This window comes from Kitasatospora sp. NPDC022856, assembly GCF_055561235.1.
Genome location: NZ_JBVHHE010000002.1, coordinates 21,378 through 250,080, shown reverse-complemented (window position 1 = coordinate 250,080; position 228,703 = coordinate 21,378). Strand labels below are relative to the sequence as shown.

Sequence of the window (228,703 nt, the reverse complement as noted above, 5' to 3'; positions counted from 1 at the left end):
GGTCCGAGAAGAGCGTCTTTCCGACCAACTCCACCCCGGACGGCGTGGCGCTGGACTCCATCGGCCAGCACGACACCCGGGCCACCCCGCTCCAGATGGCCATGGTCTCGGCCGCGATCGCCAACAACGGCTCGCTGATGCAGCCGTACCTGGTCGACCAGGAGCGCTCGGCCTCGCTGACCACCATCTCCAAGCACACCGAGAAGCAGTACTCCCAGGCGATGAGCCCGGAGACCGCGCAGAAGCTCCAGGACCTGATGGTCTCGGTGGTCGACAACGGCACCGGCAAGAACGCCAAGATCCCGGGCCTGACGGTCGGCGGCAAGACCGGCACCGCGCAGCACGGCGAGGACAACGCCGGGCTGCCGTTCGCCTGGTTCACCTCCTACGCCAAGACCCCCGACGGCCAGTCCGTCGCGGTCGCGGTGGTGGTCGAGGACGGTTCCAACAACCGTGACGGGATCAGCGGCGGCCGGCTCGCCGCACCCATCGCCAAGGCGGTGATGCAGGCCGCCCTCGGCAAGTAGGGAGCGGCCGTCACGGGTGCGTCGAATGTCACGATCGGCCCCGCCGAACGGATACCGGTCTGGTATCGGCCCACGGCCGACTCCGGTCCGGCGCGGTGCGACCGGTAGCGTATCCGCAGCAGCGGGTGTGCCCGTTGCCGCCCGCGAAGCGTCGAAGGGTCCTGATCGCAGAACCACCCGGGCCCGCGCCGGCGTCACTCGGAGCGTGCGGGGACACCTACGTCACAACCTCACCGGCGGGTGAGGGAGAGGGTCGGAACTATGGAAGAGCCTCGTCGCCTAGGCGGCAGGTACGAGCTCGGCGGCGTCCTCGGACGCGGCGGCATGGCCGAGGTGTACCTCGCCCATGACACCCGGCTCGGCCGTTCCGTCGCTGTGAAGACGCTCCGGGCCGACATGGCCCGTGATCCGTCCTTCCAGGCCCGCTTCCGCCGTGAGGCGCAGTCCGCGGCGTCACTGAACCACCCCGCGATCGTCGCCGTGTACGACACCGGCGAGGACTACATCGACGGCATCTCCATCCCGTACATCGTGATGGAGTACGTCGAGGGGTCCACGCTGCGGGAGCTGCTGCACTCCGGCCGCCGGCTGCTGCCGGAGCGCTCGCTGGAGATGACCATCGGCATCCTCCAGGCCCTGGAGTACTCGCACCGGGCCGGCATCGTGCACCGCGACATCAAGCCCGCCAACGTGATGCTGACGCGGCAGGGCAACGTCAAGGTCATGGACTTCGGCATCGCCCGGGCCATGGGCGACGCCGGGATGACCATGACGCAGACCTCCGCCGTCATCGGGACCGCCCAGTACCTCTCCCCCGAGCAGGCCAAGGGCGAGCAGGTCGACGCCCGCTCGGACCTCTACTCCACCGGCTGCCTGCTGTACGAGCTGCTGACCGTGCGGCCGCCGTTCGTCGGCGACTCGCCGGTCGCGGTGGCCTACCAGCACGTCCGGGAGGAGGCGCAGCCGCCGTCCGTGTTCGATCCCGAGGTGCGCCCCGAGATCGACGCGATCGTGCTGAAGGCGCTCGCCAAGGACCGCGACTACCGGTACCAGAGCGCCGACGAGATGCGCGACGACATCGAGCGCTTCCTCGACGGCCTCCCGGTGGCCGCCGCCCAGCAGGCCGCCGCCTACGGAATGGGCGGCGCGGCCGGGTACGGCTACGACCAGAACGGCTACCCGCAGCAGCACGACCCGTACGGCCAGACCAACGTGCTGCCGCAGCAGCCCGGCGGCGGGCCGACCACGATGCTCCCGCAGGCCGGCTACGGCCAGCAGCCCGGCTACCAGGACGACGGCTACGGGCAGACCTACGCCGGTGCCCCGGGCGGCGGCGGGAACGACGGCTACGACGACGGCTACGGCCGCGGCGGGGGCCGGCGCGGCGAGCAGCCGCCGAAGAAGAGCAACACCTCCTGGATCGTGCTGGCGGTCGCCGCCGTGCTGGTCCTGGTCGGCACCTTCTTCGTCGCCCAGGCGATGTTCGGCAACAAGGGCGGCGACAAGAAGGAGCCCGCCAAGGTCGTCGCGCCGAGCCTGGTGGGCAAGACGCTGGCCGAGGCCAAGACCCTCGCCGCGCAGAGCGGCCCCAAGCTGGTGGTGACCGAGGGCGAGAAGGTGGCCTGCCCGGACACCAACGTCAAGAAGGACCAGGTCTGCACCCAGACCCCGGCGGCCGGCGGCCAGGTCGCGGAGGCCGCCACGATCACGGTGCAGCTCTCCTCCGGTCCGGCCAAGGCGACCGTGCCCAAGGTGGTCGGCCTGACCAAGGACCAGGCGGTCAAGGCGCTCAACGACGCCGGCTTCACCAACATCGCGCAGCCCGAGTACAAGGACGACGACACCGCTCCGACGGAGACGGTCATCGCCCAGGACCCGGCGGCCAACGCGGCCGGCGACCCGACCGCGCAGATCAAGCTCACCGTCTCGCAGGGCAAGGCCAAGGTCTCCGTCCCCGGTGTGGTCGGCCAGCAGAAGGAGGCCGCGCAGGCCACCCTGGAGGGCGCGGGCTTCCAGGTCGACGCCTCGAAGACGACGCCGACCAACGACCCGACCAAGGTCAACACCGTCGCGTCGCAGTCGCTCCAGCCGAACACCAAGGCCGCGGCCAACTCGAAGATCACCCTGACGATCTTCAAGGCGCCGGACAAGGCCACCGTCCCGCCGCTGCAGAACGTTCCGGTCAAGGACGCGATCGCGCAGCTGCAGAAGCAGGGCCTGGGCTACACCCTGCTCGGCTCGCAGGACCCGAACGGCACGGTCACCAACTCGATGCCGGGCGCCGGGACCCAGCTGGACCCGGGGCAGTCGGTCACCCTGATGGTGAAGCCGCCCGAGCCGACCAAAGGGGGCGACCCCGCCAACCCGTCACCCTCCAACACCAAAGGGGGCAACCCCTAACCCCTGGTTCCCCTGGCTCTGACGCCGGGAACGCCCGAGGGCCCGTCGCAGGTGCTGCGACGGGCCCTCGGGCGTGCCGGTCCGGCCCGGTAGCTGGGCCGTGCCCGGGTCAGGACCTCAGCTCGGTCGGCGGGGTGCGGGCGGCGTCCACGTCGTCCACCCGCACCAGGCTGCCCCAGACGGCCATCCGGTAGCGCGAGGTGTAGACCGGCGTACAGGTCGTCAGGGTGATGTACCGTCCGGGCGCCTGGTAGCCCGAGCCCTTGGGGACGGGGGCGACGATGCCGGTGTCGTACTTGGAGGTCTCCGCCAGGGTGCTGTCGACCCGGTAGACGTACCACTTGTCCCTGGTCTCGACGACGATCGCGGCGCCCCGGTGGACGGCGTCGAGGTCGTGGAACTTCGCCCCGTGGCCGTCCCGGTGGGCGGCCAGCGCGAAGTTCCCGGTGGCGTCCCAGGGCATCGCGGCCCGGTAGGGCTGCTCGTACACCCCGGCGACGCCCTCGGCCAGGGTGTCGGCGTCGGTGCCCATCCGGATCAGCACCTGGTAGCCCCGGCCCATCGCGGGCACGTGCAGGAAGCCGATCCCGTCGCCCGCCACGGGGGCCGGGCCGGTGCCAATGCCGGTGCCGGGCGCGGCGGTGGGGCTCGGGGCGCCGGGGGCGGCCGGGGGAGCGTTGGTCGGCCCCGCCGCCCAGGCGCCGCGCAGCCGGTCACCCGCCTGCGCCGCGGCGGCGTCGGCCTCCACGTTGGTCCACCAGAGCGAGTAGGAGACGAAGAGACCGAGCACCAGCCCCAGGGTGATCAGCAGTTCGCCGAGGACGCCGAGCGCGGCCAGCGCCCGGCCCCGTCGCCGACGGGCGGGCGCGGGCGGCGGGCCTGCCTGCGCCGTCTCGTCCTGGGTCACTCGTAATCCCCTTCGCGTGCTGTCCATCCGGTGCGGCGGCCGTCCGCCGCGGCCCGCCGGGGTTTGTCCGGCAGGCCCTAGCCGACCGTGAGGCCGGGCGGCTTGCCCTGGCTCCGCGGCCGCTCCTCGATCATCTTGCCAAAGAGGATCAGGCGGGCCTTGGAACTGAACTCCGGTGTGCAGGTGGTCAGGGTGATGTAGCGGCCCGCCTGGGTGTACCCGGAGCCGTTGGGCACCGGCTTGATCACGCTCACGTTGGACGGCGGGGTCTCCGGGATGCCGCCGGTGATCTCGTACGTGTAGTACGCGGTGGCGGTCTCCACCACGATCTTGTCGCCCTTGCCGAGCTGGTTGATGTGCCGGAACGGCTCGCCGTGGGTGTTGCGGTGCGCGGCCAGCGCGAAGTTGCCCGCCTTGTCGGCCGGCATGCCCGTCCCGGCGTAGTGCCCGACCAGGCCCTTGTCGAGCACCGCCGACTTGGACGTGCCCTCGGCGATCGGGAACTTGAGACCCAGCTTCGGCAGGTGGATGATCGCGAAGCCCTTGCCGGGCTCGAAGGTCTCCGGCTTCGCCGGGTCCGGCGCGGGCTGCCCGGCCGCGCCGGGTGCCGGCTGGGCTGCGTCGAACTGCTGCTCCAGCTGGTTGCGGGCACCGTCGGCGGCCGCGTCGGCCTGCACGTTGGTCCACCAGAGCTGGTAGGAGACGAAGAGCAGCATCACCAGGCCGAGCGTGATGCACAGCTCGCCGACGAGGCGGGCGACCACGACGGCGGGCGACTCCTTGGGCCGCGCCCGGCCCGTGGCCGCGCCGTCGGCCGCCCGGCGGCGCCCGCCGCCCGAGCGCACCGAGATCCGGCCCTGCGCGGCACGACGGCGTTCGGCCCGGCCGCCGAGCGGCGGGGGCGTGCCGTCGTCGGCGAGGGCCGGGAGCCGCAGCTGGAGGGTCTGGTCGGCCAGCCAGGGGTACTCGGGCTGCCCCGGGTGGGCCGGGTCGCCCGGAGCGGCCTGTCCGGCCTCCTCGTAGACGCTCCAGCCGTCCTCGGCACCACCGTGCTCCGGGTCGCCCGGTCCGAGCGGCTGCGCACCGTAGGGGTCGTACTGCTGGTACTGGCTCTCCGGCGGGTGCTGGCCCCGGCCGCCGTACTGCGGGGCAGGCTGCCGGTGCCGGCCGCCCGGGCCGGGCGCTCCGGCCCCGTGCGGATCCGCGCCCGCCTGGTATCGCCCCTCCGGACGCACCGCGGTCATGCCGCTCAGCCCCGGCCGATCACCGGGGCGAGCCCGGCCGAACGGCCGACGGCCTGCGGATCGCCGCACTCGGCCAGCCAGTTGGCGAGCATCCGGTGCCCGCCCTCGGTGAGGACCGACTCCGGGTGGAACTGGACGCCCTCGACCAGCAGCTCGCGGTGGCGCAGCCCCATGATCACGCCGCTCTCGGTCCGGGCGGTCACCACCAGCTCGTCCGGCACGGTGGCCGGCTCGACCGCCAGCGAGTGGTACCGGGTCGCGGTGAGCGGCGAGGGCAGGCCCTCGAAGACGCCGCCGTCCTCGTGCTCCACCAGCGAGGTCTTGCCGTGCAGCAGCTCGGGCGCCCGGCCGACCACCGCGCCGTACGCGACCGCGATCGACTGCAGGCCCAGGCAGACGCCGAAGACCGGCAGCCCGGTCCGCGCGCAGTGGTGGACCATCTCGATGCAGACCCCGGCCTCCTCGGGCGCACCGGGGCCGGGGGAGAGCAGCACCCCGTCGAAGCCCTCCGCGCCCGCGCGGCGCACCGCGTGCTCGACCGTCACCTCGTCGTTGCGCACCACCTCGCAGGTGGCGCCGAGCTGGTAGAGGTACTGGACCAGGTTGAAGACGAAGCTGTCGTAGTTGTCGACGACCAGGATGCGGGGCGAGGTCAGCTGGGGGGTCATTCGCGCGCTATCTCCGTGGGCTGCGGGGACTGGGAGGAGGAGCAGGGCCGCCGGGCTCAGCCGGCGGCGCCGCCGTCGCCGTCCACTGTGACGTCGCCGAAGGGGAGCAGCGGTTCCGCCCACGGGAAGACGTAGGTGAACAGGAGGTAGACCACCCCCAGGACGAGGAGCAGCGAGATGAGGGCCCGGACCAGGGGGTGCCCCGGAAGGTGTCGCCAGATCCAGCCGTACATGGTGCTCCCTCGACGCAACAGACTGGGGTCAAGAGTAGACCCGTGATCCGGGCGCGTGAGGCGCCCTTCCCCGGCAGCGCCCGCCCGTTGTGCTCCGGCGGCCCGCCCGGCGGGTCGCGGCGGCGGGCCGGAGCGGCGCCCGGACCGGTGGTCACCGGCCGGCCGTCACTGTCCCCCGGCCGAACCCAGGTCGACCGTGCCGGAGTAGCCGGGCACGCTGAGCTCGCCGCTCTCCTGCACCTTCCAGCCCAGCCCGTACGCCTGCACGTACTGCAGGTAGTTGCGGATCGTCGGGTCGGCGTCCACCGCGGACCGCAGCGCGTCCGTGCGCCCCACCGCCTTGACCACGTACGGCGGCGAGTAGACCCGGCCCTGGAGCAGCAGGGTGTTGCCCACGCAACGGACCGCGCTGGTGGCGATCAGCCGCTGGTCCATCACCTGGACGCCCTCGGCGCCGCCCCGCCAGAGCGCGTTGACCACCGCCTGGATGTCCTGCTGGTGGATGACGAGGTCGTTGACGCCGGGCTCGGGCACCCCGGGGATGCGTGCGGTGGCGTTCGGCGGCGCGTCGTTGAGGGTGACGGTCAGTCCGGGCCCCTGCAGCGGTTCCAGGGCGGCGGCCTGCTGGAGGGCGGTCAGCCGGGCGGCGTCCGCGGGGCTGCGCCCCTGCTGGCCGGTGAGCGCCTGGGAACGCGCCTGGAGGTCGGCGAGCTGCTCCTGGGACTGCTGGTTCTGCGAGCTGCGCTGGCGTATCACGTCGCCGAGGCTCAGCAGCGAGTTGTCGGTCCGCAGATCGGTCCCGCGGGCGGTCTGCGCGCTGATGTAGAAGAGCAGGCCGGCGAGCGCGAAGACGGCGCAGGTCAGGGCACGGCCGACAATTCGGATGCCGGCGGCGCGAGAGCGGGCAGGCCGAGGAGGAATCGACAAATTAGGCACCGTACCCTTATCTCCTTCAGACCCGCCGAGCCACTACGCTAACGGACGCCGGTGGCATGTGCGGGACCGGTTCCCCTAACGTTCTCCACAGCCGCCACCCACCAGCCGCCCCACCCGCTGAACCCCTGCGCGGTCTCACAGCGCATCGACAGGAGAGCTCCTCGTGCCGAAGTCTCGACTCCGCAAGAAGTCCGATTACACCCCGCCGACGGTGGCAACGGTGAAAATCAGCTCGGGCCGAAGCTGGGTAGCCCCTCTGATGCTGGCACTGTTCCTGGTCGGTCTGGTCTGGATCGTCACCTATTACGTGACCAGTGGCACCTGGCCGGTCGAGAGCTGGGCCAACTGGAACATCCTGGTGGGCTTCGGCTTCATCGCGGCGGGATTCGGCGTCTCCACCCAGTGGAAGTGACGCCGGGGCCCAGGCCCTGAGCGTCCGCTCCGCCGCCCCGGCAGCGTCGTGCGGGGCGGCGCCTCGGTGTGTCCTGACACCGGACGGCGGTTATCCCGCTTATCACGCTTATCCACATGGTTATCCACACTGGGGAAAAGTCTCCCCGGCCTGTGGATAACTCGCGTCCGGCGCGCTGTCCACACCCGTGCGCGCGCTCCCCCGAATGCCGAATACGCACAGCGGGACACGCGTAGAACAACAGTCCACAGCCCGGCTGGCGCACCGGCTGTGCACAACCCCCCACGCGCTGTGGACAAACGTCCGGAACGGTCACCCGCCGTAGCGGGCCGTCCCGACGAGGACCATCAGCAGCACCAGCCCGGCCACCCCCGCCACCGTCAGTGCCTGGACGACCGTCCGGCGCTCCCGCGGGGCGTACATCAGCCCGATCGCGGTCAGCGTGCCGGCGACCAGCCCGCCGATGTGCGCCCGCCAGTCGATGCCGGACACCGAGAAGGTGACGATCAGGTTGAAGACCAGCAGCGCGATCACCGGTCCCAGCGGCGTCCTGGTCTGCTTGTACATCACCACGGTCGCGCCGAGCAGGCCGAAGATGGCGCCGGACGCCCCCAGCGAGTTCATGAAGCCGCCGGCCAGCAGGAAGGCGAACGCACTGCCGGCCAGGCCGGACAGCAGGTAGACGGCCAGGAAGCGGATCCGGCCGAGCGCCGCCTCCAGCGAGGGACCGATCACCCAGAGCATCACCATGTTGGTGGCGATGTGCCACGGCGCGACGTGCAGGAAGGTCGCGGTCAGCAGCCGGTACCACTGGTCCGGCCCGGCCGCCACGCCGTACGGGAAGCCGGTGATCTGCGGGCCGACGCTGAACAGCGAGAGGTCCTCGGCCAGCCACGGCTCCAGCACGTAGGCGGCCAGCAGGAAGACCGCCAGGTTGAGTCCGAGCAGGACCTTGGTGACCAGCGCGCCGTCGGCGGCCGGCTTGCCGCCGAACCGCGTGGTCGCCTGCCGCACCTGCCGGTTGTCCCCGCTGACGCACTCCGGACAGTGGAAGCCCACCGAGGCGTTCACCATGCATTTCGGGCAGATCGGCCGGCCGCACCGGGAGCAGCCGATACCGGTCTCCTGCTCCGGGTGCCGGTAGCAGCGGGACGCCCCGGACCCGCCGCCCGGCCGCGGGTCCTCGTCCGTCGGCGGCCTGGACTCGTCCGGGAGCATCAGCGGTAACCCCTTCTCGTACGTCGGCGGCGCGGTCCCGCCGGCACCCGCCGTACGGGTGGCACCGGGATCGTCAGCGTACTGCGGCGGGTCGGCGCCGAGCGATCTCCACCGGCCGGATCCGGTCCCCGGACGCCGGACCGGGCGACCCGCCACACCCCGCGTACGGCCCACTCCGGAGTGCTCTCAGACAAATCAACATGCATGATCAGCATTTAGGTGGATAAGTGCATATAGGACGCCACCAGGAGGAGAGACTCGTGACCCGTTTGGACTCAGCACGTGAGACGGCCGGCAAGACCCGGGAAACTCTCGCGCCCTACGCCGCCACCGCCAAGGAAACCGCGGTGCACCTCGCGGACGGCGCGAAGCAGCGGCTGGGGCCCGCTGTGGACGCCGTCGGGCCGAAGGCCTCCCAGGCAGCGCACAGCGCCCGTGTGCAGTACGCCAAGCACATCGCCCCGCAGTTCGAGCATGCCTTCGCCAGCCTTCCCCCGGAAGCCCAGAAGAACACCCTCAAGGCCCTCCACCGGGCCCAGGAGACCGCCCTGGCGGCCCGGCTCTCCGCGATCCGCGCCGCCGACCAGGCCCGCTCCACCGTGGTCCCCAAGGTCGCCCACGCGGTCGAGGAGGCCCGCGCCACCGTCACGCCCGTCGCGTTGGAGGCGCAGACCCGCGGCGCCGCCGCGCTGACCGCGCTGCAGGGCCACGTCACCTCGGCCGAGATCAGCGACCTCGCCGCCCGCAACGCCAGGAAGGAGCACCGCAACGGCTGGGCCACCGGCCTCGCCGTGGCGGGCGCCGTCGCCATCGGCAGCGGCATCCTGGTCTGGCAGTGGTGGCGGCACCAGGGCGACCCGGAGTGGCTCGTCGAGCCCACGACCGGAACCCCCACCCCGGCGCCCGGCCCGGCCGAGGCCGCGGCCGCCCCGCGCCCCGGCGGCTCGCACGCCACGAGCGCCGGCACCGCGGACGGCACCGTCGACGCGGCCACCACCAGCCCGGTGAACGGCTCCACGGCCGAGACGGCGGCCGCGCCGGACGTCCCGACCGAGTCCGGCGCCGCCGAACCCGGCTCGTCCACCCCTGACGGGCCCGACCACGACGAGGACCGGCCCAAGCCGCACGACCCGCGCAAGCCGCACTGACCGGCCCGCACCCCCGCAGAACGCCGATCGGCCGCTGACCCGGATTCAGGTCAGCGGCCGATCGGCTGTTCGTCTGTGGAGCTTAGGAGACTCGAACTCCTGACATCTGCCTTGCAAAGGCAGCGCTCTACCAACTGAGCTAAAGCCCCTCGACGGCACCGCGTGTACCGCCGGGCACTAGCGTACCGGGTCCCGGCGCGAATCCCACGCCCCGTCCCCGCACTGGTGCCCGGCCGGTGCCGGAAGAGCCGGTCGGCCCGGTCGTCCGACCGGACCGACCGACCGGGGAGACGCGCTGCGGCGTCTCCGAAGATCGTCGATCGTCAGATCGTCCGGGGCCTCAGTGACCGGCCGGGACCGGGTCGGTGGCCTCGGTCCACAGGTCCTGCTCGGCGCGGTCCGCCTGGACCTGACGGTAGACAAAGAAGCCGCCGAGGGCGACCAGGGCGACCAGGAGAAGCTTCTTCACCGCGGGACCTCGTCCTTCTTGCGTATCGGACTCAACAGCCGTGCGCCGACCGGATTGGCCGGGCCGACGAGTCCATGGGTTCTTACGAGCACGAACGGGCTGCCGGGTGCCAGACTGCCCTTGCGGCCGATGATACACACCGGTGTCCCAATCGTGACCAGCCACCGCTGCCGCCAACCGACCCGTCCGGCCGGAGGATTGACGCCACACCTCCTGTCGTACGGTCGGCCTGCCGGTGAGCGGCCCCAGGACGCCCTCCGGACCGACCCGGACCGGTCACCGGCGGGGCGGCGTGACCACCACGGCGGTACCGGAGGCGAGGTCCACCCTGGTCCGCGGCGGAGCCCCCTCCCCCTCCTCGTCGCGCAGCATCAGCGTGCTGCGCCGCTCGTCCAGCTCGTGCTGCTTGCCCGCCGCGAACTGGGCGTGCAGCTGCTCGAAGCCGGTCGACGAGATCTGCCCCTCCCGGCCCGTCCCCCGCCAGGGGATCCAGCGGGCCCGGCGCGCCCGCAGCGCCAGTTGGTCGACGAAGGCCAGCACGACCAGCGCGCAGACCAGTCCGGGAATGCTCATCGCCCAGAACAGCGCCATACCGCCACCATCCCTCCACCCGCCCTCCCCCGGACAACCCCCGGGGCGGGCCCGTGGTTCCCCGGTCCGGGCACGAAAACGCCGAAGGGCCCGGAGCGAGATCGCTCCGGGCCCTTCGCGGTGGTGGGCCTAACAGGACTTGAACCTGTGGCCTCTTCCTTATCAGGGAAGCGCTCTAACCGTCTGAGCTATAGGCCCTTGCCGCACTGAAAGATTAGCGGACCGACGGCCGATCTCCCAAATCCTGATCGGCACCGGCCCCGGCGGCAGTCCGCTGGTGGGAAGCGGTGGGGCGGCGGAGCAGCCACTCCTCACGGGTGGCCGGGAGGTGGGCCGCCCCCTCGGGACCGGTGCGCACGGCGAGGATCTGGTTGATCCCGATCCGGTTCTCCTCGAAGGCGAGCGCCGAGGCCGCCATGTACAGCCGCCAGACCCGGGCCCGGCCGCGGCCGACCAGGCGGACCGCCTCCGTCCAGTGCGCCTCCAGGTTGGCCACCCACTCGCGCAGCGTCAGCCCGTAGTGCTCGCGCAGCGACTCCACGTCGCGGACCTCGAAGCCGGCCTCCTCCAGCCGGGCCACGGTGGAACCGACCGGGGAGAGCTCGCCGTCCGGGAAGACGTAGCGGTCGATGAACGGGCTGGGGCGGTGCGGCTCGCCCGGGTGGTCCGGGCGGCGGGCGATCTGGTGGTTGAGCAGCCGGCCACCGGGCACCAGCAGGCCGTACAGGCCGTCGGCGTAGACCCGGTACTGCTCGGAGCCGACGTGCTCGGCCATGCCGACGCTGGAGATGGCGTCGAACGGGCCGTCCGGGATCTCCCGGTAGTCCTGCAGCCGGATCTCGATCCGGTCGGCCAGGCCGGCCTCCTCGACCCGTCGGCGGGCGAGCGCGACCTGCTCCTCGGAGATGGAGACGCCGACCGCCGTGACGCCGTAGTGCCGCGCGGCGTGCAGCACCAGCGAGCCCCAGCCGCAGCCGACGTCCAGCAGGCGCATCCCCGGCCGCAGGCCGAGCTTGCGGCAGATCAGGTCGAGCTTGGCCTCCTGGGCGGCCTCCAGGCTCTTGGCGGCCGGCTCCCAGTAGGCGCAGGAGTACACCATCGAGGAGCCCAGGACGAGCCCGTAGAAGTCGTTGCCGACGTCGTAGTGGTGGCTGATCGCCGCGCGGTCCCGGCTGCGGCTGTGCACCCGGCCCCGGACGGACCCGGCCTCCTCCGGCGGCGGGGCGGGCTGCGGGCCGAGCGCACCCGCCCGGAGCAGCGCCCCCAGCACCCGGCGGCCCCGGGGGCCGACCACGTCGCCGGGGCCCAGCGCCAGCTGCCGGATCTCGGGGCGCTCGGCGAGGTGCGCGACGACCGTCAGCACCTCGTAGAGGTCGGCGCCCGGGGCGAGCTCCAGGTCCCCCGACACGTAGGCCCGGGCCAGGCCCAGCTCACCCGGCTGCCAGAGCAGCCGGCGCAGCGCCCGCCGGTTGCGCAGCACCACCGTGGGCGCCCCCGGCGGCCCGGCGGCACTGCCGTCCCACACCTGCACCCGCAGCGGTACCGGGACCCCCAGCAGCCCTTCCAGGGCCTCGACCAGTTGCCTTGCGAGCTGAGCCATCGCGCGCCTCCGTCCAGCCGTACCTGCACAGCCGTACCCGCCCCGGCCGGTCGGACCGGGGGGCGGGCCTGCGGCACTCGGTGACTCGGCACGAGCGCGTCCAGCTAATCCCACCGCGGCGGACGCCCGACCGGGCGGCACGCCGCGGGGACCGGCTGTCACCCGAAATGCCGACGGGCCCCGAAGGCTGCAACAGCCGTCGGGGCCCGCACATTCCGTCCGCGGACGACGATGTGACCGGGGGTCAGACCCGGTCCGGCGCGGCCGGGGTCAGTCCTCCTCGGCCAGGGTCAGCTCGATGCCACCGGTGAAGCCGGCGGCCGCGTTGTAGATGAACGCCGAGAGCGTGGAGAGCGCGGTCAGCAGCACGACGTCGACCACCGCGATCAGCGAGGTGAAGGTCATCACCTTGCCGAACCCGACGTAGTCCATCAGGTTGATGCCGCTGTTGGGCGCCTCGCCGGCGGTGACCTCCTTGAGGGTCTTGCCGAGCGAGTCGAAGACCCCGAGCGAGTCCAGCGTCATCCACAGGACGGCCGCCGCCACGATGATGATGATCCCGACCGCCAGCGACAGCAGGAAGCTCACCTTCATCACCGACCACGGGTCGGCCTTGGTGATCCGCAGCCGGGCCTTGCGGGTCCGGCCGAGGCCGGCGCCCCCGACGGCCGGCGCCGCGCCGGGCCGGCGCGGGGCGCCGCCCGGGACGGGCGTCCCGCCGGGCGGGGTGTTGCCGCCCACCCGGGTGCCCCGGGGCGGCGTCGGCTGCCCCTTGGCGTACGTGGTCGGCTGCGAGAACCCGCTTCCGCCCGGCGCCGGCGCTCCCGGCGGCGGAGGGGTCGGCTGCCCGCCGTACGTCGCCCCGCCCTGACCCGCCGCACCGACCGGTGGCATCAGCGAGGTGGACGCGGCGGGGTGCTCGGCCGGCGGCTGCGGCACCCCGTAGCCCCCGCCGCCCTGTGCTGCGCCCGGACGGCCGCCGGTGGCTCCTCCCGCAGCACCCGTGGCTCCACTCACTGGTCCTCCCGCACTTCCCACCAGGGCGGCGGCGCCGCCCTGCGTCGTCACTCGTCATCCAGCACCCGGCGGGATTGCCCGGAACTGGTCGGCGGCCGGCGCCACCGCGCCCGTGTTCGGACGCAACGGCACCGGCCTGCGCGGTAGGGGTCAGGCCTGGGCTTCCTCGCCGCCCGCCACCGTCTCCGTACCCTCGGCCACCTCGGTGGACTCGGCGTCGGACGCCTCGTCCTCCAACAGCTCCTCGCCCTCGGCCTCCGCGTTGCGGGCCATGCCCACCACCGCGTCGCGCTTTCCGAGGTTGATCAGTTGGACGCCCATGGTGTCACGTCCGGTTTCACGAACCTCGGAAACCCTCGTGCGGATCACCCCGCCCGAGAGGGTGATCGCCATGATCTCGTCGCTGTCGTCCACCACCAGGGCGCCGACCAGCGATCCGCGGCCCTCGACGATCTTCGCCGCCTTGGTGCCGAAACCGCCGCGCCCCTGGACACGGTACTCGTCCACCCCGGTGCGCTTGGCGTAGCCACCGTCGGTGGCGGTGAAGACGTACGTCCCCGGCCGGACCACGTTCATCGACAGCAGTTCGTCGTCCTCGCGGAAGGACATGCCCTTGACGCCGGAGGTGGCGCGGCCGGTGGGCCGCAGCGCGTCGTCGGTCGCGGTGAAGCGGATCGACTGGGCCTTGCGGGAGACCAGCAGCAGGTCGTCCTCGGCGGAGACCAGCTCGGCGCCGATCAGCTCGTCGTCCCGGCCCTCCTCGTCCTGGCGCAGGTTGATCGCGATCAGGCCGCCGGAGCGGGGCGAGTCGTAGTCCTTGAGCGCGGACTTCTTCACCAGACCGGCCCGGGTGGCGAGCACGAGGTACGGCTTGTCCTCGTAGGTGCGCACCGCCATCACCTGGGTGATGTGCTCCTCCGGCTGGAAGGCCAGCAGGTTGGCCACGTGCTGGCCGCGGGCGTCCCGGCCGGCGTCCGGCAGCTCGTAGCCCTTGGCCCGGTAGACCCGGCCCTTGTTGGTGAAGAACAGGATCCAGTTGTGGGTCGTCGTCACGAAGAAGTGGTCGACGATGTCGTCCTGCTTGAGCTGCGCACCGCGCACGCCCTTGCCGCCGCGCTTCTGCGAGCGGTAGAGGTCGGAGCGGGTCCGCTTGACGTAGCCGCCACGGGTGATCGTGACGACGATGTCCTCCTCGGCGATGAGGTCCTCGATGGAGAGGTCGCCGTCGGAGGGGATCAGGGTGGAGCGCCGCTCGTCGCCGTACTTCTCGACGATCGCGGTCAGCTCCTCGGAGATGATCTCGCGCTGACGGCCCGGGGAGGCCAGGATCGCGTTGTACTCGTCGATCTTGCGCTGCAGCTCGTCGTGCTCGTCCATGATCCGCTGGCGCTCCAGGGCGGCCAGGCGGCGCAGCTGCATCTCCAGGATCGCGTTGGCCTGGAGCTCGTCGATGGCGAGCAGCTCCATCAGGCCGCTGCGGGCGGCGTCGGCGCTGGCCGAGGCCCGGATCAGCGCGATGACCTCGTCGATCATGTCCAGGGCGCGCAGCAGGGCGCGCAGGATGTGCGCCCGCTCCTCGGCCTTGCGCAGCCGGAAGGTGGTGCGCCGGACGATGACGTCGACCTGGTGGTTGACCCAGTGCCGGATGAAGGCGTCGAGCGAGAGCGTGCGCGGCACGCCGTCGACCAGCGCCAGCATGTTGGCGCCGAAGTTGGTCTGCAGGTCGGTGTGCTTGTAGAGGTTGTTCAGCACGACCTTGGCGACGGCGTCCCGCTTGAGCACGATGACCAGGCGCTGGCCGGTGCGCGAGGAGGACTCGTCGCGGACGTCGGCGATGCCGGCGACCTTGCCGTCCTTGACCAGGTCGGCGATCTTCAGCGCGAGGTTGTCCGGGTTGACCTGGTAGGGCAGCTCGGTGATCACCAGGCACTGGCGGCCCTGGATCTCCTCGACCTCGACCACCGCGCGCATGGTGATCGAGCCGCGCCCGGTGCGGTACGCCTCCTCGATCCCGCGGCGGCCGACGATCAGCGCGCCGGTCGGGAAGTCCGGGCCCTTGATCCGCTCGATCAGGGCCTCCAGCAGCTCCTCGTTGGAGGCCTCCGGGTGCTCCAGCGCCCAGAGCGCGCCGGAGGCGACCTCGCGCAGGTTGTGCGGCGGGATGTTGGTGGCCATGCCGACCGCGATGCCGGTGGCACCGTTGACCAGCAGGTTGGGGATGCGCGCGGGCAGGACGGTGGGCTCCTGCGAGCGGCCGTCGTAGTTGGCGGCGAAGTCGACGGTCTCCTCGTCGATGTCGCGCATCATCTCCATGGCCAGCGGCATCAGCTTGCACTCGGTGTAGCGCATGGCCGCGGCCGGGTCGTTGCCCGGCGAGCCGAAGTTGCCGTTGCCGTCCACCAGCGGCATCCGCAGCGACCACGGCTGGGCCAGGCGGACCACGGTGTCGTAGATCGAGGTGTCACCGTGCGGGTGGTAGTTGCCCATGACGTCGCCGACGACGCGGGCGCACTTGTAGTAGCCCTTCTCGGGGCGGTACCCGCCGTCGTACATGGCGTAGAGCACGCGCCGGTGCACCGGCTTGAGGCCGTCGCGGACCTCGGGCAGCGCACGGCTGACGATCACGCTCATCGCGTAGTCGAGGTACGAGCGCTGCATCTCGGTCTCGAGCTCGATCGGCTCGACCCGGGACACGAAGGTGTCGGTGGCGGTGCTGGCGTCCGGCTGCTCGCCGTCGGGACGGTTGTCGTCGACCACTGGTGGTCAGTTTCCTTTCACGCGTGACTGGACTGTGCTGGCAGGGGCGGGCCCCGTCACACGTCCAGGAAGCGGACGTCCTTGGCGTTGCGCTGGATGAAGGAGCGGCGGGCCTCGACGTCCTCGCCCATCAGGACGGAGAAGAGGTCGTCGGCGCGGGCCGCGTCCTCCAGGGTGATCTGCTGGAGCAGGCGGTGGGCCTGGTCCATGGTGGTCACCCGCAGTTCCTCGGCGTTCATCTCGCCGAGACCCTTGAAGCGCTGGATCGCGTCGTCCTTGGGCAGCCGGCGACCGGCCGCGACGCCCGCCGCGATGGTGGCGTCGCGCTCGCGGTCGGAGTACACGTAGTCGAAGTCGTCCTTGCCCCACTTGATCTTGTACAGCGGGGGCATCGCGAGGTAGACGTAGCCGGACTCGACCAGCGGCCGCATGAAGCGGAACAGCAGGGTGAGCAGCAGGGTGCGGATGTGCTGACCGTCGACGTCGGCGTCCGCCATCAGGACGATCTTGTGATAGCGCAGCTTGGACTCGTCGTAGTCCTCCTGGATGCCGCAGCCGAAGGCCGAGATCAGCGCCTGGACCTCGGTGTTCTGCAGCACCTTGTCGATCCGGGCCTTCTCGACGTTCAGGATCTTGCCGCGGATCGGGAGGATCGCCTGGATGCGCGGGTCACGGCCCTGCTTGGCGGAGCCGCCGGCGGAGTCGCCCTCGACGATGAAGATCTCGCACTCGGCCGGGTCCTTGGACTGGCAGTCGCTCAGCTTGCCGGGCAGCGAGGCGGACTCCAGCAGGCCCTTGCGGCGGGTCAGGTCCCGCGCCTTCCGGGCGGCCACGCGCGCGGTGGCGGCCTGGATGGACTTGCGGATGATGTCCGAGGCCTCGTTCGGGTTGCGGTCCAGCCAGTCGTTCAGCTGCTCGTGGACCACCCGCTGGACGAAGGTCTTCGCCTCGGTGTTGCCCAGCTTGTCCTTGGTCTGGCCCTCGAACTGCGGCTCGCCGAGCTTGACCGAGATGATCGCGGTCAGACCCTCGCGGATGTCCTCGCCGGAGAGGTTGTCGTCCTTCTCGCGGAGCAGCTTCTTGTCCCGCGCGTAGCGGTTGACCAGGCCGGTCAGCGCCGCGCGGAAGCCCTCTTCGTGGGTGCCGCCGCCGTGGGTGTGGATGGTGTTGGCGAACGAGTAGACCCCCTCGGTGTACGAGGAGTTCCACTGCATCGCGACCTCCACGGAGATCGTCTTCTCCTTGTCCTCCGCCTCGAAGTCGATCACCGAGGGGTGGATCACGTCGCCCTTGCGGGAGTTGAGGTGGGCGACGAAGTCGGCGATGCCGCCGTCGTACCGGTACGTGACGGAGAGCGGGTTGCCCTCCTCGTCCGCGTGCTCCGGCCGCTCGTCGGTCAGCGAGATGGTCAGGCCCTTGTTGAGGAACGCCATCTCCTGGAAGCGCCGGGAGAGCGTCTCGAAGGAGTAGACCGTGGTCTCGAAGATGTCCGGGTCGGCCCAGAACGTGACGGTGGTGCCGGTCCGCTCGGTCGGCTCGCCCTTCACCAGGGCGGCGGTCGGCGCGCCCATCTTGTATTCCTGGGTCCAGAGGTGCCCGTCCCGGTGGATCTCCACCGCGAGACGGGTGGACAGGGCGTTCACCACCGAGACGCCGACGCCGTGCAGGCCGCCGGAGACGGCGTAGCCGCCGCCGCCGAACTTGCCGCCCGCGTGCAGGACGGTGAGCACGACCTCGACGGCCGGCTTCTCCTGGCCGGGGACGATGTCCACCGGGATGCCTCGGCCGTTGTCGACGACGCGGACCGCGCCGTCGGCGAGGAGCGTGACGTCGATGGTGTCGGCGTACCCGGCCATCGCCTCGTCGACGGAGTTGTCCACGACCTCCTGCACCAGGTGATGCAGGCCACGCTCACCGGTCGAGCCGATGTACATGCCGGGGCGCTTGCGGACGGCGTCGAGGCCCTCCAGCACCTGGATGTTGCTTCCGGTGTAGGTGCTCTCGGCCGCCTGCTCGGTCTGGTCTGGGGTCTGGCTGGGGTTGCCGGAATCGGCCACGAAGCGCCCTCTCTGGCACAGCACGGGCCGCATCCCCGCCCCGTGCGGGCGAGCGTGCGACCACGGCGTTTCGACTCGGTTGCCACTAGCAACAGTGTTTGGCTCTCAGTCTACCGGTAGGACTGACAGAGATGGGCTTTTGGCAGCCCCTGAGGGCAGATACGCCGCCCTGAATCCCCTCTGCACATGTCCCGATACTCGCCCCGGGGGCACAGAGCGCCTGGAAGGGCCGTCAGGGGTTCCGGAAGATTCCGGTCCGCTCGACCCCGGGCGCCCGCGGTCACCCCCAGGTGTCGCCCGGTCCCTTGCTCCCCGGCGCGCGCAGCCGGCCGTAGCCGCGGACCGGCGCGGCCGGCCCCAGCACCTTGATCGTCTTGACCGTGCCGCGGCCCAGCTCGTGATTCAGACGGGCCACCAACTGCCTTGCCAGCCACCGCAGTTGAGTGGCCCAGGCAGTGGAGTCGCACTGCACGGTGAGCACCGCGGCCGCGTCGTCGTAGGAGGTGGGCTCGCAGTGCGCCGAGATGTCGGGGCCGACGATCTGCGCCCAACGGCCCATCACCCCGCCGACCGCCGCCGAGGACTCCCACCCGCGCTCGGTCAGCAGCCGGTTCAGCGCCGCCCCCAGCGGCACCGGGTCACGGCCGTCCGAGCGCGCCCCGCTGCGCAGCCCGTACCGCTTCGCCTCGCGCTTCTCCCGGACCTGCTCGCCCCGCTGGCGGGCCTGCGCCCGGGCCGCCCGCAGCGCCGAGCGGGCCAGGTCGGCGCCGGTCGGTGCCGGGCCGCCCGGCTGCCCGGCCTCCGGCTGGTCGACGGCCGGTGGGAGGGCGGTGAGCGGGAGGGCGGTCAGTGGGAGGGCACCCGGCTGAGGGGTCTTCCCGGTCGGATCGCTCATGGCGATCTCCTTTCCCCAGCCTGTGGACAACGGTCGCGGCTACGCGCCGGTGAGCCGTCCAGCGTACGGGAGCGGACGGGGACGGGGGCACGCCGGACGGCGGGTCGAAGGGGCGGCAGGTGTGGAGGTGCGGTGGAGGAACGGGGCGCGCGGCCGCCGTCCGTCAGGCGTCGACCCGGCGGACCGCGCCGTCGGCCACCGAGTACCGGGCCCCGGCCAGGGCCTTCGGCACGTCCTCCGCGACCGCCGCGGTGACCAGGACCTGCTCGCCGCCGGCGACCAGCTCGGCCAGCCGGTCGCGGCGGGTGGCGTCCAGCTCGGCGAAGACGTCGTCGAGGATCAGCACCGGTTCGCCGCCGTCGGCGCGCAGCAGCTCGTAGGAGGCCAGCCGCAGCGCCAGCGCGAACGACCAGGACTCGCCGTGGCTGGCGTAGCCCTTGGCCGGCAGCGGTCCGAGCCGCAGGCCCAGCTCGTCGCGGTGCGGCCCGACCAGCGTCAGACCGCGCTCGACCTCCTGCTTGCGGGCCGCCCGCAGGGCCTGGAGCAGCTGCTCCTCGGCCTGCTCGCGGCTGGTCGGCAGCTCGCCCTCGAAGGAGCTGCGGTACTCCAGCACGGTCTCGCCGCCGGCGGGCGCGAGCTGCCCGTACGCGGCCGTCACCAGCGGTTGCAGGGAGGCGACCAGCTGGATCCGGAAGGCGGTCAGCTCGGCTCCGGCACGTGCCAGGTGGCCGTCCCAGACCTCCAGGGTGGAGAGGTCCGCGCCCTTGCCGCCGCCGGAGCGGCGGGCCATCGCGGCGGTCTTCAGCAGGGCGTTGCGCTGCTTCAGCACCCGCTCGTAGTCCTGCCGGACGCCGGCCAGCCGGGGCGCCCGGGCGGTCAGCAGCTCGTCCAGGAAGCGCCGGCGCTCGCCCGGGTCGCCCTTGACCAGGCTGAGGTCCTCGGGGGCGAACAGCACGGTGCGCAGCAGGCCCAGGACGTCCCTGGGCCGGACGTTGTCGGAGCGGTTGATCCGGGCGCGGTTGGCCTTGCCCGGGGTGATCTCCAGTTCGACCAGGGTGCTGCGGCTCCCGGCCACCACCGAGGTGCGGATCACCGCCCGCTCGGCGCCGAGCCGGATCAGCGGGGCGTCGGTGGCCACCCGGTGGCTGCCGAGGGTGGCGATGTAGCCGATCGCCTCGACCAGGTTGGTCTTGCCCTGGCCGTTGGGTCCGACGAACGCCGTCACGCCCGGGTCGAGGGGAACCTCGGCCCGGGCGTAGGAACGGAAGTCGGCGAGCGACAGATGCGCGACGTGCATGGCTGTGGACTGCGCTCGCCTTCTGTGGACGTCCCGGGTGGGGCGGACTACTTCGACTCGACCGCGTGGCCGCCGAACTGGTTGCGCAGCGCGGCGATCATCTTCATCTGCGGCGAATCGTCCTGGCGGGAGGCGAACCGGGCGAAGAGCGAGGCGGTGATCGCGGGCAGCGGCACGGCGTGGTCGATCGCGGCCTCGACCGTCCAGCGGCCCTCGCCGGAGTCGGCGGCCCAGCCCTTGAGCTTGGCCAGGTGCTCGTCGTCGTCCAGCGCGCGAACGGCGAGGTCCAGCAGCCAGGAGCGGATGACCGTGCCCTCCTGCCAGCTGCGGAAGACCTCGCGCACGTCGGTGACCTCGGGGGCCGCCTCCAGCAGCTCCCAGCCCTCGGCGAAGGCCTGCATCATCGCGTACTCGATGCCGTTGTGGACCATCTTGGCGAAGTGGCCGGCGCCGACCGCGCCCGCGTGCACCGAGCCGAAGTCGCCCTCGGGCTTGAGGGCGTCGAAGACCGGCTTCGCCTTGGCGACGTGCTCGGCGTCGCCGCCGTACATCAGCGCGTAGCCGTTCTCCAGGCCCCAGACGCCGCCGGAGACGCCGCAGTCGACGAAGCCGATGCCCTTGGCGGCCAGCGACTCGGCGTGCTTGATGTCGTCCGTCCAGCGGGAGTTCCCGCCGTCCACGACCACGTCGCCGGGGGAGAGCAGCTCGGCGAGCTCGTCCACGGTCGCCTGGGTGGCGGCCCCGGCCGGAACCATGACCCAGACCACGCGCGGGCCCTGGAGCTTGGTCACGAGCTCCTGGAGGCTCTCGACATCGGAGATGTCGGGGTTGCGGTCGTAACCGATGACGGTGTGGCCGGCGCGGCGGATCCGCTCGCGCATGTTGCCGCCCATCTTGCCGAGACCGATGAGGCCGAGCTCCATGACCAAGTCCTTACCTGGGGTGACGTGCCTGCCTGCGGCGCCGTTGCCGCGCTGCCCTGAGCCTACGCGCTGAAGCGCGAGGGCCTCCCCGTGGTCGGGCCGACCGGGGGAGGCCTTCCACAGGCTGGACGCCCGGGCTGTGGACAGCCCGGGCGACGCGCGCTCGTGACACCGGCGGGGCGGCCGGAGCCGCCCCGGGCGGTCGGTCAGCCGGAGAGGCGGACCGGCATGATCAGGTACTGGTAGGCCTCGTCGGCCTCGGTGTCCACCGAGGCCTTGCCGCTGAGCAGCGCCGGCTTGGTCGGCGTGGTGAAGCTCAGCTGGGCGTAGGCGGAGTCGATGGCCTTGAGGCCCTCCTCCAGGTAGCCCGGGTTGAAGGCGATCGAGATGTCGTCGCCCTCCAGGTCCGCGTCGATCCGCTCGGTGGCCTGGGCGTCGTCGCCCGAACCGGCCTCCAGCGTCAGCACGCCCTGCTCGAAGTTGAGCCGGACCGGGGTGTTGCGCTCGGCGACCAGCGAGACGCGCTTGAGCGCCTCAAGGAAGGGCTGGGTCTGGATCGCGGCGACGGCGCTGAACTCCGTCGGGAAGAGACTGCGGAACTTGGGGAACTCGCCCTCCAGCAGCCGGGTGGTGGTCCGGCGGCCGGCGCCCTCGAAGCCGATCAGGCCCTCGCCCGCGCCGCCCGAGGACAGCGCGATCGAGACGGTGTCGCCGCTGCCCAGGGACTTGGCGATGTCCTGCAGCGTCTTGGCGGGGACCAGCGCGACCGCCGAGATGTCCGGCTGCTCGGGCTTCCACAGCAGCTCGCGGACGGCGAAGCGGTAGCGGTCGGTGGCGGCCAGGGTGATCCGGTCGCCCTCGATCTCGACCCGCACACCGGTGAGCACCGGGAGGGTGTCGTCGCGGCCGGCGGCCACCGCGGCCTGGCTGACCGCCGAGGCGAACACGTCACCGGAGACGGTGCCGGTCGCGGTCGGCATCTGGGGCAGGGCCGGGTACTCGTCCACCGGCAGGGTGGGGAGGGTGAACCGGGAGCTGCCGCAGACCACGCTGACCCGCTGGCCGTCGGTGGAGATCTCCACAGGCCTGTTGGGAAGGTTGCGCGAGATGTCGTTCAGCAGCCGGCCGGAGACCAGCACGGTGCCGGCCTCCTCGACGTCCGCCTCCAGCTCGACCCGGGCCGAGACCTCGTAGTCGAAGCCGGACAGCGCCAGGCTGCCCTCCTGCGCCGTCAGCAGCAGGCCGGCCAGCACCGGCACCGGCGGCCGTGCCGGGAGGCTGCGGGCAGCCCAGGCCACCGCCTCCGCGAGGACGTCACGCTCCACCCGGAACTTCACCGGTAACCGCCTCCTGGATCGAGCGCTCCCGCTCGCAAAGTCTGGTTGGTCTGATCTTGGTCGTCGGTGCGGTGGGCCGCCGAGCTCTGCCACTCCGCATCCAGTCGCAGAGGACAGTCTGACGTACTCCACCGACAGACGGGGCAGACGGGCGGAAGCAGGCCGAACAGATGTCGGGGAGCGGTTGTCCACAGATTTCGGCCCCACCTGCTTTCAAGCCCTTCAACTGGTCTATAGGTGTAGTGGTAGTAGTAGGGCCTGTGGAAACCGTGGATAACCCTGTTCGTGCAGGTCAGGCCCGGTTTTTTGTCCACAGGAGGTGTGGACGGCGGCTGTGGACGAACAGGGCCCGCTGTGGACAGCGGAGCGTTACCCACAGGGCACGTTGGGTATCCACAGGTTATCCCCAGCGCCGTCCCCAGATCCGGGCCCGGTTATCCACGGGGGCCGGTCAACATTTCGTGACGCCTTTCACACCAGGGCATGAACGCAGGCCCACGGTTGTCGAACTGTGGACGCGGCTGTGGACAACCTGGGGATAACCGCCGCCACCCTGGGGACAACCGGTGGACAACTCGAATGGCCCACTGATGGCCCGCCAATTGTCCACAGCCTGTGGATAACCGTTGTGCACAAGTCCACAGGCACCTGACCTGCGCGGAAGAGCGTAGCGGCGCGCGGCCTGTGGAGGAATTCTGGATAACTCGCGGGCCGGTGGCCTGTGGACGGTGGAGAACCGGCTCCGCCTGTGGACAACGGCCCTGCGCGCCCGGGGTGTTCGAATTACCGGTCAGATGTTCGGCGCGGGCGGCGGACTGGCGGAGCGTCCGTCGGGGCATTCCTGCCCAGCCGATCGGCGACGCACACCTCCGGATATGCCGAAAGGGCGTCAGGATCGCTCCTGACGCCCTCGCAGGGGTGTGGACGGCCCGTCCGGCCGGTCCGGCTAGCTCTTGATGCGGTTGGTCAGTTCGGTGACCTGGTTGTAGATCGAGCGCCGCTCGGCCATCAGCGACCGGATCTTGCGGTCGGCGTGCATCACCGTGGTGTGGTCGCGGCCGCCGAACTGCGCGCCGATCTTCGGCAACGAGAGGTCGGTCAGCTCCCGGCAGAGGTACATGGCGATCTGGCGCGCCGTCACCAGCACCCGGCTGCGGGAGGATCCGCAGAGGTCGTCCACGCCCAACCCGAAGTAGGCGGCGGTCTGCTGCATGATGACCTGCGCGGTGATCTCCGGTCCGGCGTCCTCGTCCCCGCCGGGGATGAGGTCCTTGAGGACGATGCCGGCCAACTCCAGGTCCACCGGCGCCCGGTTGAGGTTGGCGAAGGCGGTGACCCGGATCAGGGCGCCCTCCAACTCCCGGATGTTGCGGGTGATCCTGGACGCGATGAACTCCAACACGTCCGCCGGGGCGTTGAGTTGCTCCTGGATCGCCTTCTTGCGCAGGATCGCGATCCGGGTCTCCAGCTCCGGCGGGGTGACGTCGGTGATCAACCCCCACTCGAAGCGGTTGCGCAGCCGGTCCTCCAGCGTGATCAGCTGTTTGGGCGGCCGGTCGGACGAGAGGACGATCTGCTTGTTCGCGTTGTGCAGGGTGTTGAAGGTGTGGAAGAACTCCTCCTGCGTGGACTCCTTGCTCGCCAGGAACTGCACGTCGTCCACGAGCAGGATGTCCATGTCCCGGTACCGCTTGCGGAACGCGTCCGCCTTGCCGTCCCGGATCGAGTTGATGAACTCGTTGGTGAACTCCTCCGACGACACGTAGCGCACCCGGGTGCCCGGGAAGAGGCTGCGCGAGTAGTGCCCGATGGCGTGCAGCAGGTGGGTCTTGCCCAGCCCGGACTCGCCGTAGATGAAGAGCGGGTTGTACGCCTTGGCGGGGGCCTCGGCGACGGCCACCGCCGCCGCGTGCGCGAAGCGGTTGCTCGCGCCGATGACGAAGGTGTCGAAGAGGTACTTGGGGTTCAGCCGGGCCGCGGGCTCGTCCTTGCGGGAGCCGCCGGCCGGGGGAGCGCCGGGCGGGGCCGGCACGCCGGGGACGGCCGGGCGGTCGGTGGCGCGCTCGGGGCCGGGCTTCTCCACGGGCCGGCCGGGGGCCGGGCGCCCGCCGGGACCGCGCCGGGCACCGCCGGTCCGCGGGTGCTCGCCGGGGCCGGGGCCGTAGGCGCCGCCGAAGAGGTCGCCCTGGGTGGTCGACGAGGGGCCGTGCGCCGGGCGGGGAGCCGGGCGCTGGGCGGGCGGCTCCTGCTCGGGGTAGCCGGAACCGTGCTCGGGATAGCCCTGGTGACCCTGGTGGCTCTCCCAGGGCTGGTTCTGCGGCGGGGCGCCGTAGCCGCCGCCCGGCGGCCGGCCCGAGCCGTACGCCGGGGCCTGGTGCTCCTGGTAGCCGCCGCCGTCGTCGTACCGGTCGTGCTCGTAGCCGGACTCGGAGTCGTAGCGGCGCTCGTAGCCCTGGTGCCCGTAGTCGCCGCCGTCGTCGCGCTGGTACGGCTCGCCGGCCGGCGGCTCGTCCTGCGCGGGCGCGGGGGTGGTGGGGACGGCGTTGGCGTCGACCATCACCGCGATCCGGACCGGGCGGCTGAGTTCGCGGCTGAGCGCCTCGGTCAGCTGGGGCAGCAGTCGCCCCTCCAGCACCTGCTTGGCCCGCTCGTTGGGGGTCGCCAGCAGGGCGGTGTCGTGCATCATCCACATCGGCTGGGTGCGCTGCACCCACTGCTTGTCCATCTCCCCGACGTCCGGGTCGCTGACCAGCCGCTCGACGACTCTCGCCCAGACCGGGACGAGGTCGCTGTTGACATCAGCCACTGGTGCACGCTTTCTCGGTTCCCCGCGGCTCCAGCAGGGGTGGTGGATCAAGAGACTGTGGATCTGTGTCCGTTGACGAAGAACAAAACCAGACAAGTCCTGCAACGGTAGTCAGCGAACAGAGCCGGATCAAGTCGTTGTCCACAGGCTGTGGGCGACGGGGGCCGTGAGCGCGGCCCGGGGCGTCCGCCGCGAAGGGCTGGTTTGACCCTCGCGCCCCGTCCCGCGTACCGTAACCAGGTCGAGTTGTCGATGGCCGCTGCCGCATGTCCGCGGGTCCACCCGCTCCATAAGGCGCGCAGCACGGGCGCCGTGGATTGCCCTGAACCCCAGCCGAACTGGGAGGACGGGTCGGATTTCCGTATCAGGGGAGATCACGCGGACGCACGGTGACGGCCAAGCGACTTCCCGTCATCCTACGATTCACCTCAGGAGCCCCCGAGTGAGCAAGCGCACCTTCCAGCCGAACAACCGTCGCCGCGCGAAGACCCACGGCTTCCGGCTGCGTATGCGTACCCGCGCCGGCCGTGCCATCCTGGCCGCCCGCCGTGGCAAGGGCCGCAGCGCCATCTCCGCCTGATCCGCGCCAGAGTCTGTTGTGCTGCCCTCCGAGAATCGGCTGCGGCGGCGCCAGGACTTCGCGACCGCGGTGAAACGCGGTCGCCGGGCCGGCCGGCCCCTACTGGTCGTCCATCTCAGCAGAGACGGCGACCTCACGGGGCAGGCCGACCGGGCCAGCGACTCCCGCCCGCACGTCGCCGAGGGGACTCCTTCGGCGCGTGCGGGTTTCGTCGTGAGCAAGGCCGTCGGTCCGGCGGTCGTCCGTAACCTGGTCAAGCGCCGACTGCGCCACCTCGTCCGTGATCGTCTCTCCGGGCTGCCCGCCGGTAGCCTGATAGTGGTGCGTGCGCTGCCCCAGGCCGCGTCCGCCTCGTACCAGGACCTGGAACGCGACCTGGACGCGGCGCTCAAGCGGCTGCTGAAGGCGGAGCCCGCCGTGACGGCGCCGACGGGAGCAGGTCGATGAAGTACCTGCTGATGGGTCTGATCAGGGTCTACCAGTGGACCATCAGCCCGCTGCTCGGCCCGGTCTGCCGCTATTACCCCTCCTGCTCGCACTACGGCTTCGAGGCCGTGAAGGTGCACGGGGCGGTCAAGGGCGGCGGCCTGACCGTGTGGCGCATCCTGCGCTGCAATCCGTGGACGCCCGGCGGGGTCGATCATGTTCCGCCGCGCAAGCACCCGGTGTGGCACCGCCGGCTGCGTGACCTGCTGAACCGCGGGTCCGCCGCCGATCAGCCGGTGGCCGCGCCCCCCGCCGGTCCGGACCCAGAGGGCCCGGCGACCATTGGTCCCGTGGGGCCGATCCCAATGTCCAAGGAGCCTGACCGGTGACCTTCTCCTTCCTGAACCCCCTGTACACAGCGGTGTCCTGGATCATCGTCCAGTTCCACTCGCTGTACAGCCACGTCTTCGACCCGAACGGTGGCTGGGCCTGGGGTCTTGCCATCGCCTCGATGGTGGTCGTCATCCGGATCTGCCTGATCCCGCTCTTCGTGAAGCAGATCAAGGCGACCCGGGCCATGCAGGCGATCCAGCCGAAGATGAAGGCCATCCAGGAGCGCTACAAGAACGACAAGCAGCGCCAGTCCGAAGAGATGATGAAGCTGTACAAGGAGGCGGGTACCAACCCGTTCTCCAGCTGCCTTCCCATCATCGTGCAGGCGCCGTTCTTCACCGCCCTCTACGGCGTGCTCGCCAAGGTGGCCAAGAGCGAGCCGATCGGCGTCATCCACGGCGACCTGCTGACCAGCGCCGGCCAGGCGCACATCTTCGGCGCCCCGCTGTCGGCGACCTTCCTCGGCAGCAGCGAGGTCAGCGTCAAGATCGTCACCGCGGTGATGATCATCCTGATGTCGCTGTCGCAGTTCATCACGCAGCGCCAGCTGATGACCAAGAACGTCGACCTCACGATCAAGACGCCGTTCATGCAGCAGCAGAAGATGCTGATGTACGTCTTCCCGATCATGTTCGCCGTGATGGGCATCAACTTCCCCGTCGGTGTGCTGGTCTACTGGCTGACCACCAACGTCTGGTCGATGGGCCAGCAGCTGATCGTCATCCGGAACAACCCGACGCCCGGCAGCAAGGCCTGGGACGAGCGCCAGGTCCGGCTGAAGAAGAACGGCCGCCTCAACCCGGACGGCTCGGAGATCAAGGGCGCCCTCTGGGGCATGCTGCCCCCGAAGAAGACGGCCGCGTCCGCCGAGGCCGTCGTCGAGGACGCGGTGCAGGTGCGCCGCCAGCAGCCGCGCAAGCAGACCAAGTCGCAGCGCCAGCACACCGGTGCCGCCCCGACGGCCAGCCTCACCAAGGACGCCCCGGCCCCGGCCGAGGAGTCCGAGGCCGCGGCCGAGTCCGCCGGTGCCAAGCCGACCGCGACCAGGCCCTCCGGGGCCAAGTCCGGCCCGGCCCGGCAGGGCGGCCGGCAGCAGCCGAAGCGCGGTGGGCAGGGCGGCCAGCGGCCGAAGAAGAAGTCCTGACCCGACCGGCCCCGGACCGTCCCAGCGGCCCTCTGAACCTCGTTCCCGGCCCACCATCCGGGCCCATCCCCGAAGGAGTCCATCAGTGACGGAAGGCACCACCTCCGCCGTCGAGGTCGAGGCCGCTTCCAGCGCCGACGAGAGCCTCGTCTCCCGCCTGGAGCAGGAGGGCGACATCGCGGCGGACTACCTGGAGGGTCTGCTCGACATCGCCGACCTCGATGGGGACATCGACATGGACGTCGAGGGCGACCGCGCCCTGGTGTCCATCGTCGGCGACGGCAATGACCGCGCCCTGCAGCGCCTGGTCGGCCAGGACGGCGAGGTGCTGGAGGCCCTGCAGGAGCTGACCCGGTTGGCTGTCCACCGGGAGACCGGCGAGCGCAGCCGCCTCATGCTGGACATTGCCGGCTTCCGCGCCCGCAAGCGCACCGAGCTGGCCGAGCTCGGGGCCCAGGCCGCGGAGCAGGTCAAGAGCTCGGGGGAGCAGGTCAAGCTGCGGGCCATGACGCCCTTCGAGCGCAAGGTCGTCCACGACGCCGTGGCCGCGGCCGGTCTGCGCAGTGAGTCGGAGGGCGAAGAGCCCCAGCGGTGCGTGGTCGTGTTGCCGGCCTGACACCGGGGAAGTCGATGACCGGCCGCTTCGGCGACCGGTGACCTTCAGAGGACTCGACCCCGTCCGCCTCGTGCGGGCGGGGTCGTCGTCCCTTCGCGGGGCGTGGCCCGGCGAAAGATGTTTCACGTGAAACAGTGCGGAGAGCGGGTCGGTGGATCCGGGGAGCGGAGAGGTCGAGATGGACACGGAGAGCGCGGCAGCCGGGGATCCGGCGGCGGGTGCCGGTAGTTCGGCCGCTGGGGGCCCGGGCGCCGAAGGCGCGGCGGCCGAGGGGCTGGCCGCCGCCCCGGCCGTGGCTCGGGAGGTCTTCGGTGACCGCTACGAGGCGGCGGTCCGCTACACCGAGCTGCTGGCCACCGCGGGAGTCCAGCGCGGACTGATCGGCCCTCGCGAGGTGCCCCGGCTCTGGGACCGCCACGTGCTGAACTGCGCGGTGCTCGCCGAGCTGCTGCCGCCCGGGTCGACTCTGTGCGACGTCGGCTCCGGGGCCGGGCTGCCCGGCATCCCCGTCGCACTGGCGCGCCCGGACGTCTCGGTGACGCTGCTGGAGCCGCTGCTGCGCCGCACCACCTTCCTGGAGGAGGTGGTCCGTGAGCTCGGCCTGGAGAACGTCACCGTGCTGCGCGGGCGGGCCGAGGAGATGGTCGGCAAGCTCGCGGTGGACGTGGTGACCGCCCGGGCGGTGGCACCGCTGGACCGGCTCGCCGGCTGGGGCATGCCGCTGCTGCGCCCGCACGGCCAGATGCTGGCGCTCAAGGGGGACAGCGCCGAGCAGGAGCTGGCCGACTCGCGGGCCGGGCTGGCCAAGCTGGGCGCGGTCGAGTGGACGGTCATCTCGGTGGGCGAGGGCACGCTGGAGACCTCGACCCGGGTGATCCAGGTGAAGGCGGGGGAGAGCCCCGGCGGGGTCAAGGCGGCGACCCGGCGGGCCCGGGCGGCCCGGGCCGGGCGCAACGCCGGGGCCCCGCGCACCGGTGAGCGGAGCCGGGGCGGACGGCGCCGTAGCCGCTGAGCGGGCGGGAGCGGGAACGGGCGGGTGGTCTTCGGACCACCCGCCCGTTCGGCGTTCCGGCCGCGCGCGGTCGTCGTCTCCGGCACCCGGGCCCGCGCCGAAGGAGCCGGCGGCGGGCCCGGTGACGCCGGAGCGACCGGCGGGCGGCCGACCGGGTGACTCACGGCCACCGGAGTGTCGCACCGTCAGAATTCCGACATTGCGGGCATGGTGTTTCACGTGAAACGTCGCTCCCTGCTTTCCGGAATCCTCAGTCGCAGCCGGGCGGCGACTGTTGCCGCTCCGGTTTCACGTGAAACACTGACCCCCATGCAGGACTCGGAGACCATCGACCAGATCGATGACACGCCCATCGCACGGGCTGCCCAGGCTGCGGTACAGGCGATCGGCCGAGCGGGCGAGGGTCTTCCCCGACCTGTCGCGACCCGGGTGATCGTGGTGGCCAACCAGAAGGGCGGGGTGGGCAAGACCACCAGCACCGTCAACATGGCGGCCTCGCTCGCCATGCACGGACTGCGCGTGCTGGTGGTGGACCTCGATCCGCAGGGCAACGCCTCCACGGCGCTCGGCATCGACCACCACGCCGAGGTGCCGTCGATCTACGACGTGCTGGTGGAGGGCAAGCCGCTGGCCGACGTGGTGCAGCCGGTGGTGGACGTCGAGGGGCTCTTCTGCGTCCCCGCCACCATCGACCTGGCCGGCGCGGAGATCGAACTGGTCTCGCTGGTCGCCCGGGAGAGCCGGCTGCAGCGCGCCATCGCCGCCTACGAGCAGCCGCTGGACTACATCCTGATCGACTGCCCGCCCTCGCTCGGCCTGCTGACGGTCAACGCGCTGGTGGCCGGCCAGGAGGTGCTGATCCCGATCCAGTGCGAGTACTACGCGCTGGAGGGCCTCGGCCAGCTGCTGCGCAACGTCGAGCTGGTCCGCGCGCACCTCAACCCCACGCTGCACGTCTCCACCATCCTGCTCACCATGTACGACGCCCGGACCAGGCTGGCCGCCCAGGTGGCCGAGGAGGTCCGGACGCACTTCCAGCAGGAGGTGCTGCAGACCGCGATCCCGCGCTCGGTCCGGATCTCCGAGGCGCCCAGTTACGGTCAGACGGTGATCACCTACGACCCGGGTTCGACCGGCGCGCTCTCCTACCTGGAGGCCGCCCGCGAGCTGGCGATGCGGGCGCCGGGCATCGGAACCGGCGGCACGCTGGTCGGTCAGCAGCGGGCGGGTCAGCAGCAGGGCAGCGAGCCGGGGCAGCACGCCCCGATGGCACAGCACGGCACGACGGAGGGCAATCGGTGAGTGGTCGCAGGGGTCTGGGACGAGGGCTCGGAGCGCTGATCGGACCCGCCGCACCGGCGGCCGACGGCGCGGCGACGCAGGCCTCGGCGGCCACGGTGGTGTCCCCCGGCACGGTCTCGCCGGGCGCGGTGCCGCTGCTGCCGACCGGGCGGGGAACTCTGGCGGCCAAGGCGGCCGCCGAGAGCCTGCGGGAGCAGGCCGAGCGGGAGCAGGCGGCCGCCGCACCGGAGCTGGCACAGGTGCCCGGCGCCCGGTTCGCCGAGCTGCCGCTGGACTCGATCACGCCGAACCCGCGTCAGCCGCGCGAGGTCTTCGATGAGGACAAGCTGGCCGAGCTGGTCGCCTCCATCAAGGAGGTGGGCCTGCTCCAGCCGGTGGTGGTGCGCCAGGTCGCGCCCGAGCGCTTCGAGCTCATCATGGGCGAGCGGCGCTGGCGGGCCTCCCGGGAGGCGGGCCTGGAGCAGATCCCGGCGATCGTCCGGGCCACCGAGGACGACAAGCTGCTGCTGGACGCCCTGCTGGAGAACCTCCACCGGGCGGAGCTCAACGCGCTGGAGGAGGCGGCCGCCTACGACCAGCTGCTGCGGGACTTCTCCTGCACGCACGACGAGCTGGCGGACCGGATCGGCCGCTCGCGCTCGCACGTGTCCAACACCCTGCGGCTGCTGAAGCTCTCGCCGGGTGTGCAGCGGCGGGTGGCGGCCGGGACGCTGACCGCCGGGCACGCCCGGGCGGTACTCGGGGTGCCGGACGCCGAGGGCCAGGAGGAGCTGGCCAAGCGGATCATCGCGGAGGGGCTCTCGGTGCGGACCACCGAGGAGCTCGTCATGCTGATGAGCGGCCAGGAGCCGAAGCCCAAGCGCTCGGTCGGACCGCAGGCGGGCAAGCTGCTCTCGCCGGCCTTCAACGACCTGGCGAGCCGGCTCTCGGACCGCTTCGACACCCGGGTCAAGGTGGAGGTCTCGCAGCGCGGCGGCAAGCTGGGCAAGGGCAAGGTCGTCCTGGAGTTCGGCTCGGTGGAGGACCTCAACCGGATCCTGGACAGCCTGGCGCCGGGTGAGGACGGGCTGCGGCTGTCGCAGGGCTGAGCCGGGGCCGACCACGGATCTCGACGGGTGCATGTTCCACGTGAGCGGCTGTTTCACGTGAAACATGCACCCATCGGCGTTCAGGGGGAATGCTCGACTGTGGAGTGGACGAGGAGGTGCGGGGCATGGGACGCCGGATCGTTCCGCTGACGCTGGACAACCTCAAGGACCTGCCGACGACCTGCCGCTCCTGCGTGTTCTGGGAGCTGGATCCGGTCACCGGCCGGGCGGCCGTCGAATCCGGGAAGTCGGAGGCGGAGAAGGAGGGCTGGATCTCCGCGGTGCTGCTGGAGTGGGGTTCCTGCGGCCGGGTCGTCTACGTGGACGACGACCCCGCCGGTTTCGTGCTCTACGCCCCGCCGGCGTACGTGCCGCGGTCGCAGTCCTTCCCGACCAGTCCCGTCTCGCCGGACGCCGTTCAGCTGATGATCAGCCGCGTGCTCCCGGGCTACCAGCGGCAGGGGCTCGGCCGGGTGCTGGTGCAGACGGTGGCCAAGGACCTGATGGGGCGCGGGGTCCGGGCGATCGAGGCCTTCGGCGCGGTCGGCCGGCAGTCGCCGAGCTGTGTCCTGCCGGCGGATCATCTGCTGGCGGTCGGCTTCAAGACGGTCCGGCCGCACCACCGCTACCCGCGGCTGCGGCTGGAGGCACGCACCACGCTGTCCTGGCGCGGTGATGTCGAGGGCGCGCTGGAGCGGCTGCTGGGCGGAGGCCGGAAGGAGCCCGCGCTGCGACCGTTCTGAGCCGCGCTGTCCGGGGGAACCGGGCAGCCGGGAACGACGATGGCGGCGCCCCCGGGCTGGGGGCGCCGCCATCGCGGTGTGTCGGCCGGACCGGGCCCGGGGGCCCTGGGCCGACGGCCTAGAGGAAGTCGGCCAGCTCGCGCAGCAGCGCGGCCTTCGGACGGGCACCGGTGATGGACTTCACCGGCTCGCCGCCCTTGTAGACGATCAGCGTCGGGATCGAGATGACGTTGTACTGGGCGGCCGTCTGCTGGTTGGCATCGACGTCGAGCTTGGCGATGGTCAGCTTGTCGGAGTGCTCAGCCGCGATCTCGTCCAGGATCGGGGCGACCTGGCGGCACGGGCCGCACCAGGTGGCCCAGAAGTCGACCAGGACGGGCTTGTCGCTGTCCAGGACGTCGGCCTTGAACGTCGCATCGGTGACGGTAGTGGTGGCGCCGGCCACGGGAACTCCTCGGGGTGGTGCGGAGGGGGTGCTGCCAGGAGAACAACGGGCGGGCCCGTTCTGTTTCTGCCCGGCGGGGTGGGGGTGTTTCACGTGGAACACCCCCACCCGGGGTGGGTCGGTGGGGGGGTGCTCAGACCGCCACGGTGGCGGCCGCGGCCTCCAGGTCGGCGAGCGAGGCCAGGTAGCGCTCGGCGTCCAGCGCGGCGGAGCAGCCGGTGCCGGAGGCGGTGATGGCCTGGCGGTAGGTGTGGTCGACGACGTCGCCGGCACCGAAGACGCCCGGGATGTTGGTCCGGGTCGAGGGGGCCTCGACCTTCAGGTAGCCCTCGGCGTCCAGCTCCAGCTGACCCTTGAAGAGGTCGGTGCGCGGGTCGTGGCCGATGGCGATGAACAGACCGGTGACGGCCAGCTCGCGGGTCTCGCCGGTGGTGGTGTCCCGCAGGGTGACGCCGCTCAGCTTCGGGTCGCCGTGGATCGCCTCGACCGCGCTGTCCCACTCGAAGCGGATCTTCTCGTCGGCGAAGGCGCGCTCCTGCATCGCCTTGGAGGCGCGCAGGGTGTCCCGGCGGTGGATGATCGTGACGCTGCGGGCGAAGCGGGAGAGGAAGGTGGCCTCCTCCAGGGCGGTGTCACCGCCGCCGACCACGGCGATGTCCTGGTCGCGGAAGAAGAAGCCGTCGCAGGTGGCGCACCACGAGACGCCGCGACCGGAGAGCTTGTCCTCGTTCGGCAGGTCGAGCTTGCGGTGCTGCGAGCCGGTGGTGACGATCACGGCGCGGGCCCGGTGGACGTTGCCCTCGGAGTCCGTCACGGTCTTGATGTCGCCCGTGAGGTCGACGGCCACGATGTCGTCCGGGATCAGCTCGGCGCCGAAGCGCTCGGCCTGGGCGCGCATGTTGTCCATCAGCTCGGGGCCCATGATGCCGTCCCGGAAGCCGGGGAAGTTCTCGACCTCGGTGGTGTTCATCAGCGCGCCACCGGCGGTGACGGCGCCCTCGAAGACGAGGGGCTTGAGGGCGGCACGGGCGGTGTAGAGCGCAGCCGTGTAGCCGGCCGGGCCGGAACCGATGATGATCACGTTACGGACGTCGCTCACTGCATCTCCTGGTTCGCATCGCGACCCGCGCTAGGGCGGGGAGGGCGGTCCTGCTCCGCCGCCCGGGACAACGACTGACCAGTCTCTCGCATTCCCAGGCCGATCGGCACCAGGCGCCCGCAGTGTGGGAGTGCCGGGCCGCACCCGGCGTGGATCGCACGGGAACGGTGCGGGCGCGGCGGGCGGCCGGGGCCGGTCTCCCGGCGTGCCCGCAGCCCACGGGCGCGCCTCTTCGGCGGTCCTGCCGCGGGGCGCCGGTCGGCGCGCCGGTCAGGGGGCCGGGACGGTGCGGTGCAGCAGCACCGGGCCGCAGTCCGGCGCGCGGAGGTAGACGTCGACCCGGTCGGCCCTGCCCGCCACCCCGTACACCAGCAGCTCGGCCGGGTCACCGGCGTAGCTGCCGCGCTCGGAGGCCAGCAGCGGTCCGTCGGCGGGGGCCGGGCAGGCCGGGGCGCTGCCGCCCTGGCCGAGGCCCGGTCCGCCGTCGGTGGGTGCCGGCGCGGACGAGGCGGAGGGCTTGCGGGTCGCGCCCGGGCCCAGCCCCGGTCCGCCGTCGGCCGGTGGCGCGGCGGACCCGGACGTCTCGGCCCGGCCGTCGGGGGTCGCGCCGCTACGGGCGAGCAGTTGCTGCACCTGGGCCGCGAGCCGGTCGTCCTGGTACGCGGTGCCGCCGGTCGAGAGCTGCGCCTTGGGGCCGGCCGAGGGAGCCGTCGCGGCGGCCCGGGCGGAGGCGGTGTCCGCCGTCTGCCGCTCGGCCGGCCGCAGCAGCAGCGAGCTGCCGAGGCCGACCGCGAGCAGCGCGGCCGCGGCGCCGAGCAGGACCGCGGCCCGTCGGCGGCGCGGGCGGTGGCGGCCCGGACCGGTGGCGGAGTTCGGCTTGGCCGGCCGCCGGGGCGGCCCGAGGGGGGCTGTGGCAGGGCGCGGGGCGGCGGCCGGGTCCATGGACCGGGAGGGGGCCCCGGTGCCCGTGTGGGGGCCTTCGGGAGCCGTGGCGGGGGGCGTACCGGGGTCGGCCGCGTCGGCGTCGGCCGCCGCGGCCGCGAGGGCCGCGTCCAGCCGCGCCGCGATGTCGGCGGGCATCACCGGGGCCGGTGCCCCGGCCAGCAGGGTGGCGAGCTCGGCGAGCGCCTCGGCGGTCTCGCGGCAGTCGGCGCAGCCGGCCAGGTGCGCCCGCAGCGCCTCGGCGGCCGCGGGCTCGACCAGTTCCTCGGCGAGGTCGGCGAGCTCGTCGACGGAGGGGTGCGCTCCGACGGGGTCGGGGGAGGAGAGGGGGGCCGTCATCGCGTGCTCGCGTCTCCTTCCAGAACGGGCCGACCGGTGTCGGGGCCTGTCCCTCTGACGGTCCTGGCCCCGGACGGGTTCCCCGGGGACGCGGCGCGGCCGCCCGGGGCGGTTCCCGACGGTCCGGCGCCGTCCGGGGAGGCTGCTCCCGAGGGCCCCGTTTCACGTGAAACATCAGCTGCACGTGAAACATCGGCTGCACGTGGAACATCGGCGCCGCGGCCCTCGCGCAGGTGCCGCACCAGGGGCAGCAGACGGGCCCGGCCGCGGGCGCAGCGGCTCTTCACCGTGCCGACCGGCACGCCCAGCAGCTCGGCCGCCTCGGCGACCGGGTAGCCCTGCATGTCGACCAGGACCAGCGCGGCCCGCTGCTCGGGCGCCAGCTCGCCGAGCGCCGCCGCCACCTCCCGGTGCAGCTCGGCGCGGACCACCGGGGAGTCGGCCGGTTCGGCGGAGCCGACCATGGCGTCGAGGCGTTGCGGGTCGTCGTCGAGCGGCTTGGTGCGCCGCGCGGCGGTGCGCCGGGCGCGGTCCAGGCAGGCGTTGACGACGATCCGGTGCAGCCAGGTGGTGACGGCCGAGCGGCCCTGGAAGGTGTGGGCGGCGCGGAAGGCGGAGACCAGCGCGTCCTGGAGGGCGTCGGCGGCCTCCTCGCGGTCGCCCAGGGTGCGCAGGGCGACCGCCCAGAGCCGGTCGCGGTGGCGGTCGACCAGCAGGCCGAAGGCGGCCCGGTCGCCGGCGACGTGCCGGGCGAGCAGCGCCGCGTCGTCGTCCGTCCGGTCGGCCCCGTCCGCCACTGCCACCCCTCGCCCGTTCCGTGTCCTGCCGCCCCGCCCCCGTCGGGCGGGGCGCGGCGTCCTGCCGTGCCCGTCCGGTCGGGCTCCGGTCAGCCGGAGACCTTGACCTCGGAGACGTAGGCCTTGTACTTGCCGTCCGTATCCTTCGGCAGGCTGGTCATCCAGAGCAAGAGGTAGCGGGTGGTGACCGGTTTCTCCAGGGCGTAGTCGAGCGTGGTGCCGCTCTGCTTGCCGACCGCCGTGAAGTCGCCCGGCTGTGCCCTGGCCGGGTCGCCGGCCGCCTGCGGGCCGGGGATCCGCAACTCCGCCGTGGTGCTGCCGACGAACTGCGCGCTGACCGAGCTGACGGCCTGCGGGGAACCGAGGTCGAGCAGCAGGCCGATGCCGTCCCGGAGGGCGGGCTTGGGGCCCAGCTGGTCGTTGTACCAGGAGCTGACCCAGGACGTGCCGGGGTCGCCGTCGAAGGCCTTGGCCGGGGAGTACTTGTTCTCGCCCGACGGGCTGAACGCCTGGGCGTCCTTGATCTGGATCGGCACCGGCGGGTGTGGGGCGGTGTGCGCGGTCGGCGACGTCCCGGAGGGCGAGGGGTCGGCGGCGGCCACGGAGGTCCCGGGGTTGCGCAGGTGGTCCACCAGCTGCCAGGAGGCGACGCCGATCGCGCCGAGGGCCACCGTCCAGGCCGTCACCTTGAGCGCCCGGCGCAGCCGGCGGCGGGTGCGCCGGACCGGGGCCGGACGGGCCGGGGCGGGCGCCGGTCCGGCGCCGGGGGCGGCCACCACCCGGGTCGGGTTGGGCGCGGTGGGCAGTGCGTGGGTGGTGTGCCGGGGCGGCGGGGTGAAGGCGGGCAGCTCCGGCTCGGGCGGGCGGATCCGCGGCATCAGCGCGATCGCCCTGGCCAGCTCCTCCGGGGTGGAGATCGGCTCCGCGTGGTGCGGCGGCTGGTCGAACAGGGCGCGCGCGGCCAGCTCGGACAGGCCCTTGTGGACGCCTGCCCGGACCTGGTCCGGCGGGACGTCGCGGAGGTCCTTCGGCAGGCCCTGGAGGTCGTAGCGGTCCTCCGGGAACGGCCAGCGGTGGGTGAGCGCGGCGAACAGCAGGGCGCCGATGGCACGGGTGTCGGTGCGCTCGGCGTCCTCGTCGGCGCCCTCGGCGGGCAGACCGCGCAGGGCGGCGTCGACGGCGATGCCGTTGATCCGGTACTGGCCGCTGTCGGTGCGCAGCACGCAGCGCGGGGTGAGCCGCAGATGCGCCTGGCCGCGCCGGTGGGCGGCGGCCACCGCGTCGGTGACCTGGCGGACCATCTGGTAGGCCTCGTGCGGCTCCATCGGGCCGGTGACGAGCAGCTTGGCGAGGTCGGAGGCGTGCGGCAGCCACTCCCGCACGACGTAGACCAGCTCGCCCTCCTGGACGGCGTCCAGGACCTGGACGAAGCGCGGGTCGCCGAGCAGCGCGGCCGACTTGGCGGCCGCCAGCACCGCCCGGGCGCGCTGGTGACCGGAGGCCATCAGGTGGACGCCGACGGCCCGGCGCAGCTTCTCGTCGACCGCCCGCCAGCTGCTGAAGGTCTCGGTGTGGGAGATGCACTCCTCCAGCCGGTACCGGTGGCCGACCTTGTCGCCGCTGTGCCGCAGCGGGGCGGGCAGGGTCCGCGGGAGGGTGGCGGTGTCACGGGGGTCGTGGGTCGGCTGCGGGTCCTGCGGGGGGCGCCCGGAGGGCCGGCCGGCGGGCGCCGCGGCCGGCTTGGGCGCGGCCTCGCGGGCGGCGAGCTCGGCGCGGATCTCGTCGGCGGAGAGCGGCGCGGTGATCTCCGAGGTCTCCTCGCCGGCGGGGCGCGCGGGCTTCGCCCGGTCCTCGTCGGCGCCCTCGGCGTCCTCGCCGGACGTGGTGGACGGGGCCGTCTCGGCGAGCTCGTCGATCGCCGCGGCCAGTGCGGCTTCGTCCGCCGCCCCGTCAGCTGCTGACGTGTCGACGACCGCCTTGGTGCCATCAGCCACCGTGGTCCTGCCTCCCCTTGTGTCGCCCCGGCCTGAGAGAGTCGCTGGAGCGCTCGGGCCGAGGCCCTGTGCTCCAGGACAATTGTGCCCACTCTTCTCCACCGAGTACGACCGCTGAAAGGTACCCGCGGTTGCGTGCCGGTGGAGAGATGTGGTGCAGATCCGACACTGGGCCGCCGGCTCGGTCCCGGGCGATCCCGGACACCGACGGCGGCCCAGCACCCGCCCGTGGGGGCGGAGAGTCCGGTCCGTCCGGTTGACGCCCGGTCAGGGCGCCGTCCGGACGGACCGGTTGGTACGAAGGGTCAGCGACCCAGTCGGCCGCGCACCATGCCCAGCATGGCGTTCAGCTCCTCGATCCGCAGCTTCTTCGCGATCAGCACGAAGACGGCCAGCTGGACGCCGCCGGCCAGGACGATGGTCAGCACACTGCCGGTCCAGCCGTCGATGACCTGCTGGACCGCCAGGCTGACGCCCAGCCCGACCAGGGTGGCCGGCACACAGGCGGTGATCAGCCGGGTGTAGGTCTTGCCGATCCGCTTGGTGTCCAGGCCGCCGATCTTCTTCTTCAGCTTGGGCACCGCCACCGTCACTCCGACGGCGTACGCGAGACCGTACCCGAACGCCATGCCCGTCACGACCCACTCGGACGGCAGGACGATCCAGCAGACCAGGGAGAACACGGCCTGGCAGGCCGCCACCCAGACGGTGTTGGAGAACGGCGTCCGGGTGTCCTCGTACGCGTAGAAGCCGCGCAGCATCACGTACTGCGCCGAGTACGGGATCAGGCCCAGGGCGAAGGCGGAGAGCATCAGACCGACGTTGGTGGCGTTGTCCAGGGCGACGTCGTTGCCGCCCACCGCGTAGATCGCGCGGCCGATCGCCGGGCCGAGCGAGAGGAACAGGAACGCGGCCGGGACGACCGCCACCGCGGTGCTGCGCAGCCCGTGCGAGAGGTCGTCGCGCACCGCGCCGGCGTCCTCGTCGGCGGCGGCCCGGGAGAGCCGGGGGAGCACCGCGCTCATGATCGAGACGACGATGACGGCCTGCGGCAGCTGCCAGATCAGCAGGGCGTTGGAGAAGGCGACGAGACCCACACCGCCGTGGCCGCCCTTCGCGGCGGAGTCCCCGGCCGAGGTGGCGAGCTGGGTGATGACCAGGTAGCCGGCCTGGTTGGCCAGCACGAAGAAGAAGGTCCACTTGGCGAGCCGGGCGGCCTTGCCCAGGCCGTGGCCGCGCCAGTCGAAGCGCGGCCGGTAGTGGAATCCGGCCGCCCGCAGGTACGGGACCATCGACAGCGCCTGGACGGCGAGGCCGACCAGGGTGCCGATCCCGAGCAGCCGGACGCCCTCGGGGGAGATCGTCTCCGGGCTGACCTGGGTGGTGCCGGCGCCGCCGTAGACCCAGAGGTAGGCGGAGAAGGTGAAGATCACCACGATGTTGTTCAGGACCGGGGTCCACATCATCGCGCCGAAGCGGCCGCGGGCGTTGAGGATCTGCCCCATCACCACGTGGACGCCCATGAAGAAGATGGTCGGCAGGCAGTACCGGGCCAGGGCCACCGTGGTGTCGGCGCTCGCGGCGTTGCCCATGAGGGGGTGCGCGATCAGCTGCACCAGCAGCGGAGCGCCCAGCACGGCCACGAAGGTCACCCCGGCCAGGCCCACCATCACCAGGGTGAGCAGCCGGTTCGCGTAGGCCGTGCCGCCGTCCGCGTCGTTCTTCATGCTGCGGACCAGCTGCGGCACGAAGACGGCGTTCAGCGCGCCGCCGCCGATCAGGATGTAGAGCAGGGTGGGCAGGGTGTTCGCCGCGTTGTAGGAGTCACCCATCACGCCCAGGCCGATCGCGGCGGCGATCACCATGGTGCGCAGGAAGCCGGTGCCGCGGGAGACGAGCGTGCCGGCCGCCATGATGGCGCTGGAGTTCAGCAGGCTCGACACCTTGCCGCCGCCGCCGGTGGCGGGGGCCGGTGCGGCGGGCGCCTCGGCGGCCAGCTCCTCCAGCGGCTCCACCGCGGGCGGCAGCTGGACCGCCGCCACCTGCATGGTGGCCTCCTCCTCGGAGAGCGGCGGGTCGAACTCGATCGGCGGCACGAACGGGCGCTGCCCCTCCGGACCGTTGCGGTAGCCCTGCGGACCGGGGTGGCCCGGGTTCCCGTGGTACGCGTCGGCCGGGGGGAACGGCGCGGAGGACGGGAACGGCGCCGGTCCGACCGGCGGCTGGGCCGTCATCGGGGTAGCCGGCGGCTGCGGAGCCGGCGGCTGCTGGGCCGGCGGGCGGGCCGCGGCCTCGGCGGACCGGCCGCCGAACAGGCCGTCCACCCCCACGTACTCGGTGCTCTCGGAGTCCCAGGCCGAGTGCGCCGGGCCGGGCTGCCACTGCTGCTGGTGCCGCTGCTCCTGGCCGCCCCACTGGCCGCCCACCGGAGCCGGCTGCTCCCAGTCGGGCGCGCTCTGCTGCCAGGCCGCCACCGGCTGCTCGGCCGCGCCCTGATGGGCCGCGCCCTGCTGCACGGGGGTGTCCCAACCGGGCTGCACCGGCGGGACGGGCGGGGCGAACGTCGCCGGGGGGACCGGCGTCGGGTAGCCGCCGTTCTGCGGCGGCAGCTGCGGCGGCACGTCGTACGCGGCGACCGGCGGCTGCGGCTCGGCCGGCCGGGCGGCCCGCAGACCGTACGGGTCCTGGCCGTCCTGGGGACCCTGGTACGCGTCGGCCGCGTACGGGTCCTGGGCGTAGGTGTCGGCCACGTACCAGTCGCCGGACGGCGACTCGGCACCCGGCCGGCCCTCACCGCGGCCCGGCGGCCGCTCCTCGCTGCGCCCGGTCATGTCACCTCTTCGATGTCGTGGGGGAGGCCGCCCCGGAGAAAACGGGCGGGTATCGGCGGTGTCAAGGACCAACCTTCTCATCACTGGTGGTCCGATCCCGGCCATCTGCGGTGCTGCCGCGCGGTGTCTGCGCGGCTCCTCCACGCTCCGGCCCCTGCGGGCCGTCCCCGTCCGCCGCCGCGGGCTCCGCCCGGTCCGCCGCCTCCTCGGGCCGGGCCGGCCGGTCGGCTGCCCCGTCGCCGGCCGCCGGGGCGTCGTCGAGCGGGTGGTCGTCCAGTGGCGCGTCGCCGTACGGCTCGTCGCCGTCGTCCTCCGCACGGCGCTTGCGCTGGCGGAAGAACCGCAGGGCCGCCAGCAGGAGCAGCACCAGACCGCCGCCGAAGACGTACAGCACCCCGTTGGTCACCGAGGTGACCTCCACGGTGAAGACCTGCGCCTCGCCGTACTTCTGCGGGTTCGGCCCGGTCGTCCAGAGCTGGGCGGTCACGGACACCGGGCCGTTGTTCTGGGCCTCGGCCGGGAACCGCAGGGTGACGCTCTGCGAAGCGGGCAGCACCAGCTCCTCGGCGGGCCGGATCTTGAGCCGGTTGGCCTGGCCCGGGAGCAGCACCAGCTTGAGGTTGGTGACCGGCTGGGTGAGGTCGTTGCGCACGCTCACCTGGAGCACCCCGGTGTCACCGGCGAAGGTGATGACGTTCTTCTTCGGGACGTACACCGCCCTGGTCAGCTCGCTGAGGTAGCCCGCCACGCCGGCCCGGTAGACGGAGCCCTCCGGCGCCTGCGCCCGCCACTCGGTCGACATCGAGCGGACCATCGCGGCGCTGAACGGGCCGCGCACCCGCTGGGGCAGGGTGAGCACGCGCATCAGGGTGTCCAGATCGCTCTGGATCCTGATGGTGTCGGTCAGCGCCGAGGACGGCAGCTCCGAGGCCCGGGCCTGCGACGGGTAGTCGGTGGCCGCCGGGACGGCGGTGTTGGCCTTCGGATCGGCCGCGGCCTGGGCGAGCGTGTCCAGCTTGACCGGGTCCACCCACCTGCCGGCCTGCGCCGCCAGCACGGCGGTGGCGAGCGCCTTGGCGGTGCCTGCGGTCAGGTCGCGCGGCGGCATCACCAGCAGACCGCGCGGGTTCTGCGGCTCCTGCCGGGAGATCACGAAGGTCTCGGCGAGGAAGCGCTGGACCGCCAGGGTCTGCTCCTGCGGCGTGTTCAGGTCCCGGTCGAACAGCGCGGAGACGGTCTCGTCGGCCACCACCGCGTTCTGTCCGCTGCCGATCGGGCGCACGGCGGTCGGGGTGTACTTCAACGCGTCCGGCTCCGGCAGGCTCGCGCCGTTCACCAGCACCAGGGAACTGCCGGTGCGCTGGGCCATCGCCGCGATCTGCTGGTCCAGGTAGCCCTGGTAGGGCCAGGCCACGTCCGAGCGGGTGTCCACCGCCAGCCGGCCCTCGACGGTCAGCCGGCCCGCCGTGGCGGCCTTGCCGAGCGCGGCGTCCACCCCCGGGAGCTCGGCGGCGTTGTGCGCGATCGAGGCGAGGTCCGGATCGGCGTACGGCAGCGACACCACCTGGCTGCCCGCCTTCGCCACGGCGGCCCGCAGCTTCTCCAACCAGGCCGTGGCGGCCGCCGAGCCGCTGCCCGCGACGGTGTTGTCCTCCTTCGCCGCCTTCTTCTCCGTGCCGGGCTTCTGCACCCGGTACTGCTTGGTCATCGCGAACGCGGTGTCCAGCAGGTCCGGGTCGACCACCCAGGTCAGGTTCGGCAGCGTGGCACCGGTCTCCACCAGCTCGTAGAGCCGGCCGCCCGGCGCGAACTCCGCCGCCAGGCTGTCGTCGCGCAGCACCGGGATGCTCTGGTCGTTGTCGGACATCGTCTGCGCGGCCAGCACCGGGGCGTGGACCAGCGGCCAGACGGTGGTGAGCTTGGAGGGCTGCGCCTCGGCCGTGGACGGGGTGTAGGGCAGGAAGGTGCGGGCGATGCCCAGCGGGCGGTCGTGCTGGTTGTCACCGGTCGAGCCCCAGACGTCCACGGCGAGCTCGTAGACGCCCTCACCGCCGGACAGCTGGAGGTCGGCCACCGCGACGCTCAGCGTGAACGGCTGGCTCTGGCCCGGGCCCAGCTCGTTCAGCGCGTACTGGGGGCTGTCCAGGTCGACGCCGTCCGCGCCGACCGGGTTGGTCCGCCCGGCGGTCACGGTCAGATCGCTGCGGGTGGTCAGCGGCCGGCCCTGCCAGGGCTTGCGCACCGCGGCGTGGGCCGACTTCAGTACCGACTGACCGGCGTTGGTGACCTGCCCGGTGATCGTCACGGTGCCGTTCTGGACGGCCACCGGCTTGTTCACGCCGTCGATGGTCATCACCACCGGGTACTCGGCGGAGACCGCCGTCCCGGCCGCCGGACGGACGCCCCCCGCAGGCGACGCCCCGGTCGCCCCGGCCGGCACGGCCGGGAGCAGCGCCAGCGCGGCGCCGAGGACGGCCGCCAGCCGCCGGACGGCACGCGCCGGGCGGCGCCCCGGGCCCCGCCCGTCGGCGCCGCCTCCGGTGCGTTCGCAGGCCCGCCCAGGGTGTCCGTCCGCCTCCAGGCCCGAGTGCCGTGCCGGCTCGCCCACGCGCTTCGCCCTCGCCGTTCTCGATTGCTCGCTGCTTGATGCTGTACTGCTGCGGATGTCCCGCCGGCCGGAGAGGACCGGCCGTGGATCGGTGGATCGGTTGATCGGTGGATCGGTGGTGAGGAACGCGTCCGCCCGACGGTCCGGTCGGCCGTGCCGGCGCGCGGCACCGCGGCTCCTCGCCGGTGCCCGAGACTCGCTCCACCCGGCATGGTAACGATGCAGCGGGTGGTGCAGTGTTGCGGGCCTTGGGGTGAGCACCGGAAAACGCGCGGGCAGCGGGGCCGCCGGGCCACGTACCCTTGTGAGCCGTGTCCACTGCCAATGAGCCCACCGCCCACGAGTCCGGCGCCCATCATTCCAGCATCGCCACCCAGGCCGTCCCAGGGCTGAGCGAGGCGCAGACCAGGGGGCTGCAGGAACTGCTCCGGGTGTCCCCGGTCGCCGACGAGATCGCCCGCCGCTTCCAGGCCGCCGGGCACCGGCTCGCGCTGGTCGGCGGCTCGGTCCGGGACGCGCTGCTCGGCCGCCTCGGCAACGACCTGGACTTCACCACCGACGCCCGTCCGCACGAGGTCCTGAAGCTGGTGAAGGGCTGGGCGGACGCCGTCTGGGACGTCGGCATCGCCTTCGGCACCGTCGGCGCCCGCAAGGACACCCCGCAGGGCTCCTTCCTGATCGAGATCACCACGTACCGCTCCGAGGCGTACGACCGCACCTCGCGCAAGCCCGAGGTCACCTACGGCGACACCATCGAGCAGGACCTCGTCCGCCGTGACTTCACCGTCAACGCGATGGCCGTCGACCTGCCCGACCGCGGCTTCGTCGACCCGCACCGCGGTCTGGACGACCTGGAGACCCGGGTGCTGCGCACCCCCGCCACCCCGGAGGAGTCCTTCTCCGACGACCCGCTGCGGATGATGCGGGCCGCCCGCTTCGCCGCCCAGCTGGACTTCGAGCCGGCCCCCGAGGTGGTCGCCGCGATGACCGCGATGGCCGAGCGGATCACCATCGTCTCCGCCGAGCGGGTCCAGGCCGAGCTCAACAAGCTGCTGGTCGCCGCCCACCCGGTGAAGGGCCTGCGGCTGCTCGTCGACACCGGTCTGGCCGACCACGTGCTGCCCGAGCTGCCGGCGCTGAAGCTGGAGCGGGACGAGCACCACCGGCACAAGGACGTCTACGAGCACTCGCTGACCGTCCTGGAGCAGGCCATCGACCTGGAGCAGGACGGCCCCGACCTCACGCTGCGCCTCGCCGCGCTGCTGCACGACATCGGCAAGCCGCGGACCCGGCGCTTCGAGTCCGACGGTCGGGTCTCCTTCCACCACCACGAGGTGGTCGGCGCCAAGATGACCCGCAAGCGGATGCGTGAGCTCAAGTACTCCAAGGAGCTCACCGAGGACGTCTCGCGCCTGGTCGAGCTGCACCTGCGCTTCCACGGCTACGGCGGCGGCGAGTGGACCGACTCGGCGGTGCGCCGCTACGTCACCGACGCCGGGCCGCTGCTGGAGCGCCTGCACAAGCTGACCCGCTCCGACTGCACCACCCGCAACCGGAAGAAGGCGGCGGCGCTCTCCCGGACCTACGACGGGCTGGAGGAGCGGATCACCGAGCTGAAGGCCCAGGAGGAGCTGGACGCCGTCCGCCCCGCGCTGGACGGCAACCAGATCATGGAGCTGCTCGACCTCAAGCCGGGTCCGCAGGTCGGCAAGGCGTACAAGCACATGCTCGAACTGCGTCTGGAGCACGGCCCGCTGGAGCACGAGGAGGCGGTCGCCGCCCTCCGTGCCTGGTGGGCGGCCCAGCAGGGCTGAGCAGGGCGCGGCACGCCGGAGGGGTGGCCCGGGGACTCCCCGGACCACCCCTCCCGCGTCGTTGCGGTGGGCCGTCAGCCGTTGATCCCCTGGAGGCAGAGGACGTAGCTCAGCGCCGCGGTGGACGCCTCGCGGGTGTAGCTGCTGTCCGAGTTCGGCACGTTGTCGCACGCCTTGTCGTCGCTGGAGGCGAGGATCTTGCGCAGCACCTTGTACTGGGCCCGCGAGTCGGAGCAGGCGAGCATCGTGATCCGCGGGTTGGGGTCGTGGGTGGCGCCCGTCCCGTTCTCGTTGCGCAGGCAGTCGCCGGCCTTGGCCCGGTCGATGTCGCTGGGCACCGAGGAGGCCCCGGCCGGGGAGGACGGCTTCGCCGCACCCGGCGTGGTGATCTCCGGGATCGGCGGCAGCGAGAAGGACGGCATCGGGGGCATGGACACCGTGGCCGGCGGCGGCAGCACGATCGGGTGGTACGGCGTGGCGCTGCGGTGGTTCGCGCCGAGCAGCGCGCCGGTGGTGATCAGGATGACGAACGACGTGATCGAGAGGATCGGCAGCAGCAGCATCAGCATGTGCGGCCGCTTGGTCAGCGGGACGCCCGGGTCGAGCTGCGGGCCGTGGGTGCCGGGGGCGGGCGGCGGCAGGTCCTTGATCTTGTTGTGCGCGGCCAGGTTCCGCAGCAGGGTGATCGGCGTGATGATCGAGGACAGGTAGCCCCACCAGCCCTGGACCAGGGTGCGGGCGGACATGTCGCGGACCACCGCGGTGCCGCAGGTGCGGCAGAACGGCCCCGGCTGCTTCAGGAACCGCATGACGATGATGATGCCCTGGTGCCCGCGGACGGTGGTCTCCACGGCGGGGAAGCCGCCGCAGAACCGGCAGACCGGTCCGCCCTGGGGCGCCTGCTGCGCGTACCCGGCCTGCTGCTGCGGGTAGCCGTAACCGGGCGGTGCGGGCTGTGCGGGCACTCCGTACCCGGGTGCGGCCGGCGGCGGCGCGGCGGGGTAGCCGTAGCCGGGCGGGGCCGCGGGCGGCGGCTGGGCGCCGTACGGATTGCCGGCCGCGTAGGGGTTGGCGTCGGCCGGCGGCGGGGCGCCGTACGGCATCTGGGGAGGTGGAACGGACAAAGGGTCCCCCGTGGAAGGTGAGCAGTGAGGAGAAGGGGTCAGGACTTCTTGACCGACGGCACACCGGTGGTGAGCGGACCGAGGCAGAGCACGTAGCGCTTCTTGTTCCAGCGCCGCCCGCTCTTGCCCGAGACGGTGCTGGTCGTTCCGACGGTCTGCCTGCAGCGGCTGGTGTCGGTGCTGTCGAACGTGGCCAGCACCTTGTAATTGGCCTTGCTGTCGGTGCACTTGACGATGTCGACGCTGCGCGAGCCGCTGGCCTTGACGCAGTCGCCGGCCTTGGCGCTGCTGACGCTCGGGCCGCTGACGAAGTAGCCGACGACCAGCGCGGCGCCACCGACCACGGCGACGCCGGCCTTCAGCTTGGCCTTGGTCCCGGTCTTGCGCGCCGGCTCGGCGGGCGGTTGCCCGTACGGCGGCTGCTGGCCGTACGGGGCCTGGCCGCCGGGCGGCGGACCGTACGGGGGTTGCCCGTACCCGGGGGCGGCCGTGGCGGCCGGCGGCGCGGCCGGGTAGCCGTAGGCCGGCGGCTGTCCGTAGCCGGCGGGCGCCGGCTGGGGCGGGCCGTACTGCGGAGGCGGAGCACCGTACGGCGGTCCGCCCTGGGGTGGAACGCCCGGCCCGGGGGGCTGCGGATAGCCGTACTGGGGCGGCGGTCCGTACGGACCGGGCGGTGTGCTCATCAGGTTCTCCCCCGAGACAGAGTGCTGTCGCTCCGACAGATCTGACGTACCTTAGCGACTCACCCGGACGGGGCAGGTTCCGAGGGTGCGCGGTCTCAGGACACCCGGTCGCCGGGGAGCGGTCCGGTCCGCCGGGCCGCCCGCAGATAGAACACGGCGGCGAGCGCGTAGACCAGGGAGACTCCCACGACCACCCCGACCGAGCGGCCGGAGAGCGGCAGCACCAGCGCGGTCACCGCGGCGGCGGCCACGAAGGCGACGTTGAACAGCACGTCGTAGATGGCGAAGACGCGGCCGCGGTAGTCGTCCTCGACCGACTCCTGGACGACGGTGTCGGCGCAGATCTTGGTGCCCTGGGTGACCACGCCGAGCAGCAGCGCCGCGATCAGGCACGGCACCAGGGAGAAGCCCAGGCCGAGCGCGGGCACGAAGACCACCGGAGCCGCCAGGCAGAGCGTCATCCAGCCGCCCAGCCCGAGCCGGCGGGTGCACCACGGGCTGATCACCGCGGCGAGGAAGAAGCCGGCGGCGGAGAGGCCGACCGCCTGGCCCAGGGTGACCAGCCCGGCGGCGCTGTCACTCGGGTCGTTGAAGGTGTAGCGCGCGAGCATCACCAGGACGACGATCAGCACGCCGTAGCAGAACCGGGCCGCGGTGACGGCCGCGAGGGCGTGCACCGCGGGCCGGCAGTCCCGGACCAGATGGGTGACGGCCGCGCCCAGGTCGCGGGCGGCCAGCACCAGCGCCCGGCCCAGCGGCGGTCGGTCGGTGCGGTGCTCGGGCCCCAGCAGGTCCCGGTCCATCCGGCGGGCCGCCAGCGCGGCCGACAGGTAGAGCAGCGCGGCGACGGTGACCAGCGCCGCGTCGGCCCTCGGACCGGGGGTCAGCACCTGGTGCAGCAGGAAGCCCAGGCCTCCGCCGGAGGCCGCGGCGACCGTGCCCAGGGTGGGGGAGAGCGCGTTGGCGGTCACCAGCTGGTCCTGCGGGACGACCCGGGGCAGCGCCGCGGACAGGCCCGCCAGGATGAACCGGTTGAGCGCGGTGACCAGCAGCGCGGAGGCGAAGAACAGCGCGGTCGGGGCCTCGGCCAGGAGCAGGCCGCCGGTGACCAGGCCGAGCCCGAACCGGGCCAGGTTGCCGTAGAACAGCACCTGACGGCGGCGCCAGCGGTCCAGCAGCACGCCGGCGAACGGGCCGATCACGGAGAACGGCAGCAGCATCACGGCCAGCACCGAGGCGATGTCGGCGGGGGAGGACTGCTTCTCCGGGGAGAACACCACGTAGGCGGCGAGCGAGACCTGGAAGACGCCGTCGGAGAGCTGGGAGAGCACCCGGGCGGTCAGCAGTCGGCGGAAATCTCGCCCGCGGAGCAGGCCGAGGAGCGTGGCGCGGTGCGCGGTCTGGTCGGTGCTGCCGTTGTCCGTGATCGCCACCCGCCCAGACTGCCATGGAACCGGTCCGTGTTTCACGTGAAACATTCGCCGGAAAACGGTGAACGGGCCCACGGCGGACCGTGGACCCGTTCAGCGCGTGTCCTGTGCTCAGCGCCCGGAACCCGGGCGCCCGACGATCGGGATCGTCATCGAGCTCAGCGCTCGACCTCGCCCTTGATGAACTTCTCGACGTTCTCGCGGGCCTCGTCGTCGAAGTACTGGACCGGCGGGGACTTCATGAAGTACGAGGACGCGGAGAGGATCGGGCCGCCGATGCCGCGGTCCTTGGCGATCTTCGCGGCGCGCACGGCGTCGATGATGACACCGGCGGAGTTCGGGGAGTCCCAGACCTCCAGCTTGTACTCGAGGTTCAGCGGGACGTCGCCGAACGCGCGACCCTCAAGGCGGACGTAGGCCCACTTGCGGTCGTCGAGCCACGCCACGTAGTCGGACGGGCCGATGTGGACGTTGTTGGCGCCCAGCTCGCGGTCCCGGATCTGCGAGGTGACGGCCTGCGTCTTCGAGATCTTCTTGGACTCCAGGCGCTCACGCTCGAGCATGTTCTTGAAGTCCATGTTGCCGCCGACGTTCAGCTGCATGGTGCGCTCGAGCACGACACCGCGGTCCTCGAACAGCTTGGCCATCACGCGGTGCGTGATGGTGGCGCCGACCTGGGACTTGATGTCGTCACCGACGATCGGCACGCCGGCCTCGGTGAACTTGTCCGCCCACTCCTTGGTGCCCGCGATGAACACCGGGAGGGCGTTCACGAAGGCGACCTTGGCGTCGATGGCGCACTGGGCGTAGAACTTCGCCGCGTGCTCCGAACCGACGGGCAGGTAGCAGACGAGAACGTCGACCTGCTGGTCCTTGAGGACCTGGACGACGTCGACCGGGGCCTCGTCGGACTCCTCGATGGTCTCCCGGTAGTACTTACCGAGGCCGTCGAGGGTGTGGCCGCGCTGGACGGTGACACCGGTCGGCGGCACGTCGCAGATCTTGATGGTGTTGTTCTCGCTGCTGCCGATGGCGTCGGCCAGGTCGAAGCCGACCTTCTTGGCGTCGACGTCGAAGGCGGCGACGAACTCCACGTCACGGACGTGGTACTCACCGAACTGGACGTGCATCAGGCCGGGGACCTTGCCGGCCGGGTCGGCGTCCTTGTAGTACTCGACACCCTGCACCAGCGACGCGGCGCAGTTGCCCACGCCCACGATGGCTACGCGAACCGAACCCATTCCGGTTGCTCCCTGTGATCTCATGAGGGCCGCCGGTGCTCGGCGGCGCTCGTCCTGCGTTTTCGATGAATGCCTGACGGGCGCGAGGCGCCCACTCCTACCGCGCGGCACAGGGCGGACGCGGTGTCAGCGCTCCTGGTCGGAGCGCCCCGGGCGGTCGTACGGTGGCCCGGGCGGATCCGGGGATCCGGCCTCCTGGCCACGGCCGTCCGAAGTCTTGTCGGATCCTGCGGTACTCGGCCCGCCGGTGAGCGGTCCGGTCCGGCCACTGCGGTTGGCCCGCTCGGTCTCGATCAGCTCGTTGAGCCACCGGACCTCGCGCTCCACCGACTCCAGGCCGTGCCGCTGCAGCTCGACGGTGTAGTCGTCGAACCGCTCGCGGGCCCGGGCGAGCGAGTTGCGCATCCGTTCGAGGCGCTCCTCCAGCCGGCTGCGGCGACCCTCCAGGACGCGCATCCGCACGGCCCGGTCGGTCTGGCCGAAGAACGCGAAGTGGACACCGAAGTGCTCGTCCTCCCACGCGTCGGGGCCGGAGTCGGCCAGCAGCTCCTCGAAGCGCTCCTTGCCCTCGGGGGAGAGCCGGTAGACGATCTTGGACCGCTTGCCGTTGAGCGCGGTGGCCGGGACGTACTCGTCGTCCGGGTTGTCCTCGACGAGGAAGCCTTGGGCCACCAGGCTCTTCAGACACGGATAGAGCGTTCCGTAGGAGAACGCGCGCAACGTTCCGAGCAGGACGTTGAGCCGCTTGCGCAGCTCGTACCCGTGCATCGGGGCGTCGTGGAGCAGGCCGAGAACGGCGAACTCCAGCACTCCTGAGCGCCTGCCCAATGCCGTCGTCCTCCTTCCTCCAGGCCGGATCCTGGCCCGCCGTCTCCGGCGGTATGCCGTGCCGATGTATCGGCTCGATATATCGAGAACAGTAAACCTGGGTCCCCGGTCGAGCAAGGGGGGCACGCGTGAATGTGATCACAAGGCGACGCGCAGGTGTGCTTGGCAACGGGCATGTAATGATCTGCCGTCGTTTTGCGGGCATTGATACCTGATGCCCGATTAGGTGCGGTTCTCGGCTGCGTACGCTGTCGCGTGTGCACGAGGACCACCTCCGGGGTTAGGGCGGTTGCGGGCATCGGACGTGAACCCTGCCTTCAGGCTCGACCGCCTGGCGAGGAGTAGCTGGAACATGAGCGAACGACGGCGGAGGTCTGCCGACGGTGGCGGGCAGCCCCCGGGTGACAACGGCCGCCCGGGCGGCGCGGGACAGGACGGGCCCGGCCCGGACGGTCCCGGCCGCCGGCGTCCGGCGGATGTCCGGGAGACCGCGCAGCAGCCCCGGATGACCCGGGCCGAGATGCGCAAGGCGGCCCAGAGGGGCGGCAAGCGCGGCGGCGGCGCGGCGGCGACCGGTGCGGATGACCGCGGTGGCAAGCCCGGCAAGCCCGGCAAGCCCGGCAAGAAGCGGTTCATCGACTACCCGCGCTTCGGCAAGCAGGGCGTCCGTCGCTGGCTGCCGTCGTGGAAGCAGTGGCTCACCGGCTTCCTGGTCTTCTTCGCGACCTGCGTGGGCGGGGTCTGGTACGCCTACGCGTCCACCACCGTCCCGCAGATCCACGACCTGGTGAACGACCAGAACAACATCTACTACTGGGCCGACGGCTCGGAGATGGCCCGCAAGGGCGAGACCAACCGGCAGATCGTCGAACTCGCCGACATCAGCCCCAACGTGCAGAACGCCGTCATCGCCGCGGAGAACGCCACCTTCCGCACCGACAGCGGCATCGACCCCGTGGGCATGATGCGCGCCGTGTACAACATGGCGACCGGCGGCGAGACCCAGGGCGCCTCGACGATCACCCAGCAGTACGTCAAGAACGCCTACCTGAGCCAGGACCAGACGCTCAGCCGCAAGGTGCGCGAGTTCTTCATCACCCTGAAGGTCAATCAGGAGACCGAGAAGAACGACATCCTGCGGGACTACCTGAACGTCAGCTGGTTCGGCCGCGGGGCCACCGGGATCCAGGCGGCCTCCCAGGCGTACTACGGCATCGACGCCAAGGACCTCGACATCTGCCAGAGCGCCATGCTGGCCGGTCTGCTCAAGGGCGCCGCACTGTACGACCCCACCATTCCGGCGAACAAGGACCGCGCCGTGGAGCGCTGGACCTGGATCCTGAACCGGATGGTCACCACCAAGAACGCCACGGCGGAGGAGCGGGCCAAGTGCACCGCGTTCCCCGAGCCGATCCCGCGCAAGCCGCCGACCAACATGAACGGCGAGATCAGCTACCTGGTCGACACCGCGAACAAGTTCATGATGTCCAAGGACCCGACGATCACCCAGCAGTCGATCGACAAGGGCGGCTACAAGATCTACACGACCTTCGAGAAGGACAAGGTCGACGCCCTCAAGAAGGCCGTGGACGACGTCAAGGGCGAGACGCTCAACGTCCAGAAGCGGCCCGAGAAGGACAACTTCGTCCAGTTCGGCGCGGCCAGCGTCCGCCCCGGCGACGGTGCGATCGTCGCCATATACGGCGGCGACGGCGTGGAGAACCAGCACTTCGACAACAACGCGGACGCCAAGGGCGTCCAGGTCGGCTCGACCTTCAAGCCCTTCGTGCTGGCCGCCGCGATGCAGGTCGGGGTGCAGACCGCGAAGGACGACAAGGGCCAGCCGAAGCGGATCAACGCCGACAGCCGCTACCTCTCGGACGACCTGTCCGAGATCCGCAAGCCGGACGGCTCGCTGGTGATCGGTGACGACGGCAAGCCGTACCGGCAGAAGAACGAGGACGCCGGCAAGCGCGGCTACGTCTCGCTGCGGGCGGCCATGCAGAACTCCTTCAACGTCCCGTTCGTCCAGCTCAACCAGGACGTCGGCGGCCAGAACGTGGCCAACATCGCCGAGGCGATGGGCGTGCGCAAGGAGAGCTTCGCCGACCCCAAGACCCCGACCTTCGCGCTCGGCACCTCCACCGTGAGCCCGATCCGGATGGCCGACGCGTACGCGACCCTGGCGGCCAGCGGCAAGCAGGCCGACCCGTACTCGGTGACCAAGGTCGAGGTGAAGGGCACGGCGCGGCCGGGCTTCAGCAAGCCCGAGCTCAAGCAGGCGCTGGAGCCGGCCGTCGCGGACAACGTCACCGACGTGCTGGTGAACGTGGCGAAGAACGGTACCGGCTCCAAGAGCAACGCGCTGGGCCGCCCGGTGGCCGGCAAGACCGGTACCACCGACGAGAACAAGTCGGCCTGGTGGGTCGGCTACACTCCGCAGCTGGCCACCAGCGTCGCGATGTGGCGCGAGGACCCGGCCAAGCACGAGCGCCTGTCGCTCAACGGCACCGGCGGCAAGGACTCGGTGCACGGTGGTGACACCCCGACCGACATCTTCACCCGGTACATGAAGGCCGCCCTGGCCAACGAGAAGAAGATGGACTTCCCGACGCCGCAGCCGGTCGGCACCCAGGTGGACTCCTCCGGGGCCCCGAGCACGGCCTCGCCCTCGTCCTCGCCGACGATGACCGAGACCACGGCGCCCACCGCGCCGGACCCGGGCGCGCAGCAGCCGACGCAGCCCACCAACACCCAGCCGGCCTGTGTGCCCGGCGTGGACTGCCCGGGCACGGTGCCGACCCAGGCGCCGACCAAGACCCAGCCGCCGACCGGCGGTGGCGGCAACGGCGGTGGCGGATCCTCGCCCACCTGCCTCATCCCGGGGCTCTGCACCACCCCGCAGCCGACGTCGTCGACCGCGTCGACCGGGCCCGCGCCCAGCAGCACCAAGCCGACCAAGCCGACCATGTCGCCCAGTCCGACGGGTGGTGCCCAGCAGGGCGCGGCGGCGCCCTGACGCCCGGCGCCGAGCGGCGCGAGACGTGCGAACGGCGGTGGCGGACCTCCTCGGAGGTCCGCCACCGCCGTTCCGTCGTTCCCGGCCGGGGCGCGCGGCGCTGCCCTGCCCTGCCCCGCGCTGCCCCGTCCCGCCGGCACCGGCATTCTCGTCATTTGGCCATGAATCGCCGGATCGGCCCCGGGCCGCTCAGGGGGCCTCCTCGTCCAGCCGGGAGAGGTGCGGCAGGATGTCCGGCATGACGTCGAGCGATCGTGACGAACCCGTCGGCCACATCGGGCCCATCGAGGATTCCGGGCCGGCTCCGGCGGCGCCCGCGAAGGTCGCGCCGCCCGCCACGGTCGCCCCGCCCGCCAACACCGTGGTCGTCCCGGCGGACGAGGACCCGGTGGCCGCGGCCGGCAGCGAGGTGTTCGGCGGCCCGCCCGGCCGCCGCGCGCTGCTGGGCGTCTCCTGGTGGATCCCGGCGCGCTTCCTGGCGCTGGTGGTGATCGTGGTCTCGGTGCTGGGCATGGCGCAGAAGCTGCCCTGCTACGACGCCGCCTGGTTCCAACCGGGGTCGCCGCAGTACATCCACGCCTGTTACAGCGACATCCCGCACCTGTTCTCCGGGCGCGGCTTCGCGGCCGGCCTGCACCCCTACGTGGACCGGATCCCTGGCACCTCGGGCGATCTGCAGTACCTGGAGTACCCGGTGCTGACCGGGTTCTTCATGCAGATCGCGGCCTGGCTCACGCCCGGCGGCGGCTCGAGCCAGCAGCAGGAGCAGTGGTTCTGGGCGATCAACGCGGGCCTGCTGATGGCCTGCGCGGTGGTCGCCGTGGTCGCGCTCTCCCGCACCCACCGGCGCCGCCCGTGGGACGCGCTGATGTTCGCGCTGGCGCCCTGCCTGCTGCTGAACGCCACCGTCAACTGGGACCTGCTGGCGGTCGCGCTGGCCGCCGTCGCGATGGCCTGGTGGTCCGGTTCGCGGCCGGTCTGGGCCGGCGTCTTCATCGGCCTGGCCACCGCCGCCAAGCTCTACCCGCTGCTGCTGATCGGTCCGCTGCTGCTGCTCTGCTGGCGGGCCGGGCGCTGGCGCGAGTTCCGGGCGATGCTCGGCGGCGCGGTCGGTGCCTGGCTGCTGGTCAACCTGCCGATCATGCTCGCCAACTGGCGGGGCTGGTCGACCTTCTACGTCTTCAGCGAGCACCGCACCGAGGACTACGGCTCGTTCTGGCTGATCCTGATGCAGAGCCGCGGCGTCGGCCTGGCCAACCTCGACCTCTTCATCGGCATCCTGATGGTGCTCGCCTGCCTGGGGACCGCCTGGCTGGCCCTCTCGGCGCCCCGCCGCCCGCGCTTCGCCCAGCTGGCCTTCCTGGTGGTGGCCGCGTTCATCCTGGTCAACAAGGTCTACTCGCCGCAGTACGCGCTCTGGCTGCTGCCGCTGGCGGTGCTGGCCCGGCCGCGCTGGCGGGACTTCCTGATCTGGCAGGCCTGCGAGGTGCTCTACACCCTGGGCATCTGGTCCCACCTGGGCTTCGTCACCGGGCCCAAGCAGCACGGGATCGGCGAGTCCTGGTACCACTTCGCCATCGTGCTGCACCTGCTCGGCACGCTGTACCTGTGCGGCATGGTCATCCGCGACATCCTGCTGCCCGACCGCGACCCGGTGCGCTGGGACGGCACCGACGACCCGTCCGGCGGGGTGCTCGACCACGCCCCGGACGTCTTCGTGGTCGGTACCGCCCGACAGCTGCGGGAGGCGGCGAGCTACGCCGGCTACGCGCCGGCCGGCCCCGAGCTGTGGCTCGACGACGAGCCGCACGCGCCGGAGACCGCCGGCAGCGCCAAGCCGTAGGGCGGGCCGGGAGCCCGTCCGTCCGGACGGGCTCCCGGCCGCGTGCTCTAGCGGTCCACCACGCGGTCGAAGTGCGTGGTGGTGTGCCGGACCTGAAGGACGAGTTCGTCGCCGACCACCGGCGGCTTGGTCTCGTTGTCCAGCAGGAGCAGCGAGACCTGCATGTGCGGCGGCTCGGCGAACCAGAGCTGCTTGCCGGCCCAGTTGAACGGCGACTTGGTCTTGTTGACCGTCGCCAGACCGGCCCGGGCGATGCCCTTGGCCCGCGAGGACATGCCCTGGACGTACTTGGGCGCCTCCAGGCCGATGCCGTGCGCGGTGCCGCCGGCGACCACCAGCAGGTGGCCGTCGGTGGGCGCCGGGTGCTGGCGGTAGCCGTAGCGGTCGCCCTTCGCGACCGGGGTGACGTCCAGCACCGTGGCCCGGACCTCCAGCGCGCCGTGGTCGCCGAGCCAGAGCCGGGTGCCGATCCGGGCGCGGAAGACGGTGCCGGGGTAGCGCTGGGCCAGCTTCTCCATGCCGGCCGCGCCGAGGTGGCTGACGAACACGGTGTGCACGGGGATGCCGGCCGCCCGGGCGGTGTCCACCCAGTGCGCGACCTCGTCCACCGGGTCGGAGCCGTCCGGCCGGTCCATCGGCAGGTGCAGCGCCAGGCCCTCGAAGGAGACGCCGTCCAGCTCGGCGGCGACCGCCGGCAGGTCGGCCGCGCTCACCCCGTGCCGGCGCATGGTGGTCATGCACTCCACCACCACCCGGGCGCCGTGCAGCGCGCGCAGCCCGTCCAGGCTCGCCACCGTCCGGATCACCCGGGCGTGCGGCAGCGGCAGCACCTCCTCGCCGACCCGGTACGGGGTGAGCACCAGCAGCTCGCCGCCGTACCAGTCGGCCGCGTCGGCCGCCTCGTAGGCGGTGCCGACGGCCATCACGCCGGTGCCGAGCAGGGTCGCCTCCTCGGCGAGCCGGTGGTTGCCCAGGCCGTAGCCGTTGCCCTTCGCCACCGGCACCAGGCCGGGGAACTCGGCCAGGACGGAGCGCTGGTGGGTGCGCCAGCGTTCGGTGTCGAGGTAGAGCGACAGCGTCATCGGGTCATCTCCCAGGGGGTGTTGGGCACGGCGGGCAAGCGGCTCAGCGGCGCGACATGTAGAGGTCGAGCGCCTTGTGCAGCAGCTTGTTGAGCGGGAAGTCCCACTCGCCGAGGTACTCGGCGGCCTGGCCGCCGGTGCCGACCTTGAACTGGATCAGGCCGAACAGGTGGTCGTTCTCGTCCAGCGTGTCGCTGATGCCGCGCAGGTCGTACACCCCGCCGCCGAGCGCGTACGAGTCGCGCATCATCCGCCACTGGATCGCGTTGGACGGCTTGACCTCGCGCTTGTGGTTGGCCGAGGCACCGTAGGAGTACCAGACGTGCTCGCCGACCACGAGCATCGTGGTCGCGGCCAGCGGCTCGCCCTCGTGGTAGGCGATGTAGAGCCGCATGCGGTTCGGGTCCTCGGAGGTGAGGGCCTTCCACATGCGCTGGAAGTAGGCCAGCGGGCGCGGGGTGAAGCGGTCGCGCTCGGCGGTCACCAGGTACAGCTGGTGGAAGATCGGCAGCTCGTCGTAGCCGCCCTGGACCACCTCGACGCCGCTCTTCTCGGCCTTCTTGATGTTGCGGCGCCAGAGCTGGTTGAAGCCCTTCTGGATGTCGTCCAGCGAGCGGTTGGCCAGCGGCACCTGGAAGACGTAGCGCGGCTGGACGTCGCCGAAGCCGGCGCCGCCGTCCTCGCCCTGCAGCCAGCCGGCCTTGCGGAGCCGGTCGGCCACCTCGAAGGCGCGCGGCTCGTACCAGTCGGCCTCGATGTCGCGCAGGCGCTTGGCCTGCTTGGCGGCGATGGCCTCCTTGATGGTCGGCGCGTTCCACCGGCGGATCACCACCGGCGGGCCCATCTTCACCGAGAAGGCGCCCTGCGACTTGAGGTGCGCCAGCATCGGGGAGAGCCAGCGCTCGATGTCGCGGTCGAACCAGTCGATCACCGGGCCCTCGGGCAGGTACGCCAGGTAGCGCTTGACCTTCGGCAGCTGGCGGTAGAGCACCAGCCCGGCGCCGACGATCTGGTTGGACTCGTCGATCCAGCCGATCGACTCCGAACGCCACTCCGCCTTCACGTCGCCCCAGGACGGCACCTGCATGTGGCTGGCAGAGGCGCGGCTCCTGATGAAGGCGAGGTGCTCCTCGCGGGTGATCGTCCTCAGGCGCAGGCTCATGCTCGGTGCTCCTCGTCGGTCGGGCTGCGGGCGGCCCCAGGTTCTCGGGCTGACCCTATCGTCCGGGGCACCGGCGCCCACGGCTGCGGGCGTGGCGGCGCCCCCGTCACCTACCTGTCTCACTGATGAGGTACGTGACGGGGGCGCCGAGAGTTCCGGCGGCGCCGGAGGGGTCGGGGTGGTCGGGGCAGGTCTGGACGGGCGGGGCGTTCGCGGGGGCTAGCCCCAGAGGCCGCCGTGGGCCACGCCCAGGTAGAAGCCGAAGGCCGAGGCGGTGAGGCTGATGACCAGGACGAAGCGCTCGGCCGTGGTGACGGAGACGAACTGCCCCCAGAGGCCGGTGACGATGCCGAGGAGTCCGGTCCACGAACTCAGCAGATGGAGGTTGTGGAAGAACGACGTCGTGAAGGCCAGCACGCCCAACAGCAGGGTGATGCCGACCAGGGTGTTCTCGCGGGGGTGCCGGTTGCCGTCGGTGTTCAGGGTGAGGGCGGGGAACCGGTGGAAGGTCTGGGCCATGTGTCCCACCTCCTGGCGGAGAGACGAACGAGCAGGAAACCCGTTCCGTCCAGATTGCGGTGGTTGGGGCGCGGATCACAACCCCTATGCATTTTGTTCGGCCGTCCGGGTGCGGGTAGGCTGTGCCGTCTGCACTGGTGTAGTTGTGCCCCCTTGCGCCCTCTTCCGGGTGGACGGGGGTCGAGTGTCGGACCGGACCACTACGGTGGGCCGGTGTCGTCACTGACTCCGGTGCCGACGCTGCACAACCCTCCTGCCACGGAGAGACCGTGGCCGCTGAGTCCAAAGGAGGTGGGTTACACATGCGTCACTACGAGCTGATGGTCATCCTCGACCCCTCGGTCGAGGAGCGCGCTGTCTCCCCCCTGATCGAGAACTTCCTCACCGTCGTCCGCAACGGCGGCGGCAAGGTGGAGAAGGTCGACACCTGGGGTCGTCGCCGTCTGGCTTACGAGATCAACAAGCAGTCCGAGGGCATCTACTCGGTCATCGACCTCAAGGCCACGCCTGAGGTCGTCAAGGAGCTCGACCGCCAGCTTGGCCTGAGCGAGTCGGTTCTGCGGACCAAGGTCCTGCGCCCGGACACCCACTGAGCCACCTCTGAGGCCCTCGGGCCTCGGGTAGCTCGCGTCCGCTGTTTCACGTGAAACAGCGGTGAACGGAACTCTTCCGGAGAGGTCATCACCACCATGGCAGGCGAGACCGTCATCACCCTCGTCGGCAATCTCGTCGACGACCCCGAGCTGCGCTTCACCCCGTCGGGTGCGGCGGTCGCGAAGTTCCGCATCGCGTCCACTCCCCGCACCTTCGACCGTCAGACGAACGAGTGGAAGGACGGCGAGAGCCTCTTCCTCACGTGCAACGTCTGGCGACAGCCGGCGGAGAACGTCGCCGAGTCGCTGCAGCGCGGCATGCGCGTCATCGTGCAGGGCCGACTGCGCCAGCGGTCTTACGAGACCAAGGAAGGCGAGAAGCGGACGGTCTTCGAGGTCGAGGTCGACGAGGTGGGCCCGAGCCTGCGTTCGGCGACCGCGAAGGTCACCCGGGCCAACCGGTCCGGCGCTCCCGGCGGCGGCGGCTTCGGCGGCGGCCAGCAGGGCGGCGGCGGCCAGGGCGGCGGTAACTGGGGCGGCGGTGGCGGCCAGCAGGGCGGCAACTGGGGTGGAAACTCCGGTGGCCAGTCCGGCCCGTCCGACGACCCGTGGGCGTCCAGCGCTCCCTCTGGTGGCAACAGCAGCCAGAGTGGCGGCAGCTGGGGCGCTCCGTCCGGTGGCGGCTTCTCGGAAGAGCCCCCGTTCTAAGAGCTGACAGATTTCGTGCGGCCCGGCGCCGGCGTCGTGAGACGCCTGCCGGGCCGTGAACCCCAAATGGAGCACACAATGGCGAAGCCGCCTGCTCGCAAGCCGAAGAAGAAGGTTTGCGTCTTCTGCAAGGACAAGGTCAACTACGTTGACTACAAGGACACGAACCTGCTGCGGAAGTTCATCTCCGACCGCGGCAAGATCCGTGCCCGCCGGGTCACCGGCAACTGCACCCAGCACCAGCGTGACGTCGCCACGGCCGTGAAGAACAGCCGTGAGATGGCGCTGCTGCCCTACACCAGCACCGCGCGCTAAGAGAGGGTGACCAAGTAATGAAGATCATCCTCACGCACGAGGTGCCGGGTCTCGGCTCCGCCGGCGAGGTCGTCGAGGTCAAGGACGGCTACGCCCGCAACTACCTGGTCCCGCGTGGCTTCGCCATCCGCTGGACCAAGGGCGGCCAGAAGGACGTCGACGCCATCCGTCGCGCCCGCAAGATCCACGAGATCCAGACCCTTGAGGCCGCCAACGAGGTCAAGGGCAAGCTCGAAGGCGTCCAGGTCAAGCTGGCCGTTCGCTCGGGCGAGGCCGGCCGTCTGTTCGGTTCGGTGACCCAGGCCGACGTCGTGGAGGCCATCAAGGCCGCCGGCGGCCCGGCCGTGGACAAGCGCGCCGTCGCGATCGCCTCGCCGATCAAGACCGTGGGCACCCACAAGGTCTCGGTCAAGCTGCACTCCGACGTCCAGGCCAACCTCGACGTCGCCGTCGTCGCTGCCTGAGCTCCGTAGCTGTGGCCCGAGGGCCGGTCACCCCTTCCGGGGGGTGGCCGGCCCTCGGTCGTTCCCGGGGGCCCGGCGCCGCACCGGGGCCCTGGCTCAGGCCCGCACCGCGCCGGTGACCAGCCACTTGCCGCTCAGGGCGCGCCGGGCCAGGAACGCCGCGCGGACCAGCATGAACAGGTTCATCGCCCACCAGAGCCCGGCCAGTCCGGCGCCGAGGGCCGGCACCGCGAGGGCCACCGGGGCGAAGACCGCCAGCGTGGCCAGCATCGCCCAGGCCAGGTACGGGCCGTCGCCGGCACCCATCAGCACCCCGTCCAGGACGTAGACCAGGCCGGAGACCGGCTGGCAGAGGGCGAGCAGCAGCAGCACGGTGTTCAGCTGGGCCCGCACCGCCGGGTCGGGCGTGAACAGCGGGACGTACAGCGGCCGGGCCGCCACCACCAGCAGGCCGAGCAACAGGCCGGAGCCGATGCCCCACTCGATCATCCGCCGGGTGGCCGCCCGCGCCCCGGCGACGTCCGCGGCGCCCAGGTGGCGGCCGATGATCGCCTGCCCGGCGATGGCGATGGCGTCCAGGGCGAAGGCGATGAAGAGGAAGACCGTCATGGCGACCTGGTGCGCGGCTATCGCGTCGTCGCCGAGCCCGGCGGCGACCGCCGTGGCGATCATCAGGATGGCGCGCAGGCTCAGCGTGCGGACCATCAGCGGTCCGCCGGCCCGGGCGCAGGCCCGGATGCCCGCCGCGTCCGGCCGCAGCGAGGCGCGCTCCCGGCGGGCCCCGCGGACCACCACGACCAGGTAGGCGGCGGCCATCCCGGTCTGGGCCAGCACGGTGCCCCAGGCGGAGCCGGCCACCCCCAGCCCGGCGCCGTACACCAGGCCGACGTTCAGGCCGATGTTGGCGGCGAAGCCCGCGACCGCCACCAGCAGCGGGGTGCGGGTGTCCTGGAGGCCGCGCAGCACGCCCGTGGCGGCCATCACCATCAGCATCGCGGGGATGCCGAGCGCGCTGATCCGCAGATACGTCACGGCGTAGGGCGCGGCGGTGGCCGAGGCGCCCAGCAGGTCGGCCGCCCAGGGCGCGAGCAGCAGGGCCAGGGCCACCACGCCGAGCGACAGCGCGAGGGCGAGCCAGATGCCGTCGATGCCCTGCTGGATGGCGGCCCGGCGGTCGCCGGCGCCGATCCGGCGGGCGACCGCGGCGGTGGTGGCGTAGGCGAGGAAGACGAAGACCCCGGTGGCGGTGGTGAGCGCGGCCGAGGCGACACCCACACCGGCCAGCTGGGGGGTGCCGAGGTGGCCCACGATGGCCGAGTCGGCCAGCAGGAACAGCGGCTCGGCGACCAGGGCGCCGAAGGCCGGGACGGCCAGGGCGAGGATCTCCCGGTCGTGCCGGCGGCGGTCGGTGGTGGCGGCGGTCATGGGGTCAAGGCTACTCATCCACAGGTAATGACCGCCAGCCGGTTTGGAGTGTTACTCGAAATCCTGAGCGACGAGTCCGCGGTGCGGTGTGTCCACGGCCACTCGGCTGCGTGTGAAGAATTTCTCATGCACAGCCCTCGAACGAGGTAATACCAGGTCATCGGGTTGACGGTGAATCGATGGTCCGGTTATCCACAGGGCTTTCCACAGGGGCGTCCACAGGTTTGCGGTACTTCTCCACAGCCTCCGGCCGCTCGTCCACACCCCCTGTGGATAACCGCCTTGGCTGAAGGGCTTCCGGCGCCTTAGCGTGGGCTCTCCGCCCGACACTCCCACCCGCCCCGGCGTCCGATTTGTCGATGCGGTGGAGGTAGAAAGAGGGGCGCGGCTCCGCTCCACCCAGCCACCGGCAAGGCCCGCTCCAACTCGCACCACTCGCTGATCGGGGAACACGCGTGACCGGCCCCCAGTACGACGACCACGACGCCCCGCCGCCGGAGGAGGACTGGCAGACCGCGGACGACCCGTTCCCGGTCGGTGCCTTCGCCGACGCCCCCTTCCCGGACGGTCCCGGCGACCGGCTGCCGGTCGCGCGCGGGCGCGGCCAGGGCGGCCAGGGTTCGGGCTCCGGCTCCGGTTCCGGCGGCTTCCAGAAGGGCGGCAAGGGCTCGGGCGGCTTCCAGCGCGACGGCGGCAAGCGGCGCCAGGACGACGAGGACGAGCGCTCCGCGGCCGACGGCTTCGAGCGGGTGCCCCCGCAGGACCTCGCCGCCGAGCAGTCCGTCCTCGGCGGCATGCTGCTGTCCAAGGACGCCATCGCCGACGTGGTCGAGGTGCTGAAGCCGGCCGACTACTACCGGCCCGCGCACGAGCTGATCCACGGCGCCATCCTCGACCTCTACGCCCGCGGCGAGCCGGCCGACCCGATCACCGTGGCCGGCGAGCTGACCAAGCGCGGCGAGCTCGTCCGGGTCGGCGGCCCCGGCTACCTGCACACCCTGGTCAACTCCGTCCCGACCGCCGCCAACGCCGAGTACTACGCCGAGATCGTCCACGAGCGGGCGGTGCTGCGCCGGCTGGTCGAGGCCGGCACCCGGATCGCGGGCATGGGCTACGCCGCCGAGGGCGACGTCGACGAGATCGTCAACGCGGCCCAGGCGGAGATCTACGCCGTCACCGAGCAGCGGACCAACGAGGACTACGCGCCGCTCTCCGACATCATGGAGGGCGCCCTCGACGAGATCGAGGCGATCGGCTCCCGCAACGGCCAGATGTCCGGCGTCCCGACCGGCTTCGCCGACTTCGACCAGCTCACCAACGGCCTGCACCCCGGCCAGATGATCGTCATCGCGGCCCGCCCGGCCATGGGTAAGGCTCTGGCGCTGGACACGCCGCTGCCGACCCCGGACGGCTGGACCACCATGGGCGAGGTCCGGACCGGTGACCTCCTCCTCGATGCCGCGGGACTGCCGACGCGGGTGGTGGCCGCCACCGAGGTCATGACCGGCCGCCCGTGCTTCGAAGTGGTGTTCGACGACGGTACCTCCGTGATCGCCGACGCGGACCACCAGTGGCTGACCGAGACCCGGGCCTCGCGCAGGTCGGCACGGGCCGCCGGGGCCCAGGTCAGGACGACCAAGGAGATCGCCGCGACGGTTCGCTGCCTCACGGCTGACCGCCGCGCCAACCACTCCGTCCGCAACACCGCGGCACTGGACCTCCCGGAGCGTGACCTGCCCGTACCGCCGTACACCCTGGGGGCCTGGCTGGGTGACGGCCACAGCGACGCCGCGAGGATCACCTCGGCCGACCCGGAGATCATCCGCCGCATCGAGGAGGAGGGCTTCGAGGCACGGCAGGTGGGCGGCACGTCGCTGACCTACGCGCTGAGGTTCGCGGTGGCGCGGCCGGTCGCCGCCGAGCGGGTCTGCGTCGTCTGCGGCGCCGCCTTCGTGCCCAAGCTCGCCCGGGTGCGGACCTGCGGGAGGTCGTGTGGTGGGCGGGCGCGGCTGGTGTCGGCGCCCGTTCCGGAACCCACCTGCGTGGACTGTGGCCGGTCGTGCGTCTCGGGCGCCGCCGAACCGCGGTGCTCGGGCTGCGCCCGGAGTCACGGCAGCCTGCTCGTGGCGCTGCGGGGCCTCGGGGTCCTGGGTGACAAGCACATCCCCGCGGAGTACCTGCGCGGTTCCATCTCCCAGCGCCGGGCGCTGCTGGCCGGGCTCCTCGACACGGACGGGACGGTCAACCGAACGGGCTCGGTGCAGTTCGCGGTCACCAACCGGGTCCTGGCCGAGAGCTTCCGGGAACTCGTGGTCGGCCTCGGCTACCGCTGCGGGGTGGCCACCAAGCGGATCAAGGGGCGTTCCGAGGAGTCGTCCACGGCCTACATCGTCACCTTCACGCCGGAGGACGAGGTCTTCGGGCTGGAGAGGAAGCGGATCACGCATTCCGACCGCAGGCGCCCCGGTACGGCGCGGCTGAAGCAGCGCTTCATCGTCGAGGTGCGCGAGACGGACAGCGTCCCCGTCCGGTGCGTCGAGGTCGACAACCCGGACCACCTGTACCTGGCGACCCGGGCCATGGTCCCGACGCACAACTCCACCCTGGCGTTGGATTTCGCCCGGGCCTGCTCGATCCAGCACAAGTTGCCGAGCGTGATCTTCTCGCTCGAAATGGGGCGCAACGAGATCGCCATGCGTCTGCTCTCGGCGGAGGCCCGGGTGGCGCTGCACCACATGCGCTCGGGGAACATGACGGACGACGACTGGACGCGGGTCGCCCGGCGGATGCCGGACGTCAGTGAGGCGCCGCTGTTCATCGACGACTCGCCGAACCTGTCGATGATGGAGATCCGCGCCAAGTGCCGCCGGCTCAAGCAGCGCAACGACATCAAGCTGGTCGTCATCGACTACCTCCAGCTGATGCAGTCCGGCGGCTCCCGCCGGGCCGAGAACCGCCAGCAGGAGGTCTCGGACATGTCGCGAAACCTCAAGCTGCTGGCCAAGGAGCTGGAGGTGCCGGTGATCGCGCTCTCCCAGCTGAACCGTGGTCCCGAACAGCGCACCGACAAGCGGCCGATGGTCTCCGACCTGCGTGAGTCCGGCTCGATCGAGCAGGACGCCGACATGGTCATCCTGCTCCACCGCGAGGACGCCTACGAGAAGGAGTCCCCGCGCGCCGGCGAGGCCGACCTGATCGTCGCCAAGCACCGTAACGGTCCGACCGCCACCATCACGGTGGCCTTCCAGGGCCACTACTCGCGCTTCGTCGACATGACGCGGGACTGACCGCGCCGCACCGGCCGTGCGAAGGGCCCGTACCCGGTGGGGTACGGGCCGTTCGCGTCGCCGGCTCGCGGCGGCGCGCCGGGGTGGCTGGGCGTCAGAGCGTCACGGTGGCGCGGAAGACGGTGGCGTCGTCGCCGTCGAGGCGGGTGGTGGTGCCGGTCGCGGGGAGGAAGACCGACCCGCCGCGGGCGAGGTCCAGGACGCTGCCGTCGGCGGCGGTGAGCCGGGCCCGGCCGGCGGTGCAGAGCAGGATCTGCGGGGCGCGGCCGTCGAGTTCGCGCTCCCGGCCGGTCAGCACGAAGCGGGAGAGCCGGAACTCGTCGATCGGGACGGGGAAGAGCTCCTCCCCGGGGGTGGTGTCGACGGCGGTCGGCAGCAGCAGCTCCGGCGCTCCGGGAGTGAAGTCCACCACCTTCAGCAGCTCCGGCACATCGATGTGCTTGGGCGTCAGCCCGGCCCGCAGGACGTTGTCGGAGTTGGCCTGCAGCTCGACGCAGACGCCGTGCAGATAGGCGTGCGGCACGCCCGCGCCGAGGTAGAGCGCCTGGCCGGGCCGGAGCCGGACGGCGTTGAGCAGCAGGCCGCCGATCAGGCCGCGGTCGCCGGGGAACTCGCGGGTGATCCGGCCGTAGAGCGCGTAGGGGCCGTCGGGGTCGCCGGCGGCGGCCTTGTCCACCGCGTCGGCGGTCTCCCGGACGGTCGCGGCGGCCGTGGCCTCGTCCATGGTGAGGATGGCGGCCAGTGTGGCGCGCAGGGCCTCGGCCTCGTCCTCGGCGCCGAGCAGCGCGATCAGCGGGTCGAGTGCCGGCACCCGCAGTCCGGCCATCAGGGCGGCCGCCCCGGCCGGTGTCCGGAAGCCGCAGAGGCCGTCGAACTCGTCGAGCGCGCAGATGAGTTCGGGCTTGTGGTTGGCGTCGCGGTAGCTGCGGTGGGGGGCGTCGAGCGGCACGCCCAGGGCGTTCTCGGCGGCGTACCCGGCGCGGGCCTGGTCCAGGGTGGGGTGCGCCTGGATGGAGAGCGGGATGCCGGCGGCCAGGACCTTGAACAGGAACGGCAGGGCGGGGCCGAACCGGGCCACGGCGGCGGCGCCCAGCTCGCCCTCGGGGTCGGCGGCGATGAGCTCGTCCAGCGGGCGGAGCCCGTCGCCCCGGTCGGCGCGGGAGGGCGCTCCGGGGTGGGCCCCCATCCACAGCTCGGCCTGCGGTTCCCCGGTCGGTTCCTGCCCGAGCAGCTCGGGGAGCGCGGTGTGCGACCCCCAGGCGTACGGGCGGACAGTGTTGACGAGCCTGTCCATGCGCGCGGTCCTGCTCCTCTGCTGCTGTGGCTGGTGTGCCGGATCGCCGGGAGACGGCCCGGCGGGCGGGTGGTCCGGGCAAAGGCTGGGCATCGACCCTAGCCGACCGGTGCCGTCGGAAGGGAAACGGCCGGGGTCGGCCGGGAGTGCCAGAGCTGTACCGGCTGTTCGAGGACGCGGTAGTAGGATGCCAGGACGCAGTAATTTCCACAGTGGTTTCCAGGTCGGCGGGATGCCGACGGGGACTGCGTCTCAGAGTGCGGGCAACGGTGACTGGCACTTCCCGCCACCGGCCGAGAGGTTTGTACGTGACCGTGAACCAGCAGAGTTTTGCTGATCTCGGCAGGGTGCTGGTGATCATCCCGACGTTCAACGAAGCGGAGAACGTCGAGCGGATCGTCGGACGGGTCCGTGCGGCCGTGCCCGAGGCCCATGTCCTGGTCGCCGATGACAACAGCCCTGACGGGACCGGCGAGCTGGCCGACAAGCTGGCCGCCGAGGACCCGAACGTGCAGGTCATGCACCGCCGGGGCAAGGAGGGGCTGGGCGCCGCCTACCTGGCGGGCTTCCGCTGGGGCATCGACAACGGCTACGACGTCCTGGTCGAGATGGACGCGGACGGCTCGCACCAGCCCGAGGAGCTCGACCGGCTGCTGGGCGCGCTGCGCGGCGCCGACCTGGTGCTCGGCTCGCGCTGGGTGCCGGGCGGCCGGGTGGTGAACTGGCCGAAGTCGCGCCTGCTGCTCTCGCGCGGCGGCTCGACGTACTCGCGGCTGATGCTGAACGTGCCGATCCGGGACGTCACCGGCGGCTACCGGGCCTTCCGCAAGGAGACCCTGCTCGGCCTGGGCATGGACGAGGTCGCCTCGGCCGGCTACTGCTTCCAGGTCGACCTGGCCTGGCGCACGGTGAAGGCCGGCTTCAAGGTGGCCGAGGTGCCGATCACCTTCGTGGAGCGCGAGCTGGGTGCCTCCAAGATGAGCCGCCACATCGTGCTGGAGGCGCTCTGGCGCGTCACCTCCTGGGGTGTCGCCGACCGGGTCGCCAAGCTGACCGCCCGCGCGAAGGGCTGACCGGCGGCCGAAGAGACCGACCGCGCCCGGGCCCGCCTGTGAGAACAGGCGGGCCCGGGCGCTTCGTGCTGTCCGGGGTGGGCCCGTCCGGCGGGGCGGGCGGGGTGCGGCGCGGGCGGGTCAGCAGGAGCCGGGCTGCTTGAGGGCGCTGTCCGGCAGGTACCGGTCGGCCCAGACGGCCAGCTCGGTCAGGGCTGGGCGCAGCGCGGCGCCCGCCTCGGTGAGCCGGTAGCTGACGCGCAGCGGCGGGCCCTCGTCGACCTGGCGCAGTACGAGCCCGGCCTCGGCCAGTTCGGTGAGGCGGTCGGAGAGCATGCGTTCGCTGATGCCGGGGACGGCCCGGCGCAGTTCGGAGAAGTAGCCGGGCCCGTTGTTGGTGAGCGTGGCCACGATCAGGCCGGTCCAGCGCTTGCCGAGCAGGGTGAACACCCGGGTCAGCGCGATCTCCGTGCCGGTGCAGGCGACCACCGCCGCCCCGTGTTCCCCGGGGGTGGCGTGGACCTGCTCGGTCACCTCTTGCTGGGCCATGGGTACAGCGTACCGGTCCGTCCACTAGTGACTGCAGAAAAGTAAGCTGCTACGGTACTGATAGCTGCGGCGGAAAGAGCAGCTGCTTACTTTGATGGAGGTTCGCCATGCCCACTCTGCTGCACATCGACTCGTCCGCGTTCACCGACGGCTCGGTCTCCCGCGAGGTCTCGGCCGCCTACCGGGCCGCCTGGCAGGCCCAGCACCCCGACGGCACGGTGATCCACCGCGACCTCGCCGCCCTGCCGGTGCCGCACCTGGACGCCCACGGCATCTCCGCGGCCTTCACCCCCGCGGAGGGACGCAGCGCCGAGCAGGCGGCGGCCTTCGCGCTGCGCGAGGAGCTGATGGCGGAGCTGGAGCGGGCCGACGCGATCGTGATCGGCACCCCGATGTACAACTTCACCATCCCGTCCAGCCTCAAGGCCTGGCTGGACCAGGTGATCCTGATGGGCCGCACGGCGGGGGACACCCCCTCGGCGGCCGGGACCCCGGTGACGGTGGTCGCGGCCCGCGGCGGCTCCTACGCGCCCGGCGCCCCGCGCGAGCCCTACGAGTTCGTCACCACCTACCTGGAGAAGGTGCTGACCGGGATGCTCGGGCTGGAGGTCGAGTTCATCGTCCCCGAGTTCACCCTGGCGGCGACGGTGCCGGCGATGGCGGACTTCGTGCAGCACGCCGCCGACTCCAAGGCCCGGGCGCTGGAGGACGCGGCGCGCCTGGCGAAGGCCTCGGCCGCCTGACGGCGCCGCACCCCGCGCGGAAGGCGTGCCCCGCCGGGCGCGCCTTCCGCGCAATCGGCGGGCCGTGCTCCCATGCTGTAGGGCGCAGGGAGTCCGAGCGCCGACCGGAGGGAGCAGCCAGTGACGTCGTCCTCGCCCGAGGGGAGCGCCGCCGCGGAACGCGCGGGCGCCGCGGACGGCGACCGGGCCGGGGCGGACGGGGCGGACGCGGCCGGGACGGCCGGTGTCCGGCCGCTGGAGATCGCCGTGTTCACCGGTCCCGAGTCGGCCTTCTTCGCCACCTCGACCCTGATCCTCGGCGAGCGGACCGCGATCCTGGTCGACGCCCAGCTCACCCGCAGCGCCGGCCGCGAGCTGGCCGAGTGGGTGGCCGGCAAGAACCGACGGCTGCTGGCCATCGTGATCACCCACCAGCACCCCGACCACTACTTCGGTGCCGAGGAGGTGCTGAAGCTCTTCCCGGAGGCGCAGCTGCTGGCCGCGCCGCCGGTGGTGGACGGCATCCTGCGCACCGCGGCCGCCAAGGTCGCCCAGTGGAAGCCGGTGTACGGCGACGACATCCCCGACCACCCGCTGGTGCCCGCGCCGCTGCTGCCCCAGCCGCTGATGGTCGACCGCCAGGTGATTCCGGTGCTGCTGTTCGGCCAGGGCGACTGCGAGGGGTCCACGGTGGTCCACGTGCCCAGCATCCGCACCGTGCTCGCCGGTGACTTCGTCTACAACGGCACCCACGTCTGGACGGCCGACACCACCCCGGAACAGCGCACCGCGTGGGTGCGCAACCTCGGCCGGATCGCCGAACTCGGCGCCGACCGCGTGATCGCCGGGCACCGGGCGCCCGAGCAGGACGACGACGCGGGCCGGGCGCTCGCCTTCACCGGTGAGTACCTCCAGGACTTCGACCGGCTGCTGGCCGCACACCCGGACGACGCGGAGGCGCTGGTCGCCGCGGTGGGCGAGCGGTACGGGGAGCTGACCCTGCCGGCCATCCTGGAGCTGAGCGTCGCCGCCAACCTCGCCCGCCCCCGCCCCCGCCCCCTGCCGGACGAGGACGGGATCGTCGACGCCGAACTGGTCGACGAGGACCCCGAGGACTGAGCCGGGGCGGACCGGGCGCCGCGGCGCGGATACTGGCGGCATGACGCCGTACGACGTGATCGTGCCCGCGGGGGGCGCCGCCCGCCGGCTCGGGGGAGCGGACAAACCCGGGCTGACCGTCGGCGGGACGGCCCTGCTCGACCGGGTGCTCGCCGCCGCCGCCGGTGCCCGGACCACCGTGGTGGTCGGCCCGGCCCGGCCCACCGCCCGGACCGGGATCCGCTGGACCCGCGAGCGGCCGCCCGGCGGCGGACCGGTGGCGGCCGTCGCGGCCGGTCTGGCCGAGGTGACGGCCGAGGTGGTGCTGCTGCTCGCCGCCGACCTGCCGTTCCTGGACGCGCGGACCGTCGGCCGGCTGACCGGGGCCCTCGTCGGGGCGGGGCCGGAGACCGGGGCGGTCGTCCTGGTCGACGCCGCCGGCCGCGACCAGCCGCTCGCCGCCGCCTACCGCACCGCCGCCCTGCGCGCCGCGCTGGCCGCCGCCGGGGACCCGGCCGGGCTGCCGCTGCGCCGGCTGACCGGCGGCCTGCGCACCCTGCGGCTGGCCGACACCGACGACGTGAGCCACGACTGCGACACCTGGGAGGAGCTGGAGCTGGCCCGGGAACGGGACCGCTCCCGCTGACGCCCGCCGCCCCCTCTCGTGGGGCCTCGGCCGGCCGGTTCACGGGGGCCGGCGGCCCCCGTGCGGGAGACGACGCGCGGCGCTCATCGGGGAAACATCCCGGGGAAACCGCCGATCAGGCAGCATGGGGCCCATGGAGCGCACGCTGGATGACTGGATGGCCGAGGTCCGGGCCGAGCTGGGGATCGACCTGGACGTCGACGTCCCCGGACTGCTCGACCTCGCCCGGGTGGTCGCGCACGGGGTGGCCCGGCCCGCCGCGCCGCTGACCGCCTTCCTGGTCGGCTACGCGGCCGCGCAGCGCGGCGGCGGCCCGGAGGCCGTCACCGAGGCGTCCCGGCGCATCGCCGAACTCGCCGAGCGCTGGACGGCGGCGGCCGGGCCGGAGCACCCGTGAGCACGGTCGAGGAGGCCGCGGTGCCCGGTGGACGCTCCGCCGCCGGCCCGCTGACCTGGCCGCAGGCCCGGGCGGCCGCCCGCAGGGCCGGTCTGCACCCGCTCCCGCCGCAGCGCCTGGACCTGGCCGAGGCGCTCGGCCGGACCCTGGCCGAGCCGCTCACCGCCCTCACCGACCTGCCGGCCTTCGACACCTCGGCGATGGACGGCTGGGCCGTCGCCGGGCCGGGCCCCTGGCGGGTCGCCGGGCGGATACTGGCCGGGCAGTCGGGCGTGCCGCCGCTGGAGGACGGCGCGGCCGCCGAGATCGCGACCGGCGCCCAGCTGCCGCCCGGTGCCACCGCGGTGCTCCGGCGCGAGCACGGCGAGCGGATCGGCGCCCTGCTGCACGACCGGAGCCCGGGCTCGCTGACCACCGGCCAGGACGTCCGCCCGCGCGGTCAGGAGTGCCGCCGGGGCGAGGCGCTGCTGGCCGCCGGCACCCCGGTCGGCCCGGCCGTGCTGGGCCTCGCGGCGGCCTGCGGCCACGACGGGCTGGCGGTCCGCCGCCGCCCGGTCGTCGAACTCCTCGTCCTCGGTGACGAACTGCTCTGCGCCGGGGTCCCGCGGCCCGGCCTGGTCCGGGACGCGCTCGGCCCGCTGCTGCCGCCCTGGCTCCGGGCGGCCGGTGCCGAGGTGGGTGAGCCGCGGGCCGTCCGGGACGACTTCGGCCTGCTCCGGGACGCCGTCCGGCACTCCACCGCCGACGTGGTGGTCACCACCGGCGGCACGGCCGCCGGTCCGGTCGATTTCCTGCACCGGGCTCTGACCGAGGCCGGCGCCCGGCTGCTGGTGGACGGCGTCGCCGTCCGCCCCGGCCACCCCATGCTGCTCGCCGAACTCCCGGGCGGTCGCCACCTGGTGGGCCTGCCGGGCAACCCGCTGGCCGCGGTGGCCGGCGCCGTCACCCTCGCGCTGCCGCTGCTGCACGCCCGGGGCGGCCGGTCCGCCGCCGAGCCGGCGCTCGCGCTCGCCGCCGTGGACCTCGCCGGCCATCCCGCGGACACCCGGCTGCTGCCGGTGCGCCGCACCGCGCACGGCGTCGTCCCACTGGCCTTCGACGGCCCGGCGATGCTGCGCGGCCTGGCCCGGGCCGAGGCGCTCGCCGTGGTGCCGCCCGGCGGCGCGGCGCAGGCCGCCACCGTCGAACTCCTGGAGGTCCCGTGAGTGCCCGCCGCCGTGAGTCGCCGCTGCGCCCGGTGACCCCCGGCACCGAGCCGTGGGCGGACGCCGGCATCGTGCTGCCCGCCCGGCGGACCGCGCCCGCCTTCCAGCAGGTCGGTTCACGGCTGCTGGTGGCCCTCGGCGTGCTGGTGGCCACCACCGTGATCGTCTGGCTGGACCGGGCCGGCTACAACGACAACGCCGGCGGCGGCGTGAGCTTCCTCGACGCGGCGTACTACGCCACCGTCACGCTCTCCACCACCGGGTACGGCGACATCACGCCGTTCAGCGACAGCGCCCGGCTCACCAACATCTTCGTGATCACCCCGCTGCGCGTGGTCTTCCTGATCATCCTGGTCGGCACCACGCTCGAAGTGCTCACCGAACGCACCCGTCAGCAGTGGCGGTTGAACCGCTGGAGGTCCACCGTGCGCGAGCACACCGTCGTGATCGGCTACGGCACCAAGGGGCGCAGCGCCGTCGACACCCTGCTCGGCCAGGGGGTGCGCAAGGAGGAGATCGTGGTGGTCGACCCGCAGCGCAAGGTGATCGACCAGGCCGCCCAGCACGGCCTGGTGGGAGTGGTCGGCGACGCCACCCGGACCGACACCCTGCTGCGCGCCGGACTGCCCGCGGCCGCGCGGGTGGTGGTGGCGCCGGAGCGGGACGACACCGCCGTCCTGATCACGCTGACCGCGCGTCAGCTGACCAAGGCGGCCACCGTGGTCGCGGCCGTGCGGGAGGACGAGAACGCCCCGCTGCTGCGGCAGAGCGGTGCCGACGTGGTGGTGACCAGCTCCAGTTCGGCGGGCCGGCTGCTCGGCATGTCGATGCTCAGCCCGCACGCCGGCGCGGTGATGGAGGACCTGCTCACCTACGGCAACGGCCTGGACGTGATCGAGCGCCCGGTGACCCGGGCCGAGGCCGGGCACGGCCCGCGCGAGTGCGAGGACCTCGTGGTGGCGGTGGTCCGCGGCCGCCGGGTGCTCAACTACACCGAGCCGGAGGCCCAGGTGCTCCAGCTCACCGACCGGGTGATCGTCATCAAGTGATCCGCCGGTGACTACAGTTCGTGTCATGAACGATCAACCGCAGCTCCCCTTCGGCACGTTCGAGACCGTCGCGCCGGCCCTCGACGTCCGCGACCTGCTGGCCGGGCCGGTGGCCGACGCCCTCGCGGCCTGGGCGGACCGGGAGGCCGCGCGGTCCGTGCTCTACGTGGACACCGACCCGGAGAAGGCGGACACCGCGGTGTTCTGCGAGACCTACGGGGTGCCGCTGGAGGCCTCGGCGAACTGCGTGGTGGTGGCCGCCAAGCGCGGCGGGGAGACCACGCGGGCCGCCTGCCTGGCGCTCGCCCACACCCGGGTGGACGTCAACCGGGCCGTTCGCAAGCGCCTGGAGGCGCGCAAGGCCTCGTTCGCGCCGATGGACGCGGCGGTCGAGCTGACCGGGATGGAGTACGGCGGCATCACGCCGGTCGGGCTGCCCGCCGACTGGCCGCTGCTGATCGACGAGGCGGTGGCCCGGGCGCCGTACGTCCTGGTGGGCAGCGGGCGGCGGCGGGGCAAGCTGATCCTGCCGGGCCGGGCGCTGGCGGCCCTGCCGGGCGCCGAGGTGCTGGCCGGGCTGGCCGGCTGAACAGCGGCGCTCCCGGCGGGCCGGCCGGAAGCTCGGACCGGGTTCGGTCGGCGCTCCCGCGGACTGCGCGGGGCGCCCCCGCCGCCCCGTCAGGACGCAGTAGCTTCGGGTCATGCATGCGATGACGATTCCCGAACCCGGCGGTCCCGACGCGCTGGTCTGGGCCGAGGTGCCGGACCCGGTGCCCGGTGACGGCGAGGTCCTGGTCGAGGTGGCGGCGACCGCCGTGAACCGGGCCGACCTGCTCCAGCGCCAGGGCTTCTACAACCCGCCGCCCGGCAGCCCGCCCTACCCCGGCCTGGAGTGCTCGGGCCGGATCGTCGCCCTGGGGGCCGGCGTGGCCGGCTGGGCGGTCGGCGACGAGGTCTGCGCGCTGCTGGCGGGCGGCGGCTACGCGCAGCGGGTCGCGGTGCCGGCGGGGCAGCTGCTGCCGGTGCCCAAGGGGCTCGACCTGGAGCAGGCCGCCGCGCTGCCGGAGGTCGCCTCGACGGTGTGGTCGAACGTCTTCCTGGTCGCGCACCTGCGCCCGGGGGAGACGGTGCTGCTGCACGGCGGGGCGAGCGGGATCGGCACGATGGCGATCCAGCTGGCCAAGGCGGTCGGCGCCCGGGTGGCGGTGACGGCGGGCAGCGCGGAGAAGCTGGCCCGGTGCGCCGAGCTCGGCGCCGACATCACGATCAACTACCGCGAGCAGGACTTCGTCGAGGTGCTCAGGGAGGCCACCGGCGGCGCCGGGGCGGACGTGATCCTGGACCTGATGGGCGCCGCGTACCTGCAGCGCAACGTCGACGCGCTGGCGGTCAACGGCCGACTGGTGATCATCGGGCTGCAGGGCGGCGTGCAGGGCGAGATCAACCTGAACACGCTGCTGCGCAAGCGCGGCGCGGTGATCGCGACCAATCTGCGCGGGCGGCCGCTGGCGGAGAAGGCCGCGATCGTGGCGGCGGTGCGCGAGCACGTCTGGCCGCTGGTCGAGCAGGGCCTGGTGCGGCCGGTGATCGACCGGGTGCTGCCGCTGACCGCGGCGGCCGACGGGCACCGGGCGCTGGAGGCCGGCGATCAGGTCGGCAAGGTGGTGCTGCGGGCCTGAGGCGGGGCGGGGCCGGCGGGCCCGGGGAGCCGGTGGCCGGGCGGGGCGGTTGGTGCACAGCCGTTCGAAATGCCCGGAATGTCGGATTGTGTGACGCTGGTCCGGAGCTGTCCCGCCGCCGACCCCGCCAGTGCGCGGTCGGCCGTCGGAAGGACCTCGACCGTGGCCGCACCTTCGACCCCCTCGAACGCGCTCCTCGGGCCGCTGCCCGCCGCGCCGCCCCACGGCCGTACCCGCACCCGGGGCCGGGCCGGTACCGGCACCCCCCGTGATCGGGGCGACCACCGGGTGCGGCGGCTGCTGACGATGGCGGTGCTCGGCCTCGCCCTGCCGCTGACCGTCGTGCCTCCGGCGGCGGCCGCCGGTCCACAGCGGCCGTCCGGCCCGTGGGAGGCGGTCGCCGGGCCCGCCGCGTCGGACCCGCCCACCGTCCCCGCCGTGCCCGCCGAGCCCGCCGAGCCGTCCGAGCCGTCCACCGCCTCCGAGCCCGGCGCTCCGGCGGCGGACGGACCGCAGCCCGGTGGCCCCGGGTGGTCCGGTTCGCCCTCCGCCGACGCCGGTCCGGCGTCCCCCGAGGCCTCGCCCCCGCCCTCCGCCGCACCCTCGGCGGAGCTGTCGGCGGCCGCGCCCCCGAGCACGCCGCCGGCCCCGGCCGCCACCCCGCCGCCCCCGGCCGCCCTCTCGGCGGCCGCCGCGCCCCCGTCGCACCAGGGCGGGCACCCGCGGCCCGGCCCGGCGCCCGTCGGCCCCCGGGCCGGTCACCGGCACCGCCCGGCCTCGGCCCCCGAGCGTGCCCAGCGGGTGCCCGACCGGTCGGAGCGGGGGCCGGAGCAGTCCGTCGAGGCCACGCAGGCCGTCCCGGACGCGGACCCCGGCACGCCGGACGGCGCCGCACCGGCCGAGGACGCCGTGCCGGACGGCGCCACGGTGGCGGCCGGAGCGACCCAGCAGGCCGCCGGGGCCGTCCCGGCCGTGCTGCCCGCCCGCTGGCGCGACGCCTCCACGCTCCAGCTGCCGCTGGGCGCCGGCCTCGGCCTGATCGGCTGCGGCCTCGGGCTGATCGGGCTGCGCCTGCGCAAGGGCTGAGCCGCCGGCGCCACGCCCCCGCGCGACCTGAGTATCCGTACGGATGCCGGGCCGCCGTGCGGGGGCGTAGCGTCGTCAGCGGAAGCGGGTGCGGTGACCGCGGTGCCGGTGACCGGTGACCGTGGTGCGGGGCGGCGGTGCGGTCGGGGGTTCCACCCGGCCAACCCCAGTGAGGAAGAATGTTGTTCATGACGAATCCGATGAACGAGCGCTCGCCGCAGGACCTGTACCAGGCCATGGGCGGGCAGTCGCAGGACGGCCAGAAGGTGCTGATCGTCGGACCGGACGGGCTGCCCGTGGGCCAGGGGTTCGCCGGCTCGACGCACGACGACGGTGAAGGGCCGCGCGAGCTCCCGGTGACCGAGATGGTGGAGCAGCCGGCCAAGGTCATGCGGATCGGCAGCATGATCAAGCAGCTGCTGGAGGAGGTCCGGGCGGCTCCTCTCGACGAGGCCAGCCGGGTCCGGCTGAAGGACATCCACGCCAGCTCCATCAAGGAGCTGGAGCTCGGCCTGGCGCCCGAGCTGGTCGCGGAGCTGGAGCGGCTCTCGCTGCCGTTCACCGAGGACACCATCCCGACCGAGGCCGAACTGCGGATCGCGCAGGCGCAGCTGGTGGGCTGGCTGGAGGGGCTGTTCCACGGCATCCAGACCGCGCTCTTCGCCCAGCAGATGGCCGCCCGGGCGCAGTTGGAGCAGATGCGGCGGGCACTGCCGCCGGGTCTGCACGGCGCCGAGCAGGAGGACGACGAGCCCGGCGAGGGCCGCGGCATCCGCTCCGGCCCGTACCTGTAGGCCCGCCACCGGCCCGGCGCAACCGCTCCGGTCGGCGCCGCGGACCCCGTGGCTACCGCCCGGTATCGGACGTACCGCCACGATCCGGTGCCGAACGCACGACCGACCCACTACCGTCCGGTAGTGGGTCGCGGCTCGGACACAGTGTCGGCCCTGCGCCGATCACTGTCGCCGTGAGCCGATACCCTGAGCCCCTGTCGCAGGCCGGGCGAGCGCCGCGACAGGGGTCGGGTGGGCCACCAAACCGGGCCCGACCACGCACGGACGAGACCGAACGTCACGGTTGCGGCGGCACGACCGCGCCGAGGGGGAGCAGAGGACCATGAGCGAGCACGGCAACGCGGCGGTCGAGGGCCACTCCCTGGGCAACGGCAGGTACGTGCTGCAGCGGGTGCTGGGCGAGGGCGGCATGGCCTCCGTGCACCTCGCCTACGACAACGTGCTCGGCCGCTCGGTCGCGCTGAAGAGCATGCACGCCGAGCTCGGCCGGGACGAGTCCTTCAAGGAGCGGTTCCGGCGCGAGGCGCAGGCCGTGGCCCGGCTGGAACACGCCAACATCGTCACCGTCTACGACAGCGGCGAGGACGTCGCCGCCGACGGCTCCACCACCCCGTACATCGTGATGCAGCTGGTCGACGGCAAGGGCCTGCGCGAGGCGATCAACGACGCGGTCGCGCAGTACGGCGCGATGCCCACCGAGGAGGCGCTGCGGGTCACCGTCGGCGTGCTGAACGCGCTGGAGGCCTCGCACGACCAGGGGCTGGTCCACCGCGACATCAAGCCCGGCAACGTGATGTTCGACCGCAAGGGCAACATCAAGGTGATGGACTTCGGCATCGCCCGTGCGCTGGAGTCCGGGGTCACCTCGATGACCCAGACCGGCATGGTGGTCGGCACCCCGCAGTACCTCTCGCCCGAGCAGGCGCTCGGCAAGCCGGTGGACGCCCGGTCCGACCTCTACTCGGTCGGCGTGATGCTCTTCGAGATGCTCACCGGGCAGCTGGTCTTCGACGGCGACTCGGCGTTCTCGATCGCCTACAAGCACGTCCAGGAGGAGCCCTCGGCGCCGTCCACCGTCAACCGGGCGGTCAGCCCGGCGGTGGACGCCTTCGTCGCCCAGGCGCTGCGCAAGGACCCGGCGCACCGCTTCCCGAGCGCGGCGGCGATGCGCGACGAGGCGGAGCGGCTGATCGCGGCGGAGAAGGGCGGCGGCAACGGCAACCAGCTGGCCGCGAGCTCGCCGCTGGTGATCACCGACGGTCCGCGCTCGGTGCACGCCGGGCCGCAGGCCCCGCAGACCCCGCCGCCGTTCCAGCAGCAGTACCGGACGCCGCCGCCGGCCTTCCAGACCCCGCCGCCGCAGCACCCGCAGACGCCGCAGCCCTTCCCGCAGCAGTACCAGACCCCGCCGCCGGCCTTCCAGGCCCCGCAGCACTTCCCGCCGCAGGCGCACACCCCGCCGCCCCAGCCGATGCCGATGCCGACGCAGTTCCAGCCGGCCCCCGCGTCGAACAGCGGCGGCTGCTCCACCGCGCTCGTGATCGTCGGCATCATCATCGGCGTGATCGTCCTCGCGATCATCATCATCGCCATCGTGGTGACCAAGGCGGAGAAGACCAGCACCTCCCGGTCCGTCGAGCGGCCCGCGACCGTCCTGCACCTGGAAGGCCTGCCCGACCGGAATGGCCTGCTCTGACGCGGTGCGCCCGGATCGGGCGTGCTACGGGGGAAGTCCGGAGGCGGTAGCGTTCGGGGACACGAAGCGACAGGGCACCGCGATCCGAGCGAAGGCCCGGGGCGAGGAGCGATGGCACAGACGCAGCGGCCGGACGACGACGAGGGTGCCCGGGCGGCCGGTTCGACCGGCGGGGCCCGGAGGATGCCCGAGCCCGGCAGCGACAGCGCCGCCACCTCCGCACTCCCGCCGTACGGCGGCGGCCCGCAGACCCCCGGCCGCGGCACCGCGGCCCCGCTCGGCACGGTGGGTGACGGCCGCTACCGGCTGACCCACCGGCTCGGCCGCGGCGGCATGGCCGAGGTGTTCGCCGCCCAGGACGTCCGGCTCGGCCGGACCGTCGCCGTCAAGCTGCTGCGCCCCGAACTCGCCCAGGACGACATCGCCCGGCTGCGCTTCACCCGCGAGGCGCACGCCGTCGCGGCGCTCAACCACCACTCGATCGTCGCGGTCTACGACACCGGCGAGGAGTACGTCGGCGACGAGTCGACGCCCTACATCGTGATGGAGCTGGTCGAGGGCCGGACCGTCCGCGAGCTGCTGGTGGACGAGGAGGAGCCGCCGGTCGACCAGGCGCTCATCATCATCGCCGGGGTGCTGGAGGCGCTCGCCTACAGCCACCGGCACGGCATCGTGCACCGGGACATCAAGCCCGCCAACGTCATCATCACCACCACCGGCGCGGTCAAGGTGATGGACTTCGGCATCGCCCGCGCGCTGACCGGCACCGCCAGCACCATGACCCAGACCGGCATGGTCATGGGCACCCCGCAGTACCTCTCGCCCGAGCAGGCCCTCGGCAAGCCGGTCGACCACCGCTCCGACCTGTACGCGGCCGGCTGCATGCTCTACGAGCTGCTCACGCTGCGCCCGCCGTTCACCGGCGACACCCCGCTCTCGGTGGTCTACCAGCACGTGCAGGACCCGCCGGTGCCGCCGGCGCAGGTCAACGCGCGGGTCCCGGCGGCGCTCGACCCGCTGGTGCTGCGCTCGCTCGCCAAGAACCCGGACGACCGCTTCCAGGACGCCGACGAGTTCCGCGCCCACCTCCAGCACGCCCTGCGCGAGATGCACGGCGGGGCCTGGGCGACGGGTGCCGCGGCGGCCGGGCTGGCGGCGGCCGGCCAGGGGCACAGCGGTGCCACCCCGATGCCCGGGGCGGACGGCGAGACGGCCGTCACCGCGCCGTTCGGCCTGGGCGGCCCGAGCGATTCGACGACGGTGCTGCCGTACCAGGTGCCCGGCGGCCCGCACACGCCGTCCTCCCCCTACCCCGGGGCCGGCGGCCCGTACGGCGGCGGCTCGTACGACGGCGGCTCGTACGACGGCGGTCCCGGCGGCCCGGGCGGCGACGGCGGCGACGGGGACGACGACCGCCGCCGGCGGCGCGGGCCATGGGCCTGGGTGGCCGGCGCCGCGGCGGTGTTCGTCGCGTCCGGTGTCGGGATCGCGCTCGCGCTCAGCGGTGGCGGTGGCGGCGGGACGAAGGACCCCGGCCAGACGCCCGCCCCGTCCGTCTCGGTGGTCTCCTCCTCCGACGCCGGTACGCCCACCGGTGGGGGGATCTCCCCGACCACGGTGGCGCCCAGCCAGACCAGCCGGAAGCCGAACCAGCCGACCGACACGAACAACAACAACAACCAGAGCCCGCCGGCCACCGTGCCCAAGCACTCGCCGAGCATGACCCCGACGCCCACCGGTACCAAGCCGTCGTCGTCGACGACCCCGTCGTCCACCGGCACGCCGACCGGCGGCGCGAGCGGGACGCCGACCGGCGGCGCGAGCGGGACGCCGACCAACGGCGCGACGGGCACCCAGCCGCCGCCGACCAAGCCGGCCACCCAGCCGACGGGGGCCCCGACCACCGCGCCCGGGGCCGGCGGCTGACCGGCGGCGCCGACCGGTGACGGTCAGTTGGCGAAGGCGTCCAGGACCTGCTCGTACTCCTGGCACCACCACGCCAGCTGGCCGGCCGAGGCGGGGTAGAGCGGGTCGGCCCGGTGGTCGGCCCGCTGGTAGCGCCACTGGAGCATCCAGAAGTCGTTGAGCCGCTCCCACCAGACCCGGTGGACGGCCGCCGCCAGGTGTTCCGCGGTGGCCGCCCCGGTGGCCCGGTACGCCTGCGAGTAGGTCCGGACCCGGACGAGGTCGAGCACGCCCGACGTCCGGTCGTTGAAGACCAGGGTGGCCGACCGGACGGCCTCCTCGGCGCGCGGCTGCGGGCCGAGCTTGTCCCAGTCCAGGACGGCCGCGATCCGGTCGCCCGCGTGCAGCAGGTTGAGCCCGTGGAAGTCGCCGTGCGTCCAGCCGGTGGGCGGGGCGGCCTGCGGGACGGGCCGGCGGTGGGCGTACTCGGCGAGCAGGTCGAGCCGTTCGGTGAGGCGCCGCTCGACCAGCGCGTCCAGCGCGCCGTACGGGCGCTGCTCGCGGGCGCTGAGCCGGAGTTCGCGGGCCAGCCGGGCGCTGTCCAGCGGGTCGGCACTGTGGTAGCCGGCGGGTTGGGCGAGGGGGGCGCAGACGTCGTCGAGCGCGCCGTGCAGCCGGCCGAGCAGCGCTCCGAGCGCGCCGCACTGCGTCAGGGAGAGGTCGCTGCCGTGCCGGTGCCGGCCATCCACCCAGGGGAAGAGCGCGAACAGCCGGCTGCCGAAGGAGGCCACCGTGCCGGAGCGTTCGGCACACGCCAGCGGGGGAGCGACGGGCAGTCCGAGGGTCTCCAGCGCGGCCATCGCGCGGTGGTGCCCGGCGATCGATTCGCGGTGCGCGGTGGCGGCGTCGACGTAGCACTTCAGGAAGTACGTCCCGGCCTCGGTGGTGACCCGGTAGCCCCGGTTCAACAGGCCCTCGGCGACCGGCTCGGCGGTGAGCAGCCGCCCCACCCGGTAGCGGCGCAGGACCTCGGCCAGGACGAGGTGGGGAACGGGCGGGCTGAGGGTCCCTATCGGGGGTGCGGTGAGATCGGGGCGGGCCGGGGCACAGGCGAGGGTCTGGCTGAAAGTCACAGGCTGAGGTTAGGGCCCCCTGGCGGGGGTCCTTGACAAACCGTCAGAACTGTGATTCCCGGCGCTCTCAGTGCTGCTGGTCGGCCTGGTGCCGTGCCACGAAGGCGGCCGCCTGGGTGCGCCGCTCCATGCCCATCTTGGCGAGCAGACTGGAGACGTAGTTCTTGACCGTTTTCTCGGCCAGGTGCAGCTCGTTGCCGATCTGACGGTTGGTCATCCCCTCGCCGATCAGATCGAGGATCCGCCGCTCCTGCTTGGTGAGCTGGGACAGTCGCTCGTCCTCCTTCTCGCCGCCGTCGCGCAGCCGGGCCAGCACCCGGCTGGTGGCCACCGGGTCGAGCAGCGACTTGCCGGCCGCGACGTCCCGGACGGCGGTGATCAGGTCGGTGCCGCGGATCGCCTTCAGGACGTAGCCGGAGGCGCCCGCCATGATCGAGTCGAACAGCGCCTCGTCGTCCGAGAACGAGGTCAGCATCAGGCACTTGATCTCCGGCAGCCGGGAGCGGACCTCCCGGCAGACCTCGACGCCGTTCCCGTCCGGCAGCCGGACGTCGAGGACCGCGACGTCGGGGTGCACGGCGGCGATCCGGGTGATCGCCTCGGCGGCCGTCCCGGCCTCGCCGACCACCTCGATGTCGTCCTCGACCGAGAGGAGATCGTGGACGCCCCGCCGGACCACCTCGTGATCGTCGAGCAGAAATACCCTGATCTGTCCGTTATCAGTCACGTGTAAAGCCTCCCATATCGGCGCAGGAGCGACCTATTGCCCGCACCGCCCCCGGAACGCTATCCGGCCAGATCAGTCGAAAGCGATGCCGGTAACCCCCTTACGAACGGGGCTCCGCCCGGATAACGTGCGCAGGTGTCCTGAAGGCGACCGAATTGAGAGCTGCGCCACACCCGCAGTTGTAGGCCCTGAACAAGTAGGACGTCCTAGCGCAAGCGCGCCAAGGGCTGCCGCTGGGTAACGTTCTCGTGAGGGACGCCGTCGGAACAGGATCACCACCTGCCTTGCAGTCGGTGCGCACACCCACGCGCGCCCCGCGAGGCGGTGACCGGACCGGTCACCGGCGACCCCGGGCGGCCGGACAGACCGAGGAGTGAACGTGACCGTCAAAAGCACGGCGAGGGCCCGCAAGAAGGCGGCCCCCGGCGTCCCTGACACCCTCCGCGCCACGGGTACGGACGCCCAGCCGGAGCTCGTACAGCTGCTCACCCCGGAAGGCGAGCGGATCGAGCACCCGGACTACCCGCTCACCACCACCCCGGACGAGCTGCGCGCCCTCTACCGCGACCTGGTGCTGGTGCGCCGGTTCGACGCCGAGGCCACCGCGCTGCAGCGCCAGGGCGAGCTGGGCCTGTGGGCCTCGCTGCTCGGCCAGGAGGCCGCCCAGGTCGGCTCCGGGCGGGCCATGCGCACCGGTGACTACGCCTTCCCCACCTACCGCGAGCACGGCGTGGCCTGGTGCCGCGACGTGGACCCGCTGAACCTGCTCGGCATGTTCCGCGGCGTGAACCACGGCGGCTGGGACCCGAACGAGAAGAACTTCCACCTGTACACCATCGTGATCGGCGCGCAGACCCTGCACGCCACCGGCTACGCGATGGGCATCACCAAGGACGGCGCGGACGACGCGGTGATCGCCTACTTCGGCGACGGCGCCTCCAGCCAGGGCGACGTCAACGAGGCCTTCACCTTCGCCTCGGTCTACAACGCCCCGGTGGTCTTCTTCTGCCAGAACAACCAGTGGGCGATCTCCGAGCCCACCACCACCCAGACCAAGATCCCGCTGTACCGCCGCGCCTCCGGCTTCGGCTTCCCCGGCGTCCGGGTCGACGGCAACGACGTGCTGGCCTGCCTGGCGGTCACCCGCTGGGCGCTCGACCACGCCCGCAGCGGCAACGGTCCGGTGCTGATCGAGGCGTTCACGTACCGGATGGGCGCGCACACCACCTCCGACGACCCCACCCGCTACCGCCCCTCCGAGGAGACCGAGGCCTGGAAGGCCAAGGACCCGATCACCCGGCTCCGGGCGCTCCTGGAGAAGGAGGGCCTGGCCGAGGAGGAGTTCTTCGCCTCGATCGAGGCCGAGAGCGAGCAGCTGGGGCTGCGGGTGCGCGAGGGCGTGCGCACCATGCCGGACCCGGACCCGACCCTGATCTTCGACCACGTCTACGCCGAGCCGCACACACTGGTCGATGAGGAACGGGCCGAGTACGCCGAGTACGCGGCCTCCTTCGAGGCGGGGGAGAACCTCTGATGGCCGCTCAGCTCAGCATCGCGAAGGCGCTCAACGAGGCGCTGCGCAAGTCGCTGGAGAACGACCCGAAGACGCTCCTGATGGGCGAGGACATCGGCAAGCTCGGTGGCGTCTTCCGGATCACCGACGGCCTGCAGAAGGACTTCGGCGACAGCCGGGTGATCGACTCCCCGCTCGCCGAGTCCGGCATCGTCGGCACCGCGATCGGCCTCGCGCTGCGCGGCTACCGCCCGGTGGTGGAGATCCAGTTCGACGGGTTCGTCTACCCGGCCTTCGACCAGATCGTCTCCCAGCTGGCCAAGATGCACGCCCGCGCGCTCGGGCACGTCAAGATGCCGGTCACCATCCGCATCCCGTACGCGGGCGGCATCGGCGCGGTCGAGCACCACAGCGAGTCGCACGAGGCGTACTTCGCGCACACCGCCGGTCTGCGGGTGGTCTCGCCGTCCAGCGCGCACGACGCGCACTGGATGCTGCGCCAGGCCATCGAGTCGGACGACCCGGTGATCTTCCTGGAGCCCAAGCGCCGCTACTGGGACAAGGGCGAGGTCGGCGACGCCGCCGACCTGGGCCTGTACGACGCCCGGATCGTGCGCCCCGGCACGGACGCGACGCTGATCGCCTACGGCCCGATGGTCAAGGTCTGCCTGGAGGCCGCCGCGGCCGCCGAGGAGGACGGCCGCCGGCTGGAGGTCGTCGACCTGCGCTCGCTCTCCCCGGTGGACTTCGCCGCCCTGGAGGAGTCGGTCAAGCGGACCGGCCGCGGCATCGTGGTGCACGAGGCGCCGGTCTTCCTGGGCATGGGCGCCGAGCTGGCCGCCCGGCTGACGGAGCGGTGCTTCTACCACCTGGAGGCGCCGATCCTGCGGGTCGGCGGCTACCACGCGCCGTACCCGCCGTCCCGGGTCGAGGAAGCCTTCCTGCCGGACCTGGACCGCGTGCTCGACGCCGTCGACCGCGCGCTCGCGTACTGAACCGGGGAGCGAAGATGACCACCGAAGTTCGCTCGCTCCGCGAGTTCAAGATGCCCGACGTGGGCGAGGGCCTCACCGAGGCCGAGATCCTCAGCTGGTCCGTGAAGCCCGGTGACACCGTGACGGACGGCCAGGTCGTCTGCGAGGTCGAGACCGCCAAGGCCGCCGTGGAGCTGCCGATCCCGTTCAACGGGGTGGTGGAGCGGCTGTTCTTCCCCGAGGGCGCGACGGTCGACGTCGGCACCGTGATCATCTCGGTCGCGGTGGCGGGGGAGGCGGGCGCCGCCGCTCCGGCCGCGGCCGCCCCGGTCGCCCCGGTGGCCGCTCCCGCCGAGGCCGAGCCGGCCCGGCGCGAGGTGCTGGTCGGCTACGGTCCGCGGACCGGCGGTACCCAGCGCCGGGCCCGCCGGACCACCACGACCACCGTGGTCGCCCCGGCTCCGGCCGCTCCCGCGCCGGCCCCGGTGGCCGCCGCGCCGGTGGCTGCCGCGCCGGTGGTACCGGCCCAGCCCACCGGTGACCGGCCGTTGGCCAAGCCGCCGGTGCGCAAGCTCGCCAAGGACCTCGGCGTCGACCTGCGGGCCGTCACACCGACCGGCCCGGACGGCGTGGTCACCCGCGAGGACGTGCACGCGCACGCCGCCGCGGCGGCCGCCGTCGCGGCGCCCCCGGCCGAGCCGGCCGCGGTGGCACCGGTGGAGCCGGTGGTCGTGGCGACCGCCGGCACCGGGGACGTCCGGGTGCCGATCAAGGGCGTCCGCAAGGCGACCGCGCAGGCGATGGTGGCCTCGGCCTTCACCGCCCCGCACGTCACCGAGTTCGTCCAGGTCGACGTCACCCGCACGATGAAGTTCGTCCGCCGGCTCAAGGAGAGCGGCGAGCTGGGCCGGGACATCCGGGTCAGCCCGCTGCTGCTGGTCGCCAAGGCGCTGCTGACCGCGATCAAGCGGCACCCCGAGATCAACGCCCAGTGGGACGAGGCGGCCCAGGAGATCGTCATCAGGGGCCAGGTGAACCTCGGCATCGCCGCGGCCACCCCGCGCGGCCTGATCGTCCCCAACATCAAGGACGCGGGCGGCCGCACGCTGTCCGGTCTGGCGGCCGCGCTCGGCGAGCTGATCGACACCGCCCGGCTGGGCAAGACCTCGCCGAACGACATGCAGGGCGGCACCGTCACCATCACCAACGTCGGCGTCTTCGGCGTCGACACCGGCACCCCGATCCTCAACCCGGGCGAGGCCGCGATCCTCGCCTTCGGCGCGGTCCGGGAGCTGCCGTGGGTGCACAAGGGCAAGGTGGTGCCGCGCCAGGTCACCACGCTGGCCCTCTCCTTCGACCACCGCCTGGTGGACGGCGAGCTGGGCTCCAGGGTGCTGGCCGACGTCGCCGCGCTGCTGGAGTACCCCAAGCGCCTGATCACCTGGGGCTGACCGGCCGGACCGAGGAAGGGCCCTGCTCCGCACGACAGTGCGGAGCAGGGCCCTTCGGCCTTTCCGGACACCGGACACCGGACACCGGACACCGGACACCGGACACCGGAGGAGCCTTAGCGCGCGGCGCGCAGCCGGCGCCCGGCGTACCGGACGCCCAGGCCGAGCACCAGCAGCACGGCGCCGAGACCGGCCGTCAGGATCCCGACGGCGGTGCCGGTCGGGGCCTGCTCCGGCATGCCGGTCGGCCCGCCGGCGGTGGGGCCGAAGGCGGGCGCGCCGACGGCGGCCCCGGGAGCGCCGAGGGTCGCCGTCGGGGCGGGCGGTCCGGACACCTGCCAGACGGCCGACGTGCCGGGGCCGGGCCCGTGGGCCGAGGCGGTCTCGGTGGCGAGCAGGTGCACGGAGCCGGCGAGGACGACGGCGACGGCGACGCTCGCGAGCCGGCGGCGGGTGGAGCGCGGGCGGGCATTCTTCGCATAAGTGGAGAAAACAGGCATGCGCACGACGTGACTCCCCGCAGTCATGAAGCCGATGGTGGGTGGAGGTGGCCGGTCCTGCCCCCGTCGGCCGGTAGCGCCCCCCGGCGCTTCCCGGCTCGCTCTCCAGCCCTCCACTTCCAAGGACGCGCGGCCCCGCCGGAGGTTGCGGGTGGATCCGGAAGTCCTCCGGGATTCTTCGAAAGGCCCGCCGCCGGTGCCCGCTCCGCGATACTGCCGCCATGGCAGAGGAGCTGATAACCCGTTCGGCGGACAGCCGGACCGACCCCGAGGAGCGCCGCTCGCTGCGGCGGGACGTCTCCCTCCCCGCCCTCCTGGCCGGGCTGGTGTGCATCGCGGTGTCGTTCTCCGGCCCGCTCGTGGTGGTGCTCGCGGCGGCCTCGGCCGGGCGGCTGGACGAGGCGCACACGGCCTCCTGGATCTGGGCGGTGGCCATCGGCAGCGGGCTGCCCGGTCTGCTGCTCAGCTGGTGGACCAGGACGCCGGTGATCACCGCCTGGTCCACGCCGGGCGCCGCGCTGCTGGTCACCAGCCTCGGCGCGTACCCCTACCGGGAGGCGGTCGGTGCCTTCCTGGTGAGCGGGGCGCTGGTGACCCTGTTCGGTGTCACCGGGCTGTTCGGCCGGCTGATCGCCGCGATCCCGGCCGGGATCGTCAACGCGATGCTGGCGGGCATCCTGTTCTCCTTCGGCGCCGGCATCTTCGGCGCCGTCCACGGCGCGCCCGCCCTGGTGCTCGGCAGCTTCGCGGCCTTCCTGCTGGCGAAGCGGCTGGCGCCGCGGTACGCCGTACCGGTCGCGCTGCTGGCCGGCGGGGTGCTGGCGGCGGTCACCGTCGGGCTGCCGGTGCACCTCGGGTCCGGCGGGCCGACCGTGCCGGTGTTCACCGTGCCGGCCTTCTCCGGGCCGGCCATGGTGGGGCTGGCGCTGCCGCTCACCATCGTGGCGCTGGCCTCGCAGAACGCCCCCGGCCTGGGGGTGATGCGGGCCTTCGGCTACCAGCCGGACGACCGGCTGCTGATCGGGGCCACCGGCGGGGTCTCCGTCCTGCTGGCGCCGTTCGGCTCGCCCGGGGTGAACCTGGCCGCGATCACCGCGGCGATCTGCGCCGGGCCGGAGAGCCACCCCGATCCGCGGCGCCGCTACGTCGCCGGGATGTCGGCGGGTCTGCTCTACGTGCTGGTGGGCAGTTTCGGTGGGCTGCTGGTGAGCCTGTTCACCGGTCTGCCGAAAGAGCTGATCGCGGTGATCGCCGGGGTCGCCCTGCTGGCCTCGCTCCAGGGCAGCCTGGCCGCGGCCGTCGCCGACGAGGGCGGTCGGGACGCGGCGGTGGTGACCTTCCTGGCCTCGGCCTCCGGGATGAGCCTGCTCGGCATCGGCTCGGCGTTCTGGGGGCTGCTGCTCGGGCTGGGCACCCATCTGGTGCTCCGGGCGGGGCCGAAGCGGCGCGGCTGAGGCGTTGCGCGGCCGGGGCGCCCCAGGCCGGTGGTGTGCTCGGCCGGTGGAGTGCTCGGCCGGGGGTCACGGGATGGGCCGGCTCCGCCGGAGGTGGCGCTGGTGGGTCACGGGCCACCCGAATCATCCACCTGATCGGACTCATAGGTATGACCGGGGTGATTCGGGTCGTTCGGCCAGGGCGGTGACATTTTCGCCGGACGGTGAGGGTGACACGCCGGTTCGGGTACGTCTTCGCGTCCACCACCCGGGCGACGCCGGGTGACCGGATCCCCGAGGACGCACCCGTATGCCGCCTGGCAACCCTGGCCGGCTCGTCCGGAGTCTGGCCGCGCTCGTGCTGGTGTCCACCGCCGTACTGCCCGCCGCCCTGGAGCTGGCCGGTCCCTCGCCCTTCGGGGTGATCGGGCCGGGTGCCCCCGCCGACCGGGCGGTGCCGCCGCACACCGCCCGGCGGGCCGACCTCCGCGCGGCCGGCGCCGCCCCGACCGTCGACATAAGGCGGACCGGGGACCCGGCGAACCGGATCACGCTGGTGCTGCTCGGCGACGGCTACAGCGCGGACGAGCAGGAGCTCTTCCGCGCCCAGGCCGACCGGGCCTGGCGGGCACTGATGGAGATCGAGCCGTTCCGCAGCTACCAGGGGTTCTTCAACATAAGGCGGGTCGAGGTCGTCTCGGCGGACTCCGGCATCGCCGAGACCGAGAGCCGGGGCCGCAACCCCGGGACCCCGCTCGGCATGCACTTCTGGTGCGAGGGCACCGCCCGGCTGCTCTGCGCCGACGAGGCCGCCACCGCGCGCTACGCCGGCGAGGGCGACGGCCCGCAGTACCTGATCGCGCTGGCCAACTCCAGCGAGTACGGGGGTGCCGGCGGCACCGGGGTGACCACCCTGGCCGGCGGCAGCCCGGACGCGGGGCGGATCATCCAGCACGAGATAGGGCACACCGTGGGCGACCTCGGTGACGAGTACGACAGCGCGCCGGACGACGCCGACTACCCCAACCTCGCCACCGAGAACGCCGACGACATGCGCCGCAAGCAGACCAAGTGGTGGCGCTGGCTGGGCGCGGAGTCCCCGGACGGCGGCGGCACGATCGGCGCCTACCGCAGCGCCAACGGGATCTACCGGCCCACCCAGGACTCGGTGATGCGCACCCTCGGCGGGGCCTACAACCTGCCCTCGCGGGAGGCGATCATCGAGGAGATCTACCGCCGGATCCGGCCGACCGACACACCCGTGCCCGCCCCGGGCGAGGTGACCGGCCGCCCCCGGCTGGAGGTCCGGCCGCTGCCGCTGGTCGGGACCCGCGCGCTGCAGGTGGACTGGAAGGTGGACGGCGCCGCGGTGGAGCCGCAGGCGCCGGACCGCAGCTGGCTGGACACCGCCGCGCTGAACCTGTTCCCGGGGCAGAGCGCCACCGTCACGGCCACCGTCCGGGACACCACCGACTGGGTCCGGGACGAGGCCTTCCGCGACCGCTACATGACCAGGACGGTCTCCTGGACGGTCACCGGCTGAGCCGGGCCCGCCCCGCCCCGGACCGAGGGTCGAATGATGGGATGACTAATCTGGGGACACTATGTCCGTGGAGCCCGCCAGTTCAGCCCGCCCCCTGTCCGTTCCCGCTCCCCCGGCCACCGCCGGGCCGACGCCCCCGGCGGCCCCCGTGCCCCCGGCGGCCCCCGTGCCCCCGGCCACCGGGATCCCGGCGCCGCCCGGCGGCCGGGCCGCCTGGCTGGCCTGGTCCATCGGCGTCAGCGTGTACGTCCTCGCGGTGATCCACCGGACCAGTCTCGGGGTGGCCGGGCTGGACGCCGCCGACCGCTTCGCGATCGGCGCCTCCGCGCTCTCCACCTTCTCGATCCTCCAGGTGCTGGTCTACGCGGCGATGCAGATACCGGTCGGCCTGCTGGTCGACCGGTTCGGCCCGCGCCGGGTGCTGCTGCTCGGCGTCCTGCTGCTGAGCGCCGGGCAGCTCGCCTTCGCGTTCTCCTCCTCCTTCGGGCCGGCGCTGGCCTCCCGGGCGGTGCTCGGCTGCGGTGACGCGATGACCTTCATCAGCGTGCTGCGGATCGCCGCGCGCTGGTTCCCGGCCGCGAAGAACCCGTTCGTCGCCCAGCTGACCGGTCTCGCCGGGATGGGCGGGAACCTGGTCACCACCGTCGTCCTCGCCGACGCCCTGCACCGGGAGGGCTGGACCCCGACCTTCACCGCGATCGCGCTGCTCGGAGTGGCGGTGTTCGCGCTGGTCGCGCTCTTCCTGCGGGAGGCTCCGGCGGGCGCGCCGCAGCGGGCCGCGGCCGCCGGGCCGGGGGGCGTCGGGCCGGGGGGTGCGCCGTTCCGGCCGGGCGTGGGCCGGCAGGTCCGGCTGGCGTGGTCGGAGCCCGGCACCAGGCTCGGCCTCTGGGTGCACTTCACCACCCAGTTCCCCGGCAACGCCTTCGGCCTGCTCTGGGGGATGCCCTACCTGGTGGAGGCCCAGGGCATGTCGCGCACCGCGGCGGGCGGGCTGCTGACCCTGCTGGTGCTCGCCAACATGTCCTTCGGCCTCCTCTTCGGCCGGGTGCTCTCGCGCACCGCCCGGGCCCGGATGCCGATCGTGCTCACCGTGATCGCCGCCACCGCGCTCGGCTGGGCGCTGGTGCTGGCCTGGCCGGGCGGGCACCCACCGCTCTGGCTGCTGGTCGGGATCCTCCTGGTGATGGGCAGCAACGGCCCGGCCTCGCTGGTCGGTCTGGACTACGCCCGTGCGCGCAACCCCGTGGAGCGGCTCGGCACCGCCTCCGGGATCGTCAACATGGGGGGCTTCATCGGCACGATGATCACCCTGTTCGGCATCGGCGTCCTCCTGGACGCCCTCACCCCGGCCGGCACCGGCGGCTACTCCGCCGACGCCTTCCGCTGGGCCTTCTGCTGGCTCTACGTGCCGCTCGCGGCGGGCACCCTGATGATCCTGCGGCTGCGGCGCAAGGTCGCCGAGCGGGAGCGGGGCGCGGCAGCGGGCGTCTGACGGCCCGCCTCCGACAACCGGCCGGCCGTTCGGCGCGGCCGGCGCGGCCGGGGCCGTGCGGGCCGCGCCGGGTCGTCAGACCGTGACGGCGAAGTTGGCCAGCACCCGCGAGGCCAGCTCCTGGTCGCCCTCGACGGTGACCGGGCCCGGGCGGCCGCGGCCGCAGGCGAGCCGGGCGTACGTCTCCCAGTCCATCGTGAGCTGCACGTCGGGGGCGAGGCTGATCGACTCGTCGACCGTGCCGCGGCCGGCGGCGTCGACCCGGACGGTGCGCAGGAACTCGACCGGGCCGGTGACGTCCAGCACCAGGGCCGTCCCGGCCGGGGCGCCGGCCCGGTGGGCGACGGCCTTGGGCAGCGACTCCAGCAGCACGTCCCGGGCGAGCAGCGCGGCCGGGGAGGCGAGGTTGCCCGGCACCGCGAGGGCCCGGCGGAGGTCCTGCTCGTGCACCCAGACGTCGAAGGCCCGGTGGCGCAGCAGCTCGTGGTACGGCAGGTCGCGGCTGAGCGGGCCGCCCGGGAAGCGGACCGGCTCGGACGGGGTCTGCCGGGCGTTGCGCAGCGCCCGGGAGCGGCGGATGATCGTGTACTCCAGCTCGCCGGTCATCTCCAGCGCGGTGTGGCAGCGGCGCTTGTCGACCGGCAGCTCGATGTAGCGGGCGAACTCGGTGGTGACGTGGCGCAGGTCGCGGGGGAGCGAGTGGATCGGGCGGGGGTCGCCGAGCAGCTCGGACTCGACGGCGATGACGTGCGAGACGATGTCCCGGACCGACCAGCCGGGGCACTCGGTGGCCCGGTTCCAGGAGCCCTCCGGGAGAGGGGCCACCAGCTCCGATATCGATTCGATGGACTGCGTCCACGCCTCGGTGTAAGCCTGCACGGTCTGGTTGTCCGTCACGGGAATCTCCGGCCCTCCGTCAGCTGCCCTGCCACGCGCGCCCTGTTTTCGGGTCGGACGGGAAAGTCCGGCTTCCGGGCGCACACGCTAACCGCACGTTACGCTGCCGGGTGAGAACAGGGCAGCGCTTTCGAGTGACGATCGTAGGACTCTTGCCGTGGACGGTGGTACTGTGCGCGCTTCATTGATCCAACTCGCGGTCTCCGACGCCGAGCCGCCCGCCGAGCGGCGGGCCCGCGCGGCGGCCCTGGTCCGTGCCCAGCAGGGGGCCGACCTGGTGGTCCTGCCGGAGCTGTGGGCGCTGGGCGGTTTCGCGTACGACCTCTGGTCGGACGGCGCCGAGGCGCTGGACGGGCCCACCTCGGACGCGATGGCCGCCGCCGCGAAGGCGGCCGGCGTCTGGCTGCACGCCGGGTCGATCGTCGAGCGCGACCCGGACGGGCCGATCTACAACACCTCGCTGCTGTTCGCCCCGGACGGTGAGCTCGTGCACACCTACCGCAAGATCCACCGCTTCGGCTTCGACAGCGGCGAGGCGGTGGTGATGGGTGCCGGGCAGGAGATCGTCACCGCCGCCACCGACTTCGCCACGCTCGGCCTGGCGACCTGCTACGACCTGCGGTTCCCCGAGCTGTTCCGGGCGCTGCTGGACGCGGGCGCCCAGCTGATGGTGGTGCCGGCGGCCTGGCCGGCGCGGCGGCGCGAGCACTGGACGCTGCTGAGCCGGGCCCGCGCGGTCGAGGAGCAGGCCTACGTCCTGGCCTGCAACACCGCCGGGACGCACGGCGGGGTCGAGCAGGCCGGCCACAGCATCGTGGTGGACCCGTGGGGCCGGGTGCTGGCCGAGGCGGGCGCCGGCGAGGAGGTGCTGACCGTGGACTTCGACCCCGCGGAGGTGGGCAAGGCCCGCGCCGAGTTCCCGGTCCACCGGGACCGGTTGCTGGGCATCCCGGCCCCCGTCCAGCGGTGACGCCCCCGGCCGGGTGAGCGGGGCTTTCCGGGGCATACGGGAGGCTTGTACGGGGCGGCGGCATTTTTGAGAAGATGAGCCTTCGTCGTGTTACCCGCCGTTCTTCAGCCGGCCTGTCCCGAGGCAGACCGTCGAGCCTGCCCGAGGAGGTCGCGCGCATGTACGGCACCGGCGCAGGCGACACCAGCACCGTGATCCAGCGCAACAGCCTGCGCGAGCAGATCGCCGGCGCGCTGCGCGAGGAGATGATGGCCGGCCGGCTGGCGGCCGGCCGCAACTTCACCGTCAAGGAGATCGCCGAGCTGTACGGCGTCTCCGCGACCCCGGCCCGCGAGGCGCTGGTGGACCTCGGCGCGCAGGGGCTGCTCCGGGCCGAGCACCACCGCGGCTTCACGGTGCCCGAGTTCGGCTGGGCCGACTTCCTGGAGATCTTCGAGTCCCGGGTGCTGCTCACCGACAGCTGCTTCCGCCAGCTCGCGGTCCGCCCGGCGACACCGGACGCCGCCCGGCTGCCCTCGCTGCGCCGCCGGGCGGACGCGGCGGTCGGTGCGGTCCGGGCGGGCAACCTGGACGTCATGGTGGGCTGCGACCGCCGGTTCTGGCAGGAGGTCGCCGGCCTGCTCGGCAACCGCCGGATCGGGGACTACCTGGACTGGCTCCGGGTGCAGTCCTGGATGTTCGCCGCGCCGTACCTGCGGGCGATGCCGACGCTGGGCGGGTTCTGCTGGGACCGCCACGTCGAGCTGGTCGAGGCGATCGAGCGGGAGGACCTCGCGGGCGCGCACCGGATCGTCTGCGAGTACAACCTGTTCACCGTGCGGGCGCTGGCCGGGCTGACCGGGGAGTCGGAGGAGTCGGTGGGGGTGCTGCCGCTGCTGACCGCCGGGCTCGACGCGGCGCCGGTGGCCGCGCCGCCGGCCGCCCGGTCGGGTGGGCCGGGGCCGTCCGGACCGGCTGCCTCACCGGTGCCGGCCGGCAGGTCTTCCGTTCCTTCCGTCCCTTCCGTCCCTTCGCCGGTGTCGGCGGGCCCGGAGGCGGGCCGCAGGCCGGAGCCGCAGCGGGCGGCGGAGGGCGGCCGCGGCCGCGAACGGGAGCTGGGCCGGGAGCTCGGCCGCGAGCTGGGGCTGGGCCTCGGCCTGGTGCCGCAGCCGCGTTCGGTGCCGTACGGGCGCTTCGGCCGCCGGCCGGCCGACCCGTCGGCCGGCCAACTGTCCGAGGGGCGGCCCGGCCCGCACCGCGCGCCGGGCCGGTAGGGTGGGCGGTCGTCGCCCCGGGCGGTCCCCGTACCGACCGTCCGGACCCCGACCCGCCCACCCGTCACCCGCTCGCGCGGGCGACTCCGCCGCCCGGAGAGGAAGAGCCGGCCCATGGCCTGCGACCTCTGGCTCGTCCCGCTCGTGGACGTGCTGAGCCACAGCCCCGACAACCCCTTCCGGGACGATCTCGCGCTGTACAACGCCGTGTTGACCGCGCACGGGCTGCCCGAGGTGCCGGTCTACCAGTTCGTCCCGGGGATAAGCGGGGCGGTCGAGCCGATAGCCGCCTTCGACTACGACTCGCTGCACTTCCTGCGCCGCGCCTACCTGCTGGGCCTGACCGGCCTGGACATCACGCCGGTGGACGCGCTCGGCGGCGACTACGAGCAGCTGCTGGAGATGTTCGAGAGCAGCGCGGAACACTCGCACCTGGTCTGGCACTTCGACCACGCCGGGGCCTACGTGCCGATCGAGTTCGCGGCTCCGCTGGTGGACGACGCGCTGCTCGCCTCCGGCGGTCCGCTGGGCTCCAGCCACGGGCTGCTGCGCGAACTCCAGGCCATCGCCCCGGCGCTGGACATCGACCCGGCCGACCCGCCGGACCCGACCCGGCCGCTCGGCCCGACCGGCCTGGAGCAGCCGTTCGGCCCGCCGCTGGACGACCTGCACCCCTTCGCCCGGGAGCGGCACGCCTGGGCGGGCCTGTACGCGGCGGCCACCCGCAGCCTCACCCAGGGCTCGATGATCGTCTTCGCCTGAGCCGACGGGCCCGCGAGCCACCCGGCTCCGCGGGCCCGTCGGTCTGCGGGCCCGCCAACGTCCGGGCCCGCGAAGAACGTCCGAGTCCGCGAGCGTCCGGGACTCGAAGGCCTCCGCGCGCCGTCCCCGCTACCGCAGCGGGCCCTCCGGCGGCCGCTGACGCGGCATGGTGGGCCGGGTGCCCGGCGGGGGCAGGATCCGCACCTGGGCGCCGATCCCCGACTCGCTGCGGCCGCCCCAGCTGCCGGAGGCCTGGGTGGGCAGCTGGGTCATGCCCGCGCGGAACTCCAGCATCCACTCCGAGGTCTCGGTGCGGACCATGTCCGAGACGTCCTCGCAGAACCGCCGCAGCACCCCGAGGCAGCGTTCGGCCGCCTCGCCCGCGGTGCCCTCGGTGGGGCCGAGCACCTCCCGCACGCACTCCGACGCCCAGTCGAACTGGAAGGCCTCCAGGCGGCGTTGCAGCGCCTGCGCGGTGGAGACGTCCCGCATCCAGCCGGAGGTCAGCCCGAACGCCCGGTCGGCGCCGTAGCAGGCCGCGGCGAGCGCCAGGCCGACGTAGCCCCAGCTGGTGGCGTTCGCGACGGTGCCGGTGAGGTCCACCAGCGGCGCGGTGACGCCGCCCACCACGAAGCCGGCCGTGCCGAACCTCAGCAGACGTGCCCAGCGGCGCTTCCAGACCCGGTCCCGGCGGTACCAGTCGATCGCCTCGACCGCCCGCTCCTCGGACCAGCGGTAGAGCTCCTCCAGCCGCTCGGCGGGCTCGCCCCAGTCCCCGAGGGGGAACTGGCGGGCGCTCAGATCGGCCCGGCGACGCGTGTCGGCCCGGGGCGCGACGGCGGCGGGGGGCGGGTCCTCCTCGCCGATCTCCTTGCCCCAGGCACTCTCCTCGGGCTGCATTTCCGGCTGGCTCACCTGTGGGGCTCCCTGTGGCGGGCGGACTGCTGGGTCTGACATCGCGTCCTCCGACGCGTCCTCCTGACGAGTCATCGACCTGATGGGCCGTGAAACGCCGGACGACGGATCGGAACACACGGCGCCCCCGGGCGAGTGTGGGTGCCCCGGGACGGCGTACCGGCCGGTGGCCGGCGGTTGTCCATCAGCACTTCTTACCGCCAAATGGCTGACCGTGGGGGCGCTTCACCAATGATCGTTACCGGATTCGGAGCCCGGATGCCGAGGTGAGGGGGTTGCGGCGGTCGGCGAGATTTCACCCGTCCGAGCGAGCCCCCGGTGACCCGCTGTCCTGACCCGGGCACCCCGGGTGCACCGGCCCCGTCCTGGTTTGGATGATCCTCCGAGACCGGCGGCGTACGGACGGCTCCGCCTGGAGGTTCCGACGGGACCGGAGGTCGGCGCGAACCGGCCACCGACTACCCTTGCCAACCGTGAAGGTCCTCGTCATCGGCGGCGGCGCCCGCGAACACGCCCTGTGCCGCTCCCTGTCCCAAGATTCCGCCGTCACCGAGCTGCACTGTGCCCCGGGTAACGCCGGGATCGCGCAGGTGGCGACGGTCCACCCCGTCGACCAGCTGGACGGTGCGCAGGTCGCTGCGCTCGCCCGGCGGCTCGACGCCGACCTGGTCGTGGTCGGCCCGGAGGCCCCGCTCGTCGCGGGCGTCGCCGACGCCGTGCGCGCGGCCGGCATCCCGGTCTTCGGCCCGTCCGGCGAGGCCGCCCGGCTGGAGGGCTCCAAGGCGTTCGCCAAGGACGTCATGGCCGCCGCCGGGGTGCCCACCGCCCGCTCCTACCTCTGCACCACCCCCGCCGAGGCCGCCGAGGCGCTGGACGCCTTCGGCGCGCCGTACGTGGTCAAGGACGACGGCCTGGCCGCCGGCAAGGGCGTCGTGGTCACCTCCGACCGCGAGGCCGCGCTGGCCCACGCCGCCTCCTGCGAGCGCGTGGTCATCGAGGAGTACCTGGACGGCCCCGAGGTCTCGCTGTTCGCGATCACCGACGGCACCACCGTCCTCCCGCTCCAGCCCGCGCAGGACTTCAAGCGCGCGCTGGACGGCGACGAGGGCCCGAACACCGGCGGCATGGGCGCTTACTCGCCGCTGCCGTGGGCGCCCGAGGGCCTGGTCGAGGAGGTCCTGGAGACCGTCCTGCAGCCCACCGTGGACGAGCTGCGCCGCCGGGGCACCGAGTTCTCCGGCCTGCTCTACGCCGGCCTGGCGCTGACCTCGCGCGGCACCCGGGTGATCGAGTTCAACGCCCGCTTCGGCGACCCGGAGACCCAGGTCGTGCTGGCCCGCCTGCGCACGCCGCTGGCGGCCGTCCTGCACGGTGCGGCCACCGGCGCGCTGGACCAGCTGGAGCCGCTGCGCTGGGACGACGGCGCCGCCGTCACCGTGGTGATCGCCTCCGAGGGCTACCCGGCGGCGCCGCGCACCGGCGACGTGATCGAGGGCCTGGCGGAGGCCGAGGCCGCCGACGGCACCGCGTTCGTCCTGCACGCCGGCACCGCGGCGGACGAGGACGGCCGGGTGCTCAGCGCCGGTGGCCGGGTCCTCTCCGTCACCGCCACCGGCGTCGACCTCGCCGAGGCGCGCGGCCGGGCGTACGCGGCGGTCGACCGGATCAGCCTCAAGGGTGGTCAGCACCGCACCGACATCGCGCTCAAGGCCGCCCAGTAGCAGGGCTTTTCGCCGCGTTCCGGGGCGCTGCGTCCGAGGGGAAACAACCCCCATGGACGCAGCGCCCCGCGGCGTTTCCGGGCCGGGTGGCACGGGAGCGGTTCCGGGGCCGCCGCACCGTTCGGCGGCCGGAATCCAGCCCATCGAGTGACAGCGGCCGCATCCGGCTGACGCAACCGGCCGCCCGGCCTTATGGTGCGCTGGTCCGCGGTCCCGGGGGCCGCGTCGTGCGCGGCCGCACCGGGTAGCGGCGGTCGCGCGGGGGGATGCTGGACGGCGTCCGGCCGGACCGGCGCGCCCGGGCCGCATTGCACGGCGCGCGGCGCGGTCGTCCGGAATCCGGGCACCGTCACCGGGACGAGTGGAAACCGGGGCGATCCGGAACACCCACCCGGACAAGGGCGTCAAGAATGTCAGAAGCGCCACGCAGCATGTACTACCGGGATCGGACGCCGCCGATTCCCGGTCGGAACTGATCGTTTCGAGTCGGCTCAGGGCCCCGTCGCCGGGTGCCCGAGGGCTCCGAAGGGGGTGCCGCACCGTATGGCCGCTGTCGACACCGCGCGCGCTCACGCCCAAGCGGTCCTGCGGGTCCGGGGGATCGCCCTGGCCACCGCCGTACTGCCCGCCGCCGCGGCGGTGGTCCTGCTCGCGGGCCGGTTCACCGGCCGGCTCGGTGCGCCAGGCTCCGCCGACGCACCCGCCTGGGACGCCGTCCGCTGGGTGGTCTGCGCGGTGGCCGCCGCCACCCTGCTGGTCGCGGGCCTGGCCGCCCGCGCCCACCGCGGGGCCGTCCCGCCGCAGACCCCGGTCGTCCCGCTTGACCGGGCCCAGGCCCCCGAGCTGTACCGGCTGATCGACGAGCTGGCCGACCGGCTGGCGGTCCCCGCGCCCTCGGCGATCGCCCTCACCCCGGACTGCGACAGCTGGCTGGAGGACGTCCCGCCGGGCCGACCGGCCGGCACCGGCCGCTCGTCGCGCCACTCGTCGCGCCACGAGCAGGACCCGCCCGCGCCGGTGCTGGTGATCGGCTCGCCGTTCCTCTGGTGGATGCGGGCCGGCGAGCTGCGGGCCCTGCTCGCCCCGGTGGTGGCCGGTACCGGGGCCGCCGCCGACCCGGACATCGCCGCCGCCCGCCGCTTCCTGCGCGGTCTGGACGCCAGCCTGGACGCCGCCCCCGGGCCCGGTGTGGTCGGCGCCCCCGCGCCCGCCGCCCCGCGCGGGCGCCGCGGCCCGGCCGCGCTGACCGACCGGATCACCCGCCGGCTGCTCCGCGCCTGCCGGGCGCACTCCGCCGAGCTGGAGCGGGCCGTCGCCGGCTGGGCCTCCGAGCAGGCCCGGGCGGTCGACTACGGCCTGCGGATCGCCGCCCAGGAGCAGGTCGGCCTGGCCTACGCCGGCTGGGACCGGCTGCTCACCCGGGTCGCGCTGCCCGCCTGGCGGCTCGGCCGGCACCCCGCGCACCTCAACGCCGGGGTGGTCGCCGCGCTCACCGAGCTGTCCCGGCGCGACCGGCTGGCCGACGGGTACGGCAGCCGCCTCGGCGACCGCCCCGCCTGCGACCTGCTGGAGGAGCCGGGCACGGTGGACGAGGCGGTCTCGCTGCTCGCCGCCGAGCTGTTCTTCGGCCGCCCCGCCTCCGGCGCCTGGCGCGAGGTCGAGTGGACCGACTACCCGGCCGAGGTGGTGGACGCCGGCTGGCGGGCCCGCGCCACCGCGCTGCAGTCCGCGCTGGACCGGCTGGCCCCGCAGGCCCGCCCCGGCGCCCCGACGGTGACCAGGCTGCTCGGCCGGCTCGCCGAGGGCGGCGGCGAGCAGCTGGCGGCCGCGCTCACCGCCGAGCTGGCCCGGACCACGGCGCCCGCCCCGTTGCTCGAACCCGTCCGCACCGGGCGGGACCTGCTGGTCGACCACGTCACCGCGATGGTCTGCTGCGCCGCCGTCGACACCGCCGGGGCCACCCCGGGCCTGGACTGGCTGGACGGGCCGGTGCTGCTGATCGGCGGGGTGCGCCGCACCGATCTGGCCGGGCCGATCGCCCAGGCCGTCGAGCAGGGCCAGGACGGCCCGCTGCGGGCCTGGCTGGACGCCGCCGACGTCCGGCTGGAGAAGCCGGTCCGACTCTGAGCCCGGAGGGCGCTCGGTACCGGGGCTCGCGCCCCCGGGCCGGTCCCCGGCGGCAGGTCTTCGCAGGCCGGAGCCCCTCCACCGGCGGACCGGAAGATTCCCGGACACCAGTTGCTACCGATGGGTGACGCAGCGCCAGCACTCTGTGGTGTATTTGACCGCACGCACATCCGGGAGGCACATGCCGACCGGCGGAGGGTGCACCTTGTGGGAGGGGCGCGTGGGGACGGAACTCAACCGCCGCTGGGAGTCCGGAACGCACGCGTACAGCGTCTCCGACCCCTTCGGCCAGGGCCCGCTGCCCTGGCTCCGCAGCCCGGACCAGTACCTGGCCGGGGCCGAGGGCGCCGTCCCCTGGTACGTCTCGGTGGACGCACCGGGCCAGCAGCCGCTGGCCGGCGGTGCCAGACCGAAGCCGCCGGTCGGCACCCCGCAGGGGGCCAACGACGTGGTGCAGCAGATCAAGGGGTTCGCCTCGGCCGGCGTGGTCCGCCCCGGCGGCTCGGTGGACTTCCGGGTCACCGTCAACCCGCCCCGCGAGTTCACCGTCGACGTCTACCGGATCGGCCACTACGGCGGCGACGGTGCGCACCACATGACGTCCAGCCCGCTGATCGCCGGACTGGCCCAGCCGGCCCCGCTGGTGGCCGGGCGGACGGTCTCCTGCCACCACTGGTGGCACTCCTGGCGGCTGCAGATCCCGACCCACTGGCGCCCCGGCGCCTACGTCGCCGTCCTGACCACCGCGGACATGCTGCACCGCAGCCACATCCCTTTCACCGTGCGGGACTTCGAGGACCAGGCGCACGCCGCCGAGCTGCTCCTGGTGATCCCGGACGTGACCTGGCAGGCCTACAACCTCTTCCCTGAGGACGGCCGCAGCGGCGCCAGCCTGTACCACGCCTGGGACGACCGGGGCCGGCTGGTCGGCGAGCGGGACGCGGCCGTCACCGTCTCCTTCGACCGCCCGCACGCCACCGCGGGCCTGCCGCTGCACGTCGGCCACGCCTACGACTTCATCCGCTGGGCCGAGCGCTACGGCTACGACCTCTCCTACGCCACCGCCACCGACCTGCACGCCGGCCTGGTCGACCCGGCCCGGCACCGGGCGCTGGTCTTCCCCGGCCACGACGAGTACTGGTCGGAGCCGATGCGCCGGACGGTCGAGCGGGCCCGCGACGGCGGCACCTCGCTGGTCTTCCTCTCCGCCAACACCATGTACTGGCGGGTCGAGCTGAGTCCCGCGCCGTCCGGCGAGCCCAACCGGCTGCTCAACTGCCGCAAGCGGCAGAAGGTCGAGCCCGGCAGCCCGGCCACCGGGGTGGGCGGCGCCGCCAGCGCGCTCTGGCGGGACGCCGGCGAACCGGAGCAGCACCTGCTCGGTCTGCAGTACTCCGGCCGGGTCGCCTCCCCCGTCCCGCTGGTCGCCCGGCACACCGCGCACTGGCTCTGGGACGGCACCGGCGTCCAGGAGGGCGACGAGCTGCCCGGGCTGGTCGCCGGCGAGGCCGACCGGTACTACCCCAAGGTGGCGCTGCCCCGGCACACCGAGCGCGTGCTGCTCGCGCACTCCCCGTACCGGGACCTCGCCGGCCGCACCCGGTACCAGGAGACCTCGCTGTACCGGGCGCCGAGCGGCGCGTACGTCTTCGCCGCCGGGACGTTCGCGTGGTCGCCCGCGCTGGACCGGCCCGGCCTCACCGACGAGCGGATCCAGCGGGCCACCGCCAACCTGCTGGACCGCCTCTGCAAGAACGCCTGAGGGCGCCCGGCCGGGGCCCCGACGGGCGTTCGTGACAGACTCGGGTCCACTGACCTCCCCTTTCGCGCCGCACGCCCGCGAACGACCCCTGAGGACTGAGACGACCTTGAGCGGATTTGTCACCAAGCCCGAGCCGGTCCAGGTGCCCGGCCTGGTCCACCTGCACACCGGCAAGGTGCGCGACCTCTACCGCGCCGAGTCGGGCGACCTCGTGATGGTCGCCAGCGACCGCATGTCGGCGCACGACTGGGTCCTGCCCAACGAGATCCCCGACAAGGGCCGCATCCTGACCCAGCTCTCGCTGTGGTGGTTCGAGCGGATCGCCGACATCGTGCCCAACCACGTGATCTCCACCGAGGTCCCGGCGGGCGCCCCCGCCGACTGGAAGGGCCGCACGCTGGTCTGCCGCAGCCTGGAGATGGTCCCGGTCGAGTGCGTGGCCCGCGGCTACCTGGCCGGCTCCGGCCTGACGGAGTACGAGGCGGACCGCACGGTCTGCGGCATCGCGCTGCCCGAGGGCCTGGTGAACAGCTCCGAGCTGCCCGCCCCGATCTACACCCCCGCCCTCAAGGCCGACGTCGGCGAGCACGACGAGAACGTCTCCTACGAGGAGACCGCCCGCCGGATCGGTGCGGAACTCGCCTCCCAGCTGCGCCGCACCACCCTGGACGTCTACGCCCGGGCCCGGGACATCGCCCGGTCGCGCGGCATCATCCTGGCGGACACCAAGTTCGAGTTCGGCCTGGCCGACGGCGAGCTGGTGATCGGCGACGAGGTGCTCACCCCGGACTCCTCCCGCTTCTGGCCCGCCGACGACTGGCAGCCCGGCCGCTCGCAGCCGTCCTTCGACAAGCAGCTCATCCGCGACTGGCTGGTCTCGCCGGCCTCCGGCTGGGACCGCGCCAGTGAGCTGCCGCCGCCGGAGCTCCCGGCCGAGGTCGTCGAGCAGACCAGGGCCAAGTACATCGAGGTCTACGAGCGGCTGACCAGTACCTCCTGGGCCTAGGGGGTACCTGTCCGCGCGGGCACGGCCGGGTCCTCAGATCCAGCCGTGCTCGCGCGCGATCCGCACCGCCGCGTGGCGGTTCTCGGCGCCCAGCTTGCCGGCGGCCGAGGAGAGGTAGTTGCGGACGGTGCCCTGGGAGAGTGCCGCGCGCTCGGCGATCCCGGCGATCGAGGTGCCGTCGGCGGCCAGTTCGAGGACGTCCGTCTCGCGCGGGGTCAACGGGGTCTCGCCCGCGCTGATCGCGTCCGCCGCCAGCTCCGGGTCCACGTAGCGGCCGCCCGCGCGCACCGTGCGGATGATTCCGGCGAGGTCCGCCGCCGAGACGGTCTTCGGCAGGAAGCCGCGCACGCCGACCTCCAGCGCCCGCTTCAGGTAGCCGGGTCGGCCGTGCCCGGTGACGATCATGGAGCGGCAGTCCGGCAGCAGCCGGCGCAGTTCGGTGGCCACCTCGATACCGTCCAGCCCGGGCATCTGGAGGTCCAGCACCGCGATGTCCGGGCGGTGCGCCTGCGCCATCGCCACCGCTTCCGGGCCGGAGGCGGCCTGGGCGACCACGGTGATGTCGTCCTCCAGGGAGAGCAGCGCGGCCAGCGCCCCCCGGATCAGGTGCTCGTCGTCCGCGAGCAGCACGCGCACGGGATCGGTCTCGGTCATCGGGGCCTTCTTCCGGACGGGAGCGGTGCGGTGGCGGACGGGGGCCGGAGCGGGACGCTGGCGAGCACCCGGAACCGGCCCGGCCCGGCCTCCGGGAGGGTCAGCTCGCCGTCGTGGGCGGCGAGGCGCTCGCGCAGCCCGTGCAGGCCCGTCCCGCTGCCCTGGGACGGGACCGGCACGGCCGGCACCCCGTCATTCTCCAGCTCCAGCACCACCCGGCCGTCCTCGCGGCGCAGCCGGATCGAGCAGTGCGCGGCCTCGCTGTGGCGCAGCGTGTTGGTGGTGGCCTCGCGGATCACCCAGCCGAGCACCGACTGCACCGGCAGCGGCAGTTCGTGCGGCTCCTCGCCCAGGTCGATCTCGCAGGCCACGTCGGCGGCGCGCAGCACGGCGCGGGCGCCGATCGCCTCGGCGTGCAGGTCCGCCGTGCGGTAGCCGCGGACGACGTCGCGGACCTCGCGCTGGGACTCCTGGGCGATCCGCTGCACCTCGGCCATCTGGTCGGCGGCCTCCGGCCGGCCGCGGCGGGCCAGTTGGGCGGCGAGTTCGCTCTTCAGCGCGATGGTGGTGAGGTTGCGGCCCATCACGTCGTGCAGGTCCCGGGAGAACCGCAGCCGCTCCTCGGCCACCGCCAGCCTGGACTGGGCCTCGCGGGCGGCGTCCAGCTCCCAGACCACGGACTGCAGCCAGGCGAAGCTGCGGCAGCTGGACCCGATGAAGGTGAGCGCGATCAGGTTGCCGACCAGCAGACCGGCCGTGGTCGCGCCGTCGAGCCCGGCGAGCAGGGCCGCGGGGGCGACCAGGAGCTGGGCCGTCACCCCGGTGAGGCAGGCCCGGCGCACCGGCAGGCCGACGCTCACCGGGCAGAAGGCGGCGGCCAGCAGGAGGGAGACGACCACGACGGTGAACGGCGGCGCGCCCGGGCTGTCCGGTCCGCCGTCGGCCGGGCCGAGCAGCAGGACCGCCCAGGAGCCTGCGATCGTCACGACGCCGAGGGTGAGGAGCCGGCGCAGGTGGTCGGTCGGCCGGTTCAGGTAGTGGTCGAGCGAGGTGCGCAGGGCCCGCAGGGTCAGCAGGGTGGTGGCCAGGCCGACGACCACGCAGACCTGGGCGCTGCCGCGGGTGTCCTCCCGGCCGGTGGGGGCGGCGATGGCCAGCACGATCATCGGGAGCAGGATCAGCGGGATGAAGTAGAGCGACCAGCGGAGGTAGAGCTCGGTGCGCTGGGGTTTGCTGGACCCCTTCCAGCGCCGTCTCGGCGTCAGGACGCTCATCTCTCCCGCTCCCCCTTCGATCATGATCGTGCCGTGCCCTTCCTATCAGGTGGGGAGCGGGGGCCGGGGCGGGCCGGCCCCGGTCAGCGGCGGGGCTCCCAGCGGAACCAGCGGACGGCGCCCCAGGCGGCCAGGGCGAGCCAGACCATGCCGGTGACCAGGTGCGGGGCGGCGGGGGCCCAGGTGCCGGCGAAGCCGGTGGCGGCGGCGGAGCCGTCGGTGCCGAACCAGCCGAGGCGGATCAGCTGGAAGGCCGGGGTGGTCGGCAGCAGCCGGCAGACGTCGGCCATCCGGTCGGGCATGACCTCCAGCGGGATGAACAGGCCGGAACCGAACTGGGAGACCAGCAGGACCGGCATGGTGGTGATGCCGGCGCTCTCGACCGTCCTGGTGAAGGCGCTGGAGACGGCGGCCAGCGCCATCAGGGTCCCGATCACCAGGACCAGCCCGGCGGCCATCAGCAGCGGGTTGACCGGCGCGCTGAGGTCCAGGGCGACGCCGCCGCCGACGGCGACCACGAGGCACATCAGCAGGGCCAGGGCGACCGAGGGCACCGCGGTGCCGGCCAGGATCTCGACGTCCCGCGCCTCGCCGGTGCGCAGCCGCTTGAGCACCAGCTCGCCGCGGCGGGCCACGTAGGCGCCGGTCAGGTTGTAGTAGACGACGAAGGCGAGCACCATCCCGATCGCCCCGTTGACCAGCAGCGAGTCGACGTCGAGGCCGGGGTGGGTCTCGGCCTGCTGTTCGAGCACGCCCCGCAGGGCGCCGATGAGCATCAGCGGCAGCAGCAGGGCCGTGAACATCGCGGTCCGGTTGCGCAGCAGCAGGGTGGCCTCGGCCCGGCCGAGGGCGAGCAGCCGGCGGACGGCGGTGGTCCGCGGGCCGGCGGCGGGACGGACGGTGGCGGTGGTCATCGGGAGAGTCCCATCAGGCGGCGGAGGGTGGTGGGGGCGGCCGGGGCGTCGGCCGGGGGCTGGTGCGCGGCCTCGGAGGCGATGGCGAGGAAGGCCTCCTCCAGCGAGGCGCTGCGGGCGTCGAGGGCGCCGAGCGCGATGCCGTGCCGGGCGGCCCAGCCGAGCAGGTCGGTGAGGGTGGCCTGGAGCTGCCCGGTCTGCACCGTGATCCGGCGGCCGTCCGCGACCAGGGTGGCCCCGGTCAGCGGCGGGAGCGAGGCTCCGGTGAACTCCGGGAGCTCGAAGGAGATCCGGGCGGGCCGGCCGGCGATGACCTCGGCGACGGTGCCGGTGGTGACGATCCGGCCGCGGTGCATGATCGCCAGGCGGTCGGCCAGCTCCTCGGCCTCCTCCAGGTAGTGCGTGGTGAGCAGCACGGTGGTGCCCTGGGCGCGCAGGTCGCGGACCAGCCGCCAGACGGCGGCCCGGGCCTCGGGATCGAGGCCGGTGCTCGGCTCGTCCAGGAAGAGCACCTCGGGCCGGCCGAGCAGGGCCATCGCGAGGTCGAGCCGGCGCCGCTCGCCGCCGGAGAGCTGCTTGACCCGGACGCCCCGGCGGTCGGCGAGGCCGACCAGCTCCAGCGCCTCCTCCAGCGGGCGGGAGCCGCTGGTCATCCCGGCCCAGCTGCGGCCGGTCTCGGCGACGGTGAGGTCGCCGGGGAAGCCGCCCTCCTGGAGCATGATGCCGATCCGGGGGCGGAGCGCGGCGCGCTCGCGGTAGGGGTCGTGGCCGAGCACCCGGACCGCACCGGCGGTGGGGGCGGCGAGGCCCTCGATCAGCTCCATGGCGGAGGTCTTGCCGGCCCCGTTGGTACCGAGCAGCGCGAAGAGCTCACCGCGGCCGACGGTCAGGTCGACCCCGCGCACCGCGTGGAAGCCGGTGGCGCCGGAGCCGTAGTGGCGGTGGAGGTCGGTGACCTCGATCACAGGGTCGCTCGCGGTGCGCGGCTGGCTCGTTTCCATGGCTCAAGCCTTCCGCCGCGGGGGCGCCCCGGGCAGTGCGGGCTCTCATGAGAAGGCGGTGCGGATCCACGGGTCGGCGATGACAAATGTCATCGGCGGTCCGGCGGCGGGGCGGGCCGGGAATGCGGGGACGGCTGCTCGGGCGGGGTCCGGCACGACCGAGGGGAATGCCGAAGGGCCCCCTCGATCGAGGGGGCCCTTCGTACTGGAGCGGACGACGAGATTCGAACTCGCGACCCTCACCTTGGCAAGGTGATGCTCTACCAACTGAGCCACGTCCGCAGGTCAAGATATTGAGTTGTGCTGTGCTCGCGCACTGCGAGCGGACGACGAGATTCGAACTCGCGACCCTCACCTTGGCAAGGTGATGCTCTACCAACTGAGCCACGTCCGCACGGTGCCTGGTGGGGCACCTGCCGCCTCTTCGGATCTCTCCGTTGCGGCGACGAGGAATACTCTACCCCATCGGTCGGGGTGGTCGCCCCACCCTTTCGGGGCAGGTGGGACGACCGGGTCCGGCGGGGTCAGTTCGCCTCGGCGAACGCCTCGTACACGTGCTTGGGGATGCGCCCCCGGGCGGGTAGCTCCATGCCGCGCGACTGGGCCCAGGCGCGCACGGCGGCCGGGTCCGGGGTGAGCGCGGTGCGGCGGAAGGACTTACCGGTACGGCTCTGGCGGCGGCCGGCCGCGACGAACGGAGCGAGGGCCTCCCGCAGCTTTTCCGCGTTGTCCAGGGACAGGTCGATCTCGTACGACTTCCCGTCGACGCCGAAGTGGACGGTTTCCGCGGCTGCGCCGCCGTCCAGGTCGTCGGAGAGCGTGACGACTACACGCTGAGCCATGGGTGTCAATCCTCTCGGGCAATTCGGCCGAAGGGCGCGGGGTGCGCTCCCGTGGCCTGATGTGCACCACTCGCGCAAGCGCATACGGGCAGGCCCGATGGCGTGCCGGATACGCAGCACTTGCCGCGACAGGTGGCCCTATTCTGCACCCGAAGCGGGTCGAAATCGAAGAGTCCGGCTTTCTTTTCCGTATATTCACGTGTCTTCGGCGGGTGCCGGATACCCGGTGCACTCGGCTGGCCGATCTGTCCGGAGTGCCGGTATTCGGGTGCTCTTCGGCCGTTCTCGCTCGGGCCGTCGAATCCGGCGAAAAGGGGTGCCCGCCGGGGGGTGTCGGGGAGTCGGAGCCCTTGTGGCGTAAGGGTCGTGGGTCTACGCGCGTCACCCTCCCCGGCCAGCAAAGTCGCCCGAAACCCCCGGTAGTCTGGAGTTCCCCCGCCTTCACGAAGACACCACCGGGAGTGCCAGTGGCACGCGTCGTAGTCGACGTCATGCTCAAGCCGGAGATCCTCGACCCCCAGGGACAGGCGGTGCAACGCGCACTGCCCCGTCTCGGATTCGCCGGGATCGCCGACGTCCGCCAGGGCAAGCGCTTCGAGCTGGAGCTGGAGGGCCCGGTCGACGACGCCGCGCTCGCCCGTATCCGCGAAGCAGCCGAGACCTTTCTCGCCAACACCGTGATCGAGGACTTCACCGTCCGCGTCGAGGAGGAGGGCAAGTGACCACCCGAGTCGGCGTCGTCACTTTCCCTGGTTCCCTCGACGACCGCGACGCCCAGCGCGCGGTCCGCCTGGCCGGCGCGGAGCCGGTCGCCCTCTGGCACCGTGACAAGGATCTCCACCAGGTCGACGCCGTCGTCCTGCCCGGCGGATTCAGTTACGGCGACTATCTGCGCTGCGGCGCCATCTCCCGCTTCTCGCCGGTGATGGACACCATCATCGAGCAGGCGAAGCTGGGAATGCCGGTTCTCGGTATCTGCAACGGCTTCCAGGTGCTGTGCGAATCGCACCTGCTGCCCGGCGCGCTCACCCGCAACGACTCGCTGCACTTCGTCTGCCGCGACCAGAAGCTGCGGATCGAGAACGCCGGCACCGCCTGGACCCGGGATTACTCGGCCGGCCAGGAAATCGTCGTCCCGCTGAAGAACGGCGAGGGCCGGTTCGTCGCCGACGAGCACGTCCTGGACGCGCTGGAGGCCGAGGGCCGGGTGGTCGCCCGCTACGTCGACGTCAACCCGAACGGTTCGTACCGCGACATCGCCGGCATCACCAACGCCGCCGGCAATGTCGTCGGTCTGATGCCGCACCCGGAGCACGCCGTGGAGCCGCTCACCGGTCCGAGCACCGAGGGCCTGGGCTTCTTCACTTCCGTCCTGAAGCAGCTGGTGAACGCCTGATGAGCCTCGACACCGTCAAGAACGCCGAGCAGACCCCGGACTCCGCCCAGCCGTGGTCCGAACTCGGCCTCAAGGAGGACGAGTACGCCCGCATCCGCGAGATCCTCGGCCGCCGTCCGACCGGCGCCGAGCTCGCGATGTACTCGGTCATGTGGTCGGAGCACTGCTCCTACAAGAGCTCCAAGGTGCACCTGAAGCAGTTCGGCGAGAAGGTTCCGCCGAACGACGCGATGCTCGTCGGCATCGGCGAGAACGCCGGTGTGGTCGACGTCGGCCAGGGCTACGCGGTCACCTTCAAGGTCGAGTCGCACAACCACCCCTCGTACATCGAGCCGTACCAGGGCGCGGCCACCGGCATCGGCGGCATCGTGCGCGACATCCTCGCGATGGGCGCCCGCCCGGTCGCCGTGATGGACCCGCTGCGGTTCGGCGCCGCCGACCACCCGGACACCCGGCGCGTGCTGCCCGGGATCGTCGCGGGCATCGGCGGCTACGGCAACTGCCTGGGCCTGCCCAACATCGGCGGCGAGGTCGTCTTCGACTCCTGCTACCAGGGCAACCCGCTGGTCAACGCGCTCTGCGTGGGCGTGATGAAGCACGAGGACATCCACCTCGCGCAGGCCTCCGGCGCCGGCAACAAGGTCATCCTGTACGGAGCCCGCACCGGTGGCGACGGCATCGGCGGCGTCTCGGTGCTCGCCTCGGAGACCTTCGACGCGACCGGGCCCGCCAAGCGCCCGGCCGTCCAGGTCGGCGACCCGTTCCAGGAGAAGCTCCTCATCGAGTGCACCCTGGAGATCTTCTCCGAGAAGCTCGTCAAGGGCATCCAGGACCTCGGCGGCGCCGGTCTCTCCTGCGCCACCTCCGAGCTGGCCTCGGCCGGTTCGGGCGGCATGCGGATCGAGCTCGACACCGTGCCGCTGCGCGACAAGACGCTCTCGCCGGAGGAGATCCTCATGAGCGAGTCGCAGGAGCGCATGTGCGCCATCGTCGAGCCCGGCAAGGTCGACCGCTTCCTGGAGATCTGCGAGAAGTGGGACGTCATCGCCACCGTCATCGGTGAGGTGACGGAGGGCGAGCGGCTGGAGATCTTCTGGCACGGCGAGCTGGTGGTCGACGTGCCGCCGCGCACCGTCGCCCACGAGGGCCCGACCTACCAGCGCCCGTACGCCCGCCCGAGCTGGCAGGACGCGCTGCAGGCCGACGCCCCGAGTGCCGAGCGGCTCGCCCGCCCGACCACCGGCGAGGGCCTGAAGGCCGACCTGCTGAAGGTCGCCGGCAGCCCGAACCAGGCCTCCAAGTCCTGGATCACCGACCAGTACGACCGCTACGTGCTCGGCAACACCGTCCTCTCGGTGCCCGAGGACTCCGGCATGATCCGGATCGACGAGGAGACCAACCTCGGCGTCTCGGTCGCCACCGACGGCAACGGCCGCTACACCAAGCTGGACCCGTACACCGGCGCCCAGCTGGCCCTCGCCGAGGCGTACCGCAACGTCGCCGCCGGCGGTGCCAAGCCGCTCGCGATCTCCGACTGCCTCAACTTCGGCTCCCCCGAGGACCCGGACGTGATGTGGCAGTTCGCCGAGGCCACCCGCGGCCTGGCCGACGCCTGCCTGGCGCTCGGCACCCCGGTCACCGGCGGCAACGTCTCGCTGTACAACCAGACCGGCGAGACCGCCATCCACCCGACCCCCGTGGTCGCGGTGCTCGGCGTGATCGACGACGTCACCCGCCGCACCCCGATCGGCTTCGCCGAGGAGGGCCAGCTGCTCTACCTGCTCGGTGACACCGAGGACGAGCTGGGTGGCTCGGCCTGGACGCAGGTGGTCCACGACCACCTCGGCGGCCTGCCGCCCAAGGTCGACCTGGACCGCGAGAAGCTGCTCGGCGACATCCTGATCGCCGCCTCGCGCGACGGCATGATCGACGCCGCGCACGACCTCTCCGACGGCGGCCTGGGCCAGGCCCTCGTGGAGAGCTGCCTCAAGGGCGGCCACGGCGCCCGGATCATCGTGCCCGAGGGCCAGGACCCGTTCGTGTTCCTGTTCTCCGAGTCGGCCGGCCGCGCGGTCGTCGCGGTGCCGCGCAGCGAGGAGCTCCGGTTCAACGACATGTGCACCGCGCGTGGCCTGCCGGCCACCCGGATCGGTGTGGTCGACGGTGATGTCCTGGACGTCCAGGGCCAGTTCACCGTCTCGCTGGCCGAGCTGAAGGACGCCCACACCGGCGTCATCGAGGCCCTGCTCGCCTGATCCGCGTGCTTCGAGGGGCGGACGGTTTCACGGAACCGTCCGCCCCTCGGCGTATGTTGGGGCGCATGCCCGCCAAGTCCCGTACGTACCAGCCCGCCAAGGTCCAGGCCGCGCTGGTGGAGCAGACCACAGCGCTGCGCGACACCGTCCGGGCGCTCTGCGCCCGCCCGGACGCCGCCGACCTGCTCGCCCGGCCCACCCGGCTGGGCACGTGGACGGTGCGCGAGCTGATCGCCCACCTCGGCGTCCAGGTCGACTGGGTGCCCGCGCACCTGGACGACCCGCTGGAGGGCCGGCCGCCGCTGGACCTGCCGCAGTGGGTGCGGCGGGTCGGTACGCTCGCCCCGCTGCTGGACGAGCAGGCCAGGACGCGGGCGGCGGAGGAGTACGGCGGCGACCCGGCCTCGGTGGCGGAGGCCTTCGGGCGGGCGGCCGACGGGCTGCTCGCCGTCCTGGCGGACGCCGGCACGGCCGACCCGGGCCGGCGGTTCGAGATCCGGCTGGGCTCGATGACGCTCACCGACATGCTGGTGACCAGGCTGGTGGAGACGGTGGTGCACGCCGACGACCTGGCCGACGCGGTGGGCACGGCGGCCTTCCCGCACGCCCGGCAGGCGCTGGCCGCCGTCACCCGCCTGCTGGCCGACGCCCTCGCCGACCAGGCGCCCGGCGGCGCGGTCGAGCTGCGGATCCCGCCGTACGCCGTGGTGCAGGCCGTCGAGGGCCCCCGGCACACCCGGGGCACCCCGCCGAACGTGGTCGAGACCGACCCGCTGACCTGGATCCGGCTCGCCACCGGCCGGACGGACTGGGACGCCGCGGTGGAGGCCGCCGCGCTCTCGGCCAGCGGTGAGCGCAGCGACCTGCGGGCCCATCTGCCGGTCCTCGGGTAGGACGCCAAGGACCGGTTGGGCGGCCCCTACGGGCGCAGCTGGGCGGCGAGCCGCTCGGTGGCCTTGCGGAGCGCCTCCCCGGTCAGGGCCTGCTCCGGCCCGGCGTCCGAGGAGCTCTGGGAGAGGGTGAGCGCGATGTCGCCCTTGCCGTTGGCCGCGACCCGGGCGACGCCCACCGACTCCGCGCCCGGGGTGAGCTTGGTCTGGCCGGCCGTCGGCTGCGCTTCGGCGAACCGGGTCAGCTGGTCGACGCCGATGCCCCCGGCCTTCTGGATGTACGGCAGCATCATGTTGATCGCGACCCCGTTCTCCGGGACGGCCAGCAGGTCGATCTGGACCGGGGCCGAGCCGACCGTGTAGGCGCAGGTCACCCAGGCGGTCGGGGGAGTGGCCGGGACCGAGGCCATCGAGGGCGGCGCGGAGAAGCCGGAGGGCCAGGGCTCGGCCGGCCTGCCGTTGCCGAGGTCGGTGGTGACCGCCGGCTCGCCCTTGGACCCGGGGGTCACCGGGCGGTCGATCCCGGCCTCCTTCAGCGCCGCCGGGAGGTCCAGACCGAACGGGCACGGGCCGGTCCCGGCGAGCCCCTGGGCGGTCGACCGGACGTGGTCGTAGGAGAGGCTGCCGGTGCCGGTGACGCCTCCGGAGGAGGAACAGGCGGCCGTGCCGAGGAGGATCCCGGCGGTGCCGGCCACGGCGAGGAGGCGGCGGCGCCCTGCTGCGGTGCGGTCTGCGGTCATGCGATCAGCCTAGAACGGCCCTGTACCGGTGGGTCGGTGAACGGGTATCGGATCCGTTCCGATGCGGTCGGGCTCTGGTCGGGCTCCGGTCGCGCGCGCTCTCCGGGCGCTCGGCCAGGGTCCGCGGCCCTGGCCCTCGGCTCAGAGCACCGACGGGCCGCTGAGGTAGCTGCCGTCCGCCGAGTACGGCCAGGCGTTGGGTTCGCAGCCCTTGAGGCCGTAGATCTGCTGCATCATCGCGGGCGCCGGCTTGCCCTTGCCCGGGCAGGTCTCGTGCCCGTGGCCGATCCGGTGGCCGACCTCGTGGTTGACGATCAGTGCCCGGTACTCGTCGATCGGTCCGCTGAACTGGGGTGAACCGGTGTTCCAGCGCTTGACGTTGACCAGCACCTGGTTGCCGACGTTGCAGTTCACCTCGCCGTGGGTGTCCAGTCCGGCGGCCCCGCAGATCCGGTCCACGGCGGCCGGCGACGCGATCTTCACGGTGAAGTCGTAGGCACCGCTCGACACCAGCTGGAAGCCGTTCCTGCGGTCGTTGGTCCAGCCCCGGGGGTCGGCGAGGATGCGCTGGACCTGGGCGGCGGCCGCGGCCGGGTCGATCCCGATGCCGTCCTCGACCTCGACCCGGTAGCGGCGGACGGTGCCCTTGCCGACCGCCGCGGCCGCGCCCGGGGCGACGGTGAAGGTGCCCGCGCCCTGGGCCGGGCCCGGGTCCGGGGTGCCCGGCGAGGCCGGTCCGGGCGTCGGACCGGGAGCCGGTGGCGGGGTCGGGGTCAGTGTCGGGGTGGGCGCCGGGGCAGCGGGCGCGGCGGCGGGCGGGGTGCTCGCCTCGGGCGGGGCGATCCGGCCCTGCGCGGTCGGCCCGGTGGTCGGTCGCGGGCCGGGGCGGTCGAGCATGAGCAGTGCCCCGCCGAGGACGGCCAGCGCCGCCACCAGCGCGGTGATCATGCCGGGGCGGATCCGGCGGCGCCTGCGACGGGCACCGGTGGCGCGGGGGCGGCCGGTGCGGGAGCCGCCGGTGCGTTCGCCGGCCGCGCCGGAGGTGCGCGCGCGGGAGCGGCGTCGGTCGGGTCTGGCTGCGGGCACGTCTGGGCTTCCTGTCGGACCTGTGGGGTCGCCAAAGCCGTTCGAACCTCTGTGCGCCCCCCTCGCACGGACCACCCTGACACGGAGACCCGACGGCTGTCCACGCACCGGATGCGCGTCCCGGCATGCGGCCGCCCCCGTACGGGCCGGAGGGCGCGTACGGGGGCGGCCGGTCCGGGCGGGTCGGCCCGGGGCGCTGCCTGGGGGCGGGCGGGTCAGCCCAGCGTGGCGGCGGCGGTCGGCGAGCTGTCCCGGAGGAACTGGGCGCAGCGCTCGGCCTCCTCCTTCTCGTCGATGGCGGCGGCGGCCCGGCCGAGGCCGTGCAGCGCCCGCAGGAAGCCGCGGTTCGGCTCGTGCTCCCACGGCACCGGGCCGTGGCCCTTCCAGCCCGCCCGGCGCAGCGAGTCCAGCCCGCGGTGGTAGCCGGTGCGGGCGTACGCGTAGGACTCGACGGTGCGGCCGGCGGCGAAGGCGTCGTCGGCGAGCTGAGCCCAGGCCAGCGAGGAGGTCGGGTACTTCGCCGCGACCTCGGCCGGGGAGGCGCCGCCGGCCAGCAGCTCCAGAGGAGCGGGCTCGGCGGGGAGGTGCGTCGGGGGCGGACCCCCGAGGAGGTTCTGGTGAATGCTCATGGCCCCCAGTGAACCACTGGGGGCCATGAGCCGGGGACCGGCCCGGGGAAAGCGCCGGGACTCCGGTGGTGCCTCGTGCCGGGCGGGTGCCCTGCTTCGGGCGGGCGCCTTACTTCAGGCGGGTGCCGGCCGAGCGCAGCTGCTGGGCGGCCTCCAGCACGCGGGCGGCCATGCCGGCCTCGGCCAGCTTGCCCCAGGTGCGCGGGTCGTAGGTGTTCTTCTTGCCGACCTCGCCGTCGACCTTCAGCACACCGTCGTAGTTGCGGAACATGTGGTCCACGACCGGGCGGGTGAAGGCGTACTGGGTGTCGGTGTCCAGGTTCATCTTCACGACGCCGTTCTCCAGCGCGGTGGCGATCTCCTCGGCGGTGGAGCCCGAGCCGCCGTGGAAGACGAAGTCGAACGGGTCGGTCTTGCCGTACTGCTTGCCGATCGCGTCCTGCAGCTCGCGCAGCAGCTCCGGCTTCAGGACGACGTTGCCCGGCTTGTAGACGCCGTGCACGTTGCCGAACGAGGCGGCCAGCAGGTAGCGGCCCTTCTCGCCCAGGCCCAGCGCCTCGGCGGTGCGGACCGCGTCGTTGACGGTGGTGTACAGCTCGTCGTTGATCTCGTGCGTGACACCGTCCTCCTCGCCGCCGGTCGGGGTGATCTCGACCTCAAGGATGATCTTGGCGGCGACGGCCTGGGCCAGCAGCTCCTCGGCGATGGACAGGTTGTCGTTCAGGGTCTCGGCGGAGCCGTCCCACATGTGCGACTGGAACAGCGGGTTGAGGCCCTTGGCCACGCGCTCGGCGGAGATCGCCAGCAGCGGGCGGACGTAGCCGTCCAGCTTGTCCTTGGGGCAGTGGTCGGTGTGCAGCGCGACGGTGATGTCGTACTTGGCGGCGACCACGTGCGCGAACTCGGCGAGCGCGACGGCGCCGGTCACCATGTCCTTGTTGTGCTGACCCCCCAGGAACTCCGCACCACCGGTCGAGATCTGGATGATGCCGTCGCTCTCGGCCTCGGCGAAGCCGCGCAGCGCGGCGTGCAGGGTCTGGGACGAGGTGACGTTGATGGCCGGGTAGGCGAACTTGCCCGCCTTGGCCCGGTCGAGCATCTCGTTGTAGACCTCGGGAGTTGCGATGGGCATGCGAATCCGCTCCTGTCGGGTTGCGGCGTACGGACGGTGCTGTCCGACGCTGTGTACGCCTGTTACGACTCCGGGGTACCGGGGCCGACGCGCGGCTCTGCGGGGCGGCCACCAGTACCAAGGTTCGAGGCGGCCACCGCGGTACGACAATGAGGGTGTTGCGACCGCGGTCCGGACGCCGGGAGCCATCTTCCCATCCCGGGCCCCGGCGCCACCATGTGGCCCGCCTGTCGGGACGGCCGCGCACGTGCGACGAAGGGATGACCACCGTCTCGCCCCCCGGGCGGAAGCCCGCGTCAAGACGGGCCCGCTATCCTGCGCCCGTGGACTACAACCAGCTGGCCGTCAACTTGCTCGACGCCAAATCACTGATCTCGTCCCTCGGTGCCATCGGGCTGATCGCGATCATCTTCGCCGAGACCGGCCTGCTGGTCGGGTTCTTCTTCCCGGGCGACTCACTGCTGATCATCGCCGGGGTCGCCTCCTCGAACGCCGCGTCGTCGGTGCTCGGGGAGGGCACGAAGCTGCCGATCGCGGCCCTGCTGATCGGGGCCCCACTGGCCGCCGTCGCGGGTGCCCAGCTCGGGCACCTGATCGGGGTGAAGGTCGGACCGAAGATGTTCGACAAGCCGGAGTCGAAGATCTTCCGGCGCGAGTACGTGCTGAAGGCGGAGGAGTACTTCAACAAGTTCGGGCCCGGCAAGGCCGTGGTGCTGGCCCGCTTCATGCCGATCGTCCGGACCTTCCTGAACCCGGTCGCGGGCACCCTGGAGATGCCGGCCCGGACGTTCTTCCTCTGGAACGTGATCGGCGGCGTGCTGTGGACCGAGTCCATGCTGCTGATCGGCTACTTCTTCGGTGACGCGCTCGCCCCGGTGATCGACAAGTACCTGATCCCCGCGGTGCTGCTGATCGTGCTGCTCTCGGTGTCGCCGATCCTCGTCGAGGTGGTGCGCGAGCGCCGGAAGAAGAAGGCCGGCGGTGCCGAGGCCGCTGACGCCGAGACCGCCCAGGCGGGTGCCGGGCGCCACCGCCGCGGCTGAGCGCCCCACGACGAACGGCCGGGGCCGGGTCCTGTTTCACGTGAAACAGGACCCGGCCCCGGCCGTTTCCGCTGTGCCGCCGTTCCGCCGGGCTACCGGCGCGCGCGGGTCAGAGGCCCAGGTCGGCCAGGTCGTACGCGGTCACGTACGGCAGGCCGGTGGCCTCGACCGCGGCGGCGCCGCCCCGCTCCACGATCACCGCGACGCCGACCACCTCGGCACCCGCCTCGCGCAGCGCCTCGACGGCGGTCAGCACCGACCCGCCGGTGGTGGAGGTGTCCTCGACGGCCAGCACCCGGCGGCCCTTGACCTCGGGGCCCTCGATCCGGCGCTGCAGACCGTGCGCCTTGCCCGCCTTGCGGACCACGAACGCGTCCAGCTCGCGGCCGCGTGCGGCGGCGGCGTGCAGCATCGCGGCGGCCACCGGGTCGGCGCCGAGCGTCAGGCCGCCGACGGCGTCGTACTCCAGGTGCTCGGTCGCGTCCAGCATCACCCGGCCCACCAGCGGGGCGGCCTGGGCGTCCAGCGTGATCCGGCGCAGGTCGACGTAGTAGTCGGCCTCCTTGCCGGAGGAAAGGGTGACCTTGCCGTGCACGACGGCCTTGTCCTTGATCTGTGCCAGCAGGGCGTCGCGGTCGTTGCTCATGAGCGTTCAGTCTAGGGCTTGTCCGGCCTTCTAGCGTCGGCGCAGGGCCCTGGCCAGGACCACGGCGCCGCCGATCAGGGCCACGCCGCCGCCGATCATCCACGGCACCGCGCTGCGGCCGCCCGGTCCCGGCACCACGATGCCGCCGGCCTCGCCGCCCCAGCGGGACGCCGCCCGGGCCCGCGCGCTGCGGGCCGGCAGGGCGGGGGCGTACGGGCCGCGCGGCGGGGCGTGGTCGACCTCCTCGGCGGAGCGGCCGACGATGCTGCGGCGGACCGGGCCGCCGAGCACCGGCTCCTGCTCGTAGCCGAAGGGCAGGTCGGCGGGGAGCTCGGTGCCGACGCCGTCCCCGGCCTCGGCGGCGGGGCCGTCGACGTCGGCGGCCTCCTCACGGTCGTCCTCCTCGCGGTCGCCGCCGATCGGGAGGCCGAAGCGCTCGGCGTCGGCGTCGGAGAAGGCGATGAGGTCGGAGAGGTCGTCGTCGAGGTCGTCGCCGGGGTTGTCCTGGTGGTCGTCCAGGAAGAGCACGGTGGCGGTGGGCTCCTCGTCGTCCTCCGCCTCGTCCTCGTCCTCGACGTCGGTGTCCGCCGCGTCCTCGGTCTCTGCCTCGACGTCGGTGTCCTCGGCGGTGGCCGCCTCCTCGGCGTCCTCGGCGTCCGCCTCGACGTCCGTCTCGACCTCGGCGTCCGCCGCCTCCACGGCGGTTTCCACCTCGGCTTCCGCCTCCACCTCGGCTTCCGCCTCCACCTCGGCGTCCGTCTCGACCTCGGCGTCCGCCGCCTCCGCGTCGGGGGAGGCGAGGGCGGCGGCGAAGCGGTCGAGCAGGCGGCGGCCGGCGCCGGCGAGGGTCTCGCCGTCGAACTCGGTGAGCCGGCCGGTGGCGCTCAGGTCGCCGACGAAGCGGATCAGCGTGGTCCCGGCCGCGGTGCCGTCGGCGGTGGCGACCCGGAGGGTGGCCGTGGCCTCGCCGCTGCCGCGCACCTCCTCGCCCTCGGCGAACACGGTGAGGACGCCTTCGCGGCCCTCGATCAGTGACAGCACGCCCTTGTAGGTGATGGTGGAGGTGCCGATCCGCAGCTTCAGCCGCCCGCCGATCTCCTCGGCGGACCCGCTGCCGACGGCGGCCGGCTCGGTGCTCAGCCCGGGGACGCAACGGGCCAGCAGAGCCGGATCCTGCAGGGCCTGCCGGACCAGCTCGGCCGGCATCGGGACGACAACCTCATGCTCCATGTCACGGAGCCTACCGACCGAACCCGCGGTGGTCCGCGCAGTGGCCCCTACCTGCCGTCGGGACGTCCCCGACCGGCCGCACCCGGCCCTCCGCCGACCGCTCGTGGCCGCCCTCCGCCCGGTTCCGTCCGCTCCGCCCGCCCCGCCCGGTTCCGCCCGCTCCACCCCGGGCGGTCCGTCAGCGCGGCCCCAGCAGGGTCAGCGCGGCCGGTGGGCGGGCCGGGCGGAGGGCGGTCAGGTGGGCCGCGGCGGCCCGCAGGGCGTCCGCGGTGAACGCGCGCGGCGGCGGGGCGTCCGGGGCGAGGGTGAGCGGGGGCTGGGCGGCGGCGGCCAGCAGGAAGGCCTGGCTGTCCGGTGAGCCGGGCCGGCAGCTCGCGGCGGGGCCGCCCCGGACGGCGTACGGGACGGTCCGCAGCCCGGCGGCCCGCAGGCCGGACTCGACCTGCCAGAGGCCGTTCGGCTCGTCGTCCGCCCGGACGGCGAGCCGCCCGCCGGGCGCGAGCAGCCGGGTGGCGAGGCCGTAGAACTCCTGCGAGTGGAACTTCACCGTCCCGCTGTCGGCGGGGCCGGGCAGATCGGCGAGCACCACGTCGAAGGACGCCTCGCCCGGGTGCACGCCGCGCAGCCACTCCAGCGGGTCCGCGGCGGCGGTCCGCACCCGGGGGTCGTCCAGGGAGTGGCCGGAGAGCGCGGCCAGGCCCGGGTCGGTCCGGGCCAGCCGGGCGAGGGCCGGGTCGGCGTCGACCACCAGCACCGAGCGGACGCCGCCGTGCCGCAGCACCTCCCGCGCGGCGAGGCCGTCACCGCCGCCGAGCAGCAGCACCCGGGCGTCCGGCCCGGCCGCCATCGCGGGGTGGACCAGGGCCTCGCTGCCCCGGTACGCGTCCGGACCGCAGACCGCGAGCCGCCCGTCCAGGTACAGCCGCAGCGGGCCCTCGGCGGGGCCGGTGAGCACGATCTCCTGGTACCGGGTGTGGGCGGCGTACCGGACCTGCCCGCCGTACAGGGCCTGCCGGGCGGCGCGTTCGATCGCCCCGGACCAGACGGCGGCCGCGGCGAGCAGGGCGAGGACGAGGGCGCAGCCGCCCCAGAGCAGCAGCCGGGTGCGGGGCGGGGGCTCCTCGCGGAACAGCCAGAGCACCACCGCGGCCCCGGCGACGGCGTTGACGGCGCCGGTGACCAGGGCGCCGGTGCCGGGGCCGAAGAGCGGCAGGATCAGGAACGGGAAGGCGAGGCCGCCGATCAGCGCGCCCACGTAGTCGGCGGCGAAGAGGTCGGCCGCGGCCCGCCCGGCGTCCTCCCGGCGGATCCGCTGGACGAGCGTCATCAGCAGCGGGATCTCGGCGCCGATCAGGACCCCGATCAGACAGGTCAGGGCGATCATCGCGGCCTGGTACCGGCCGATCCAGGCCCAGCAGGAGTACAGGGCGAGGACGGAGAGCCCGCCGGTGAGCGCGAGCGCGCACTCGACCAGCGCGAAGGCGGTGGCCGGGCGGCGGGTGAACCGTTTGGCGAGCAGCGAGCCCAGCCCCATCGCGAACACCATGACGGAGAGCACGACGGAGGTTTGGGTGACCGAGTCCCCGAGCAGATAGCTGCCGAGCGCGACGAGTTCGAGCTCGTAGACGAGTCCGCAGGCGGCGCAGACGAACGCCGCCAGCAGGACGGCGAGCCGGGAGAGCGCGGGGTGGGCGCGCAGCCGGGCCCTGCGGCGGGCGGGCAGAGGGGTCAGGCTCCGCCCGGGCCGGGGTGGGCTGCCGTTGTCGAGGTCGAGTCCCGGCTGTGCGGGTGGACCGGCCGGATGGTTGATCACGAACAAACGCTAGGCGACGTTCGGTACGGATGGCTGCGTCCATTCGACGGACAGTGCGATACGACAGGTTGACGAATCGTTCCTGCGTACGAATGAAGGCCGATGTGCGGACCTATGACCCCATCGGGATCGGCGGCCGTGCTCACCGGGTCGCCACCAGGGAGGACCGCGTGCAGACCAGCTGGCCCTCCTGCGGATAGGCGTGCCAGGTGCGCCAGAGCAGCCGGTCCGCGGCGCCCTGGGTGACCAGTGCGGTGAACGCGCTCGGGTCGCCCGGGAAGACGCCGGCCAGGCCGCGGGGGTGGCCCTCGACCAGGGCCAGCAACTCCTGGGCGCGAGCGGCGAAGTCGTGCGGCGGTAGCGCCTCGATCCGGGCCGCGAACTCGTACTCCCAGCCGTCCACCTGTTTGGCCACCCGGGCCGGCAGTGGGGTCCGGCGGCCGGGCAGGCAGGCGACGGTCTCCAGGCATCTGCCGGGCCCGGCGGCGATCACCACCTGGTGCGAGGCGCCCAGCAGCCGCAGCTGGAGGGTGCCGGGCGGCCCGGGGCGCCCGGCGTTGGCGAGTCTCAGGTCGCGGACTGCGAGAGCGGGCAGCGGGTCGCCGCCCAGGCACCAGGCCAGGTCACCGGCGCGGGTGTCCGTGTAGGAGGTCTGCAGTGTGGTGAGCATGCTCGGCTCCGCGTTTCAGCTCCGTGCGCGCCCGCCGTGCAGCAGCGAGTAGGCCTGGGCAAAGGCGAGGCTGTTCGTGGCTGTGCGGTCCAGGGCGCGGCCGACCGTGGAAGGAAGGATTCCGGCTGGAGATTCAGCAGCAGAGAAGCATGAATACGCCGGGTCCGTCGGTGATTTACCCAACTTTGTCAAGCATTCACCGTTTCGAGCACCCCGGCTTCCCCGCTCTGATCGAGCCGGTGTGCGACTTTGCACAGCGCGCGCCCCTCGCCCCGGTTCGCGCGCCGTGCGCGCTGCTCGCACGCCACTCATGACGCGCGCACGCCCCGGTCCCCACCGCGCCCGGCGCACGGGGCACACGAAGGACCGGGGCGGGCCCGGCGAACCTCGGCCGGGGGCAATCGTCGCTCCCGGCGGAGCAATTGACTATTCGTCAGGACGTGCGACGCGTCCCATCCGATGGTCAGAGCCGACCGAGTCGACTGACCGCCTCCTCCAGGACCTCGTCCTGCTTGCAGAAGGTGAAGCGGACCAGCGAGCGGCCGACCTCGGTGTCGTCGTAGAAGACGACGTTGGGGATCGCGACGACGCCGCAGCGCTCGGGGAGGGCACGGCAGAACTCGATGCCGTCCTTCTCGCCCAGCGGGGTGATGTCGGTGGTGATGAAGTAGGTGCCCTCCGGTCGGAACACCCGGAACCCGGCCGCGCTCAGCCCGTCGGCGAGCAGGTCCCGCTTGCGCAGCAGATCGGCGCGGAACCCGTCGAAGTAGTCGTCGGGCAGCCGCAGGGCGTCGGCGACGGCGTACTGGAAGGGACCGGCACTGACGTAGGTCAGGTACTGCTTCGCGGTGCGGACGGCGGCGACCAGGGGCGCCGAGCCGGTGACCCAGCCGACCTTCCAGCCGGTGAAGGAGAAGGTCTTGCCGGCCGAGGAGATCGACACGGTGCGCTCGCGCATGCCCGGGAGCGCGGCGATCGGGTGGTGGGTGCCGCTGAACACCAGGTGCTCGTAGACCTCGTCGGTGACCACCAGCAGGTCGTGCTCGACGGCGAGGGCGGCGATCGCGGCCAGTTCGTCGGTGGAGAGCACCAGGCCGGTGGGGTTGTGCGGGGAGTTGAGCAGCAGCAGCCGGGTGCGCGGGGTGACCAGCGCGCGCAGTCGCTCCAGGTCGGGGCGGAAGTCCGGGGCACGCAGGGTGAGCGGGACGCGGACGGCGCCGGCCATGGCGATGCAGGCGGCGTAGGAGTCGTAGAAGGGTTCGAGGGCGATCACCTCGTCGCCCGGCTCCAGCAGCGCCAGCAGGGCGGCGGCGATCGCCTCGGTGGCCCCGGCGGTGACGAGCACCTCGGTGTCCGGGTCGAAGGCGAGGCCGCGGAAGCGCTGCTGGTGCTCGGCGATCGCGCTCCGCAGCTCGGGGATGCCGGGGCCGGGCGGGTACTGGTTGCCCCGGCCCGCGAGGACGGCGTCGGCGGCGGCCCGGGCGATCTCGGCCGGTCCGTCGGTGTCCGGGAACCCCTGGCCGAGGTTGATGGAGCCGGTGGCGGTGGCGAGGGCGGACATCTCGGCGAAGATCGTCGTGCCCATCCCGGCCAGCCGTCGGTTCAGCAGCGGCCTCGTACCCATTGCGGCTCCTCACGCCTCGTCGTCGGCCCCATCCTGGGGCAGCGGGTGGCCGGGGACAAGAACGGCCCGCCGCCGGGGGTGCCGGGGCGGGCCGTGCCGCGGAGCGGAGCGGTGGCGGGAGGATCAGGCCTCGTTGGTGCCCTCGGGGGCCTCGCCCTCGCCCTCCTCGCCCTCGATCTCCTTCTGCAGGCCGAGGCGCTCGACGATCCACTGCTCGAAGCCGACGGCGGCCTGGGTCCAGTTGGCGGTGGTGGTGACGAAGTAGTCCAGGTTCACGCCGGTGCCGACGATCATCTGGGCCTCGCCGATCAGGCGGACCACGCCGTCCTCGTGCGTGTGGGTGTAGACCTTGGGCCAGAGGGTCTCGCGGTTCCACTCGTCGATGAGGTCGAGGATCTCGGCCTTGTCCTCCAGCGGGTAGGCGCGGTCGTAGAACGCGCGGACCGCGAAGAGCTCCTTCTGCTCGCCGCGGAACATGTAGTAGACGCGGAAGCCCTCCCAGGGGGCGGTGAGGTCGCCCTCCTCGTCCACGACGTGCTTGAGCTGCATCTGGTCCAGCAGCTGGGTCACCAGGGCCTGGTCCGGGACGACGATCGGCGGCGGGCCGGCCGGCCGACCTCCCTGGCCGCCGGGCTGGCCGCCCTGCGGCACGCCGAACGACGGGATGGACGACGGGTCGATGCTCATGGGGGTCCTCTTCCTCAGTGCACGTGGTGGCCGGCAATGAGAGGCCGCCCTTCCACCTCCCATCCTGCCTCATCCTGGGCCTGCCTCACAGGGGCGCCCGGGCGGCGGGCGGGCACCTGTGGATCTTGCCGGGGCCCCCGGTCGGGGCCGTGGCCACCGAGGGTGAGCACGGCACCGGGCCGCCCCCTCGGGGAGCGGGGGCGGCCCGGTCCGGGGGCTGCGAAGCGCTACTTCTCCAGCGGGCCGCGGCCCCGGACGGTGAGGTGGTCGCCCTCCTCGGCCCGTTCGACCAGGACGGTGTCGCCGTCGTGCACCTGGCCCGAGAGGATGGCCCGGGCGAGCTGGTCGCCGATCGCGGACTGCACCAGGCGGCGCAGCGGCCGGGCGCCGTACGCGGGGTCGTAGCCGGTGAGCGCCAGCCAGTCCCGGGCGGCCTCGTCGACGTGGAGGGTGAGCCGGCGCTCGCCCAGCCGGGCGGCCAGCCGGGCGACCTGGAGGTCGACGATCCGGCTCAGCTCGGCGGTGCCCAGCGGCTCGAAGACCACGATGTCGTCGAGGCGGTTGAGGAACTCGGGCTTGAACGCGGCCCGCACCGAGTCCAGCACCAGCCGCTTCTTCATCTCCTCCGGGGTGGCCGGGTCCACGAGGAACTGGCTGCCCAGGTTGGAGGTGAGGATCAGGATCGCGTTGCGGAAGTCGACCGTGCGGCCCTGGCCGTCGGTGAGCCGGCCGTCGTCCAGCACCTGGAGCAGGACGTCGAAGACCTCGGGGTGGGCCTTCTCCACCTCGTCCAGCAGCACCACGCTGTAGGGGCGGCGGCGGACCGCCTCGGTGAGCTGGCCGCCCTCCTCGTAGCCGACGTACCCGGGCGGGGCGCCGACCAGGCGGGAGACGGAGTGCTTCTCGCCGTACTCGCTCATGTCGATCCGGACCATCGCCCGCTCGTCGTCGAAGAGGAAGTCGGCCAGGGCCTTGGCGAGTTCGGTCTTGCCGACGCCGGTGGGGCCGAGGAACAGGAAGGAGCCGGTCGGCCGGTCCGGGTCGGCGATGCCGGAGCGGGTGCGTCGCACCGCGTCCGAGACGGCCTGGACGGCCTCCGCCTGGCCGATCAGGCGCCGGCCCAACTCGTCCTCCATGCGCAGGAGTTTGGAGCTCTCGCCCTCCAGCAGCCGGCCGGCCGGGATGCCCGTCCAGGAGGCGACCACATCGGCGATGTCGTCCGGGCCGACCTCCTCCTTGACCATGGAGGAGGTGGCGTCCCGCTCCTCGGCGCCCTCCTGCGCTTCGGTCAACTCCTGCTCGGCGGCCGGGATCTCGGCGTACATCAGCTTGGAGGCGCGCTCGAAGTCGCCGTCCCGCTGGGCCCGGTCGAGGGCGCCGTGCAGGTCGTCGAGCCGCTCCTTCAGCTCGCCGACCCGGTTGAGGCTCTTCTTCTCCTGCTCCCACCGGGCGGTGAGCACGCTCAACTGCTCGTTCTTGTCGGCGAGATCGCGCCGGAGCCGGGTCAGCCGGTCGACCGAGGCCGGGTCGGACTCCTTCTCCAGGGCCAGCTCCTCCATCCGCAGCCGGTCGACGGCGCGCTGGAGCTCGTCGATCTCGACGGGGGAGGAGTCGATCTCCATCCGGAGCCGGGAGGCCGCCTCGTCGACCAGGTCGATCGCCTTGTCGGGCAGGAAGCGCGAGGTGATGTAGCGGTTGGACAGGGTGGCGGCGGCGACCAGGGCGGCGTCCGAGATCTGCACCTTGTGGTGCGCCTCGTACCGGCCCTTGAGGCCGCGCAGGATGGCGATCGAGTCCTCCACGCTGGGCTCGCCGACCAGCACCTGCTGGAACCGGCGCTCCAGGGCCGGGTCCTTCTCGATCCGCTCGCGGTACTCGTCCAGCGTGGTGGCGCCGACCATCCGCAGCTCGCCGCGGGCCAGCATCGGCTTGAGCATGTTGCCCGCGTCCATCGCGGAGTCCCCGCCGGCGCCCGCGCCGACCATGGTGTGCAGCTCGTCGATGAAGGTGACGACCTGGCCGTCGCTCTGCTTGATGTCGTTCAGGACGGCCTTCAGCCGCTCCTCGAACTCGCCGCGGTACTTGGCGCCGGCGACCATCGCGCCGAGGTCCAGCGCGACCAGCCGCTTGCCGCGCAGCGACTCCGGCACGTCACCGGCCACGATGCGCTGGGCCAGGCCCTCGACCACGGCGGTCTTGCCGACACCGGGCTCGCCGATCAGCACGGGGTTGTTCTTGGTGCGCCGGGAGAGCACCTGGACGACCCGGCGGATCTCCTGGTCGCGCCCGATGACCGGGTCGAGCTTGCCGTCCCGGGCGGCCTGGGTGAGGTCGGTGCCGTACTTCTCCAGGGCCTTGTAGGTGCCCTCCGGGTCGGGGGAGGTGACCCGGCCGCTGCCGCGGACGTCCTTGAACGCGGCGAGCAGGGCCTTCGCGGTGGCGCCCCGCTGGGCGAGCAGGTCGGCGACCGCGCCGCCCTCGGCGGCCAGGCCGACCATCAGGTGCTCGGTGGAGACGTACTGGTCGTCCAGGTCCTCGGCGCGCTTGCCGGCCTCGGTGAGCACGGCCAGCGTGTCGCGGGCCAGCTGGGGCGCGGCGACGGTGGAGCCCGTCGCGCGGGGCAGTCCGGTCAGCAGCCGGCGGGCCTCGGTGTCGATCCGGGTCGCGTCCGCGCCGACCGCCTTGAGCAGCGGCCCGGCGATGCCCTCGGGCTGCTCCAGCAGGGCGATCAGGATGTGCACCGGCTTGACGTCCGGATTCCCCGCGGCGCCGGCCTGCCGGATCGCGGCGGACAGGGCGTCCTGCGTCTTGGTGGTGAACTTGCTGGCGTCCACTGCTGGGGTGTCCTCCTCGCTGATGGCGAACTGCTTCGTACGGGCGGCGGCCCCCGGCCACCGGCCCTGCTGAGTACAGCATGCACTAAGTTGAGTCTATTCCGCTCAACCTTCGGATGAACGCTTGGGGTGCCCGGAGACGGTGTACCGGTCGAGCCGCGGCGCGGGCTGCCAGCCGCTGCGGACCGACGGCCCGGTCCGCCGGGTCAGTACCAGCAGCTCCCGGGCCGGCCCGCCCGGCCGGTGGCCGGCCGGCCAGACCGCGCGCAGCGGCCGCCGCAGGTCCAGCCCCTCGGCCAGCGGCACGGCCACCAGCCGCCGGGTCGCCAGCTCCTCCGTCACCGCCAGCTCGCTCAGGCAGACCGGTCCGGCGCCGGTCATCGCCGCCGCCTTCAGCGCGGTCGACGAGGCCAGCTCCAGCCGCGGCTTGGCGGCACCGCCGAACGGCGCCAGCGCCATCTCCAGGACCTCCCGGGTGCCCGACCCGGGCTCGCGCAGCACCAGCGGGGTGGCGGCCAGCTCGGGGCCGGTCACCGGGGCGCGGCGGCGCGCCCAGGGGTGGCCGGGCGCCACCACGACCACCAGCCGGTCGGCGGCCACCACCGCGCCGGCCAGCCCCGGCGGGGTGGACGGGCCCTCGACGAAGCCGAGGTCGGCCTCGCCGGCCAGCACGTGCCCGGCGACGTCGGAGGAGTTGGCCGTCCGCAGGATCACCGCCGTGCCCGGGCTGCTGTCGTGCAGCGCCAGCAGCCAGCCCGGCATCAGGTACTCGGCGACGGTCAGGCTGGCCACCACCACCAGCCGGGCGTCCCGCCGCTCGCGCAGCGCGTCGATCCCGGCGTCCAGCGCCTGCGCCGCCTCGACCACGTGCCGGGCCCACTCGACCACCAGCAGCCCGGCCTTGGTCGGCCGGGAGCCGCGCGGGGACCGTTCCAGCAGGGGGACGCCGATCTGTCGCTCCATGCCCTTGATCCGGGCGCTCGCCGTCGGCTGGCTCACGCCCAGCTCGGCCGCCGCCCGGCCGACGCTGCCCAGTCGTGCCACCGTGAGGAGCAGTTCCAGGGCGCCGAGCTCGGGGACGTGCGGGGAGAGAGCCATAGACTCAGGCTATGCCCTCATAGGTCGGTGGGCGCTACCGGTGGCCGGAGGCGGACGGCACGGTGGTTCCATGGCCATCCTCACCGGCGTCCGACCGCTCACCCGCACCGCCCGCTTCGACCTCGCCCAGCTCGGTCCCAACTGGTACGCGGTGGTGATGGGCACCGCGATCGTCGGCAACGGCGCGGCCGCGCTGCCCGTCCGGCTGCCGGGGCTGATCGGGTTCGGCGAGCTGATGTGGGCGCTCGGGGCGGTCGCGCTGCTGGTGCTCGTCCCCGCGCGGGTGGTCCACCTCCTCCGGTACCGCGCCGAGGCCCGCGCCCACCTGCTGGACAACCCGGCCACCGCGGTCTTCTACGGGTGCCCGCCGATCGCCATGCTCTCGGTCGGCCTGGGCACCCTCACCCTCGGCTCGCGGGTGATCGGCACCGGCCCGGCCGTCGCGCTGGACGCGGCGCTCTGGGGCATCGGCACGCTCTATGCCCTGGCGGTCGCGGCCGGCGTGCCCTACCTGATGATCACCCGGCACGCCGTCTCCCCGCTGGAGGCCAACCCGACCTGGCTGCTGCCGGTGGTCGCGCCGCTGGTCGCCTCCGCGACCGGTCCCGCGCTCGTCCCGCACCTGCCGACCGGCACCGCGCAGCAGAGCCTGCTGTACGGCTGCTGTGCGCTGTTCGGGGTCGGGCTGCTGGCCATCCTGGCGCTGCTGCCGGTGGTGCTCACCGGGCTGGTGCACAGCAAGCTGTCCGCCCTGGTGCTCACCCCGTCGCTCTTCCTGGTGCTCGGCCCGCTCGGCCAGTCCACCACGGCCGTCCACCAACTCGCTGACGCCGCACGCCCGGTGGCGCCGCAGCTGGCACCGGTGGCGCTCGCCCTCGCCGAGCTCTACGGGGTCGCGGTGCTCGGGGTCGCGATGCTCTGGCTGGTCATCGCCACCGCGGCCAACCTGCGGGCCCGCAGGGCCGGGATGTCCTTCACGATGACCTGGTGGGCCTACACCTTCCCGGTCGGCACCTGCGTCACCGGCGCCTCCGCGCTCGCCCGGCACACCGGTTTCGCCGGGTTCACCGGCCTCGCGGCCGGGCTCTTCGTCCTGCTGGCCGCCGCCTGGGCCGTGGCCGCCGGCGGCACCGCGGCCGGGCTGGCCGGCGGCAGGCTGCTGGCCCGCTAGCAGAGCCGTCACGGTAGCGGCAAGAGAAGTCACGATGAGTGACCGGAGGGCAGAGGGGGATTCCGTGAAGGGATCGTGCAGGATCAGCGAAGGCTGCCCGATGGGGCAGTCCGGATTCGGAGCGCCCTGCTCCGCAGCCGACTGAACGGACGGTCGCCGCCCGCCCCGCCATCGCCCTGACCTGGCCTTCCTTCCCCGACCCCGGTGGTCCGCCCGGGGGCCGCCACGGATTCACGGTGCAGGTTCCTGCAATTGCGAAAACATGCAGTCGGGCGGCACTTGTTCACCGGCCGTCACGCTGTGATGGTGGAGACACGCCAAGCCGTCCGGGCGATCGCAGCCCGATGGTGGTGACTTGCTCTTCGATACTGGATGCGAGAGGTACGTCCGTACCCGCATGTCGGGGGGAAGAGCGCCGGCCGGGACGCCATGTGTGGTGATGGTCCCCGGGACCGGAACCGGCGAGGCGTTGCTGCTCCGCCTCGCCGGGAGCGCCCTGGGATTGGCGTGCTACCGGCGACCCCCGGGAAACCCGTGTGCGACGGCACCCGGTCCCCGGGGGTCCGCCGGTCGGCAGTACCGTGATCGCGTGCGGCGCGCGGTACCGCGACCACGATCGACCCGTGCGGGGGGCACGCGCGGCACAGGCAGATCCGAGACCCATCCGGCAGGGAGTGTTCGAGGTGACGGCGGATCCGACGGCCGCCCCGGGCACCAGCGCGCCGGGCGGTGAGCCCGACGAGGCGGCCCGGCAGCTCTACCTGGCCGTTCTCGCCCGTGGCGGCCGCGTCCCCGCCGCCGACGTCCCCGAGTCCGACCGGGCCGCGCTGCGGCTCCTGGTCGACATCGGCCTGCTGATGCCCAACCCGATGGACGCCTGCTACACCGCCGTCAGCCCGCGCTCGGTCAGCGACCGGCTCGGCGCCGAACTGCGCAGCGAGGCCACCCGGCTGCTGGTCCGCGCCGAGAACCTGCCCGGCGCGCTGGACACCCTCACCCGGGCGTACGACGCGATGCCCCGCCCGCCCGAGCGCTCCGGCGGCGCCGTCTACATCGAGGGCCACGTCCACATCCGCCAGCGCATCTCCCAACTGGTCGCCGACTGCCGGACGGAGGTCCTCACCGCCCAGCCGGGCCACCGCCCGGCCGACGCCCTGAAGATCGCGCTCCTCCAGGACCTCCGGCTGCTGCAGCGCGGCTGCTCGCTGCGCACCGTCTACCAGCCGGTCGCGGTCTCCGACCCGGCCGCGCTCGCCTACGCGGACGAGGTCACCCGGCACGGCTCGCAGATCCGGATCCTGGACGAGCCGTTCCAGCGTCTGTTCGTCTTCGACCGCTCGGTCGCGGTGATCTCCGCCAACGAGGACCACAGCACCGCCGCCTTCATCTCCGACCCGGCCGCGATCGCCTTCCTGGTCGGCGCCTTCGAACGCGACTGGGCCCGGGCCGACCCCACCGACTGGGCCGGCACCCTCGCCCGGGGCGTCGCGCAGGAGGCCCCCGACCGGGTCGGCCGGCTGCTCGCCAAGGGCCTCACCCAGCGCACCGTCGCCACCCGGCTGGGCCTCAGCGAGCGCACCGTGGCCGCGCACATCTCCCGGCTGCGCGAGCGCCACGGCGCGCAGACCCTGTTCCAGCTCGGCTGGCTGATGCGGGGCGGCCGCGATGACTGACGCCGCGATGACTGACGCCGCGATGACCGAGGCCCCGCTGCCGGACGCCGACGCCCGCGAGCTGTACCGGACCATCCTGCGCGAGGGCGGCCGGCTGCCGATCGCCGAGGTGAGCGCCCAGGACGCCCGGTCGGTCCGGCAGCTGACCGACGTCGGGCTGCTCACACCGCGCTACGCGGACGGCGTGTACAGCGTGGTGAACCCGCGTGCCGTCGGCGAGCGGATCGGGGCCGGGCTGCGCGAGGAGGGGGCGCGCCTGCTGGCCCGGGCGGCGCTCGTCCCGGAGCTGATCGACGACCTGACGAAGGCCTACGACGCCGCGCCCGGCCGGGAGGACCGCACCGGCGGCGCCCGGCGGATCACCGGCATGGGGCAGATCCGCCACCTGATCTCACAGCTCGCCGACGAGCACCACCGCGAGGCCTGGGCGGCCCAGCCCGGCGGAGCCCGGCCGGCCGCCCACATGCGGGACGCGCTGGAGCACACCCGCCGCTACCTCGCCCGCGGCGGCACCATGCGCACGATCTACGAGGCGAGCGCCCGCCTCGACGCGCCGACGGTCGAGTACGCGGCGGCGTCGGCCCGGCTCGGCAGCCCGATCCGCACCCTGGCCGCGCCGTTCAGGCGGGTGCTGATCTTCGACCGCAGGGTGGCGCTGATCCCGGCCGCGCCGGACAACACCAGCGCGGCCCTGGTGGAGGACTCCGCGACGGTCGCCTTCCTGGTGGACGTGTTCGAGCAGCAGTGGCGCCAGGCGGAGGGGGTGAACTGGTCGGCGCTGGCCGCCGGCGCCACCGAGCCGGCGGTGCACGACCAGATCGGCCGGCTGCTGTCGCAGGGGCTGACGCAGCGGACGATCGCCGGCCGGCTGGGGCTGAGCGAGCGGACGGTGGCCGGTCACATCTCGCGCCTGCGCGAGCTCTACGACGCGGAGACGCTCTTCCAGCTCGGCTGGCAGATGCGGGGAGCCCGGCCGGGGGAGTCCGATGGGTGAGCCGGGATCAGCCGGTCGCCGCGCCGGTCGGCCAGTAGCCGGTCGGACCGACCACCGGGGGCTGCTGGCGCGGGATGCTGAACTGGTCGCCGGGGGCGGTCCAGAAACCCTCGCGCAGCGAGAGCGCCATGCCGGCCCAGTCGAGGGCGGTCTCCACGGTGTGGTGGAGGGCCTCCTGCGACCAGGTGTCGTCGAAGACCAGCGGCAGCACCGGGGCGACCTGCTCGATGGTGGCGATCAGCGGGTTGTGCGTGATCGCCTCGTCCACCAGCAGGACGATCGGCTTGCGCAGCGCCGACGCCCAGCCCAGCTCCAGGCTCACGCCGGCGGAGAGCGGCGCACCGACGTAGGCGAAGACCAGGTCGGCGGACTGCAGCGCCCGGAAGTCCGACGGCACCCGGGGCTCGGGGGCCCGGCCGGCGATCGTCCAGGCGTCACTGTGGTGGGCGCTGTACACGGCGGCACCGCTGCGCAGGAGCGTGGTGCGAAGTGTCGTCAGCCGCGTCCGGCTGGCCAGGGTCACCACGCTGTCCGCCGGGCCGGTCAACCGCATCAGCGGCGCGGCCAGGAACACACGTGCACGCCGGCCCTCGGGGGCCTGGCTGTCGTGGTGACGCAGGTAGGGCTCGGTCATGTCGACTCCGGGGGAAGGCCGACCGGATTGGGGGACGGTGCCGGCAGGCGTTGAGAGTAGTTGCTGCTTCAGGTGGATCCAGTGCCCTGTGGTGAGGAAGAATTGACCGTACAGCAACAGGTTTTTGACCTGGTGCTGGACCATCGGGGGCGAACTGATCGTCTATCAGTGGTCACGCTCGCGTCCAGGTTTCTGCCCTGTCATCTGGCTGCCTGGCAGGGAGATGACGCCGCCGGGGGACAACGGGGAGGTGACACCACAACTCGGCGTGCGGCATCATGTGGACTCCAGTGCTATTAGTTCGGCTAGAGCAACTTTCGGAAAGGGAGTGGGCTGGTGTCCCGTATGTCCAGGCTTGTGCGCAAGGTCGTGCTTCCGATTGCCATCGCGGCCGGAGCTTTGGCCGGTGTCTGCGTCCTGTCAAACGGTACGCAGCCGCAGGTGGACGCAGGTGCCGGGGATTCCCGCGCCAAGGCCGCCGTTTACCTCGTCGCCAATGACATGAACTGGGGCTGACCGCTCCCTGTCATAGCGGACGTTCGAGTGCCGAAAGGCTCCAGGCGCGGGCGCCCGCCGCCGTTCGGGGCCCTCACTCCGGCCGGTGCTGCGCGGCCCGGCCGAGGACGTAGCCCAGCTGGAACAGGGAATCGACGTTGTAGTCCTCCCGCATCTCGGCGATATGTCGCGCCAGCGTGCGCTCGCTGATGCCGAGTCTGCGGGCGATGACCCGATGGTTCGTACCGGAAAGAAGCAGGTCGATGATCGTCTGGCGCAGCCGGGAGACCACCTGCTGCGGGACGGTGGTGTCGCCGTCGAACTCCAGCGCCCGGCCCCAGTTCCGCTCGAATACCTCTTCCACGAGATATTTGATGACCGCCGGATCGTGGATGAAAGCGGCCAGGTCGTCATCGCCCACCGGAATTACCGCGAGCCGCCGGTCGACAATGATGAGGCGGGCATAGGGCTCGTCCAGGGTGCGAAACTGATAACCCTCCTTCGCCAGCCGGGACACGTATTCGCGGGTGGGCTGGTGGTATCGGGTGCTCGCGTTGTAGATCGTGCGCATCGAAGCGCCCTGCTGCAGGCTCTTGAGGTCCCGTTCCATTCCCGCGGCGAGCAGCTCGGGCGGGCGGGGGCCGCCCGGCTGCATGGCGAGGCCCTCGGTCATCCCGGTGGCCATGCATTGCTGGAGACGCTGATTGATGAGCGCTTTGCCCTGGACGTATTCGATGGGGCCGCCCGACTGGTCGGGGCTGTGAAAGGCGTCGGCCAATTCGCTGAGATCGGCCGGCAGGGCGACCGCGCGGGCCAGCAGGTCGAGGGCCTGGCGCTGCCAGGCGGAGCTCAGGCTGAAGGAGAGCTGGGCCGGGTCGACCGCGATGAGCGAGCCGGGTTCGTCACTGTCCGGAATGAGCAGACCGAGGTCCATGAGCTCGCGGAGCGCGGCGGTCTCGCCCGGGCCGGCGCCGATTGTCAGCCGGCCGTTGCCGTGGACGGTCCTGAGATAGAGCGAGCGGGCGTCGGCAGACAGTATTCGCGATCCGCCACCTGCGGAACCGGGCTGCTCTCGCCCACTCATCTTCGGCTCCCTGTCGTCGACCGGACAAGTAGTCAACGTTCTAAAGTCGGTTGTACCAGGCATCCTAGGTCGCGGTCACGGCCGGTAAGGACTGCCACCGACAGCTCTGCCTGCCAGGGGCACGCTCCGGTCCAGCACTCTCTCACAGACGACCGAGCCGCCGGCACCCCCCGATCAGGAGGGAGCCGGCGGCGGGTGCCGTGGTGGCGGGGTTACCGCTTGGGGCGCCAGACGACCAGCGCGCTGGACTGGCTCGGCGGCTGGTAGGGGACGAGATCCCGCCGGTAGGAGGCGTGGACGGCGGCCTCGCGCTGCTGGAGCGCGGAGGCGGCGCCTTCGAGCGAGTCGACCAGCTCGGTGATCCGCGACTGCAGTGCGGTGACCTGGTTCTCCAGCTCGATGATCCGCTTGATGCCGGCGAGGTTGATGCCCTCGTCCTGGGACAGCCGCTGCACCTCGCGCAGCTGCTGGATGTCGCGGCTGGAGTAGCGGCGGCCGCGGCCCGCGGTGCGGTCGGGACAGACCAGGCCGAGCCGGTCGTACTGGCGCAGGGTCTGCGGGTGCAGGCCGGAGAGCTCGGCGGCGACCGAGATCACGTAGACCGGGGTGTCCTCGGTGAGGACGTAGTGCGGCGGCGGTGCCGCACGGCGGGCACGCGGGGCGCCGCCGGGCAGGCCTTCGCCGATGCCGGGCCCGATCGGGCCGCTGTCGGGGGTCATCTGGTCGTCACGCTCCCTTCGCCGCCTTGAAGAGGGCGGCTCGCGGGTCGTCGGAGGCGGTGGCCTCGCGGTACTGCTCCAGGGCCGTCAGCGCGTCGCCGGTGACGTGCTGGGGCACCACGACCTCCACGGTGACCAGGAGGTCGCCCCGGGTGCCGTCCTTGCGGGTGGCGCCCTTGCCGCGGGCCCGCAAGGTGAGGCCGTTGGCGCTGCCCGGGGGCAGCCTGAGCTTCACCGAGGGGCCGTTGAGCGTCGGTACCTCGATGGTGCCGCCCAGAGCGGCTTCGGGGAAGGTCACCGGCACGGTCACCGTCAGGTTGTCGGCCTTGCGCCCGAAGACCGGGTGCGCGTCGACGTGCACGGTGACGTAGAGGTCGCCGGACTGGCCGCCGCGCTCGCCCTGGGCGCCCTTGCCCTTCAGCCGGATGCGCTGGGCGTCCTGGACGCCGGCCGGGATCCGGACCTGCATGGTGCGGGCCGAACTGGCCCGGCCGCTGCCGTGGCAGTCGGCGCACGGGTCGTCGACGATCATGCCGCGGCCGCGGCAGTCCCGGCACGGCTCGGACAGCGCGAAGGCGCCCTGGCCCCGGCTGACGGTGCCGGCGCCGACGCAGGTCGGGCAGACCCGCGGGGTGGTGCCGGCCTTGGCGCCGGTGCCGCTGCAGGTGCGGCAGGCGGCCTGGCTGGTCATCCGCAGCGGGACGGTCGCGCCGTCCACCGCCTCCTCGAAGGAGAGCGTCACCTCGGTCTCGACGTCCGCGCCGCGCCGCGGCTGGGCCTGCCGGCCGCCGCGGTTGAACAGGCCGCCGAAGACGTCGCCGATCCCGCCGCCGCCGGCGCCGCCGCCCTGGCTGCCGCTGAAGAGGTCGCCGAAGTCGAAGCTGTAGCTGCCCCCGCCGGGCCCGCCGGAGCGGAAGCCGCCGTTGGCGAAGAGCGTGCGTGCCTCGTCGTACTCCTTGCGGCGCTTCTCGTCCGACAGGACGTCATAGGCCTCGGAGATGTCCTTGAAGCGCTCTTCGGCCTTGGCGTCGCCCGTGTTCGCATCGGGGTGGAACTCGCGCGCCAGCTTGCGGTACGTCTTCTTGATCTCGGTGGCGGAGGCGTCCTTGGGCAGGCCGAGGACCTTGTAGTAGTCCTTCTCCACTCGCTCGCTCATGGCTGCCGCCACCTCCCGGAGTCAACAGGTAGGGATCCGGCGCGGGTGGGCCCGCCGGCCACGGATCCACCGGACTCCCCGCCGCGGGGAACCGGGTCAACGGATACGGCGCTGCGGAGCCGGCCGCCGTACTGGCCGGCGTACGACTCCGCAGCGCACGGGGTGTCAGCTGTCCGCGCCACCGTCAGCCTTGTCCGACTCCGCGGACTTCGCCGACTCGGCGTCCGGCGCGGAGGTGGTCTGGGTGCCCGGCTGGGGCTCCGCGACCGCCACCATCGCCGGGCGGATGATCCGCTCGCCGATCCGGTAGCCGGGCTGGAGGATCTGGACGCAGGTGTCCTCGGTGACGTCCGAGGAGTAGCTGTGCATCAGCGCCTCGTGCATGGTCGGGTCGAAGGGCTCGCCCTCCTTGCCGAACTGCTGGAGGCCCAGCTTGGCCACGACCGTCTCCAGCGACTCGGCGACGGACTTGAAGCCGCCCGTCACCTCGCCGTGCTCGCGGGCCCGGCCGATGTCGTCCAGCACCGGGATCAGGGACTCCAGGATGTTGGAGACCGCGATCTCGCGGACCGTCAGACGGTCCCGCTCGACCCGCTTGCGGTAGTTCTGGTACTCGGCCTGAAGGCGCTGGAGGTCGGCGGTCCGCTCGGCGAGCTGCTTGGCGGCGGCGTCGCCCGCGGCACCGGTGGTGTCACCGGCTGCCGCGGCCTCCTCGGCGGCCTCGATCACGGCCTCCTCGGCGGCGGAGTCGTCGCCGGGCTCAGCACCCTGCGGCTTCTCCGTCATGCCGCACCGCCCTTGGGCTTCTCGTCGTCCACGATCTCGGCGTCGACGACGTCGTCGTCCTTGGCGCCGGCGGCGTCACCGGCCGGTGCGGCGCCGGCGGCGTCGGCGTTGGCGTAGAGCGCCTGGCCGAGCTTCTGGGCGGTGGTGGAGACCTTCTCGGAGGCCTCGCGGATGGCCGCGATGTCCTCGCCCTTCAGGGTCTCCTTGAGCTCGCCGATGGCGGTCTCGACCTCGGTCTTGACGTCGGCCGGGAGCTTCTCCGCGTTGTCCGCGATGAACTTCTCGGTCGAGTAGACGAGCTGCTCGGCCTGGTTGCGGGTCTCGACCGACTCGCGGCGCTTGTGGTCCTCCTCCGCGTACTGCTCGGCCTCGCGCATCATGCGCTCGATGTCGTCCTTCGGCAGCGCGGAGCCGCCGGTGACGGTCATCTTCTGCTCCTTGCCGGTGCCGAGGTCCTTGGCGCCGACGTGCATGATGCCGTTGGCGTCGATGTCGAAGGTGACCTCGATCTGGGGCAGGCCGCGGGGGGCCGGCGGGAGACCGGTCAGCTCGAACATGCCGAGCTTCTTGTTGTACGCGGCGATCTCGCGCTCGCCCTGGTAGACCTGGATCTGCACGGACGGCTGGTTGTCCTCGGCCGTGGTGAAGATCTCCGAGCGCTTGGTCGGGATCGTGGTGTTGCGCTCGATCAGCTTGGTCATGATGCCGCCCTTGGTCTCGATGCCGAGGGACAGCGGGGTGACGTCGAGCAGCAGGACGTCCTTGACCTCGCCCTTGAGGACACCGGCCTGGAGCGCGGCGCCGATCGCGACGACCTCGTCCGGGTTGACGCCCTTGTTGGCGTCCTTGCCGCCGGTCAGCTCGCGGACGAGCTCGGCGACGGCGGGCATCCGGGTCGAGCCGCCGACCAGGACCACGTGGTCGATCTCGGACAGCGCGATGCCGGCGTCCTTGATGACGTTGTGGAACGGGACCTTGCAGCGCTCCAGCAGGTCGGAGGTGAGCTGCTGGAACTGGGCGCGGGTGAGCTTCTCGTCCAGGTGCAGCGGGCCCTCGGCGGAGGCCGTGATGTAGGGCAGGTTGATCGAGGTCTCGGAGGACGAGGACAGCTCGATCTTGGCCTTCTCGGCGGCCTCGCGCAGACGCTGGAGGGCCATCTTGTCCTTGGACAGGTCCACGCCGTGGCCGGCCTGGAAGACCTTGACCAGGTGGTCGACGACCTTCTGGTCCCAGTCGTCACCACCGAGGTGGTTGTCACCGTTGGTGGCCTTCACCTCGACGACCCCGTCGCCGATCTCCAGCAGGGACACGTCGAAGGTGCCGCCGCCGAGGTCGAAGACCAGAATGGTCTGGTCGTCCTTGTCCAGGCCGTAGGCCAGGGCGGCCGCGGTGGGCTCGTTGACGATGCGCAGGACGTTGAGGCCCGCGATCTCACCGGCCTCCTTGGTCGCCTGGCGCTCCGAGTCGGAGAAGTAGGCCGGGACGGTGATGACGGCGTCGGTGACCGTCTCGCCCAGGTAGGCCTCGGCGTCCCGCTTCAGCTTCTGCAGCACGAAGGCGCTGATCTGCTGGGGGTTGAAGTCCTTGCCGTCCAGGTTGATCTTCCACCCGGTGCCCATGTGGCGCTTGACCGAGCGGATGGTCCGGTCGACGTTGGTGACCGCCTGGCGCTTGGCGACCTCGCCGACCAGCACCTCGCCGTTCTTGGCGAAGGCCACGACGGACGGCGTGGTCCGCGCACCCTCGGCGTTCGTGATGACGGTGGGTTCGCCACCCTCAAGGACGCTGACGACCGAGTTCGTCGTACCGAGGTCGATGCCGACCGCGCGTGCCATCGTTGGTACCTCCACGGAAGAGTTGAGCTTTACAGGCTCAAGGATGCACGACTCGGCGGAGGGCGTCAACAGCTATGAGCCTCAGCGGCTCAACTTTGCTGAGCTGAAAATCGCGCCGACCCGCCGGAAGGCGTGGTGCGCCGGGCTCGCGTGACTGCCGCCATACCTTGAGCATCTTCTGGAGGAGTGTTGACGGGCGGTAATGTCCGGGCCGTCGGCCCGGCAAGTTACCGACGAGTACACTCGCACGCGTAGAAACTCTCACCAGGAAGCCGCAGGAGACGGAGAGCCGATGCAGCTAGCAGCGATCGTCATCTCGCTGGTCACGTTTGTGATCGGCACCGCGCTCGCCGCCCGTGCGGCGATGTACATCTTCAGGGTGGTGCGGACGGGTCAGTCCGACCCCACCAGATTCGGCGTGCCCGCCCAGCGGGTGAAGACCGTGGCGGTCGAGTTCGTCGGCCACACCAGGATGAACCGCTGGGGCGTCGTCGGCATCGCGCACTGGTTCGTCGCGGTGGGCTTCTTCACCCTCGGCCTCACCCTGCTGACCGCCTTCTTCCAGCTGTTCGACGCCGAGTTCGTGCTGCCGGTGCTCGGCGGCTGGCTGCCGTACGAGCTCTTCACCGAGCTGGTCGGCACGCTGACCACGCTGGGCATCGCGACCCTGATCGTGATCCGGCTGCTCAGCCTGCCGTCGCGGTCCGGCCGCAAGTCCCGGTTCGCCGGCTCGATCGCCTGGCAGGCCTTCTACGTCGAGTACACGATCCTCGGCATCGGCCTCTGCATCATGATCCTGCGCGGCCTGGAGGGCGCGCTGGAGAACGTCGGCTCGTACGAGGCGAAGTACCTGATCTCCTACCCGCTGGTGCTGGCCTTCAAGGGCCTGGCGCACGGCACGCTGGAGAACCTGATCTACCTCTTCGCGATGCTGAAGATCTGCATCTCCTTCGCGTGGGCGATCACCATCGGCATCAACCCCTCGATGGGCGTGGCCTGGCACCGCTTCCTCGCGTTCTTCAACATCTACTTCAAGCGCGAGGAGGACGGCGGCACCGCGCTCGGCGCCCTGCGGCCGATGACCAGCGGCGGCGCCCCGATCGACTTCGAGGACCCGGCCGACGACGCCGTCTTCGGCGTCTCCCAGGTCGAGCACTTCTCCTGGAAGGGCATCCTCGACTTCTCCACCTGCACCGAGTGCGGCCGCTGCCAGTCGCAGTGCCCCGCCTGGAACACCGGCAAGCCGCTCTCGCCCAAGCTGCTGATCATGAGCCTGCGCGAGCACGCCTTCGCCAAGGCGCCGTACCTGCTCGCCGGCGGCGGCAAGGACATGGAAGGCGAGGAGCGCGCCACCGCCGAGCAGCTGGCCGGTGTGCCCGCCGAGGCGCTCGCCGAGGCCGAGCGCCCGCTGATCGGCACCGCCGAGGAGGGCGGGGTCATCGACCCCGACGTGCTCTGGTCCTGCACCACCTGCGGCGCCTGCGTCGAGCAGTGCCCGGTGGACATCGAGCACATCGACCACATCGTCGACATGCGCCGCTACCAGGTGATGATCGAGAGCTCCTTCCCGACCGAGGCCGGGACGATGCTCAAGAACCTGGAGAACAAGGGCAACCCGTGGGGCATGGCCACCAAGGCCCGCCTGGACTGGGTCAAGGAGCTGAAGAAGGAGACCGGCATCGAGGTGCCGGTGATCGGTGAGGACATCGACCCCGCCGAGGTCGAGTACCTCTACTGGGTCGGCTGCGCCGGCGCCCTGGAGGACCGCGCCAAGAAGACCACCAAGGCCTTCGCGGAGCTGCTGCACACCGCCGGCGTGCAGTTCGCGATCCTCGGGAAGGAGGAGTCCTGCACCGGTGACTCCGCCCGCCGCCTGGGCAACGAGTTCCTCTTCCAGATGCTCGGCGCGCAGAACGTCGAGACCCTGAACGCGGCGCTGGAGGACGCTCCGAAGAAGCGGATCGTCGCCACCTGCCCGCACTGCTTCAACACCATCGCCAACGAGTACCCGCAGCTGGGCGGCCACTTCGAGGTCATCCACCACACCCAGCTGCTGCAGCACCTGATCGACGAGGGCAAGCTCGTCCCGGTGAACCCGGTCGAGGGCCTGATCACCTACCACGACCCCTGCTACCTGGGCCGGCACAACAAGGTCTACAGCCCGCCGCGCGAGATCATGGACAAGGTCCCCGGTCTGCGCCAGCAGGAGATGCACCGCCACAAGGAGCGCGGCTTCTGCTGCGGCGCCGGTGGCGCGCGGATGTGGATGGAGGAGCGCATCGGCAAGCGGATCAACACCGAGCGCGTGGACGAGGCGCTGTCGCTCAACCCCGACATCGTCTCCACCGCCTGCCCGTTCTGCCTGGTGATGCTCTCCGACTCGGTCAACGGGAAGAAGAACGAGGGCGCGGCCAAGGAGCACCTGAAGGTGGTCGACGTCGCCCAGCTGCTGCTCGACTCGGTGAAGGCACTGCCGCCGGCCGAGCCGGCGGAGCCGGCGGAGACCGTCGACGCCTGACCGGTGACGGTCGGCCCGGTGCCTCCGGCCCGAGGGCGGTCGGCCCGGGCCACGACCGCCCGGCTGTTCGACAGTTCTGCTACAACTGCCCGGCCCGGTGGGTGCGACGAGCGCCCGCCGGGCCGGGCTTTTCGCCGGGCTCCGGTGCGGCTCGCACCCGGTTTTCCACCGGACTTGGCGCGGCGTTCTCCGGAGCGCCGCGCGGTGGGCGGGACGCCAACCGCCCGCCCGCCCGACCGGGCCCGGGTCGGAAGGAAATACAGTAGGCGCCGGACCGGCTCTGTGCCGGTCGACCCGTGCCGGCCGTCCGGACGGGTTTCCAGACCACTGACGGAGGTATCGGCCCGCCGGGCCGGGCCGCGGAGACCACAAGGGGAACAGCGCAGACCATGACCGAGGCGATCATGCTGGTCGGTGGTAAGGGCACGCGACTGCGTCCGCTGACCACCCACACCCCCAAGCCCATGCTGCCCGTGGCGGGCGTCCCGTTCATCGCGCACCAGCTGGCCCGCGCGGCCGCGGCCGGGGTGACCCGCGTGGTGCTCGCCACCTCCTACCTGGCCGAGGTCTTCGAGGACCACTTCCAGGACGGGACGCCGTACGGCATCGAGCTGGTCTACCTGACCGAGCGGGAGCCGCTCGGCACCGGTGGCGCGATCCGCAACGCGGCCTCCGGGCTGACCTGCGGCCCCGACGAGCCGGTCCTGATCTTCAACGGGGACATCCTGTCCGGCGTCGACATCGCGGCCCTGCGCGACGGCCACGTGGCCGCCGGGGCCGACGTCACGCTGCACCTCACCCGGGTCGAGGACCCGCGCGCCTTCGGGCTCGTCCCGACCGACGAGGACGGGCGGGTGCTGGAGTTCCTGGAGAAGCCGGAGACGCCCGAGCAGATCGTCACCGACCAGATCAACGCCGGCTGCTACGTCTTCACCCGCTCGGTGATCGACCGGATCCCGGCCGGGCGCGAGGTCTCCGTCGAGCGCGAGACCTTCCCCGAGCTGCTGGCCACCGGCGCGCTGCTGCGCGGTGTGGTCGACACCTCGTACTGGCTGGACCTCGGGACGCCGGCGGCCTTCGTCCGCGGCTCGGCCGACCTGGTCCTCGGCAAGGTCGACTCCCCGGCCGTCCCCGGCCCCACCGGTGACGCCCTGCTGCTGCCCGGTGCCACCGTGCACCCCGGCGCCGTGCTGAGCGGCGGGACCGTGGTCTCCGCGGGCGCGGTGATCGAGGCCGGCGCGATCGTCGAGGGCAGCGTGATCCTGCCCGGCGCGTCCATCGGCCCGGACACCCTGGTCAAGGACTCGATCGTGGGCGCGTACGCGACCGTCGGCGACCGGACGGCGCTCGACGGCGCGGTGATCGGCGACGGCGCGATCGTCGAGTCGGACAACGAGCTGCCGAACGGCATCCGGGTGGCGTGCGGCACGCTGCTGCCGGTCGGCGCCGTCCGCACCTCGGCCGGCCCGGGCGGCTGCCCGGCCGGTGCCTCGGCGGCCGCGGCGGTGCACGCGCCGGCCGTGAGCGCGCAGCGGTAGGACCCGCCCGACACGGCGCCCCGGGCCCCGCCCGGGGCACCGTCGTCACAGGCTCGCTGCAAACCGGCTCCGGCTCGGTGCCCGACCGACACGGAGTCGGCCGGACGGGTACCTTCGGAGCGTGGCTGGTAATCGATACGACAGCGGTCAGGGCGCCGACCCCCGTGGCGGGTGGTCGGCTCCTCCCCCCTCGGCGGGGGCGCCCGGGGGGTACGGGCAGGCGGACGGTCCGGAGTACTTCACCGCTCCGCACCGGGGAACGGCACCGCGGCCGGGGGCGCCGTCCCCCGGCGGGCACGGCGGTCCCCAGGCCGGCGGGTACGACCCGTACGCGGCCGACCAGCCCGGGCACACCCGGGCCTTCCCGACCGGCGGCGACCCGTACGCGGGCGAGCCGTACCCGCAGCAGGGGTACCCGGCGGAGTACGGGCAGCAGCCGTACCCGCAGGGGTACGAGCAGGGCTACGGGCAGGGTTATGGCCAGGGCTACGACCAAGGGCACGACCAGGGCTACGACCAGGCCTACGGCTACGGCCAGGACGGTCAGCCGGACAACGTCGCGGTGTACCGGGCCGGCGGCCAGGCCGCCCCGCACGCCACCGGCCCGCGCCCGCGCTGGCGCGAGCTGCTGATCGGGATCTTCCGCAACCCGACGGCCACCTTCGACCGCACCCGCGACCACCAGGTCTGGCTGCCCGCGCTCACCGTCTCGCTGCTGTACGGCGCGCTGGCCGTGCTGGGCATCGGCCTGACCCACGACGACGTGGTCAACTCGACCTTCACCAGCGCGCTCACCGCGATGGTCGTCGCCGCGATCGGCTTCACCGTGGCCGGCGCCACGCTCGGCACGGTCACCTACGCGCTGGCCCGCCAGTTCGGCGGGGACGGCCCGTGGAAGTCGACGGTCGGCCTCGCCGTGCTGATCGGCTGGACGACGGACGCGCCCCGGCTGCTGCTGCCGCTCGTGCTGCCGTCCGACAACCTCGTCGTCCAGGTCGTCGGCTGGGCCACCTGGCTGTTCTGCGCCGTCCTGCTGACCACGATGGTCCGCCGGGTGCACGACCTGCCGTGGGGCAAGGCGGCCGGCGCCGCCGCGCTCCAGCTGCTGGCGCTGCTGGTGCTGATCAAGCTGCCCACCCTGGGCTGATCAGCCCCCTGTCCACCCTGGCTGTCCCCCTGGGCCGGTCGACCTGTCCGCTCCGGGGCTGGCCGGCCTGCCCGTTCCGGGGTCGGTCGGCCCGCCCGTTCCCGGTCGGTCGGCCTGCCCGTCCGGAGCCGGTCGGCCGGTCCGTTCCCGGCCGAGGAACCGGGGAACGCGCGGCGCGGGCCCGGGGGAGAATGGTCGACGGGCCCCGCCTGCGGGGCCCGTTCCGCTTCCACCACCCTCACGTCCACCACCCTCACGCGCACGGAGCCAGGCATGACCCTCCCCACCACCCACGTCAGCTTCCCGGCCGGGGCGGTGACCGGCGAGTCCCCGGTGCTCGCGGTGCACCCGCTGGACGGCGGCCGCCACGCGGTCGTCACCGCGGCGACGCCGTTCCACCCGCTCGACCACACCTGGCCCGACCAGCCGGCCGACCTCGGCACCCTGACCGTGGACGGCACCGAACTGGCCGTCGTCGACTGCCTGACCGGTGCGGTGGGCCCGGACGGCGGCGCGCCGCTGGTCGGCGCCGACATCCCGGTCCGGCGCGGTGACGAGGAGTGGTCCTGGCTGGTCCTGCACGTGGTCGAGAACGCCCCGGACGGCCTCGTCGGCAAGACCGCGACGCTCGCCGTCGACCCGGGCCGGCGCGCCGCCCTCTCCGCCTCGCACAGCGGCTGCCACCTGCTCGCGCTCGCCCTGAACGCGGCCCTCGCGCCGCGCTGGCGCAAGGACCCGGGCCGCGCCGACGCCTTCGGCAACCCGGACTTCGACAGCCTCGCGATGGCGAGCTCCGTGATGGACACCGAGGCGAGCACCGACACCTACCGGCTCGGCAAGTCGCTGCGCAAGAAGGGCTTCACCGCCGAGGCGACCGACGAGTTCCCGGCCCTCGCCGACGCCCTGCCCGACCTCACCGAGGCGGTCAACCGGCAGCTGGCCGCCTGGGTCGCCGCCGACGCGCCGGTCCGCATCGACGTCCCCGGCCCCGAGCTGACCGCCCGCCGCCAGTGGCACTGCGAGCTGCCCGAGGGCGCCGCGCAGATCTTCTGCGGCGGCACGCACCTGCACCACCTCGGCGAGCTGGCGGCGCTCCGCACCGAGCTGCGGCTCTCCGGGGACGGCAGCGAGCTGGTCGCCGTCACCCGCCCCGAGCGGGTCTGAGCACCACCGGGAACGCCGCGGGCGGCCACCCCTCGACGGAGGGGTGGCCGCCCGCTGTGCGTGCGCTCGGTGTGCTCGGGACCGTCCGGGCTCAGATGTCCGTGCGGTGGAAGTTCAGGTAGGACCGGGACGGCGTCGGGCCGCGCTGGCCCTGGTAGCGCGAGCCGTACCGCGCCGAGCCGTACGGGTGCTCCGACGGCGAGGAGAGGCGGAACAGGCAGAGCTGCCCGATCTTCATCCCCGGGTAGAGCTTGATCGGCAGGGTCGCGACGTTCGACAGCTCCAGCGTCACGTGCCCGCTGAAGCCGGGGTCGATGAAGCCGGCCGTGGAGTGCGTCAGCAGGCCGAGCCGGCCCAGGCTGGACTTGCCCTCCAGCCGCGAGGCCACGTCGTCCGGCAGCGAGATGACCTCGTAGGTCGACGCCAGCACGAACTCGCCGGGGTGCAGGATGAACGCGTCGTCGCCCTCCGGCTCGACCAGCCGGGTCAGGTCCGGCTGCTCCTCGGAGGGGTCGATGTGGGGATACCGGTGGTTCTCGAACACCCGGAAGAAGCGGTCCAGTCGCACATCGATACTGGACGGCTGGATCATCGCGGGGTCGAACGGGTCGATCACGACCCGGCCCTTGTCGATCTCGGCCCGAATGTCCTTGTCAGAGAGCAGCACGCTCCGAGGTTACGTGCACGACGGGGCCCCGGACGAATCGTCCGGGGCCCCGTCCGTCCTGGTACCCGCCCTCAGGCGAGGAACTCCGCGGCCTCCAGCCGCATCGCCCGGGCCAGTTGCGGCGCGGACAGCTCCCGTACGTCGGCCAGCACCGAACTGCGCATCCGTCCGCACTGCGGGCAGCGGATCAGCCGCCCGGGCCCCAGCCGGCCCGGCCCGAGGTTCTGCATCGGGAACGTGGTGGTGCTGAACAGGTGCCCCTCGGCACAACGAACGACGGCGCGCTGCTCCATCGGTCCCCTTCCCATCCTTACCCCGGTACTCACCCGTACTCATCGCACCCCGAACGGCCGAGCCGTCGGGACAGCGTCACATTAGGGGATGTTCCGGACATTCCGCAGGATGGCTCGCCGCCCCGGAACCCACCCGCCGGAGCACTCTCACGCGGCCCACACAGTACGCCTCCACCCCCGCCCCCGGCGGCTCCGCCACGACCCCGGGCCACCTGTGCAACGGGCGTCACGGATGGGGTACAGTGGGCGCAGATCGAGCGGTCTCTGACGGCTCATCAGGCGGGCGTAGTTTAATGGTAGAACATGAGCTTCCCAAGCTTATAGCGCGAGTTCGATTCTCGTCGCCCGCTCTTCATGGCGAAACCGCAGGTCTTCGGATCTGCGGTTTCGCTGTTTTTCGGGGCGGATTCGGGGGTGGGGTCCGGGGCGCCGCTTGATCGGGTTCCGCGTAGCATGCGCCGGGTGGCGGGGGTGGATGTGGGGGCGCGGGCGGGGTGGCCGGCGCGGGGGCTGGTGGGGGCGGCGGCTGCCGCGGTGGCTTCGGTGCACCTGTTGAAGGGGCTGGCGCGGGTTCCGGGGGAACCGGGGGCCGGGGTGGCCGTGGTCGTGGCGTGCGTCGTGCTGGTGGTGGTGCAGCTGCGGCACAGTTCGTCGGCGGTGCGGCAGGTGCTGGGGGTGGTGCCGCCGGCGGTCGGGACGGCGGTGGAGCTGGCCGTCGGGTATGTCGCGGTGCTGGGGTTCGGGGTGTCGGTCGGGTTGCTCTGTCTCCCGGCCGCCTCGTTGCTGCTGGAACGGCGCCGGGTGCTGGTGCCGCTGTTCGGCGCCTCCGCGGCCCTGATCGAGCTGGTGCGGTCGGGCAGTGTGCGGGACGCCGTCGACATGACGCTCATCGTCGCGATCGGCGGCGTGATGCTGTACGCCGTCACCACGCTCGCGCTGTTCGCGGCGCGGGTGCACGCGGCCCGGCTCACGCTGGCGGCGGCCGCGGTGACCGCCGAGCGGCTGCGGATCGCGACCGGGCTGCGGAGCGGGCTCGCCGAGGGGTTGAAGGAGGTCCGCGCTCTGGCGCTCCGGGACGATCCGGGCGTCCTGGCGGACCTCATCGGCGCGGCGCGGCGGACCTTGGCGGCGACCCGGGCCACGGCGGCGGAGCTGCGCAGCCTGTCGCTGGCCCCCGAGGCGGCGAGCGCCCGGGCGCTGCTGGCGTCCGCGGGCATCTCCGCGGACCTGCGGGTCGGGCACTCGGAGCCGCTCGGGCCGGCCGGGACGGTGCTGGCGGCGGTGCTGCGTGAGGCGGTCACGGCGGTGGTGCGGGTCGGTGACGCGCGGCGGTGCGAGATCGTCACCGGGGAGCGGGCCGGGCAGGTGGTGCTGCGGGTGGTCAGTGACGGCGTGCCGACGGCCGCGCTCGGCGCCGATCTGCTCGACGGCCTAGCCGACCGGGTCCGCGAGGTCGGCGGTCGGCTGACGGCCGGTCTGGAGCCGGACGGGCGCTTCGCCGTCGAGGCGGCGGTCGCGGCCACGCCCGCGCCGGCGGACGCGGCCGACCCGCCCGAGCTGCGGACCGTGCTCGGCCTGTACCTCCTCGTCCTGGGCACCTTCTTCGTCAAGGCCGTGCTGCTCGTCCCGGTGCCGCTGCTCGCGCTCGGGGCACCCTGCCTGCTGGTCTTCTGCCTGCTCCAGATCCGCTTCGCGACCCGGGACTCGCCGCGCCACGCCCGGCTCGTGCTGCTCGCCTCGGCGGTGATCGCCCTCGTTCCGCTGCCCTGGTCCGGGCGGAACTGGATCGGCGCGGTCGGCATCCTCGCGGGTGCGCTGCTGTTCGCCCTGCCGCTCCGGGCCGGCGCGGCCCTCGCCGTCGCGGCGGCGGTGGCCGGCGGTGTGCTCACCGGCGGCGGGCCGGTGCCCGTGCTGCTCGCCGTCGTCGACGCCCTGATCACCTGCGTCGTGGTCTACGGCGTCCTGCGGCTGGCCCGGCTGGTGCGGGAGCTCCAGCGGGCGGGGGCGGGGCTGGCCCGCGCCGCGGTGGTGACCGAGCGCCTGCGCGCCGCCCGTGACCTGCACGACCTGCTCGGCCACGGACTGACCGCGATCCTGCTCAAGGCCGAGCTGGCCCGGCGGCTGGCGGCCACGGACGCCGACCGCGGCCGGGCCGAGCTGCGGGACATCGTGCGGCTGGCCGAACGCGGCGAGACCGAACTGCGGACGGTGGTGAGCGACGGCCCCCGGTTGTCCTTCGAGGCCGAACTCGCCTCGGCCGCCGGGGTGCTGGAGGCGGCGGCGATCACGGTGGAGGTCGACGACGTCCCGGTGCCGCCGGCGGCCGGCGCCGTGCTGAGCGTGGTCCTCCGGGAGGCGGTCACCAACATCCTGCGGCACAGCGCCGCCCGCCACGCGCGCATCGCCACCTCGGTGGCCGGGGACGCGGTGCGGCTGGATGTGGAGAACGACGGGGCGCCGGACGGCGTCAGCGCGCCCGGCTCCGGGATCGGCGGGCTGACCGTCCGCCTCGCCGCGATCGGCGGCACCCTGGCGGCCGGTCCGGACGACGGCTGGTACCTGCTGCGCGCCGAGGTGCCCGCGGGCTGAGGCCGTTGCTGCGTGGGGCGTTCACCGCGGGCTCACGCCCGGAGCGCCGGCGGCGGGCGGGCGCGGCGGCTACAGCCAGCCCGCCTCACGCGCGATGCGTACCGCGTCGGTCCGGTTGCGGGCGTTGAGCTTGCCGACGACCGCGGTCAGCACATTGCGGACCGTCCCCGTCGACAGGTGCAGCCGCGCCGCGATCTCCGGCGGCTCGGCGCCCTCGGCCAGCTCCCGCAGGACGTCGTTCTCCCGCGGTGTCAGCGGGTTGTCCGCGAGGTCCCAGGCCGCGACGGCGAGCCCCCGGTCGAGCACCCGGCCGCCGCCGGCCACCTGCCGGATCGCCGCCACCAGTTCCTCCGGCGGGGCGGTCTTCAGCAGGAAGCCGTCGACCTTGGCGTCCAGGGCGCGGCGGAGCAGTCCGGGGCGGCCGTTCGAAGTGAGCATCAGGGTACGGCAGTTCGGCACCTTCTCCTTCAGTGCCGCGGCTGCCTGGAGACCGTCGGTGCGCCCGGGCATCTCGATGTCGAGCACCGCGACGTCGGGCAGGGCGACGAGGGCGCGCGGCACCACGTCGTCGGCCGAGCCGGCCTGGGCGACGACCTCCAGGTCGGGCTCCAGCTCCAGCAGTGCCACCAGCGCGCCGCGCACCACGTGCTGGTCCTCCGCCAGCAGGAGTCTGATCATGCGACGACCCTACCCGTGACGATGTCACGGGTCGCTCGTGATCCGGTCCCTGGGCCGGGAGTTCGCGGCTCGGCAGGCTGGAGGCATGAGCGAAGCGATCACGTTGGAAGCCGTGAGCAAGGTGTACGGCAAGGGGCGGGGCGCGGTCGCCGCGCTGCGCGAGGTGACGGTGCGGCTGCCCAAGGGCGGCTTCACCGCGGTGATGGGGCCCTCCGGTTCGGGCAAGAGCACCTTCCTGCACTGCGCGGCCGGGCTGGACCGGCCGAGCTCCGGGACGGTCCGGCTGGGGGATACCGACCTGTCGCGGCTCAGTGAGACCAAGCTGACCGAACTGCGCCGGGAGCGCGCGGGGTTCGTGTTCCAGTCGTTCAACCTCGTCCCGTCGCTGACCGTCGAGCAGAACATCACGCTGCCGCTGCGCCTGGCGGGCCGCCGTGCCGACGCCGCCAGGCTGTCCGCGCTGGTCGGGCGGGTGGGGCTGCGGGAGCGGACCGGACACCGCCCGGGCCAGCTCTCCGGCGGCCAGCAGCAGCGCGTCGCCATCGCCCGGGCGCTGATCTCGGACCCCGAGGTGCTCTTCGCCGACGAGCCCACCGGCGCCCTGGACACCATGACCGCCCGCGAAGTCCTGACCCTGCTCCGGCAGACCGTCGAGGAGCTCGGCCAGACCATCGTCATGGTCACCCACGACCCGGTCGCCGCCTCCTACGCCGACGAGGTGCTCTTCCTGGCCGACGGCCGGGTCGCCGACACGATGTCCGCGCCGACCGCCGCCAAGGTCGCCGACCGCATGATCCGCCTGGGAGCGTGGGACCGATGATGTTCAGCTTCGCCGTAGCCACCCTCCGGCACCGCAAGGCCGGATTCGCCGGGGCCTTCGTCGCCCTGTTCTGCGCCGCCGCGCTGGTCTGCGGCTGCGGGACGCTGCTGGCCACCGGGCTGCTCGGCGGCGTCCGGCCGGAGCGCTACGCGGCCGCGCCGATCGTGGTCGCCGGGGACCAGAACGTCCACCAGGTCCAGAACAAGGGCAAGGGGAAGGTCAAGGAGAAGGCCAAGCCGATCGCCGGCCGGGCCTGGGTGCCCGCCGCGCTCGCCGACCGGATCGCGGCGCTGCCCTCGGTGCGGTCCGTCAGCAGCGAGGTGACGTTCCCGGTGCTGCTGCCCGGCGGCCCCACGGCGAACTCCTGGGGCCACGGCTGGGAGTCCGCGCCGCTGGCCGGCCTGACCCTGGCCTCGGGGGCCGCGCCGTCGGCCGCCGACGAGGTCGTGCTGGACGCCGGCACGGCCGCCCGGACCCACCTCGCCGTCGGCTCCACCGTGCGGGCCCGCACCGCCGGGGAGACGCTGACCGTGCGGGTCGTCGGCGTCACCGCCCAGGTCTTCGACGCCCAGGCCGGGGTGTTCTTCGCCCCCGAGCGGGCCCGGCAGCTGGCCGGCCACGACGGCCTGTTCAGCGCGATCGGCGTGTTCCCGGCGGCGCCGTCGGCCGCCGCCGACGTCGCGGCCCTGCTCCGGAGCACCCAGGCCGGTAGCACTACCGCCACCACCACCACCACCGGTACGCAGGTCGCCCCGGTCGCCCTCGCCCGGACCGGCGACGACCGCGGACCGGTGGAGTTCCCCGACGCCGCCAACGCCCAGGTCCGACTGGTCAGCATGGGCGGTGTGCTGGGCGGCACCTCCCTGCTGGTCGCCCTGCTGGTCGTGGTCGGCACCTTCGGCCTCTCGATCCAGCAGCGCCAGCGCGAGATCGCGGTGCTGCGCGCCGTCGCCGCGACCGGGCGACAGGTCCGCAAGATGCTCGGCGGCGAGGCGCTCGCGGTGGGGCTGGCCGCCGGGGTGCTGGGCGCCGCCGCCGGCCTGCCGCTGGGCAGTTGGCTCCGGGACCGGTTCGTCGCCCTGGACGTGATCCCCGCGAACCTCCCCGTGGTGCTCTCCCCGTTCCCCGCGATCGCCGCCGCCGGCGCCACCCTGCTGGCCGGCTGGGGCGCCGCCCGGATCTCGGCCCGGCGGGCCACCGCGATCAAGCCGGTGGAGGCCCTCGGCGAGGCCGAGATCAAGCCGCCCCGGCCGGGCTGGGCGCGGATCGTCCTCGGCGTCGTCGCGGCCGCGGGCTCCGTCGTGCTCACCGCCGTGCTCACCGTGCTGCACTCGGACCAGGCCTCCACCCCGGCCTGCTTCGTCGCCGTCCTGCTCTGGTGCACGGCGCTGTCCCTGCTCGGCCCGCTGGTGGCCCGGGCCGGGGTCGCGGTGCTGGGCCTGCCGCTGCGGGCGTCCCGGGTCGGCGGCTACCTCGCCGCCCACAACCTGCGGGCCGCCGCGCACCGGCTGGCCTCGGTGGTCACGCCGCTGACCCTGCTGGTCGCGATGGCCTGCACCATCCTGTTCACCCAGACCACCGTGGACGGCGCTGCGGGTGCGCAGCGCGACCGCGGCAGCGTGGCCGACTTCGTGGTCGGGCCGCGCGTCCCCGCCTCCGCCGCCGCCTCGGTCGCCGCCGTCCCCGGCGTGCGGACGGTGACCCGGGTGCTGCACACCCAGGTCCGCGACGGCCTGACCAGGCGCAGCGTGCAGGCGGTCACGCCCGAGCGGCTGACCGACACCCTGGACCTCGCGGTGACCGCGGGCGATCTCGGCGCGCTGGCCGACGGCACGGCGGCGGCCGCGGACGGGCTGGGCTACCGGCTCGGCCAGCGGGTCCGGCTCACCCTCGCCGACGGCACCCCGGCCGAGGTCACCGTCGTCGCCCTGTACGCCCGGGGCCTGGGCTTCGGTGACCTGACGCTGGCGCACGGCCCGGTCGCCGCGCACGTCGACGTCCCGCTCGACGACAACCTGCTGGTCCGGGGCGAGGGGGTCTCCCGGGAGGCGCTGGCCTCGGCGCTGCGGGCCGAGCCCGGCATCGGCGTCCTGGACCGCGCCGCCGCGCAGTCCGCGGGCAACCGGGTGAGCGCCCAGATCGGCTACGTCACGCTCGGCCTGATCATCGCCTTCGTGGCGATCGCCGTCCTCAACACCCTCGCGATGAGCATCACCGACCGCCGCCAGGAGTTCACCGCGCTGCGGCTGATCGGGACCACCCGCCGGCAGGTCCGCCGGATGCTCGGCTGGGAGACCGCGGCCTCCGTCGTGATCGCCACCGTGCTCGGACTCGGGATCGCCTTCGCGGTGCTCACCACCTACGCCCGGGGCATCACCCGGGGGACGGCCGGGGTCGCCGTGCCGGTGGGGCAGCTCGTGATCGTCGTCGCCGGCGCGGCCGCGCTCGCCGCGGTGGGCACCTGGCTCCCGGCCCGGGTCGCGCTGCGGGCCGGGGAGCGGGCGGCCTGAGCGGGCGGCCGCGAGTGGTCGGCCCCGAGCGGACGCCCGGTACGGCGGGACCTTCGGGGACGCCCGGGGACGCCGCAGCCGCAGGTCACCCGACCTGCGGCTGCGGCGTCCCCGCGGGGTGGGCCGGGTCAGCGCGGGGCGGCGGCGAGGGCCTCGATGTCGGGGACGAGGGCGGCCGGGGTGGGGAGGGCCTCGTTGTCGGCCCGGAGGCGGGCGGCGGCGTCGCGCAGCGCCGGGTCCTCGACGAGGCGGGTGAGCAGGGCGGTGTCGACGTCGGCCGAGGCCGAGCGCAGGGCGGCTCCGGTGGCGGTGAGGATGTCGGCGACGGCGAAGTTGTCGGCGCCCTGGGGGAGGAGCAGCTGGGGCACGCCGGCCTGCAGACCGGTGAGCGTGCTGCCGGAGCCGCCGTGGTGGACCACGGCGTCGCAGACGCGCAGCAGCTCCGCGAGCGGGACCCAGGGCAGCGGGCGGACGTTGGCCGGGAGCGGACCGAGGTGGCTGAGGTCGGCCTCGCCGACGGCGAGCAGGAACTCGGCGTCGACCCCGGCGGCGGCCTCGATCAGCCGGCTGATGGCGTGCACGCCGTCCATCTCGGCGACCACGGTGCCCAGGGTGACGGCGACCCTCGGCCGGGTGCCGCGGCGCAGCAGGTCGCCGGGGACGACACCGCCGCCGTTGTAGGGGAGGTAGCGCATCCGCAGACCGCCCCCGTCGCCGCCGAGCGAGGCCGGGACGATGTCCAGCGGGGTGGTCTCGGCGGGGCCGGCCACGCCGTGCGCCTCGTAGACGTCGGTGAAGTGGGTGGCCAGCCGGCCGGCCAGGTCGAGGCCGGAGGTGAGGCCGAAGTTCTGGAGCGCCGCCGGGATCTTGAGCTTGGCCGCGACCAGCTGGGCGGAGGCCAGGCAGGAGTCGTGGATCAGCAGGTCGGGCTCCCACGCGCCGGCGACGGCGAGCAGGTCGTCCACGGTGGAGCGGGAGGCGTGGGCGAAGGCGGCGGCGGCCATGTCGAAGATCTGGTCCTGGTCCAGGTCCGGCCTGGAGTACCGGGCCTCCTCGCCGGTGGCCTCCTCGAAGGCCTCCCGGAGTGGCCGGCCGTCGCCGATCTCGGCTATCGGGAAGCCGGCCTGCCGGAGCTGGTCCATCGGCTTCGGGCTGGCGAACAGGACCTCGTGTCCGGCTGCGCGCAGGGCCTGCGCGGTCGGCACCATCGGGAAGAGGTGGCTGGGCGCGGCCGGGCCGGTGAAGAGTATGCGCACGATCGTCTCCTGGTCGTTCATTCGGGTCGAACGGGGCTGGCGGTACGAGTGGGCCCGCTCTCTCCGTGAACTGACGACCGATCAGTTCCTGTTCCCGGCAGGATCGATTATCGGACGTTCTGTCACGGGTCTTGCGGGCGAAGGTGAAGTGTGCTGCTGCCTTTCCTGCTGCTTCTCCTGCTCCTGCTCTTCCTCCGGTGGCCCCGCTCAGAGCGGCGGGACGGGGAGGTCGCGAAGGCGGTCGGGGTCGGCGAGCAGGTTGATCTCGGTGATGCGGTCGTTCACGACGGTCAGCGCCAGGACGGAGAAGAGCCGCCCGTCGGGGGCGGTGACCAGGCCGAGCGCGCCGTTGATCAGGGCCGGGCGGGCGAAGGGTGCCAGGCCGCGGAAGAGCAGCGCCTGCCGGGCGACGGCGGGCGCGCCGTGGACGAGGTGCTGGATGCCGGGGAAGCCGCCGGCCCCGGTGGCGCCGACGTCGGCGCGCAGGGTGATGTCCGGGTCGAGCAGGGCGACCAGGGCGTCGAAGTCACCGCTGCGGGAGGCCGCGAGGAAGGCGTCGACGACGACCCGCTGGCGGGTGAGGTCGGTCTCCGGGGCGGCCGCGCCCCGGACCCGGCGGCGGGCTCGGCTGGCGAGCTGTCGGGTGGCGGCCGGGGTGCGGTCGACGATCGGGGCGAGCTCCTCGAACGGCACCGCGAACATGTCGTGCAGGACGAAGGCGAGCCGTTCGGCCGGCGGCAGGGTGTCCAGCACCACCAGCATGGCCAGGCCCACCGAGTCGGCCAGCAGCGCGGCCTGTTCGGGGTCGGCGGTGTCCGCGCGGGTGATCACCGGGTCGGGCACATGGGTGTCCAGCGGGGCCTCGCGCCGGGCGGTGCGGGAGCGGAGCAGGTCCAGGCAGACCCGGCCTACGACGGTGGTCAGCCAGCCGGGCAGGTTGTCGACGCGGGAGGCGTCGGAGCGGCTGAGCCGGAACCAGGTCTCCTGGACGGCGTCCTCTGCCTCGCTCAGGGAGCCGAGCATCCGGTAGGCCACCGACCGCAGATGGGGGCGGTGCTGCTCGAACCGCCGGGCCAGGGAGTCGTTGTCGTTCATCGGGCGCGCCGTCGCAATCCGTCGTGGGCCCCGCCGGCCGGAGCGGTCGGCGGGTTCGGCCGGGGGGTCTGACGATGGGTCGGGAACAGGGGTGGGGCCCCGGTCAGTCGGCGATGCCGACGGTCCGGTGGACCGAATCGGGCCGGTCGACCAGGCCGAGCATGCAGTGGGCGACATCGGCGCGGGCGACCGACAGGCCGCGGCGGAGGTTGCGCCCGTACGCCGTCCGGTAGTCCCGGGTGAGCGGACGGTCGGTGAGCCGGGGCGGGCGGACGATCGTCCAGTCCAGCCCGCCGGCGCGGATCTCGTCCTCCATCCGGGCCAGGTCGGCGTAGTGCGTGCGCAGGGCCGCCCGGGTGAGCGGGGCGGCGAGGTGGCGCATGAAGAAGCCGTCGCCCGGGTCGTGCCGGGGCGGCCGCGGGCGGGCGGGGGAGGGGACGGCGCCGATCGGGGCCGCGCTGACCACGATCAGGCGCCGGGCGCCCACCTCGCGCATCGCGGTGATGACCGCCCGGGTGCCTCGCCAGGCGACACCGGCCTCGGCGCTGGAGCGGGCGCCGAGGCCGGAGAGGACGGCGTCCGAGCCGGCGACCGCGGACTGCAGTTCGGCCGGTTCGGCGACGGCCAGATCGGCGCGGACGACCCGGACGCCGGCCGGGGCGCGGCCGCTCCCGGCCGGGTCGGCCAGCCTGGCCGGGGTGCGGACCACGACGGTGACGTCGTGGCCGGCCGCGACGGCCTGGGTGAGCAGGTGTCGTCCGATGCCGCCGGTGGCGGCGAGGATGGTGAGCTTCATCTGCGGCTGCCTCCTGTCTGTGAGGGGTGGCGTTCGTTCGCGACACCCTCTGAGCGGATCGGGCGCCGGGAATGTGACGACGGCGGCCGTGAATGTGACGCACGTCACTGCCGGGTCACGCGGCGGCGAGGAGGTGCGGACCGTGGTGGTGAAGGCCTCGGACTGCTCGAAGACCACGAGGTGTCCGGTGTCGGTTCGGCGCGGCCGGGCAGGGCGGTCGACCGGGCCGGTCCGGTGTGTCGGGCGGGGCGGGGAACTGTGCCGGTTCGGCGCGCCGTCCACGGAGTGACGCAATCCCTTCCCGGGCCGAACACCGGGAGAAGCGCGGAGGGCCCGGTGCAGTCAGGTGGAAGTGGAACCGAAGTGAACGTCGAGAACCCGGCCGGTCCCCGGTGCCCGGAGCCCGCCGGGCCGTTCGCGCGGCCCGCGCGGACGGTTGTGGACCAGGTGGCCGCCGGCGAACGCTGTGAGTGGCTGTTGCAGCGGACGCTGGACGCCGTCCGGCCGGCCCTGTCCTGGCGGTACGCCGCACCCTGTGCAGGTGCGCGGTTGCCGCCGCCCGGCTGCGGACCGGCCGACGGCGGTGTCCAGTGGTACGTCGGCCGCGGCCGGGACATCGTCACGATCATCTCGGGCGCCCGGCGGGGCGAGTTACCGGCCATGGTGGAGGCGGGGTGGCGGCGACGCGGCTGGACCATCACCTCGGTGAACGCCTGTCGCGAGCTGCCCGGAGTCGCGGCGGTCACGCCGGACGGCTACCGGCTGGCGCTGGAGTTCGGTGTCCTGGGCGAGGCCCGGCTGACCGCGACCTCGCCGGGGGTGGCCCGTTCGGAGCCGGTGCGGGGCGCGCCCGGCGGTCCCGAAGTCCCGTACGCGGTGGGCGGATCGGCGACACTGCCGGAGATCCGCTGTCCGTTCTGGAGCGCCCTGGGCTGACCTGGGCCGGTGGGTGTTGAGAAGGCGCGGAGCGAGTCCCCCCGGACTCGCTCCGCGCCTTCTCCGCACACGGCATCGGCGCGCCGTACCCCCCGACTCTCCGGTCCCCCGCCGCACCCCCCCTGGCAGCCACCCTCCGGCGAGGATGGTTCGCACAGACCCCGGCGAGGCCCCACCACCGGAGGCGTCGTTGATCTCCACGCTAACAAACCGAGTGGTTGGTTTGTCAATAGAGAGTTCCACGAAACATCCACATTCCGGCGGGCGTGTTCGGGTGGCCCGAGGGCGGCCCGAGGGCGGGCCGAGGGTGGGACGCAGGTGGGCGGTGCGCCGTCATCGGCCGGGTGCCGGGGCGTGCCGACTCCGGCGCGGGTGCTCCGGGTACGTAAGGAAACGGTGTCGGAGGAGGGTGGTCACGGGTCTCCGGCCTCACCCGTCCGGGCGAACGGCGGGTCGGGGCGTGGCTCCCGGGGCCCGGAATCCGACACTCGGGGGCGTGGCTCCCGGGGGCGCGGAATCCGACACTCCGGGGCGGGACGGGCACGCAGTGGCACCGGCCGGGCGCTCAGCGCAGCAACCGGCGCTCCTTGGCCACGGCCACCGCGCCGGCCCGGGTGTCCACGCCCAACTTGTCGTAGATCCGGCCCAGATGGGTCTTCACGGTGGCTTCGCTGATGAACAGCGCCCGCGCGATCTCCCGGTTGCCGAGTCCCTGTCCGAGCTGGGCCAGGATCTCCTGCTCGCGCTCGGTCAACTGCGGTAGGGGGGAACGCATCTGAGCCATCACCCGGGAGGCGACCGGCGGCGACAGCACGGTCCGCCCGCGCGCGGCCGCGTGCACCGCCGCGAACAGCTCCTCGGGCCGCTCGGCCTTCAGCAGGTAGCCGGTGGCGCCCGCCCCGATCGCCCGGGTGATGTCGGCGTCGGTGTCGTAGGTGGTGAGGACCAGGACGTGCGGCGCGCCCGGTGCGGCGGTGATCCGCCGGGTGGCCTCGACGCCGTCGATGCCCTCGCCGAGCTGGAGGTCCATCAGCACGACCTGCGGCGCCAGCGCACCGGCCAGGGCGACCGCCTCCTCGCCGGTGCTCGCCTCGCCGACCACCTCGATGTCACCGGCGCTGGCCAGCAGCGCCAGCAGGCCGGCCCGGACCACGGCGTGGTCGTCGCAGACCAGCAGCCGCACCGGCGGGGTCGAGGGGGCGGTGCTCATCGGGGCTCCAGGGGGGTTCGTCGGGGCTCCAGCGGGATCGCGGCGGAGACGACGGTGCCCTCGCCGGGGGTGCTCTCGACGGTCAGCGTGCCACCGAGCTGGCGCAGCCGCGCCCGCATCGCGGGCAGACCGTGCCCGCGCCCGCCGCTGCCGGGCTCCGGCGCGCCGGAGCCGCCGCCCGGCCGGGCGGGCCGGAACCCCCGGCCGTCGTCGGCGACGTCCAGGACGGCCTGGTCGCCGAGGAAGGACAGGGTCAGCGCGGCGGCCGAGGCCCCGGCGTGCTCCCGGACGTTGGCCAGCGCGCCCTGGGCGATCCGCAGCAGCGCGGACTGCGCGGCGGCGGGCAGCGGCACCGGGGCGCCGTCCAGGTGGAACCGGACCGGCAGCCCGCTCTCGGCGGACTCCCGCTCGGCGAGCGAGCGCAGCGCCTGGTCGAGGGTGCGCCCGTCGGCGAGTTCGGCGGGCGCGAGGTCGTGGACGAAGCGGCGGGCCTCCGCGAGGTTGCGGGCCGCCACCTCGGCGGCGGTCCGGACATGGGCGCGGGCGGTCGCCGGATCGGCCTCCCAGGTGCGGTCGGCGGCCTGCAGCAGCATCTGCTGGCTGGACAGCCCCTGCGCCAGGGTGTCGTGGATCTCCATGGCCAGCCGTTCGCGCTCGGCCAGAGTGCCCTCCCGGCGCTCGGTGGCGGCGAGTTCTCGCCGGGTGCGGACGAGGTCCGCGATCAGCGCCCGCTGCCGCTCGGCCTGCCGTTCCATGTACAGGAAGACGGCGGTGGCGAGCGCCGCCACGGCCGGCGGCAGCAGCACCAGGTTGGCGTCCACCCCGCCCGGCAGCCGGACCTCGCCGATCACCACCAGCAGGGTCAGCGCGGCCACCAGCGGGATCGCCGCCCGGGCGGGCAGCGTGCGCAGGGCGGTGTAGACCAGCGGGACGGCGCACCAGGCGAAGCTCGGCGCGACCAGCACCAGGACGACCCAGAGGGCGACCACCAGGGCCAGCGGCCAGAGCCTGCGCCGGCGCCCGGGGGCGGGCGGGCGGCGGTGGGCCAGCCAGGAGCCGACCGGCTGGGCGACGGCCAGGGCGAGGCCGAGGCCGATCACCCAGGGGATGCGGGGGTTGCCGGGGTGGTGGCTGAGGTAGCGGCTGAGCGAGGTGGCGAGCAGCAGCAGGAAGGCGGAGTCGAGCAGGACGGCCAGCCGGCCGTCGTCCGGATTGTCGGCCCCGGGGCCGGAAAGGTCCGCCGGGTCGGGCGGGTTCGCCGGGATCGCCGGGTCGGGGGCTGCCGCCGGGCCCGCGGTGGCCGGGGCGGTGGCACCGGTGGCCGGTTCGCCGCCGGCGGGACGGTCCTGCGGCACGGGGCGGCTCCTTCCACTCTGCGGTCGCCCCTCTGCGGGCGGCTCTCTGCGGTCGGCACTCCGGCCCACCGCGCTGACCTGGTCCGATCCCTCGATGGTGACCCGTCCGACCGGGCCGCGCATCAGCCGATCGGTTGACGGGACCGTCCTCCATCCTGCGCGCGAGCGGCCGCCGGACCGTCGATGCGCCCGGGGGCCCGGCGGCCGGAGGATCGGTACCGAAGCCGCCGAGCCCGACCTGGCCCCCAGATCCCGGCCGTGGCACCGACCGATCCGACGAGGAGCCCGACCATGAAGAAGACCTCCCTGCGTACCCGTGTGCTGACCGGTACCGTCGCCGCCGCCGCGCTGGCCGCCGCCACCGTCGGCGCCGTCTCGGCCAGTGCGGACACCACCGAGGCCCCGGCCGCCGCCGCTGCGGTGAAGGCCGACACCCAGAACAAGAACCTCACCCAGACCACCGGCCTGACCATCGAGGCCGCCACCAAGGCCGCCCAGGCCACCCTGGACGCGGCCACCAAGGCCGGTCAGCACGTCACGGTCGCGGTGGTGGACCGCGACGGCATCACCCGGGTGCTGCTCAAGGGTGACGGCGCCGGCCCGCAGTCGCCGGAGTCCGCCGAGCGCAAGGCGTTCACGGCGGTCTCCTGGAACGCGCCGACCTCCGAGCTGGCCAAGCGGCTGGCGCAGGCGCCGAACCTCAAGGACATCCCGGGCACGCTGTTCCTGGCCGGCGGCACCCCGGTGCAGGCCAAGGGCGCGCCGATCGCGGGCATCGGCGTCGCGGGCGCGCCCAGCGGCGACCTGGACGAGCAGTTCGCCCAGGCGGGCGTCGCGGCGCTCGGCAAGTAGCGCCCGGCGGGCGCGCGGGCGCCCGCCGGCGACGCGGTGCACCGGAGCGGACCCCCGACCGCTCCGGTGCGCCGGCATGCCCGCGCGCCGCCCGCCCGCCGCTGCGCCGCCGCCCGCCCGCGCCCGGCGCATCCGCCCCGGTCACCCCGGGAACCCGGGCACCCGGTCACCCCGGGAACCCGGTGCGCCGGAGCGCCGCAGCGGCCAGGATGGGCGCATGCCTCACATGACCGAGACCGAGTGGCGCGCCTTCCTCGCCGCCGGCACCCGTACCGCCAAGATCGCCACCACCCGGGCCGACGGCCGCCCGCACGTCGCGCCGGTCTGGTTCCTGCTGGACGGCGACGAGATCGTGTTCAACACCGGCGCCGGCACGGTGAAGGGCCGCACGCTGGCCCGCGACGGCCGGGTGATGCTCTGCGTGGACGACGACCGGCCGCCCTTCTCCTACGCCCTCGTCCAGGGCACCGCCCGGCTGAGCGACGATCTGCCCGAGGTGCGCGACTGGGCCACCCGGATCGCCGCCCGGTACATGGGCGAGGAACTCGCCGAGCAGTACGGCGCCCGTAACGGCGCCCCCGGCGAGCTGCTCGTACGGGTGAAGATCGAGAAGGTCACCGCAGAACACGGGGTGGCCCACTGAAAAGCCTGTGCCGCTGTCAGTGGGGCGTGGCAGGCTTCCCGCTATGACGGCGTGGACCCTCAACGACATCGAACGTGCGATCCGCTCCTCCTGGGGTGTCGACACCTGTGCGCCCGAGGACCTGGCCCACTGGCATCCCGACAATCCCGCCCGCGGCCAGTGCGGGGTCACCGCGATGGTCCTGCACGACCTGCTCGGCGGCGAGCTCATGATGGGCGAGGTGCACGTCGGCGGTGTCCGGACGGACCTGCACTGGTGGAACCGGTTCGCGACCGGCTTCGAGATCGACCTCACCCGCGAGCAGTTCGGCCCCGACGAGCGGGTCGGCCCCGGCCGGCCGGTCGCCCGCCCGCAGCGCCCGGGCCGGCTCCAGGCCCAGTACGAACTGCTGCGCCACCGGGTCGTCGCCGAACTGGAGTCGGGCCGGGCCCGGCTGCCGGAGCACGCGTGCGCCTGAGCACGGCCGGGGCGGCGGGCTGACGTACAGTCGGGGCGGCATGGATCGTGGTCCGACGGCTCCGTCGGACCGGCCCGCCGTACCGGTGGCTCCGGCCCGGCGGTCCGTGGCGCGGTCCGCCGGGCGGCGACGACGGGAGTGGGCGATGGCAGTGACGACGGTCGGCTTCGTGGGGCTCGGCGCGATGGGGCAGGGCATGGCTGCCAGCCTGCTGCGGGCCGGGTACCGGGTGCGGGTCTGGAACCGCTCGCCCGGGCCGGTGGCCGCGCTGGTCGACCGGGGCGCCGAGGCGGCCGACGGGCCGGCCGGTGCGTTCACCGCCGAGGCGGTGGTCTCCATGCTCGCCGACGACGCCGCGTTCGAGCGGCTGCTGCTCGATCCGGCCCTGCTGGCCGGCGCCCGGGCCACCCTGCACGTCAACATGGCCACGGTCTCGGTGGCGCTCGCGGAGCGGGCCGAGGCCCTGCACGCCGAGCACGGCATCGGCTACGTCGCCGCGCCGGTCCTCGGCCGGCCCCCGGTGGCGGCGGCCGGCGAGCTGAACATCCTGGCCGCCGGGGCCCCGGCGGCGCTCGCCCTGGCCGAACCGCTGCTCGCCGCGATGGGGCGGCGGACGTGGCACTTCGGCGAGCACCCGCGCCAGGCCAACACCGCCAAGATCAGCGCGAACTTCCTGCTGGCCTGCGCGATCGAGTCGATGGCCGAGGCGTGCAGCCTGGCCGAGGCCAACGGCGTCCGCCCGACCGATCTGGTCGAGATGCTCACCGCCACGCTCTTCCCCGGGCCGGTCTACTCCGGTTACGGGGCGATGGTCGCCGAGCGCCGGTACGAACCGGCCGGTTTCAAGCTGCCGCTGGGTCTCAAGGACGTCGATCTCGCGCTGACCGCCGGCGCCGCGGCGCACGTGCCGCTGCCCTTCGGCAGCGTGCTGCGGGACGCCTTCCTCGACGCCCTGGCGCACGGCGACGGCGAGAAGGACTGGGCGGCCGTCGCGGCCGTCGCCCGCCGCCGGGCGGGCCTGCCGGAGTAGTCGCCGCCGGGCCCGTCGGAGGGCTGTCGTACGCTCGGGCCTTCTGTCGCCATCCGCACGGGGGTCCTGATGTCCGAGCACACCGCCGGCGCCGCTGCGCCGCGTTCGTTCCTCTTCCTGAACGCCAGTTCGCGCCCGGACGGCAACTCCGAACAGCTGGCCCGGCTGGCCGCGGGGGCGAGTCTGCCGCCCGGTGCCGAGCAGCGGTGGCTGCGGCTGAGCGAGCACCCGCTGCCCCCCTTCGAGGACCGCCGGCACAGTGCGGACGGCGGCTTCCCCGAGCCGGTCGGCCACGAACGCACCCTGCTGGACGCCACCCTGGCCGCGACCGACCTGGTCTTCGTCGCCCCGGTGTACTGGTACTCGCTGCCGACCAGCGCCAAGCTCTACCTCGACCACTGGTCCGCCTGGTTGCGGGCACCCGGGGCGGACTTCCGCGCCCGGCTCTCCGGCGGCACCATCTGGGCCGTCACCGCCCTGGCCACCGAGCCGGACAAGGCGGATCCGCTGATCGCCACCCTGCGGCTCTGCGCCGACTACATGGGCATGCGCTGGGGCGGCGCGCTGCTCGGCAACGGCACCCGGCCGGGCGACGTGCTGAACGACGAGCGGGCGCTGGTCGCCGCCAAGTCCTTCTTCGCGGGCTGACGCCCACCCACCGGCCGGCCCTCTCCGACGAGGGCGGGGAGGCCCGGCCGGCCGGCCCCGGCGGCGGTCCGTGGGAGCATGGCCGCCCGACGGCGGTTTCCCGCCAGTGCGGCGTCGTCGGACGCGGCGTTCCGGACGTGTACCGGTCACCCTGCGGTCATCTGACGGTATGGAACAAAAGCCTTACCGAGTGACGGAGTTGGGCCAATCGGACAGTATCCGGTCAGGGTGGTGCACGAAGGGTGGCACCCGCCTTACGATCTGGCTGGATCTTTCGGTAGTCTCCGTCGGACTTTCAGCTTCGTGGGGGGACCACAGTTCGGACAACCCAGTCCTTCCGCGCTCCCGGGCCACGCCCGGACTCATCCGTGAGGTCTTCCTTGCCCATGTCCATACGTCGCAGCTTCGCCCTCGCCGGCGCCGCCGCCCTCGCCTCTTCGATGGTGCTGGCCGGTGCCCAGGGCGCCGTCGCCGTCGGCACCACCGGCTCCCCGTCCGCCACCGCGGCACCGCAGGCCGACAAGTCCTCGCGCCAGAGCCTGGACCTCTCCGTGCGCGGGGTGCCGGACACCTTCATCGCGGGCGGCGACGCCCGGGACTTCACCTTCCGGATCGACAACTCGACCCGGCACGACTTCGTGTTCTACCCGCTGCTCAAGTTCAAGAACCGCGCGGGCAGCCTGGAGGCCGGCGACCTCAAGGTCGAGTACCAGCTGCCCGGCGGCGCCTGGCTGCCCGGCTCGGTCGCCCCCGGTGGCGGGGACTCCGACGACGACGCGGTGCTCATCCTGCTCGGCGGGGCCGACTCCGACGACGCGATGCTCGCGGTGAACCGCGGCAAGGACGTCTCCATCAAGGTCCGCGCCTCGTTCACCAAGGACGCCCCGCTCGGCAAGGCCGGCGTGGTGCCGGTCGTCTTCTCCGAGCAGCTCGACGACCAGTCCCACGAGCCCGTCGGCAACGGCCACTTCAGCTGCGACGGCATCACCGGCGCCGGCTTCACCATCAAGGCCGGGGGCGGCAAGCCGAGCCCGACCGCCAGCCAGACCACCGGCAAGCCGACCGGCAGCCCGTCGCCCAGCCACTCGCCGAGCCACTCGCCCAGCCACTCGCCCTCGGCCACCGCCACCGCGACCGCCACCGCGACCGCCACGGCGACGCCCACGGCGACCGCCACGACCACGTCCACCGCGACCGCCACGGCCACGGCCACCCCCACCGCGACGCCCACCGCCACCACCTCGGCGTCGACCAGCCCGTCGGCGTCGGCCAGCCCGTCGTCCTCGGCGAGCGCGCAGCCGACCGGTGCGACCACCTCCGCCCCGTCCACCGGCGGCACCGGCGCCCAGGAGCCGATCGACTTCCCGGTGACCGTGCCGACCGTGACGCCGCCGAAGCTCACCCCGGCCGCCGTCGCCAAGGCCAAGAACGCGGCCGACAACGCCGACAAGGCACTGGCCCAGACCGGTGGCGGTGACGACACCACCGGCATCGCCATCGCCGGTGGCGCCGTCCTCGCGGTCGGCGCCGGCACCCTCGTGCTGCTCCGCCGCCGCAAGGCCGCCCAGCAGGGCTGACCCCGGCCCGGGCCGAGCCCGGGCATCCGGCCCGCCGGGCCCCGGCACCGCCGGGTCCGCCCGGCCCGGCCGACGACCGCGCCCCTCGGGTGTCCTGCCAGGGACACCCGAGGGGCGCGGTCGCTTCCGTCGGGTCACATAGGATGACCGGCCGAAGGGGGGCTCGGCGCGGGAGAGGTACAGGGGTGCGGGGAGCACGGTCGGCACGGTCCACCACCGACTACGAGGCCGCCACCGGCCGGATCGCCGGTCTGCCGGTGCGCAGACACCACGTCCTGCTGGTCGCCTGGACGGTCCTCTGGTTCCTGCTGGTCGAGCCCAGCGGCGGCTTCTCCTGGCACTACCTGCGTCAGGGCGAGGAGCTGCTCTTCAGCGGCCAGACCGACGGCGGGCTCGCGCTCTACGCCCACCACCCCGAACTGCAGATCGGTCCGGTCAGCCTGGCCGTCGCCCGGCTCTTCAGCCCGTTCCCCGCGCACACCGGCCAGCTGGTGGCCGAGGCCGCGATGTCCGGGCTCGGCCTGGTGATGCTCGTCCTGGTCGGCCGCACCGCCGCCTGGTACTACCTGGGCACCGGCACCAACCACCGCCGGCTGCAGCAGCGGCTGCTGGTCGCCGGGCTGGCGTTCATCCCGATGTGGGTGGAGGTCTCGGTCCGCTTCGCGCACCTGGACGACGTGCTGGCGCTCTTCTTCACCACCCTCGCCGCGCACGCGCTCAGCCGGGGCCGGGCCGTCCAGGTCGCCGTCTACCTGGCGCTGGCGGTGGACTCCAAGCCCTGGGCGCTGGCCTTCGCCCCGCTGATCCTGGCGCTGCCCCGGCCGGCCTGGCTGCGCACGGCGCTGTGGTTCGCCGGGCTGGTGGCCGTCGCCTGGCTGCCGTTCTACCTGGGCGACCTGGACACGGTGGCGGCCGCCAAGTTCACCATCCCCAACCAGCCGGCCTCGGCGCTGCGGTGGTTCGGGGTGACCGACCCGACCACGCCGTGGTGGGACCGGCCGCTGCAGTTCGGCCTGGGCCTCGCGCTGGGCAGCATCGCGGTGTGGCGTGGCCGGTGGCCGGCCGTCGTCCTGCTGGGCGCGGACGCCCGGATCCTGTTCGACCCCAGCGTCTACACCTACTACACGGCCTCGATCCTGCTCGGCACCCTGCTCTGGGACGCGGTCGGCCAGCAGCGTCTGGTGCCGTGGTGGAGCTGGATCGCGCTGGCCGCGCTGTACGGCGGCACGCTGCTGATCCCGTCCGACTCGGCGCGCGGCTTCGTCCGGCTGGCCTTCGTGGTGCTGTCGGCCGCGTACGTGCTGCTCTGGCCCACCCGGCGGGGCCGCCGGCCGCGCCCCGGGGGAGACACCCGGGGCAGGGCCGCCCGGCGCCGCGAGCGCGTGCCCGCGGGGGCCGCGGGCTGAACGGCGGTGGGTGCTCGGGTGCCGGCCGACGGTTCAGCCGGTCGCGGCGGACCGGCCCGCGACCAGCTCCCGCGCGTCGTCCGGCACGGACCGGCTCCGGACCGGTCCGGAGCGGGTGAACAGCACCGCGCCCAGTGCCAGCGCGGCCACCGCCCCGGCCAGTTGGGCGAGCAGGAAGCCGGGGACGGAGCCGGGCGCGATCCCGGTGTAGCTGTCGGTCAGCGCCCGCCCCAGGGTCACCGCCGGATTGGCGAACCCGCCGGAGGAGGTGGCCCAGCAGGCCGCCGCGACCCAGAGACCGACCGCCCCCGGCACCAGGCGGCCGCGTCCGCTGCCGCTCAGCCCGGCGACCACCAGCAGCAGCGTCCCGGTGGCCACCGCCTCGCCGAGCCAGAGCGCTCCGCCGTCCCGGCCGTGTCCGGAGGGCTCGACGAACGGCCGCCCGAACATCGCGTTGGCGAGGCCCGTCCCGGCGACCGCGCCGGCCAGCTGCGCGGCGGCGTACCCGCCGAGTTCGGGCAGCGTCGGCCCGCTGCCGTCGCGCCGGCCGGCCCACCACGCGCCGGCCGTCACCAGCGGGTTGAAGTGCCCGCCGGAGAGCGGGCCGAACAGCTCGATCAGGACGGCCAGGGCCAGCGCGGAGGCACCGACGTTGGCCAGGAACCGGACCCCGCCGTCCTGGCTCAGCGCGGCGGCCTGGATGCCCGAGCCGACCACGACGGCGGCCAGCGCGGCCGTGCCGACCGCCTCCGCGGCCAGCCGTCGTACGAGGGGCGCAGCGGTGGTGGTCATGGCGCCATGCTGGCGTCTGCCGTCCGGCCCGGCAATAGGCGGCTTCGTCCAAGCCGGGGCCCGTCCGGGGCCGTCCGCTCGGAGACTCGCACGGGGCCGACGGCCCCCGGGGCGGGGCGGGCGTGGCGCGACGTGACCGGACGGGCGTGGCAGGACGGGACGGACCGGGCGGGGCGGGCGTCGCGGCGCGGGCCGCCCCCGCGCCGCCGCGCCGGAAGACTGGGCTTGACCCTCACGCAACGGGAGGCGGGAGAGTCGTGGCCAACGAGAAGGGAGCGCCCGGATGAGCGGCGGCTACTCGGTCGGTGCCGTGGCGAAGATCGCCAAGGTCACCGTCCGCACCCTGCACCACTACGACGAGATCGGACTGCTCGCCCCGCAGGGGCGTACCCCGGCCGGCTACCGCCGGTACCAGGACACCGACCTCGACCGGCTGCAGCAGATCCTGTTCTACCGCGAACTCGGGTTCCCCCTGGAAGAGATCGCGGCCATCCTGGACGACCACTCGGTCAGCCCGAGCGAGCACCTGCGGCGCCAGCACCGACTGCTGACCGACCGCATCAGCCACCTCCAGGACCTGGCCGCGGCCGTCGAACACGCAATGGAGGCACAGAAGATGGGAATCCAGCTGACCCCGGAGGAGAAGTTCGAGGTCTTCGGCGAGTCCTACCGGGAGGAGTGGGAGGCCGAGGCCGAGCAGCGCTGGGGCGACACCGACGCCTGGGTGCAGTCCCAGCGCCGCACCGGTGGTTACGACAAGGGCGACTGGCAGCGGATCAAGGCCGAGACGGACGCGCTCAACGCCCGTCTGGTGGCGGCCTTCACCGCCGGCGAACCGGCCGACGGCGGTCCGGCCATGGACCTCGCCGAGGTCCACCGGCAGCACATCTGCGACAACTTCTACGACTGCACCTTCGAGATCCACCGCGGTATCGCCGGGATGTACGTCGCGGACCCGCGGTTCACCGCCACCTACGAGGAGCTCGCCCCGGGCCTCGCCCAGTGGCTGCACGACGCGATGCTCGCCAACGCGGCCTTCCGCACCGGAGAGCAGGCGTAGGGCCGCCGGCCCGGGCCACGCGCAGGCCCGGGCCGTGTCCTGGCCCGGGCCACGCCCGGCTTCAGGCCACGCCTCGTCCGAAACCGCGCCGGTAGGCGGTCGGGGAGGTGCGCATCACCCGGCCGAAGTGGTGCCGGAAGGTCGCGGCACTCTCGAAGCCGACGGCGGTGGCGATCTCCTCCACCGACCCGTCCGGCGATTCGAGCAGCGGCAGGCTGGCCGCGACGCGCTGGCTGATCACCCAGCGCATCGGGCTGGTGCCGTTGCGGGCGGTGAAGTGCCGCAGGTACGAGCGGTCGGACATCCGGGCGGCCCGGGCCAGCAGGGAGATCGTCAGCGGGGCGGACAGGTGGTCCAGCGCCCACTGCATGGAACGGGCGATCCCGTCGTCCTCCTCGTCGACCGGCCGGACCGCCGCCTCGATGAACTGGGCCTGCCCGCCGTCCCGGTGCGGCGGCACCACGAAGCGGCGGGCCACGCTGTTGGCCACCTTGGCACCGTGGTCCCGGCGGACCAGGTGGAGGCAGAGGTCGATCCCGGCGGCGCTGCCCGCGCTGGTCAGGACGGAGCCGCTGTCCACGTACAGCACGTCCGGATTGACCCGGACCGACGGGTGGCGGCGCTGGAGCAGTTCGGCGTACCGCCAGTGGGTGGTGGCCTCGCGGCCCTCCAGCAGACCGGCGGCGGCCAGCGCGAAGGCGCCGGAGCAGATCGAGACGATCCGCGCACCGCGCTCGTGCGCCGTGCGCAGCGCGGCGACCAGCCCGGGGGAGACCTCGCCGCTGAAGGCGTTCGGGACTCCGGGGACCACCACGGTGTCGGCGGCGGCGAGGTCGTCCAGGCCGTGGTGCGCCGTCAGCGAGAAGCCGCCGACCGACCGCAGCGCGGTGTCCGGCCGGTCGGCGCAGACCTTGAGCCCGTACCAGGGGGCGGCCAGCAGGCCGCTCAGCTCGGGCCGCGCCAGCCCGAACACCTCGACCACCACGCCGAGTTCGAACGGCGTCATGCCGTCGAAGGCGTACACCGCGACATCGTGCACCGGCTCCGGCCGCCGTCCGATCGCGACGGCCACCGGGCCGGTGGTCTGCTGGTCGGACATGAGGTCCCCTCGGACTGGGCGGCGGTGGCGGGATGCGGGTGAGTGTAGCCGTTCCGGCCAGGTCGAAGACTTCTGCGAAGTCACCTGCAACCTCCGCCCTCCTCGCACGTCCATCACCAGGGGGGGCGGGTTCTGCCGGCGGTCGAGGCGATGGCAGGATTCCCGCCGATCACGATCTTGATCATGTGTCATGACGGTCCGGTCCACGCCGGAAACCGTCCCTGGGGGAAAGCAGAACGCGGATGTCCATGGCCATCGGGCCGATCGTGGGAGGCGGGAGGAGCGGCGGCTTCCTCCGCGCCGGGCTGGTCGGACTGCTCTTCGGCGCGCGGGAGGCGGGCGGGGCGGCGGCTCCCCGGGACGCCTCGTCGGACGGCGCCCCGTCGAGCTCCGAGCAGGAGGCGGTGCGGCGCCGGTCGGGGCTGCGGCTGCTGCGCGGCGGGCGCAAGCAGGAGGCGGAGGAACGCCCCACCCTGACCGGCCTCTACCACGCGCACCGGCTGGGCCTGGTGCGGATGGCCGTCCTGCTGGTCGACCACCAGGACCTCGCCGAGGACGTCGTGCAGGAGGCCTTCACCCAGCTCTACCAGCGCCACGGCGAGCAGCTGGACGACCTGGACAACGCCCTCGGGTACCTGCGCACCAGCGTGGCCAACGGCGCCCGGTCGATGCTGCGCCGCCGCAAGACCGCCCGCGAGTACGTTCCCCCGCACGAGGCCGACGCGCCGTCGGCCGAGGAGCACGCGGTGCTCAACGACGAGCACCGCCGCGTCCTGGTCGCCCTGCGGGAGCTGACCTCCCGCCAGCGCGAGGTGCTGGTGCTGCGCTACTGGTCGGACATGTCCGAAGCACAGATAGCGGAAACCCTGGGGCTCTCCCGGGGCGCTGTGAAGTCCACCGCCAGCCGGGCCTTGGACGCCTTGGAAAAGCATCTGGAGAAGGTTCGATGACCGAGAAGCTTCCCCGCCGGACCGGCGGTGACGGTGACGGGCCGGACGACACCCCGATGGAACGGCTGCTCCGCGAGGCGATGAACGCCAGAGCGATGCGGATCACCGCACACGACCTGCGCCCGGCCGCGCCCCCGAGCCGGCGGCTGCGCCGGCTCAAGCCCGTCTACCTCGCCGCCGTGCCGCTGTTCGGCCTGGCCGCCGCGATGGCGTTCGGCGTGCTCGGCTTCCGCGGCGACACGGTGGCCGACCGGGACGATCCCGGCCCGGCGGCCACCGTCACGGCCTCCGCGAGCCCGAGCCCCAGCGCGGTCCCGACCGTGGAGCCGACCCCCGCCGACACTCCGACGGCGGCCGGCACCGAGACCTCCGCCCCGGCGGCCGACCCCACGGGCACCGGCGAGCCGGCCGCCCCGGGCGGCGCCGCCACCCCGCGCAGCACCCAGAGCAGCACCGCCCCACCCACGACGGCCGCGACCCCGTACACGTTCCGGGGCGTGAAGTTCAAGGTGCCGGCGGGTTGGCGGGTCGTGCCGCCGGACCCGGCGGGGACCAGTCTGTGCGTCCTGAGCCCGGGCGCGCCCACGGGTGCCCAGCCGGGTTGGACCCAGGAGGCCTGTGAGCCCTACGGCGTGCTGATCACCGCGTACAACACCGCCGACGAGGCCGAGCACGCGATCTGGCCGACGGCGTTCGACCTGGACGCCTCGTCCGGCTTCAGCCACCAGCCCAGCTGCCCGGTCTGGGGACACCCCTACGTCCCCACCGCGCCCTACACGAAGATCGGCGAGCCGGCCAAGAGCCGTGACATCGTGGCCGGGCGGGCGATCTCGAAGACGCAGTGGCAGGTGACCTGCAAGCCCGGGGAGGACTTCACGGCCCAGATGTGGGGCCTGAAGGACGATCAGGTGTTCATCACGGCGAACGGTCTCAAGCCGGACTACCAGCCGGGTCTGGTGTCGATCCTCGACACCATCGACCTCAGCGGCCGTCAGGCACCCTCGGCGGCGGGCCAGAACGACATCAGCGTCACCGTGGAGGGTCTCACCACGGGTCAGCAGCTCCCGAACGACGGCACTCCGGTGGAGTTCGTCGTGACCTTCAAGAACACCGGTCGGACCAGCTACGCCCAGGTGGTGCCCCAGCTGGTCGCGGAGTCCTACGCCGGGAGCAAGGGCGCCGTGACCGGAACGCTGGAGCGCGCGAACGGCGCGGGATCGTGGAAGGCCCTGACCATCGCCCCGCCGGTGGCGGGCAAGCCGGTCTTCGACGACGCCGGCCCGCTGGCGCCGGGGAACGCCTTCACCATCAGGTACCGGATGAAGCTGACGGCCCAGGACGGCGCCGGAGTCATGCCGGTGACCGTCAGCGCGCTGGTGACCCCCGAGCAGGGGCCGCCCACCGTCATCGGGACCCGCACCGTCCCGGTCCGGGTGGTCGCCAAGTAGCGCGCGCGCCACGGGCCCGGCCCCCACCGGGGAGCCGGGCCCGTGGCGCGCCGGTCGGGCTCAGGCCAGCGAGGCCATCCACGCCTCGACGTCCTCGGCGCGGCGGGGCAGGCCCGCCGAGAGGTTCTCGTTGCCGTCGGCGGTGACCAGGATGTCGTCCTCGATCCGGACGCCGATGCCCCGGTACTCCTCGGGCACGGTCAGGTCGTCCTGCTGGAAGTACAGGCCGGGCTCGACGGTGAGCACCATGCCGGGCACCAGCAGCGCGTCGACGTGCTCCTCGGTGCGGGAGTGCGCGCAGTCGTGGACGTCCAGGCCGAGCATGTGGCCGGTGCCGTGCAGGGTCCAGCGGCGCTGCAGGCCCAGCTCCAGCACCTTCTCCAGGTCGTACACCGAGGCGTCCAGCAGGCCCCAGGCGAGCAGGCGCTCGGCCAGCACGCGCTGCGAGGCGTCGTGGAAGTCACGGAACCGGGCGCCGGGCTTCACCGCCGCGATGCCGGCCTCCTGGGCGTCGTACACCGCCTGGTAGATCTTGCGCTGGAGCTCGTTGAACCGGCCGTCGATCGGCAGCGTGCGGGTCACGTCGGCGGTGTAGAGGCTGTGCGTCTCCACGCCGGCGTCCAGCAGCAGCAGCTCGCCCGGGCGGACCTCGCCGTCGTTGCGCACCCAGTGCAGGGTGGTCGCGTGCGGGCCGGCGGCGCAGATGGAGCCGTAGCCGACGTCGTTGCCCTCGACCCGGGCGCGGCGCCAGAAGGTGCCCTCGATCCAGCGCTCGGAGGTGGCGACGGCCTGGCCGAGCTCGCGCACCACGTCGGTGAAGCCGTTGACGGTGGCGGTGCAGGCGGCCCGCAGCTCGCCGATCTCCCACTCGTCCTTGACCAGTCGCAGGCCGCTCAGGAACTCCTTGAGCCCGGCGTCCTTGTCGGCGTCCAGCACCTCGGCGAGCGCGGACTCCAGACCGGCGTCGTAGCCGCGCACGATCCGGGTCGGCACGGCGTCGGCCTTGGCGCGCCCGGCCAGCTCCTCGGCGGCCTTGCGGACGTCGCGGACCGGCAGGCCGAGCAGCTGCTCCTGCTCGGTGAGGCTGTGGCGGCGGCCGACCCACAGCTCGCCGTAGCCGTCCAGCCAGAACTCGCCGTTCTCGCGGTCGGAGCGCGGCAGCAGGTAGAGGCCGAAGTCGTGGCCGGCCGCGCCGGTGGGCTCGGCGACCAGCACCGCGTCCTCGGTCTGGTCGCCGGTGAGGTGCACGTACTCGCTGGCGGCGCGGAAGTTGTAGTCGGTGTCGTTGGCCCGGACCCGCAGGGTGCCGGCCGGCACGACCAGGCGCTCGCCGGGGAAGGCGGCGGAGAGCCGGGCGCGGCGCTCGGCGGCGTACGGGGCCTGGGCGACCGGGGTGAGGCCGTGCAGCTCGGTGTCGGCCCAGCCGGACTTCATCGAGGCGGCGAGCTCGTCGGAGACCTCCGAGTACAGGCCGTTCTTGCGGCCCTTGAACTCCTGCGGCTCCTCGCCGCCGGCGGCCTCGGGGTTCTCGGCCACTGCCGGGGTGCGGTCCTCGGTCACGTACGTCGCCTCCTTGCGCGGGTGCCGCCCATGGGGGTCCCCCGGGCGAAGGGCCGGGGGGCGTCGGATCGCGACACACGTGGGCGGCCGTGCGTCCATGGTACGGACGCCCGGCCGCCCGGCCTCCGGCGGCCTCGGCCCGGGAAGCCCCGCCGCGGGGCCGCGGCCACGGGCGCCGTCGGCTACTCGAAGCGCGCGGCCAGCACCATCAGGTCGTCGGTGGCGGACCCGGCCTCGCGGGTCGCGCAGACGGCCAGCAGGTGGGCGCAGAGCCGGTCCGGGTCGATCCGCACGTCGCGCGGGGCGTCGGCGGCGGCCCGGCGCAGGTTGGCCTGTCCGGCGTGCAGGGTCGGGCCGCAGCGGCGGGCCAGGCCCTCGGTGTAGAGCACCAGGGTGTCGCCGCGCCCGGCGGTCAGCTCGACGCCCGGCGCCTCCCAGCAGGAGAGCATGCCGAGCGGCGCGGAGAGCGAGGTCTCCACGAACTCGGCGCCCTGCCGGGTGACCAGCACCGGCGGGCAGTGCCCGGCCCCGGCCAGGGTGATCCGGCGCTCGTCCGGCTCGATCCAGGCGTAGAGGGCGGTGGCGCTGCGGGCCGGCTCGGTGGTCTTGAGCAGCAGCTCCAGGTCCCCCAGGACGGAGACCGGGTCCTCGCCCTCCAGGACGGCGTACGCCCGCAGCGCGGCCCGGACCCGGCCCATCGCGGCGGCCGCGCCGGGGGCGGAGCAGGGGCCGGCGCCCGGACCGTCGCCGGAGACGCTGCCGACGGTCAGGCCGACGGTGCCGTCCGGCAGCGGGATGGCGTCGTACCAGTCGCTGCCGGCCGAGCGGTCCAGCCCGGCCGGGACGAGCCGGGCGGCCAGCCGCAGGCCGGCGGGCTGCGGGAGGCGGTCCGGGAGCAGGCCGCGGCAGAGCGCCTCGGTGGTGCGCCGGACCCGGTCCGCTGCGAGTTCCTTGGCCAGCAGCGGGGCGGCGACGTCGCAGTACCGGCGGACGAGCTCGCACTGGCGCTCGGTGGGCTCGGCGGGCTCGTCGTAGAACCAGAGGACGGCGGCCAGCGGGCCGTCCTCCGCGGTGGCGAGCGGCAGCCCGTGGCAGCCGCCGAGGCGGAGGTGGCCGGCGAGCTCGCGCAGCCGGGCGCCGATCGCGGGGTCGGTGGCGAGGTCGCGCGACTGCAGCCGGTCGGGCCGGTCGTGCTCGCGCAGCAGCCGGGCGAGCGGGCTCTGCTCGGTGGGCACCGTCTCCAGCGCGCCGAGGCTGGCGCGGTCGAGCCCGTACCCGACCGGCTGGCTGGGGCCGCCGCCGGGCAGCGCGGTGACCAGCAGGGCGCGGTCGGCGCCGAGCAGCGCGGCGCCGGAGGCCAGCACGGCCTCCAGGGTGGCCGTCAGGCCGCGGGCGCGGGCCAGCCGCTCGGAGTGCTCGTGGAGGCTGGTGAAATCGGACAGCCGTCCGGCCAAACGGTCCTGCAGCCCGGCCGGGGGTGCCGGGCGGGCCTCCGGGGCGCCGGGCGGTTCGGTACCGCCGGCCGGTTCGGTACGGGCCGGCGGCTCGTCGGCCGCGCAGCCCGGCTGCCCGGCCGGTCCGGCGGGGGGCGTGGGGAAGCCCGGATGGTCGAGCACCGAGAGCCCGCGGGGGCGACGGGGATCGCCCGGCTCGGAGGCTGTCGACGACGGGTGGGACTCAGTCATGCCGCCACTCCTGACGCGGTGGTACGTGTCATGCGGATCCCCCAGGTACGGCCGATGGGAGCGAGCACGGCCAAAGGGCGTGATTCGCCTCGATTCGCTACTACTCGTCATTGATCGACAGCAATGCCACCACTTCTACACAGGCCATTCGGGGCATGTCCAGATCCATGACGACGCGGGTGGCCGGTTCTCCGTCCCGCCGGGCCCGGCCGGGGCCCGCTCCGTTCGTGCGCGCCCCTGCCGGGCCCGCGGGCATGGAGCGCCGGAGAACGGGCAGAACCGTCAGGACGGCTCTCGCGGCCGTCCGGATCGTATGCTTTCGCCGCCCGTCGGCCGGGTCGGCCGGAAGTCACTCACTCGTACGGTGGAACCAACCGCGCCCGGGCGGCGTCCATCCGGTCGCATACGGGATTCTCGTTCCAAGGGCTGTTCGCATCGCGGCTCTTTCATGTCGTGCTCCACACCGTGCTCCATCCCCGCCACGCCGTTCGCCAAGCCCACCGGCCCGGTACGGGCCCGTGCGGCGTTTCCCCGGCCGCCGGCCGGCGGGGCCGGAGCGACCCGAGCGGTCACGGAAAGGAACGAGCGCCATGCGCGAGAACTCAAGGAGCCGGTCGACAGTCCGTTCCGTCCGGTTGGCCGCGGCCCTGGCCGCCGCGGTCGACCACCGCTGGCCGGTGGTGCCCGGCACGCTGCTGGTCGGCGGCCACTGTTCGTGCGGGGACGCGGACTGCTCCGTCCCCGGAGCCCACCCGCACGACCCGTCGCTGCTGGCGGCCACCACCGACGCCCGGATGGTGCGGTGGTGGTGGGAGCGGCAGAGTCCGGACGCGCCGGTGCTCGCGGCGACCGGCGGGACGGTCTCGGCGGTCAGCCTGCCCGCGGCGGCCGGTGCCCGGGCGCTCGCCTACCTGGCGGCGCTGCGGCTGCCGCTCGGCCCGGTCCTGTCGATGCCCGGCCGCTACGCGATGCTCGTCGCCCCCTACTCGCTGGAGGCGCTCGGCGAGATGCTCGCCCAACTTCCTTGGGTTCCGGGGTCGTTGCGCTACCACGGCTCGGGCGGCTTCCTGGCGCTGCCGCCGGGCGGCGGCTCGGGCGGCGGGGTGCGCTGGGTGCTGCCGCCGCGTCCGGCGGCCGACGGCGGTGTGTGGCTGCCCGAGGTCGGGCCGCTGCTGGGGGAGTTGGTCGAGGCGACGGTCCAGCTGGACAGCGGGCGCTCGGCGTACTGACGGGGCTTCCGCGCCTCGTCCGGCCCCTGTCGTTCGGCCCCCGTGGCCGGTGCGGCGGGGGTCGGTGCGTCGGTCGCGGCCGGGCCGGCGGGCCGATCGGCCGGGGTACTGATCGGGCACGGTCCACCCGTCGGAGCGGGCCGGGGCCGGAAAACAAAAGATCCGGCCGCTGGCGACGGGGGATGCACCAGCGACCGGACTCTTTAGACAGTAACAAGGATCCGCGCCCGCGCCAATTTCCAAGAGCCCCTGCCCGCCCGGAAATTGCCGTACCGGCGGCCAATGTGACGCGTATCACCCGGATCCGAGTCCCCTTTAGTTCAAAGTGACCTGACGGTTCACCAGGTTGGCGCGGGCCCGCCGCTCCTCGCCGGTCAGCGGCGCCGGGTCGGCCAGCGTCGCGGCGAGCCGCTCGGCGAACTCCGCGGCCGGCTTCTCGCAGTCGGTGGCGGTCATGGCGAGCGGCAGGTCCCAGACCGGGACGGTCAGGCCGTGCGCACGGAAGGAGCCGACCAGCCGGGTGTCGGGGCCGAGCGAGGACAGGTCGGCGGCGGTGAGCCGGGCCAGCGCGTCCAGCAGCTCCTCCTCCGGCACGGTCATCACCCAGCGCAGGTGGTTCTTGTCCGGGGTGCCGCACCAGTACGCGGAGTCCACGCCGGTGAGCTTCTCGGTCGGGATCGCCGAGGCGTTGGCGCGCTCCAGGGAGGCGGCCACCTCGCCGGTGGCGGTCTCGGCGTCCTCCAGCCAGAACTCGAAGCCGGTGTGCACGGCGGGCGTGAACTCGGCCGTGGTGTCCAGCAGGTCCTGCAGGCGGCGGCCGCCCGGCACGGTCCGGCGGGCCGGGACGGGCGAGCCGGGCTCGGCGGCCAGCGCCAGCTCCAGGGCGTCCGCCAGGTCACGGCTCAGGTCGCCGGAGGCGGACTGGGTCTGCAGGCCGAGCAGGATCGAACCGTCCTGGCGGCGCAGCGCCGGCCAGGCCAGCGGCAGCACGGTGGCCAGGGTCACGGACGGCACGTCGCCGTTGGCGGCCTCGGCCACCCCGGCGGCCAGCGTCAGCGGCACGGTCGCGGCCGGGACCAGCTCGCGCAGCGCCACCCAGTCGGCCTCGCCGGACAGCCCCTCGAACGGCCGGTGCACCAGCTCCTGCACGGCGTGCGAGGCCTCCCGGCCGTGGCAGGCCTTGTACCGGCGGCCCGAACCGCAGGGGCAGTTCTCGCGGGCCCCGACCACGGGGATCTCGCCCGTGACGGCGGTGGTGGACTGGCTGCGCTGCGGCGCCTTCTTGGCGGCCTTCTTGCCCATGGTGCGGCTCTCCCGGTGGCGGTTTCGGTGTGCTCCGGGCAGCCTACTGACGTTCCCCCGGCCCGTGGGCACGCGCCGGGGCGGGGAGTACCCCGTGGGGGCGACGCCCGGACCGCCGTGGGCGGCGCCCCGCGGAGGCCCCACCGGGCCCCGCTCCGACGGCCGCGGGCGGCGCTCAGGCGCTGCGGGCGTCACCGCCGGTGCGTCGGGCGTGCCGGGCCCGGGCGGGCAGGGCGGCCCAGACCGTGACCTCGCCGGGCGCGTCGCGCACGCCCCAGTCGCTGGCCAGCTGGTCGACGATGCTCAGCCCGCGGCCGCCGCGCGAGGTCAGCGACGGACTGGCGGGGGACGGCCGGGTCTGCGCGCCGCCGTCCGTCACCTCCAGGGTGAGGACCCCGTCCGCGTGCAGCTGCCAGCGGACCAGCACCCCGCCGTTGCCCTCGCCCTCGTCCGGGTGGGCCTGCGGCCGGGCCTGTCCCGCGTCCCGGCTCCTGGCGTGGACGGCCGGGCCGCCCGTCGCGGGAGCGCCGGCCGGTCCGGTCGGCTCGGCCGGACCGGAGGGAACGCCGACGAGGATCTGGTCGACGATCTCGGCCCGGGCGCTGCGTCCGAGCACGGGCAGCGGGCCGAGCGGCCGTGCGTAACGACATGCATTGCTCAGCAGTTCGGAAAGGATCAGAACAACATCATCGATGACCGGTTCCGGTATCTCCCGGTCACGTAGATCTCGACGCAGTCGGCGCCGTGCGACCCCGACACTCGATGGGCCGTGCGGCACTGCCATGGTCGATGAAGTCGGCACTTCACGCGCCACCATCAACGCCACCCCCGGACCTCCTTCAGCGTATGCCGAGGGATGGATGCCCCTTGGTAATGGGTCGGAAACGACCGTACGGCGATCCCGCGCGGACATTTCAAGCCGGGCGACGCACGGTGCGCTGCAGGTGGTTCCCCGCTCACCCTCTGTCGTGAGAACGCATGATTTCCGTCAGAAAACGGCGGATGAAGGTTTGAGCCCTACCCAAGCGATCGCGGTCCGCCGGGACGGAAGTGCCGGGTGATTCCGGAGCGGGGTGCGTGGCCACCGGGTCTCGGGAGCCGGAAATAACCGGAGAAACCCGTGGGGCGCGAGGGACGGCGTTCCGCGGCGGACCGGTTCAGCGGCCGAGCTGGGCCAGGACCTCCGCCGGGCGGTTGGTGATGATCCCCGAGACCCCGAGCTCCAGGCAGAGCTCGACGTCGGCCGGCTCGTCCACGGTCCAGACGTGCACCTGGTGGCCGAGCTCCCGCAGCCGGGTCACCAGCCGGGGCCGGGCCCGCACCAGGTCGATGCCCGGGCCGGCGATCCGGGCCCCGCCGGGCAGCGAGGCGCCCGGGCGCAGCCGGCCCTGCAGGGGCAGCGTCCGCTCGAACAGGAAGACCCGCGGGTACTCCGGCGCGGCGGCGGCCACCCTGGTCAGCGCCAGCGAGGAGAAGCTCATGATCCGGGCCTGCGGGCGGTCGCCCTCCGGCGCCCCGCCGATCTTGAACCGGTCGAGCATCCGCAGCAGCTCGGACTCCACCCGGCCCCGGAAACGGACCGGGTGCTTGGTCTCGATCGCCAGGTCCACCGGGCGCCCGCAGTCGGTGACCAGCTCCAGCAGGCTCTCCAGCCGCAGGACGCCGCGCAGGTCCGGGTCCGCGCTCGGCTCCCCCGTCTTCCAGGCGCCGAAGTCGTGCGCCTCCAGCTCGGCCAGCGTCATCGAGGAGACCGTGCCGCGGCCGTCCGAGACCCGGCCGATCCGGCGGTCGTGCACGCAGACCAGATGCCCGTCGGTCGTCACCCGGACGTCGCACTCGACCGCGTCCGCGCCCTCGTCGAGCGCCCGGCGGTAGGCCGCGAGCGTGTGCTCGGGCAGGGCGTGCGAGGAACCGCGGTGGGCGATCACCTGGACGGGCCGCGCGGTGCGCGCCGCCGCCGGGGAGAGGTCAGGGCTGGTCACGCCGTCCACGATAGGCGGCGGAAGTGACACCCGGGCGAAGACGGCCCCAACCTGCGGGGCCGTCTTCGCCCGCGCGCCTCGTCGTCCGCCCTTCCCGGCGGGCGGTCGCGGGCCCGGCCGGGCCCGCGGGCGTCAGGCGGCAGGGGTCCGGCGGGTGAGCGGGGTGAGCGCCCAGGTGACCAGGGCCGGCACCAGGAAGCCGAACAGGGACGCCGAGGTCCACTCCTGGGGCGTGAAGTGCAGGGCCTCCTGCACGGAGCTCCAGAAGTCCGTCCACCAGCCGGCGATCGCGGTCGGCGCGATCAGCTGGTAGACGGCGAAGCCGAGCGCCCAGGGCAGCAGCATCAGCCAGCGGGACGGGGCGTCGGCGGCGAGGTTCCAGCCGCGCCGGCCGGCGCCGAGGAAGTAGTCGACCGCCAGCACCGCGAACATCGGCACGAACACCGAGCCGATCAGACCGAGGAAGGCGTAGTAGGAGTCGGTGAACTCGGTGATCTGCAGCGCCAGCACGGTGATCAGCAGGCCGGTCGCGCCGGTCAGCACCCGGCGGTCCACCTTCGGCAGCAGGTTGTGGACCGACATCGCGGTCGAGTACACGTTGGCGAAGGACTGGTCGGTCTCGCGCAGCACCAGCACCAGCAGGAAGAACCAGCCGGCCCAGACGCCCAGGAACGAGTCGAAGATCCGGGAGGCGTCGCCGTCGGCCTGCAGCAGCGCGAACAGGCCGAGCACGTAGCACCAGACCTGGGCTACGGTGTAGCCGGAGAAGCTGCCCCAGAACGCGGAGCGGGCGGTGCGGGAGTGCCGGGTGTAGTCGGCGGCCAGCGGGACGAAGGAGATCGACACCGCGATCATCGCGTCGGTGGCCCGGAGGAAGCCGTGCCAGTTGCCCGCGCCCGGGTCGGACACGCCGCCCCGGCCCAGCTGGACGGTGAAGTAGACCATCGCCACCGCGACCGCCGCGGCGACGAAGCGGCGCAGCACCGCGATCGCGCCGAGCGGCCAGATGGTCAGCGCGGTGGTCACCGCGCCCGCCAGGACGACGAAGAGCCAGCGGTAGCCGTCGGTGTGCGCCACCGTCTGCGCGCCCATCGCGATGACCAGCAGCTCGTACACCCCCCAGCCGATGCACTGGACGATGTTCAGCACCGTCGGCACGTAGGAGAGCTTCGTCCCGAACAGTCCGCGCAGGTTGGCCATCGCCGGCGCGCCGGTCCGGGCCCCGATCAGCGCGGCCACGCCGAGCATCGCGGTGCCGACCACGGTGCCGACCACGATCGCGGTGACCGCGGCGGCCAGCGACAGCTCGCTGCCGGGTGCGCCGAGCACGGTGGCGGCGGTGGTGAAGCCGATCAGGCTGACGCCGAGGTTCATCCAGAGCGCGAAGTGGTCCCGGAAGCGGAGCGTGCGCGGCGGCTCGGTGTCGAGGACGAACGGGGCCTCGACCCGGTCCGGACGGTCCGGACGGTCCAGGACGGCGGTGCCCGCTCCGGTGGAACCGGCCGCCCCGCCGGTGGCGTCGCAGGGATCGGTCGCGGACGATTCGGGGAAACCCTTGGACGCGGGCGCGCCCGAAGAAGAGGATGGCGAAGCAGGCGGCATGGCCGATACTCCCTACGCCGGCATTACCCGGACAGGTTCCGGCGGTCTGCGCCCCCTCGACGGTCCGTCCACGGAGCTCGTGGCGTACGGTCGACCGGCGCACTCTCAGCCTGGTGGGTCCAAGCTCCCGCGTGTCAGTTTGGAGCGACAGGCTAACCGGCCCGGGGGTGAACGCCAAGGCCAGGCGTCCGGCGGTCCGCATCGCGGGACGCCGCGGGGCGGCCTCGCACGGGTCCCGGGGGGCCGTCGCGGGGGCCTGCGTGGGGGCCGTTGTCGGGCCGGGCTAAGGATTCTTATGACTTCTTCAGAGGGGTCCTTACGGCAATCGAATCGAGTGTGCGAAAAACTATGGTTGTTGGTCCTGTCAGCTATGGAGGTCGTCCGTGAGCACCGAGCGCGAGGTTGGGTCCACCGGGCCACAGGGGGAGCAGCCCTCCGACGGCCAGGGGGTAGTGGGTCCCGCTCCTGACGGTCGGGCGCAGGTGGCGCCCGGTCCCGTCCAGGCGGCGCCCGAGGCGGACCGGACCGTGACGGACACCGTCGCCGGAGCGCCCGCCGCTCCGGCCGCGCCCCCGTCCGGCGGGTTCACGCCGACGCTGGCGTTCAGCAAGGTCGGCGCCCCGGACCCGGCGCCCGCCGTGCCCGCCGAGCCGGTGGCGGCTCCGGCCGCCGAGGCCGGGTACATCGACGCGCCTCCGCCCGTCCTGCCGCCGGCCCCGGCCGCGCCGGCCGCCCCGGTGGCCGCGCCGGTCACCAACCCGTACGCCACACCGGGCGCCCCGGTCGCGGCGGCGTCCCACGACCCGTACGGCGCTCCGGCCGCGCCGGCGCCGCACCACCCCTTCGGCGCCGGCCAGCCGCTCGGCGGCTGGGGCGGCCACGAGGCCCCGCCCGGTGGCCCCGCCGCCCCCGGCGGCCCGGGCTACCCCGGTGGACCGCTCGGCTACCCGGCCGAGTACCCCGGCACCCCCGGGCCCGGCGGCCCGCGCAAGAAGCGCGGCGGCCTGATCGCGCTGATCGCCGCCGTCGCCCTGGTCGCCGGTGTGGCGGGCGGGGCGCTCGGCGTCGCCGTCGCGGACCGCAACGACAACGGCATCAGCGCCGCGGACGACCACCGGAGCACCACCGTCCAGGCCAGCACCCAGAAGAACGAGCCCGCCCCCGGCTCGGTGGCCGGCATCGCGCAGAAGGCGCTGCCCAGCGTCGTCACCATCAAGGCGCAGGGCAACGGCGAGTCCGGCACCGGTACCGGTTTCGTCTTCGACACCGAGGGCCACATCCTCACCAACAACCACGTCGTCGCGCCCGCCTCCAACGGCGGCAAACTGACCGTCAAGTTCGCCGACGGCACCTCCTACAGCGCCTCGGTGCTCGGCCGCGCCGAGGGCTACGACGTCGCCGTGGTGAAGCTCGACAACCCGCCCAAGGACAAGCTGACGCCGCTTCCGCTGGCCGACTCCGACAAGGTCAACGTCGGTGACTCCACGATCGCCATCGGCGCGCCGTACGGCCTGGAGTCCACCGTCACCACCGGCATCATCAGCGCCAAGGACCGCCCGGTCGCCTCCGGCGACGAGACCGGCGCGCAGTCCTCGTACATGAACGCGCTGCAGACCGACGCCTCCATCAACCCCGGCAACTCCGGCGGCCCGCTGCTGGACGCCGGGGGCGCGGTGATGGGCATCAACTCGGCGATCCAGTCCAACGCCTCGGCCAACGGCCGGGCCGGCAGCATCGGCCTGGGCTTCGCCATCCCGATCAACCAGGCCAAGTGGGTCGCCGAGACGCTGATCAAGACCGGCAAGCCGGTCTACGCCAAGCTGGACGTCCTGCGCAACGACGACTACAAGGGCGACGGCGCGCAGATCCAGACCCGCGACATCCAGGGCACCCCGGCCGTCACCCCCGGCGGCGCCGCCGACAAGGCCGGCCTCAAGCCCGGCGACGTCATCACCAAGCTCGGCGGCAGCCCGATCGAGAACGGCCCGGCCCTGGTCAGCAAGATCTGGACGCACAAGCCCGGCGAGACCGTCGACGTCGAGTACACCCGCAACGGCCAGACCAGCACCACCAAGGTCACCCTCGCCGAGCGCGTGGGCGACTGACCCCCACCCCGAAACCGGTGCACCGAACCCCGCCGGACCCGTTAGGCTGACCTCCGCCTGGAGAGCTGCCCGAGCGGCCTAAGGGAACAGTCTTGAAAACTGTCGTGCGGTGACCCCGCACCGTGGGTTCGAATCCCACGCTCTCCGCTGGTAGGAGAACGCCCTGATCAGAGCGGGTATCGGCTACATGCCGATACCCGCTCTCTTCGATTCTGTCCCGGGGTGTCCCACCCGGATGCCCCTCCGGACCACCCTGTGTGGAACACCGGTGGAACGGATCGGGGCCCTACGCGGCCGGCTCCTCGCCGTCGAGGAACCGCTCGATCAGGGTATTCGCGCGCTCCTGACGGCCGTTGATGATCTTCGCGTAGAATCGGAGCAGGACGGCCACGCTGTGCCCCGCCCGCCGGGCCACCTCGGTCTGGTCCACGCCGGCCGCCAGCCACCCGGAGACGGCGGTGTGACGGCACGAGTACGGCACCTCGGCGAGCTTGGTCTTCACCTCCTTCGGCGTGAGGGCGACCGCCCGGGCCCGCTTCCAGACGGCCGCGGTCTCCTTGGTCAGCAGCCGCCCGCCCTGCGCGGCCCGGAACAGCCGGCCGTCCGGCGCCACCCCGAACGTGTCGACGTGCTCGCGGAGCAACTCGACCAGCACGGGCGGGATCGGAACCTCCCGGGTGGCGTTCCGGGCCCGCCGCTTCAGGCCCCGCTCCTCGTGGGACTGGCCGTCGTTGGTCCACCGGGACCCGACCCGGGGCGAGCTGCTGCCGAGCACCAGCTCGCCCCATCCGGTCTCCGGCAGGGTGCAGTCGACGAGACGCAGGTTCGTCGCCTCGGCCGGCCGCGTGGCGGCGTACAGGACGCACCCGTAGAAGGCGCGCAGGTGTCGCCCTCGAACCGAGACCTGCTCAGCGGCCTCCAGTAGCGCCCGGCCCTGCTGCGGGCTCGGCACCCACCGGAAGTCGATCTCGTCGCTCGTGGCCGGTGGCGTCCAGTCGACGAACTGGAGCGGGTTGGTGGGCAACCGCCGGCGCTCCACCGCGTACCGCAGGGCGTTGTTGAACACCATCCGCTTCCGGGTGAGCGTGGTGTCCGCCGCGACGCTCCCGTCCAGCAGGCGGGCGATCGCCTCCAGACCGAGGCGGACGTTCTCGGAGTCCTCCAACTGGTCCAGAGGGATGGACTTCTTGGTGACCCAGGCCAGGGCGGAGCTGATCTCCTCCGGCGGTTCGGGCAGGTGCTCGGAGAAGTTGAACGCCCAGCAGGAGAGGGCGCGGCGAAGAAGCCTCCGGTCCGGCCTGCCCCGGTTGTCCGTCACCAGCGCCTCGGTGAGGGTGGCCAGGGCATCGGCACGGGTGGCGCGGTTCTTCGCGGACGACCGCAGCCACTTCGCCTCGGCGTACTGCTTGGCGTGGGCAAACCACGTCACCTGGTTCAACTTCCGGAACTCGGAAGCGGGCAGGCCGGTCTCGGTCTCGAACTGCTCGCCCTTGCGCATCGCGCTCAGCAGCTCGGCCCGCCGGCCGTCGGCGAGCGGGAAGGTGGTGAACGTGGCGGAGTGCGCGTTCTTCCCGACGCGCCAACGGAGTTGATGCGGACGCCGGCCGCGTCCGAGGTCGCGGATGGCGTGGATCTGGACGTCGTAGGTGAGCATGCAGGCTCCAGAAGAGGAAGCAGCCCCGGCCGGTTGGCCGGGGCTGCGAGAGATTGGCGAACGGGGGCGAGCGTCAGGCGGCGGCGTCCTGCTCCTGCGCGGCCCACCAGGCGTCGAGGGCGCTCCGGCGGACGCGAAGCTGGCCGTTGGGGAGCTTCAGGAGGCGCGGTCCCGTCCCCCGGGCGACCATCCGGTAGAAGGCGGAGCGGGACATGTCGAGCTCTTCGAGAACGGCGGCGAGCTTCAGCTTCTGGTCCTGCGTGGCCATGGTGGCGCCTCCAATGGCAGTCACTGATGGTGGTTGCGGAGCGGTGCGTTGCCCTCCCGTGGGCGGAGACGGAAGGGCGAGAACGTCAGGGATGTCAGGGCAACTTGCTGACCTGCGCGTCTCGGGCCTGGCAGGGCGTCAGGGATTGTCAGGGAGGGGTATCAGGGGAACTCGACTTTCCCCGGACACCCCTGACGGTCCCTGACAGGAAGTCCGGCGATGTCTCGGCTGGTCAGAGCTTTGTCCTGACACCCCTGACGGCTACCGGGCCTCGACCCCGTCCGTGGGGCTGCTCAGTGTCGGGTGGACACGGTAGGTAGTCGCCGGCGGCCGACCACGCTGGCCGCCGGAAGAGGGCTGGTCGGTGCGGAGCCAGCCGTGCTGTTCGAGCAGGTTCAGGGCGGGTTCGACGTCGGCGACCTTCTTGAAGCGGCGGCTGCTGGCGACGGCGTCGTGGGCCTTGATGTGGGTGCGGTGGGTGCCGTCCTTCTTCGGCCGCTGGAGCCACTGGAGGAGCGCGTGGGCGTCCTCGGTGGCGGGGTCGGCGGCGATGAGGTCGAACACGGCGAGGGTGTGGGCGGTGTAGTACTCGGCGATCTCGGCGGCGCGGTCGACGGTGGCCGGCTCGACGGGCGCGCGCCAGTCACCGGCGACATGGTCGGCGAGGTGGAGCAGGACGGCGATGCGGGCGATGTGGCCGACCAGCTTTCCGGCCCAGTCCTTGATGTGGGCGAGCGGCTCGTCCGGGCGGAGCTGGACCTCGAACTTCTCCTGGAGCTTCTCGACGGCGAGGTCGGCGGCCTCGGTCATCGTTACGGTGACCGGCTCGTCCAGGGCGGTCAGGGTGTGCAGCAGCGCGGTGAGGCGGACGTCGTAGGTGGTGGCGACCGGCGCGGGGATGGGTGCGGTGCGGATCTTGCGGTATCCGAGGTTGGAGGGCGGCAGGGAGTAGAGGAAGCGGGCGAGTAGGCCGCGGTCGCGGGCGCCGGGGGCGGCGCCGAGTTCCTGGAGGACGGCGGGCTGGGGGGTGACGCCGATGGTGAGCGCGGGCTTGTCGACGGTGGGCTGCTCGCGGGTAGTGCGGTCGGCCTGGAGGCGTTCGCCCTTGTGGGCCTGGAGGAAGACCCCCAGGTTGGGCTTGCTGCTGTAGCGGCCGGCGATGCTGTCGAACAGGTCGCCCTCGGGGGAGAGCGCGGCCAGGCAGCGGTGCACGGCGAGCTGGCCGTTGACGGCCTCCGGGGTGATATCCCCGGACAGGGTCAGCCGGGGGGTGGGCGGGACAGTGATGTCGTCGGCGAGCATCCGGGCGGCGGAGATCTCGGCGACCAGGTGCGCGCGGTCGAGGTCGGGGTTCTTGCGGGCCTTGGCCATGAGAGCCTCGACCTCGGCCAGCGCGGTCTCCTTGGCGGTCTCGGCCTCGATGATCCGAGCCCGGGCCTCGGCCTTCAGCTCGTCCTCGACCCGGTAGACCGGGCCGGTCATGAACGCGAACACGTCGGACTTTCGGCTGGCCGGCGGCATCGCGCACACCAGGTAGAGGTTCGACTGCTCGCGCCAGCCGGGCCGGATCTCCACCCCCACCCGCCCGCCGGCGGCCGTCGACAGCGCGGCGAGAGCCATGGTGGCGGCCATGTCGGGCGGCGTCTGGGTGAACTCCGCCACCGCCTCCACGTACGCGCCGACCCACCCCGGGAGGGCGTGGACGGGGAAGGTCGGCAGGGCGCCGTGGGAGCCGAGCGGGACCGGGTCGAGCCAGGACTCACCGGAGGCGAGGTCCGCGAGCGCGGCCAGCGCGGCCGTGCGCACGTCGTCCAGGTCGGCCTGGTCGTCGCCGGCGAGGTGGGCGAGTCGGCTGGTGGCGGTGTTGATGCGGCGGCGCTCGGCGGCCACGCGCACGATCTCCGCGTAGTAGTCGCCGTTCGCCGCCGTGGGCGTGGCCTCGACGCAGGTGTGCAGGTAGCCGGGCCCGCCGACCCGTGCCAGGTCGCCCTGGGCGCGCAGGACACCGGTCAGCAGCAGCGGATCCACCGGCCGGCCGCCGTCGGCCATACGGGTGATGGTGCGCCAGATCGTCTCGTGCGCGGGGTGGTAGAACGCGCCGGGGTCGCCGAGCTGGGCGGCGAGCGCGGGGATCTGGACGGGGTCGAGCAGGGCGGCGCCGATGACGGCCTGTTCGGCGGCCTTGACCTCGGCAGGCTCGGGCCGGAACGGGATCACGTTCGGGTGCGCGGGCTCGGTGCTCAACGAAGCTCCTTTCGTGCGGAGCAGGGCGGCCCGAGCCACGGAAGACGTCGGGCGCGGACCGCCCAACGGTTGTGGGAGGTCAGATGTCGAGCGGGACCTGGTCGTCGTCCTCGGTGGACCGGGCCGCGGCAGCCAGGTCCTCCACCGCCGGGTAGGCGGTCGCCGAGGCGTCCTCGCCGTGCAGGGGAAGCTCGGTGGCCCGATCGGTCAGGAGGGCGTGGACGGCGGCGGCGATGCTGGCGGGGGTGGCGATCAGGGCGAGGACCAGGGGCTGTTCGTTGGAGAGACGGCCGTCGCTGGTGCCGCGCATCCACAGCCAGCCGGTGACCTGGTTCCAGAACAAGCCCAGGCCGTGCGGGTGGCCGGCGGCCTTGGCGCGGTCGTTGTCGAGCTGGATGAAGATCTCGGCGCGCATCTGCTTGCCGTCGTCGTTGCAGTACTGGGCGAACGACTCGGTGCGGTCGGCGTTGGCGCCGAGCGCGGTCAGGACGTCCTGGAAGTACAGGGCGTGAGGGTCGGCCATGTGCTTTTCCCTTCAGGGAGGTTCGGATCCGGTCTGTCCGGTCCCCGCGCCGCCCGCGCCCCCGGGCCGTCGGGTGCGGCGGGGGTGCGGACGGCACGGCCGGCCGGGCGGGCCGGGTCAGTCCTGGTCGGTCTCGCAGGTGCCGTCGCAGTCGTAGAAGCCACAGCCGCCGCACTCGGGGCAGCGGTCGTGGTCGACGGTGACGAGGTCGTAGGCGTCGTCGTCCCAGACCTCGTCCTCGTAGCCGCCTCCGGTGCCGTGGCAGCCCTCGCACGTCTCGGTGTGACCCCGGGCTGCGGGCCGGCGGCCCGCTCCTCCTCGGCTCGGCGCTGTTCGTCGGCGACGTCGAGGGCGATCTCGAACGCCTTCTCCTCGGAGCGGGTCGGCCCGTCGATGTCGCTGCAGTCGTCCCAGGTGTCGTACGGGTCGTTGTGCTTGGTGGTCATTCGGGTCTCTTTCAGGCGGTGCCGGCCCGGTCGGCCTCCCGCTCGGCGCGGGCGCCGCGCTGCTGGACCAGGCCGGTGGTTCAGGCGGCGGTGGTGCGGCCGACGATGATCGTCCGCGCCGGGTTGTCGGGGTCGGTCTGCATGACGAACCCCTCTCGGGTGAACCACTCCCGGGCGCTGTTGGCGTTGGTGTTGGCACTCTGACCTGGGCCAACGTTGGCAACAACGGGGATCTCGGGAGGGGAGGGGAGCGGGGGCACGTCCTGGTGGTGGACGCCGGGCCCGTTGCCGTCCGGGGTGCGGACCCCCTCGCGGACCGGGACGCGGGCCTGCGAGAGGAGCGCGCGGACGGCCTTGGTGGAGCCCGTCCAGGAGGGGTGGGCGGCGCCCAGATCGGCGGCCAGCCGGGTCAGCAGAACGGAGCTGCCGGAGGCCGTCAGGGAGGCGGTCAGGGAGTGGGCCTCGACGGGGGTCGGGACGGTCGCCCGGGGAGCCTCGATGAGGTCCTCCTCGGCGGGCTCCTCCTCGACCACGGGCACCGGCTGCTCCTGGTCCTCCTGGCCCTCGGCCGCGACGGCCTCACTGCGGGCGGGAGCGTGGATCAGGGCGGCGATCCACCAGACCCCGAGGAGAACGCCGATCCCGGGCTGGATCCAGGGGCGGGCGAGGGACCAGACCAGCGGTCCGCCGACGATCAGCAGCAGGGCCGCCGCGCCGGCGGCATCGCCGAGCTTGCTGCGGGTCTCCTTGCGGGCGGCCTTGGCCTGCTCCAGCTCGACTTGGCGCGCCGTTACCTGCGCGACCTCCCGGGCCTGGAGCATCGCGGCGCGCTTGACCGGGTCCGCCTCCGAGAGGAGCTTGCGGGTGAAGGCGGCCTCGGCGGCTTCGGCGGCCTGAGCGGTGATCTCGTCGCGCTTGGCCTTGAGTGCGGCGGCCTCGGCCCGGCGCTCGCGCTGGGGGGCCGTCAGCTTGCGGACGAGGACAGGCGTGCCTGCGGCGAGGCCGGTGACCGGGTAGAGCAGGGTGGCGCTCAGCTTCTCGGTGGGGAAGATCCTCTCGGTCATGGCGGTCAGCCGATGAACGAGGTGATCAGGCCGCTGAGGATGCTGGCCGGGAGGGCCCAGAGTCCGCCGGCGGCGGCGAACAGGGACGGGGCGACGGCACCGCACAGCGCGTCCTTCCACGGCTTCGGCTTGAGCCCGAACACGGCGATCGTCAGGACGGCCGCGGTGGCGCCGGTCTGCCACTCCCCCAGGGCGGCGTTCCCCTGGAAAGAGCTGCTCAGCTGCTGGCCGATGCCCGCCAGCTGCTGGAACGCGGTGCCCGCGTTGGCCGACAGCAGACCGATCCCGAACGCCCAGTAGGGGACGTGCTCGTCCGCGACGTTGATCTTGTTCTTGCCGCGCACGCCGACGTACAGGTACATCGTGGTGACGGTGGCGGCGCCGCCCGTGCCGAGTGCGATGAGGCTGCTCATGGTGTGTCTCCTTGCTCAGTGGAGGGGGAGGGCGGCGAAGACGCGGTCGATGCCGGCGGCCACGGCCAGCCCGGAGGCGACGGGCACGCGCAGGGCGACGAGGGTCACCAGCGGCCAGGGGCCGCGGACCTCGGAGACGCGCTGGCGGCCCCGGTCGCGGACCTGAAGGTCCAGGGCCCAGCCGAAGGCGGCGACCAGCAGGCCGACGAAGGGCCCGCCCGGGGCGATCAGCGACACCAGACCGGTCGTGTAGCCGCCGGTCGCGCTGATCGCGGTGAGCACGCACCAGCGGCGGAAGCGGCGGGTGCGGTCGGACGGGCCGGCGGTGCGGGCGGCGCGGCGGCGCTGGCGGCGGGCCCGGGTGCGGGCCTCGCGCTGGTCGGCGAGCCGCTGCTGACGGTGGCGGCGGGTGCGCTGCTCGGGGGTCTCCCCGGCGGCGGCCCGGGCGGCGTCCTCCCGGGCGCGGGCCCGCTGCCGGTCCAGCTCGTGTTCGGCCTGACGGCGGGCGGTCCGCTCGTCGGGGGTCTCGGTGATCCGCTCGGCGAGCAGGTCGACCATGCCGACGAGGTCGTCACGGTGCCGGCCGGGCGCGAGCAGCTGCTCGACGCGGTGGCGCTCGGCCCGCTGCTCGGCGCTCTCGCCAGCGGCGGCGAAGAGGGCGTCGCGCTCGGCGCGCTGCTCGGCGATCAGGGTCTCGTACTGGACCTGCTCGCGGGCCGCGCGCTGGGCCTCGGTCTCGGTCAGGAGCAAGTTGACCTGCTGCCCGACCTGCGAGGCGATCGTCGGGACCTGCTCGGACAGGATCCGGCCGACCGGGGCCCAGAACGCCTGCGCGGCGTCCTCGAAGGAGGGCCGTCCGGCGGGCTGGTCGCCGCCGAGCGGGACCGGGGTGTGCACGACGGGGCCCGACTTGCGCCACCACTCGTCGACCACCGGCCCGGTGCCGGCCGCGGCGGGCGGAGCCTGGGGCGGAACCGGCGGCGGCGTCGACGGCATCGGCGGAACGGGCGGTGCCGACGGGGCGGAGGTATGAGGGGCGAGGGTGACGAGCCTCTGCAGGATGTCGGCCAGGTCGTCGTCCCAGTCGCCGTTGTGCGGGGTGGTCATCGGTTCGACCCCCGGCGGATCAGCTCGCGGACGGCGACGCCAGCGATCGCGGCGTCGAGGAGGATGAGAAACAGGCTCAGCAAGTAGCCCACGGAAACTCCCAGGTCGGAGAGGATGCGCGCCCCGCACACCGAGGGGGGTGCGGGGCGCGCATCGGGGAGCGGGTCAGGAGGAGCGCCACCAGGCGCGGGGGGACTCGGCGCGGTGCCAGGCAGTGGTCGACCGGCTAGTGCGGTAGGAGTCGATCTGGCGCTGCCCGGCGCGGTCCGCCTCGCGGACGGCCTTCGCTCGGCGCTGCTGGCCGGACTTGGGCGGCTTCGGGTCGCGGCCGAACATCAGCGCTGCCTGATGCGGCCGACGAGGACGAACGGCTCGCCGTCGACCACGCACATCGCGGTGAACTCGCCGGGGCAGGCGCCGCCGCTCCTGGCGTCAGTGACGACCAGGCGCGAGCACCACGGCTCGCGGATCAGGCCGCTGACCACGTCCAGCGGCACGGGGTCGGCGACGCGGTAGGCGATGCCGTCACGGCGGACGGTCCCGACCAGCGGCAGGGAAGTGATCGCCTTCACTTCTGCTCGCCCTCCCAAACGGCCTTCTCGGTGAGGAAGGCGCGGTGGATCGGGTCGCCAGTCGGGCACGGCTGCCCGTCCTGGCACGGCTCGCAGGTGGCGGTGTGCTCCGTGGCGGCCCGGAAGGCGGCCATGTAGGTGATGAACTGCGGGTCGGACACGGACTTGTTCACGATGCCTGCTCCTCAGCGGTCGTGGTGGGGACGGCGTGCAGGGCGGGCCGGACGGCGGGGTGTTCCTTGTAGCGGGCGGCGATCCAGCCGACGGACCAGCCGGTCAGCTCCACCGCCTGGCGCTGCGGCAGCCCGGCTTCGACGGCGGCCTTGACCACCTCACGGGCCCGCTCCTCCGGCAGCCGCTCGGCGGCTGGGCCGCCGGACAGCAGCTCGGCGCGGGTGCGCTCGGCGGCTTCCCGCTCACGGCGTTCACGGTCGGCCCGGGCGGCGTGCTCACGGCGCTCACGCTCGCTCGCCTCGCGCTCACGGCGCTCGCGGTCGGCCCGCTCGGCGGCCTCCTGCCGTGTCTGCTCCTCGCGTGCCGCGGTCTCGCGGCGGGCGGTCTCCTCGCGTTGGTCGCGGGCCATGCTCGCGTCGTGCTCACGCTGCTCACGGGCGAGCCGGGCTTCGTGCTCACGGCGCTCGCGCTCGCCTCGCTCGGCGGCTTCGAAGCGCTCGATGCGGTCGGCCCGCTCCTCCTGCCGCCGGGCCTCGGTCCGCTGTTCGCGCTGTTCGCGCTCGGCCCGCTCAGCGGCCTCATGGGCGGCCAGCGCGGCGCCGATCGCCCGCCGGTAGGCGAGGGACGTCTCGGCCGTGACGATCAGCAGCAGCGGCGCCACCGCGTGGACCGCCACCCCGACCGGATCCCGGTCCAGGGCGGACAGACCCACGTTGAGCAGCACTGTCATGAGGCCGGTCATCCAGCGCAGGACCACCGGCCAGCGCCCGCCGTCGCCGTTCAGGCGGGCGAGCGTGGCGTCCATGCGCACCACGATCACCACCGCCGCGTCGACGACGAGCGGCAGGATCGGCGCTGTCCACTCCCAGCCCTTCGGGGTGTGGCCGGCCATGAGCGGGGTCACCGTGAGCACGCTGTAGAGGACCGCGCCGAACGTGATCGCCCACGTCCCGACACTCAACGCCCGCTCGGCCGAACGGACCTGAGCGGGACTCATCGCCGCCTTCATCGCGGCCCCCGATCCGTCCACGGTGAGCGGCCGGTGAGCGCGCTCATGGTGACCGTGAAAGCGGTGAACATGTTCTCGTTCACGCCGCCGCCCGGTAGGTGCTCGCGGTGCGGCGGATGACGGCCGGGCGCCGCAACGGAACCGGCGCCGACCGCAGGAGGCGCTCGGCGAAGGCGGCCAGCTCCGGGTCCTCCCGGCGCAGGTCCGCCAGCATCGCGTGCGCCGCGTCCAGCCGGGCCGCGCGCTCGATCTCGTCCTCGCCGGCGACCCCGGCGAACAGCTGCTCCTCCACGCCGAGCGCCAACTCGGCGAACTCGTCCTCGTCCGCGGCCGTCTGGCCCGCGATAATCAGCCTCATGGGCCTACCTCTTCTCTGGGGTGTGGGCCCGTGAGGGGCTGCCGCGCTCCGGCCAAGGAAGGCGCGGCGGCCCCGTTCTCACAGGCCCGGCCAACGTGCGATCAACAGCACTGGCCGCCCCAGTTGCCCAGGACAGCCAGCAGGTCTGCGCCCTTGCAGGCGGGCGCGGCCTTTTGATCTAGGTCTCCGATCTGACAAGGCGCCGGGATGCCTCGGCCCGATCTGTCCCGGGCCCCTTCGCCCTGGGCACGGCGGGAGGCCGGCCATCTACGGGCGCATTCGTGCAGGTCAGAGCAGCCCAAAGAAGGCCCCTCTGTGTCACCCCTGTCTCACTCGGTGCGACACTCACAACATAGAGAACCTGCTTAGGCAGGTCAAGAGAGTTGGGTTTCTCGCCTGTGTTGGGTGGCTGCCCTAGCATTAGCGCATGGCCCTAGACCCGGACGACTCGCGTCCCCCGTATCAGCAGGTCGGCAGCTATCTGCGGGCCTCGATCCTCACCAAGAAGCCCGGCTACGAGACGGGCGACAAGCTCCCGTCCGGCCCTGAGCTGGCCAAGTTCTTCGGCGTGGCGCGGGGGACGGTCGACAAGGCCCTCGACCTGCTCCGCACCGAGGGCCTGATCGTGACGCGGCAGGGGAGCGGGTCCTTCGTCCGAGAGCGCACGTCCCGCCCGGTCGGCCTGCGGCCGCACCTGGAGACGGCGTTCGAGCAGAAGCAGGTGACCCTCGACTTCGCCGGCTTCTCCAGCGAGACCCTGCACAACGCACTGCAGGAGCCGCTCGACAAGGTCCGCTCCGGCCGGCTCACCCCGGAGTCCATCGCCGTGCGGCTGTTGCTGCCGGACACCACGGAGCCCATGGCAGTGCCTGTGCTGGTCGATGGCCTCAAGGACGAGGAGGCACTCCGCGAGCGCGCCCGGAACATCGCGCTCACCAACGCCGGCGGCATCGCGCACTCTGTGGAGATGCTGGCCGAGCTGGGACTCGTCCAGTCGGCCACCGTCGAGGTGAAGGTGCATCGAGCGTCCAGCCTGTTCAAGCTCTACATCTTGAACCGGGCAGAGGCGTTCTTCGGCTTCTATCCCTTGCGCGAGCGCACGGTGCCGATTGATGGCACGGCGCGCACCTTCTACGACGTGACTGGCAAAGACACGACGCTGTTCCACCACGCCGCCGGCCCGGATGACGCATCGCTCGGCTCGCAGTACGTCCAGCAGGCCCAGAGGTGGTTCGACAGCGTGTGGGCCACCATCGCCTACGAGCGTCAGCCATGAACGCCGCCCGGCAGTTGCTCGCTGAGGTGCTCCGGCCAGTGAAACACGTCCTTCTCGACTTCGACGGCCCGGTGTGCTCGGTTTTTGCTGGCCTGCCCGCCCCGGAGGTAGCGCACAGACTCCGCGTGGGCCTAGGTGAGCAGGCGCCGGCCGGAGCCGCGACCGAGACGGACCCGCTTGCGCTGCTTCGCCTGATCTCAGAGGCCCGTCCAGACCTCACCGTAAGCGTTGACGCGGCACTGGCGACGTTGGAGGTGGAGGCTGTTCAGATCGGCAAGCCGAGCCCTGGTGGCGAATCGGTTCTGCTGGCCTGCATGCGTTCTGGCCGCTCCGTCTCGGTGGTGAGCAACAACGCGGGCGTGGCGATCGAGACGTATCTTTCGGCCCACGGGTTGAGAGGCCACGTGACCGGGGTCTTTGGGCGCACTCCCGGGGACCCGTCATCCATGAAGCCGAACCCGCAGCTTCTGAAGGAGGCCATGGAGGCTGTGGGTGCCAAGCCGACGGACTGCGTGTTCATTGGAGACGCCGCCCGGGATGTGGAGGCTGGGGATGCTGCAGGCGTGCCGACGATCGGGTATGCCAACAAGCCTGGAAAGGCGGTCAGGCTGGCCACGGCAGGAGCGATCGTGGTGGTCGACTCGATGCAGCTCATCGCCGACGCGATGGACAGCCAGAGCTGACGCCACCTTGTTACCCAAAGTGTGTGCGGGGACGTTGCGCGGTGGTGCAGTCTAGGCTCAAGCTTGGAGAGTGGCCATGCCCGCCGGGGTCACCACCACAGCCACCAGTGAACATGACAATTCGGGTGGTGCGCATTGGAAATTGCGACTGCGAGCGTCGTCGGAGCAGTTGGCCGGGTGGCCGCTGCTGCCGTCCAGAGATCTTCGAAGGGCGTGCGGGAGATTCGCCCCGTCTGGTCTGAGGAGATAGACCAGAGTGGCGGACTCGAACTAAAGGGCGCCACTGGTGAAACCCTCACGATTCTGACTCAAGATCAGGTTCAGCAAATCAGCGCCTTCGTTGAGAGGCCTGAAACGACTGCGCTCGTCCAGTTTATGCTAATCACTAGATTTGGCCTGAGAGATGAAGAGTCATTCGTCGACATTGCCGATGAGTACAGTGAGGCATTCTGCGCCCAGGCAGAGATATTTTGCCTGGAGCAAGGATTCAATTGGCAAGACCTGGCTGGCGAAATCTGGAACCTGGTAGTCGCGTACGCTCAAAGCGCGTTCCCGGTGCAGGAAATCTCTGCGTTGATGAGTAGAGAAGACTACGAGGCGATCTCCGCATACATTGGAAGCTCTCGAAAGATATCCGGGCGATCAAGGCCCGCAAACGCCGCATTCAGGGACATCGTCAGCATTCTCGGAGATTCCGATCGGTTTGCTCGGATGAGAGATCTCCTTCATGATGTCAGGGATCTCTCGCGAGATTACTATTCAGAGCTGAACCTGATGCACACTCTCCAGACGGTTGACAATTTCCGATTCGACCATGGCGCGCTATATGTATCGCGCAATATGCGAGTGCAGAATACTGATGATGTGCTCAGCGATGGTTTTCTCGCGAAACCTACAGGGCGCCCGCGATGTGTCGTAATTGGTAATCCCGGCGTCGGTAAGAGTACTATGACCAGGCACCTGGTTCATGGCCTCTCTGAGTCTAGTATCGATGAAGAGCCCTCGTGCTTTGCAGCCCTTATAGTAAGTTGCAAGGATGCCGCTGGACAAGAAGGCGCCTTCATCCTTGAGGCGATAGCAAAGAATCTACGGGATAAGCTTCAACTGGACGCATCCCATGACATCTTGAGTGACCTCATTACTGCCGGTCGCGCCTTCGTCATATTCGATGGAATCGATGAGATCATCGACATTGCGGCTCGGCAAAATTTCGTCAAGGCGATTGAGTCGTTTGCTAGCCGGTATCCGATTGCCCCAATCCTGATCACCGCCCGTCGGGTCGGATATGAAAAGGCGCCATTCAAGCCCAGAGAATTTCGAGTCCTTGAGCTTGATGACTTCTCGGAAGAGCAGGTTGCCGAGTATGCCAAGAAGTGGTTTCTGGCAGTAGATCGAGGCTTGGAGGAAGTTGACACCTTCATCAGGGAGACTGAGACAGTTCCCGATGTGCGTGTTAACCCCTTGATGCTTTCTCTCCTCTGCGCCCTCTATAAGGCGCGCGGGCATATTCCAAGAAACCGTTTGGGTGTCTACCGTGAATGTGCCGAGATGCTATTCCAGCGCTGGGACTCTATGCGCCATATCGAGCAACCCACCGATCATCGAAGCCACGGCACGCGACTGATGCAGGATCTGGCCCACTTCTTCTACAAGAGCCAGAAAGCTCAGAGTGGGGTTCAGGAGATTCAGCTTGTCAAAATCATAGCCGAGTTCTTTACGAGTACATCATCTGTAGAGTCAGTAGAGGCCAACCGGCGCGCGCAGAACTTCCTAGACTTCTGCGCCGGCAGAGCATGGCTCCTTTCGTACCAGGGTACCGACGATCGCGGTGAGCGGCTCTTCAGCTTTACGCACAGAACATTTATGGAATATTTTGCCGCAGAGGCTATTGTTCGACGGGCTCGTTCCATAGACGAGATCGTGGATGAAGTTGCTAAGGCTTACGAAAGGGACACGAGTTCAGTACTTGCCGACGTGATATACCAGTCGGCCGACGAGAAGTGGGATAATGGTGCACGGGATGTAATTGATGGCCTCATGTACCGCGCCCAAGGGCTGGGGAGAGTCAATGCAGATAGGCATCTCTCGCTCTGTTTGAGAATTCTGAATGCCGCTCCGGTTCCAAGCTTTACGACCGAGAAGGTAATAGCGCCCCTATTCTCCCATTGGGCCGATAAGTCTGCCGATCTGACTCGTGAAACCTCGACTGCGCTCTTCGACCTATATCGAGACCCGCGACAGTATGTATTGAGACGACTGCTGTCAGAGCCCGCCTGGGCTCTCCTGGCACTGGAGAGATGGGCTAGGTTCTACCTTCGTGGTGAGACCCTCATGTTTGACCCAGTGTGGGCGATTGAAGCTCCTGCTCTGGCGCGAACTGTGGAGATCACGGGTCGATCTGACAAGGCCCTACTTTCCTTTGCTATTGATTCTGGAATCATTGAGATCCCTTCATTTAGAGGGAACTTGAATTGGCTGTTCCACGTCATCGCCTTCGACAAGGTCGCTGCCGGCCCGGCTCTTCTGGAGCTTGAGCGCAGACTCTGGCCTGTATCAGGTGAGCAGCCCGGAAGCTTGCTGACTCGACTGGTCGCTGATGGCGCCTTGAAGGGGATTCTGCCTCATGGGAGGTCTCTGTCGAAGGCGCTGTCTGAAATAGCGCAAAGAAATACTAGAATATCCGCCGAAGAAATTGCCAGAAGGTCAGACTTTAGCGAGATTTCAGAAGTCCTCCTCTGGGTCAGTTGTGCTCTTTTCGAGTCATCATTTCCCAGCCTTCATGAATTTCACGAGTCGATCGATGGAGTATTTGGAATCGAATGGTTTAGGCGGGCTATCGCCACGAATGTGAATGGTCCTGGGATGCCTGCCACGGAGTACGATCCAGGCTCGTTTACTAGAGCGGAACTGGCTCTGATGTCTGAATCAGGATCAGTTCCCCGCTGGTTCCCCCGTTGGTGTCAGGGAAGAGTCAGGCTGCTTCAGCCTGAGACGGACTAGGTACATGGGGCTCCGGGCCACGCCGTTGGTGGAACATGTGTGGAACGAGTCGCCTGGCCGACCGCCTGGCCGGTACCCCGGGGCCAGGTAGCTAGTGCTAGGCCGTCACCGGCCTGCGTGCTCTTGAAAACTGTCGTGCGGTGACCCCGCACCGTGGGTTCGAATCCCACGCTCTCCGCTGGTTGGAGAACCACCTGCTCAGGGCGGGTGCCGACGTCGAGTCGGCACCCGCCTTCTGCGTTTCCGGGGGTGGAATTCACCTGAACGGGGGGTTTGGGGTGGGGGTGTGCTCGTGAGGGGGTGAGGGGTTCGTGTGTCGGGCGTAAGGGGCGGACTGCCCTGGGCCCGGCGAGGAGAGACTGATGGCCTGGTACCCCGGCGCTGAGAAGCTGGAGCTTCAGCCCGAGTCGGACGACCAGCCGGCGATCGTGCCGACGCAGGTGATCTTCCACAGCATCGCGGCGCCGTGGGCGCCGCGCCGAATCTACGAGTACTGGCGGGACTCGACCAATCTGGAGTCGCACTTCGGGGTCGGATACGACGGCAGTGTGGGCCAGTTCATCGGGACGGAGACCCGGGCGGACGCCAACATGGGGGCGAACCGCAGGGCGGACGGCACGGGGGCGGTGAGCGTCGAGTCGGCCAGCAACGACCAGAACACCGATCCGTGGACGGACGCGCAGGTCGCCGCCCTCGTCGCGCTCGGCGTCTGGCTGCACGGGCGGCACGGGATCCCGGTGCGGGCCTGCCGGAGCGCGAACGACCCGGGCTTCGGCTTCCACCGGCTCTTCCCGGAGTGGTCGGACGGCGGTACGTCGTGCCCCGGGGACGCCCGGGTACGGCAGTTCTACGACGTCGTGCTGCCCGGCATCGCCGCCGCCACGGGCGGCGGTCCGTTGCCGCCGCCCCGGTCCGACACCGCGCCGGTCCGCCGGCGGGTGACGATCAACGGCGTGGAGTACGGCTACGGCGCGCACGGGCCGCAGGTCCGCGAGGTGGGCGAGGCGCTGGTGGCGGCCGGGCACGGTGCGCACTACACGGCCGGTCCGGACGAGGACTGGCGGGACGCCGACACCCTCAACTACCAGGACTACCAGCGCAGTCTGGGGTACTCGGGCAGTGACGCGGACGGCGTCCCGGGCGAGCAGTCGCTGCGCCGGCTGCTCGGCCGGCTGCCCTCGCCGCGCCGCGTCTCGCTGGCCCACGTCGTCGCGGCGGCCCGGACCGACCCGGGCGCCGAGCAGGGCCACCAGACCTACGGCGGCGAGGTCCGGATCGTCGAACAGGCGCTGGTCGACGAGGGGTTCCTGGAGCAGCGCTGGGTGGACGGCTCGCTGGGCAGTACGACGGTGCAGGCGTACGCGGCCTTCCAGCGCAGCCTCGGCTACGCGGGCTCGGACGCCAACGGCATCCCCGGTCAGCGGAGTCTGCGGGAGCTGGGGCAGCGGCGGGGGTTCGACGTGACGGACTGACGGGCGGACGGACGGAAGCGCGGACGGACGGACGGCCGGGTCGGGGCGCCCGACCCGGCCGTGAGCGCCGGTGCTTGACCATGACACGGTGTGAGGCTCTGCACTGGAGGCATCATGTTCAACATCGGAGACTTCGCCAAGCACGGCCGGGTGTCGGTCCGGATGCTGCGCCACTACGACGCGATCGGGCTGCTGCACCCGGCCCGGGTCGACCCGGTCAGCGGCTACCGCTCCTACGAGGCCGCCCAGCTCGCCCGGCTCAACCGCGTCATCGCCCTCAAGGACCTCGGCTTCACCCTGCAGCAGGTGCGGGCCGTCCTGGACGAGCGGGTGGACGCGGCCGAGCTGCGCGGGATGCTGCGGCTGCGGCAGGCCGAACTGGCCGCCGCGATGGCGGCGGACGCCCAGCGGCTGGCCCGGGTCGAGGCGAGGCTCCGGACGATCGAGAGCGAGGGAACCATGCCTGCACAGGATGTCGTGGTGAAGCGGGTGCCGTCGGTCCGGGTGGCGGAGCTGACCGCCGTCGCGGCCGGCTACGAGCCGGAGGACATCGGACCGGTGATCGGGCCGCTGTTCCAGGAGCTCTGCCGACGGCTGGCGGAGGCCGGGGTGGCGGAGGCCGGGCCGTCCGTGGCCCGCTACGAGGACATCCCGGAGGGGGACGGCGCGGTGCTGATCCGGGTGGCGGTGCCGGTCGGGGCGACGGTCTCCGGCGCTGCGGAGCACGGCTTCGAGGTGGTCGACCTGCCGGAGATCCCGGAGGCGGCGACCATCGTGCACCGGGGGTCGATGGACGACGCGCTGGGCGCCTTCCAGACGCTGGCCCGGTTCATCGACGAGAACGGCTACCGCTCCACGGGCTACGCGCGGGAGCTGTACCTGGAGTGTCCGGACGCGCCGGCGGACTGGGTGACGGAGTTCCAGGAGCCGGTCGTCCGCCTGTAGTCAGGCGAGGAGGAAAGGGGAGGGGACGGGAGGGGAGGGGAGCAGGCGCGGGAGCGGGCGCGGCGGGGCCGTCGGCGGCCTTGCCCTCGACCTGGTCGAGGCCTCTACGGTCGGCGGCCACTGCCACCGACACCGGCACCACGCCCGCCGACCCACCCGCGACGTACACCGGCACCAGGCCCGCCGGCCCTCCCGCGACGTACACCGGCACCAGGCCCGCCGGCCCTCCCGCCCGGGCCGCGCTCCCGGGCCCGTACCTGCTCTGGCTGGTCGGCACCCAGGCCGGTCTGCTCGGCGACGCCGCGCTGTACCTCGCCCTGGGCTGGGCGGCCTCCGCGCACGGCGGGGGCGCGGCAGGTCTGGTGCTGACCGCGATCACGCTGCCCCGCACCGTCCTGGTCCTGCTGGGCGGCGCGGTGGCGGACCGGTTCGGTGCCCGCCGGGTGATGCTCGCCGGGGACGCGGTGATGCTGGTCGCCGCCCTGGCCCTCGCGGCCGCCGCGGCTGTCTGGGGCACGCCGCTCCGGCTGCTGCTCCTGGCGGCTGCCGTGATCGGCACCGTCGACGCGTTCTACCTCCCGGCGAGCGGATCGATGCCCTGCCGTCTGGTGGGCGCGGCGCAGCTGCCGCGGGCCCTCGCGCTGCGGCAGGCCGGCGGGCAGACCGCCGCCCTGCTGGGCGCACCGCTCGGCGGTGTCCTGGTCGCGGCGGGCGGCCTGCCGGGGGCGGCCCTGGTGGACGCGGCGAGTTTCGGGGTGCTCCTCCTGGTGCTGCTGAGGATCCGGCCGGTGGAGCCGGCGGCGGCGCGGCCGACCGACCGGGAGGCGGCGGGGCGCGGACCGTCCGAGCCGGGGCTGCTGCGCGAGGCGGCGGCCGGGGTCCGGCTGGCCCTGGCGGATCCGCTGCTGCGCGCCGCGCTGCTGCTCACCGGCGCCGCGGCCGGGGCGCTGCTGCCGGTGGTCCCGCTCCTCGCGCCGCTGCTCGCCCGGGCCCACGGCTGGGGCGCCTGGTCGGCCGGGCTGTCCGCCGGTGGACAGGGGGCCGGCGTGCTCGCGGTGGCGGGGCTGGTCTCCTGGCGGGGCGGCCTGCGCAGGGCAGGAGCCGGGGCGGCGGCCGGGCTCTGCGTGGCCTCGGTGGGGACCGCGGTGCTGGCCTGGGCGTCCGCACCGGCCACGGCGGTGGCGGGCAGCGTGCTGGCCGGGGCGGGGTCGGGGCTGTTCGCCTGCCACCTCGGACCGCTGGTGCTCCGCGGTGCCCCGGTCGGCCATCTCGGTCGGGTCCAGGCCCTGTTGACGCTGGTCCAGAGTGCGGCGCTGGTGCTGTCCACCGGACTGCTCGGTCTCCTCGCCGAGGTGGCCGGCGCCAGGTGGCCGACGACGCTCTGCGCGCTCGCCGCCGGCGGGGCGGGGCTGGCGGCCTGGGCGTCCCCCGCACTGCGCCGGGTCTGAGCCGCGGCCCGCGCCGTCGCTTCGTGGACCGAGGGCCGAGAACCGGACAGGGGAGGGCCGGAGCGGCGTACTTGCCGGTCGTGCGGTGGCGGGGCAGAGTGCGGGCAGAGGCGATGGGCGGCGTACGGCTCGATCTCCCACGACTCGGCGGCGTGCGGCGCGACCGCGTACGACCGGCGGCGTGAGGCCGGGGCAGCGTGTGCCGGACGGCGATCGGAGGCGGCGATGAGTGATCTGACGGACCGACTGGCGACGGGACTCCCGGGTGGGGCCCTGGTGGTGGACCCGGACGTGATGGCCGCCTACAGCCACGACATGGCGGGCTTCTGCGCGGCCGGCAACCCCGCCGTGGTGGTCTTCCCGGAGACGGTCGAGCAGGTGCAGCACGTCCTGCGGACCGCCACCGAGCTGCGCGTACCGGTGGTGCCGCAGGGCGCCCGGACCGGGCTCTCCGGCGCGGCCAACGCGGTGGACGGCTGCATCGTGCTGTCGATGGTGAAGATGAACCGCATCCTGGAGGTCGATCCGGTGAACCGGATCGCGGTGGTGGAGCCGGGCGTGGTGAACGCGGAACTGTCCAGGGCGGCCGGAGAGGTGGGGCTGGCCTACCCGCCGGACCCGTCCAGCTGGGAGTCCTGCACCATCGGGGGCAACATCGGCACCGGCGCGGGCGGGCTCTGCTGCGTCAAGTACGGCGTCACCAGTGAGTACGTGCTGGGCCTCGACGTGGTGCTGGCGGACGGGCGGCTGCTGTCCACCGGTCGTCGGACGGCCAAGGGGGTGGCGGGCTACGACCTGACCAGGCTGCTGGTCGGTTCGGAGGGCACGCTGGGCGTGGTGGTGGGCGCCGTGGTGGCGTTGCGGCCCGCTCCGGCACCGCAGTTGGCGCTGGCCGCGGAGTTCCCGAACGCGGACACGGCGGGCGCGGCGGTCTGCGAGGTGATGGCGCGCGGTCTCACGCCGTCGCTGATGGAGCTGATGGACACGGTCTCCGTGCGGGCGGTCAACGAGCTGGGGCAGATGGGGCTGCCGGAGTCGACCCAGGCCCTGCTGCTGGTGGCCTTCGACGGGCCGGACCCGGCGGCCGAGCTCGCGGTGGTGGGCGGGATCTGCCGGGCGGCGGGCGCGACAGAGGTGGTGCCGGCCGAGGACCAGGCGGAGTCCGAACTGCTGCTGCAGGCACGCCGGCTGGCCCTGCCCGCGATGGACCGGCTGGGGACCACGATGATCGACGACGTGGCGGTGCCGCGCTCGCGGCTGGCCGAGATGCTGAACGGCGTCGCCGCGATCGCCGAGCGGCACGCGCTGACCATCGGGGTGGTCAGCCACGCGGGCGACGGCAACACCCATCCGATCGTCATCTTCGACGCGGACGATCCGGAGGAGTCGGCCCGGGCGCAGCGTTCCTTCGACGAGATCATGGCGCTGGGGCTGGAGTTGGGCGGCACGATCACCGGGGAGCACGGGGTCGGGCTGCTGAAGCGGGAGTGGCTGGCACGCGAGCTGGGGCCGGTGGCGCTGGAACTGCAGCAGCAGCTGAAGGCGGTCTTCGATCCGCTGGGCATCCTCAACCCCGGCAAGGCGGTCTGATAATCAACCCTGAGCGTCTTTCCAGGGCCCTCGGCCGCCGCATTCCCCTGGGCTAAGTAGGATGGTGGAATAGTCGCAGGATGGCTGGATGTATCGACAAGGTCGAGTGGCTCTCCGCAAAGGGGGCGCGTTCGCCTATGTCGTGCGCCAGGGTGGTGCGCCTGGTTCTTCGTGTGCTCCCCGCGCGCCGCTCCCAAACGTCGCGCCAGGCGCCACCGTTCGGGCGAAATACCAGGTGAGTGCCGGTGTGTCGGCGCACTGTCCGCTGGAGCGCTCGTTATTCACCGTCGCCCTGGATATCACGCTAACGGGCGAAAACGGGGGCGCTAGGTGGTGCTTTGTCGATTTGTTGCGGAAGTCTGTCTCTCGGCGTCGCAGTCCGCAGGAGTTCGTCTGGCCGACGAACTCCCGCACACAATGCACGATTTACAGCTTTCTTGGAGGCTCTCATGGTTCGCACTCGCCACCGCCGGCTGGCCGGTCTTCTGGTCGCGGCCCCGCTCGCGGCCGGTCTGCTGTTGGCGGGCGCCGGCGCCGCCGCCGCCGACAACGGCGCGCTGGCCAACGACGGTTCCAACAGTGGGGTGGTGTCCAACGTCGGCACGGGCAACGTCTTCGGCTCCGTCGACGGCAATTACGTGTCCACCCAGCAGACGGCCACCGGGTCCGGTGCCTCGAACCAGGCCAACACCCTCGCGGTGAAGGACAACTCGGGCACCATCCTGGCCGGTCAGTCCAACAAGAACTTCAACATCGTCTTTGCACCGGTCTTCAACTGACGGGAACGGGTGCCACCGCCGGCGGGGGCGCCGGAGGTGGGTGACCGCGAGTGGGTCGAGCGCTCGCGGTGGGGCTCGAAGTGAGACACCTCGATGCAGGGAACCGGGTAGCGGAAAGGGTCACCGCAAACCGGCCTCGTGGGCGGTGCCGTCGATCGGCACCGCCCACGAGTGCGTTCACGCACCCAGCCCGGAAGGCGCGGCCCCGGAAGGCGCGGCCCCGGAGCGCCGCGCCCCGGAGCGCCGTGCCCGGAGCGCCGCGCCCCGGAGCCGCGGACGGAGCGCGGCCGCCACCCACGCGCGCCGGAAGCCGCCCGCGGCCGGCTCGCGCCGGTCCCTACGCCCGCTCCCGACGAGGGCGCGCACCGAGCGGTCACCCGTCGGCGGTACGGTTGCGCTCCGACAGCGCACCTCGCGCCCGGGGCCCCGACGGCCCCGCCGGCGAGGGGCTGCGTCCGCGGCAACCGGAAGGAAGGGCGCGATGGCAGCGGAGGAGGAGGGCCTGAGCGGCCCGGGCGAGGCCAGGCCTGCCCCGGGATCGGAATCGAGGCCCGAGTCGAGGCCCGCGCCCAGGTCCGTACCCGAGCTGTTGCTCGGCCGCCCGCCGATGGCCCGCCCGCTGCCGTCCTTCGACGCCGAGTCGGCACCGGCCGAGCCCGGCCTGCTCTTCGCCGAGTGGCTGGCGACCGCGCTCGCGGCCGGTGTGCTGGACCCGCAGGTGGCCACGCTCTCCACGGTGGACGCCGACGGTCTGCCGGACGCCCGGGTGCTGGTGCTGCGCGATGTCGACGCCTCCGGCACCGGCTGGGTCTTCTCGGCCGCCGCGGACAGCCCCAAGGGCCGCCAGCTCGCCGATCACCCGGCCGCCGCGCTCACCCTCTACTGGCCGCCGCTGGGCCGTCAGGTCCGGGTCCGCGGCACGGTCGAGCGGGCCGCCGACCAGGTCGCGGCCGCCGAGTTCGCCACCCGCTCCCCGGCCGCCCGGGTCGGTGCGCTGGTCGGCCGGCAGAGTGAGCCGCTGGCCTCGCTGGCCGAGTATGACGAGGCGGAGGCGGTCGCCCGCCGCCGGCTGGAGACGACTCCTGACACCGTCGCGGCCGGGCACGCCGTCTACACGCTCTGGGCGCACGAGGTGGAGTTCTGGCAGGGCGACGCCAACCGCCGCCACGTCCGGCTGCGCTACACCCGGACGGGCCCGGTCCGCACCCCGGAGTGGTCGCGGACCCTGCTCTGGCCGTAACGGCTGCCCGACGGGGCCCCTCCGTGCAGGAGGCTGCCCCGTCACTCCGCCCCCGTCACTCCGCCCCGTCATCGCCGCCCGGTGAGCGTGGCCCCCACGCTGGCGGCCACAACGCAGCCGATACCGGCCAGCTGCACCGCGCCGAGCAGCTGGCCCAGCACCACCAGGCCGACCAGCGCGCTGACCGCCGGCTCCAGGCTGACCAGGACGCTGAACACCCGCTGCGGCATCCGTCGCAGCGCGGTCATCTCCAGCGCGTACGGGATCACCGGCAGCAGCAGCGAGACCCCGGCCACCGCGAGCAGCAGGGTCAGCGGCGAGGCGCCGGGCGCGGTCAGCCCGTCCCAGGCCTGGCCGAGCCCGAACGGCGCCAGGGTCAGGGCGCCGACCGTCATCGACACCGCCAGCCCCTGGAACCCCTGGAACGCGGCGCCGACCTTGTCCGTGAACAGGATGTACGCCGCGTAGCAGGCGGCCGCGCCGAAGGCATAGGCCAGGCCGACCGGGTCGAGCGACGATCCGCCGCCGCCCTCGCCGAGCAGCGTCAGCAGGGCCACTCCGCCGGCCGCGAGCAGCGCCCAGACCAGATGGCTGGCCCGGCGGGCGAAGATCAGCGCGACCGCGAGCGGGCCGAGGAACTCGATCGTCGCGGCGGTGCCCATCGGCAGCCGGTCGATCGCTCCGGCGAAGAGCAGCGTCATCCCGGCGGACGCCACCCCGAGCAGACCGGCGGCGGCGAGGTCGCGCGGCCGCCGGCCCCGCAGCCCGGGGCGGGTGACGGCGAGCAGGATCACTGCCGCGAACCCGAGCCGCAGGAAGGTCGTGCCGCTCACCCCGAGCGGGTCGAAGAGCGGCTTGGACAGCGCGATGCCGAGCTGCACCAGGAACATCGCGGCCAGACACAGGAACGGCGCCGGGATTCGCTCCGGGCGCCGCACGAGCTTCGAGTACCGCCGGCCGGACGGCTCGGCGGGTCGCCTGCCCGGTGACAGCCCTTGGCCCGGGGCCCCGCCTCGTCGCCAACCACCGCGCTCGCCGGCGGGCTCGCCCTTGGGGGCGGGCGGCATGGCAAGGGCCTCGGCGACGGCGGCGGCCGGCGTCGGGGAGGTGGTTTGGCCGGTGTGGGACGTGGGCATAGTGGCGAGTTTGCCGTAAGGAGTGACTTGGGGGCAAGCTCGTTACCAAAATGCGGACGGATGCGGACGGGTGCGTCCGAAAGGGTGAGCTTCGCCGGAGCGTGCGGCGCGGTTGCCGTATTCGTCCGATGGCCCGTCAGTATCAAGGCGGGGTGCGCTATCTCCGCCCCGCGGCCCTGGCCGCCGCCTCCCTCGTGCTCCTGCTCGCGATCGACGGGGCAGGCGTGAGCGCCGGGGCGACCGCTCCGGTGGCCGCCGCGGCACCCCGCATCCGGGCCACCGTCCTGCCCGACCGGTCCGGCCCGCCCGCCCAGCGGGTCCGCGACCTCTACAGCGGCGCGGCCTTCGACGCCTGCACCGCACCCCCGCTCGACACCCTCCGGGCCTGGCACGGCACCTCCCCCTACGGCGCGGTCGGCATCTACACCAGCGGGTCCCAGCGCGGCTGCGCCCAGCCGGGGCTCACCGCCGACTGGGTTCGCCAGGCGCGGGCGATGGGCTGGCGCTTCCTCCCCGTCCACGTCGGGCTGCAGGCGCCGTGCAGCGAGCTCAAGGGCAAGCCGCAGCGGATCGACCCGGCCCGCGCGGCCCAGCAGGGGCGGGCCGAAGCGGCCGAGGCGGTCCGCGGCCTCACGGCCGTCGGGCTCGGCAAGGGCAGCCCGGTGTTCCTGGACATCGAGGCGTACCCGATGCAGGACCCGGCCTGTGGCCAGGCCGTCGTCGACTTCGCGCTCGGCTGGACCCAGGGGCTGCACGCGGTCGGCTACCGGTCCGGCTTCTACTCCAGCCTCGACTCCGGCGTCGCCGACCTCGCCGCGGCCGCCCGCGCGGGCAGCTCCCCGCTGCCCGACACGCTCTGGTACGCCCGCTGGGACGACCACGCGGACACCGCCGACAGTGGCGCCCTCACCTCCGACCTCTGGGCCGGCCGTCAGCGCGTCCACCAGTACCGGGGCAACGTGACGGAGACGTACGGCGGCGCCACGCTCACCGTCGACCGCAACCAGGTGGACGCGCCGCTGGCGGGCTGACGGGCCGGGCACCCGGGCCGGATAGGGTGTCCCGTCGATCGGCCGCGCGGAGGGGGACGGGCATGTCGGAGGGTCAGGGGCACTACGCCGGAGCGGGTGGGCAGGGCGCGATCCCACCGCCCGGGCCGTACCCGCAGAGCGGCCCGTACACCGGCCCGAACCCGTACGCCCAGCCGCAGCCGTACCCGCAGCCGCAGCCGTACAGCCCGGGCGCCAGTCCGTACGGGCAGCCCCAGCCGTACCCCCAGCCCCAGCCGTACGCCGGGCCGAACCCGTACGCCCAGCCGCTCCCACCGCAACCAGCGCCCGCCGGGCTCGCCGCACCCGCCGCCGCGTCCTTCGACGGCGGCTTCCCCGGCCCCCGGCCGCGCCGCAGCCGGATCTCCGTGCTGCTGCAGTTCACCCTCCAGTGGATCTACGCACCGGTCTGGATCGCCGCCCTGGTCGCCCTGTTCGCGATCCTGCTCTGGACCGGTGCCAGCGGCCCGTCCGGCCCCGAGTCCGACTCCTGGCTGAAGGTCAACCGAACCTTCGTCCCACCGCGCCGCCTCAAGGCCGAGCTCACCGGCCGCCCGGAGGACTGGGAGCGGTACGTCGGCCCGATCCTGGAGCGCCGGATCCGGCTCGCCGAGGCGGGGTACGCCGCCGGTGACGGCGACGTCGGGGCCGACCTCGGCCGCACCGTCGGGGTCAAGCTGGCGGTCCGCCTCTACCGGGGCCTGGGCGCGGCCGGGGTGGTCCGGCTCGCGGAGCGCTACGGCTGGCAGGGCGTGCCCGCCGGCGGCGACCTGGCGCGTGTCCGGCTGAGCCGCCGGTACCCCGCCCCGCCCCGGGTGTCCGCACCCGGCCCGCAGGATCCGCCGGCCGCCCCGGGCACGCCGTGGGGCGCCCGGCCGGGCCGGTCCGCGTTCCTGCTGCCGTTCATGCTCGTGCTGCAGATCGCCTACGTCCCCGTCTGCGGGGTGCTCAGCCTGCTGGCCTTCTGGGTGAAGCACCCCGAGCCCGACTACTGGGACCGCTGGGGCGCCCGCTGGGCGGTCGGGCCGCGCGCCTTCCGGGCGGAGTTCACCGGCAGCGCCGCCGCCTGGGACCGCCACGTCCGCCGCATCGTCGCGCGCGAGGTCCGCCCGGGCAACGGCAAGGGCGCCGAGGCGCCCCGGCGGATCCGGGTCAACCTCGCGACCTATCGCGGCGCGGGCGCCCAGCACGTCCTGCGGGTCGCCGCCGAGCAGGGGTACGTCCTGGACCCGGCCTACCTGCCGGACCCCGGGGTCTGCGTCCGCCTGTACCGCCCCGACCGGCAGGTCTGACCGGTCGCCGCCCTCGCCCGCCCGCGCGGGTGCGGCTCAACCGCCGGCCCCGCCCGGCCACCCGGTGCGGTTCGGCGGCTCGGGCCGGCGGGCGCGCCTCAGTCCCGGAGGCCGAGGGAGAGCCAGCCGCGCCCGTCGCAGTCCCGGCAGGTCTCCGGGATGTGCCCGGTACCCGAGCGGTCGGCCCGGACGCCCAGCCGCGCCCGCGTCCGCACCCCGTCGGAACAGCACGGGCACGGCACGCGGAACCCGGCCGGCTCGGACTGTACCCGGCGATCGTCATGACTGTCGCTCATGCCGCCCAGTATCGCGTGCCGCTGTCGGTGCGACCGGCCGCGGCAGTGTCAGTGCGGCCCGCTACAACAGGGCTGACCGATCGACCCGATCACGGAGGACTCATGGGCACCTGGGGCAGCGGCAACTTCGACAGCGACGCGGCCGCCGATCACCTCGGCGAGTTCACGGCCCGGCTGATCGGCGAGGTCGAGCAGGCGATGGCCGGTGACCGGGTCGAGCTGGAGGCGGACGAGTACTGGGGCACGGCCGTCCCGTGCAACCTCGAACTGCTCCACCTGATCGCCTCCCGCCACTACGTCGGCGCCGGTCTGCCCGCCGCGGCCACGATCGAGGGCTGGAAGGCGGACTTCATGGCGGTCTGGGAGCAGAGCATCGACGGGCTGGAGCCCGCCCCCGGGCACAAGGAGGAGCGGCGGGCCGTCCTGCTGCGGACCTTCGACGACCTGGCGGCCCTGGCCCGCGAGCTCGAGCGGGACGGACTGGCCCCGTAGCGTCACGGGCGGCGGGCACGGCCCGAGGAACCCGCCACGGCGGGCACGGCCCGAGGACCCCGCCCACGGCGGGCACGGCCCGAGGACCTCGCCCACGGCCGAGCCGCCCAAGGACGCTGCCCCCGGCCGACGCGGCGAATCCGTGACCCGTGCAACGGCGCCGGAATGCTGACAGCGGGCAGGTGGAGAGGCACAATCGGGCTCGACTGCCGCTATTACCGCCCAGTAGCCGCCCGGTGACCGTCGCAGTCGCCGCCGCAGTGCCGCCCGGTCAAGGAGGACCCGTGTTCAGCACGATGCAGGACGTCCCGCTCACCGTCGCCAGGATCCTGGAGCACGGGTCGACCATCCACGGACGGTCGACCGTCACGACCTGGGACGGCACCGGCCCGGTCGTCCGGACGTACGCGGAGGTCGGCGCGCGCGCCGCGCGGCTCGCCCACGCGCTGCGGGACGAGCTCGGGGTGACCGGGGACGACCGGGTGGCCACGCTGATGTGGAACAACGCCGAGCACCTGGAGGCGTACCTCGCGGCGCCGTCCATGGGAGCGGTGCTGCACACGCTCAACCTGCGGCTCCCGCCGGGCCAGCTGTCGTTCATCGTCAACCACGCCGCCGACCGCGTGATCATCGTCAACGGCACCGTGCTCCCGCTGTTGGCGGCCGTCCTGCCGGAACTCGCCCCCACCCTCAAGCACATCGTGGTCAGCGGCCCCGGCGACCGGTCCGTGCTGGCCGGCTTCACCGGCGCCGTGCACGACTACGAGGACCTGATCGCCGGACGGCCCACCACGTTCCCGTGGCGGACCGACATCGACGAGCGCCAGGCAGCCGTGCTCTGCTACACCTCCGGCACCACCGGTGACCCGAAGGGCGTGCTCTACAGTCACCGCTCGGTCTACCTGCACGCCCTCCAGGTCAACACCGGCGACAACTTCGCCTTCACCCCGCGCGACATCGCGCTGCCGGTCGTCCCGATGTTCCACGTCAACGCCTGGGGCATCCCGCACGGCGCCTTCATGTCCGGTGCCGGCATGCTGATGCCGGACCGCTTCCTCCAGCCGAAGCCGCTGGCCGAGATGATCGCCCGGGTGCGGCCCACCGTCAGCGCCGCGGTGCCGACGATCTGGAGCGGTCTGCTCGACGAGCTGGACGCGGGCGACTACGACACCTCCAGCCTGCGCATGGTGGTCATCGGCGGCTCCGCCTGCCCGCCCGCCCTGATGAAGGCCTTCGACGAGCGGCACGGCATCCGGGTCGTGCACGCCTGGGGGATGACCGAGACCTCGCCGCTCGGCGCCTTCGCCCAGGCCCCCGGCGGCCTCACCCCCGAGGAGGAGTGGCCGTACCGGGTCACCCAGGGCGTCTTCCCGGCCTCCGTCGAGGCCCGGCTGACCGGTCCGGGCGGCGAGCGGATGCCGCACGACGGCGTCTCGGCGGGCGAGTTGGAGGTGCGCGGGCCGTGGATCGCCGGCGCGTACTACGGCGGCGCCGGCCACGACCCGGAGCGCCCCGACGACAAGTTCTCCGAGGACGGCTGGCTGCGCACCGGCGATGTCGGCACCATCACCCCGGACGGCTACCTGACCCTGACCGACCGCGCCAAGGACGTCATCAAGTCCGGCGGCGAGTGGATCTCCTCGGTGGACCTGGAGAACCACCTGATGGCCCACCCGGAAGTGGCCGAGGCCGCCGTGGTCGCCGTCCCGGACGAGAAGTGGGGCGAGCGCCCGCTGGCCACCGTGGTGCTGCGGCCGGGCGCCACGGCCGGACTGCGGGAGCTGCGCGCGTTCCTGGCCGAGCGGATCGCCTCCTGGCAGCTGCCGGAGCGCTGGGCGATCGTCGACGCGGTGCCGAAGACCTCGGTCGGCAAGTTCGACAAGAAGGTCATCCGGGCCGGCTACGCGGCCGACGAGCTGGACGTCACGGTGCTCGGCAAGGAGTAGCGGACAGCGGCGGGAACAGCCGGGCCCGGGGGCCGGCCACCACGGGTGGCCGGCCCCCGGTCGTGTCAGCCGGCGGCCGCGACGCCCGCCTCGCCCATCGCGCCGATCCGCCCGAGCAGGTCGACGATCCGGGACTGGACGTCGGCACTGGTGGAGCGCTCGGCGAGGAACAGCACCGTCTCGCCGGTGCGCAGCCGGGGCAGTTCGCGCGGGTCGAGGTCGACCGAGGTGTAGACGACCAGCGGGGTGCGGTGCAGCCGGTCGTTGGTGCGCAGCCAGTCCAGCAGGCCGACCCGGCGGCGGCGGATCTGGAAGAGGTCCATCACCACCAGGTTCGGCTGCACGCTGCTGGCGCGGGCGACGGCGTCGGTCTCGTCCACCGCGTGCTCGACGTGCATGCCGCGCCGCTCCAGGCTGCTGATCATGGCGGCGGCGATGTCCGGATCGCCCTCGACCAGCAGCACCCGGGGGGCGTGGTTCTCGCCGTCCCGGGGGGCGAGGGCGCGCAGCAGCACGGCGGGGTCGGCGCCGTACGCGGCGTCCCGGGTGGCCTGGCCGAGGCCCGCGGTGACCAGGACCGGGACCCTGCTGTTGAGGGCGGCGGTGCGCAGCGACTGCAGGGCGGTCCGGGTGATCGGGCCGGTCAGCGGGTCGACGAAGAGCGCGGCGGGGAAGCCGGCGATCTGGGCGTCCACCTCCTCGCGGGAGCGGACGATCACCGGCCGGTAGCCGCGGTCCTGGAGGGCCTGCCGGGTGGCCGGGTCAGGCTCTGGCCAGACCAGCAGCCGGCGCGGGCCGCCGTCCCCGGCCGGGACGGGGCGTGCGGGGTGCTCGACGGGGTCGTCGTGACCGGCGGCGGGCAGTTCGGCCATCGGGCGCGGCGCCGTCCTGGCCTCGGGCGAGGCGGGCAGCTGCGGTGCGGCGGCCTGGAAGGCCTCGGCCGGTCCGGCCGGAACGCCCGTACCGGAGCCGCCCGGAGCACCGGGGGCGCCGAGCGGGCGCGGCGGAGCGAGCTCGGCCAGGCCGGTGCCGACCGGCTGCGGGCCGTCCGGGCCGGTCGTGGCCGGTCCGTCCGAGCCGGCGGCGGGCAGCGCGGGCCGGGCGAGCTCCAGGGCGCCGGGAGCGCCCTCGGCCGATCCGTGCGCCGACGGCGGCTGCGCGGCGGCCTCCCGGGCCTCGGTGTCGGGGCCGGGCGGAACGGCCAGCCGGCGGCGCCGGCCGGTGGGCGGGGCGGCGGGCGGCTGGGGCGGGGCCGGCGCGGGACCGGCGGGCAGCGCGTGCTCCAGCCCGGGGTAGACCGGGGCGGACTCGGGCATGCCGGGCAGCGCGAACCCGCCCGACGAGTCCTCGTTGGCCGGCAGCGCGCGGCGCCGCCGGGACGGCTTCGGCGCCTCCGCGCCGTCGCCCTCCGCGCCTGGCCGGCCGAAGGCCTCGGCTCCGGCCGGAACGCCCTCGGCCGGAACGCCCTCTGCCGGGCCGACCGGTACGCCGGTCGCCGGGGTGCCGCCGGCCGGCGTACCGGCGGCGGGGGTGTCGGCCGGAGCCGGTGGGGCGGGGTCGGCGGGTGCGGTGCCGGGCCCGAGCGCGAACGGGCCGCGCGGCGCCGCCGGAGCGGCCGCGGCGGGCTCCTCCGGGAGGCCGTCGACCGGCACCGCGTACGCCGTGCCGGACCGCCCGTCGTCCTTGCCCCACGGGTCGCTCGGTTGGGCGGTGGTGGCGCCCACGCCCTGGCGCCCGTAGGCGGGGTCGTTGCCGGTGCCGTTCCACTGCTCGGGGACGGCCCGCTCGACCCGTGCCGGGGCGTTCGGCCAACGGTCGGCGGCGGCCGCCGCGTCGGCCTCGGGCACGGCCTCGGGTTCGGCCGCCGGCCGGCCCCGGCGCCCGCGCCGCTCGGCCACCGGCGGCTGCGCCGGCTCCTCGTTCACGGCCTGCTCCGGTCCGGGGGCCGGGTCGGAGGCCCCGGCGGGTGCCGGGCCGTCGGCCGCTGCCTTCTCGGTGTCGTCCTCGGGGCGCCGGGCCGCGGGCAGCTGCGGGATGCCCGGCAGGTCGGGCAGCACCGCGCTGTCGCCCTCCTTGGGCCGGTCCGACCGGCCCTCGGCCGAGGCGCGTTCGGCGGCGGCCTTCGCCGCGACCGGGTCCAGCGGCAGCTCGACGACGTACGTGGTGCCGGCCTTGCCGGGCAGCTCGTGCGGCTGGAGCACGCCGCCGTGGCGCTCGACCACCGTGCGGGCTATCGGCAGGTGGACGGGGCTGCCGCCGCGTCCGGGGCCGCGGATCTCCACCCGGGCGACGTCGCCGCGCTGGGCGGCCGCGAGCACCACCATCGGGGCGTCGCCCTCGGCCGGGGCCGGCGCGGCCGTCCCGGCGGGGTTCAGTCCGGGGGAGCCGACGGCGGGCGGGGCGTCGAGCGAGAGCGCCACCCCGCTGACGTCGGCGACCAGGTGGGCCAGCGCCTGGGCGAGCCGCTCCCGGTCGGCGATCACCTCGACGGCGGCGGCGTGCACGGAGAACCGCACCCGACCCGCGCCGACCAGCTCGCCCGCGTGCTCGACGGCCTTGCGGATCACCTTGTCCAGGCCGACCGGCACCCGGTCGGCGGCGGGCTTCGCGCCGTCCTTGTCGTCGGCCGGGCCGCCGGCCGCGTTCTCGGCCTCGGAGCGCTGGTGGGCCAGGACGCCGTCGATCAGCTTGCCGAACCGCCGGCACTCGTCGGCCAGCCGTCGCAGCGTCCAGTTGGCCTCCGGCCAGAGCTGGCCGGCCGGGTCGGCGGCGAGCGCGTCGATCCGCCGGTGCAGCGCGGTCAGGGCGCCGCCCAGCTCGCTCTCCAGGACGGCGGTGAGGTGTTCGTTGCGGGCGACGAGGGCCAGCTCGCGGCTGCGGTCGGTGAAGGTCATCACCGCGCCGACGAGCTGGTCGCCGTCGCGCACCGGGGCGGTGGTGAGGTCGACGGTGACCGGACGGCCGTCCTTGCGCCAGAGCACGGTGCCGCGCACCCGGTGCTTGCGCCCGGAGGTCAGGGTGTCCAGCAGCGCGGACTCCTCCAGCGCCAGCGGGGTGCCGTCGGCCCGGGAGTGCTGGATCAGCGGGTGCAGCTCACGCCCGCCCAGCTCGCTCGCCCGGTACTCCAGGATGTGCGCGGCAGCCGGGTTGACCAGCACGCAGCGGCCTTCGAGGTCCACGCCCAGCACGCCCTCGGCGGCGGCCCGCAGGATCATCTCGGTCTGCTTGTGCTGACGGCGCAGCTCCGCCTCGACGCCGAGCCGGCTGGAGAGGTCGCGGACCAGCAGCAGGAGCAGGTCGCTGCCGGAGGGCCGGGAGCCCTCGCGGTACGGGTCGTAGGGGACGAGCGGGGAGAGCGCGTAGCCCCGCCCCTCGCTCGCGCCGTCGTCGGCGAAGTCGTTGCCCGAGACCTCGACCGGGAACGTGCTGCCGTCGGTACGGCGGGCGGTCATCCGGACCGGGCGGTCGAGGGCGTCGTCCTCGCGCGGTTTCGGCCGCATCGAGCCGGGGATCCGGCTCGGGTCGAACTCCGGCAGCAGGTCCAGTACGCCCATGCCGACCAGTGAGGTGCCGGGTGTCTGGAGCGCCTGGACCGCTGCGCTGTTGGCATCGACGACCGTGCCGTTGCTGTTCACCAGCAACAACGCGTCGGGCAGGGCGTCGAGTATGGCGGCGAGGCGAGCAGCGCCTCGGATCGGCCTGCTGCTCACGTCGACAGGTCTCCTCGGCTCAGGGCAGCTCCTCCGGAGAAGGCAGTATCTCATTCTTCTTTGCGGTGGGGACGACCCGCCTAGTAACGTTGGCGGTGGTTGGTGCCGGGCCCTCGGGTTGTGGCATCATCACTGGCACACGGAGCGAGTCCGCCACGCGGGCGCGATCCATGTGGGGAGGCTTCGCCTAGTCCGGTCTATGGCGCCGCACTGCTAATGCGGTTTGGGTCTTAAAGCCCATCGAGGGTTCAAATCCCTCAGCCTCCGCCAGTCGGGAGCCCCGTCGACGATCACGTCGGCGGGGCTTCTCGCATGTCCGGGGCCCGGTCGGGGCCGGGCCGGACGCCGAGCGCGCCCGGTCGCGGAGGGCCGGGGGATCGGGCCGCCGCCCGGTCGTTCCGGGGCCCGGATCAATCGATTTCGCCCCGCGTCGCAGGTCATGTAATGTTGTCCCCGCAACGCCCCGCTGGCACGTTCACCAGGGCGAGCGCTCATAGCTCAACGGATAGAGCACTTGACTACGGATCAAGAGGTTGCAGGTTCGAATCCTGCTGAGCGCACCAAACCTTCGCAAGACCGGGTTCCGCCCGGCACTTGCGCTCATAGCTCAACGGATAGAGCACTTGACTACGGATCAAGAGGTTGCAGGTTCGAATCCTGCTGAGCGCACCAGCGAGAAGCCCCCGGCCACCGGCCGGGGGCTTCTCCGTTTTCCGGGCGCGTGTCGGCCGTCGGTCCCCGCGCGGCCCGGGCGCTCGGCCCGGCTCCGAACCGCCCGGCCGTCCGCCGCGGCCGGACTGCGGGCTCCGGGTTCCGGCTTCCGGGCGGCCGGGCCGAGGGCGCCACGGCCGGGCTCGGACGGCTGCCGGTGGAGCCCCTCGGCGAAGCCGGCCCCGTGGTCGAACGGTCGCGAAGTCGCTGGCGGCGTGGATAGGTGCGGGCGCCGGCTCCGCCGGGCGCACCGATCGTCCGCTCCGCTGGTGCGCACCGGTGGTGCGCAACGGGAGCGCTCGACGCACGGTCAGGTACCGGTCCGCGGCGCCCGATCGGAATCCCCCGGATTCCCCGCGATACGCCGCTAATGGATGAAATCCATTCCCTTCGGGTACATCCTTTCCTGTCGGTCGGATGACCGCCGAACGGGTGGGACCCGGCCGATAGCGCAGGTGTCGCAGTATGACCGGCCCAGGATCGTGATTCCGTTTTGTCAGATCTTGTGCCCAGACTGCCCGGCCACCCCGGCAGCCGATACCGAAGGAGAGCCGGATGAGCCGACAGTTCCCCCGCGATGCCGCCCTGTCCGCCCCGGCCCCGGCCCGGCCCGCGTACCGGACGGGAGGAATGCGGCGGCCGCGTCTGGTGGCGGCCGGTGCCTCGGCGGCTCTGGCGGCCGCGCTGCTGATCGGCTGGAACCCGCCCACCTCCGCCGCCCAGCAGTCCCCCGACACCTGGTCGGGGGACCGGAGTGCCGTCCTTCCCTCCGGCCTCACCGTCCACATCGATTTCTCCGCAGCCCCGGGATTCGACGTCGCGGCCGAGCCGGGGGAATTGGCAGAGCGGTTCGGCGGCGGTCGGGCGGCCGCCCTCTATACGGACGGACTGCGGCCCGGAGATCCCGCGCAGACCTTCCGGATCACCGACAACCGTCCGCAGACGGACGGTTCCTGGCGCACGGTCGGAACACTCGGCATCGCCTTTTCCCGGCCGGTCCGCAATCCCCGCCTGCACGTCAGTGGACTCTCCGCCGTCGCCACCGGAAAGGGCGGGGCCACCAGCACCGTCTCGCGTCTGTCGCTCACCGGCGGCTCACCGGGCGCACCCGCCCTGGTCAACCGGACCGACTGGCCGGGCTGGACGGTCGACGGCAACAGCCTGGCCCCCGCCGGGGCGGGCGCCGCCGCCGAGGCCGAGGCCGGATCCGCCGCCGAGGGCAGCCTGGAGCTGGCCGGGACGTTCCGCACCGCCGTCTTCCGGGTCGAGCAGCGCTCCACCGCCCGGGCCGGCTCCACCGCCGCGCCCGCGCCGGCGCCGCTCCTCCAGGCCTACACCGTCACCCTGGACGAGGGCGTCGGCACCGCCCCGCAGGGCTACGACAACGCCTCCCACCTGCTCTCCGACCTCTTCCTCGGAGCGGACGCCGGCAGCGCCGCCCGGCTCGGCCGGCGGGCCGCCACCACCGGCACGACCCCGCTGGTGCCGCCCGCCACCCCGGCCGGGAGCACGGACGCGGCAGGCGAGCCGGTGGTCCAGCTCGACCACGGCGCCGGCCGGCGCAGCGTCTTCTCCAGCCCGGCACCGCCCCGGCTCCAGCCCGGGCGCGGCGAGTACCAGGGCGGCGACCCGGCCGTCGGCTACCCGGCCGAGGCCGCGATCGGCCGGTACTACCGCGTCACCGTCCCGGTCGCGGTGGGCGGCGCCCCCGCCACCCTGGCCGGCTGGATCGACTTCGACCGCAACGGCCGGTTCGACCCCGCCGAGCGGGTGCAGACCGAGGTCCCGGCCACGGCGGACAGCGCGACCCTGGAGTGGACCGTCCCCGCCAACGCGTCGTCGGGGGAGACCTGGGCCCGGCTGCGGATCGGCCGCGACGCGGCCCAGTTGGTGTCGGCCGGCGGCTTCGCCGACTCAGGGCAGGTCTCGGACCAGCGGATCAGGTTGACGGTCGGCGCCGCCCGGCCGGAGATCGCCACCCCGGTCGACGGCACCGTCGTCGCCGACGCCCGCCCGCAGGTGCGCGGTGAGGGGGCGGTGGCCGGAGCGACGGTCGAGGTGCGCGACGGGGACGCGGTGGTCTGCAAGACCCGGGTCGAGAAGGGCGGTGACTGGTCCTGCCGGCCGAGCGGGCCGCTGACCGCGGGCGCGCACACCCTCACCCCGGTCGAGACCACCAGTGGCGGGCTGGTGCTCCGCGGCGATCCGGTCCGGGTCACCGTGAAGACCGCCCCGCCCACGGCTCCCGTGCTCACCCTCCCCGAGTACACCAACGACCCCGGCCTCCAGCTGACCGGCACGGGGGAGCCGGGCAGCACCGTCTCGGTCACCGACCGGCCGGCCGGGGCACGAGGCGGCGCCGGCGGCGGTGCGGGCGGCGAGCTGTGCAGCACGGCGGTGCGGTCCGACGGCGGGTGGTCCTGCCTGCCCGTGGAGAACCTGCCGGACGGGCGCCACCAGCTGACGCCGAACGCCGTCGACGCCGCCGGGAACCGGACGCCGGGCCAGGTCTTCACGCTGGTCGTCGACACCGTGCCGCCGGACCGGCCGGTGCTGACCACGCCGGCGGCGGGCGAGACGGTCCGGGTGGCGCGCCCGAAGCTGGGCGGCCGGGCCGAGCCCGGGGCCCGGGTGATCGTCACCGCCCGGGCCGGCAGCTCGGCCTCGGCGGAGCGGATCGTGGCCTGCGCTGCCACCGCCGCCGTCGACGGCAGCTGGACCTGCGCGGCCAACCGTGACCTGACGGACGGCGAGCAGTGGCTGGTCGTCACGGCGACCGACCTGGCGGGCAACGGGACGGCGGCGGACGCGGTCACCGTCCGGGTCGCGGCGGCCGTCCCGCCCGCGCCGGGGACGCCGTCCCCTTCGGTGGCCTCGCCGTCGCCCTCGGCACCGGCGTCCACTCCTGCGGCGGCGTCGACCGCCCCGGCGGTTCCGGGGGCCGGCGCGCCGTCACCGTCCGCTCCCTCGCCATCTGTTCCCTCGCCGTCCGTTCCCTCGCCGTCCGTTCCCTTGGCGTCGGGGCCGGCGGTCGCGGTGCCGTCGCCGGTGGTGCCGTCCTCCGCGCCCGCCGTGGTGGCGCCGTCCGCGTCCGCGGCGGCTCCGGCTGCGGCGGCGGCTCCCACACCGCCCGGGCCCGCCGTCTCGCCGTCGGCCGACCGGCCTGCGGCGACGGCCCCCGCCGTGCCCGTGCCGACGGTCTCGCCGTCGGTGCCCGCCCCGCCGAGCCCGTCCGTCCCCGCTGCCCTGTCCGTCTCCGCTGCCCCGGCCGCCCCCGCCGCCGAGGCCGTCCCGGAGCCGGTCCTGCCCGGGTTGCTGCCGATCGTCGTCCCGCCCGCCGCCGGGACGGTGCCCCCGGCCAGTGCGAGTGCGAGCCCGAGCGCCGGACCGGCCCCGAGCCCGGGTGCCGGGGCGTCCGCCTCCGGTGCGACCGGCACGGCCATCCCGGCAGCCCCGGCGACGCCGACCTCACCGGCCGCTTCGGCAACTCCAGCCACTTCGGCCGCCCCGTCGACCGCCCCCACCGCGGCCGTCCCCACAGCCGCCGCCACCGCCACCCCGACCGCCGGGGTCGCGCCGGCGGTGCCCGCCGGGCAGGTCTCGCCCGAGACCTCCCGGGCCCTGGCCGCACCCCCGGCCGAGCAGTCCGCGGAGCCCTCCCCGGAGAGCGGGGCGACGCAGGCGCAGCCCGCGTCCGACCACTCCCGGTCGGAGGGCTGGCGCGCTGGGCTCGCAGGTCTCCTGCTGCTGCTCACCGGGGTCGGCCTGATCACCCGCCGGGTCTTCGCCCGAGGCCCCGGCGCCCGACGACGCTGAACCGCTCCGACCATCCGCTCATGTGCCTGCGCGTCAGATCGGCTACGGATGATTCGTCAGTAAATGTCGACACGCTCTATCGCAAATGTCGCATTTGATGACGTATGAACTTAGCCTGACTCTGGCACTGCCCGTCAGATCCGGGCCGCCCGTTGCGCGACACACCGAACCCGAGGATCCGTGCATGGACGTCACCCGCGATTCTTCGCAGCGACCCGACAATCTGCCCAAGGCGTTGCCGCCGACCCTGCGGGAACGTTCCGCCTCCGGCTCCAGCCCGATGGCGAGGGCGCCCAAGACGGGCAAACCCGTCGACAACGGGCCGGCGACCACGCCGCTGGCGGTCGTCCCCGGTCCGGCGGTCACGCCGGTCGACCTGCGCGACCCGCTGGAGACGGCGGTCCTGGAGGCGGTGGAGCTGCCGGAGGCCACCCCGGCCGGCGCGGTCACCGCGACCACCTCCCGCCGGCCCCCGCGCGCCGACCAGGCGCTGCGCGAGCACGGAGCCGCGGTGCTGCCCGGCTGGATCGCGCTGCTGGCGCTGCTGGCGGGGGTGACCGCCGTCGTGCTGGTCCTGCTGAACGACGGCGTCATCCCGTCCTGGGAGGCGCTGCCCGATCTGCGCGGTGCCGCCGCGCGAGCCAGCGGCGGGGCGGAGGTGACGGTGCGGTCCGGCATCGCGGTCAGCGCGGCCGGTCTGCTGATCGTCCTCGCGCTGGCCGGGCTGCTGGCCAACGCGGGCGGTGAGACCCGGGTGCTCAGCCGCTGGGGCCGCTACCGCGGCACCGTCCGGCGCACCGGTCTGGTCTGGGTCAACCCGCTGCTGCGCCGGCGCCGGGTGGACGTGCGGCTGCGGCACTGGCGCAGCGAGCCGGTCAAGGTGGTCGACCGGACCGGCACGCCGATCGTCGTGCGGCTGCTGATCGTCTGGCGGGTCAAGGACACCGCCCGGGCGCTGCTGGCGATCGAGGACCACGAGCACTACCTGCGCGAGCAGGTGCAGGCGGTGCTGACCCGGACGGCGTCCATGCTGCCGTGCGACAGCAACGCGGCCCCCGGCCCGGCGCTGCGCGACGGCCAGTGGTTCGCCGACGAGCTGACCAGGGCGCTGGCCGCCGAGGTCGCCCCGGCCGGGCTGGAGGTCTACTCGGCACAGCCGCTCGCGCTGGACTACGCGCCCGAGGTCGCCGAGTCGATGCGCCGGCGCCGGCTGGCCGACCTGGACGCGGGCCTGCGCACGGTGCTGGTGGACGACGCGGTCGAGGCGGCGGCGCTCGCCGTCCGCCGGCTGGAGCGCGCGACCGCGCACGAGCTGGACGAGGCCGCCCGCAGCGCTCTGATGGAGCAGTTGCTGGTCGCCTTCGTCGCCCCGGCCGGAGTGGCCGCTTCGGTACCGTCCCCGGCCGCCCGGGCCGGGCGGAAGGAAGGACGACCGGCATGAGGATAGCCATCGGCACGGAGAGCGGTTTCGAGACCGACGTCGAGGCCGAGTTCGAAGCCGAGTTCGAGGCGGAGTCCGCCGGTGCCGGCGCCGCGCTGATCGGTTTCGAGGAGACGCTCGGCAGCATCCCCGCCGTGGCGGGCTGCGGCTGCCCGAACTGCACGGCCCGGCCGCGCACCGCCCGCCCGGCGGCCAGGACGTCCGGTGGCGGGCGAATACACCGCGCCGTGCGGACCACCTGCCTGGCCACCACCGTGCTGGCGGGAGCCGGCGTGGTCGGTCTGACGGCCGGTGCCGGGTCCGCGCACGCCGCGCCCGGCAAGCAGGGCTGGGACGGCTCGAAGTACTGGTTCAAGGCCGCGAACGGCGCCTGGCGCTGGACCGGCCACTACGACGTCTACGCCGCCCGTACCGGCGCGACCGGCGCGTCCGGGGGATCCGGTAAGGCGGCCGTCTCCAACGGCGCCGCGTCCACGCCGGCGCCCACCTCGTCGAGCGGGTCGTCGAGCGGGTCGTCCTCGGGTCTGCGGCAGGGCTGGGACGGCTCGAAGTACTGGTTCAAGAACGGCAGCGGCGAGTGGCGGTACACCAGCCACTACGACATCTACCTCAGCCGCACCGGCGGGACCGGCGGCGGGTCGGACCCGGCGCCCGACCGGCCGGCCGCCGGGAGCGGGCCGTCCTCCCGCAGCACGCAGTCGGCGATCGACTACGCACTCGCCCAGCTCGGCAAGCCCTACGTCTGGGGCGGTGACGGCCCGTCGGGCTTCGACTGCTCGGGGCTGGTCCAGCAGGCCTACCGGCGCAGCGGCATCAGCCTGCCGCGGGTGGCGGACGACCAGTACGCGGCGACCACCCCGATCACCGCCGGACAGCTTCACCGCGGTGACCTGCTGTTCTGGTCGGACAGCGGCCGAGCCTCCGGGATCCACCACGTGGGGATCTACCTCGGCGGCGGGAAGTTCGTCGAGGCTCCCCGGCCGGGGAAGACGGTGCGGGTCTCCACCCTCAGCAGCGGCTTCTACCCGACCCATTTCGGGCGCCCGTAACGGCGCGTCCGGCGCGGCGGCCCCCGAGCGGATCGATTCCGCCGGGGGCCGCCGCGCGCCGGGGTCAGGCGGAGGCGGCGTCCAGCAGGGCGAGCTGCTCCGGGGTGAGGCGCAGCGAGGCGGCGGCCAGCAGCGGCGGCAGCTGCTCGACCCGGCGGGCGCTGGCGATCGGCGCGGCGACCGTCGGGCGGGTGGTCAGCCAGGCCAGGGCCACCGTGGCGATTTCCGCCTCGTGCTCGGCGGCGACGGTGTCCAGCGCCTCCAGCACCTTGGTGCCGCGCGGGTCGGCCAGGTAGCGGGAGGCGCCCTCGGAGCGGGCGCTGGCCACCTCGCCGCCGCCGAGGCGGTACTTGCCGGTCAGGAAGCCGGAGGCGAGGGCGTAGTAGGGCACCGTGGCCAGGCCGTGCGCGGCGACCACGTCGGCGAGCGGGCCCTCGAAGGTGGCGCGGGAGACCAGGTTGTAGTGCGGCTGGACGGCGACGTACGCGGCCAGGCCCTCGCGCTCGGAGAAGGCCAGCGCCTCGGCGAGCCGCTCGGCGCCGATGTTGGAGGCGGCGATCTCGCGGACCTTGCCCTCCTTCACCAGGTCGTCCAGCGCGGTGATGAACTCCTCCACCGGGGTGTCGTCGTCCTGGTGGGTGTAGTAGAGGTCGATGTGCTCGATGCCGAGCCGGCGCAGTGAGCCCTCGACCGAGGACTTGATGGTGGCCGCGCTCAGGCCGCGCGCCTCGGGGTGGAGGCCGACCTTGGTGGCGATCACCAGGTCGTCGCGGTTGCCGCGGCTGCGCAGCCAGTCGCCGATGATGCTCTCGGACTCGCCGCCGGTGTTGCCGGGCACCCAGGAGGAGTAGGTGTCGGCGGTGTCGACGAAGTTGCCGCCGGCGGCGGTGTAGGCGTCCAGGACGGCGAACGACTGCTGTTCGTCGGCCGTCCAGCCGAAGACGTTGCCGCCCAGGGAGAGGGGGTGGACGGCGAGGTCGGAGGTGCCGAGCCGGACCCGGCCGGGGGCGTCACTGTGGATTTCGGTCATGACCCGAGTCAACCGGATCGCCCGGACCGGCATTCCGTGGTCGCGGCAGAGTTCACGTGCCTGTCGTACTCGCCCCGCCCCGCCCCGCCCCGCCCGGGCCGGCGGGCGGGGCGGGGCGCCGGAGGAGGGTCCGGGGTGTCGGCGGGGTCGGCGGATTCGTTAGAGTCCGTGCCATGGCTGACAACGACTACGACCCCGCCGGCAACACCCAGATGTTCCGGGCGTTCGTCGACGAGACCCCCGCACCCCAGGCTCCGGGCTCCGTCTCCACCTATGGCAGCAGCAGCGGCGGCAACCGGACCGGTCTGATCGCCGTGATCGCCGTCGTCGCGCTGGTCGTGGTGGGCGCCGTCATCTGGCTGGCTGTCAAGTAATCCGTCCGACGGAGTGCCTGGCGGGCCGGTACGCCCTGCTGCCCCGACGGGGCCTCAGCAGGGCTTCCGCCAGGCGTCCAGCTCCAACTTCTTCTGCATAGAGCTGAGGCCCAGCGACTTGGTCCGGGCACAGAACTTCTCCGTGCCGAGCTTGTACTCGACGTGGAAGACCGCCTTGCCCGCCTGGATGAAGGGCGAGAGCCGGGCGCACTCGTCGAACTGCGCGCACTCCTCGTTCACGGCGAAGTCGAAGTCGGGCAGCAGGGCGGGGATCTGGTCCAGGTCGTTCTTCAGGCCGATCGCCATGCCGCGCTCATGGGCGAGCGAGGCCAGCATGCGGTTGTACCGCAGCTGGTCCTCGGCGGTCAGCGGGAAGCCGCTGTTCTGGTTGTAGGCCTCGATGGTGTCCGGTTCGACGGCGTCGAAGCCCTTGCTCCGGCACATGTCGAATCGGGCCGCCATCAGCGGCTTCAGCTGGTCCAGCTTGCGGATGTCGAACCACTTCTCGCCCTTCCAGCCGTTGCCGGAGCCCTGGAGGGCCTTGGTGAAGGCGGCGGCGTCGGGGCGGAAGTCCTCCCAGGAGCCGGCGTTGATGTAGCAGATCACCTTCCGGCCCTTGGCGTGCAGGGCGGCGACCACGGCGGCGTCGGTCTCGAAGCCGTCCACGTCGTAGACCGGGACGTCCACCGACTGGTCGACCCCGCCGCCGAGTTGCCACTGCCAGGCGAGGCCGGGGGTGGGCTGCCAGCGGGCGCCGGCGGGCTGCGCCGGCGTGCCCGGGGTGCCGGGCACCGAGGGGGTGCCCGGGGCCGGCGGCGTGCCCGGTGTTCCCGGGTCGCTCGGCGTGCCCGGGGTGGTCGCGGGCGCCGGGGCGCCGGGTGTGCCGGGGGCGCTCGGTGTCCCGGGGTCGGTCGTCGCGGGTGCGGACGGGGTGCCCGGGACGGGTGCGGCGGTGGCCGCGGGCGGCTGGGAGCCGGTGGCGTCGGCCGAGGTGTCGTCCTCGTCCTCCTGGCCAGAGCTGCTGCACGAGGTCAGCACCAGGGCGGTGGTCAGGGCGAGGGCGGCCAGCAGGGGCCGGGTGGGACGGGTCACGGTACTCGAACTCCGGTTGGGGTCAGGTCGGTTCGGTGACGGCCAGGGCGTGCGGCAGGGTGCTCCAGGGGTTCTCCCCGGCGCCCGGGACCGCGCAGCCGACGCCGGCCCGGCGGGCGGTGATCAGCGCGGCGGCCTCCCCGGCCTCCTCGGCGGGGACGTCGTACACCAGGTGGCAGAACCGGGCCGCGGCGTGCCGGCCGGTCCAGACCGGCAGGGTCATCGCGCGGTACGCCTCCCAGTCCCCCTCGAAGGTGACGAGCAGGTCGGCGAGTCCGACCTCGGCGTAGCCGGGATCGGGGTGGTCGCCGTGGCCGAACACCACGGTCGCGCAACCGGCGGCGCGGGCCGCGGTGGCGAGCCGCCGGTAGTGCGCCAGCGCACCCGGGTGGGTGGCGACCTGGTCGAGGTAGACGCCGGTGATGCCGTGTCGCTGACGGTACGTCAGAATGTCGTCGACGACGGCGGCGTGGGGTCGTCGGCCGTAGTCGGTGTCGGCGTAGCCGAGCAGCGGGAGGCCCGCCTTGCGCAGCTCGTCGGCGGCCTCGGCGAAGACGTTGTCGGGGACGGCGCCGGGGCCGTCGGCCAGGTTCAGCACGACGGCGGCGATCCGGCCCGGGTCGGCGGCGGCGACCGCCTGCCAGGCCGCCGGGTCCACCGCGGGGTGGACGTACAGCGGCACCAGCAGGCGGCCGTCGACAGGGCTCGCGCCGGTCATCCGGTGACCAGGGGATCGGTGCTGAGCCAGAGGTCGCGCAGGGTGTCGGCGAGGTCCGTCTCCGGGTGCCAGCCGAGCTCCCGGGCGGCGGCCGAGACCTCGGCCTGCTGCCAGGAGACGGCGGCCGAGCGCTCGGAGCCGGCGCCGCTCTCGTCGATCCGGCCGGTGAACCCGGCCGCGGCGGCCAGGCCGTCCGCGATCGCCCGGACCGGCTTCGCCCGCCCGGAGGCGAGGTTGAGCACCCGGGGCAGCGGGTGCTCGGCGGCGACGGCCAGGCCGACCGCGCGGGCGACGTCCCGGGCGTCGACGAAGTCGCGGTGGGCCGAGAGGTCCCCGACCTGCACCACGCCGTCGGCGCCCTGCGGCGCGGCCCGGCGCAGCTCGGCGGCGAGCCGGCCGGGCAGCGAGCCGGCCGGTGCGCCCGGTCCGACCGGGTTGAACACCCGCAGCACCACGGCGTCCAGCGGCGATCCGGCCACCGCGAGGGAGCCGGCCAGCTTGGTCGCGCCGTAGACGCCGACCGGGCGGGCGTCGGCGTCCTCGGCGAGGGAGCTGCCGGGCTCGCAGACGCCGTACTCGCCGGCCGAGCCGATGTGCACCAGCCGGGCCTTCGGCGCGCCCTGGGCCAGGGCCTCGCAGAGCACGGCCGGGCCGCGCGCGTTGACTTCGGCGAGCGTGACCGCGCTGCCGGACACCGCGCCGGCGAAGTTCACCACCGCGTCCGGGGCGAGCGCGGCCAGCTCCTCGCCGAGCGGACCGGCCTGCGCGGTGGCGAGGTCCAGGCACAGGTCGTGGTCGGGCCGCCGCCCGGCGGTCAGCACGGTGGCTCCGGGCAGTGACCGCAGGACGGTGGCGGCGTGCCGGCCGAGGAAGCCGTCCACGCCGAGCAGCAGGATTCTCACGCGGCCCGTCCGTCGTTCTCGGGGCCCGTCGCGGCGGAGGCCGTCGGCTGCCCGTCGGCGGCGTCCGCCGCGGTGCGGGCGGCCGGGACCGCCGCTCCCGGGCTGTTCGGCACGGCGTACAGGCCCTCGGGCTCGCCCGGGAGCAGCACCGAGCGGTTGAGCGCGAACTCGGCGTTGGCCCGGTCGTAGTCGTCCGGGCGGCCGATGTCGAGCCAGTAGCCGCCGAACTCGTAGGCGGCCGGCGGGGTCTGCGCGGCGAGCAGGTCGAGCACCAGCTCGTCGAAGCCCAGCGGCAGGCCCGGGGTGTAGGCGGCGAGCGCCGAGCGCGACACGCCGTAGACACCCATCGAGACCCGGTAGTCGATGGTCGGCTTCTCCTGGAAGCCGGTGATCGAGCCGGACTCGGTGGTCAGCACACCGAAGTCGATCTTGACCTGGCGGGCGTAGGTGGCGATGGTGAGCGGCGCCCCGGAGGACTCGTGGTGCTTGAGCACCCCGGCGAAGTCCAGGTCGGTGAGGATGTCGCCGTTCATCACCAGGAAGTGCTCGGGCAGCCGGTCCTGCATGGTGAGCAGCGGGCCCATGGTGCCGAGCGGGCTGTCCTCGACGGCGTAGCCGACCCGGAGCCCCCACTGGGAGCCGTTGCCGACGTAGGCGCGGATGATGTGGCCGAGGTGGCCGATGGCCAGGGTGACGGAGGTGAAGCCCGCCGCGGCGAGCTGGCGCATCACGATCTCCAGGATCGCGTGCTGGTCGCCGATCGGGACGAGCGGCTTGGGGAGGGCGGTGGTGTAGGGACGAAGGCGAACGCCCTTGCCACCGGCCAGGATCACTGCGTGCATGGTGTTTCCCCCACGGAAGTATGGTGCGACAGGAGCCTTGTGGTTGCCGGTGCTGCCAGTGAGGTGCGGCAGGTCAGACGTTGTAGATGTCGGTCTTGTAGCGCGCCAGGTTGGCGGGGTCACGGAAGAACTCGATGGTCTGCTCAAGGCCCTGCTCCAGGGAGAACTCCGGGGCCCAGCCGGTGGCCGTGCGCAGCCGGGTCGCGTCGGCGACCAGGCGCATCACCTCGGAGTTGGCCGGACGGATGCGCTGCTCGTCCTCCTTCACCGTGAGGTCGGCGCCCATCAGCTTGCCGATCAGGACGACCAGGTCGCCGACCGAGATCTCGCCGCCGGTGCCGGCGTTGAAGGTCCTGCCGACCACGGTCTCGGCCGGGGCGGTGCCGACCGTGCGGAAGGCGTTGGCGGTGTCCTTCACGAAGGTGAAGTCACGGGTCGGGCGCAGGTCGCCCAGGGTGATCTCGCGCTCGCCGGCGGCCACCTGGGCGATCACGGTGGGGATGACGGCGCGCATCGACTGGCGCGGGCCGAAGGTGTTGAACGGGCGCAGCGTGACGACCGGGGTCTCGAAGCTCGCGTAGTAGCTGTCGGCGAGCCGGTCCCCGCCGGCCTTGGAGGCGGCGTACGGGGACTGGGTGTTGATCGGGTGGTCCTCGGTGATCGGCACGGTCTGCGCGGTCCCGTAGGTCTCGCTGGTGGAGGTGTGCACCAGGCGCGGCACGTCGAGGTGGCGCACCGCCTCCAGCACGTTGAGGGTGCCGGTGACGTTGGTGTCGACGTAGGAGTGCGGAGCCCGGTAGGAGTACGGGATCGCGATCAGGGCGGCCAGGTGGTAGACCGCCTCGGTGCCCTTGACCAAGCCGGTGACGGAGCCCGGGTCCCGGACGTCGCCGAGGACGATCTCGACGGAGTCCAGCACCTCCTTGGGGAGGGTCTCCAGCCATCCGAAGGAGGAGAAGGAGTTGTACTGCACCATGGCGCGGACCTGATGGCCGTCCGCGACCAGGGTCTCGACGAGGTGGGAGCCGATGAAGCCCTCGGCTCCGGTAACGGCGACGTTGCTCATCCGGTAGATCGCTTTCTGCTCTGGTACGGGTGGGGACGGCTGGGCGCGGAACGGTGGTGACCCAGCACTGGGGTGGTTCAGCGGTGCCTGGTGGTGCGGCCGAGCACGGGCCCGGCGATGGCGGTGAGGACCGCGGCCGCGGCCCCGCAGCCGATCAGCTGCAGGACGGTCGGGTCGACACCGGTCAGCAGTCCGGCGCACTCGGCGCCCGCGGCTGCCAGACAGATCAGGGCGGTGCTCCAGCTGAACCCGAAGGCGTTCAGCAGCAGCGCCAGCCAGAGGGAGCCGCCGAGCAGCAGCAGCGCACCGAGCTCCGGGACCCCGAGCGCCGGGGCGCCGGGCCAGAGCACGGTGGCGGCGGCGTCCAGCGCGGCCACGGTGGTGAGGTAGATGAACAGGCAGCCGAGCAGCACGCCGGCGGTGCGGCGGGCGAACGCGGCCGGGGTGTGGCTGGTCCGCAGCCCGGCCACGGCCATCGCCCGGTAGCGGAACAGCAGCCACTCGGCGAGCCCGAGGCTGAGCGTCAGCGCGATCATGGCCGGCCCCGTCGGGCTGGCGGACGCGCCTTCCGCGGCCCCGGTGCGGACCGCCTGGTGGACGGTCGTGCCGAGGCCGGCGATCATGGTGAGGGTGCCGACGGCCAGGCCGAACAGCAGGTGCGGCACCTCCTTGCGGAGCGGGAGCCCGAGCACCGTGGTGTCCTGCTCGCTGCGCAGACAGCGGACGATCTCCCGGCCGGCCAGGCCCACCGCGAGCGTGAGCGAGGCCAGCAGCACGACCGTCCGGACGAGTTGCGGCACGTCCACGGCCAGCACCACGCCGGCCCCGATCGCCGACGGTGCCAGTGCCACCAGCAGGAACTTCTCCCGCCCGAGCACCAGCAGGACGGTGGCCGCCGCCAGGTAGCCGGACTGCCCGGCGGCGAAGCAGAGCGCACCGAGCGGACCGCCGATCACGTACCCGGCGACGGCGGCGACCAGTGCGCCCAGCGGTGCGCCGACCGCCAGGCAGACGCCGGCCGCACGCCGCCGGCCGCGGCCCAGCCAGGCGTACGAGCGGTGCGCCAGCGCCTGGTTCCACGACCAGCTGACCAGGGTGGCGACGGAGAGCGCGAGCATCCCCGAGGGGAGGCCGAAGCGCATCCGGGTGGCCGCGAACAGGTTGGCGCCGAGCAGGTAGCCGAGGCCGGGCAGGGCGAACACCAGGCCGCGCACGACGCACCGCCAGGGGTCGGCCCGCCAGGGGTTGGCGAACTCGGAGCTCGGGCCCGGGTAGCGGCGCTCGACCTTCTCGAACAGCTCCTCGGCGACGGTGAACGCGTCGGGGCGGCCGTACAGCAGCCCGGCCTGCTCGTCGGAGAGGCCGTCGGACTCCAGGAAGGCCGCGATCTCGTAGGGGTGGACGGCGTCGGCGCAGACGTCGGCGAGCCGCTCGGCGAGCTCGTCCAGTGGGTCCGGGGAGAGTTCCAGCTGCTCCTCGGGCTCGGGGACGGGCCGCTGCGCGGGCAGTACGGGCCGGCGGCGCCCCCTCGGGAGGGTGCGCAGTTGTACGGTCTGCTCGGCCCAGTCGGGGCCGGCCTCGTCGGGCACCAGGCGGAGCGGGCCGCTCATGCGCCCACCTCGCTTCGCTCGGCAGCCGCTTCGCGGGACGCGCAGCTTGTGATGGTTCGCTCCCTGCGGTCGTTCACGCGCCCACCTCGCTTCGCTCGGCAGCCGCTTCGCGGGACGCGCAGCTTGTGATGGTTCGCTCCCTGCGGTCGTTCACGCGCCCACCTCGCTTCGCT

At 73.2% G+C, this 228,703-nt stretch carries 190 protein-coding genes, 9 tRNA genes and 3 pseudogenes (1 of these 202 running past the window's edge); 97 read left to right on the top strand and 105 right to left on the bottom strand.

The features are described from left to right. Both ACZ34W_RS04105 and pknB read left to right on the top strand, forming a co-directional pair. Positions 1–527 carry the 3' portion of a peptidoglycan D,D-transpeptidase FtsI family protein gene (locus ACZ34W_RS04105; RefSeq protein ID WP_329488819.1) on the top strand. Its footprint begins 931 nt before the window's first position, so only the last 527 of its 1,458 coding nucleotides appear in the window; its start codon lies beyond the left edge, outside the window; its stop codon occupies positions 525–527. Positions 528–788: 261 nt separating this feature from the next. After that, a complete protein-coding gene (gene pknB, locus ACZ34W_RS04100) occupies positions 789–2,927 on the top strand; it encodes a Stk1 family PASTA domain-containing Ser/Thr kinase (RefSeq protein WP_329488818.1) in 2,139 nt (712 codons plus the stop codon). A 109-nt stretch (positions 2,928–3,036) separates the two neighbouring features. Here pknB and ACZ34W_RS04095 read toward each other — a convergent pair whose 3' ends face one another. From ACZ34W_RS04095 to ACZ34W_RS04075, 5 genes are all read right to left on the bottom strand, one after another. Next, the gene (locus ACZ34W_RS04095) at positions 3,037–3,861 is read right to left on the bottom strand and encodes a class E sortase (protein ID WP_465601553.1); all 825 of its coding nucleotides are present in this window, start codon (positions 3,859–3,861) and stop codon (positions 3,037–3,039) included. 50 nt (positions 3,862–3,911) lie between these two features. Beyond that, positions 3,912–5,078, bottom strand: a complete 1,167-nt coding sequence (locus tag ACZ34W_RS04090) for a class E sortase (protein ID WP_465601549.1) — start codon at positions 5,076–5,078, stop codon at positions 3,912–3,914. A 5-nt stretch (positions 5,079–5,083) separates the two neighbouring features. Then, positions 5,084–5,746 carry an aminodeoxychorismate/anthranilate synthase component II gene (locus ACZ34W_RS04085; RefSeq protein ID WP_329488815.1) on the bottom strand — a complete coding sequence of 221 codons (663 nt, stop codon included), beginning with the start codon at positions 5,744–5,746 and terminating at the stop codon, positions 5,084–5,086. A 56-nt stretch (positions 5,747–5,802) separates the two neighbouring features. Beyond that, positions 5,803–5,979, bottom strand: a complete 177-nt coding sequence (locus ACZ34W_RS04080) for a hypothetical protein (protein WP_329488814.1) — start codon at positions 5,977–5,979, stop codon at positions 5,803–5,805. Positions 5,980–6,144: 165 nt separating this feature from the next. Beyond that, the gene (locus ACZ34W_RS04075; protein ID WP_329488813.1) at positions 6,145–6,906 is read right to left on the bottom strand and encodes a DUF881 domain-containing protein; all 762 of its coding nucleotides are present in this window, start codon (positions 6,904–6,906) and stop codon (positions 6,145–6,147) included. A gap of 172 nt (positions 6,907–7,078) precedes the next feature. Between ACZ34W_RS04075 and crgA the strand changes: the two genes are divergently transcribed. Next, positions 7,079–7,327 (top strand): cell division protein CrgA, encoded by a 249-nt coding sequence (gene crgA, locus ACZ34W_RS04070; protein ID WP_329488811.1) that lies wholly within the window; start codon positions 7,079–7,081, stop codon positions 7,325–7,327. A 312-nt stretch (positions 7,328–7,639) separates the two neighbouring features. On the opposite strand, the gene ACZ34W_RS04065 is transcribed toward crgA, so the two are convergent. Then, positions 7,640–8,545 (bottom strand): rhomboid family intramembrane serine protease, encoded by a 906-nt coding sequence (locus ACZ34W_RS04065; protein ID WP_396486078.1) that lies wholly within the window; start codon positions 8,543–8,545, stop codon positions 7,640–7,642. A 260-nt stretch (positions 8,546–8,805) separates the two neighbouring features. Between ACZ34W_RS04065 and ACZ34W_RS04060 the strand changes: the two genes are divergently transcribed. Further along, complete coding sequence (locus ACZ34W_RS04060) at positions 8,806–9,693, top strand: DUF5324 family protein (RefSeq protein WP_465601543.1); 888 nt, start codon at positions 8,806–8,808, stop codon at positions 9,691–9,693. A 76-nt stretch (positions 9,694–9,769) separates the two neighbouring features. Here ACZ34W_RS04060 and ACZ34W_RS04055 read toward each other — a convergent pair. The 13 genes from ACZ34W_RS04055 to dnaA all read right to left on the bottom strand — a co-directional run bounded on the left by ACZ34W_RS04055 (position 9,770) and on the right by dnaA (position 25,442). After that, positions 9,770–9,842 (bottom strand) — tRNA-Ala (locus ACZ34W_RS04055). Positions 9,843–10,033: 191 nt separating this feature from the next. Further along, the gene (locus ACZ34W_RS04050; RefSeq protein WP_465601540.1) at positions 10,034–10,162 is read right to left on the bottom strand and encodes a DLW-39 family protein; all 129 of its coding nucleotides are present in this window, start codon (positions 10,160–10,162) and stop codon (positions 10,034–10,036) included. 276 nt (positions 10,163–10,438) lie between these two features. Then, positions 10,439–10,753: a DUF6191 domain-containing protein gene (locus ACZ34W_RS04045; protein ID WP_329488808.1), complete on the bottom strand. Its 315-nt coding sequence runs from the start codon at positions 10,751–10,753 to the stop codon at positions 10,439–10,441. A gap of 121 nt (positions 10,754–10,874) precedes the next feature. Then, positions 10,875–10,951, bottom strand: a tRNA-Ile gene (locus ACZ34W_RS04040). 16 nt (positions 10,952–10,967) lie between these two features. Next, positions 10,968–12,353 carry a cyclopropane-fatty-acyl-phospholipid synthase family protein gene (locus ACZ34W_RS04035; RefSeq protein WP_329488807.1) on the bottom strand — a complete coding sequence of 462 codons (1,386 nt, stop codon included), beginning with the start codon at positions 12,351–12,353 and terminating at the stop codon, positions 10,968–10,970. A gap of 270 nt (positions 12,354–12,623) precedes the next feature. Further along, on the bottom strand, positions 12,624–13,292 hold the full coding sequence (locus ACZ34W_RS04030; RefSeq protein WP_465601535.1) for a DUF3566 domain-containing protein: 669 nt from the start codon (positions 13,290–13,292) through the stop codon (positions 12,624–12,626). A gap of 228 nt (positions 13,293–13,520) precedes the next feature. Then, on the bottom strand, positions 13,521–16,127 hold the full coding sequence (gyrA, locus tag ACZ34W_RS04025; protein WP_380387630.1) for a DNA gyrase subunit A: 2,607 nt from the start codon (positions 16,125–16,127) through the stop codon (positions 13,521–13,523). Positions 16,128–16,183: 56 nt separating this feature from the next. Further along, positions 16,184–18,208, bottom strand: coding sequence for a DNA topoisomerase (ATP-hydrolyzing) subunit B (gene gyrB, locus ACZ34W_RS04020; protein ID WP_329488805.1), 2,025 nt, complete (start codon positions 18,206–18,208; stop codon positions 16,184–16,186). A gap of 256 nt (positions 18,209–18,464) precedes the next feature. Then, on the bottom strand, positions 18,465–19,079 hold the full coding sequence (locus tag ACZ34W_RS04015) for a DciA family protein (protein WP_465601530.1): 615 nt from the start codon (positions 19,077–19,079) through the stop codon (positions 18,465–18,467). A gap of 163 nt (positions 19,080–19,242) precedes the next feature. After that, on the bottom strand, positions 19,243–20,376 hold the full coding sequence (gene recF, locus ACZ34W_RS04010; RefSeq protein ID WP_329488803.1) for a DNA replication/repair protein RecF: 1,134 nt from the start codon (positions 20,374–20,376) through the stop codon (positions 19,243–19,245). Positions 20,377–20,423: 47 nt separating this feature from the next. After that, the gene (gene gnd / locus ACZ34W_RS04005; RefSeq protein ID WP_329488802.1) at positions 20,424–21,299 is read right to left on the bottom strand and encodes a phosphogluconate dehydrogenase (NAD(+)-dependent, decarboxylating); all 876 of its coding nucleotides are present in this window, start codon (positions 21,297–21,299) and stop codon (positions 20,424–20,426) included. 206 nt (positions 21,300–21,505) lie between these two features. Beyond that, positions 21,506–22,636 (bottom strand): DNA polymerase III subunit beta, encoded by a 1,131-nt coding sequence (gene dnaN, locus ACZ34W_RS04000; protein ID WP_329488801.1) that lies wholly within the window; start codon positions 22,634–22,636, stop codon positions 21,506–21,508. A 946-nt stretch (positions 22,637–23,582) separates the two neighbouring features. Continuing rightward, positions 23,583–25,442, bottom strand: a complete 1,860-nt coding sequence (gene dnaA, locus ACZ34W_RS03995; RefSeq protein WP_465601525.1) for a chromosomal replication initiator protein DnaA — start codon at positions 25,440–25,442, stop codon at positions 23,583–23,585. 442 nt (positions 25,443–25,884) lie between these two features. Between dnaA and rpmH the strand changes: the two genes are divergently transcribed. The 9 genes from rpmH (at position 25,885) to ACZ34W_RS03950 (ending at position 32,746) form a co-directional block, all read left to right on the top strand. Then, a complete protein-coding gene (gene rpmH, locus ACZ34W_RS03990) occupies positions 25,885–26,022 on the top strand; it encodes a 50S ribosomal protein L34 (protein ID WP_148643823.1) in 138 nt (45 codons plus the stop codon). 18 nt (positions 26,023–26,040) lie between these two features. Then, positions 26,041–26,469: a ribonuclease P protein component gene (rnpA, locus tag ACZ34W_RS03985; RefSeq protein ID WP_329488799.1), complete on the top strand. Its 429-nt coding sequence runs from the start codon at positions 26,041–26,043 to the stop codon at positions 26,467–26,469. Continuing rightward, entirely contained in the window at positions 26,466–26,837 is a 372-nt protein-coding gene (gene yidD, locus ACZ34W_RS03980) for a membrane protein insertion efficiency factor YidD (protein WP_329488798.1), read from the top strand. The genes rnpA and yidD overlap by 4 nt, the downstream gene beginning before the upstream one ends. Further along, positions 26,834–27,985: a membrane protein insertase YidC gene (gene yidC, locus ACZ34W_RS03975; RefSeq protein WP_329488797.1), complete on the top strand. Its 1,152-nt coding sequence runs from the start codon at positions 26,834–26,836 to the stop codon at positions 27,983–27,985. Before yidD ends, yidC begins: the two co-directional genes overlap by 4 nt. 85 nt (positions 27,986–28,070) lie before the next feature. Next, on the top strand, positions 28,071–28,601 hold the full coding sequence (locus ACZ34W_RS03970) for a Jag family protein (protein ID WP_329488796.1): 531 nt from the start codon (positions 28,071–28,073) through the stop codon (positions 28,599–28,601). 178 nt (positions 28,602–28,779) lie between these two features. Continuing rightward, a complete protein-coding gene (gene rsmG / locus ACZ34W_RS03965; protein ID WP_465601519.1) occupies positions 28,780–29,613 on the top strand; it encodes a 16S rRNA (guanine(527)-N(7))-methyltransferase RsmG in 834 nt (277 codons plus the stop codon). Positions 29,614–29,922: 309 nt separating this feature from the next. Next, positions 29,923–30,915, top strand: a complete 993-nt coding sequence (locus ACZ34W_RS03960) for a ParA family protein (protein ID WP_329488793.1) — start codon at positions 29,923–29,925, stop codon at positions 30,913–30,915. Further along, on the top strand, positions 30,912–32,003 hold the full coding sequence (locus ACZ34W_RS03955; protein ID WP_396486073.1) for a ParB/RepB/Spo0J family partition protein: 1,092 nt from the start codon (positions 30,912–30,914) through the stop codon (positions 32,001–32,003). Before ACZ34W_RS03960 ends, ACZ34W_RS03955 begins: the two co-directional genes overlap by 4 nt. Before the next feature lie 125 nt (positions 32,004–32,128). Next, entirely contained in the window at positions 32,129–32,746 is a 618-nt protein-coding gene (locus tag ACZ34W_RS03950; RefSeq protein ID WP_396486072.1) for a GNAT family N-acetyltransferase, read from the top strand. 118 nt (positions 32,747–32,864) lie between these two features. Here ACZ34W_RS03950 and trxA read toward each other — a convergent pair whose 3' ends face one another. The 7 genes from trxA to ACZ34W_RS03915 all read right to left on the bottom strand — a co-directional run bounded on the left by trxA (position 32,865) and on the right by ACZ34W_RS03915 (position 43,801). Next, positions 32,865–33,191 carry a thioredoxin gene (gene trxA, locus ACZ34W_RS03945; RefSeq protein WP_329488790.1) on the bottom strand — a complete coding sequence of 109 codons (327 nt, stop codon included), beginning with the start codon at positions 33,189–33,191 and terminating at the stop codon, positions 32,865–32,867. A gap of 133 nt (positions 33,192–33,324) precedes the next feature. After that, the gene (trxB, locus tag ACZ34W_RS03940) at positions 33,325–34,290 is read right to left on the bottom strand and encodes a thioredoxin-disulfide reductase (protein WP_352288563.1); all 966 of its coding nucleotides are present in this window, start codon (positions 34,288–34,290) and stop codon (positions 33,325–33,327) included. A gap of 270 nt (positions 34,291–34,560) precedes the next feature. Continuing rightward, positions 34,561–35,571, bottom strand: coding sequence for a zf-HC2 domain-containing protein (locus ACZ34W_RS03935; protein WP_465601512.1), 1,011 nt, complete (start codon positions 35,569–35,571; stop codon positions 34,561–34,563). Beyond that, entirely contained in the window at positions 35,568–36,368 is an 801-nt protein-coding gene (gene sigM / locus ACZ34W_RS03930) for an RNA polymerase sigma factor SigM (protein ID WP_465601882.1), read from the bottom strand. The genes ACZ34W_RS03935 and sigM overlap by 4 nt, the downstream gene beginning before the upstream one ends. A gap of 89 nt (positions 36,369–36,457) precedes the next feature. Then, entirely contained in the window at positions 36,458–38,362 is a 1,905-nt protein-coding gene (locus ACZ34W_RS03925; protein WP_465601509.1) for a protein kinase family protein, read from the bottom strand. Positions 38,363–38,667: 305 nt separating this feature from the next. Continuing rightward, a complete protein-coding gene (murJ, locus tag ACZ34W_RS03920) occupies positions 38,668–41,193 on the bottom strand; it encodes a murein biosynthesis integral membrane protein MurJ (protein WP_465601506.1) in 2,526 nt (841 codons plus the stop codon). 61 nt (positions 41,194–41,254) lie between these two features. Continuing rightward, positions 41,255–43,801, bottom strand: a complete 2,547-nt coding sequence (locus tag ACZ34W_RS03915; protein ID WP_465601503.1) for a DUF6049 family protein — start codon at positions 43,799–43,801, stop codon at positions 41,255–41,257. A gap of 365 nt (positions 43,802–44,166) precedes the next feature. Here ACZ34W_RS03915 and ACZ34W_RS03910 point away from each other — a divergent pair, with 365 nt between their 5' ends. After that, positions 44,167–45,615 carry a CCA tRNA nucleotidyltransferase gene (locus ACZ34W_RS03910; protein WP_465601880.1) on the top strand — a complete coding sequence of 483 codons (1,449 nt, stop codon included), beginning with the start codon at positions 44,167–44,169 and terminating at the stop codon, positions 45,613–45,615. Positions 45,616–45,689: 74 nt separating this feature from the next. Here the strand turns inward: ACZ34W_RS03910 and ACZ34W_RS03905 are convergent, their stop codons facing one another. From ACZ34W_RS03905 to ACZ34W_RS03885, 5 genes are all read right to left on the bottom strand, one after another. Further along, positions 45,690–46,718 carry an LppU/SCO3897 family protein gene (locus tag ACZ34W_RS03905; RefSeq protein WP_329488784.1) on the bottom strand — a complete coding sequence of 343 codons (1,029 nt, stop codon included), beginning with the start codon at positions 46,716–46,718 and terminating at the stop codon, positions 45,690–45,692. 59 nt (positions 46,719–46,777) lie between these two features. Continuing rightward, entirely contained in the window at positions 46,778–47,422 is a 645-nt protein-coding gene (locus ACZ34W_RS03900; protein WP_465601500.1) for an LppU/SCO3897 family protein, read from the bottom strand. Positions 47,423–47,517: 95 nt separating this feature from the next. Beyond that, complete coding sequence (locus ACZ34W_RS03895; protein WP_380387595.1) at positions 47,518–48,855, bottom strand: MFS transporter; 1,338 nt, start codon at positions 48,853–48,855, stop codon at positions 47,518–47,520. Positions 48,856–49,010: 155 nt separating this feature from the next. After that, a complete protein-coding gene (locus tag ACZ34W_RS03890) occupies positions 49,011–50,093 on the bottom strand; it encodes an inositol-3-phosphate synthase (protein ID WP_329488781.1) in 1,083 nt (360 codons plus the stop codon). 126 nt (positions 50,094–50,219) lie between these two features. Then, entirely contained in the window at positions 50,220–50,921 is a 702-nt protein-coding gene (locus ACZ34W_RS03885) for a PadR family transcriptional regulator (protein WP_329488780.1), read from the bottom strand. 505 nt (positions 50,922–51,426) lie between these two features. Between ACZ34W_RS03885 and ACZ34W_RS03880 the strand changes: the two genes are divergently transcribed. Beyond that, positions 51,427–53,940, top strand: a complete 2,514-nt coding sequence (locus ACZ34W_RS03880; RefSeq protein WP_465601493.1) for a transglycosylase domain-containing protein — start codon at positions 51,427–51,429, stop codon at positions 53,938–53,940. A gap of 238 nt (positions 53,941–54,178) precedes the next feature. Beyond that, positions 54,179–55,783, top strand: a complete 1,605-nt coding sequence (locus ACZ34W_RS03875; RefSeq protein WP_465601490.1) for a glycosyltransferase family 87 protein — start codon at positions 54,179–54,181, stop codon at positions 55,781–55,783. A gap of 47 nt (positions 55,784–55,830) precedes the next feature. Here ACZ34W_RS03875 and ACZ34W_RS03870 read toward each other — a convergent pair whose 3' ends face one another. From ACZ34W_RS03870 to ACZ34W_RS03860, 3 genes are all read right to left on the bottom strand, one after another. Beyond that, a complete protein-coding gene (locus ACZ34W_RS03870; protein WP_329488777.1) occupies positions 55,831–56,865 on the bottom strand; it encodes an alanine racemase in 1,035 nt (344 codons plus the stop codon). Between the two features lie 43 nt (positions 56,866–56,908). Beyond that, entirely contained in the window at positions 56,909–58,027 is a 1,119-nt protein-coding gene (locus tag ACZ34W_RS03865; RefSeq protein ID WP_329488776.1) for a lipid II:glycine glycyltransferase FemX, read from the bottom strand. A 219-nt stretch (positions 58,028–58,246) separates the two neighbouring features. Continuing rightward, on the bottom strand, positions 58,247–58,546 hold the full coding sequence (locus ACZ34W_RS03860; RefSeq protein WP_352288535.1) for a hypothetical protein: 300 nt from the start codon (positions 58,544–58,546) through the stop codon (positions 58,247–58,249). Positions 58,547–58,848: 302 nt separating this feature from the next. On the opposite strand from ACZ34W_RS03860, the gene rpsF reads away from it, so the two are divergent. The 4 genes from rpsF to rplI all read left to right on the top strand — a co-directional run bounded on the left by rpsF (position 58,849) and on the right by rplI (position 60,626). Next, complete coding sequence (gene rpsF, locus ACZ34W_RS03855) at positions 58,849–59,139, top strand: 30S ribosomal protein S6 (protein ID WP_329488774.1); 291 nt, start codon at positions 58,849–58,851, stop codon at positions 59,137–59,139. A gap of 96 nt (positions 59,140–59,235) precedes the next feature. Beyond that, complete coding sequence (locus ACZ34W_RS03850; protein ID WP_465601485.1) at positions 59,236–59,847, top strand: single-stranded DNA-binding protein; 612 nt, start codon at positions 59,236–59,238, stop codon at positions 59,845–59,847. 78 nt (positions 59,848–59,925) lie between these two features. Further along, positions 59,926–60,162: a 30S ribosomal protein S18 gene (gene rpsR / locus ACZ34W_RS03845; RefSeq protein WP_030304537.1), complete on the top strand. Its 237-nt coding sequence runs from the start codon at positions 59,926–59,928 to the stop codon at positions 60,160–60,162. A 17-nt stretch (positions 60,163–60,179) separates the two neighbouring features. Beyond that, positions 60,180–60,626, top strand: a complete 447-nt coding sequence (gene rplI / locus ACZ34W_RS03840) for a 50S ribosomal protein L9 (protein WP_329488772.1) — start codon at positions 60,180–60,182, stop codon at positions 60,624–60,626. A 96-nt stretch (positions 60,627–60,722) separates the two neighbouring features. Here the strand turns inward: rplI and ACZ34W_RS03835 are convergent, their stop codons facing one another. Then, entirely contained in the window at positions 60,723–62,051 is a 1,329-nt protein-coding gene (locus tag ACZ34W_RS03835) for an MATE family efflux transporter (protein ID WP_465601481.1), read from the bottom strand. A 581-nt stretch (positions 62,052–62,632) separates the two neighbouring features. Here ACZ34W_RS03835 and dnaB point away from each other — a divergent pair. After that, positions 62,633–65,338: a replicative DNA helicase gene (dnaB, locus tag ACZ34W_RS03830; protein WP_465601878.1), complete on the top strand. Its 2,706-nt coding sequence runs from the start codon at positions 62,633–62,635 to the stop codon at positions 65,336–65,338. Positions 65,339–65,432: 94 nt separating this feature from the next. Here dnaB and manA read toward each other — a convergent pair whose 3' ends face one another. Further along, the gene (manA, locus tag ACZ34W_RS03825) at positions 65,433–66,632 is read right to left on the bottom strand and encodes a mannose-6-phosphate isomerase, class I (protein ID WP_465601478.1); all 1,200 of its coding nucleotides are present in this window, start codon (positions 66,630–66,632) and stop codon (positions 65,433–65,435) included. Between the two features lie 308 nt (positions 66,633–66,940). Here manA and ACZ34W_RS03820 point away from each other — a divergent pair, with 308 nt between their 5' ends. Continuing rightward, positions 66,941–67,705 carry a polyprenol monophosphomannose synthase gene (locus ACZ34W_RS03820; protein WP_329488769.1) on the top strand — a complete coding sequence of 255 codons (765 nt, stop codon included), beginning with the start codon at positions 66,941–66,943 and terminating at the stop codon, positions 67,703–67,705. A gap of 120 nt (positions 67,706–67,825) precedes the next feature. Here the strand turns inward: ACZ34W_RS03820 and ACZ34W_RS03815 are convergent, their stop codons facing one another. Next, positions 67,826–68,233 (bottom strand): winged helix-turn-helix transcriptional regulator, encoded by a 408-nt coding sequence (locus ACZ34W_RS03815; RefSeq protein WP_329488768.1) that lies wholly within the window; start codon positions 68,231–68,233, stop codon positions 67,826–67,828. A 107-nt stretch (positions 68,234–68,340) separates the two neighbouring features. Between ACZ34W_RS03815 and ACZ34W_RS03810 the strand changes: the two genes are divergently transcribed. The 11 genes and pseudogenes from ACZ34W_RS03810 (at position 68,341) to ACZ34W_RS03760 (ending at position 80,531) form a co-directional block, all read left to right on the top strand. Next, a complete protein-coding gene (locus ACZ34W_RS03810; RefSeq protein ID WP_329488767.1) occupies positions 68,341–68,976 on the top strand; it encodes an FMN-dependent NADH-azoreductase in 636 nt (211 codons plus the stop codon). A 120-nt stretch (positions 68,977–69,096) separates the two neighbouring features. After that, the gene (locus tag ACZ34W_RS03805; RefSeq protein ID WP_465601473.1) at positions 69,097–70,074 is read left to right on the top strand and encodes an MBL fold metallo-hydrolase; all 978 of its coding nucleotides are present in this window, start codon (positions 69,097–69,099) and stop codon (positions 70,072–70,074) included. A 40-nt stretch (positions 70,075–70,114) separates the two neighbouring features. Further along, positions 70,115–71,096 (top strand): annotated as a pseudogene (locus ACZ34W_RS03800) (DUF6457 domain-containing protein). Further along, positions 71,093–72,301 carry a molybdopterin molybdotransferase MoeA gene (locus ACZ34W_RS03795; RefSeq protein ID WP_465601470.1) on the top strand — a complete coding sequence of 403 codons (1,209 nt, stop codon included), beginning with the start codon at positions 71,093–71,095 and terminating at the stop codon, positions 72,299–72,301. The pseudogene ACZ34W_RS03800 and the gene ACZ34W_RS03795 overlap by 4 nt, the downstream one beginning before the upstream one ends. Then, positions 72,298–73,350 carry a potassium channel family protein gene (locus ACZ34W_RS03790; RefSeq protein WP_329488763.1) on the top strand — a complete coding sequence of 351 codons (1,053 nt, stop codon included), beginning with the start codon at positions 72,298–72,300 and terminating at the stop codon, positions 73,348–73,350. The genes ACZ34W_RS03795 and ACZ34W_RS03790 overlap by 4 nt, the downstream gene beginning before the upstream one ends. 25 nt (positions 73,351–73,375) lie before the next feature. After that, entirely contained in the window at positions 73,376–73,939 is a 564-nt protein-coding gene (locus tag ACZ34W_RS03785; protein ID WP_352288518.1) for a YbaK/EbsC family protein, read from the top strand. 112 nt (positions 73,940–74,051) lie between these two features. Further along, positions 74,052–75,029 carry an NAD(P)H-quinone oxidoreductase gene (locus tag ACZ34W_RS03780; protein ID WP_329488761.1) on the top strand — a complete coding sequence of 326 codons (978 nt, stop codon included), beginning with the start codon at positions 74,052–74,054 and terminating at the stop codon, positions 75,027–75,029. Positions 75,030–75,191: 162 nt separating this feature from the next. After that, positions 75,192–76,115 (top strand): hypothetical protein, encoded by a 924-nt coding sequence (locus tag ACZ34W_RS03775; protein WP_465601465.1) that lies wholly within the window; start codon positions 75,192–75,194, stop codon positions 76,113–76,115. Positions 76,116–76,303: 188 nt separating this feature from the next. Next, positions 76,304–76,909 (top strand): bacterial proteasome activator family protein, encoded by a 606-nt coding sequence (locus ACZ34W_RS03770; protein ID WP_380388862.1) that lies wholly within the window; start codon positions 76,304–76,306, stop codon positions 76,907–76,909. 322 nt (positions 76,910–77,231) lie between these two features. After that, complete coding sequence (locus tag ACZ34W_RS03765) at positions 77,232–78,605, top strand: protein kinase domain-containing protein (RefSeq protein WP_465601462.1); 1,374 nt, start codon at positions 77,232–77,234, stop codon at positions 78,603–78,605. Positions 78,606–78,716: 111 nt separating this feature from the next. Beyond that, positions 78,717–80,531: a protein kinase domain-containing protein gene (locus ACZ34W_RS03760; protein ID WP_465601459.1), complete on the top strand. Its 1,815-nt coding sequence runs from the start codon at positions 78,717–78,719 to the stop codon at positions 80,529–80,531. Between the two features lie 23 nt (positions 80,532–80,554). On the opposite strand, the gene ACZ34W_RS03755 is transcribed toward ACZ34W_RS03760, so the two are convergent. Continuing rightward, a complete protein-coding gene (locus ACZ34W_RS03755) occupies positions 80,555–81,643 on the bottom strand; it encodes a phosphotransferase (RefSeq protein ID WP_465601456.1) in 1,089 nt (362 codons plus the stop codon). A gap of 67 nt (positions 81,644–81,710) precedes the next feature. Continuing rightward, positions 81,711–82,370, bottom strand: coding sequence for a response regulator transcription factor (locus tag ACZ34W_RS03750; protein WP_329488756.1), 660 nt, complete (start codon positions 82,368–82,370; stop codon positions 81,711–81,713). Between the two features lie 379 nt (positions 82,371–82,749). Between ACZ34W_RS03750 and pdhA the strand changes: the two genes are divergently transcribed. Genes pdhA through ACZ34W_RS03735 form a run of 3 tightly spaced genes read left to right on the top strand, consistent with a single transcriptional unit; the run spans position 82,750 to position 86,308 of the window. After that, on the top strand, positions 82,750–83,904 hold the full coding sequence (pdhA, locus tag ACZ34W_RS03745; RefSeq protein ID WP_465601452.1) for a pyruvate dehydrogenase (acetyl-transferring) E1 component subunit alpha: 1,155 nt from the start codon (positions 82,750–82,752) through the stop codon (positions 83,902–83,904). Then, the gene (locus ACZ34W_RS03740; protein ID WP_329488754.1) at positions 83,904–84,878 is read left to right on the top strand and encodes an alpha-ketoacid dehydrogenase subunit beta; all 975 of its coding nucleotides are present in this window, start codon (positions 83,904–83,906) and stop codon (positions 84,876–84,878) included. The genes pdhA and ACZ34W_RS03740 overlap by 1 nt, the downstream gene beginning before the upstream one ends. 14 nt (positions 84,879–84,892) lie before the next feature. Continuing rightward, a complete protein-coding gene (locus ACZ34W_RS03735; protein WP_465601449.1) occupies positions 84,893–86,308 on the top strand; it encodes a dihydrolipoamide acetyltransferase family protein in 1,416 nt (471 codons plus the stop codon). 116 nt (positions 86,309–86,424) lie between these two features. Here ACZ34W_RS03735 and ACZ34W_RS03730 read toward each other — a convergent pair whose 3' ends face one another. Next, a complete protein-coding gene (locus ACZ34W_RS03730) occupies positions 86,425–86,814 on the bottom strand; it encodes a hypothetical protein (RefSeq protein ID WP_329488752.1) in 390 nt (129 codons plus the stop codon). Positions 86,815–87,029: 215 nt separating this feature from the next. Here ACZ34W_RS03730 and ACZ34W_RS03725 point away from each other — a divergent pair, with 215 nt between their 5' ends. From ACZ34W_RS03725 to ACZ34W_RS03715, 3 genes are all read left to right on the top strand, one after another. Continuing rightward, on the top strand, positions 87,030–88,262 hold the full coding sequence (locus ACZ34W_RS03725) for a benzoate/H(+) symporter BenE family transporter (protein WP_465601444.1): 1,233 nt from the start codon (positions 87,030–87,032) through the stop codon (positions 88,260–88,262). Between the two features lie 289 nt (positions 88,263–88,551). Continuing rightward, on the top strand, positions 88,552–89,784 hold the full coding sequence (locus tag ACZ34W_RS03720) for a M64 family metallopeptidase (RefSeq protein ID WP_329488750.1): 1,233 nt from the start codon (positions 88,552–88,554) through the stop codon (positions 89,782–89,784). A gap of 61 nt (positions 89,785–89,845) precedes the next feature. Beyond that, positions 89,846–91,276 (top strand): MFS transporter, encoded by a 1,431-nt coding sequence (locus ACZ34W_RS03715; protein ID WP_465601441.1) that lies wholly within the window; start codon positions 89,846–89,848, stop codon positions 91,274–91,276. A gap of 75 nt (positions 91,277–91,351) precedes the next feature. On the opposite strand, the gene ACZ34W_RS03710 is transcribed toward ACZ34W_RS03715, so the two are convergent. Further along, positions 91,352–92,173: a maleylpyruvate isomerase family mycothiol-dependent enzyme gene (locus ACZ34W_RS03710; protein ID WP_359808961.1), complete on the bottom strand. Its 822-nt coding sequence runs from the start codon at positions 92,171–92,173 to the stop codon at positions 91,352–91,354. Between the two features lie 172 nt (positions 92,174–92,345). Between ACZ34W_RS03710 and ACZ34W_RS03705 the strand changes: the two genes are divergently transcribed. The 3 genes from ACZ34W_RS03705 to ACZ34W_RS03695 all read left to right on the top strand — a co-directional run bounded on the left by ACZ34W_RS03705 (position 92,346) and on the right by ACZ34W_RS03695 (position 95,158). Next, a complete protein-coding gene (locus ACZ34W_RS03705) occupies positions 92,346–93,143 on the top strand; it encodes a carbon-nitrogen family hydrolase (RefSeq protein WP_329488748.1) in 798 nt (265 codons plus the stop codon). Positions 93,144–93,301: 158 nt separating this feature from the next. Continuing rightward, the gene (locus tag ACZ34W_RS03700) at positions 93,302–94,396 is read left to right on the top strand and encodes a GntR family transcriptional regulator (protein ID WP_329488747.1); all 1,095 of its coding nucleotides are present in this window, start codon (positions 93,302–93,304) and stop codon (positions 94,394–94,396) included. A gap of 114 nt (positions 94,397–94,510) precedes the next feature. Next, entirely contained in the window at positions 94,511–95,158 is a 648-nt protein-coding gene (locus ACZ34W_RS03695) for a hypothetical protein (RefSeq protein WP_329488746.1), read from the top strand. A 129-nt stretch (positions 95,159–95,287) separates the two neighbouring features. Here ACZ34W_RS03695 and ACZ34W_RS03690 read toward each other — a convergent pair whose 3' ends face one another. Continuing rightward, positions 95,288–96,073 (bottom strand): SLATT domain-containing protein, encoded by a 786-nt coding sequence (locus ACZ34W_RS03690; RefSeq protein WP_380388881.1) that lies wholly within the window; start codon positions 96,071–96,073, stop codon positions 95,288–95,290. Between the two features lie 473 nt (positions 96,074–96,546). On the opposite strand from ACZ34W_RS03690, the gene purD reads away from it, so the two are divergent. From purD to ACZ34W_RS03670, 4 genes are all read left to right on the top strand, one after another. Continuing rightward, a complete protein-coding gene (gene purD, locus ACZ34W_RS03685; protein WP_329488745.1) occupies positions 96,547–97,794 on the top strand; it encodes a phosphoribosylamine--glycine ligase in 1,248 nt (415 codons plus the stop codon). 543 nt (positions 97,795–98,337) lie between these two features. Further along, positions 98,338–99,921: a hypothetical protein gene (locus tag ACZ34W_RS03680; protein ID WP_465601435.1), complete on the top strand. Its 1,584-nt coding sequence runs from the start codon at positions 98,338–98,340 to the stop codon at positions 99,919–99,921. 220 nt (positions 99,922–100,141) lie between these two features. Continuing rightward, positions 100,142–101,683: a N,N-dimethylformamidase beta subunit family domain-containing protein gene (locus ACZ34W_RS03675; RefSeq protein ID WP_465601432.1), complete on the top strand. Its 1,542-nt coding sequence runs from the start codon at positions 100,142–100,144 to the stop codon at positions 101,681–101,683. A 106-nt stretch (positions 101,684–101,789) separates the two neighbouring features. Beyond that, on the top strand, positions 101,790–102,689 hold the full coding sequence (locus tag ACZ34W_RS03670; protein WP_465601429.1) for a phosphoribosylaminoimidazolesuccinocarboxamide synthase: 900 nt from the start codon (positions 101,790–101,792) through the stop codon (positions 102,687–102,689). A gap of 33 nt (positions 102,690–102,722) precedes the next feature. On the opposite strand, the gene ACZ34W_RS03665 is transcribed toward ACZ34W_RS03670, so the two are convergent. From ACZ34W_RS03665 to ACZ34W_RS03635, 7 genes are all read right to left on the bottom strand, one after another. After that, the gene (locus ACZ34W_RS03665) at positions 102,723–103,343 is read right to left on the bottom strand and encodes a response regulator transcription factor (protein WP_329488741.1); all 621 of its coding nucleotides are present in this window, start codon (positions 103,341–103,343) and stop codon (positions 102,723–102,725) included. Further along, a complete protein-coding gene (locus tag ACZ34W_RS03660; RefSeq protein ID WP_465601425.1) occupies positions 103,340–104,617 on the bottom strand; it encodes a sensor histidine kinase in 1,278 nt (425 codons plus the stop codon). The genes ACZ34W_RS03665 and ACZ34W_RS03660 overlap by 4 nt, the downstream gene beginning before the upstream one ends. An 83-nt stretch (positions 104,618–104,700) precedes the next feature. After that, positions 104,701–105,531: an ABC transporter permease gene (locus ACZ34W_RS03655; protein ID WP_465601422.1), complete on the bottom strand. Its 831-nt coding sequence runs from the start codon at positions 105,529–105,531 to the stop codon at positions 104,701–104,703. After that, positions 105,528–106,532, bottom strand: a complete 1,005-nt coding sequence (locus ACZ34W_RS03650; protein WP_465601419.1) for an ABC transporter ATP-binding protein — start codon at positions 106,530–106,532, stop codon at positions 105,528–105,530. The genes ACZ34W_RS03655 and ACZ34W_RS03650 overlap by 4 nt, the downstream gene beginning before the upstream one ends. Before the next feature lie 206 nt (positions 106,533–106,738). Beyond that, positions 106,739–106,814: transfer RNA gene (locus tag ACZ34W_RS03645), tRNA-Gly, on the bottom strand. A 39-nt stretch (positions 106,815–106,853) separates the two neighbouring features. After that, positions 106,854–106,926, bottom strand: a tRNA-Gly gene (locus ACZ34W_RS03640). A gap of 130 nt (positions 106,927–107,056) precedes the next feature. Beyond that, on the bottom strand, positions 107,057–107,374 hold the full coding sequence (locus tag ACZ34W_RS03635; protein WP_238860361.1) for a histone-like nucleoid-structuring protein Lsr2: 318 nt from the start codon (positions 107,372–107,374) through the stop codon (positions 107,057–107,059). A 467-nt stretch (positions 107,375–107,841) separates the two neighbouring features. On the opposite strand from ACZ34W_RS03635, the gene purS reads away from it, so the two are divergent. The 4 genes from purS to ACZ34W_RS03615 all read left to right on the top strand — a co-directional run bounded on the left by purS (position 107,842) and on the right by ACZ34W_RS03615 (position 111,918). After that, on the top strand, positions 107,842–108,096 hold the full coding sequence (gene purS / locus ACZ34W_RS03630; protein ID WP_033250393.1) for a phosphoribosylformylglycinamidine synthase subunit PurS: 255 nt from the start codon (positions 107,842–107,844) through the stop codon (positions 108,094–108,096). Continuing rightward, positions 108,093–108,770, top strand: coding sequence for a phosphoribosylformylglycinamidine synthase subunit PurQ (gene purQ, locus ACZ34W_RS03625; RefSeq protein ID WP_329488736.1), 678 nt, complete (start codon positions 108,093–108,095; stop codon positions 108,768–108,770). The genes purS and purQ overlap by 4 nt, the downstream gene beginning before the upstream one ends. After that, on the top strand, positions 108,770–111,025 hold the full coding sequence (gene purL, locus ACZ34W_RS03620; RefSeq protein ID WP_329488735.1) for a phosphoribosylformylglycinamidine synthase subunit PurL: 2,256 nt from the start codon (positions 108,770–108,772) through the stop codon (positions 111,023–111,025). Before purQ ends, purL begins: the two co-directional genes overlap by 1 nt. 65 nt (positions 111,026–111,090) lie before the next feature. Beyond that, entirely contained in the window at positions 111,091–111,918 is an 828-nt protein-coding gene (locus tag ACZ34W_RS03615) for a maleylpyruvate isomerase family mycothiol-dependent enzyme (RefSeq protein ID WP_465601414.1), read from the top strand. Between the two features lie 26 nt (positions 111,919–111,944). Here the strand turns inward: ACZ34W_RS03615 and ACZ34W_RS03610 are convergent, their stop codons facing one another. The 4 genes from ACZ34W_RS03610 to fbaA form a co-directional block, all read right to left on the bottom strand. Next, positions 111,945–112,655 (bottom strand): hypothetical protein, encoded by a 711-nt coding sequence (locus tag ACZ34W_RS03610; protein ID WP_465601411.1) that lies wholly within the window; start codon positions 112,653–112,655, stop codon positions 111,945–111,947. Between the two features lie 141 nt (positions 112,656–112,796). After that, positions 112,797–113,741: a DUF3152 domain-containing protein gene (locus ACZ34W_RS03605; protein WP_465601408.1), complete on the bottom strand. Its 945-nt coding sequence runs from the start codon at positions 113,739–113,741 to the stop codon at positions 112,797–112,799. Positions 113,742–113,956: 215 nt separating this feature from the next. After that, complete coding sequence (locus ACZ34W_RS03600) at positions 113,957–114,370, bottom strand: DUF3151 domain-containing protein (RefSeq protein ID WP_352288463.1); 414 nt, start codon at positions 114,368–114,370, stop codon at positions 113,957–113,959. Positions 114,371–114,479: 109 nt separating this feature from the next. Then, a complete protein-coding gene (fbaA, locus tag ACZ34W_RS03595; RefSeq protein WP_329488730.1) occupies positions 114,480–115,502 on the bottom strand; it encodes a class II fructose-bisphosphate aldolase in 1,023 nt (340 codons plus the stop codon). Positions 115,503–115,825: 323 nt separating this feature from the next. On the opposite strand from fbaA, the gene ACZ34W_RS03590 reads away from it, so the two are divergent. Beyond that, a complete protein-coding gene (locus ACZ34W_RS03590) occupies positions 115,826–116,545 on the top strand; it encodes a DedA family protein (protein WP_329488729.1) in 720 nt (239 codons plus the stop codon). 109 nt (positions 116,546–116,654) lie between these two features. Here the strand turns inward: ACZ34W_RS03590 and pyrE are convergent, their stop codons facing one another. The 8 genes from pyrE to ACZ34W_RS03550 all read right to left on the bottom strand — a co-directional run bounded on the left by pyrE (position 116,655) and on the right by ACZ34W_RS03550 (position 127,147). Beyond that, positions 116,655–117,191, bottom strand: a complete 537-nt coding sequence (pyrE, locus tag ACZ34W_RS03585; protein ID WP_329488728.1) for an orotate phosphoribosyltransferase — start codon at positions 117,189–117,191, stop codon at positions 116,655–116,657. 30 nt (positions 117,192–117,221) lie between these two features. Then, complete coding sequence (locus ACZ34W_RS03580) at positions 117,222–118,421, bottom strand: SRPBCC family protein (RefSeq protein WP_465601403.1); 1,200 nt, start codon at positions 118,419–118,421, stop codon at positions 117,222–117,224. A gap of 178 nt (positions 118,422–118,599) precedes the next feature. Next, the gene (locus ACZ34W_RS03575; protein ID WP_465601400.1) at positions 118,600–120,234 is read right to left on the bottom strand and encodes a polyamine aminopropyltransferase; all 1,635 of its coding nucleotides are present in this window, start codon (positions 120,232–120,234) and stop codon (positions 118,600–118,602) included. Positions 120,235–120,376: 142 nt separating this feature from the next. Beyond that, positions 120,377–120,904 (bottom strand): DUF2617 family protein, encoded by a 528-nt coding sequence (locus ACZ34W_RS03570; protein WP_329488726.1) that lies wholly within the window; start codon positions 120,902–120,904, stop codon positions 120,377–120,379. Between the two features lie 463 nt (positions 120,905–121,367). Next, positions 121,368–122,528 carry a pyridoxal phosphate-dependent aminotransferase gene (locus ACZ34W_RS03565; RefSeq protein WP_465601397.1) on the bottom strand — a complete coding sequence of 387 codons (1,161 nt, stop codon included), beginning with the start codon at positions 122,526–122,528 and terminating at the stop codon, positions 121,368–121,370. 123 nt (positions 122,529–122,651) lie between these two features. Next, positions 122,652–123,215: a type III secretion system chaperone family protein gene (locus ACZ34W_RS03560; RefSeq protein WP_329488724.1), complete on the bottom strand. Its 564-nt coding sequence runs from the start codon at positions 123,213–123,215 to the stop codon at positions 122,652–122,654. A 227-nt stretch (positions 123,216–123,442) separates the two neighbouring features. Then, positions 123,443–126,049: an ATP-dependent chaperone ClpB gene (gene clpB / locus ACZ34W_RS03555; protein WP_465601394.1), complete on the bottom strand. Its 2,607-nt coding sequence runs from the start codon at positions 126,047–126,049 to the stop codon at positions 123,443–123,445. 105 nt (positions 126,050–126,154) lie between these two features. Further along, complete coding sequence (locus ACZ34W_RS03550; protein WP_465601391.1) at positions 126,155–127,147, bottom strand: LysR family transcriptional regulator; 993 nt, start codon at positions 127,145–127,147, stop codon at positions 126,155–126,157. A gap of 70 nt (positions 127,148–127,217) precedes the next feature. Here ACZ34W_RS03550 and ACZ34W_RS03545 point away from each other — a divergent pair, with 70 nt between their 5' ends. The 3 genes from ACZ34W_RS03545 to ACZ34W_RS03535 all read left to right on the top strand — a co-directional run bounded on the left by ACZ34W_RS03545 (position 127,218) and on the right by ACZ34W_RS03535 (position 130,985). After that, entirely contained in the window at positions 127,218–128,318 is a 1,101-nt protein-coding gene (locus tag ACZ34W_RS03545; protein ID WP_465601388.1) for a TDT family transporter, read from the top strand. 683 nt (positions 128,319–129,001) lie between these two features. Next, positions 129,002–129,991 carry a LuxR C-terminal-related transcriptional regulator gene (locus ACZ34W_RS03540; protein ID WP_329488720.1) on the top strand — a complete coding sequence of 330 codons (990 nt, stop codon included), beginning with the start codon at positions 129,002–129,004 and terminating at the stop codon, positions 129,989–129,991. Between the two features lie 7 nt (positions 129,992–129,998). Next, positions 129,999–130,985 (top strand): helix-turn-helix transcriptional regulator, encoded by a 987-nt coding sequence (locus tag ACZ34W_RS03535; protein WP_465601385.1) that lies wholly within the window; start codon positions 129,999–130,001, stop codon positions 130,983–130,985. Between the two features lie 7 nt (positions 130,986–130,992). Here ACZ34W_RS03535 and ACZ34W_RS03530 read toward each other — a convergent pair whose 3' ends face one another. Further along, on the bottom strand, positions 130,993–131,619 hold the full coding sequence (locus ACZ34W_RS03530; protein ID WP_329488718.1) for a hypothetical protein: 627 nt from the start codon (positions 131,617–131,619) through the stop codon (positions 130,993–130,995). A 336-nt stretch (positions 131,620–131,955) separates the two neighbouring features. Between ACZ34W_RS03530 and ACZ34W_RS03525 the strand changes: the two genes are divergently transcribed. Beyond that, positions 131,956–132,135 carry a hypothetical protein gene (locus ACZ34W_RS03525; RefSeq protein WP_329488717.1) on the top strand — a complete coding sequence of 60 codons (180 nt, stop codon included), beginning with the start codon at positions 131,956–131,958 and terminating at the stop codon, positions 132,133–132,135. A 73-nt stretch (positions 132,136–132,208) separates the two neighbouring features. Here the strand turns inward: ACZ34W_RS03525 and ACZ34W_RS03520 are convergent, their stop codons facing one another. From ACZ34W_RS03520 to dnaK, 5 genes are all read right to left on the bottom strand, one after another. Then, entirely contained in the window at positions 132,209–133,198 is a 990-nt protein-coding gene (locus ACZ34W_RS03520; RefSeq protein WP_329488716.1) for a helix-turn-helix domain-containing protein, read from the bottom strand. A 212-nt stretch (positions 133,199–133,410) separates the two neighbouring features. Continuing rightward, a complete protein-coding gene (locus ACZ34W_RS03515; protein ID WP_329488715.1) occupies positions 133,411–133,917 on the bottom strand; it encodes a heat shock protein transcriptional repressor HspR in 507 nt (168 codons plus the stop codon). Positions 133,918–133,924: 7 nt separating this feature from the next. Continuing rightward, a complete protein-coding gene (gene dnaJ, locus ACZ34W_RS03510; protein ID WP_329488714.1) occupies positions 133,925–135,073 on the bottom strand; it encodes a molecular chaperone DnaJ in 1,149 nt (382 codons plus the stop codon). 165 nt (positions 135,074–135,238) lie between these two features. Then, the gene (gene grpE / locus ACZ34W_RS03505; RefSeq protein WP_329488713.1) at positions 135,239–135,859 is read right to left on the bottom strand and encodes a nucleotide exchange factor GrpE; all 621 of its coding nucleotides are present in this window, start codon (positions 135,857–135,859) and stop codon (positions 135,239–135,241) included. Then, on the bottom strand, positions 135,856–137,694 hold the full coding sequence (dnaK, locus tag ACZ34W_RS03500) for a molecular chaperone DnaK (protein WP_329488712.1): 1,839 nt from the start codon (positions 137,692–137,694) through the stop codon (positions 135,856–135,858). The genes grpE and dnaK overlap by 4 nt, the downstream gene beginning before the upstream one ends. 292 nt (positions 137,695–137,986) lie before the next feature. Between dnaK and ACZ34W_RS03495 the strand changes: the two genes are divergently transcribed. From ACZ34W_RS03495 to ACZ34W_RS03480, 4 genes and pseudogenes are all read left to right on the top strand, one after another. Continuing rightward, positions 137,987–140,212: a (Fe-S)-binding protein gene (locus ACZ34W_RS03495; protein ID WP_329488711.1), complete on the top strand. Its 2,226-nt coding sequence runs from the start codon at positions 137,987–137,989 to the stop codon at positions 140,210–140,212. A gap of 389 nt (positions 140,213–140,601) precedes the next feature. Next, positions 140,602–141,675, top strand: a pseudogene (manB, locus tag ACZ34W_RS03490) (mannose-1-phosphate guanylyltransferase); the annotation flags it as partial. Between the two features lie 196 nt (positions 141,676–141,871). Further along, positions 141,872–142,897, top strand: coding sequence for a Yip1 family protein (locus ACZ34W_RS03485; protein WP_465601377.1), 1,026 nt, complete (start codon positions 141,872–141,874; stop codon positions 142,895–142,897). Between the two features lie 273 nt (positions 142,898–143,170). After that, positions 143,171–144,061: an alanyl-tRNA editing protein gene (locus tag ACZ34W_RS03480; RefSeq protein WP_465601374.1), complete on the top strand. Its 891-nt coding sequence runs from the start codon at positions 143,171–143,173 to the stop codon at positions 144,059–144,061. A 91-nt stretch (positions 144,062–144,152) separates the two neighbouring features. On the opposite strand, the gene dcd is transcribed toward ACZ34W_RS03480, so the two are convergent. Both dcd and ACZ34W_RS03470 read right to left on the bottom strand, forming a co-directional pair. Further along, positions 144,153–144,728: a dCTP deaminase gene (gene dcd, locus ACZ34W_RS03475; protein ID WP_329488708.1), complete on the bottom strand. Its 576-nt coding sequence runs from the start codon at positions 144,726–144,728 to the stop codon at positions 144,153–144,155. 71 nt (positions 144,729–144,799) lie between these two features. After that, positions 144,800–145,021 carry a hypothetical protein gene (locus ACZ34W_RS03470; protein WP_329488707.1) on the bottom strand — a complete coding sequence of 74 codons (222 nt, stop codon included), beginning with the start codon at positions 145,019–145,021 and terminating at the stop codon, positions 144,800–144,802. A 279-nt stretch (positions 145,022–145,300) separates the two neighbouring features. On the opposite strand from ACZ34W_RS03470, the gene ACZ34W_RS03465 reads away from it, so the two are divergent. Continuing rightward, positions 145,301–145,371: transfer RNA gene (locus ACZ34W_RS03465), tRNA-Gly, on the top strand. A 193-nt stretch (positions 145,372–145,564) separates the two neighbouring features. Then, on the top strand, positions 145,565–147,610 hold the full coding sequence (locus ACZ34W_RS03460) for a histidine kinase (protein ID WP_465601370.1): 2,046 nt from the start codon (positions 145,565–145,567) through the stop codon (positions 147,608–147,610). Between the two features lie 69 nt (positions 147,611–147,679). Here ACZ34W_RS03460 and ACZ34W_RS03455 read toward each other — a convergent pair whose 3' ends face one another. Then, a complete protein-coding gene (locus tag ACZ34W_RS03455; RefSeq protein ID WP_329488698.1) occupies positions 147,680–148,288 on the bottom strand; it encodes a response regulator transcription factor in 609 nt (202 codons plus the stop codon). 85 nt (positions 148,289–148,373) lie between these two features. Here ACZ34W_RS03455 and ACZ34W_RS03450 point away from each other — a divergent pair, with 85 nt between their 5' ends. Beyond that, positions 148,374–149,108, top strand: a complete 735-nt coding sequence (locus ACZ34W_RS03450; RefSeq protein WP_465601366.1) for an ABC transporter ATP-binding protein — start codon at positions 148,374–148,376, stop codon at positions 149,106–149,108. Then, positions 149,105–151,618 (top strand): FtsX-like permease family protein, encoded by a 2,514-nt coding sequence (locus ACZ34W_RS03445; protein ID WP_465601362.1) that lies wholly within the window; start codon positions 149,105–149,107, stop codon positions 151,616–151,618. Before ACZ34W_RS03450 ends, ACZ34W_RS03445 begins: the two co-directional genes overlap by 4 nt. 128 nt (positions 151,619–151,746) lie before the next feature. Here the strand turns inward: ACZ34W_RS03445 and ACZ34W_RS03440 are convergent, their stop codons facing one another. The 3 genes from ACZ34W_RS03440 to ACZ34W_RS03430 form a co-directional block, all read right to left on the bottom strand. Then, complete coding sequence (locus ACZ34W_RS03440; protein ID WP_329488695.1) at positions 151,747–152,874, bottom strand: nucleotide disphospho-sugar-binding domain-containing protein; 1,128 nt, start codon at positions 152,872–152,874, stop codon at positions 151,747–151,749. Between the two features lie 207 nt (positions 152,875–153,081). After that, the gene (gene sigJ, locus ACZ34W_RS03435; protein WP_329488694.1) at positions 153,082–153,969 is read right to left on the bottom strand and encodes an RNA polymerase sigma factor SigJ; all 888 of its coding nucleotides are present in this window, start codon (positions 153,967–153,969) and stop codon (positions 153,082–153,084) included. Between the two features lie 103 nt (positions 153,970–154,072). Then, a complete protein-coding gene (locus tag ACZ34W_RS03430; protein ID WP_329488692.1) occupies positions 154,073–154,765 on the bottom strand; it encodes an NAD(P)-dependent oxidoreductase in 693 nt (230 codons plus the stop codon). Positions 154,766–155,128: 363 nt separating this feature from the next. On the opposite strand from ACZ34W_RS03430, the gene ACZ34W_RS03425 reads away from it, so the two are divergent. Further along, positions 155,129–155,701 carry a hypothetical protein gene (locus ACZ34W_RS03425; RefSeq protein ID WP_465601358.1) on the top strand — a complete coding sequence of 191 codons (573 nt, stop codon included), beginning with the start codon at positions 155,129–155,131 and terminating at the stop codon, positions 155,699–155,701. Positions 155,702–156,266: 565 nt separating this feature from the next. On the opposite strand, the gene ACZ34W_RS03420 is transcribed toward ACZ34W_RS03425, so the two are convergent. Together ACZ34W_RS03420 and ACZ34W_RS03415 are read right to left on the bottom strand one after the other, a co-directional pair. Continuing rightward, positions 156,267–156,911, bottom strand: coding sequence for a response regulator (locus ACZ34W_RS03420; protein WP_465601355.1), 645 nt, complete (start codon positions 156,909–156,911; stop codon positions 156,267–156,269). Next, positions 156,908–158,176, bottom strand: coding sequence for a sensor histidine kinase (locus tag ACZ34W_RS03415; protein WP_465601876.1), 1,269 nt, complete (start codon positions 158,174–158,176; stop codon positions 156,908–156,910). Before ACZ34W_RS03415 ends, ACZ34W_RS03420 begins: the two co-directional genes overlap by 4 nt. Positions 158,177–158,557: 381 nt before the next feature. On the opposite strand from ACZ34W_RS03415, the gene ACZ34W_RS03410 reads away from it, so the two are divergent. From ACZ34W_RS03410 to ACZ34W_RS03380, 7 genes are all read left to right on the top strand, one after another. Then, positions 158,558–159,118 (top strand): GlcG/HbpS family heme-binding protein, encoded by a 561-nt coding sequence (locus ACZ34W_RS03410; RefSeq protein WP_465601352.1) that lies wholly within the window; start codon positions 158,558–158,560, stop codon positions 159,116–159,118. Between the two features lie 226 nt (positions 159,119–159,344). Further along, entirely contained in the window at positions 159,345–159,761 is a 417-nt protein-coding gene (locus ACZ34W_RS03405; RefSeq protein ID WP_465601874.1) for a PPOX class F420-dependent oxidoreductase, read from the top strand. A 43-nt stretch (positions 159,762–159,804) separates the two neighbouring features. Then, positions 159,805–160,218, top strand: coding sequence for a YunG family protein (locus ACZ34W_RS03400; protein WP_329488687.1), 414 nt, complete (start codon positions 159,805–159,807; stop codon positions 160,216–160,218). A gap of 145 nt (positions 160,219–160,363) precedes the next feature. Then, entirely contained in the window at positions 160,364–161,248 is an 885-nt protein-coding gene (locus ACZ34W_RS03395; protein ID WP_465601349.1) for an NAD(P)-dependent oxidoreductase, read from the top strand. A gap of 69 nt (positions 161,249–161,317) precedes the next feature. Then, complete coding sequence (locus ACZ34W_RS03390; RefSeq protein WP_465601346.1) at positions 161,318–161,896, top strand: flavodoxin family protein; 579 nt, start codon at positions 161,318–161,320, stop codon at positions 161,894–161,896. 386 nt (positions 161,897–162,282) lie between these two features. Then, entirely contained in the window at positions 162,283–163,473 is a 1,191-nt protein-coding gene (locus ACZ34W_RS03385; protein ID WP_465601343.1) for an LPXTG cell wall anchor domain-containing protein, read from the top strand. A 251-nt stretch (positions 163,474–163,724) separates the two neighbouring features. Continuing rightward, positions 163,725–164,879 carry a hypothetical protein gene (locus tag ACZ34W_RS03380; protein ID WP_329492167.1) on the top strand — a complete coding sequence of 385 codons (1,155 nt, stop codon included), beginning with the start codon at positions 163,725–163,727 and terminating at the stop codon, positions 164,877–164,879. A 33-nt stretch (positions 164,880–164,912) separates the two neighbouring features. Here the strand turns inward: ACZ34W_RS03380 and ACZ34W_RS03375 are convergent, their stop codons facing one another. Next, complete coding sequence (locus ACZ34W_RS03375; RefSeq protein ID WP_465601340.1) at positions 164,913–165,671, bottom strand: aquaporin; 759 nt, start codon at positions 165,669–165,671, stop codon at positions 164,913–164,915. A gap of 283 nt (positions 165,672–165,954) precedes the next feature. On the opposite strand from ACZ34W_RS03375, the gene ACZ34W_RS03370 reads away from it, so the two are divergent. Further along, complete coding sequence (locus tag ACZ34W_RS03370; RefSeq protein WP_465601337.1) at positions 165,955–166,731, top strand: MerR family transcriptional regulator; 777 nt, start codon at positions 165,955–165,957, stop codon at positions 166,729–166,731. Between the two features lie 61 nt (positions 166,732–166,792). On the opposite strand, the gene ACZ34W_RS03365 is transcribed toward ACZ34W_RS03370, so the two are convergent. Continuing rightward, complete coding sequence (locus tag ACZ34W_RS03365) at positions 166,793–167,830, bottom strand: helix-turn-helix domain-containing protein (RefSeq protein ID WP_465601334.1); 1,038 nt, start codon at positions 167,828–167,830, stop codon at positions 166,793–166,795. Between the two features lie 242 nt (positions 167,831–168,072). Here ACZ34W_RS03365 and ACZ34W_RS03360 point away from each other — a divergent pair, with 242 nt between their 5' ends. Together ACZ34W_RS03360 and ACZ34W_RS03355 are read left to right on the top strand one after the other, a co-directional pair. Continuing rightward, on the top strand, positions 168,073–168,780 hold the full coding sequence (locus ACZ34W_RS03360; protein WP_465601331.1) for an RNA polymerase sigma factor: 708 nt from the start codon (positions 168,073–168,075) through the stop codon (positions 168,778–168,780). Further along, the gene (locus ACZ34W_RS03355) at positions 168,777–170,228 is read left to right on the top strand and encodes a hypothetical protein (RefSeq protein ID WP_465601328.1); all 1,452 of its coding nucleotides are present in this window, start codon (positions 168,777–168,779) and stop codon (positions 170,226–170,228) included. The genes ACZ34W_RS03360 and ACZ34W_RS03355 overlap by 4 nt, the downstream gene beginning before the upstream one ends. Positions 170,229–170,288: 60 nt before the next feature. Here ACZ34W_RS03355 and ACZ34W_RS03350 read toward each other — a convergent pair whose 3' ends face one another. Together ACZ34W_RS03350 and ACZ34W_RS03345 are read right to left on the bottom strand one after the other, a co-directional pair. Then, on the bottom strand, positions 170,289–171,788 hold the full coding sequence (locus ACZ34W_RS03350) for an aminopeptidase P family protein (protein ID WP_329488678.1): 1,500 nt from the start codon (positions 171,786–171,788) through the stop codon (positions 170,289–170,291). Between the two features lie 182 nt (positions 171,789–171,970). Continuing rightward, a complete protein-coding gene (locus tag ACZ34W_RS03345) occupies positions 171,971–173,473 on the bottom strand; it encodes a PP2C family protein-serine/threonine phosphatase (protein ID WP_465601325.1) in 1,503 nt (500 codons plus the stop codon). 590 nt (positions 173,474–174,063) lie between these two features. Here ACZ34W_RS03345 and ACZ34W_RS03340 point away from each other — a divergent pair. Next, the gene (locus ACZ34W_RS03340; RefSeq protein ID WP_329488676.1) at positions 174,064–174,702 is read left to right on the top strand and encodes a bifunctional DNA primase/polymerase; all 639 of its coding nucleotides are present in this window, start codon (positions 174,064–174,066) and stop codon (positions 174,700–174,702) included. A gap of 315 nt (positions 174,703–175,017) precedes the next feature. On the opposite strand, the gene ACZ34W_RS03335 is transcribed toward ACZ34W_RS03340, so the two are convergent. From ACZ34W_RS03335 to ACZ34W_RS03320, 4 genes are all read right to left on the bottom strand, one after another. Further along, complete coding sequence (locus ACZ34W_RS03335; RefSeq protein WP_329488675.1) at positions 175,018–176,004, bottom strand: DUF5926 family protein; 987 nt, start codon at positions 176,002–176,004, stop codon at positions 175,018–175,020. Between the two features lie 175 nt (positions 176,005–176,179). Beyond that, positions 176,180–176,620 (bottom strand): ATP-binding protein, encoded by a 441-nt coding sequence (locus ACZ34W_RS03330; RefSeq protein ID WP_465601320.1) that lies wholly within the window; start codon positions 176,618–176,620, stop codon positions 176,180–176,182. 541 nt (positions 176,621–177,161) lie between these two features. Beyond that, the gene (locus tag ACZ34W_RS03325; protein ID WP_465601317.1) at positions 177,162–177,986 is read right to left on the bottom strand and encodes a glycerophosphodiester phosphodiesterase family protein; all 825 of its coding nucleotides are present in this window, start codon (positions 177,984–177,986) and stop codon (positions 177,162–177,164) included. A 132-nt stretch (positions 177,987–178,118) separates the two neighbouring features. Next, entirely contained in the window at positions 178,119–179,588 is a 1,470-nt protein-coding gene (locus tag ACZ34W_RS03320; protein WP_465601314.1) for a purine-cytosine permease family protein, read from the bottom strand. 527 nt (positions 179,589–180,115) lie between these two features. Here ACZ34W_RS03320 and ACZ34W_RS03315 point away from each other — a divergent pair. Together ACZ34W_RS03315 and ACZ34W_RS03310 are read left to right on the top strand one after the other, a co-directional pair. After that, on the top strand, positions 180,116–181,693 hold the full coding sequence (locus ACZ34W_RS03315) for a S1C family serine protease (RefSeq protein WP_329488671.1): 1,578 nt from the start codon (positions 180,116–180,118) through the stop codon (positions 181,691–181,693). A gap of 59 nt (positions 181,694–181,752) precedes the next feature. Continuing rightward, positions 181,753–181,840, top strand: a tRNA-Ser gene (locus ACZ34W_RS03310). Positions 181,841–181,979: 139 nt separating this feature from the next. Here ACZ34W_RS03310 and ACZ34W_RS03305 read toward each other — a convergent pair. The 12 genes from ACZ34W_RS03305 to ACZ34W_RS03250 all read right to left on the bottom strand — a co-directional run bounded on the left by ACZ34W_RS03305 (position 181,980) and on the right by ACZ34W_RS03250 (position 191,525). Beyond that, complete coding sequence (locus ACZ34W_RS03305; protein ID WP_465601310.1) at positions 181,980–183,347, bottom strand: tyrosine-type recombinase/integrase; 1,368 nt, start codon at positions 183,345–183,347, stop codon at positions 181,980–181,982. 73 nt (positions 183,348–183,420) lie between these two features. Next, positions 183,421–183,615: a helix-turn-helix transcriptional regulator gene (locus ACZ34W_RS03300; RefSeq protein WP_465601307.1), complete on the bottom strand. Its 195-nt coding sequence runs from the start codon at positions 183,613–183,615 to the stop codon at positions 183,421–183,423. Positions 183,616–183,876: 261 nt separating this feature from the next. Continuing rightward, positions 183,877–185,859, bottom strand: a complete 1,983-nt coding sequence (locus tag ACZ34W_RS03295) for a YfjI family protein (protein ID WP_465601304.1) — start codon at positions 185,857–185,859, stop codon at positions 183,877–183,879. 79 nt (positions 185,860–185,938) lie between these two features. Then, on the bottom strand, positions 185,939–186,382 hold the full coding sequence (locus tag ACZ34W_RS03290) for a hypothetical protein (RefSeq protein ID WP_465601301.1): 444 nt from the start codon (positions 186,380–186,382) through the stop codon (positions 185,939–185,941). Positions 186,383–186,908: 526 nt separating this feature from the next. Continuing rightward, the gene (locus tag ACZ34W_RS03285) at positions 186,909–187,892 is read right to left on the bottom strand and encodes a hypothetical protein (protein WP_465601298.1); all 984 of its coding nucleotides are present in this window, start codon (positions 187,890–187,892) and stop codon (positions 186,909–186,911) included. A 5-nt stretch (positions 187,893–187,897) separates the two neighbouring features. Further along, complete coding sequence (locus tag ACZ34W_RS03280; RefSeq protein ID WP_030393886.1) at positions 187,898–188,305, bottom strand: hypothetical protein; 408 nt, start codon at positions 188,303–188,305, stop codon at positions 187,898–187,900. Between the two features lie 15 nt (positions 188,306–188,320). Further along, complete coding sequence (locus ACZ34W_RS03275; RefSeq protein WP_465601295.1) at positions 188,321–189,412, bottom strand: hypothetical protein; 1,092 nt, start codon at positions 189,410–189,412, stop codon at positions 188,321–188,323. A gap of 165 nt (positions 189,413–189,577) precedes the next feature. Continuing rightward, a complete protein-coding gene (locus tag ACZ34W_RS03270) occupies positions 189,578–189,748 on the bottom strand; it encodes a hypothetical protein (protein ID WP_465601292.1) in 171 nt (56 codons plus the stop codon). Next, entirely contained in the window at positions 189,748–189,984 is a 237-nt protein-coding gene (locus ACZ34W_RS03265) for a hypothetical protein (protein ID WP_387882296.1), read from the bottom strand. The genes ACZ34W_RS03270 and ACZ34W_RS03265 overlap by 1 nt, the downstream gene beginning before the upstream one ends. After that, a complete protein-coding gene (locus tag ACZ34W_RS03260) occupies positions 189,981–190,157 on the bottom strand; it encodes a hypothetical protein (protein ID WP_465601289.1) in 177 nt (58 codons plus the stop codon). The genes ACZ34W_RS03265 and ACZ34W_RS03260 overlap by 4 nt, the downstream gene beginning before the upstream one ends. Beyond that, positions 190,154–191,155, bottom strand: coding sequence for a DUF2637 domain-containing protein (locus tag ACZ34W_RS03255; RefSeq protein WP_465601286.1), 1,002 nt, complete (start codon positions 191,153–191,155; stop codon positions 190,154–190,156). The genes ACZ34W_RS03260 and ACZ34W_RS03255 overlap by 4 nt, the downstream gene beginning before the upstream one ends. A 91-nt stretch (positions 191,156–191,246) precedes the next feature. After that, positions 191,247–191,525, bottom strand: a complete 279-nt coding sequence (locus ACZ34W_RS03250; RefSeq protein ID WP_465601283.1) for a hypothetical protein — start codon at positions 191,523–191,525, stop codon at positions 191,247–191,249. A 427-nt stretch (positions 191,526–191,952) separates the two neighbouring features. Here ACZ34W_RS03250 and ACZ34W_RS03245 point away from each other — a divergent pair, with 427 nt between their 5' ends. The 9 genes from ACZ34W_RS03245 (at position 191,953) to ACZ34W_RS03205 (ending at position 203,958) form a co-directional block, all read left to right on the top strand. After that, on the top strand, positions 191,953–192,801 hold the full coding sequence (locus ACZ34W_RS03245; protein WP_465601280.1) for a GntR family transcriptional regulator: 849 nt from the start codon (positions 191,953–191,955) through the stop codon (positions 192,799–192,801). Further along, positions 192,798–193,484 carry an HAD family hydrolase gene (locus ACZ34W_RS03240; RefSeq protein WP_465601277.1) on the top strand — a complete coding sequence of 229 codons (687 nt, stop codon included), beginning with the start codon at positions 192,798–192,800 and terminating at the stop codon, positions 193,482–193,484. Before ACZ34W_RS03245 ends, ACZ34W_RS03240 begins: the two co-directional genes overlap by 4 nt. 177 nt (positions 193,485–193,661) lie before the next feature. Further along, the gene (locus ACZ34W_RS03235; RefSeq protein ID WP_465601273.1) at positions 193,662–196,484 is read left to right on the top strand and encodes an NACHT domain-containing protein; all 2,823 of its coding nucleotides are present in this window, start codon (positions 193,662–193,664) and stop codon (positions 196,482–196,484) included. Positions 196,485–196,846: 362 nt separating this feature from the next. Next, complete coding sequence (locus ACZ34W_RS03230) at positions 196,847–197,956, top strand: peptidoglycan-binding protein (RefSeq protein WP_465601270.1); 1,110 nt, start codon at positions 196,847–196,849, stop codon at positions 197,954–197,956. A gap of 114 nt (positions 197,957–198,070) precedes the next feature. After that, positions 198,071–198,901, top strand: a complete 831-nt coding sequence (locus ACZ34W_RS03225) for a MerR family transcriptional regulator (RefSeq protein ID WP_352290461.1) — start codon at positions 198,071–198,073, stop codon at positions 198,899–198,901. A gap of 80 nt (positions 198,902–198,981) precedes the next feature. Next, complete coding sequence (locus tag ACZ34W_RS03220; protein ID WP_465601266.1) at positions 198,982–200,349, top strand: MFS transporter; 1,368 nt, start codon at positions 198,982–198,984, stop codon at positions 200,347–200,349. Positions 200,350–200,574: 225 nt separating this feature from the next. Then, positions 200,575–201,939, top strand: coding sequence for an FAD-binding oxidoreductase (locus ACZ34W_RS03215; protein ID WP_465601263.1), 1,365 nt, complete (start codon positions 200,575–200,577; stop codon positions 201,937–201,939). Between the two features lie 449 nt (positions 201,940–202,388). Further along, entirely contained in the window at positions 202,389–202,718 is a 330-nt protein-coding gene (locus ACZ34W_RS03210; protein ID WP_329488666.1) for a hypothetical protein, read from the top strand. A gap of 481 nt (positions 202,719–203,199) precedes the next feature. After that, entirely contained in the window at positions 203,200–203,958 is a 759-nt protein-coding gene (locus ACZ34W_RS03205; RefSeq protein ID WP_465601260.1) for a pyridoxine/pyridoxamine 5'-phosphate oxidase, read from the top strand. A gap of 68 nt (positions 203,959–204,026) precedes the next feature. On the opposite strand, the gene ACZ34W_RS03200 is transcribed toward ACZ34W_RS03205, so the two are convergent. Beyond that, positions 204,027–205,094: an EamA family transporter gene (locus ACZ34W_RS03200; protein ID WP_465601257.1), complete on the bottom strand. Its 1,068-nt coding sequence runs from the start codon at positions 205,092–205,094 to the stop codon at positions 204,027–204,029. A 152-nt stretch (positions 205,095–205,246) separates the two neighbouring features. On the opposite strand from ACZ34W_RS03200, the gene ACZ34W_RS03195 reads away from it, so the two are divergent. Both ACZ34W_RS03195 and ACZ34W_RS03190 read left to right on the top strand, forming a co-directional pair. After that, complete coding sequence (locus ACZ34W_RS03195; RefSeq protein WP_465601255.1) at positions 205,247–206,125, top strand: DUF1906 domain-containing protein; 879 nt, start codon at positions 205,247–205,249, stop codon at positions 206,123–206,125. 62 nt (positions 206,126–206,187) lie between these two features. Beyond that, positions 206,188–207,435, top strand: a complete 1,248-nt coding sequence (locus tag ACZ34W_RS03190) for a hypothetical protein (RefSeq protein WP_465601252.1) — start codon at positions 206,188–206,190, stop codon at positions 207,433–207,435. Positions 207,436–207,533: 98 nt separating this feature from the next. Here ACZ34W_RS03190 and ACZ34W_RS03185 read toward each other — a convergent pair whose 3' ends face one another. Then, positions 207,534–207,731 (bottom strand): hypothetical protein, encoded by a 198-nt coding sequence (locus ACZ34W_RS03185; protein ID WP_465601250.1) that lies wholly within the window; start codon positions 207,729–207,731, stop codon positions 207,534–207,536. A gap of 102 nt (positions 207,732–207,833) precedes the next feature. On the opposite strand from ACZ34W_RS03185, the gene ACZ34W_RS03180 reads away from it, so the two are divergent. Both ACZ34W_RS03180 and ACZ34W_RS03175 read left to right on the top strand, forming a co-directional pair. Continuing rightward, complete coding sequence (locus tag ACZ34W_RS03180) at positions 207,834–208,223, top strand: DUF4259 domain-containing protein (RefSeq protein WP_329488660.1); 390 nt, start codon at positions 207,834–207,836, stop codon at positions 208,221–208,223. A gap of 284 nt (positions 208,224–208,507) precedes the next feature. Next, a complete protein-coding gene (locus ACZ34W_RS03175) occupies positions 208,508–210,169 on the top strand; it encodes a long-chain fatty acid--CoA ligase (protein WP_359804069.1) in 1,662 nt (553 codons plus the stop codon). A 65-nt stretch (positions 210,170–210,234) separates the two neighbouring features. On the opposite strand, the gene ACZ34W_RS03170 is transcribed toward ACZ34W_RS03175, so the two are convergent. Further along, positions 210,235–213,879 (bottom strand): hybrid sensor histidine kinase/response regulator, encoded by a 3,645-nt coding sequence (locus ACZ34W_RS03170; protein WP_465601246.1) that lies wholly within the window; start codon positions 213,877–213,879, stop codon positions 210,235–210,237. 176 nt (positions 213,880–214,055) lie between these two features. Here ACZ34W_RS03170 and ACZ34W_RS03165 point away from each other — a divergent pair. The 6 genes from ACZ34W_RS03165 (at position 214,056) to ACZ34W_RS03140 (ending at position 220,896) form a co-directional block, all read left to right on the top strand. Continuing rightward, a tRNA-Ser gene (locus ACZ34W_RS03165) sits at positions 214,056–214,149 on the top strand. A gap of 217 nt (positions 214,150–214,366) precedes the next feature. Beyond that, positions 214,367–214,442, top strand: a tRNA-Arg gene (locus ACZ34W_RS03160). Between the two features lie 33 nt (positions 214,443–214,475). Beyond that, a tRNA-Arg gene (locus ACZ34W_RS03155) sits at positions 214,476–214,551 on the top strand. Between the two features lie 594 nt (positions 214,552–215,145). Beyond that, positions 215,146–218,406 (top strand): Ig-like domain-containing protein, encoded by a 3,261-nt coding sequence (locus tag ACZ34W_RS03150; protein ID WP_465601243.1) that lies wholly within the window; start codon positions 215,146–215,148, stop codon positions 218,404–218,406. Positions 218,407–218,590: 184 nt separating this feature from the next. After that, positions 218,591–219,847: an SPFH domain-containing protein gene (locus tag ACZ34W_RS03145; RefSeq protein WP_465601240.1), complete on the top strand. Its 1,257-nt coding sequence runs from the start codon at positions 218,591–218,593 to the stop codon at positions 219,845–219,847. Continuing rightward, complete coding sequence (locus ACZ34W_RS03140) at positions 219,844–220,896, top strand: C40 family peptidase (protein WP_465601237.1); 1,053 nt, start codon at positions 219,844–219,846, stop codon at positions 220,894–220,896. Before ACZ34W_RS03145 ends, ACZ34W_RS03140 begins: the two co-directional genes overlap by 4 nt. Before the next feature lie 64 nt (positions 220,897–220,960). Here ACZ34W_RS03140 and ACZ34W_RS03135 read toward each other — a convergent pair whose 3' ends face one another. Beyond that, positions 220,961–221,926 (bottom strand): aldo/keto reductase, encoded by a 966-nt coding sequence (locus tag ACZ34W_RS03135; protein ID WP_465601234.1) that lies wholly within the window; start codon positions 221,924–221,926, stop codon positions 220,961–220,963. 173 nt (positions 221,927–222,099) lie between these two features. Between ACZ34W_RS03135 and ACZ34W_RS03130 the strand changes: the two genes are divergently transcribed. Next, entirely contained in the window at positions 222,100–222,300 is a 201-nt protein-coding gene (locus ACZ34W_RS03130) for a hypothetical protein (RefSeq protein WP_329488653.1), read from the top strand. A 54-nt stretch (positions 222,301–222,354) separates the two neighbouring features. On the opposite strand, the gene ACZ34W_RS03125 is transcribed toward ACZ34W_RS03130, so the two are convergent. The 6 genes and pseudogenes from ACZ34W_RS03125 to ACZ34W_RS03100 form a co-directional block, all read right to left on the bottom strand. After that, on the bottom strand, positions 222,355–223,092 hold the full coding sequence (locus tag ACZ34W_RS03125) for an endo alpha-1,4 polygalactosaminidase (RefSeq protein WP_329492166.1): 738 nt from the start codon (positions 223,090–223,092) through the stop codon (positions 222,355–222,357). Positions 223,093–223,414: 322 nt separating this feature from the next. After that, positions 223,415–224,110 (bottom strand): spherulation-specific family 4 protein, encoded by a 696-nt coding sequence (locus ACZ34W_RS03120; RefSeq protein WP_329488652.1) that lies wholly within the window; start codon positions 224,108–224,110, stop codon positions 223,415–223,417. After that, positions 224,107–225,012, bottom strand: coding sequence for an NAD-dependent epimerase/dehydratase family protein (locus ACZ34W_RS03115; RefSeq protein WP_465601229.1), 906 nt, complete (start codon positions 225,010–225,012; stop codon positions 224,107–224,109). The genes ACZ34W_RS03120 and ACZ34W_RS03115 overlap by 4 nt, the downstream gene beginning before the upstream one ends. Positions 225,013–225,146: 134 nt before the next feature. Beyond that, a pseudogene (locus tag ACZ34W_RS03110) lies at positions 225,147–225,854 on the bottom strand (nucleotidyltransferase family protein); the annotation flags it as partial. Between the two features lie 73 nt (positions 225,855–225,927). Continuing rightward, positions 225,928–226,920: an SDR family NAD(P)-dependent oxidoreductase gene (locus ACZ34W_RS03105; RefSeq protein WP_329488650.1), complete on the bottom strand. Its 993-nt coding sequence runs from the start codon at positions 226,918–226,920 to the stop codon at positions 225,928–225,930. A gap of 77 nt (positions 226,921–226,997) precedes the next feature. Then, complete coding sequence (locus ACZ34W_RS03100) at positions 226,998–228,530, bottom strand: hypothetical protein (protein ID WP_465601225.1); 1,533 nt, start codon at positions 228,528–228,530, stop codon at positions 226,998–227,000. Positions 228,531–228,703: the final 173 nt, after the last annotated feature.

Excerpts from the sequence above, each read along its gene's own strand:
- ACZ34W_RS03570 (WP_329488726.1), bottom strand. The coding sequence starts at position 120,904 with ATGCTCACCACACTGCAGACCTCCTACACGGACACCCGCGCCGGTGAC.
- ACZ34W_RS03120 (WP_329488652.1), bottom strand. The coding sequence starts at position 224,110 with ATGACCGGCGCGAGCCCTGTCGACGGCCGCCTGCTGGTGCCGCTGTAC.
- ACZ34W_RS03905 (WP_329488784.1), bottom strand. The coding sequence starts at position 46,718 with ATGCCGTACGGCGCCCCGCCGCCGGCCGACGCCAACCCCTACGCGGCC.
- ACZ34W_RS03815 (WP_329488768.1), bottom strand. The coding sequence starts at position 68,233 with ATGGCCCAGCAAGAGGTGACCGAGCAGGTCCACGCCACCCCCGGGGAA.
- ACZ34W_RS03535 (WP_465601385.1), top strand. The coding sequence starts at position 129,999 with ATGACTGACGCCGCGATGACCGAGGCCCCGCTGCCGGACGCCGACGCC.
- ACZ34W_RS03375 (WP_465601340.1), bottom strand. The coding sequence starts at position 165,671 with ATGACCACCACCGCTGCGCCCCTCGTACGACGGCTGGCCGCGGAGGCG.
- ACZ34W_RS03410 (WP_465601352.1), top strand. The coding sequence starts at position 158,558 with ATGAAGAAGACCTCCCTGCGTACCCGTGTGCTGACCGGTACCGTCGCC.
- ACZ34W_RS03245 (WP_465601280.1), top strand. The coding sequence starts at position 191,953 with ATGGCCCTAGACCCGGACGACTCGCGTCCCCCGTATCAGCAGGTCGGC.
- ACZ34W_RS03405 (WP_465601874.1), top strand. The coding sequence starts at position 159,345 with ATGACCGAGACCGAGTGGCGCGCCTTCCTCGCCGCCGGCACCCGTACC.
- ACZ34W_RS03360 (WP_465601331.1), top strand. The coding sequence starts at position 168,073 with ATGTCCATGGCCATCGGGCCGATCGTGGGAGGCGGGAGGAGCGGCGGC.
- ACZ34W_RS03200 (WP_465601257.1), bottom strand. The coding sequence starts at position 205,094 with ATGCCCACGTCCCACACCGGCCAAACCACCTCCCCGACGCCGGCCGCC.
- ACZ34W_RS04035 (WP_329488807.1), bottom strand. The coding sequence starts at position 12,353 with ATGGCTCAGCTCGCAAGGCAACTGGTCGAGGCCCTGGAAGGGCTGCTG.
- ACZ34W_RS03430 (WP_329488692.1), bottom strand. The coding sequence starts at position 154,765 with ATGAAGCTCACCATCCTCGCCGCCACCGGCGGCATCGGACGACACCTG.
- ACZ34W_RS03105 (WP_329488650.1), bottom strand. The coding sequence starts at position 226,920 with ATGAGCAACGTCGCCGTTACCGGAGCCGAGGGCTTCATCGGCTCCCAC.
- ACZ34W_RS03135 (WP_465601234.1), bottom strand. The coding sequence starts at position 221,926 with ATGACCGAAATCCACAGTGACGCCCCCGGCCGGGTCCGGCTCGGCACC.
- ACZ34W_RS03390 (WP_465601346.1), top strand. The coding sequence starts at position 161,318 with ATGTCCGAGCACACCGCCGGCGCCGCTGCGCCGCGTTCGTTCCTCTTC.
- ACZ34W_RS04085 (WP_329488815.1), bottom strand. The coding sequence starts at position 5,746 with ATGACCCCCCAGCTGACCTCGCCCCGCATCCTGGTCGTCGACAACTAC.
- ACZ34W_RS03565 (WP_465601397.1), bottom strand. The coding sequence starts at position 122,528 with ATGGGTACGAGGCCGCTGCTGAACCGACGGCTGGCCGGGATGGGCACG.
- ACZ34W_RS03250 (WP_465601283.1), bottom strand. The coding sequence starts at position 191,525 with ATGAGGCTGATTATCGCGGGCCAGACGGCCGCGGACGAGGACGAGTTC.
- ACZ34W_RS03365 (WP_465601334.1), bottom strand. The coding sequence starts at position 167,830 with ATGTCCGACCAGCAGACCACCGGCCCGGTGGCCGTCGCGATCGGACGG.
- ACZ34W_RS03495 (WP_329488711.1), top strand. The coding sequence starts at position 137,987 with ATGCAGCTAGCAGCGATCGTCATCTCGCTGGTCACGTTTGTGATCGGC.
- ACZ34W_RS03300 (WP_465601307.1), bottom strand. The coding sequence starts at position 183,615 with ATGGCCACGCAGGACCAGAAGCTGAAGCTCGCCGCCGTTCTCGAAGAG.
- dnaK (WP_329488712.1), bottom strand. The coding sequence starts at position 137,694 with ATGGCACGCGCGGTCGGCATCGACCTCGGTACGACGAACTCGGTCGTC.
- ACZ34W_RS03870 (WP_329488777.1), bottom strand. The coding sequence starts at position 56,865 with ATGACGCTGTCGCTCTACCTCGACACCGAACGCTGGCGCACCCACCAG.
- ACZ34W_RS03900 (WP_465601500.1), bottom strand. The coding sequence starts at position 47,422 with ATGAGCACACCGCCCGGTCCGTACGGACCGCCGCCCCAGTACGGCTAT.
- ACZ34W_RS03725 (WP_465601444.1), top strand. The coding sequence starts at position 87,030 with ATGGCAGAGGAGCTGATAACCCGTTCGGCGGACAGCCGGACCGACCCC.
- ACZ34W_RS03210 (WP_329488666.1), top strand. The coding sequence starts at position 202,389 with ATGGTTCGCACTCGCCACCGCCGGCTGGCCGGTCTTCTGGTCGCGGCC.
- ACZ34W_RS03760 (WP_465601459.1), top strand. The coding sequence starts at position 78,717 with ATGGCACAGACGCAGCGGCCGGACGACGACGAGGGTGCCCGGGCGGCC.
- ACZ34W_RS03280 (WP_030393886.1), bottom strand. The coding sequence starts at position 188,305 with ATGAGCAGCCTCATCGCACTCGGCACGGGCGGCGCCGCCACCGTCACC.
- ACZ34W_RS03215 (WP_465601263.1), top strand. The coding sequence starts at position 200,575 with ATGAGTGATCTGACGGACCGACTGGCGACGGGACTCCCGGGTGGGGCC.
- ACZ34W_RS03455 (WP_329488698.1), bottom strand. The coding sequence starts at position 148,288 with ATGATCAGACTCCTGCTGGCGGAGGACCAGCACGTGGTGCGCGGCGCG.
- manA (WP_465601478.1), bottom strand. The coding sequence starts at position 66,632 with ATGGACAGGCTCGTCAACACTGTCCGCCCGTACGCCTGGGGGTCGCAC.
- ACZ34W_RS03255 (WP_465601286.1), bottom strand. The coding sequence starts at position 191,155 with ATGAGTCCCGCTCAGGTCCGTTCGGCCGAGCGGGCGTTGAGTGTCGGG.
- ACZ34W_RS03290 (WP_465601301.1), bottom strand. The coding sequence starts at position 186,382 with ATGGCCGACCCTCACGCCCTGTACTTCCAGGACGTCCTGACCGCGCTC.
- ACZ34W_RS03520 (WP_329488716.1), bottom strand. The coding sequence starts at position 133,198 with ATGAGTGGGCGAGAGCAGCCCGGTTCCGCAGGTGGCGGATCGCGAATA.
- ACZ34W_RS03370 (WP_465601337.1), top strand. The coding sequence starts at position 165,955 with ATGAGCGGCGGCTACTCGGTCGGTGCCGTGGCGAAGATCGCCAAGGTC.
- ACZ34W_RS03835 (WP_465601481.1), bottom strand. The coding sequence starts at position 62,051 with ATGACCGCCGCCACCACCGACCGCCGCCGGCACGACCGGGAGATCCTC.
- ACZ34W_RS03695 (WP_329488746.1), top strand. The coding sequence starts at position 94,511 with ATGGCCTGCGACCTCTGGCTCGTCCCGCTCGTGGACGTGCTGAGCCAC.
- ACZ34W_RS03765 (WP_465601462.1), top strand. The coding sequence starts at position 77,232 with ATGAGCGAGCACGGCAACGCGGCGGTCGAGGGCCACTCCCTGGGCAAC.
- ACZ34W_RS03185 (WP_465601250.1), bottom strand. The coding sequence starts at position 207,731 with ATGAGCGACAGTCATGACGATCGCCGGGTACAGTCCGAGCCGGCCGGG.
- ACZ34W_RS03130 (WP_329488653.1), top strand. The coding sequence starts at position 222,100 with ATGGCTGACAACGACTACGACCCCGCCGGCAACACCCAGATGTTCCGG.
- ACZ34W_RS03635 (WP_238860361.1), bottom strand. The coding sequence starts at position 107,374 with ATGGCTCAGCGTGTAGTCGTCACGCTCTCCGACGACCTGGACGGCGGC.
- ACZ34W_RS03875 (WP_465601490.1), top strand. The coding sequence starts at position 54,179 with ATGACGTCGAGCGATCGTGACGAACCCGTCGGCCACATCGGGCCCATC.
- ACZ34W_RS03445 (WP_465601362.1), top strand. The coding sequence starts at position 149,105 with ATGATGTTCAGCTTCGCCGTAGCCACCCTCCGGCACCGCAAGGCCGGA.
- ACZ34W_RS03580 (WP_465601403.1), bottom strand. The coding sequence starts at position 118,421 with ATGGAGCATGAGGTTGTCGTCCCGATGCCGGCCGAGCTGGTCCGGCAG.
- ACZ34W_RS03420 (WP_465601355.1), bottom strand. The coding sequence starts at position 156,911 with ATGAGCACCGCCCCCTCGACCCCGCCGGTGCGGCTGCTGGTCTGCGAC.
- ACZ34W_RS03190 (WP_465601252.1), top strand. The coding sequence starts at position 206,188 with ATGTCGGAGGGTCAGGGGCACTACGCCGGAGCGGGTGGGCAGGGCGCG.
- ACZ34W_RS03860 (WP_352288535.1), bottom strand. The coding sequence starts at position 58,546 with ATGGCCCAGACCTTCCACCGGTTCCCCGCCCTCACCCTGAACACCGAC.
- ACZ34W_RS03785 (WP_352288518.1), top strand. The coding sequence starts at position 73,376 with ATGAACGATCAACCGCAGCTCCCCTTCGGCACGTTCGAGACCGTCGCG.
- ACZ34W_RS03740 (WP_329488754.1), top strand. The coding sequence starts at position 83,904 with ATGGCCGCTCAGCTCAGCATCGCGAAGGCGCTCAACGAGGCGCTGCGC.
- ACZ34W_RS03270 (WP_465601292.1), bottom strand. The coding sequence starts at position 189,748 with ATGTTCGGCCGCGACCCGAAGCCGCCCAAGTCCGGCCAGCAGCGCCGA.
- ACZ34W_RS03320 (WP_465601314.1), bottom strand. The coding sequence starts at position 179,588 with ATGCCGCCTGCTTCGCCATCCTCTTCTTCGGGCGCGCCCGCGTCCAAG.
- ACZ34W_RS03285 (WP_465601298.1), bottom strand. The coding sequence starts at position 187,892 with ATGACCGAGAGGATCTTCCCCACCGAGAAGCTGAGCGCCACCCTGCTC.
- ACZ34W_RS03770 (WP_380388862.1), top strand. The coding sequence starts at position 76,304 with ATGACGAATCCGATGAACGAGCGCTCGCCGCAGGACCTGTACCAGGCC.
- ACZ34W_RS03395 (WP_465601349.1), top strand. The coding sequence starts at position 160,364 with ATGGCAGTGACGACGGTCGGCTTCGTGGGGCTCGGCGCGATGGGGCAG.
- ACZ34W_RS03550 (WP_465601391.1), bottom strand. The coding sequence starts at position 127,147 with ATGGCTCTCTCCCCGCACGTCCCCGAGCTCGGCGCCCTGGAACTGCTC.
- ACZ34W_RS03715 (WP_465601441.1), top strand. The coding sequence starts at position 89,846 with ATGTCCGTGGAGCCCGCCAGTTCAGCCCGCCCCCTGTCCGTTCCCGCT.
- ACZ34W_RS03700 (WP_329488747.1), top strand. The coding sequence starts at position 93,302 with ATGTACGGCACCGGCGCAGGCGACACCAGCACCGTGATCCAGCGCAAC.
- fbaA (WP_329488730.1), bottom strand. The coding sequence starts at position 115,502 with ATGCCCATCGCAACTCCCGAGGTCTACAACGAGATGCTCGACCGGGCC.
- recF (WP_329488803.1), bottom strand. The coding sequence starts at position 20,376 with ATGCACGTCGCGCATCTGTCGCTCGCCGACTTCCGTTCCTACGCCCGG.
- ACZ34W_RS03720 (WP_329488750.1), top strand. The coding sequence starts at position 88,552 with ATGCCGCCTGGCAACCCTGGCCGGCTCGTCCGGAGTCTGGCCGCGCTC.
- ACZ34W_RS03650 (WP_465601419.1), bottom strand. The coding sequence starts at position 106,532 with ATGGAAACGAGCCAGCCGCGCACCGCGAGCGACCCTGTGATCGAGGTC.
- ACZ34W_RS03240 (WP_465601277.1), top strand. The coding sequence starts at position 192,798 with ATGAACGCCGCCCGGCAGTTGCTCGCTGAGGTGCTCCGGCCAGTGAAA.
- rsmG (WP_465601519.1), top strand. The coding sequence starts at position 28,780 with ATGGACACGGAGAGCGCGGCAGCCGGGGATCCGGCGGCGGGTGCCGGT.
- ACZ34W_RS03660 (WP_465601425.1), bottom strand. The coding sequence starts at position 104,617 with ATGAGCGTCCTGACGCCGAGACGGCGCTGGAAGGGGTCCAGCAAACCC.
- ACZ34W_RS03385 (WP_465601343.1), top strand. The coding sequence starts at position 162,283 with ATGTCCATACGTCGCAGCTTCGCCCTCGCCGGCGCCGCCGCCCTCGCC.
- ACZ34W_RS03205 (WP_465601260.1), top strand. The coding sequence starts at position 203,200 with ATGGCAGCGGAGGAGGAGGGCCTGAGCGGCCCGGGCGAGGCCAGGCCT.
- ACZ34W_RS03480 (WP_465601374.1), top strand. The coding sequence starts at position 143,171 with ATGACCCTCCCCACCACCCACGTCAGCTTCCCGGCCGGGGCGGTGACC.
- ACZ34W_RS03305 (WP_465601310.1), bottom strand. The coding sequence starts at position 183,347 with ATGCTCACCTACGACGTCCAGATCCACGCCATCCGCGACCTCGGACGC.
- sigJ (WP_329488694.1), bottom strand. The coding sequence starts at position 153,969 with ATGAACGACAACGACTCCCTGGCCCGGCGGTTCGAGCAGCACCGCCCC.
- ACZ34W_RS03230 (WP_465601270.1), top strand. The coding sequence starts at position 196,847 with ATGGCCTGGTACCCCGGCGCTGAGAAGCTGGAGCTTCAGCCCGAGTCG.
- ACZ34W_RS03810 (WP_329488767.1), top strand. The coding sequence starts at position 68,341 with ATGCCCACTCTGCTGCACATCGACTCGTCCGCGTTCACCGACGGCTCG.
- ACZ34W_RS03780 (WP_329488761.1), top strand. The coding sequence starts at position 74,052 with ATGCATGCGATGACGATTCCCGAACCCGGCGGTCCCGACGCGCTGGTC.
- ACZ34W_RS03950 (WP_396486072.1), top strand. The coding sequence starts at position 32,129 with ATGGGACGCCGGATCGTTCCGCTGACGCTGGACAACCTCAAGGACCTG.
- ACZ34W_RS04065 (WP_396486078.1), bottom strand. The coding sequence starts at position 8,545 with ATGCTCCCGGACGAGTCCAGGCCGCCGACGGACGAGGACCCGCGGCCG.
- ACZ34W_RS04080 (WP_329488814.1), bottom strand. The coding sequence starts at position 5,979 with ATGTACGGCTGGATCTGGCGACACCTTCCGGGGCACCCCCTGGTCCGG.
- ACZ34W_RS03180 (WP_329488660.1), top strand. The coding sequence starts at position 207,834 with ATGGGCACCTGGGGCAGCGGCAACTTCGACAGCGACGCGGCCGCCGAT.
- ACZ34W_RS03345 (WP_465601325.1), bottom strand. The coding sequence starts at position 173,473 with ATGACTGAGTCCCACCCGTCGTCGACAGCCTCCGAGCCGGGCGATCCC.
- pyrE (WP_329488728.1), bottom strand. The coding sequence starts at position 117,191 with ATGAGCAACGACCGCGACGCCCTGCTGGCACAGATCAAGGACAAGGCC.
- ACZ34W_RS03100 (WP_465601225.1), bottom strand. The coding sequence starts at position 228,530 with ATGAGCGGCCCGCTCCGCCTGGTGCCCGACGAGGCCGGCCCCGACTGG.
- yidD (WP_329488798.1), top strand. The coding sequence starts at position 26,466 with ATGAAGTACCTGCTGATGGGTCTGATCAGGGTCTACCAGTGGACCATC.
- ACZ34W_RS04015 (WP_465601530.1), bottom strand. The coding sequence starts at position 19,079 with ATGAGCGATCCGACCGGGAAGACCCCTCAGCCGGGTGCCCTCCCACTG.
- ACZ34W_RS03850 (WP_465601485.1), top strand. The coding sequence starts at position 59,236 with ATGGCAGGCGAGACCGTCATCACCCTCGTCGGCAATCTCGTCGACGAC.
- purL (WP_329488735.1), top strand. The coding sequence starts at position 108,770 with ATGAGCCTCGACACCGTCAAGAACGCCGAGCAGACCCCGGACTCCGCC.
- ACZ34W_RS03890 (WP_329488781.1), bottom strand. The coding sequence starts at position 50,093 with ATGGGTTCGGTTCGCGTAGCCATCGTGGGCGTGGGCAACTGCGCCGCG.
- murJ (WP_465601506.1), bottom strand. The coding sequence starts at position 41,193 with ATGACCGGGCGCAGCGAGGAGCGGCCGCCGGGCCGCGGTGAGGGCCGG.
- ACZ34W_RS03610 (WP_465601411.1), bottom strand. The coding sequence starts at position 112,655 with ATGACCGCAGACCGCACCGCAGCAGGGCGCCGCCGCCTCCTCGCCGTG.
- ACZ34W_RS03470 (WP_329488707.1), bottom strand. The coding sequence starts at position 145,021 with ATGGAGCAGCGCGCCGTCGTTCGTTGTGCCGAGGGGCACCTGTTCAGC.
- dnaJ (WP_329488714.1), bottom strand. The coding sequence starts at position 135,073 with ATGAGCGAGCGAGTGGAGAAGGACTACTACAAGGTCCTCGGCCTGCCC.
- ACZ34W_RS03680 (WP_465601435.1), top strand. The coding sequence starts at position 98,338 with ATGGCCGCTGTCGACACCGCGCGCGCTCACGCCCAAGCGGTCCTGCGG.
- ACZ34W_RS03340 (WP_329488676.1), top strand. The coding sequence starts at position 174,064 with ATGCGCGAGAACTCAAGGAGCCGGTCGACAGTCCGTTCCGTCCGGTTG.
- ACZ34W_RS03560 (WP_329488724.1), bottom strand. The coding sequence starts at position 123,215 with ATGAGCATCGACCCGTCGTCCATCCCGTCGTTCGGCGTGCCGCAGGGC.
- pknB (WP_329488818.1), top strand. The coding sequence starts at position 789 with ATGGAAGAGCCTCGTCGCCTAGGCGGCAGGTACGAGCTCGGCGGCGTC.
- ACZ34W_RS03145 (WP_465601240.1), top strand. The coding sequence starts at position 218,591 with ATGGACGTCACCCGCGATTCTTCGCAGCGACCCGACAATCTGCCCAAG.
- ACZ34W_RS03960 (WP_329488793.1), top strand. The coding sequence starts at position 29,923 with ATGCAGGACTCGGAGACCATCGACCAGATCGATGACACGCCCATCGCA.
- ACZ34W_RS03450 (WP_465601366.1), top strand. The coding sequence starts at position 148,374 with ATGAGCGAAGCGATCACGTTGGAAGCCGTGAGCAAGGTGTACGGCAAG.
- ACZ34W_RS03655 (WP_465601422.1), bottom strand. The coding sequence starts at position 105,531 with ATGACCACCGCCACCGTCCGTCCCGCCGCCGGCCCGCGGACCACCGCC.
- ACZ34W_RS03275 (WP_465601295.1), bottom strand. The coding sequence starts at position 189,412 with ATGACCACCCCGCACAACGGCGACTGGGACGACGACCTGGCCGACATC.
- ACZ34W_RS03545 (WP_465601388.1), top strand. The coding sequence starts at position 127,218 with ATGGCCATCCTCACCGGCGTCCGACCGCTCACCCGCACCGCCCGCTTC.
- ACZ34W_RS03530 (WP_329488718.1), bottom strand. The coding sequence starts at position 131,619 with ATGACCGAGCCCTACCTGCGTCACCACGACAGCCAGGCCCCCGAGGGC.
- ACZ34W_RS03400 (WP_329488687.1), top strand. The coding sequence starts at position 159,805 with ATGACGGCGTGGACCCTCAACGACATCGAACGTGCGATCCGCTCCTCC.
- ACZ34W_RS03515 (WP_329488715.1), bottom strand. The coding sequence starts at position 133,917 with ATGACCCCCGACAGCGGCCCGATCGGGCCCGGCATCGGCGAAGGCCTG.
- ACZ34W_RS03615 (WP_465601414.1), top strand. The coding sequence starts at position 111,091 with ATGCCCGCCAAGTCCCGTACGTACCAGCCCGCCAAGGTCCAGGCCGCG.
- ACZ34W_RS04045 (WP_329488808.1), bottom strand. The coding sequence starts at position 10,753 with ATGGCGCTGTTCTGGGCGATGAGCATTCCCGGACTGGTCTGCGCGCTG.
- ACZ34W_RS03865 (WP_329488776.1), bottom strand. The coding sequence starts at position 58,027 with ATGAGCCTGCGCCTGAGGACGATCACCCGCGAGGAGCACCTCGCCTTC.
- rpsR (WP_030304537.1), top strand. The coding sequence starts at position 59,926 with ATGGCGAAGCCGCCTGCTCGCAAGCCGAAGAAGAAGGTTTGCGTCTTC.
- ACZ34W_RS03225 (WP_352290461.1), top strand. The coding sequence starts at position 198,071 with ATGTTCAACATCGGAGACTTCGCCAAGCACGGCCGGGTGTCGGTCCGG.
- ACZ34W_RS03735 (WP_465601449.1), top strand. The coding sequence starts at position 84,893 with ATGACCACCGAAGTTCGCTCGCTCCGCGAGTTCAAGATGCCCGACGTG.
- gnd (WP_329488802.1), bottom strand. The coding sequence starts at position 21,299 with ATGGAGCTCGGCCTCATCGGTCTCGGCAAGATGGGCGGCAACATGCGC.
- ACZ34W_RS03600 (WP_352288463.1), bottom strand. The coding sequence starts at position 114,370 with ATGAGCATTCACCAGAACCTCCTCGGGGGTCCGCCCCCGACGCACCTC.
- ACZ34W_RS03150 (WP_465601243.1), top strand. The coding sequence starts at position 215,146 with ATGAGCCGACAGTTCCCCCGCGATGCCGCCCTGTCCGCCCCGGCCCCG.
- ACZ34W_RS03880 (WP_465601493.1), top strand. The coding sequence starts at position 51,427 with ATGACCCGGGCCGAGATGCGCAAGGCGGCCCAGAGGGGCGGCAAGCGC.
- rplI (WP_329488772.1), top strand. The coding sequence starts at position 60,180 with ATGAAGATCATCCTCACGCACGAGGTGCCGGGTCTCGGCTCCGCCGGC.
- rpsF (WP_329488774.1), top strand. The coding sequence starts at position 58,849 with ATGCGTCACTACGAGCTGATGGTCATCCTCGACCCCTCGGTCGAGGAG.
- ACZ34W_RS04090 (WP_465601549.1), bottom strand. The coding sequence starts at position 5,078 with ATGACCGCGGTGCGTCCGGAGGGGCGATACCAGGCGGGCGCGGATCCG.
- ACZ34W_RS03355 (WP_465601328.1), top strand. The coding sequence starts at position 168,777 with ATGACCGAGAAGCTTCCCCGCCGGACCGGCGGTGACGGTGACGGGCCG.
- ACZ34W_RS03935 (WP_465601512.1), bottom strand. The coding sequence starts at position 35,571 with ATGACGGCCCCCCTCTCCTCCCCCGACCCCGTCGGAGCGCACCCCTCC.
- ACZ34W_RS03140 (WP_465601237.1), top strand. The coding sequence starts at position 219,844 with ATGAGGATAGCCATCGGCACGGAGAGCGGTTTCGAGACCGACGTCGAG.
- ACZ34W_RS04095 (WP_465601553.1), bottom strand. The coding sequence starts at position 3,861 with ATGGACAGCACGCGAAGGGGATTACGAGTGACCCAGGACGAGACGGCG.
- ACZ34W_RS03665 (WP_329488741.1), bottom strand. The coding sequence starts at position 103,343 with ATGACCGAGACCGATCCCGTGCGCGTGCTGCTCGCGGACGACGAGCAC.
- grpE (WP_329488713.1), bottom strand. The coding sequence starts at position 135,859 with ATGACGGAGAAGCCGCAGGGTGCTGAGCCCGGCGACGACTCCGCCGCC.
- ACZ34W_RS03335 (WP_329488675.1), bottom strand. The coding sequence starts at position 176,004 with ATGGGCAAGAAGGCCGCCAAGAAGGCGCCGCAGCGCAGCCAGTCCACC.